211 protein-coding genes and 1 pseudogene (1 of these 212 only partly in view) are annotated in these 224366 nt (G+C 66.6%); 118 read left to right on the top strand and 94 right to left on the bottom strand.

The annotated features are described in order from the left end of the window. The 4 genes in view from BLW48_RS36010 to BLW48_RS07340 are tightly spaced (at most 36 nt apart) and all read left to right on the top strand, a layout consistent with a single transcriptional unit that may run on beyond the window. Positions 1-7 carry the 3' portion of an amino acid ABC transporter permease/ATP-binding protein gene (locus tag BLW48_RS36010; protein WP_093173760.1) on the top strand. It extends 1829 nt beyond the left edge of the window, so the window shows 7 of its 1836 coding nt (coding positions 1830-1836); the start codon falls outside the window, past its left edge; its stop codon occupies positions 5-7. Between the two features lie 36 nt (positions 8-43). After that, positions 44-964 carry an ABC transporter substrate-binding protein gene (locus BLW48_RS07350; protein ID WP_093173758.1) on the top strand — a complete coding sequence of 307 codons (921 nt, stop codon included), beginning with the start codon at positions 44-46 and terminating at the stop codon, positions 962-964. Between the two features lie 8 nt (positions 965-972). Beyond that, entirely contained in the window at positions 973-1911 is a 939-nt protein-coding gene (locus BLW48_RS07345) for an ABC transporter substrate-binding protein (RefSeq protein WP_093174158.1), read from the top strand. Next, positions 1908-2915: an LLM class flavin-dependent oxidoreductase gene (locus BLW48_RS07340; protein ID WP_093173756.1), complete on the top strand. Its 1008-nt coding sequence runs from the start codon at positions 1908-1910 to the stop codon at positions 2913-2915. The genes BLW48_RS07345 and BLW48_RS07340 overlap by 4 nt, the downstream gene beginning before the upstream one ends. Before the next feature lie 126 nt (positions 2916-3041). Here the strand turns inward: BLW48_RS07340 and BLW48_RS07335 are convergent, their stop codons facing one another. Further along, entirely contained in the window at positions 3042-4694 is a 1653-nt protein-coding gene (locus tag BLW48_RS07335) for an ankyrin repeat domain-containing protein (protein ID WP_093173754.1), read from the bottom strand. A 223-nt stretch (positions 4695-4917) separates the two neighbouring features. Here BLW48_RS07335 and BLW48_RS07330 point away from each other — a divergent pair, with 223 nt between their 5' ends. Next, on the top strand, positions 4918-5712 hold the full coding sequence (locus BLW48_RS07330; RefSeq protein ID WP_093173752.1) for a tetratricopeptide repeat protein: 795 nt from the start codon (positions 4918-4920) through the stop codon (positions 5710-5712). An 8-nt stretch (positions 5713-5720) separates the two neighbouring features. Here BLW48_RS07330 and BLW48_RS07325 read toward each other — a convergent pair whose 3' ends face one another. Genes BLW48_RS07325 through BLW48_RS07315 form a run of 3 tightly spaced genes read right to left on the bottom strand, consistent with a single transcriptional unit; the run spans position 5721 to position 11451 of the window. Further along, positions 5721-7658, bottom strand: a complete 1938-nt coding sequence (locus tag BLW48_RS07325; RefSeq protein ID WP_093173750.1) for an esterase/lipase family protein — start codon at positions 7656-7658, stop codon at positions 5721-5723. Continuing rightward, positions 7658-8689, bottom strand: coding sequence for an Lnb N-terminal periplasmic domain-containing protein (locus BLW48_RS07320; protein ID WP_093173748.1), 1032 nt, complete (start codon positions 8687-8689; stop codon positions 7658-7660). The genes BLW48_RS07325 and BLW48_RS07320 overlap by 1 nt, the downstream gene beginning before the upstream one ends. Positions 8690-8748: 59 nt before the next feature. Next, positions 8749-11451 carry a bifunctional acetate--CoA ligase family protein/GNAT family N-acetyltransferase gene (locus BLW48_RS07315; RefSeq protein WP_093173746.1) on the bottom strand — a complete coding sequence of 901 codons (2703 nt, stop codon included), beginning with the start codon at positions 11449-11451 and terminating at the stop codon, positions 8749-8751. A 101-nt stretch (positions 11452-11552) separates the two neighbouring features. Between BLW48_RS07315 and BLW48_RS07310 the strand changes: the two genes are divergently transcribed. Beyond that, a complete protein-coding gene (locus BLW48_RS07310) occupies positions 11553-12047 on the top strand; it encodes an arsenate-mycothiol transferase ArsC (RefSeq protein WP_093173744.1) in 495 nt (164 codons plus the stop codon). 34 nt (positions 12048-12081) lie between these two features. Here the strand turns inward: BLW48_RS07310 and BLW48_RS07305 are convergent, their stop codons facing one another. From BLW48_RS07305 to BLW48_RS07280, 6 genes are all read right to left on the bottom strand, one after another. Next, positions 12082-12288, bottom strand: coding sequence for a dodecin (locus BLW48_RS07305; protein WP_093058332.1), 207 nt, complete (start codon positions 12286-12288; stop codon positions 12082-12084). Between the two features lie 66 nt (positions 12289-12354). Then, positions 12355-13518, bottom strand: coding sequence for a c-type cytochrome (locus BLW48_RS07300; RefSeq protein ID WP_093173741.1), 1164 nt, complete (start codon positions 13516-13518; stop codon positions 12355-12357). Between the two features lies 1 nt (position 13519). Further along, on the bottom strand, positions 13520-14323 hold the full coding sequence (locus tag BLW48_RS07295; protein WP_093058334.1) for an ABC transporter ATP-binding protein: 804 nt from the start codon (positions 14321-14323) through the stop codon (positions 13520-13522). Beyond that, complete coding sequence (locus BLW48_RS07290; protein WP_093058335.1) at positions 14317-15390, bottom strand: ABC transporter permease; 1074 nt, start codon at positions 15388-15390, stop codon at positions 14317-14319. Before BLW48_RS07290 ends, BLW48_RS07295 begins: the two co-directional genes overlap by 7 nt. Further along, positions 15387-16403, bottom strand: coding sequence for an ABC transporter substrate-binding protein (locus BLW48_RS07285; protein WP_093173739.1), 1017 nt, complete (start codon positions 16401-16403; stop codon positions 15387-15389). Before BLW48_RS07285 ends, BLW48_RS07290 begins: the two co-directional genes overlap by 4 nt. Before the next feature lie 95 nt (positions 16404-16498). Next, positions 16499-17410, bottom strand: coding sequence for a LysR family transcriptional regulator (locus BLW48_RS07280; protein WP_093173737.1), 912 nt, complete (start codon positions 17408-17410; stop codon positions 16499-16501). A gap of 72 nt (positions 17411-17482) precedes the next feature. On the opposite strand from BLW48_RS07280, the gene BLW48_RS07275 reads away from it, so the two are divergent. From BLW48_RS07275 to BLW48_RS07265, 3 genes are all read left to right on the top strand, one after another. Continuing rightward, the gene (locus tag BLW48_RS07275; RefSeq protein ID WP_093173735.1) at positions 17483-18127 is read left to right on the top strand and encodes an HAD family hydrolase; all 645 of its coding nucleotides are present in this window, start codon (positions 17483-17485) and stop codon (positions 18125-18127) included. 11 nt (positions 18128-18138) lie between these two features. After that, positions 18139-19275 carry a DSD1 family PLP-dependent enzyme gene (locus BLW48_RS07270; protein WP_177142291.1) on the top strand — a complete coding sequence of 379 codons (1137 nt, stop codon included), beginning with the start codon at positions 18139-18141 and terminating at the stop codon, positions 19273-19275. Between the two features lie 169 nt (positions 19276-19444). Then, the gene (locus BLW48_RS07265; protein ID WP_093173731.1) at positions 19445-20101 is read left to right on the top strand and encodes a dihydrofolate reductase family protein; all 657 of its coding nucleotides are present in this window, start codon (positions 19445-19447) and stop codon (positions 20099-20101) included. A 46-nt stretch (positions 20102-20147) separates the two neighbouring features. Here BLW48_RS07265 and BLW48_RS07260 read toward each other — a convergent pair whose 3' ends face one another. Continuing rightward, positions 20148-21482 carry an aminotransferase-like domain-containing protein gene (locus BLW48_RS07260; protein WP_093173729.1) on the bottom strand — a complete coding sequence of 445 codons (1335 nt, stop codon included), beginning with the start codon at positions 21480-21482 and terminating at the stop codon, positions 20148-20150. Positions 21483-21567: 85 nt separating this feature from the next. Between BLW48_RS07260 and BLW48_RS07255 the strand changes: the two genes are divergently transcribed. Next, the gene (locus BLW48_RS07255) at positions 21568-22170 is read left to right on the top strand and encodes a DJ-1/PfpI family protein (RefSeq protein WP_093173727.1); all 603 of its coding nucleotides are present in this window, start codon (positions 21568-21570) and stop codon (positions 22168-22170) included. Positions 22171-22196: 26 nt separating this feature from the next. Here the strand turns inward: BLW48_RS07255 and BLW48_RS07250 are convergent, their stop codons facing one another. The 18 genes from BLW48_RS07250 to BLW48_RS07165 all read right to left on the bottom strand — a co-directional run bounded on the left by BLW48_RS07250 (position 22197) and on the right by BLW48_RS07165 (position 52843). Beyond that, a complete protein-coding gene (locus BLW48_RS07250) occupies positions 22197-23693 on the bottom strand; it encodes a mannose-1-phosphate guanylyltransferase/mannose-6-phosphate isomerase (protein ID WP_093173725.1) in 1497 nt (498 codons plus the stop codon). A gap of 28 nt (positions 23694-23721) precedes the next feature. Beyond that, on the bottom strand, positions 23722-24501 hold the full coding sequence (locus BLW48_RS07245) for a LuxR C-terminal-related transcriptional regulator (protein ID WP_093058343.1): 780 nt from the start codon (positions 24499-24501) through the stop codon (positions 23722-23724). Next, positions 24494-25618 carry a UDP-glucose 4-epimerase GalE gene (galE, locus tag BLW48_RS07240; RefSeq protein ID WP_093173723.1) on the bottom strand — a complete coding sequence of 375 codons (1125 nt, stop codon included), beginning with the start codon at positions 25616-25618 and terminating at the stop codon, positions 24494-24496. The genes BLW48_RS07245 and galE overlap by 8 nt, the downstream gene beginning before the upstream one ends. Positions 25619-25646: 28 nt before the next feature. Beyond that, positions 25647-26894, bottom strand: coding sequence for a glycosyltransferase WbuB (locus tag BLW48_RS07235; RefSeq protein WP_093173721.1), 1248 nt, complete (start codon positions 26892-26894; stop codon positions 25647-25649). After that, a complete protein-coding gene (locus BLW48_RS07230) occupies positions 26891-28150 on the bottom strand; it encodes a lipopolysaccharide biosynthesis protein (protein WP_093173719.1) in 1260 nt (419 codons plus the stop codon). Before BLW48_RS07230 ends, BLW48_RS07235 begins: the two co-directional genes overlap by 4 nt. Positions 28151-28170: 20 nt before the next feature. After that, positions 28171-29103 (bottom strand): hypothetical protein, encoded by a 933-nt coding sequence (locus tag BLW48_RS07225; RefSeq protein ID WP_093074426.1) that lies wholly within the window; start codon positions 29101-29103, stop codon positions 28171-28173. 45 nt (positions 29104-29148) lie between these two features. Further along, complete coding sequence (locus tag BLW48_RS07220; protein ID WP_093173717.1) at positions 29149-30108, bottom strand: hypothetical protein; 960 nt, start codon at positions 30106-30108, stop codon at positions 29149-29151. Continuing rightward, positions 30105-31202, bottom strand: coding sequence for a glycosyltransferase (locus tag BLW48_RS07215; protein ID WP_093173715.1), 1098 nt, complete (start codon positions 31200-31202; stop codon positions 30105-30107). The genes BLW48_RS07220 and BLW48_RS07215 overlap by 4 nt, the downstream gene beginning before the upstream one ends. Positions 31203-31213: 11 nt before the next feature. Continuing rightward, positions 31214-32539: a hypothetical protein gene (locus BLW48_RS07210; RefSeq protein ID WP_093173713.1), complete on the bottom strand. Its 1326-nt coding sequence runs from the start codon at positions 32537-32539 to the stop codon at positions 31214-31216. A 34-nt stretch (positions 32540-32573) separates the two neighbouring features. Further along, the gene (locus BLW48_RS07205; protein ID WP_093173711.1) at positions 32574-33572 is read right to left on the bottom strand and encodes a GDP-L-fucose synthase family protein; all 999 of its coding nucleotides are present in this window, start codon (positions 33570-33572) and stop codon (positions 32574-32576) included. A gap of 79 nt (positions 33573-33651) precedes the next feature. Next, positions 33652-34356 carry a sugar transferase gene (locus tag BLW48_RS07200; RefSeq protein WP_093173709.1) on the bottom strand — a complete coding sequence of 235 codons (705 nt, stop codon included), beginning with the start codon at positions 34354-34356 and terminating at the stop codon, positions 33652-33654. After that, positions 34353-36686 (bottom strand): polysaccharide biosynthesis tyrosine autokinase, encoded by a 2334-nt coding sequence (locus tag BLW48_RS07195; RefSeq protein ID WP_093173707.1) that lies wholly within the window; start codon positions 36684-36686, stop codon positions 34353-34355. The genes BLW48_RS07200 and BLW48_RS07195 overlap by 4 nt, the downstream gene beginning before the upstream one ends. A 36-nt stretch (positions 36687-36722) precedes the next feature. Further along, the gene (locus BLW48_RS07190; RefSeq protein ID WP_093173705.1) at positions 36723-37934 is read right to left on the bottom strand and encodes a polysaccharide biosynthesis/export family protein; all 1212 of its coding nucleotides are present in this window, start codon (positions 37932-37934) and stop codon (positions 36723-36725) included. Between the two features lie 67 nt (positions 37935-38001). Then, positions 38002-38934: an alpha/beta hydrolase family protein gene (locus BLW48_RS07185; protein WP_256330728.1), complete on the bottom strand. Its 933-nt coding sequence runs from the start codon at positions 38932-38934 to the stop codon at positions 38002-38004. Between the two features lies 1 nt (position 38935). Continuing rightward, positions 38936-39757, bottom strand: coding sequence for a serine aminopeptidase domain-containing protein (locus BLW48_RS07180; RefSeq protein ID WP_093058355.1), 822 nt, complete (start codon positions 39755-39757; stop codon positions 38936-38938). Beyond that, the gene (locus BLW48_RS07175) at positions 39754-40527 is read right to left on the bottom strand and encodes a 4'-phosphopantetheinyl transferase family protein (RefSeq protein WP_256330727.1); all 774 of its coding nucleotides are present in this window, start codon (positions 40525-40527) and stop codon (positions 39754-39756) included. The genes BLW48_RS07180 and BLW48_RS07175 overlap by 4 nt, the downstream gene beginning before the upstream one ends. A gap of 5 nt (positions 40528-40532) precedes the next feature. After that, entirely contained in the window at positions 40533-45530 is a 4998-nt protein-coding gene (locus tag BLW48_RS07170) for a non-ribosomal peptide synthetase (RefSeq protein WP_093173701.1), read from the bottom strand. Then, positions 45527-52843 (bottom strand): hybrid non-ribosomal peptide synthetase/type I polyketide synthase, encoded by a 7317-nt coding sequence (locus BLW48_RS07165; RefSeq protein ID WP_093174156.1) that lies wholly within the window; start codon positions 52841-52843, stop codon positions 45527-45529. The genes BLW48_RS07170 and BLW48_RS07165 overlap by 4 nt, the downstream gene beginning before the upstream one ends. Before the next feature lie 630 nt (positions 52844-53473). On the opposite strand from BLW48_RS07165, the gene BLW48_RS07160 reads away from it, so the two are divergent. The 24 genes from BLW48_RS07160 to BLW48_RS07050 all read left to right on the top strand — a co-directional run bounded on the left by BLW48_RS07160 (position 53474) and on the right by BLW48_RS07050 (position 74463). Next, the gene (locus BLW48_RS07160; RefSeq protein WP_256330726.1) at positions 53474-54271 is read left to right on the top strand and encodes a class I SAM-dependent methyltransferase; all 798 of its coding nucleotides are present in this window, start codon (positions 53474-53476) and stop codon (positions 54269-54271) included. 96 nt (positions 54272-54367) lie between these two features. Next, a complete protein-coding gene (locus BLW48_RS07155) occupies positions 54368-55102 on the top strand; it encodes a peptidoglycan DD-metalloendopeptidase family protein (RefSeq protein ID WP_256330725.1) in 735 nt (244 codons plus the stop codon). 104 nt (positions 55103-55206) lie between these two features. Continuing rightward, positions 55207-55389, top strand: a complete 183-nt coding sequence (locus BLW48_RS07150) for a hypothetical protein (protein ID WP_093058360.1) — start codon at positions 55207-55209, stop codon at positions 55387-55389. Positions 55390-55488: 99 nt separating this feature from the next. Further along, positions 55489-56601 carry a metallophosphoesterase family protein gene (locus BLW48_RS07145; RefSeq protein ID WP_093173695.1) on the top strand — a complete coding sequence of 371 codons (1113 nt, stop codon included), beginning with the start codon at positions 55489-55491 and terminating at the stop codon, positions 56599-56601. Then, positions 56598-59225, top strand: coding sequence for an AAA family ATPase (locus BLW48_RS07140; RefSeq protein ID WP_093173693.1), 2628 nt, complete (start codon positions 56598-56600; stop codon positions 59223-59225). Before BLW48_RS07145 ends, BLW48_RS07140 begins: the two co-directional genes overlap by 4 nt. A gap of 133 nt (positions 59226-59358) precedes the next feature. Next, entirely contained in the window at positions 59359-59637 is a 279-nt protein-coding gene (locus BLW48_RS07135; protein WP_143047730.1) for a hypothetical protein, read from the top strand. 76 nt (positions 59638-59713) lie between these two features. Then, a complete protein-coding gene (locus BLW48_RS07130) occupies positions 59714-60379 on the top strand; it encodes an aspartyl/asparaginyl beta-hydroxylase domain-containing protein (RefSeq protein ID WP_256330724.1) in 666 nt (221 codons plus the stop codon). A 6-nt stretch (positions 60380-60385) separates the two neighbouring features. Continuing rightward, positions 60386-61411, top strand: coding sequence for a hypothetical protein (locus BLW48_RS07125; RefSeq protein ID WP_093173688.1), 1026 nt, complete (start codon positions 60386-60388; stop codon positions 61409-61411). Continuing rightward, on the top strand, positions 61408-63150 hold the full coding sequence (locus BLW48_RS07120; protein WP_093173686.1) for an AGE family epimerase/isomerase: 1743 nt from the start codon (positions 61408-61410) through the stop codon (positions 63148-63150). Before BLW48_RS07125 ends, BLW48_RS07120 begins: the two co-directional genes overlap by 4 nt. 210 nt (positions 63151-63360) lie before the next feature. After that, a complete protein-coding gene (locus tag BLW48_RS35360; protein WP_176928961.1) occupies positions 63361-63507 on the top strand; it encodes a hypothetical protein in 147 nt (48 codons plus the stop codon). 15 nt (positions 63508-63522) lie between these two features. Continuing rightward, the gene (locus BLW48_RS07115; RefSeq protein WP_093173684.1) at positions 63523-64107 is read left to right on the top strand and encodes an A24 family peptidase; all 585 of its coding nucleotides are present in this window, start codon (positions 63523-63525) and stop codon (positions 64105-64107) included. Between the two features lie 33 nt (positions 64108-64140). Then, positions 64141-64983 carry a Flp pilus assembly protein CpaB gene (cpaB, locus tag BLW48_RS07110; RefSeq protein WP_093058368.1) on the top strand — a complete coding sequence of 281 codons (843 nt, stop codon included), beginning with the start codon at positions 64141-64143 and terminating at the stop codon, positions 64981-64983. Between the two features lie 24 nt (positions 64984-65007). After that, the gene (locus BLW48_RS07105; protein ID WP_093173682.1) at positions 65008-66543 is read left to right on the top strand and encodes a type II and III secretion system protein family protein; all 1536 of its coding nucleotides are present in this window, start codon (positions 65008-65010) and stop codon (positions 66541-66543) included. An 11-nt stretch (positions 66544-66554) separates the two neighbouring features. Beyond that, complete coding sequence (locus tag BLW48_RS07100) at positions 66555-66848, top strand: hypothetical protein (RefSeq protein ID WP_093173680.1); 294 nt, start codon at positions 66555-66557, stop codon at positions 66846-66848. Positions 66849-66994: 146 nt separating this feature from the next. Then, entirely contained in the window at positions 66995-67210 is a 216-nt protein-coding gene (locus tag BLW48_RS07095) for a Flp family type IVb pilin (RefSeq protein ID WP_093058371.1), read from the top strand. An 89-nt stretch (positions 67211-67299) separates the two neighbouring features. Continuing rightward, on the top strand, positions 67300-67485 hold the full coding sequence (locus BLW48_RS07090; RefSeq protein ID WP_093074383.1) for a Flp family type IVb pilin: 186 nt from the start codon (positions 67300-67302) through the stop codon (positions 67483-67485). A gap of 88 nt (positions 67486-67573) precedes the next feature. After that, positions 67574-67750 carry a Flp family type IVb pilin gene (locus tag BLW48_RS07085; RefSeq protein WP_093058373.1) on the top strand — a complete coding sequence of 59 codons (177 nt, stop codon included), beginning with the start codon at positions 67574-67576 and terminating at the stop codon, positions 67748-67750. A gap of 45 nt (positions 67751-67795) precedes the next feature. Further along, positions 67796-69067, top strand: coding sequence for a pilus assembly protein TadG-related protein (locus BLW48_RS07080; protein ID WP_093173678.1), 1272 nt, complete (start codon positions 67796-67798; stop codon positions 69065-69067). Between the two features lie 5 nt (positions 69068-69072). Further along, on the top strand, positions 69073-69531 hold the full coding sequence (locus BLW48_RS07075; protein ID WP_093058432.1) for a TadE/TadG family type IV pilus assembly protein: 459 nt from the start codon (positions 69073-69075) through the stop codon (positions 69529-69531). Further along, positions 69528-69956 (top strand): TadE family protein, encoded by a 429-nt coding sequence (locus BLW48_RS07070; protein ID WP_093074381.1) that lies wholly within the window; start codon positions 69528-69530, stop codon positions 69954-69956. Before BLW48_RS07075 ends, BLW48_RS07070 begins: the two co-directional genes overlap by 4 nt. Positions 69957-69975: 19 nt before the next feature. Further along, positions 69976-71127 (top strand): CpaE/TadZ family protein, encoded by a 1152-nt coding sequence (locus tag BLW48_RS07065; protein ID WP_093173676.1) that lies wholly within the window; start codon positions 69976-69978, stop codon positions 71125-71127. Between the two features lie 39 nt (positions 71128-71166). Further along, complete coding sequence (locus tag BLW48_RS07060) at positions 71167-72537, top strand: TadA family conjugal transfer-associated ATPase (RefSeq protein ID WP_093058377.1); 1371 nt, start codon at positions 71167-71169, stop codon at positions 72535-72537. A 9-nt stretch (positions 72538-72546) separates the two neighbouring features. Next, complete coding sequence (locus BLW48_RS07055; protein WP_093173674.1) at positions 72547-73539, top strand: type II secretion system F family protein; 993 nt, start codon at positions 72547-72549, stop codon at positions 73537-73539. Between the two features lie 12 nt (positions 73540-73551). Then, positions 73552-74463 (top strand): type II secretion system F family protein, encoded by a 912-nt coding sequence (locus BLW48_RS07050; protein WP_093173672.1) that lies wholly within the window; start codon positions 73552-73554, stop codon positions 74461-74463. 45 nt (positions 74464-74508) lie between these two features. Here the strand turns inward: BLW48_RS07050 and BLW48_RS07045 are convergent, their stop codons facing one another. The 11 genes from BLW48_RS07045 to BLW48_RS06995 all read right to left on the bottom strand — a co-directional run bounded on the left by BLW48_RS07045 (position 74509) and on the right by BLW48_RS06995 (position 86513). Continuing rightward, complete coding sequence (locus BLW48_RS07045; RefSeq protein WP_093173670.1) at positions 74509-75198, bottom strand: response regulator; 690 nt, start codon at positions 75196-75198, stop codon at positions 74509-74511. Between the two features lie 28 nt (positions 75199-75226). Then, entirely contained in the window at positions 75227-76906 is a 1680-nt protein-coding gene (locus BLW48_RS07040) for a sensor histidine kinase (protein WP_093173668.1), read from the bottom strand. A 331-nt stretch (positions 76907-77237) separates the two neighbouring features. Further along, a complete protein-coding gene (locus BLW48_RS07035; RefSeq protein ID WP_093173666.1) occupies positions 77238-77717 on the bottom strand; it encodes a hypothetical protein in 480 nt (159 codons plus the stop codon). Between the two features lie 224 nt (positions 77718-77941). Next, positions 77942-79294, bottom strand: coding sequence for a DUF5666 domain-containing protein (locus BLW48_RS07030; protein ID WP_256330723.1), 1353 nt, complete (start codon positions 79292-79294; stop codon positions 77942-77944). Positions 79295-79299: 5 nt separating this feature from the next. Further along, positions 79300-80133: a DUF6502 family protein gene (locus BLW48_RS07025; protein WP_093173662.1), complete on the bottom strand. Its 834-nt coding sequence runs from the start codon at positions 80131-80133 to the stop codon at positions 79300-79302. A 130-nt stretch (positions 80134-80263) separates the two neighbouring features. Continuing rightward, a complete protein-coding gene (locus BLW48_RS07020; RefSeq protein ID WP_256330722.1) occupies positions 80264-80782 on the bottom strand; it encodes a GspH/FimT family pseudopilin in 519 nt (172 codons plus the stop codon). Positions 80783-80790: 8 nt separating this feature from the next. Continuing rightward, complete coding sequence (locus BLW48_RS07015) at positions 80791-83865, bottom strand: pilus assembly protein (protein WP_093174152.1); 3075 nt, start codon at positions 83863-83865, stop codon at positions 80791-80793. Further along, the gene (locus BLW48_RS07010; RefSeq protein ID WP_093058386.1) at positions 83862-84434 is read right to left on the bottom strand and encodes a hypothetical protein; all 573 of its coding nucleotides are present in this window, start codon (positions 84432-84434) and stop codon (positions 83862-83864) included. Before BLW48_RS07010 ends, BLW48_RS07015 begins: the two co-directional genes overlap by 4 nt. Next, complete coding sequence (locus BLW48_RS07005; protein WP_093173660.1) at positions 84431-85558, bottom strand: PilW family protein; 1128 nt, start codon at positions 85556-85558, stop codon at positions 84431-84433. The genes BLW48_RS07010 and BLW48_RS07005 overlap by 4 nt, the downstream gene beginning before the upstream one ends. Then, positions 85555-86115 (bottom strand): type IV pilus modification PilV family protein, encoded by a 561-nt coding sequence (locus BLW48_RS07000; RefSeq protein ID WP_093173658.1) that lies wholly within the window; start codon positions 86113-86115, stop codon positions 85555-85557. The genes BLW48_RS07005 and BLW48_RS07000 overlap by 4 nt, the downstream gene beginning before the upstream one ends. Further along, complete coding sequence (locus BLW48_RS06995; protein ID WP_093173656.1) at positions 86109-86513, bottom strand: type IV pilin protein; 405 nt, start codon at positions 86511-86513, stop codon at positions 86109-86111. The genes BLW48_RS07000 and BLW48_RS06995 overlap by 7 nt, the downstream gene beginning before the upstream one ends. A gap of 176 nt (positions 86514-86689) precedes the next feature. Between BLW48_RS06995 and BLW48_RS06990 the strand changes: the two genes are divergently transcribed. Continuing rightward, positions 86690-87253, top strand: a complete 564-nt coding sequence (locus BLW48_RS06990) for a hypothetical protein (protein ID WP_218137497.1) — start codon at positions 86690-86692, stop codon at positions 87251-87253. 28 nt (positions 87254-87281) lie between these two features. Here BLW48_RS06990 and BLW48_RS06985 read toward each other — a convergent pair whose 3' ends face one another. The 3 genes from BLW48_RS06985 to BLW48_RS06975 form a co-directional block, all read right to left on the bottom strand. Next, entirely contained in the window at positions 87282-87998 is a 717-nt protein-coding gene (locus BLW48_RS06985) for an alpha/beta hydrolase (protein WP_093173652.1), read from the bottom strand. After that, complete coding sequence (locus BLW48_RS06980) at positions 87995-89668, bottom strand: ATP-binding protein (RefSeq protein ID WP_093173650.1); 1674 nt, start codon at positions 89666-89668, stop codon at positions 87995-87997. Before BLW48_RS06980 ends, BLW48_RS06985 begins: the two co-directional genes overlap by 4 nt. Before the next feature lie 81 nt (positions 89669-89749). After that, on the bottom strand, positions 89750-90646 hold the full coding sequence (locus BLW48_RS06975; RefSeq protein WP_256330721.1) for a LysR substrate-binding domain-containing protein: 897 nt from the start codon (positions 90644-90646) through the stop codon (positions 89750-89752). Between the two features lie 163 nt (positions 90647-90809). Between BLW48_RS06975 and BLW48_RS06970 the strand changes: the two genes are divergently transcribed. From BLW48_RS06970 to BLW48_RS06960, 3 genes are read left to right on the top strand one after another with little or no spacing between them, the layout of a single operon-like run. Then, entirely contained in the window at positions 90810-91781 is a 972-nt protein-coding gene (locus BLW48_RS06970) for a Bug family tripartite tricarboxylate transporter substrate binding protein (protein WP_093173646.1), read from the top strand. Between the two features lie 13 nt (positions 91782-91794). Beyond that, on the top strand, positions 91795-92910 hold the full coding sequence (locus tag BLW48_RS06965; protein ID WP_093173644.1) for a DSD1 family PLP-dependent enzyme: 1116 nt from the start codon (positions 91795-91797) through the stop codon (positions 92908-92910). Between the two features lie 23 nt (positions 92911-92933). Then, positions 92934-94403: an N-acyl-D-amino-acid deacylase family protein gene (locus tag BLW48_RS06960; RefSeq protein WP_093173642.1), complete on the top strand. Its 1470-nt coding sequence runs from the start codon at positions 92934-92936 to the stop codon at positions 94401-94403. A 147-nt stretch (positions 94404-94550) separates the two neighbouring features. Here the strand turns inward: BLW48_RS06960 and BLW48_RS06955 are convergent, their stop codons facing one another. Together BLW48_RS06955 and BLW48_RS06950 are read right to left on the bottom strand one after the other, a co-directional pair. Next, positions 94551-95684, bottom strand: coding sequence for a sigma-54 interaction domain-containing protein (locus BLW48_RS06955; RefSeq protein ID WP_093173640.1), 1134 nt, complete (start codon positions 95682-95684; stop codon positions 94551-94553). Then, positions 95681-96868 (bottom strand): acyl-CoA dehydrogenase family protein, encoded by a 1188-nt coding sequence (locus BLW48_RS06950; RefSeq protein WP_371127408.1) that lies wholly within the window; start codon positions 96866-96868, stop codon positions 95681-95683. The genes BLW48_RS06955 and BLW48_RS06950 overlap by 4 nt, the downstream gene beginning before the upstream one ends. A 256-nt stretch (positions 96869-97124) precedes the next feature. Here BLW48_RS06950 and ssuD point away from each other — a divergent pair, with 256 nt between their 5' ends. From ssuD to BLW48_RS06900, 10 genes are all read left to right on the top strand, one after another. Next, complete coding sequence (gene ssuD / locus BLW48_RS06945; protein ID WP_093173637.1) at positions 97125-98309, top strand: FMNH2-dependent alkanesulfonate monooxygenase; 1185 nt, start codon at positions 97125-97127, stop codon at positions 98307-98309. After that, entirely contained in the window at positions 98306-99496 is a 1191-nt protein-coding gene (locus BLW48_RS06940) for an acyl-CoA dehydrogenase family protein (RefSeq protein WP_093173635.1), read from the top strand. Before ssuD ends, BLW48_RS06940 begins: the two co-directional genes overlap by 4 nt. 341 nt (positions 99497-99837) lie before the next feature. Continuing rightward, a complete protein-coding gene (gene msuE, locus BLW48_RS06935) occupies positions 99838-100440 on the top strand; it encodes an FMN reductase (protein ID WP_093058401.1) in 603 nt (200 codons plus the stop codon). Positions 100441-100477: 37 nt separating this feature from the next. Beyond that, positions 100478-101614 (top strand): dimethylsulfone monooxygenase SfnG, encoded by a 1137-nt coding sequence (gene sfnG / locus BLW48_RS06930; RefSeq protein WP_093058402.1) that lies wholly within the window; start codon positions 100478-100480, stop codon positions 101612-101614. An 8-nt stretch (positions 101615-101622) separates the two neighbouring features. Further along, the gene (locus tag BLW48_RS06925) at positions 101623-102513 is read left to right on the top strand and encodes an ABC transporter ATP-binding protein (protein ID WP_093058434.1); all 891 of its coding nucleotides are present in this window, start codon (positions 101623-101625) and stop codon (positions 102511-102513) included. Next, positions 102513-103409 carry a branched-chain amino acid ABC transporter permease gene (locus BLW48_RS06920; protein ID WP_093058403.1) on the top strand — a complete coding sequence of 299 codons (897 nt, stop codon included), beginning with the start codon at positions 102513-102515 and terminating at the stop codon, positions 103407-103409. The genes BLW48_RS06925 and BLW48_RS06920 overlap by 1 nt, the downstream gene beginning before the upstream one ends. 3 nt (positions 103410-103412) lie before the next feature. Further along, positions 103413-104417 (top strand): branched-chain amino acid ABC transporter permease, encoded by a 1005-nt coding sequence (locus tag BLW48_RS06915; protein ID WP_093173633.1) that lies wholly within the window; start codon positions 103413-103415, stop codon positions 104415-104417. 51 nt (positions 104418-104468) lie between these two features. Next, on the top strand, positions 104469-105791 hold the full coding sequence (locus BLW48_RS06910) for an ABC transporter substrate-binding protein (protein ID WP_093174150.1): 1323 nt from the start codon (positions 104469-104471) through the stop codon (positions 105789-105791). Between the two features lie 51 nt (positions 105792-105842). After that, positions 105843-107102, top strand: coding sequence for an SfnB family sulfur acquisition oxidoreductase (locus tag BLW48_RS06905; RefSeq protein WP_093173631.1), 1260 nt, complete (start codon positions 105843-105845; stop codon positions 107100-107102). A 1-nt stretch (position 107103) separates the two neighbouring features. After that, complete coding sequence (locus BLW48_RS06900; RefSeq protein WP_218137496.1) at positions 107104-107865, top strand: ABC transporter ATP-binding protein; 762 nt, start codon at positions 107104-107106, stop codon at positions 107863-107865. Positions 107866-107874: 9 nt separating this feature from the next. Here the strand turns inward: BLW48_RS06900 and BLW48_RS06895 are convergent, their stop codons facing one another. The 4 genes from BLW48_RS06895 to BLW48_RS06880 form a co-directional block, all read right to left on the bottom strand. Continuing rightward, positions 107875-108954: a hypothetical protein gene (locus BLW48_RS06895; protein ID WP_093173626.1), complete on the bottom strand. Its 1080-nt coding sequence runs from the start codon at positions 108952-108954 to the stop codon at positions 107875-107877. A gap of 88 nt (positions 108955-109042) precedes the next feature. Next, on the bottom strand, positions 109043-110473 hold the full coding sequence (gene adeC / locus BLW48_RS06890) for an AdeC/AdeK/OprM family multidrug efflux complex outer membrane factor (RefSeq protein WP_093074321.1): 1431 nt from the start codon (positions 110471-110473) through the stop codon (positions 109043-109045). Positions 110474-110483: 10 nt separating this feature from the next. Next, on the bottom strand, positions 110484-113651 hold the full coding sequence (locus BLW48_RS06885) for an efflux RND transporter permease subunit (RefSeq protein WP_093173624.1): 3168 nt from the start codon (positions 113649-113651) through the stop codon (positions 110484-110486). Between the two features lie 15 nt (positions 113652-113666). Then, positions 113667-114884, bottom strand: coding sequence for an efflux RND transporter periplasmic adaptor subunit (locus tag BLW48_RS06880; RefSeq protein ID WP_093173622.1), 1218 nt, complete (start codon positions 114882-114884; stop codon positions 113667-113669). A gap of 142 nt (positions 114885-115026) precedes the next feature. Here BLW48_RS06880 and BLW48_RS06875 point away from each other — a divergent pair, with 142 nt between their 5' ends. Together BLW48_RS06875 and fusA are read left to right on the top strand one after the other, a co-directional pair. After that, positions 115027-115650, top strand: a complete 624-nt coding sequence (locus tag BLW48_RS06875; protein ID WP_093173620.1) for a TetR/AcrR family transcriptional regulator — start codon at positions 115027-115029, stop codon at positions 115648-115650. Positions 115651-115787: 137 nt separating this feature from the next. Continuing rightward, positions 115788-117848: an elongation factor G gene (gene fusA, locus BLW48_RS06870; RefSeq protein WP_093058411.1), complete on the top strand. Its 2061-nt coding sequence runs from the start codon at positions 115788-115790 to the stop codon at positions 117846-117848. A gap of 36 nt (positions 117849-117884) precedes the next feature. Here fusA and BLW48_RS06865 read toward each other — a convergent pair whose 3' ends face one another. Continuing rightward, positions 117885-118328 (bottom strand): universal stress protein, encoded by a 444-nt coding sequence (locus tag BLW48_RS06865; protein ID WP_093074311.1) that lies wholly within the window; start codon positions 118326-118328, stop codon positions 117885-117887. Between the two features lie 105 nt (positions 118329-118433). Between BLW48_RS06865 and BLW48_RS06860 the strand changes: the two genes are divergently transcribed. The 11 genes from BLW48_RS06860 to BLW48_RS06810 all read left to right on the top strand — a co-directional run bounded on the left by BLW48_RS06860 (position 118434) and on the right by BLW48_RS06810 (position 128246). Further along, a complete protein-coding gene (locus tag BLW48_RS06860; protein ID WP_093173619.1) occupies positions 118434-120752 on the top strand; it encodes a heavy metal translocating P-type ATPase in 2319 nt (772 codons plus the stop codon). Beyond that, complete coding sequence (gene ccoS / locus BLW48_RS06855; protein ID WP_093058414.1) at positions 120752-120889, top strand: cbb3-type cytochrome oxidase assembly protein CcoS; 138 nt, start codon at positions 120752-120754, stop codon at positions 120887-120889. The genes BLW48_RS06860 and ccoS overlap by 1 nt, the downstream gene beginning before the upstream one ends. Positions 120890-120954: 65 nt before the next feature. Further along, positions 120955-122394 (top strand): cytochrome-c oxidase, cbb3-type subunit I, encoded by a 1440-nt coding sequence (ccoN, locus tag BLW48_RS06850; protein ID WP_093058415.1) that lies wholly within the window; start codon positions 120955-120957, stop codon positions 122392-122394. 9 nt (positions 122395-122403) lie between these two features. Further along, the gene (gene ccoO, locus BLW48_RS06845; protein ID WP_093173617.1) at positions 122404-123033 is read left to right on the top strand and encodes a cytochrome-c oxidase, cbb3-type subunit II; all 630 of its coding nucleotides are present in this window, start codon (positions 122404-122406) and stop codon (positions 123031-123033) included. A gap of 24 nt (positions 123034-123057) precedes the next feature. Continuing rightward, positions 123058-123198 (top strand): cbb3-type cytochrome oxidase subunit 3, encoded by a 141-nt coding sequence (locus BLW48_RS06840; protein WP_093074305.1) that lies wholly within the window; start codon positions 123058-123060, stop codon positions 123196-123198. A 13-nt stretch (positions 123199-123211) separates the two neighbouring features. Further along, the gene (gene ccoP / locus BLW48_RS06835; protein WP_093058418.1) at positions 123212-124135 is read left to right on the top strand and encodes a cytochrome-c oxidase, cbb3-type subunit III; all 924 of its coding nucleotides are present in this window, start codon (positions 123212-123214) and stop codon (positions 124133-124135) included. Between the two features lie 22 nt (positions 124136-124157). Continuing rightward, positions 124158-125570, top strand: coding sequence for a cytochrome c oxidase accessory protein CcoG (ccoG, locus tag BLW48_RS06830; RefSeq protein ID WP_093173615.1), 1413 nt, complete (start codon positions 124158-124160; stop codon positions 125568-125570). 9 nt (positions 125571-125579) lie between these two features. After that, on the top strand, positions 125580-125876 hold the full coding sequence (locus tag BLW48_RS06825; RefSeq protein ID WP_177142289.1) for a FixH family protein: 297 nt from the start codon (positions 125580-125582) through the stop codon (positions 125874-125876). Continuing rightward, positions 125873-126139, top strand: coding sequence for a hypothetical protein (locus BLW48_RS06820; protein WP_093058420.1), 267 nt, complete (start codon positions 125873-125875; stop codon positions 126137-126139). The genes BLW48_RS06825 and BLW48_RS06820 overlap by 4 nt, the downstream gene beginning before the upstream one ends. Beyond that, complete coding sequence (gene hemN / locus BLW48_RS06815) at positions 126136-127542, top strand: oxygen-independent coproporphyrinogen III oxidase (protein WP_093173611.1); 1407 nt, start codon at positions 126136-126138, stop codon at positions 127540-127542. The genes BLW48_RS06820 and hemN overlap by 4 nt, the downstream gene beginning before the upstream one ends. A 2-nt stretch (positions 127543-127544) precedes the next feature. Then, positions 127545-128246, top strand: coding sequence for a sulfite exporter TauE/SafE family protein (locus BLW48_RS06810; RefSeq protein ID WP_093173609.1), 702 nt, complete (start codon positions 127545-127547; stop codon positions 128244-128246). Between the two features lie 25 nt (positions 128247-128271). Here BLW48_RS06810 and BLW48_RS06805 read toward each other — a convergent pair whose 3' ends face one another. Beyond that, positions 128272-128499 carry a hypothetical protein gene (locus tag BLW48_RS06805; protein WP_093058423.1) on the bottom strand — a complete coding sequence of 76 codons (228 nt, stop codon included), beginning with the start codon at positions 128497-128499 and terminating at the stop codon, positions 128272-128274. A 125-nt stretch (positions 128500-128624) separates the two neighbouring features. After that, positions 128625-129242 (bottom strand): LexA family protein, encoded by a 618-nt coding sequence (locus BLW48_RS06800; RefSeq protein ID WP_256330720.1) that lies wholly within the window; start codon positions 129240-129242, stop codon positions 128625-128627. Positions 129243-129451: 209 nt separating this feature from the next. Between BLW48_RS06800 and BLW48_RS06795 the strand changes: the two genes are divergently transcribed. From BLW48_RS06795 to BLW48_RS06785, 3 genes are all read left to right on the top strand, one after another. Next, entirely contained in the window at positions 129452-129790 is a 339-nt protein-coding gene (locus BLW48_RS06795; RefSeq protein WP_093058425.1) for a hypothetical protein, read from the top strand. A gap of 5 nt (positions 129791-129795) precedes the next feature. Further along, the gene (locus tag BLW48_RS06790; protein WP_093173605.1) at positions 129796-130323 is read left to right on the top strand and encodes a hypothetical protein; all 528 of its coding nucleotides are present in this window, start codon (positions 129796-129798) and stop codon (positions 130321-130323) included. Positions 130324-130406: 83 nt separating this feature from the next. Then, positions 130407-130580 (top strand): hypothetical protein, encoded by a 174-nt coding sequence (locus BLW48_RS06785; protein WP_256216638.1) that lies wholly within the window; start codon positions 130407-130409, stop codon positions 130578-130580. Between the two features lie 6 nt (positions 130581-130586). Here the strand turns inward: BLW48_RS06785 and BLW48_RS06780 are convergent, their stop codons facing one another. Both BLW48_RS06780 and BLW48_RS06775 read right to left on the bottom strand, forming a co-directional pair. Then, a complete protein-coding gene (locus BLW48_RS06780; RefSeq protein ID WP_093173603.1) occupies positions 130587-130838 on the bottom strand; it encodes a hypothetical protein in 252 nt (83 codons plus the stop codon). Between the two features lie 159 nt (positions 130839-130997). Then, positions 130998-132578, bottom strand: a complete 1581-nt coding sequence (locus BLW48_RS06775; RefSeq protein WP_093173601.1) for an oleate hydratase — start codon at positions 132576-132578, stop codon at positions 130998-131000. Positions 132579-132764: 186 nt separating this feature from the next. Here BLW48_RS06775 and BLW48_RS06770 point away from each other — a divergent pair, with 186 nt between their 5' ends. After that, positions 132765-133589: a universal stress protein gene (locus tag BLW48_RS06770; RefSeq protein WP_093173599.1), complete on the top strand. Its 825-nt coding sequence runs from the start codon at positions 132765-132767 to the stop codon at positions 133587-133589. 194 nt (positions 133590-133783) lie between these two features. Here BLW48_RS06770 and BLW48_RS06765 read toward each other — a convergent pair whose 3' ends face one another. Continuing rightward, positions 133784-134437, bottom strand: a complete 654-nt coding sequence (locus BLW48_RS06765) for a BON domain-containing protein (protein ID WP_093173597.1) — start codon at positions 134435-134437, stop codon at positions 133784-133786. A gap of 53 nt (positions 134438-134490) precedes the next feature. Beyond that, a complete protein-coding gene (locus tag BLW48_RS06760; RefSeq protein WP_093173595.1) occupies positions 134491-134994 on the bottom strand; it encodes a Rossmann-fold NAD(P)-binding domain-containing protein in 504 nt (167 codons plus the stop codon). 236 nt (positions 134995-135230) lie between these two features. On the opposite strand from BLW48_RS06760, the gene BLW48_RS06755 reads away from it, so the two are divergent. Then, positions 135231-135983 carry a Crp/Fnr family transcriptional regulator gene (locus tag BLW48_RS06755; protein ID WP_093074280.1) on the top strand — a complete coding sequence of 251 codons (753 nt, stop codon included), beginning with the start codon at positions 135231-135233 and terminating at the stop codon, positions 135981-135983. A 17-nt stretch (positions 135984-136000) separates the two neighbouring features. Here the strand turns inward: BLW48_RS06755 and BLW48_RS06750 are convergent, their stop codons facing one another. Both BLW48_RS06750 and BLW48_RS06745 read right to left on the bottom strand, forming a co-directional pair. Further along, positions 136001-138115 (bottom strand): PAS domain S-box protein, encoded by a 2115-nt coding sequence (locus tag BLW48_RS06750; RefSeq protein ID WP_093173593.1) that lies wholly within the window; start codon positions 138113-138115, stop codon positions 136001-136003. Then, positions 138108-138836 (bottom strand): winged helix-turn-helix domain-containing protein, encoded by a 729-nt coding sequence (locus tag BLW48_RS06745; RefSeq protein WP_093074276.1) that lies wholly within the window; start codon positions 138834-138836, stop codon positions 138108-138110. The genes BLW48_RS06750 and BLW48_RS06745 overlap by 8 nt, the downstream gene beginning before the upstream one ends. A 224-nt stretch (positions 138837-139060) precedes the next feature. Between BLW48_RS06745 and BLW48_RS06740 the strand changes: the two genes are divergently transcribed. Both BLW48_RS06740 and BLW48_RS35355 read left to right on the top strand, forming a co-directional pair. Next, a complete protein-coding gene (locus BLW48_RS06740) occupies positions 139061-139435 on the top strand; it encodes a hypothetical protein (RefSeq protein ID WP_093173591.1) in 375 nt (124 codons plus the stop codon). Continuing rightward, complete coding sequence (locus BLW48_RS35355) at positions 139432-139590, top strand: hypothetical protein (protein ID WP_177142287.1); 159 nt, start codon at positions 139432-139434, stop codon at positions 139588-139590. Before BLW48_RS06740 ends, BLW48_RS35355 begins: the two co-directional genes overlap by 4 nt. Before the next feature lie 9 nt (positions 139591-139599). Here the strand turns inward: BLW48_RS35355 and BLW48_RS06735 are convergent, their stop codons facing one another. The 5 genes from BLW48_RS06735 to BLW48_RS06715 all read right to left on the bottom strand — a co-directional run bounded on the left by BLW48_RS06735 (position 139600) and on the right by BLW48_RS06715 (position 142215). Beyond that, positions 139600-140238: a response regulator gene (locus BLW48_RS06735; RefSeq protein ID WP_256330719.1), complete on the bottom strand. Its 639-nt coding sequence runs from the start codon at positions 140236-140238 to the stop codon at positions 139600-139602. 207 nt (positions 140239-140445) lie between these two features. Next, entirely contained in the window at positions 140446-140895 is a 450-nt protein-coding gene (locus BLW48_RS06730) for a host attachment protein (RefSeq protein ID WP_177142286.1), read from the bottom strand. Positions 140896-141031: 136 nt separating this feature from the next. Then, positions 141032-141448, bottom strand: coding sequence for a DUF6691 family protein (locus tag BLW48_RS06725; protein WP_093173584.1), 417 nt, complete (start codon positions 141446-141448; stop codon positions 141032-141034). Between the two features lie 9 nt (positions 141449-141457). After that, positions 141458-141892: a YeeE/YedE family protein gene (locus tag BLW48_RS06720; RefSeq protein ID WP_093173582.1), complete on the bottom strand. Its 435-nt coding sequence runs from the start codon at positions 141890-141892 to the stop codon at positions 141458-141460. Further along, entirely contained in the window at positions 141892-142215 is a 324-nt protein-coding gene (locus tag BLW48_RS06715; RefSeq protein ID WP_093060072.1) for an ArsR/SmtB family transcription factor, read from the bottom strand. Before BLW48_RS06715 ends, BLW48_RS06720 begins: the two co-directional genes overlap by 1 nt. Positions 142216-142303: 88 nt before the next feature. Between BLW48_RS06715 and BLW48_RS06710 the strand changes: the two genes are divergently transcribed. After that, entirely contained in the window at positions 142304-143197 is an 894-nt protein-coding gene (locus BLW48_RS06710; protein WP_093173580.1) for an MBL fold metallo-hydrolase, read from the top strand. Between the two features lie 15 nt (positions 143198-143212). Here BLW48_RS06710 and acs read toward each other — a convergent pair whose 3' ends face one another. Beyond that, positions 143213-145189 carry an acetate--CoA ligase gene (gene acs / locus BLW48_RS06705; protein WP_093173578.1) on the bottom strand — a complete coding sequence of 659 codons (1977 nt, stop codon included), beginning with the start codon at positions 145187-145189 and terminating at the stop codon, positions 143213-143215. 126 nt (positions 145190-145315) lie between these two features. Here acs and BLW48_RS06700 point away from each other — a divergent pair, with 126 nt between their 5' ends. Together BLW48_RS06700 and BLW48_RS06695 are read left to right on the top strand one after the other, a co-directional pair. Further along, positions 145316-145636 (top strand): DUF485 domain-containing protein, encoded by a 321-nt coding sequence (locus BLW48_RS06700; protein WP_093060066.1) that lies wholly within the window; start codon positions 145316-145318, stop codon positions 145634-145636. Then, positions 145633-147360, top strand: a complete 1728-nt coding sequence (locus BLW48_RS06695; RefSeq protein ID WP_371127432.1) for a cation acetate symporter — start codon at positions 145633-145635, stop codon at positions 147358-147360. Before BLW48_RS06700 ends, BLW48_RS06695 begins: the two co-directional genes overlap by 4 nt. Positions 147361-147396: 36 nt before the next feature. Here BLW48_RS06695 and BLW48_RS06690 read toward each other — a convergent pair whose 3' ends face one another. Then, the gene (locus BLW48_RS06690) at positions 147397-148323 is read right to left on the bottom strand and encodes a histone deacetylase family protein (protein ID WP_093173576.1); all 927 of its coding nucleotides are present in this window, start codon (positions 148321-148323) and stop codon (positions 147397-147399) included. A gap of 244 nt (positions 148324-148567) precedes the next feature. Between BLW48_RS06690 and BLW48_RS06685 the strand changes: the two genes are divergently transcribed. The 5 genes from BLW48_RS06685 (at position 148568) to BLW48_RS06665 (ending at position 154376) form a co-directional block, all read left to right on the top strand. Further along, positions 148568-149752: a DesA family fatty acid desaturase gene (locus BLW48_RS06685; RefSeq protein WP_093173574.1), complete on the top strand. Its 1185-nt coding sequence runs from the start codon at positions 148568-148570 to the stop codon at positions 149750-149752. A gap of 39 nt (positions 149753-149791) precedes the next feature. After that, the gene (locus tag BLW48_RS06680; protein WP_093173572.1) at positions 149792-150748 is read left to right on the top strand and encodes a hypothetical protein; all 957 of its coding nucleotides are present in this window, start codon (positions 149792-149794) and stop codon (positions 150746-150748) included. An 81-nt stretch (positions 150749-150829) separates the two neighbouring features. Further along, positions 150830-151867 (top strand): zinc-dependent alcohol dehydrogenase family protein, encoded by a 1038-nt coding sequence (locus BLW48_RS06675; protein WP_093173570.1) that lies wholly within the window; start codon positions 150830-150832, stop codon positions 151865-151867. Between the two features lie 63 nt (positions 151868-151930). After that, complete coding sequence (locus BLW48_RS06670; RefSeq protein WP_093173568.1) at positions 151931-152773, top strand: universal stress protein; 843 nt, start codon at positions 151931-151933, stop codon at positions 152771-152773. A gap of 64 nt (positions 152774-152837) precedes the next feature. Then, entirely contained in the window at positions 152838-154376 is a 1539-nt protein-coding gene (locus BLW48_RS06665) for a bifunctional aminoglycoside phosphotransferase/ATP-binding protein (protein WP_093173566.1), read from the top strand. A 4-nt stretch (positions 154377-154380) separates the two neighbouring features. On the opposite strand, the gene BLW48_RS06660 is transcribed toward BLW48_RS06665, so the two are convergent. Continuing rightward, positions 154381-154887, bottom strand: a complete 507-nt coding sequence (locus BLW48_RS06660; protein WP_093060133.1) for a universal stress protein — start codon at positions 154885-154887, stop codon at positions 154381-154383. A 165-nt stretch (positions 154888-155052) separates the two neighbouring features. Here BLW48_RS06660 and BLW48_RS06655 point away from each other — a divergent pair, with 165 nt between their 5' ends. Continuing rightward, on the top strand, positions 155053-155637 hold the full coding sequence (locus BLW48_RS06655) for a hemerythrin domain-containing protein (protein WP_093060135.1): 585 nt from the start codon (positions 155053-155055) through the stop codon (positions 155635-155637). A gap of 58 nt (positions 155638-155695) precedes the next feature. On the opposite strand, the gene BLW48_RS06650 is transcribed toward BLW48_RS06655, so the two are convergent. Next, positions 155696-156223: a flavodoxin family protein gene (locus BLW48_RS06650; RefSeq protein WP_093060137.1), complete on the bottom strand. Its 528-nt coding sequence runs from the start codon at positions 156221-156223 to the stop codon at positions 155696-155698. Positions 156224-156417: 194 nt separating this feature from the next. Here BLW48_RS06650 and BLW48_RS06645 point away from each other — a divergent pair, with 194 nt between their 5' ends. The 4 genes from BLW48_RS06645 (at position 156418) to BLW48_RS06635 (ending at position 158828) form a co-directional block, all read left to right on the top strand. Beyond that, positions 156418-156840, top strand: coding sequence for a universal stress protein (locus tag BLW48_RS06645; protein WP_093173564.1), 423 nt, complete (start codon positions 156418-156420; stop codon positions 156838-156840). Continuing rightward, a complete protein-coding gene (locus tag BLW48_RS06640; RefSeq protein ID WP_093173562.1) occupies positions 156841-158283 on the top strand; it encodes a trypsin-like peptidase domain-containing protein in 1443 nt (480 codons plus the stop codon). 84 nt (positions 158284-158367) lie between these two features. After that, positions 158368-158526: a hypothetical protein gene (locus BLW48_RS35350; protein ID WP_177142285.1), complete on the top strand. Its 159-nt coding sequence runs from the start codon at positions 158368-158370 to the stop codon at positions 158524-158526. Then, on the top strand, positions 158523-158828 hold the full coding sequence (locus BLW48_RS06635) for a high-potential iron-sulfur protein (RefSeq protein WP_093074240.1): 306 nt from the start codon (positions 158523-158525) through the stop codon (positions 158826-158828). Before BLW48_RS35350 ends, BLW48_RS06635 begins: the two co-directional genes overlap by 4 nt. A 138-nt stretch (positions 158829-158966) precedes the next feature. On the opposite strand, the gene BLW48_RS06630 is transcribed toward BLW48_RS06635, so the two are convergent. Further along, positions 158967-160550: a tannase/feruloyl esterase family alpha/beta hydrolase gene (locus BLW48_RS06630; RefSeq protein ID WP_177142284.1), complete on the bottom strand. Its 1584-nt coding sequence runs from the start codon at positions 160548-160550 to the stop codon at positions 158967-158969. Between the two features lie 101 nt (positions 160551-160651). Here BLW48_RS06630 and BLW48_RS06625 point away from each other — a divergent pair, with 101 nt between their 5' ends. Then, positions 160652-161347 carry a Crp/Fnr family transcriptional regulator gene (locus tag BLW48_RS06625; protein WP_093074236.1) on the top strand — a complete coding sequence of 232 codons (696 nt, stop codon included), beginning with the start codon at positions 160652-160654 and terminating at the stop codon, positions 161345-161347. Between the two features lie 46 nt (positions 161348-161393). Here BLW48_RS06625 and BLW48_RS34950 read toward each other — a convergent pair whose 3' ends face one another. Both BLW48_RS34950 and BLW48_RS06620 read right to left on the bottom strand, forming a co-directional pair. Further along, complete coding sequence (locus tag BLW48_RS34950; protein WP_143047729.1) at positions 161394-161624, bottom strand: Med9 domain-containing protein; 231 nt, start codon at positions 161622-161624, stop codon at positions 161394-161396. Positions 161625-161674: 50 nt separating this feature from the next. Further along, a complete protein-coding gene (locus tag BLW48_RS06620) occupies positions 161675-163132 on the bottom strand; it encodes an efflux transporter outer membrane subunit (RefSeq protein ID WP_093173558.1) in 1458 nt (485 codons plus the stop codon). Between the two features lie 107 nt (positions 163133-163239). Here BLW48_RS06620 and BLW48_RS06615 point away from each other — a divergent pair, with 107 nt between their 5' ends. From BLW48_RS06615 to BLW48_RS06590, 6 genes are all read left to right on the top strand, one after another. Further along, positions 163240-163857, top strand: a complete 618-nt coding sequence (locus tag BLW48_RS06615) for a TetR/AcrR family transcriptional regulator (RefSeq protein WP_093074232.1) — start codon at positions 163240-163242, stop codon at positions 163855-163857. A gap of 82 nt (positions 163858-163939) precedes the next feature. After that, positions 163940-165049 (top strand): efflux RND transporter periplasmic adaptor subunit, encoded by a 1110-nt coding sequence (locus BLW48_RS06610; protein ID WP_093173556.1) that lies wholly within the window; start codon positions 163940-163942, stop codon positions 165047-165049. After that, entirely contained in the window at positions 165046-168123 is a 3078-nt protein-coding gene (locus tag BLW48_RS06605; protein WP_093173554.1) for an efflux RND transporter permease subunit, read from the top strand. The genes BLW48_RS06610 and BLW48_RS06605 overlap by 4 nt, the downstream gene beginning before the upstream one ends. A gap of 40 nt (positions 168124-168163) precedes the next feature. Continuing rightward, positions 168164-168970, top strand: a complete 807-nt coding sequence (locus BLW48_RS06600) for an oxidoreductase (RefSeq protein ID WP_093173552.1) — start codon at positions 168164-168166, stop codon at positions 168968-168970. A 38-nt stretch (positions 168971-169008) separates the two neighbouring features. Continuing rightward, positions 169009-169914, top strand: a complete 906-nt coding sequence (locus tag BLW48_RS06595; protein WP_093173551.1) for a LysR family transcriptional regulator — start codon at positions 169009-169011, stop codon at positions 169912-169914. A gap of 193 nt (positions 169915-170107) precedes the next feature. Then, positions 170108-170455 carry a hypothetical protein gene (locus BLW48_RS06590; RefSeq protein ID WP_093173549.1) on the top strand — a complete coding sequence of 116 codons (348 nt, stop codon included), beginning with the start codon at positions 170108-170110 and terminating at the stop codon, positions 170453-170455. A gap of 131 nt (positions 170456-170586) precedes the next feature. Here BLW48_RS06590 and BLW48_RS06585 read toward each other — a convergent pair whose 3' ends face one another. The 3 genes from BLW48_RS06585 to BLW48_RS06575 form a co-directional block, all read right to left on the bottom strand. Then, on the bottom strand, positions 170587-171726 hold the full coding sequence (locus BLW48_RS06585; protein ID WP_093173547.1) for a hypothetical protein: 1140 nt from the start codon (positions 171724-171726) through the stop codon (positions 170587-170589). 290 nt (positions 171727-172016) lie between these two features. Beyond that, a complete protein-coding gene (locus BLW48_RS06580) occupies positions 172017-172436 on the bottom strand; it encodes a DUF1330 domain-containing protein (RefSeq protein WP_093173545.1) in 420 nt (139 codons plus the stop codon). A 24-nt stretch (positions 172437-172460) separates the two neighbouring features. Next, positions 172461-173192: a putative quinol monooxygenase gene (locus BLW48_RS06575; RefSeq protein WP_093173543.1), complete on the bottom strand. Its 732-nt coding sequence runs from the start codon at positions 173190-173192 to the stop codon at positions 172461-172463. Between the two features lie 113 nt (positions 173193-173305). Between BLW48_RS06575 and BLW48_RS06570 the strand changes: the two genes are divergently transcribed. Further along, positions 173306-174286: an AraC family transcriptional regulator gene (locus tag BLW48_RS06570; RefSeq protein WP_093173541.1), complete on the top strand. Its 981-nt coding sequence runs from the start codon at positions 173306-173308 to the stop codon at positions 174284-174286. Between the two features lie 204 nt (positions 174287-174490). Here the strand turns inward: BLW48_RS06570 and BLW48_RS06560 are convergent, their stop codons facing one another. Continuing rightward, positions 174491-175441, bottom strand: coding sequence for a LysR family transcriptional regulator (locus BLW48_RS06560; RefSeq protein WP_256330718.1), 951 nt, complete (start codon positions 175439-175441; stop codon positions 174491-174493). Positions 175442-175729: 288 nt separating this feature from the next. Here BLW48_RS06560 and BLW48_RS06555 point away from each other — a divergent pair, with 288 nt between their 5' ends. The 10 genes and pseudogenes from BLW48_RS06555 (at position 175730) to BLW48_RS06510 (ending at position 182526) form a co-directional block, all read left to right on the top strand. Further along, complete coding sequence (locus tag BLW48_RS06555) at positions 175730-176662, top strand: NAD(P)-dependent alcohol dehydrogenase (protein WP_093173535.1); 933 nt, start codon at positions 175730-175732, stop codon at positions 176660-176662. 1 nt (position 176663) lies between these two features. Beyond that, the gene (locus tag BLW48_RS06550) at positions 176664-177359 is read left to right on the top strand and encodes a helix-turn-helix transcriptional regulator (RefSeq protein WP_093173533.1); all 696 of its coding nucleotides are present in this window, start codon (positions 176664-176666) and stop codon (positions 177357-177359) included. 214 nt (positions 177360-177573) lie between these two features. Continuing rightward, positions 177574-178143: a flavodoxin family protein gene (locus BLW48_RS06545; RefSeq protein WP_093173531.1), complete on the top strand. Its 570-nt coding sequence runs from the start codon at positions 177574-177576 to the stop codon at positions 178141-178143. A 25-nt stretch (positions 178144-178168) separates the two neighbouring features. Continuing rightward, positions 178169-178468, top strand: coding sequence for a superoxide dismutase (locus BLW48_RS06540; protein WP_093074202.1), 300 nt, complete (start codon positions 178169-178171; stop codon positions 178466-178468). Positions 178469-178494: 26 nt separating this feature from the next. Then, positions 178495-179190 (top strand): type 1 glutamine amidotransferase domain-containing protein, encoded by a 696-nt coding sequence (locus BLW48_RS06535; RefSeq protein WP_093173529.1) that lies wholly within the window; start codon positions 178495-178497, stop codon positions 179188-179190. Positions 179191-179217: 27 nt separating this feature from the next. Further along, positions 179218-180249 (top strand): amidohydrolase family protein, encoded by a 1032-nt coding sequence (locus tag BLW48_RS06530; protein WP_093173527.1) that lies wholly within the window; start codon positions 179218-179220, stop codon positions 180247-180249. Between the two features lie 22 nt (positions 180250-180271). After that, positions 180272-181012 (top strand): SDR family oxidoreductase, encoded by a 741-nt coding sequence (locus tag BLW48_RS06525; RefSeq protein WP_093173525.1) that lies wholly within the window; start codon positions 180272-180274, stop codon positions 181010-181012. 86 nt (positions 181013-181098) lie between these two features. Beyond that, positions 181099-181362 (top strand): annotated as a pseudogene (locus BLW48_RS06520) (antibiotic biosynthesis monooxygenase); the annotation flags it as partial. A 53-nt stretch (positions 181363-181415) separates the two neighbouring features. Then, positions 181416-181739 carry a hypothetical protein gene (locus BLW48_RS06515; protein ID WP_093173521.1) on the top strand — a complete coding sequence of 108 codons (324 nt, stop codon included), beginning with the start codon at positions 181416-181418 and terminating at the stop codon, positions 181737-181739. A 124-nt stretch (positions 181740-181863) separates the two neighbouring features. Continuing rightward, positions 181864-182526 carry a carboxymuconolactone decarboxylase family protein gene (locus BLW48_RS06510; RefSeq protein WP_093173519.1) on the top strand — a complete coding sequence of 221 codons (663 nt, stop codon included), beginning with the start codon at positions 181864-181866 and terminating at the stop codon, positions 182524-182526. Between the two features lie 65 nt (positions 182527-182591). On the opposite strand, the gene BLW48_RS06505 is transcribed toward BLW48_RS06510, so the two are convergent. Further along, positions 182592-183032: a MarR family winged helix-turn-helix transcriptional regulator gene (locus BLW48_RS06505; protein ID WP_256330717.1), complete on the bottom strand. Its 441-nt coding sequence runs from the start codon at positions 183030-183032 to the stop codon at positions 182592-182594. A gap of 158 nt (positions 183033-183190) precedes the next feature. On the opposite strand from BLW48_RS06505, the gene BLW48_RS06500 reads away from it, so the two are divergent. Next, entirely contained in the window at positions 183191-183928 is a 738-nt protein-coding gene (locus BLW48_RS06500) for an SDR family oxidoreductase (protein ID WP_093173515.1), read from the top strand. A 233-nt stretch (positions 183929-184161) separates the two neighbouring features. On the opposite strand, the gene BLW48_RS06495 is transcribed toward BLW48_RS06500, so the two are convergent. From BLW48_RS06495 to mltG, 7 genes are all read right to left on the bottom strand, one after another. Further along, a complete protein-coding gene (locus BLW48_RS06495) occupies positions 184162-184377 on the bottom strand; it encodes a DUF4124 domain-containing protein (RefSeq protein ID WP_143047728.1) in 216 nt (71 codons plus the stop codon). Then, positions 184371-185051: an ankyrin repeat domain-containing protein gene (locus BLW48_RS06490; RefSeq protein ID WP_093173513.1), complete on the bottom strand. Its 681-nt coding sequence runs from the start codon at positions 185049-185051 to the stop codon at positions 184371-184373. The genes BLW48_RS06495 and BLW48_RS06490 overlap by 7 nt, the downstream gene beginning before the upstream one ends. Next, positions 185048-185854 carry a TatD family hydrolase gene (locus tag BLW48_RS06485; protein WP_093174146.1) on the bottom strand — a complete coding sequence of 269 codons (807 nt, stop codon included), beginning with the start codon at positions 185852-185854 and terminating at the stop codon, positions 185048-185050. Before BLW48_RS06485 ends, BLW48_RS06490 begins: the two co-directional genes overlap by 4 nt. Before the next feature lie 72 nt (positions 185855-185926). After that, positions 185927-186304, bottom strand: a complete 378-nt coding sequence (locus BLW48_RS06480; protein ID WP_093056792.1) for a PilZ domain-containing protein — start codon at positions 186302-186304, stop codon at positions 185927-185929. After that, positions 186301-187314 carry a DNA polymerase III subunit delta' gene (locus BLW48_RS06475; protein WP_093056793.1) on the bottom strand — a complete coding sequence of 338 codons (1014 nt, stop codon included), beginning with the start codon at positions 187312-187314 and terminating at the stop codon, positions 186301-186303. Before BLW48_RS06475 ends, BLW48_RS06480 begins: the two co-directional genes overlap by 4 nt. Then, positions 187311-187967 carry a dTMP kinase gene (gene tmk, locus BLW48_RS06470; protein WP_093173511.1) on the bottom strand — a complete coding sequence of 219 codons (657 nt, stop codon included), beginning with the start codon at positions 187965-187967 and terminating at the stop codon, positions 187311-187313. Before tmk ends, BLW48_RS06475 begins: the two co-directional genes overlap by 4 nt. Next, on the bottom strand, positions 187964-188989 hold the full coding sequence (gene mltG, locus BLW48_RS06465; protein ID WP_093173509.1) for an endolytic transglycosylase MltG: 1026 nt from the start codon (positions 188987-188989) through the stop codon (positions 187964-187966). The genes tmk and mltG overlap by 4 nt, the downstream gene beginning before the upstream one ends. A 53-nt stretch (positions 188990-189042) precedes the next feature. On the opposite strand from mltG, the gene BLW48_RS06460 reads away from it, so the two are divergent. Further along, positions 189043-190041: a CAF17-like 4Fe-4S cluster assembly/insertion protein YgfZ gene (locus tag BLW48_RS06460; protein WP_256330738.1), complete on the top strand. Its 999-nt coding sequence runs from the start codon at positions 189043-189045 to the stop codon at positions 190039-190041. 147 nt (positions 190042-190188) lie between these two features. Continuing rightward, positions 190189-191106 carry a hypothetical protein gene (locus tag BLW48_RS06455; RefSeq protein ID WP_093173505.1) on the top strand — a complete coding sequence of 306 codons (918 nt, stop codon included), beginning with the start codon at positions 190189-190191 and terminating at the stop codon, positions 191104-191106. A 2-nt stretch (positions 191107-191108) separates the two neighbouring features. Here the strand turns inward: BLW48_RS06455 and BLW48_RS06450 are convergent, their stop codons facing one another. Both BLW48_RS06450 and BLW48_RS06445 read right to left on the bottom strand, forming a co-directional pair. After that, complete coding sequence (locus BLW48_RS06450) at positions 191109-191999, bottom strand: YbgC/FadM family acyl-CoA thioesterase (protein ID WP_093173503.1); 891 nt, start codon at positions 191997-191999, stop codon at positions 191109-191111. Then, positions 191996-192910, bottom strand: coding sequence for an alpha/beta hydrolase (locus tag BLW48_RS06445; RefSeq protein ID WP_177142283.1), 915 nt, complete (start codon positions 192908-192910; stop codon positions 191996-191998). The genes BLW48_RS06450 and BLW48_RS06445 overlap by 4 nt, the downstream gene beginning before the upstream one ends. A gap of 141 nt (positions 192911-193051) precedes the next feature. Between BLW48_RS06445 and BLW48_RS06440 the strand changes: the two genes are divergently transcribed. The 7 genes from BLW48_RS06440 to BLW48_RS06410 all read left to right on the top strand — a co-directional run bounded on the left by BLW48_RS06440 (position 193052) and on the right by BLW48_RS06410 (position 201904). Next, positions 193052-194188: an iron-containing alcohol dehydrogenase gene (locus tag BLW48_RS06440; protein ID WP_093074169.1), complete on the top strand. Its 1137-nt coding sequence runs from the start codon at positions 193052-193054 to the stop codon at positions 194186-194188. 138 nt (positions 194189-194326) lie between these two features. Then, positions 194327-196663, top strand: a complete 2337-nt coding sequence (locus tag BLW48_RS06435; protein ID WP_093173499.1) for a type VI secretion system Vgr family protein — start codon at positions 194327-194329, stop codon at positions 196661-196663. Between the two features lie 5 nt (positions 196664-196668). Beyond that, positions 196669-197058: a hypothetical protein gene (locus BLW48_RS06430; RefSeq protein WP_093173497.1), complete on the top strand. Its 390-nt coding sequence runs from the start codon at positions 196669-196671 to the stop codon at positions 197056-197058. Positions 197059-197080: 22 nt separating this feature from the next. Further along, entirely contained in the window at positions 197081-199744 is a 2664-nt protein-coding gene (locus BLW48_RS06425; RefSeq protein WP_093173495.1) for a DUF2169 family type VI secretion system accessory protein, read from the top strand. Between the two features lie 80 nt (positions 199745-199824). Continuing rightward, entirely contained in the window at positions 199825-200826 is a 1002-nt protein-coding gene (locus tag BLW48_RS06420) for a pentapeptide repeat-containing protein (protein WP_177142282.1), read from the top strand. Beyond that, positions 200823-201491: a DUF3540 domain-containing protein gene (locus BLW48_RS06415; RefSeq protein WP_093173491.1), complete on the top strand. Its 669-nt coding sequence runs from the start codon at positions 200823-200825 to the stop codon at positions 201489-201491. The genes BLW48_RS06420 and BLW48_RS06415 overlap by 4 nt, the downstream gene beginning before the upstream one ends. 26 nt (positions 201492-201517) lie before the next feature. Next, complete coding sequence (locus BLW48_RS06410; RefSeq protein ID WP_093056806.1) at positions 201518-201904, top strand: DUF4150 domain-containing protein; 387 nt, start codon at positions 201518-201520, stop codon at positions 201902-201904. A 9-nt stretch (positions 201905-201913) separates the two neighbouring features. Here the strand turns inward: BLW48_RS06410 and BLW48_RS06405 are convergent, their stop codons facing one another. Both BLW48_RS06405 and BLW48_RS06400 read right to left on the bottom strand, forming a co-directional pair. Beyond that, positions 201914-202894, bottom strand: coding sequence for a tripartite tricarboxylate transporter substrate binding protein (locus BLW48_RS06405; protein ID WP_093173489.1), 981 nt, complete (start codon positions 202892-202894; stop codon positions 201914-201916). A gap of 87 nt (positions 202895-202981) precedes the next feature. Further along, a complete protein-coding gene (locus BLW48_RS06400; protein WP_093173487.1) occupies positions 202982-203659 on the bottom strand; it encodes a site-2 protease family protein in 678 nt (225 codons plus the stop codon). A 169-nt stretch (positions 203660-203828) separates the two neighbouring features. Between BLW48_RS06400 and BLW48_RS06395 the strand changes: the two genes are divergently transcribed. The 3 genes from BLW48_RS06395 to BLW48_RS06385 are packed head-to-tail and all read left to right on the top strand — an operon-like array spanning position 203829 to position 208447. After that, entirely contained in the window at positions 203829-205541 is a 1713-nt protein-coding gene (locus BLW48_RS06395; protein WP_093173485.1) for an Hsp70 family protein, read from the top strand. Positions 205542-205565: 24 nt separating this feature from the next. Then, positions 205566-206864 (top strand): energy transducer TonB, encoded by a 1299-nt coding sequence (locus BLW48_RS06390; protein ID WP_093173483.1) that lies wholly within the window; start codon positions 205566-205568, stop codon positions 206862-206864. After that, positions 206861-208447 carry a J domain-containing protein gene (locus tag BLW48_RS06385; protein WP_093173481.1) on the top strand — a complete coding sequence of 529 codons (1587 nt, stop codon included), beginning with the start codon at positions 206861-206863 and terminating at the stop codon, positions 208445-208447. The genes BLW48_RS06390 and BLW48_RS06385 overlap by 4 nt, the downstream gene beginning before the upstream one ends. A 22-nt stretch (positions 208448-208469) precedes the next feature. Here the strand turns inward: BLW48_RS06385 and BLW48_RS06380 are convergent, their stop codons facing one another. Together BLW48_RS06380 and BLW48_RS06375 are read right to left on the bottom strand one after the other, a co-directional pair. Next, positions 208470-209882, bottom strand: coding sequence for a sensor histidine kinase (locus BLW48_RS06380; RefSeq protein WP_093174144.1), 1413 nt, complete (start codon positions 209880-209882; stop codon positions 208470-208472). Beyond that, entirely contained in the window at positions 209875-210570 is a 696-nt protein-coding gene (locus BLW48_RS06375) for a response regulator transcription factor (protein ID WP_093075196.1), read from the bottom strand. Before BLW48_RS06375 ends, BLW48_RS06380 begins: the two co-directional genes overlap by 8 nt. 208 nt (positions 210571-210778) lie before the next feature. Between BLW48_RS06375 and BLW48_RS06370 the strand changes: the two genes are divergently transcribed. The 5 genes from BLW48_RS06370 to BLW48_RS06350 are packed head-to-tail and all read left to right on the top strand — an operon-like array spanning position 210779 to position 217283. Further along, the gene (locus BLW48_RS06370; protein ID WP_093174142.1) at positions 210779-211933 is read left to right on the top strand and encodes an efflux RND transporter periplasmic adaptor subunit; all 1155 of its coding nucleotides are present in this window, start codon (positions 210779-210781) and stop codon (positions 211931-211933) included. Then, complete coding sequence (locus BLW48_RS06365; protein ID WP_093173479.1) at positions 211926-215021, top strand: efflux RND transporter permease subunit; 3096 nt, start codon at positions 211926-211928, stop codon at positions 215019-215021. Before BLW48_RS06370 ends, BLW48_RS06365 begins: the two co-directional genes overlap by 8 nt. A 20-nt stretch (positions 215022-215041) precedes the next feature. Beyond that, the gene (locus BLW48_RS06360) at positions 215042-216550 is read left to right on the top strand and encodes an efflux transporter outer membrane subunit (RefSeq protein ID WP_093173477.1); all 1509 of its coding nucleotides are present in this window, start codon (positions 215042-215044) and stop codon (positions 216548-216550) included. Next, a complete protein-coding gene (locus BLW48_RS06355; RefSeq protein ID WP_093056812.1) occupies positions 216547-216918 on the top strand; it encodes a RidA family protein in 372 nt (123 codons plus the stop codon). The genes BLW48_RS06360 and BLW48_RS06355 overlap by 4 nt, the downstream gene beginning before the upstream one ends. A 14-nt stretch (positions 216919-216932) precedes the next feature. Further along, positions 216933-217283, top strand: a complete 351-nt coding sequence (locus BLW48_RS06350) for a hypothetical protein (protein WP_256330716.1) — start codon at positions 216933-216935, stop codon at positions 217281-217283. On the opposite strand, the gene BLW48_RS06345 is transcribed toward BLW48_RS06350, so the two are convergent. From BLW48_RS06345 to BLW48_RS06320, 6 genes are all read right to left on the bottom strand, one after another. Then, positions 217247-218320 carry a patatin-like phospholipase domain-containing protein gene (locus tag BLW48_RS06345; RefSeq protein WP_093173473.1) on the bottom strand — a complete coding sequence of 358 codons (1074 nt, stop codon included), beginning with the start codon at positions 218318-218320 and terminating at the stop codon, positions 217247-217249. The genes BLW48_RS06350 and BLW48_RS06345 overlap by 37 nt on opposite strands. Then, positions 218317-218730, bottom strand: coding sequence for a type II toxin-antitoxin system VapC family toxin (locus tag BLW48_RS06340; protein WP_093074143.1), 414 nt, complete (start codon positions 218728-218730; stop codon positions 218317-218319). The genes BLW48_RS06345 and BLW48_RS06340 overlap by 4 nt, the downstream gene beginning before the upstream one ends. Positions 218731-218737: 7 nt before the next feature. Further along, positions 218738-218995: a type II toxin-antitoxin system Phd/YefM family antitoxin gene (locus tag BLW48_RS06335; RefSeq protein ID WP_093056816.1), complete on the bottom strand. Its 258-nt coding sequence runs from the start codon at positions 218993-218995 to the stop codon at positions 218738-218740. A gap of 54 nt (positions 218996-219049) precedes the next feature. After that, on the bottom strand, positions 219050-221425 hold the full coding sequence (locus BLW48_RS06330) for a Tex family protein (RefSeq protein ID WP_093056817.1): 2376 nt from the start codon (positions 221423-221425) through the stop codon (positions 219050-219052). Between the two features lie 80 nt (positions 221426-221505). Next, a complete protein-coding gene (locus BLW48_RS06325) occupies positions 221506-222480 on the bottom strand; it encodes a sensor histidine kinase (protein ID WP_093173471.1) in 975 nt (324 codons plus the stop codon). Positions 222481-222488: 8 nt separating this feature from the next. Beyond that, positions 222489-223283, bottom strand: a complete 795-nt coding sequence (locus tag BLW48_RS06320) for a LuxR C-terminal-related transcriptional regulator (protein WP_093056819.1) — start codon at positions 223281-223283, stop codon at positions 222489-222491. 381 nt (positions 223284-223664) lie between these two features. Here BLW48_RS06320 and BLW48_RS06315 point away from each other — a divergent pair, with 381 nt between their 5' ends. After that, the gene (locus BLW48_RS06315; RefSeq protein WP_093074137.1) at positions 223665-224354 is read left to right on the top strand and encodes a hypothetical protein; all 690 of its coding nucleotides are present in this window, start codon (positions 223665-223667) and stop codon (positions 224352-224354) included. Positions 224355-224366 lie beyond the last annotated feature (12 nt).

Genomic DNA, 224366 nt, shown 5'->3' with positions numbered 1-224366 from the left:
TCTTTGACTTTTCCTTTCCTCTCTTCTTGCTGCATTGCCCTTCATGACCCATCGACGAAACATCCTGTCCGTTCTTCTGGCCGCACTGCTGGTGCCGCTCGCCGCCTCGGCCCAGCCCGCTGCCGACCTGAGCCCCGAGCAGGCCGGCCGCCCACGCACGCAGAAGATCGACGAGGCCATCAAGCTCGCGAAGGATTTCAAGTTCCAGAAGGAAGGCGTGCTCGTCGTCGGCACGACCACCGGTCGCCTGCCGTTCGCCGCCTATGCGACAGACACGAAGACGCCGGTGGGCAACGCCCCCGACATCGCGCAGCTGGTGGCCGACAGCCTTGGCCGCAAGCTGGAGCTGGTGTCCACCGCCTGGGCCGACTGGCCGCTGGGCCTGCAGTCGGGCAAGTTCGACGTGGTGGTGTCCAACGTGACCGTCACGGAAGAGCGCAAGGAGAAGTTCGACTTCTCGACCTACCGCAACGATCAGATCGGCATCTACGTGAAGTCGGACAGCAAGCTCGGCGCGATCAAGGAGCCGAAGGACATCGCGGGCCTGAAGGTGATCGTTTCCGCCAGCACCAACCAGGAGCAGATTCTTTTGCGCTGGAACAAGCAGAACGTGGCGGCCGGGCTGAAGCCGGTGGAGATCCAGTACTACGACGACGATGTGGTGCAGCGCCTGGCCATCCAGTCGGGCCGCGCCGATGCCTACGTGGGCCCGAACGCCATCGCTGCCTACGAGGCGCGCGACGGCAAGACGAAGCTCGCGGGCGTGTTCTCGGGCGGCTGGCCGCAGACGGCCGAGATTGCCGTTACCTCGCGCAAGGGCTCGGGCCTTGCCGATGCGGTCACGCTGGCGCTGAACACGCAAATCAAGAACGGCAACTACGCCAAGGCGCTGTCGCGCTGGAACCTGGAGTCGGAGGCCATCGCAGCCTCGCGCACCAACCCGCCGGGCCTGCCGAAGAACTGATGATGGCCATGACTTTTCTCAAGCACGCCTGGATCGCCCGTGGCCTTGTCGCGCTCGCGCTCGTGGCCGGCGCGGCCCATGCCGCCGACAAGTTCGACTTCAGCCCCGAGCAACGCGGCCGCCTGCGCACCGGCAAGGACGCCGAGGCCGTCAACGCGATTCCGCCGGGCTTCAAGTTCGTGAAGGAAGGCGTGCTGACGGTCGCGATCGCACCGTTCGCGCCACCCATATCGACCTACGCCACCGATGCGAAGACCGTCGTCGGCTTCGACCCCGACTTCGCGCTTCTCATCGCCGACGCATTGGGCCTCAAGCTCGACCTGCAGCCCATTGCCTGGGCCGACTGGCCGCTGGGCCTGAGCTCGGGCAAGTACGACGCGGTGATCTCCAACGTGGGCGTGACCGAGCAGCGCAAGGAGAAGTTCGACTTCTCGACCTATCGCCTCGGCCTGCACGGCTTCTATGTGCGCACCGACAGCGCCATCAAGGCGATCAGGGAGCCGAAGGACGTTGCGGGCCTGAAGCTGACGACCGGCGCCGGCACCAACCAGGAGCGAATCCTGCTCGAATGGAACCGGCAGAACGTGGCGGCGGGCTTGAAGCCCGTCGAGATCCAGTACTACGACGACGATGTGACGCGCACGCTGGCGGTGGTCACCAAGCGGGTCGACGCCAATTTCAATCCGAATGCGCCGCAGGCCTACGAGGCGGCGAAGAACGGGCAGATCAGGCTGGTCGGCACGGTCAATGCGGGCTGGCCGCTGAAGTCGGACGTGGCCATTGCCACGCGCAAGGGCAGCGGCCTCGCGGCGGCGCTGACCACCGCGGCCAACAACCTGATCCGCAACGGCACCTATGCCAAGGCGCTCGCGCGCTGGAGCCTGGCCGAAGAGGCGTTGCCAAAGTCGGAGACCAACCCGCCCGGGTTGCCGAAGTTCGCGCCGTGAGCATTCGCCATCTCGCATTCCTGACGCCGGGCAACTACGCCGAGGCCGACCCTTTCGCGGGCATCGAGGCCGCGCTGAAGCTCTTCGAGTTCGGCGAGAAGCGGGGCTTCAACGGCGCATGGGTACGGCAGCGCCATCTGGAGCGCGGTGTGTCGTCGGCCGCGACCTTCCTGGCCGCCGCGACGCAGCGCACGCGCCGCATCGAACTGGGCGCGGCGGTGATCCAGATGGGGTACGAGAACCCGTTCCGTCTCGCCGAAGACCTGGCCACGGTCGATGTGCTGTCGCGCGGCAGGCTGCAGGTGGGCCTGAGCGCTGGCGCGCCGCTGCATGGAGCACTGCTCGGCAACCGCTTCTACGACGCGGCGCCGAACACCATCGACTTCACGCACAAGCGCGTGGGGCGGCTCAAGGCCAATCTGGAAGACACGCTGCTCGGCGACGACCAGACTTTTGTCGAATCGGCCGGCGGACGTGTGCGGCCGCGTGTGCAGCCCCATGCACCGGGCCTGATCGACCGGCTCTGGTATGGCGGCGGCTCGCTGCGCTCGGTCGAATGGGCGGGGCGCAACGGGTTCAACCTGCTGCTGGGCAATGTGCTCTCGGGCGAGACCACCGACGACTTTCTGCAGGCACAGCTGGGCTTGATCGAGCGCTATCGCGCCAGCGAGGCGGATGCGCGCAAGGGCAGAGTGGCGCTGGGCCGTGTGATCGTGCCGCTCGATGGCGCCGATGCCGCCACGCGCAAGCGCTACCGCGAGTTCGCAGCCGGCCGCGTTGAGCGCACGCTGGCACCGCAGGGTGAGCGGCGCACGCTGTTCGCGACCGATCTCGTGGGCACGTCCGATGAAATCCTGGAGCGCCTGCGGCACGACCCGGTGCTGCCGCATGTGAGCGAATTGCGCGTGGAGCTGCCCTACAACTTCAGCAGCGAGGACTACGAACAGATATTGACCGGCCTGTCCGGCCGCATAGCGCCGGAACTCGGTTGGCGCGCGCTTTGAGTTCGAGGAGGAAAACGGGGAAGCAAGAGTAGGTAGGAGTTGAGTTCGAGGTGAGTCGGAGTCGGGTTGCGTTCCGCGCGATTCGACGGACGGCTTTGGGCGGGCCCTTGGGCCCGTTTTTTTTCTTCAGTTTCTGGTCGCGGATGCACCGAGCAGGAAATCGGTGACCTCATCCGAGAACACATAGCGCCGTCCGCCGATGAGCACGCTGTCAGGGCTCTCGGGGTCGGGCTGTGCGGTCGGCATGCCGTGCTCGACCAGCGCTTCGGCGCAGCCGAGCCAGTCGCTTTCGCCTTCTGGCTCGTTGCACGAGGCCCAGGAAAGGCCGCCGCAGGCGTTGTCGCCGAAGCCGTGCCGCTCTTCCCAGCTGGCGCCGTGCTCCAGCAGGAAGCGCACGAGGCCCGCGTCGCCTCGGAACACGGCCTTGTTCAGCGCCGAGGCGTCCCAGTCGCCGCCGCGGGTGGCGATGGGCCAGCCTAGCTTGACCATCAGCTTCACCGCGTCGACGCAGCCCTGTGCGGCGAGTTCGGGCAGCAGGCGCAGTTGTGCATCGGAGAGCGAACCGACGATGCCGGGGTGCGTCGACTGGATGCCACGGGCCGCGGCTTCGTCGCCTCGCGCGCAGGCAGCGGTGAAGGCTTCGTCCACCGGGATCGGGGTGCCGCCGCCGGCCTTCTGCAGGAGGCTGGCGACTTCGGGCAATCCGAAGCGCAGGGCGGCGGTGTAGGCGCTCGTGCCGTCTGATGTGGTGGCGAATGGATCGGCGCCTGCCGCCAGCAGCGCCTCGATGTGCGCGGGCGACCTACGACGGCGGATGGCCCACAGCAGCAGCGAACCCCAGTCGCTGGTGGGCGAGCCCATGGGCGGCTCGTTCGCGTTGCCGCCGTGCGCGAGCAGCAGGCGCAGGGTCTGCACGTCGTCGAGGTCGAGTACGCGGTAGAGCGCGTTCGTGCCCGCGACGCGTGCTCCGGCTTCGAGCAGCAGCTTTGTGCAGGCCGGGGTTTCAAGCGAGTGGTAGAGAGATTCGCCGTCGTTGGGATCGGCGCCCGCGTCCAGCAGCAGCCTGGTGAGCACGGCATCGCGGTTCTGGCCGGCGGCGCCGTAGAGCGCGGACAGGCGCTCGGTTTCGTCGGGCGCGGCAAGCGATGCCGGCGGCCAGCGGTTGCCTGCCGATTGATTCGGGTCCGCGCCTGCGTCGAGCAGCAGCTTCGCGCAGTTGCGCAGGCGTTCCTGGTAGTCCGGCAGCTGGAGCAGCCCGGAGTGGGCGACCGCGACCAGGGGCGGGAGCGAGAGCGGGCCCCCGGCGCGGTTCACCCAGCCCGGATCGCGCTCGATGGCCTGGCGGATCGGTGCCTCGTTGCCGATGGCGCAGGCGAGGATGGGGTCGTCGCCCAACAGGCCGGGGCTTTCATCGAGCAGGCGCAGGGCCAGGGCAGGCCGTGCGCGATTCACGCCTCCGGCGATGTCGCCTGCATAGACGAGGCGCAGCCATTGCAGCACGGCCTTCGCTGGATCTTCCACCTGCGAGCGGCGCGCAAGAACGAAGCCCTGCAGGTCGGTCCACGAAACGAATCCGTACTCGCGCGCGATGCACGATTGCGCGTCGTGCAGGCGCAGGCCGAGGGCCGCGATGGCGGCGTCGCTCTTGCCGGCGGCGGCCGGCAGGGCCTCGCGGAAACGGGTGGTGGCGGTGGGGTCGTTGCTTCGGTAGAGAGCAAGCAGCTCCTTGGCTTGCTTCTTCAGGTGGCCCAGGTCGGGCCGGGCGGGCATGCGCTTCATTTGAACCTCCGTGCATCAGACGCCGATGACCCGCAAATCCGGCTGCACAAAAGGTGTGTGGATCGGCAAATGAAGGCAAGTGGGTTCAACCCTTCCCGCGGGCCCGGGCGCGGCTTGCACCGCGGGCGGGATGTTAGGGCACGATGCGCGCGCCGGTCAACGGACAGACTGCGAGCGGCTACAGTGGCGCGCACATCCATCCTTCCGATATCCGACGCAAACCATGCTGCCCCGATTCATTCAGCGGCTCGCCGCACGCCTTGGTGGTTCGACCTCGACGCCCGACTCTCCGGCGGAAAACCAGCTCGCGGTGAAGCCGGGCGATTTGCTGACCCAACGCGACGGACAGGTCTGGCGGGCCGTCTGGATCCTCGAGGTCGACCCATGGCCCGATGGAACGGCGGCCGCCCATTGCCTGAGCTACAAGCCGATGGATGCCAAGCCCACGGCCGATTCCCTGAAACGGGCGGAGGTGTCGATATGGCATGCCCCCATCGACGCAGGCAGCTTCGGTGAGGAGGGCTGGGAGCTGATCGGCAACCGGCAGCCCACCGAAGAAGACCTGATCGGCTTTGTCGAGTACCTGAGGCTCACGGACTTTCCGCGCTACCTCGAGGTGACCGGAAAGGACAGCAAGGAGATCGTCCGCGAGGCCAACGCGCATTACCTGCGCGGGAACGAACTCTGCGAGCAGGGCAGGAAACAGGAGGGTATTGCCGAGTACGACGCGGCGGTGGAGCTCTTTCCGCTGTTCTTCGAAGCCATCGACAACCGGGCGTTCACCCACATGGAACTCGGGAATTTCAGCGAAGCGCTGAACGACTTCGAGCAGTCGCTGCGGGTGAATCCCGACGGGCCGGCTGCTTTCTTCTCAAAGGGCGAGTGCCTGATGCGGCTCGGCGAGCTGGCCGCCGCGGAGGCAATCTTCGCGGAGGGAGTGGAGCGCTTTCCCGAGAAGACGGCGCTCTTCCAGGACTTCTTGAAGCGCGTGCGGGCGCAGCGCTCCGCGAAGAGGTAGCCGCGCGTTCAGCGCGACGGCTGCGAACGCAGTTGCTCCCTGAGGATTCGCCGTATCTCAAGGATCGCCAACGGGTTCTCCTGCACGCTGTGCGCTGACGGAATCACCAGCTCCGATGCCGCGCCGTCCAGGTGCGAGCTTGCATACGGCACGATGCCGTCGCTCGACAGCGCCTGCGCCACGCCGGGCGTGTCGTTGCCGATGATCGAATGAAAGCGCACGCGCGGATTCATCGGCAGCCCCGATGACAGCCGCACGAACGGATCGCGGTCGCTCAGGTTGTCGATGCTGTTGGGAATGCGCAGCGGCTCCTGGCCCTGCGTGCTGGGCGCGATGCGGATCAGCTCGCGCGAGATGTCGCTCAGCTGCCCCAGCATTGCCACCGGCAGCGTGATGAGGTTGGCCACCCAGCGCGAGACGCGGTTGTTGGCAAAGTCGGTGCCGCGGTGCGGCGAGGCGATGAAGATCGCGTCGCTCACCTGCGGCAGCGGCTCGAAGCGCAGGTAGGGCGCGAGCTTTTCTTCCATGCGCTGCTGCTGCGCGCCCTGCATCGGGTAGCTGGCCAGCAGCGCCTCCCAGAGCTTGTCTTCCGACGACGACACCATCAGCCGCGACAGCACGCCGCCCATGCTGTGGCCAATCAGCGTGATGTTGTTCGAGGCCTCGGCCTTGCCCGTGGGGTCGAAGTGCGCAAGCGTCTGCGTGACGGCTTCGCGGATCGCGAAGTTGTTGATCGGCAGCGGTGCGTTGGTGGGGTAATACACCTGCCAGATCTGGTAGCGGCGGCGCAGCGTTTCGTCGCCGAGCACTTCGTTGGCCACGTTGATCCATGCCTCGGGGCTGCTCGCGAGGCCGTGCAGCATGATGACCGTGCGGCGGTTCGGGTCGTAGGGCTGCATCAGGTAGATGCGCGGCTGCGTGAGCCCGTCGCGGCCGCCGAACAGGCTGCGCAGGGCTTGCAGCGCGAAGTCGGAGCGCGCGAGCCACAGGCCATAGCCCGAGGTGAAGTTGGCGGCCAGCGGCACCTCCTGCCCTGCCAGTTGCACGTTGGCGGTGCGGTACGGGTCGTAAGCCGCAATGCGCAGCGTGTGGGTGCGCAGGATCTCGTCGAGATTGGCACCGTCGAACAGCAGCAGCGCGGTGACGGCGGGGAAGGGCATCTCGCGGTAGGGCGGCCGGGGCGGGCGCTTGTCGTCGGCCGGGCCGGGCGTTGCCTCGTCGTCCGTGCGCTTGGCGTTTGCCGCCACCAGCTCCGCGCCGAAGCCGTCGCGCCGGTAGGTGTTGCGCAGGCCCGAGAAGGTCAGCGAGGCGGCGGGAATCAGTTCGTCCGGCAGCGGCGCGCTGGTGGGCAGGCGCAGTGCCGATACGTCGGTTTCGATGCGCCAGTCGCCTACCTGCGGCACTTCCGGGGGCGGGTCCGATGGCGACCCGGTGCGCCGGTAGGTCTTGAAGAGGCCGGTAATGGCCTGCTGCACTGCGTAGTTGTAGTAGTCGCGAACCTGCGTCTGCCGGTCTTCGAAGGCGCGGTCGCGTGGCTTGCGGGCGGTGTAGAACAGGTAGGCGTAGGCATGGCGCGCGGTTTCGAGCCAGGCCTCGATGGCCGTGGTGGCCGACGAATCTGGCTGCGCTGCGGTGCCGCCTTTGTCTGCCGCCAGCGCCACCTGCAGCCACACTTCCGACAGCGCGGACAGCCGCTGTTCGTCGCTCAGGCCCGATGAGTCGGCCAGCGCATTGCGGCAGGCCTGGCCGTCCTTGCGACACAGATCGGCGTCGGAGCCGATCACGCGCAGCACTTCCTGTGCGGAGGTGCTGAGCTCGCCGGTGGTGAGCACGTCGCCGCGGCGCTGCGCGAGGTATTCGGCCGGCGAGATCGAGCCGACTTTCACGCCTGCGCAACCGGCCAGCAGCACGGCGGTACACAAAAGGCAAAGAAAGCGCATGCGCATCACGGCTTCGCCTTGGGGGCCTTGGAGTCCTCGAGGCCCGGCAGGCCTTGCCGGATCGCCTGCGAGAAGTTCACGCCCGGCGCCGCCTTGTCGGTGGCGATGGCACGGTCGGTGATGCGGCCCGCCGCGCGCAGCGCTTCCATGCTGTAGCCGGGCGTAAGGCCGCCCACGTCGTAGAGGTAGTCGGGCAGGTAGCCCGAGGCCAGCAACCGCCAGTCCATCGGCAGGCCGGGCACGATGCGCTTGGCCAATGCATACACGATGGTGGTGCAGTTGGCGGTGAGCGTGTTGTAGAAGCTGGCCTCGCGCACCAGCGCCGCGCTTTCGCCGAGGTAGGCAACGAACAGCGAGCGCATTTCCTGCTGCGGCAGGCGCACGCGGTACATGTAGACGTCTTCGCCACGCACGTTGGTACGCACGCGCATGATGTCGTGCTCGTCGGCCGCAACGAGGCTGGTCTCGAACTGCTTGAAGAAGCCGCCGACCGACGAGAAGCTTTCACCGCGCTCCTTGCGGATCTCGATGGAGAAGGTAACGAACTGCCCGTCATCGAAACCGAAGGACACCAGCGTGTGCGCGATGGCCGGGCCGCTCCAGTACGAGAGCGCCACGTCGACCGAGCGCAGGCGGTCGAGGTCGTAGCTACGCGTTTCCCAGCGCTGGGTGTAGTCGGTGTCGCTGCGCCATTCGAAGTTGCGCACGTTGTCCATCGTCACGATGTTGCCGTCGACATGGGCGTGCAACTGGCGGGACACGTCATCGGCCCACAGGCGGTTCTGCGAAGGCAGGATGGTGCCCCACCAGCCCATCAGCAATGCGAAGCCAACCACGTAGGAGAGCAGGGCGCGCGCTGCCTTGCCGCGCCACAGCAGCGCGATGGCGGCAAGGCCGAAGCCGGCCCACAGCACGCCCGCGCCGATCTTCACGAAGGAAGGCCCCGGCAACTGATACCAAAGTGCCATGCAGGCCCACATCGCCGACAGCAATACGACTAGCGATGCCGCGAAGCGGCCTAGGAAGCGCAGGAACATTCAGGTCATCGGAGAGTGAGGCGCGATTATCTCCGCCCGACCCGGGCGCCCCGGGGCCTCTACAGCATGTACGTCACGAGCTTGAAGTCCGGGTCTTCGGGGAAGGGCTTCACGGTGAAGCCCAGCCTGCGCACCAGCTTCAGCATGTCGGGGTTGTTGGCCAGCACCAGCCCGTCGATCTCGGCCAGGCCCTTGTCGCGCGCCACGTCGATGATGCTTTCCATCAGCCGCGAGCCGATGCCCTTGCCGCTGAACTCGTCGGCCACCACCAGCGAGAACTCGCAGCTGGTCTGGTCGGGGTTGGTGATGTAGCGCGACACGCCCACGATGTGCTCGCTTTCGAGCACGGTGCCCTCGGGCGACACGCTGCGCTCCATCACCACCGCCACCAGCGCCATCTCGCGGTCGTAGTCGATCAGCGTGAAGCGCGACAGCATCGAGGGCGGCAGCTCGTGGAAGCGCGAGACAAAGCGGAACCAGCGGCTCTCGGGCGACAGGCCCTGCACCAGCGCCTGCAGCATCTGCGCGTCGTTGGGATGAACCGGCCGCACGATGTACGTACCGCCACCGGGCAGCGGCCATTCACGCCGGTAGCGCGCGGGGTACGGCATGATGGCCAGGTGCTGGTAGCCGTTGACCGCGTTGCTGACGTGGGCCGCCACCGCCTGCGTGGTGCTGCCGACCACGATGCGCGCATCGACCGAAATGGCGCCCGACTCGTCTACGATGATGGGGTTGATGTCCATCTCGCGCAGCTCGGGCAGCTCGCACACCATTTCGGACACGCGCAGCAGCACGTCTTCGAGTGCTTCCATGTTCACTGCATGAGCGCCGCGCCATTCGCCCAGCGTCTCGGCCACTCGCGAGCGCTCGATGAGCCGGTGCGCAAGAAACTGGTTGAGCGGCGGCAGCTCCATGGCGCGGTCGTTCAGCAGCTCGATCATGGTGCCGCCCGCGCCGAACACGATGACGGGCCCGAAGGGCTGATCGGTGACCATGCCTACGTAGATCTCGCGCCCGCGCCGCGCGCGCACCATCTTCTGAACGGTCACGCCGTTGATGCGGGCCTCGGGCGCGAGGCGGGCAACGCGCTCCATCATCTCGACGTAGGTGTCGCGCGCGCTGGTGCCGTTCAGCACATTGAGCGCCACCCCTTCCACGTCGGACTTGTGCGCGATGTCGGGCGAGTCGATCTTCAGCGCCACCGGAAAGCCCAGCTGCGTCGCGATCATCATGGCCTCGCTGGCGCTGCGTGCGAGCAGCGTGCGCGTGATCGGAATGTGGAAGGACGACAGCAGCGACTTCGACTCCATCTCGGTCAGCACATGGCGCCGTTCGGCCAGCACGCTTTCGATGATCAGGCGCGCGCCCTCGATGTCGGGCTTGGCCAGTGCCGACAGCGGCGGCGGCGTCTGCTGCAGCAACTGCTGGTTCTGATAGAAGGCCGCGATGTTGCCGAAGGCGCCTACCGCGGCCTCCGGCGTGCGAAAGCTCGGAATGGTGGCGTCGGCCAGTACCGAGCGCGCCTTGCCCACGGACGAGTCGCCCATCCAGCAGGCCAGCAGCGGCTTGTTCATCGGCCGGGGGATGTCGGCCAGCGCTTTCGCGGTGGCAGCTGCGTCGGCGCCGGCCTTGGGAGAGAAGATGGCGAGCACGCCGTCGACCTGGCTGTCGGCCGAGGCGGCATCGATGGCGGCGCGGTAGTGCGCGGGCAGGGCCTCTTCGGAAAGATCGATCAGGTCGTTCAACGATGCGAGCGGGGGCAGGGTGGGCTGCAGCAGCTTCTGCGCGGGCGCGGAAAGCTTGCCCAGGTGGAGGCCGATCTCGTTGATCCAGTCGGCCGCCAGCACGCCAGGACCGCCGCCGTTGGTGACCACGGCCAGGCGCTTGCCCACCGGCCGGTAGCGCGAGGCCAGGCACTTGGCGGCCGAGAACAGCTCGACGAAGGAGCGAACCCGCACCGCGCCCGCGCGGCGCAGCGCGGCATCGAACACGTCGTCGCTGCCCACGATGGCGGCGCTGTGCGTCTGCGCGGCCTCGTTGCCCGCCGGCTTGCGCCCGGCCTTGAGCACCACCACCGGTTTGGCATGCGAGGCCGAGCGCAGCGCGCTCATGAAGCGGCGCGCATCGGCAATGCCTTCGAGGTACACGATGATGCTGTGCGTGGCCTGGTCGTTGGCCAGGAAGTCGAGCACCTGCGGAATGTCGACCGAGGTGTGTGGGCCCAGCGACACCACGCTCGAAAAGCCGACGCCGTTCTGGCGCGCCCAGTCGAGCATCGAGGCCGTGAGTGCGCCGGACTGCGCCACCAGCGCGAGCGGCCCCGGCTTGGCCAGTGGCCCGGCCACGCCGGCATTCAGGTGCAGCAGCGGCCGCTGGAAGCCCAGCGAATTCGGCCCCAGCAGGTGCACGCCTTCGCGGCGCGCGATCTTGCGCCACTGCGCTGCCTCGTCGGCGCCGATGCCACTCGAAAGAACCACCGCCGCCTTGCAGCCGATGCGCCCCGCGATTTCAAGCGCGGCCGCCACGTCGCGCGGCGCCAGCGCGATCAGCGCGAGATCGGCATGGGTCTGGGCCAGTTCTTCGAGCGTGCCCTTGGTGCGCACGTCCAGAAAGCGCAATGTGCCGTCGAAACGGTCGGCACGGAAGGCCTCGCGCAGCGTGCGGCCCGCAGGGGTCTGGTCGCCCGGGTCGTCGGCGTGGCCGACGAAGGCCACGATGGAGGCGGGTGCGAAAAGCGGGGTCAGGAAATGCTTGTCCATGCCCCCAAGTCTGCACCGTTCCGCACCGTTCGGGGGCAGTTGCACAGGGTCTTGACCTAAGTCATGACGTGGTCAGCGCGCTTGGCTATATTCAAGGCTCCATGCAAAAACGTATTGGCGTGATCTTCGTCTCGCGACGAAATTCATTGCGCAGCATCCTTGCCGAAGCGTGCCTCGCGCACCTGGACCCGAAGCGGTTCTCGGTATCTTCCTGCGGTCAACCCGGGCACATTGCCCGTGAGTTCCATCCCGCGGCCGTTGCCGCATTGACGAGCGCCAGCATTCCCCCTCCCGAACGGCCGCCGCGCAGCTGGGACGAACTGGTGCGCGCGAATGCCTCCCCGGCGGACTTCGTCATCACGCTGGACGCGGCCAGCGCATCCCGCCAGCCGTCATGGCCCGGCCAGCCCGACGCGGCGCTGTGGGCCTACCCCGACATCGCCGACGGCAACGACCTGGAGAAGACCGCGCACGACGCCGTCCAGATGCTGTTCTCGCTGCGCCGCCGGCTCGAACTGCTGGTGAGCCTGCCGATGCAGGGGGCGGACCGCTCGGCCGTTCGCTCCGATGTGCGGGACCTGGGATACATGCGTTAGCAGAGGCCCTGGCTCGAACGCCCCCGCGTTCGGCTCACTCCAGCGTGAAGCCGATCTTCAGCGTCACCTGCCAGTGCGCGACCTTGCCGTCCACCACGTGCCCGCGCGTCTCGGTGACGGTGAACCACTGGATGTTGCGCAGCGTTTCGTGCGCCTTGGCGATGGCGGTTTGCACGGCGTCTTCGATGCCGGTCGAGGAGGAGCCCGTCAGCTCCAGCGATTTGTAGACGTGGTTGGACATGGGGTCTGTCTCCTTCTGGGTTGATGGGCGATGGGCCCGGAAAACATCGTAGTCCTGTTGCGGGCGTCAGTGGACGAATCCGCCCTTGACGAAGCGCACGGGTTCGGCATCCATGCGCGCGATGAGTGCGCCCAGGCCGTCCGGCGCCAACGGCCGCGTGCCAGCCGATGCAGGCTGCTCGGTGCGGCACAGCAGGTCGTCGTCGCTCCACGCGCCTTTGCCGGGTTCGCCGCGCGCGCGAAGCCAGCCGTCTCGGTCCACGATCAGTTGCGTGCCCGCGAGCTGCGATGTCGCGGCGACCAGCGAGAAGGCGGCCCATGCGGCGGGCGAGGCGGCGATGCAATCGTCGGCCTGCGATGCGGCGGCCTTGGCATCCGGCGCAAGGAACACGGTGACGAGGCGCGGGTCGTCGAGCAGCGGCGGCACGCTCGCACCCGCAGCCACGATCCGCAAGCGCTGCCCGCGCCAACTGCTCAGACTGCGTGGCGGCTTGCCCTTGCATTGCACAGCCACATCGGGCGGTGCGATCGGCTGCGTCCACAGCCCGGCCGCACGCAGGCTTTCACCCGCGCCCTGCGCTTTCATGAAGTCGATCAGTGCCCAGGCGTCCGCGTCACGCAGTACACCGCCGAAGCCGGGCATCGTCGGGGCGCCGCGCCGGTCGCGCATGCCATTCATCACATGCCAGAGCACATCGCCGTCGGCGCGCCGCCACAGCAGCGGCCCGCCAAGATTGGGCGGCCACACGGGTTGTGAAGCGGCCAGCGGCCCCTGTCCGCGCCCATCGGTGCCATGGCAGGCCACGCACTGCGCCGCATACAGCACGCGCCCGCGCTCGATGCTGTCTGCGGTGAAACCGGTGGGCGATGTCTGGAAGCTGGTCGGGTACGCGGGTACCAGCACCACGTTGGCTTCGGGCCAGGGCGCCAGCGCGACCAGCAACGCAGCCGCTGCAACGAGCCACACGCGGCGACGACGCCAGAGCGCGGCGAGCAGCAGCGTCAGCACCGCCACCGCAAGCACGACCACCGTGAGCCCGAGCCGTCGCGCCTGGCCAGGATCGATCAGCAGGTTCTCGCCCGACAACCGCAGCGCCCACGGCCATGCCGGCTGGCCGTGCGCGTGCGAGACCAGCCCCAGCGCATCGAGCAGGCGCAACAGCTGCAGTTGCGCGCCCTGCAGCAGGCCGATCAGCAGGTTGAGCCAACCGGCCTCGGGCAAAACGCTCATGTCACCACGTGGCGTCGAGTCCCAGGTGCTTGAGCGCCTCGTGCCGCAATTCGGCCAGCCGCGGGTCGCCACGATGGCGCGGGTAAGGCAGATCGACCACCAGTTCCGCCGCAATGCGCGCCGGCCGGTCGCTCAGCACGATCACGCGGTTGGCCAGGAACAGCGCCTCTTCCACGTCGTGCGTGACCAGCAGCGCCGAGAAACCGGCGCGTTGCCACAGGTTGACCAGCTCGCTCTGCATCGCGATGCGCGTGAGCGAATCGAGCTTGCCCAGAGGCTCGTCGAGCACCAGCAGCTGAGGGTCGTTGACCAGCGCACGCGCCAGCGCCACGCGCTGCGCCATGCCGCCGGAGAGGTGATGCGGAAAGGCTTTCGCGAATTCGGTGAGGCCCACGAGCTTGAGCGCTTCGTCGACGCGGGCGCGCTGTTCCTTCAGCACGCCGCGCGCCTGCAGGCCCAGCGCCACGTTGTCCCACACGCTGCGCCATGGGTAGAGCGTCGGGTCCTGGAACACGACGATGCGCGACGGGTCGGGCCGCGTGATGGCTTCGCCGTTCTGCGTGATGGCGCCGGCGGTTGCGGGTTCGAGCCCGGCCACCAGCCGCAGCAGGGTCGACTTGCCGCAACCGCTGGGCCCCAGCAGCGCGACGAACTCGCCGGGGCGCACCTGCAGGTCGACGCCGTCGAGCACCTGCAGCACGCCGCCGGACACCTCGAACCAGTGGCTGACGCCGCGGATGTCGATGTGGGCGCCGCCGGTGGTCTGGGTCGGCGCGGGCGCGCGAGGAAGCACTGCATTCACCATTTGACGGTTCCTTTCTGCCAGGACAGCACGCGGTCGCGCACCTTGAAGAGCAGCGTGATGAGGCCCGAGCACAGCGCGGCCATGACGAACAGCGCCGCGTACATGTTGGCGTACGCTGCCCAGCCCTGGGCCCACTGCAGATACCAGCCGAGCCCGGCCTTCACGCCCATCATCTCGGCCGTGATCAGCACCGAGAACGAGGCGCCAAGGCCCATGAACAGGCCGACGAACACCTGCGGCAGGGCGGCTGGAATCGCCACCCGCAGCACCAGGAAGCGTTCCGACGCACCCAGCGTGCGCGCCACGTCGTAGTAACTCTTGTGCACCGAGGCCACGCCCGACCAGGTGAGCACCGCCACCGGGAAGAAGGTGGCCAGCCCCACGAGGAACACGGCGGCCGAATAGCTCGACGGCGCAAAGAAGAAGGCCAGCGGCAGCAGTGCCGACGCCGGCACCGGCCCCAGGAAGCGCAGCAGCGGATGCACCCAATACCCCGCGATGCGCGACCAGCCGATCGACACGCCCGTGACAAAGCCGATCAGCGCGCCCAGCACGAAACCATTGGCCAGCAGGCGCAGCGAATACGCGGTCGACAGGCCCAGGCGTTGCCAGTCCTCATGAACCACGTCGATCAGGCTCTGCGGCGGAGCGAAGAAAGGCGAAGGCAGCACGCCGAGCTTGGCGGTGCCGATCTCCCACAGCGCAAGCACTACGGCCAGCGCGACCAGCCATTGCCCGGCCGGCCGCAGCGTTCGCGCCAGCTTGCCCGCGCGGTGGCCCAGCAGCGAAATGGCGAAGAGCAGGGCGGCGACCACCAGCGTGGCAATGCCGAACTCGCGCGTGAAGGCCCAGTCGTTGAAGCCGACCTCCTTGTTCGGCCACAGCAGCGTGAGAAGGCCCAGCGCGACCCAGGCGGCTGCGGCGAGCAGGCCGGTGGGCCAGATGCCGGTGGGGGCGGGAGGGCGCAGCGCAACCGTCTGCGGGGTTTTCTGCCGCGGTGCGTGATGAGCGGGCGCATTGCCCTGCAACCCGAGCGGCGAGTCCAGAACCTGTTCAGCGGTGGTCATGCGAGAACGTCCAGCGACACGTGATTGGCGAAGCGCGTCACGTCAGTGCTTTTCTTCAAGATGCCGGCGTTGCGGAAGTCGGCGGCGAAAGCCTCCACTTCGTTGCGCAGCGCCTTGCCGGCCGGGTGGTGCTTGTAGGTGAGCTCGGCCAGCAGCTTCTGCAGGTCTTCGAGCGGCACCTTGGGCGCGTACTTCGAATAGATCCTGGCGGCTTCGTTCGGGTTTTCCGACACGTAGTCGGAGGCCTGCGCGAGCGCGCGCACCACTGCGGCGGCGCGTGGCTTGTCGTTGCGCGCCAGCTCGCCGCGGGCGCCGACGATGCAGCACAGACGCTCGGCGTATTCGCCCTTGGCGCTGTTGGCGATCTCGGTGAAGACGCCGGGGTTGCGCTTCTCGATGAGAAACACGTTCGGGTCGCCGTCGGCAATCGCGTGGATCTCGCCCTTTTTCACGGCCACGTCGAGCAGGTCTGCGGGGTAGACGCGCCAGTCGACGTCCTTCTCGATGTCGATGCCTTTCTTCGCGAGATGAATGGCATAGAACTGCCTGGCCGGGCTGTTCTGGTCCGATACGCCGATGGTCTTGCCCTTGAGGCTGGCAAGGTCGGTCGTCACCCCCGAGGCCCTGGCCCCCACCAGCCGCAGGCAGCCGCCGTGCACGCTGCCCACCACCTTGACGTCGAAGCCCGCCTCCAGCGGCTTCACCCAGCGGTGGATCAGGCCCACGCCCACGTCGGCCTTGGCGGTCGCCAGTGCCTCCAGCATCTGGTCGGACGAGCCCGCCCAGTTGAGCAGCTCGACGTCGAGCCCGTTCTTCTCGAAGAAACCCCGCTCCAGTGCCACTGGCACTGGGGCCAGGCAGAAGCCGGCCTGGCTCCAGGCGAAGGTGAGCTTGCGCGGCTGCGAGCGTGCCACGGTGGCGAGCAGGGCACCGGAGCCCACGATGGCTGCCGCCGCCCCGGCCTGCAGCACGCTGCGGCGCGAAGGCGGTAAGTGATCGAGAGGAACGGTCATCGCAAGCTTCTCCACCGAAAAATTGGAAGCAGCGAGTGTTGGCGCGCGAGGCCCGCGCGGCCAACGAATGAATGCGGCTATGGATATGCGCGCAACTACTTTTCCCTGGCGCCGAAGCTCTCCGCCAGGAATTCGACGATGGCCTGCACTCGCGCCGTGCGCCCCTTGCGGCTGGGCACCAGCAGCGTGACCGGCGCGCTGTCGAACTGCCAGTCGGCCAGCACGCGCACCAGCGTGCCGCGTGCCACGGCGTCGGCCGCGTCCCATTCGGAGCGCAGCACCAAGCCCATGCCCTGTTCGGCCCACTGGCGGGCCACGCCGCCGTCGTTGGTAACGTAGGCGGGCGAGATGCGCAGGGTCTGGGGTTTGGCCCTGGCGGCTGCGCGGCTGGCCGGGCGCACGTGCCATAGCGTCACGTCTTCATCGTTCTCGCGGATGCTGATGCAGCCGTGCGCCATCACGTCGCGTGGCACGCGGGGCACGCCGTGCAGGCGCAGGTATTCCGGGCTCGCGCACAGCCAGCGCTCGTTGGCGCTCAGCGTGCGCGCCACCCACGACGAGTCGCGCACGGTGCCGATGTGGATCACCGCGTCGGCGTCGTGCCGGTCGGGCCATGGGGTTTCGCGCAGGTCGAGCTGCACGCTCAGCCCCGGGTGCAGCCGGGCGAAGCGCGCGAGCATGGGCGCTATGTACTGCCGGCCGTAGCCGAAGGGCGCGGCGATGCGCAGCGTGCCGGTGAGCCGCTGATCGTCGCGCTGCATCGACTCGCGCAGCCCCTCGATCTGGCCGAGCAGCGTAGCCGCCTCGCGCGCGAAGCGTTCGCCCTCGGGCGTGAGGCTCAGCCGCCGCGCGGTGCGGGTGGCGAGCGACAGGCCCAGCGTGGCTTCGAGCTTGCGCAGCCGCATCGACAGCGCGGGCGGTGTGACGTCGAGCGCGCGCGCCGCGGCGCTCAGCGAAGGTTCGCGCAGCAGAGCGGCCGCAAGCTGCATGTCTTCGATCTGGATCATTAACTTGTGCTTAACGATTGATGACCATGCATTGAAGCACAAGCATGGCCTTGAAACGTACAGTCGGTGCCCATGCAAGCCCACAACGCCTATCCACGCGCCGTGCTTTTCGACCTGCTCACGGCGCTGCTCGATTCCTGGACCGCCTGGAACACCGCTGCAGGTTCCGAAGAAAAAGGCCGCGCCTGGCGCGCCGAGTACCTGCGGCTCACTTACGGCTGCGGCGCCTACGTGCCCTACGAGCAGCTGGTGAAAGACGCTGCGCGCCACACCGGCATGGCCGACTCCGCGCCCGACGCACTCGAAGCCCAATGGGACACCCTGCCCGTGTGGGACGGCGCACGCGAACTGTTGCTGGCGCTGAAGCCGCACTGCAAGCTCGCCGTAGTCACCAACTGCTCGAAGCGGCTCGGCCATCGCGCGGCGGCGCGGCTGGGCATCGACTGGGACGTGGTCGTCACTTCGGAGGAGGCCGGCTTCTACAAGCCCGATCCACGTCCGTATCGCTTGGCGCTCGACCGGCTGGGTGTGAAGGCTGAAGAAGCGGCTTTCGTTGCCGGTTCGGGCTACGACATGTTCGGCACATCGGCGGTCGGGCTGCGCACCTACTGGCATAACCGCGTCGGGCTGGCGCTGCCGCAGGGTGCTCCGACGCCCGAACTGCAGGCGGCAACGCTGGCACCCACGCTGCCCTGGCTGCAATCCTTCAGCAAATGACGAGCTTGCTCATGAACAACACCCTCGCCACCATCGACACACCCGCCGCCCTCATCGAGCGCTCGCGCATGCAGCGCAACATTGCGCGCATGCAGCAGCGCATGAACGAACTCGGCGTGCGCTTTCGCCCGCACGTGAAGACCAGCAAGTGCATCGCCGTTGCCAAGGCACAGCGTGATGGGGGCGCGCAGGGCATCACCGTCTCCACGCTGAAGGAGGCCGAGCAGTTCTTTGCCGAGGGCTTCACCGACATCCTCTATGCCGTCGGCATGGCGCCGCACCGGCTGCAGCATGCGATGGACCTGCGCCGTAGAGGCTGCGCGCTGGGCATCCTCACGGATGGTGTCGAGTCGGCGCGCGCGATCGTGGAGTTCGGCCGCGCGAACGGCGAGGTGTTCGACGTGCTGATCGAGGTCGATACCGACGGCCATCGCTCCGGCATCCGGCCCGAAGAAGACGCGCTGCTCGAAGTGGCGCATGTGTTGCACGACGGTGGCATGCGCCTCGGCGGCGTGATGACGCATGCCGGCTCCAGCTACGAGCTCGACACGCCCGAAGCCCTGCGAGCCATGGCCGAACAGGAGCGCTCGGGCAGCGTGCGCGCTGCCCAGCGGCTGCGCGACGCGGGCCTGCCGTGCCCGGTGGTCAGCGTGGGCTCGACGCCTACGGCGCTGATGGCCGAGGCGCTCGAGGGCGTTACCGAGGTGCGGGCCGGCGTCTACGTGTTCTTCGACCTCGTGATGCGCAACATCGGCGTATGCATCGAGGACGACATCGCCCTGAGCGTGCTCACCACGGTGATCGGCCACCAGGCCGACAAGGGCTGGGCCATTGTCGACTCAGGCTGGATGGCGATGAGCCGCGACCGTGGCACGCAGAAGCAGAAGCGTGACTTCGGCTATGGGCAGGTCTGCTCCATGGATGGGACCGTACTCGACGGCTACGTGCTCAGCGGTGCCAACCAGGAGCACGGCATCCTCTCGCGCGAAGGCGCGCCGGACACGGGCATTGCGGCGCGTTTTCCCATCGGGACGCGGCTGCGCATATTGCCGAACCACGCTTGTGCGACTGGCGCGCAGTTTCCCGAATATCAGGCGCTGTCTGAAGATGGCTCGCTGGAAACCTGGGGGCGGTTCCACGGCTGGTGAGTGCACAGCGTCGGCGCTTGAGCGAGAGCGGCCTCGTGTCGGTCAGCCAAGTCGAGCCGCCGCAGCAGGGTGCGCGTGGAGGGTTCCTGAATCTTGCCACCAGCCTTGTCGCCCCAGAGGAAGCCGACCGCGCTAGGATGTGGCCTCTCTTTTTTCAGGAGACAGCCCCATGACCCGAGTACTGGTGCGCAGCTTCAGCGTTTCGCTCGACGGCTTCGCCGCTGGCCCAGACCAGAGCCTGGAGCACCCGCTGGGCGTTCGTGGTCCTGAACTCATGGACTGGTTCTTTCCCACGCGCGTCTGGCAGCAGATGCACAAGACGGGCGAGGCCAACGGCGAGACCGGCATCGACAACGAGATCGCCGAACAAGGCTTCGCCGAAATAGGTGCCTGGATTCTCGGACGCAACATGTTCGGGCCGGTGCGCGGTCCCTGGCCGGACGAGAGCTGGAAAGGCTGGTGGGGCGATGAGCCCCCGTACCACGTGCCGGTCTTCGTGTTGACCCACCATGCCCGCGCGCTGCTGACGATGCAGGGTGGCACTACTTTCTACTTCGTCACCGGCGGCATCCGCGAAGCGCTGGCACAGGCACAGGTCGCCGCGGGTGCGCGCAACGTGCGCGTGGGCGGCGGCGTGGCCACCGTACGCGAATACTTGAAGGCCAGGCTGATCGACGAACTGCACCTGGCCGTGCGTCCGGTGCTGCTGGGCAAAGGCGAGGCGCTGTTCGCAGGCCTGGACCTGCCGGCGATGGGCTACAGCTGCGAACGACAGGTGGCAGGCGAGCGCGCCACGCATATGTTCCTGCGCCGCAGCGCGCCTTGACATGGGAAGAGTGGCTCAAATGTCGACGGGGTCCCGCCACGTCATCTCAGAACGACCGCTCCTCGATCACCCGTCGCACCGTCCGTAGCGCACTGCGCAGCTCGTCCAGCCCGACCGACCCCAGTGCGAGGCGCAGCGCATGCGGCACGTGCTGTGACGTCGCGAAGGGCTCGGCAGTGGACACCGAGACGCTATCGCGCATCAGCGCCGCCGCAACCAAGTCGGCGCGGGTTTCGTCCGGCATGGACAACCAGACGAAGTACGACGAAGGGTGTCGCACGCACCGCAGTCCGGCAAGCTCCTCGCTGGCGATGGCTTGCCGCGCCGCCGCGTCCTGCCGTTTCTCCGCCTCGAGGCGGTTGACCGTGCCGTCTTCCAGCCACGCGCAGGCGATGGCCGTGGTCACGCCCGGCGTGCACCAAGTCGTGGCCCGGATTGCGCGTTCGAGCTTGGGCACCAACACATCGGGCGCGGCGACGAAGCCCACGCGCAGCCCGGTCGCCACGCTCTTGGAAAGACCCGAGACATACACCGTCGTCTCCGGTGCCAGCGTTGCCAGCGGCGACGGCGCGTCGTCCGCCAGAAAGGCGTAGGCGGCGTCTTCGATGATGAGCAGGCCATGCCGTCTTGCGATGGCGGCCAGCCGGCGGCGCCGGCTTGCGCTCATCACCCAGCCCAGCGGGTTGTGCAGGGTCGGCATCGCGTAGATGGCCTTCACGCGGCGGCGCGCGCACAGGCGTTCCAGCGCGTCCAGGTCCGGCCCCTCTCCGGATGCCGGTATGGGCGCCAGTTCCAGCCGGTGTGCCTCGGCGAGCACCTTGAAGCCGGGGTAGGTGAGGGCGTCGACGGCGACCACGTCGCCCGGTTGGAGCAGCGCCATCACCGTTACTGCCAGTCCGTGCTGTGCGCCGTCGACGAGCAGCACGCTCGACGGCTCGGCCGCCAGTCCTCGCGACGCGAGATGCCGGGCGACGCAGGCGCGTTCATGCATTCGGCCGCCATGGGGTGCATAGCGCAGCATGGCGTCCAGTTCACCACCGGCGGCGAGCTGCCGCAGTGCGGCGCGCAGCAGCTCGGCCTGTCCGGGCAGCGATGGGTAGTTGAAGTTCAGGTCCACCAGGTCCGGTGCCATGGTCCGCTGATCGACGCCAACACCGCCGTGCATCGCCGCTTCGCGCACGAAGGTGCCGCGGCCGACCTCGCCGCTGACCAGCCCCATCGCCTCCAGCTCCGCATAGACGCGCGAAGCAGTAACCAGCGCCAGGCCGTGGCGCTCGGCCAGCCGCCGGTGCGTAGGCAGGCGGGTGCCCGGCTGAAGGCGTCCCGCGCGGATCTCGGCGGCGAGTTCATCGACCAGTTGCTTGTAGCGGGCTTCGGCCATCGTGCGATGTATCCATGACAATTTTTTGATTGTATTGATCGCCCGGCCTACGATGAGCGCATCTCAGCCCTCACGCACGAATCCTATGCACATCGCGATCCTCACCTTCGACGGCTTCAACGAACTGGACTCGCTCATCGCGCTGGGCGTGCTCAACCGTATCAAGAAGCCGGGGTGGCGCGTGACTTTGTGTTGCCCGACCCCGGAAGTCACGTCCATGAACGGCGTGACCGTACGCGCCCAGTCGTTGCTGGAGGATGCGCGCCTTGCTGATGCCGTCGTCGTCGGCAGCGGGGTGAAGACGCGGGAGGTCGTCGCCAGCCCCGAGCTGATGGGGCGCCTGGCGCTCGATCCGGCCCGCCAGCTGATCGCAGCGCAATGCTCCGGTACTTTGATCCTGGCCAAGCTCGGCCTCGTGGGCGGCATACCGGCCTGCACCGACCTGACCACCAAGCCCTGGGTGCAGGAGGCCGGCGTGGAGGTCTTGAACCAGCCCTTCTATGCGCGTGGCAATGTCGCAACTGCGGGTGGCTGCTTTGCTGCGCCCTACCTGGCCGGCTGGATCATCGCCCGCACCGAAGGGCTGGAGGCTGCCGCCGCAGCGCTTCACTACGTCGCCCCGGTTGGCGAGAAGGAAGCCTACGTGGCCAACGCACTCGGGAACATCACGCCGTACCTGCCGCAATGACCTCTTGCGCGGGCTGAATCGACAGCTCAGCGCCTTATGGGCGCATGCAGCACCGCATTCGCCCCCGACCCGGCCGAAGCCTGCGTCGGCGACGCATCGGCCAGTGTCCTGACCGGGCCGCAGCGCCCGTAGGTGTCGTCGAAGCGCACGATGTCGTCTTCGCCCAGGTATCCGCCGGTCTGCACCTCGATCACTTCGAGCACGGTCTTGCCCGGGTTCTCCAGCCGGTGGATGGCGCCCGAGGGCAGGTAGATCGATTCGTTCTCGCGCACCAGCGTGACTTCGCCGTTGCAGGTGGCGCGCGCCGTGCCCTTCACCACGATCCAGTGCTCGGCGCGGTGGTGGTGCATCTGCAGCGACAGTTTGCCACCGGGCTTCACGGTCAGGCGCTTGACCTGGAAGCGCTCGCCCAGGTCGATGCTGTCGTACGCGCCCCAGGGCCGCACCACGCGGCGGTGCTCGGTGGCCTCGGCGCAGCCTTCCAGCGAGAGCTTGCGCACAACGTCGGCCACCTGCTCCGCGCAGCCCGCGCCGGCCACCAGCACGGCGTCGGGCGTGTCCACGATGATCAGGTTTTCGGTACCCAGCGCCACCACCGGCCGGTGCGGCGCGTGGATGAAGGTGTTGCGCGAGTTCAGCGCGCTGGCCTTGCCGCTCAGCCGGTTGCCCGCGTCGTCCGCCGGGTGCAGGCTGGCAACCGCGTTCCAGCTGCCGACGTCGCTCCACAGGCCTTCGAACTTCACGACAGCGATGTCCTTGTGCTTTTCGAGCACGGCGTAGTCGATGCTGTCGGCTCGGCAATCCTCGAAGGCTGCGCGGTCCAGCCGCAGGAAGCTGCCGTCGGTTGCAACGGCGGCAGTGGCGCGCTCGCAGGACAGCAGGATGTCGGGTGCATGCCCGCGCAGCGCTGCGATCAGCGTGCGCGCCTGCACGAGGAAGATGCCCGCGTTCCAGCTGTAGCCGCCATGCAGGATCAGCTGTTCAGCCACCGCTGCCGTCGGCTTTTCGACAAAGCGCACCACGGCCTGGCTGCACCCGTCGGCCGAGGGTTCGCCGGCTTCGATGTAGCCGTAGGCGGTGCTCGGAAAACTCGGCACCACGCCGAAGGTGACGATCTTGCCGGCCAATGCGGCCTCGACGCCGGTGCGCACGGTGCGGGCGAACAGCGCGGCGTCGGGAATGTGGTGGTCGGAGGGCGCGAACAGCAGCAGGTCGTCGGGCTCGGCCAGCAGGGCGGCCGAGGCCATGGCGGCAGCGGTGTTGCGCGCCACCGGCTCGAGGATCTGCCGGCCCGTGGCGTGCGCGTTTTCCACCGCTTCCTTCACCAGGAAGCGATGGTCTTCCGACGTGACGCAGGTGATGTCGGCATTCAGCACCGACAGCCGTTCGAGCGTGAGGTGCAGCAGGCTCTTGCCGCCGACCAGCGGCGCGAACTGCTTGGGCAGCGCCTTGCGCGACAAAGGCCACAGCCGCGTGCCGCTGCCGCCGCACAGGACCACGGGATGGATGAGGGGGGTGTTCATGATCGTTTGCGTTGTGGTGGGGCGGGGTTCAGATCAGGCCGGAGTACGCCGCATAGCTCACGGCCTGGGCACGCGAATGCACGTGCAATTTCTTGTAGATGTTCTTGATGTGGGCGTTGACGGTCTGCCCCGAGATGCCCAGCTTGACGCCGATCTCCTCGGTGACATGGCCGCGCGCCACGAAGCGCAGGATTTCGCACTCGCGCGCCGTCAGCGTCGCTTCGCGCGGGGGCGGCTCCACCGACGGCGGCGTGCGGCTGTCGGGCCGGTGGCTCAGCCGCGAGAGCAGTCGGCGCGCGAGCCGCGGCGTGATGGCCGCGCCGCCGTTGACCACCTGCAGCACGGCCTGCGCGAAGCTCTGGAGCCACGCGTCCTTCAGCAGGTAACCGGTGGCGCCCAGCTCGAAGGCATGCAGCACGTGCGACTCGTCCTCGAGCGCGGAGATCACGATGATTTCTCCCGTGCGATGTTGCTCGCGGGCTTCCTGGATCAGGTCGAAGCCGGTGCCGTCGCCAAGCCGCAGGTCGACCATCAGCACGTCGAACTCGTGCGTGGCCAGCAGACGGCGGCCGTCGCGCAGGCTGCCTGCCTGGCCTTCGAGCTGGATGCGCAGGTCCGACAGCAGCTCCTGCGCTATCACCCGGCGCATGAATTCGTCGTCATCCACGAGCAGGACGCGCACGGGTGCATCCTCCTGCCCCGTCAGGAAGCCGGGCCACAGCGGCGCAACAGGCGGAACGATGCCCGGTGGAAACCCCGAGCGGCCATCGGCCTGCTCGCCAAGAAAGGGGGATGGGTTGTCAGACATGGGTGTGTCCCAGGTTGGAGTTGATGTGGGTGCTGGTGCCGTTGCTCTGAAAGCGCGGGAGGTCCGCGGTAAAGGCCGGCGCCGGATCGTCGAAGCCGTGTGGGTTCGCGGCCTGCCAGCGCCAGCTGTCCGCGCACATCTGGTCGAGGTCGCGGCGCGCGCGCCAGCCGAAGGCGAGGAAGGCGCTGCGCGCGTCGGCCCAGTAGGCAGGTGCGTCCCCGGGGCGGCGCGGCCCGATGCGCAGGGCAATGCGGCGGCCGCTTGCGCGCTCGAAGGCCGACACCACTTCGAGCACCGAGGCGCCACGGCCGGTGCCGAGGTTGGTCATGAGAATGCCGCTGTGGCGCACTGCATGGCGCAGTGCCGCCACATGGCCTTCGGCCACGTCCATCACGTGCACGTAGTCGCGCACGCCGGTGCCGTCGATCGTTTCGTAATCGTCGCCGTGCACCACCAGGCATTCACGCTCGCCGGCCGCGACCTGCGAGATGTAGGGCATCAGGTTGTTGGGCGGCCCGTGCGGGCGCTCGCCGAGCAGGCCACTTTCGTGCGCGCCGACGGGGTTGAAGTAGCGCAGGCAGGCAATGCCCCAGCGCGCATCGGCCTGCGCCAGGTCGGCCAGCACGGTCTCGACCATGGCCTTGGTGCGGCCGTAGGGGTTGACCGCGCCGTAAGGTGCGCTCTCCGCAATGGGCGAGGGCTGCGAGTCGCCGTACACAGTGGCCGATGAGGAGAACACCAGCGTGCGCACGCCCGCACGGCCCATGGCCTGCACCAGCGCCAGGGTTCCAGCCAGGTTGACGTCGTAGTAGCTCACCGGGTCGGCCACCGATTCGCCGACCGCCTTCAGCCCCGCGAGATGCACGACCGCCTCGATCCCGTGTGCCGCGAACACGCGGTCGAGCGTTGCCGCGTCGCGTACGTCGCCGCGCACGAGAACGGGTTCGACGCCCGTGATGCACGCCACCCGGTGCAGCGAGCGCGCATCGCTGTTGACGAGCGAGTCGAGCACCACCGGCAGGTAGCCCGCGGCGATCAGCGCCACGCAGGTGTGGCTGCCGATGAAGCCGGCGCCGCCGGTCACGAGGACCCTGGGTGCGGATGTGGACTTGGGCATGGTCGTGGTCCTCGTGTGGGGTGCCGCGTCAGCCGGCGATGCAGCGCTGCAGTTCCTCTTCGAGGCGCTGCAGGATTGCGTTGCGGTCAAGTTCGGCCTCGGCGAAGCGGCGGCCGGCCGAGCCCAGCAGTTCGCGCGTTTCGGGCGACATGGAGAGCTGTTCGATGGCATCGGCCAGCGCCGCCGCATCGCCCGGCTCGACCACCACGCCGCGGCCCCACACGGCCTCGCTGAGCGCGGTGCCGGCATGCGCGGTCACGATCACGGCACGGCCGCTTGCGAGCATGCCGCCCAGCTTCGACGGCATGACGAGGTCGGCGGCATCGGCGCGCTGTGGCAGTACGTGGATGTCGGCCATGCCCAGCAGCTCGTTGAGCCTTTCGGCAGGCTGCAGATCAAGAAAATGCGTGTTGCCCAGCCGGATGCAGGCGTCCATCAGCGAGGCCCGGCTCGGGCCGTTGCCGCAGAACACGAAGTGGATGTTGTGGGAGCACACCAGCAAGCGCGCCGCTTCGGCCAGCAGCTCGATGCCCTGCTTGCTGCCGAGGCTGCCCGCGTAGAGCACGACCACCGCGCCGGCGGGAATGTTCAGCTCCGCCCGAAAGCCCTGCGCCGGCACGCCTTCGGCCACAGGCGGGCGCGCAACGGGCTGGATGGCTTCCACGTCGACCCAGTTCGGAAACAGCACCAGCCGCGATTCGTCCACGCCTTTCTCCAGGGCCTTGGTGCACATCGTGGAAGAGATGGACGACACCCGGTCGAACTTGCGCATCAGCCAGCGCTCGGCGGCCAGGGCGAAGCGCCGCACGCGTTCGCCACGCAACCAGCCGAGGCCGAATGCAGCGTCCACTTCGTAGTCCTGCACGTGCAGCCAGGAGCGGATGCCGAGCAGCTTCGCGAAGCACAGCGCGGCCGGCGCGCAGGAGATGGGCGGCTCCACCACGAACACCACGTCAGGCTTCCAGCGCAATTGCGCCAGCAGCAGCGGAATGCTCGACAGCGTGAACGACAGCAGGTGCCCGATGCGCCCCAGCGCACGAGGCTTTGAAGGCACCCAGGTGGGCGCGCGGCAGACCGTCACGCCGTTCCAGTCGGTCTTGCGGTAGGCCCATGCCGAGTAGCCCTCGAGCACCGACCACTGCGGAAAGAAGGGCGGCGACGCAATCACCCGCACCTCATGCCCGCGGGCGTGCAGCCACTCGGCCATCTCGCCCGAGTACTTGCCGATGCCGGCCAGTTCGGGAGCGAAGTTCATCGAGTAGACGAGGATCTTCACGATGCCTGCCTCCGCGTCAGCAGGCGCACGATCGGGAAGAAGCCGAATTGCAGGCGCATGCGCGTCTCGTACAGCACGAAGTCGGTCACGCAGGCAATGAAGAACACGTAGTGCGGCCTGTCCGGAAAGACCATCACCACCGCGCCGTATGACGCCAGCCGCAGCGCAACCTCCACCAGCGCCCAGGCGCCGAGCGAGCCCATCGAGGTCTTCAGCGACAGCACCATCTCGTGGTGGATCGTGTAGGTGCGCAGCAGGAAGTACGGCGCAATGCACATGAAGATGGTGCGCGCCTCGTTGCCCAGCTTGAGCAGCGGCGCGGCCACCGAGATGAGGGCAGCCAGCCCGACGAAGAGCCCGCAGCCCAGCAGGAAGGAATGCTTCGCCAGGCGCAGCTTGGCCGCAGTGAAATTGCCTGCGTCCGTTTCCAGCATCGCGGGCGTCTTCGTGACCAGGAAGGCCTGCACGAACTGCGACGGCGCTTCGGCCAGCAGGAACGCGAGCTTGAAGGCCCCCACGTAGCTCAGCGGCATGAAGTACGCCACGATGAGCAGGTCCGACTTGCGCAGCAGGAACATGAGCAGCGAATACACCGTCGCACCGGCCTGCGATGCCAGCCCGAGCGCGGCCCGCCCGGCCGGTGGCGCCGCGCCATTGCCCGGCAGGCCGACGGCCACGCACACCACCACGACGGCGAACAGGTTGATGAGCAGCAGGTGCGCCACGCCCAGGTCGAAGCGCACCGCCACGCACAGGCCTATGCCCACGACCAGGATGGTCGCGCGGATGCCGGCCTCCAGGTTGAGCAGCCCCGCGTGGCCCAGGCCGCGGCTGAACGAAAGGCGCAGGCTGTTGAACGAGAAGACCGCCAGCGTGGCCACCAGCAGAAGGAAGGGCGCGTCGCCCACGGGCATGTGCTGCACCGTGAGGATCACCGTCACCAGCACCGTGGCCAGCGGCAGGCCGATGGCCAGCGTGCGCACGACGTCGCCGCGCGTCACGCCCGGCGGCACGCTCGCCGCATTGCGCGAGAACAGCAGCGAACTGCCCAGCGTGCCCATCACCAGCGCCACTTCCATGACCGACTGGTAGATGGAGTACTCGCCGAAGCGCGCCGGCGAAATGCTCGCCGCCATCAGGAAGATCGCCAGGAAGCCCGACAGGTACACATACAGCCGCGAAGCAAGCGCGCCCAGGCCCGACAGCCAGGCCATGCGCGCGCCGGGCGGAGCAAGTGACAGGCTGAAGTGCTTCATGGCGTCGGCTGGCTTCACGCTTACTTGCCGACCGGGGCGCGGGATACGCGGCCGGTGTCGAACAGCCGGCGCACGAATGCACCGGCCCGGAACGCGTTGTTCTTCGCGCGGCGGGCCATCTGCAGCGCGTAGGTCACGGCCGCCACGGTGTGCATATGGCCGCGCAGCGCGAAGGGCATGGCCATCTTGGCGCTGCCCTGGAAGTGCAGTGCCACCACGCGCGTCAGTTCGCCGGCGGTGCTCGTCAGCCAGGCTTTGCCATCGCGGTACGCAATGCGCTTGGCGCCGCCGAGCACCTTGAACTCCCGCCGCACGAGGTTGTGCATGCCGTTGATGTTGTGGTCGATGACCGTGCCGTCGAGCACCCGGTTGATGGGGGCGTCGTTGCCCGTGGCGTGAGCCCAGAGATAGAGCAGGGTCATGTCGGACACGCCGCCGCGCACGCCCCGCGCGGCAAAACGCCCCGCGATGTCGCGCAGCTTCCTGCGGCCCGAGGGGGTGGCATAGCTGTCGAGCACGTAGGCCACGAAGCGGCGCAGGCCGTTCGCGGTCCAGTAGCTGACATGGGGCGAGATCTGGCAGGGGTTCCAGCCGTCCGCGGACTGCATGCAGGAACCCGAGAAGTCGGACTTGCCCGCAAGCCGCGCGATATGCGGCGCCGCACCCTGAAAAAGCAGCACATCGCTGTCGATCAGCACGAATTCGCGCACTTCGGGGTGGGATTCCAGAAACTGCGCTAGGAGAAAGTAGCGCCGGAAGCAGATCTTCTCGAACTCCGGCGGGTTGCTCGACAGATGCACGTAGGACCGGCAGAAGCGTTCGTAGGCCGGGCCCGCGTCGGTGTCCGACAGCACGAAAAGCGGCTCTCCGGCCAGTGCCGCCGATTCGCGGCACAGCGCGAGGGTCTTGTTCTGGCGGTCTTCCACGACGATGAAGGGCAGGGTTGGGTTCATGGCGCTTGGTTGAGGGTTGACGGGATGTGACAGCGTTCGTTGTGCTCAGGGCTTGCGCGCCGTGACGCTCTTCATCAGCGCGACGTGCGCGGGAAGAAAGCGGCCGGCGGCGTCGATGGGCATGTCCAGCGTGAAAAGGCCGCGCACGGCGGCCGCTTCCGAAATCCAGCTGCGCAGCTGCGCCGCCGTGAAGCGCGCCGGCGCCTCGCGGCCCCACGAGGCGCTCAGCGGCGTCAGCACGTGCAGCGCCAGCTCCGACGGCGGGGCGGTGAGATGCGCGGGCGGCTGCATGTATTCGCCCGCCATCAGGTTCTGGCAGGGCGCCGACTTGATGCTGAAGCGCTCCGCGCCTTCGCCCGCGTTGAAGGCCAGCCAGCGGTTGGCGGCGCCCGTGCGGGCCGCGCTGCACAGCATTTCCCAGCCGGCGGGCGTGATGCCCTTCGTGTTGTAGGTACCGTCGAACCACCAGCCGCTCACGAGCGAGCCGTAGCGTTCCGACCAGTCACGGATCACGCTCGACCATGCGGCGATGAAGCGCGCGGGCGGCGGCTCCTGCTCGGACACGTCCCCCAGGCAATCCATCAGCGCGGGGTCTGCCTGCGGCGCACGAAACGGCAGGTAGAGGATCAGCGAGATGCCGCGCTTGCGCAGCGCCTGGCCGATCTCCATCGGCAGGTCGCGCGGCGAGCGGTTCGCGGCGCTGCCCGGGCAGAGCACTTCGAGCGCGGCATTGGGCGCGATGTATTGGCCGTTGTTCTGGCCCAGCGTCAGGATCAGATGCGAAGCGCGCATGTCCGCCAGCGTCGACGCGAAGGCTTCCACGTCGAAACGCTTGATTTCGTTGATCGACTGCTTGTCGGGCAGGTAATGCACCATCACGCCGAAGCCCGGCATCGGGGCGCCCGCCGATGTGCCCGCGGGTTGTGCGCGGCCGGCCAGCGGCATCACTGCCAGCAACAGCAGCGCTGCAAGAAAACGCATCGCGGGGAACGGCCATTTCGTCATGGCATGGCCCGGGCGAGCGACAGCGCGCCGCGCTTGAGCATGAGATAGCGTCCCGCGACCGCGGCTGGCGCGCAGGCAGTGGCATGGACCCACACCGGATGCGTGCGCTCGTGGCACGCGAGGTGCTTGGCCAGCCTGTACGGATCGCTGGCAGCGCTGCCCACGAAGAAGGCGTAGTCCGTGAAAAGCTCGCGGTGCACCGGAATGTCCGACAGCAGCAGCGGCACGCCCAGCGTTGCCGCCTCGGCCGCCGAGAGGTTGAAGCCCTCGAAGGTAGACAGCGAGATGAACGCGGTGGCGCCCTGGTACAGCCGCAGCAGCTCGTCGCGCGACACCAGCCCCCGGTGCCGCACCGAGCCACGCACCTCGGGCGCGAGCGCGGCCACCATGCGCTCGACATCGGCGGCGCCGTTGCCGGTGATGTCGAGGTAGTCGACCAGGCCAGCGCGCTTCATGCGCTCGAAGAGGGCGAGGATGCCGCCGAAGTTCTTGTGCGGGTAGTAGTGGTAGGCCGCGATGAGGTAGCGCTCGCCCGGCGCCGCATTCGTTGCCGCACCCGGTGTAGTGGGTGCTGCCGCGACCCGGGGCGCGTCCACCGGGTTGAAGATCACGGCCGAATGCTCGCAGTGGCCGAAATGGCGCTCGAAGTCCAGCTGGCTGCTGCGGCTGATGAAGACCACATCCGCCGCGCTGTGCGCCGCGCGCCAGAGGCTCCAGTCCAGGAAAAGCCGCTTGCTGCGCCTGAAGTACTGCGGGTAGGCCTTGTACTGCAGGTCATGGACGATGACGATCGAATCGCGATGCCGCCCGAACGGCGTCACCGGCAGGAAGTAGTTGGGAAACACCGAGAACAGCTGCTCGCCCGTGAGCAGCGTGCGCAGGTAATGGAAGTTGTAGAGCAGCGTGTCGAGCACGAAGCGGCTGATCTTCAGGCGCTGCGCCAGCGCGTAGATGCGCGGATGCCGCTCGCTGACCGGCTCGACGCGGTCGTCCTGCGACATCCGCATGTGGCGCAGCAGCACCTCGGACACGTTGAGCACGCCGCCGGCAGCTTTGTTCAGGCGCACGGTGTCGTAGTAGAGGTAGGTGGCCATGTGCGACGTCCTCACGCACTCGGAAGGCCGTGCCGCACCGCGCGCGGCAGCGGCCGGCGGGCGCGGGAGCTCAGGGCGCCGGCAATGACGGCGGCGATCAGGCCCGAGACCGCGAACGGTCCCCAGCCCAGGATCGGGCCGCGCATGAACGGCACGTAGGCGGCGAGCAGCACCAGCGCCGACAGGTAGGAGCCCGACAGCGGCCGGTTCGGATCGATGGCGCGGTCGACAACGCGAAAGCCCGCCGAGATCGCATAGCCGAACAGCGCCGGCCCCGCCAGTCCGAAGTCGAAATACGCCGTGGTGAAGGGCGGCAGCGACAGGTTGCTCTGCGAGAAGTTGCCCAGGATGGCCGACCAGCCGAGTGGGTCGAAGTCCGGGAACATCTTCAGGTCGCGAGGCAGGAAGAACGAGAACGCCGAGAGCAGGTAGCGGCCCCAGCCGAGATCGGGAATGGGTGCGCGCTCCAGGATGCCCGCGACCACGAACATGGCGTCGAAGTCCTGGCTGAACGGAAAGGTCGTGAGCTCCTCGCCCCAGAAGCTGCCGCGCGAGATCAGGTTCAGCACCGGGCCCAGGCCTGCGATGGAGCCGAAGATCACGCTGCCGAGCAGCCAGCGCCGGCTGCGCCCCAGGGCGTGGATGAGCAGAGGCAGCAGCCCGATCAGCAAGACCTGCCGCGCCGTGTTCACCGGGTTGGCCGCAGCCAGCGCCAGGCCGAACGCCAGGCCCGCCGCGCACCAGGACCACAGCGTGCGACGGCGCACGGCGTGGATGGCCAGGGCCACGAAGCACATCAGCACCACCAGCTTGGGCAGCGTGGAATAGAAGATGAAGTCGATCGGCACGTTCTCTTCGCCGCCGCTGGTGCCAGTGAGACCGCGCGCCACGAAGTTGAGCTCGGGCTTGATGAACAGCGTGGCGAAGGCCGCGAGCGAGCAGCTCAGCAGCAGAAGAAGAGGGTGGGCCACGCCGACCAGCCGCCGGTCGTGCCCCCCGGGCAGGTGCGCGGGTACGTCGGGCACGCCCAGCCGCGCGGCCTCCACGCCGGCCATGTACAGCAGCAGGAGCATCAGTGCCTGCGTGTGCGCCGCCGTGCTCATCACGCCTGCCTCCCAGAACTCCACGTCGTGCGAGATCTGCATCGCCGGCGCGATCGAGAAGTACGTGAGGATCGTCGCGTAGTGGATCAGCAGGAACACGCTGGAGCCCGAGGACCCCAGCAGCGAGAGCTGGATCAGCGACAGCGCGCACACCGCCGCATAGCCCCACACGGGGTCGACCAGGCCGCACAGCATGGCGCAGACGATGCCGGACCAGAAGGAGAGGATGCGCATGGTGGGCCTGCTGTGGTGTGGCTGCCGGGGTGGCTCAGGCGGCGACCTGCGCCGTCTGGATCGGGTCGATTTCCTCGACCGGGCGGATCGCCGTCTGGTAGTCGGCGTAGGTGCGGCGAAGGCCTTCGGCCAGCGACACCGTCGCGTGCCAGCCGAGGCTGCTGGCGCGCGACACGTCGAGCAGCTTTCTCGGAGCGCCGTCGGGCTGGGCGAGGTCGTAGCGGATGGCGCCTGTGTAGCCCACCACGTCGCGGATCAGCTCGGTGAGCTCGGCGATCGACACGTCTTCGCCGGTGCCGAGGTTGATGTGCCCGCGCATCGCGTCGGTCTGCCGGTCGTATTCGGCGCGCGACAGGTTCATCACCTCGATGCAGCCCTCGACCATGTCGTCGACGTACAGGAACTCGCGCCGCGCGCGGCCGCTGCCCCAGATCAGCACGCTGGGCGCATTGCTGATTTTTGCCAGGTGAAAGCGCTGGATCAGCGCCGGCACTACGTGGCTGTTTTCAAGGTGGTAGTTGTCGCCGGGGCCGTACAGGTTGGTCGGCATCACGCTGCGGTAGTCGATGCCGTGCGTGGCGCCGTACTGGCGGTTGTAGCTCTCGCACAGCTTGAGGCCTGCGATCTTGGCGATCGCATAGGGCTCGTTGGTGGGTTCGAGCTTGCCGCCCAGCAGGTACTCCTCGCGGATCGGCTGCTCTGCCATGCGCGGGTAGATGCAGCTGGAGCCGAGGAACAGCAGCCGCTTGACGCCCGAAACGAATGCCTGGTGCGTCACGTTGGTGGCGATCGCCAGGTTCTCGTAGATGAACTGCGCGGGGTAGGTCATGTTGGCGTGAATGCCGCCGACCTTCGCCGCCGCCAGGTAGACCTGGTCGATCTGCTCCGTCGCGAAGAAACGGGCCACGGCCGCCTGGTCGAGGAGGTCGAGTTCGCTGTGGGTTCGCGTCACCACGTCGTGGCCCAGTTCGCGCAGGCGCCTTGACGTCGCCTGACCCACCATGCCGCGATGACCTGCAACAAAGATACGCATATGAGCTTTCGTGAAGAGGTTGATGAAGTTCGAGGGAGACGAAGTCGAAAGGAATCGAAGGAAGCGGTGACGGCCGCGGCTAGCGCGACCCGCGCGCACCGGTCACCACGCCGAAGGTCTTCAGCAGGATCGCGAAGTCGCGCCACAGCGACAGGTGGGCCACGTACTCCGCGTCCATCGCGGCGCGGCGGCGGTAGCTGATCTCGTTGCGCCCGCTGATCTGCCACAGGCCCGTGATGCCCGGGCGCACGGCGCAGTAGTGGTCCCAGTAGTCGCCGTACAGGTCCTTCTGCGTGAACATGCAGGGGCGCGGGCCGACCATGCTCATGTCGCCCTTGAGCACGTTCCAGAACTGCGGGAATTCGTCGATGCTGTACTTGCGCAGGAAGGCGCCGAAGCGGGTGATGCGCGGGTCATGCACCAGCTTCTGGTAGATCGCCCATTCGCGCCGCGCGGCCTCGTTCTCGCGCAGGTGGCGCGCCAGCACTGCGTCTGCGTCGGCCACCATCGAGCGGAACTTGTAGAACTTGAAGACGCGGCCGTCCTTGCCGTAGCGCGGCTGCATGTAGATGGCCGGGCCGCCCGAGGTGTAGAGCACGCCGAGCCAGATGAGCGCGTAGGCCCAGCCGAAGAAAACGAAGAACGAGCCGGCCATCAGGATGTCGGCCGCGCGCTTGGCATGGCGCAGCCAGGGCGAGCCGCCGAGCGGCCCGTACGCGGCAGTGTTGGCCGCCGCGCTGCCTGTTCCTCGCCCTGCGGAGCTGGTCGATCGAAGCGTGCTCATGATGTTGCGTGCTCCGGTTCGATGCGTTTGGGCATGACGGTGTCGGCCGTGTCCAGCGCGTAATGGGGTTCGCTGCGTGTTGTCGTGGCCGGGGCATAGCCGTAGTAGCCGTAGCCGTAGCTGCGGTGCTGGCGCCGCGAGGTGTCCACCGCGTTGAACACCACGCCGTGGAAGGCCGCGCCCACGTGGGCCAGGCGCTTGGCGCTTTCCACCAGCTCGCCCATCTCGCTGCTGTCGGCCCGGGCCACCAGCAGCAGCGTGCCCATGTTCGGTGCCATCGCGGCGGTCTCCGATGCCAGCAGGGTGGGGGGCGCGTCGACGATCACCACGTCGTAGCGTGCGGACAGCGTTGCCAGCGTGTGCTCGAAGGCGTCGCTGGCCATCAGCCCGGCGGGGTCGGGATGCAGCGTGCCCGCGCTCATCACGTCCAGGTTCAGCAGCACGCGGTGGTGGATGCCCTGCTCGAGCGGCACGCCGCCGGCAAGCACGTCGGACAGGCCGTTCTTGCGCTGCAGGCCGAACTCCTCGCTCAGGCTGCCGCGGCGCAGGTCGCCGTCGATCAGCAGCACGCGCTTGCCCGAGGATGCGAGCAGCGTGGCGAAGTTCGACGACACGAATGTCTTGCCCGCGCCGGCCGTGGCGCTGGAGATGAGCACCCGGTTGTTGGGCGCGCCCAGCATCGCGTACTGCAGCGTGGTGCGCAGGCGGCGCAGGCCTTCCAGCGCCGGGTCTTCCACGTGCAGCGCCGCCAGCACCTTGACGCCGGGCTTGCCGGTGCGGATGGCGCGGTCGAGCACGCGCTGCTGGGTGCTCAGCGGAATCGTGCTGTACACGCTCAGGCCGGTGATGGCCTCGATGTCCTCGGGGCTGCCGATGGAGCGCTTCAGGTTCTTGCGCGCCAGCGCTGCGGCGCCGCCGAGGAACAGGCCGCCCGCCAGCGCCAGAGCGATGACGATCAGCGGCTTCGGCCGCACGGGCTTCTCGGCCAGCAGGGCCTGGTCGAGCACGCGCACGTTGGCAACCTTGCCTTCCTTGGCCAGCCGCATCTGCAGCGAGCTGTTCAGAAGCGTCGCGTAGAGGTCTGTGTTGACCTTGATGTCGCGCTGCATGCGCAGCGAGTTCTGCTGCAGCATGGGCATGCGGCGGATGCGGCCGTCGACCGCGCCGAGCTCTTTCTTCAGCGAAGCGATCTGCGAATCCAGCGTCTGCACCATCGGGTGCGCGGAAGTGAAGCGGCCCACCAGGTCCAGCCGCTTCTGCTTTGCATCGAGCAGCTTGGCCTGCAGGTCCACGTTCTGCGCCAGGGCATTGCGGGCCTCGTCGTCCAGGTTGATGGTGCCGTTCTGGTTGCGGTATTGGTTGTAGGCGTCTTCCGACTGTTCCAGCTGCTGCTTGAACTTGGGCAGTTCGGTGCCCAGGAAGGACAGCGCGCGCTCGGCTTGCACCGTCTTCTGGTCGATGTTCTGGCGCACGTACAGGCGCGAAATCTCGTTGAGCACGTTGGCCAGCTGGCCGCGGTTGTCGGCCTGCAGGCTGACGTCCATCACGCCGGACTGCTTGCCTTTCTCGACCACGCGCAGGTCTTTCTGCAGCCCAAGCAGGGTGAGCTGCTTCGAATGGCGCACCAGCTCGAAGGCGCCGCCGGGCTGGGCCTCGAACGAGCCCACTAGCAGATGCAGTGCGCCGCCGGGCACGGTGGCGTCGAGCGGCACGCCGGCCTTGCCAGTCAGCGGCGTTTCCAGGTCCGGGTTGGTCAGCGTGTAGTTGCCGCCTTCGCCCGCGATCAGCGTGAACTTCTTGCCCTCGAACGCGCTCGGCACGTCCATCTGCGCCACGGCGATCTGCTCGGTGCCCGAGACATAGTTGCCCATGCCGAAGATGCCGGGCGTGGAGAGATGGCTCGAATGCCGCGCGAGGAACTCGCCCACCAGCGGCGTGTAGAGCGGCTTGGCGCTGATGAAGAGCTTGGTGTTCTCCATGGCCTGGCCGAGCACCATGCGCGAGCGCAGGATCTCGGTCTCGCCGGCGGTCGACGTCTTCACGCTGATGCCCCCGCCGCCGTTGGCGTCGCCAGGGAAGTTGCCGCCCGAGCGATCGGGATCCTCGACCTGGATGAGGATGTTGGCCTCGTACATGCGCTGGCCGAACAGCGCATAGCCCACGCCCACCAGCAGGGCCAGCGCCGCGATGATGGCAATCAGCCAGCGGCTGTCGATCAGGATGTCGAGGTATTCATGGAACCGGGATTCCCGGGTCCAGGCGGTGGTCTCGAGCACCGTCACGGGGGCTGCCGCGGGTGCGGGAAGCGTAGGTTGCCAACGCGCGTTCATGGGATTCACCTTTTCCTGTTGCGGGGTGCTAGGCGCTTACCGGCGTGCGGTGTCGCGGGCAAGATTGATGACCTGGGCGGCCGGCAGAATCAGGCCGAACACGCGGCTCAGGCTGACCAGCGGCACGCGGTCGACGTACACCACGTCGCGCGGCTGCAGCTCGAAGCGGTCGGCCAGTGCGAGCGCCACCGGGTTTTTCGCGTTGAGGTTGTAGACCTGCTGCACGTCGAGGTTGTCGGGCGAATTGCGCACCACGTAGATCTGGCCGGGGTCGGAGGTGGCCAGGTCAGGTCCGCCCGCGTCGCCCAGCGCCTCGTTCAGGCTCAGCCGGCCGTTGTTGCGCATCTGCAGCGCCGACGGGGCCTTGACTTCGCCCATCACGTAGACACGGCTGTCCTCGCGGGTGCCGACGTTCACCACGTCGCCGTTGCGCAGCGGGATGTTGTTGCCGTCGGCGCCCAGGGCCTGGAGCGCCGGCAGGTTGATCTCCGTCGAGACACCGCCGCGCGTCAGCGTGATGCGCGAACGGTCACCGGCCTGCGTGAAGCTGCCGGCGCGGCTGATGGCCTCCGACAGCGTCATCGGCACGTCGGTGAAGATCTGCAGGCCGGGCGTGCGCACCTCGCCTTGCACGTAGGCGCGCTGGCTGCGGAACGACTGGATGCGCACCGAAACCTGCGGGTCTTTCACGAAGGCCTTGATGCGCTTCGCGACCAGCTCCGACGCGCCGCTCTCCGTCAGGCCCTGCAGCTTGGCACGCCCGATGTAGGGGAAGAAGATCTCGCCCTTGGCATCGACGATGAAGCCGGGCGCGACGGTCACGCCGGTCGGGTCGGACTGCTGCGCGATCACCGCGCCGGCGTTCGGCAGCAGCTCGGGGTGGTCGTACACGATGATGCCGACCACGTCTCCCGGCCCGATGGTGTAGGTCGGCGGCGCGGCGAACAGGCGCTTGATGCTGTCGGGCACGCTCTTGGGCTTCTGCGCGATCTGCGCGCGGATCAGGTCGGGCGTGATCGCAATGACCTTGCCGCTGCCGGCGGAGGCCGTGCTGTCACCGGTGGAGCTGTCGAGGCCCAGTGGCCCCACCGAGCCGAAGCCCGGCGCGCAGCCCGAAAGCGCGACCAGCCCGAGGGACAACAGCAGGGCCAGGCCAAGCCATCGCAGGCGAGACTCCACCTGTGCCTGGGCACGGACTGCGAGAGGGCGCGTTCCGCATGACTGCGTCGCTGGATCTTTGCGTTGCATGGTGATCTCCTTGACGGCCGGTTGAAGGTGGGTGCTCGGGGTGAATGAAAGGGTGAAAAGGCGCGCCTCAGGGCGCGGCCCAGGTGGTGGGCATGGCGTGTTCGGCGCCCGCGAGCGGGCGGCTCTGGCTGCGTCGTTCGGTGCTGGCGCCGAAGCAGCGGTCGGTGACCCAATCGCCAACACACTGGAGGAACAGCCGCTGCCCCTTCTCCGTGCAGACGGTGTGATCGACCTCGCCCATGAACTCGTACTGCACTGCCTGCGTGTAGGGCAGGCGGGCGAAAGCGCCGAGCTGGTCGCGGCCGCGGTCGCATACATGCAGCGAGCCCGAATACAGAAGCTGCACCGCCACCTTGCGTTCGACCAGGCTCTGCAGCGCAGTGCCGAACCAGGCCGCATTGACTTCGGGCGCGCGCTTCTCCGCGAAGAAACCAGGCAGCGCCGTCGTCGAGTGGCTGCGCGAAAAGTGGCGCTGCAGCCAGCGCCTTGCCTTGCCGGGAAAAGACGGGTGCGCGGGTGCAGCCAGCGCGCGGCGCAGGTTGCGCTCCCAGCGGGCGCGTCGCTCGGGGAAGGCGAAGCCGTCGAACAGCGACACCGCCACCACGCGCGCATCGGCCAGGGCCGCCGACATGGCATGTTCCACTCCCGAGCACATGGCGACGATCACGAACTGCCGGGCCCCCAGCATGCGTTCGGCGATGTCCATGGCCGCCTGCAGGCTGTGCACGGCACGCGCCTGCAGGTCGGGCGAGGTGTCGAGCGCGTCGCTGTCGCCCACGCCGCCCAGGTCGAAGCGCAGGCTGCTCACGCCGCGCGCGGCCAGCACGTGCGCCAGCTTCACGTTGATGCGGCGCGGACCCACGCGGTGGTTGGCGCCCATGTTGAACATGAGGCAGGCAATGCCGCCCGGCGCCTGCTGCGCGGGTGCCGTGAGCATGCCCACCAGCGCCTCGCCGGGGCCGAAGCGCATCGGCGTCTGCGTTGCTCTTGCTGTCGTCATGTCATTCATGAAGAGCCCCCTGGAGGCGGTTGAGCGCATCGGCCGGGACCATCGCGCTGTTGGGATACGGGTCGGAGGCCCAGTCGAGCTGGTGCTTGAAGTACGCGAGGCGAACCGGCATGTGGCGCGACTGCTGGTCGGCGGCCCATTGCGCGGTGCGCTCGTCGTCGGGCTCGGCCAGCACCAGCGTGTCGTGCAGGGCGGTGAGCGGCAGCGACTCCGGAACCAGCGCCGCGAGCTGTGCGCGCAGCGCGGGCGAGAGCGCGGTGCCCAGGGCCTCCTCGGGCAGCGCGTCGGGCTCCTGCACGAGGCCGCGGCGCCAGGCCAGGTCGGGAATGCAGAAGGTCGTGTCGATGGCGGCCACGTGTTGTTCGCGCAGCAGCCGCGCGTAGCGGCGTCCGTCGATCACCGGCTCCCACAGCACCAGCCGTACGGGGTCGCAGCGTCCGCCGCGCGCGGCCAGCACGGCCAGCGTGGCGCCGAGCCGTGCGCCGATCCACACGATGGAGGCGCCCGGCGCGCGCCGGCGCAGTTCTTCGTGCGCCGAGCACAGGTCGCGACGCCAGCCGTCGAGCTCGCCTTCGCTCTCGTCGCCGGGCGAGTCGCCCGATCCGTAGAAATCGAAGCGCAGCGTGGCGATGCCGGCGCGCGAGAGGCGTTCGGCCAGCACCTTGAAGAAGCGATGGGTGCGCAGGCCCTCCTGCCCGAAGGGCGGGCACAGGAGCACCGCGGTGTTCTCCGCCCGGTCTTCGTCGGCTGCATGGAACACGCCGAAGACCTGGCGCGAGGCCGGCCCGAACATGAGCGGCGTGAAGCGGGTCATTGCGTGGCCCCTGCGTAGCGCGCTGCAGTGCTCGTCTTGGGAGCGGTCGACCGGCTCATGTGTGTGCCGCCGTCATCCGACCCGAACGACTGGGCGCGGGCTTCGGTCTGGCGCCATTCGGCGAGCGAGCCCACGCAGTCGAGCCGCTCGGGCGCCGGCCCCACCACCAGCCACAGGATGCGGCCGGCCACCGAGAGCTCGACGCTGCGGCGCTCCGGCGCCAGGCCCACCTCGAAGGTCTGCGACGACACCAGCAGGCCCACGCCGATGGCCTTCAGGCAGGCTTCCTTGCGGCTCCAGCAGGTCAGGAAGGCACGGTCACGTTCATGCGCGGGCAGGGCGGCCAGCGCTTCCTGTTCGCGATGGGTGAAGTATTCCGCCGCGAGCACCGCCGCATCCGGCACCGGGCGCAGCAGTTCGACGTCGGCGCCCAGCGGGCCGCGCCCGCCGATGGCGATCAATGCCAGGCCCTGGCTGTGGCTCAGCGAGAACTGGGTGCGCGTGTGACCCGACAGCGAGGGCCTGCCGAAGGAGCCGGTGGACAGTTGCAGCGCGGCGTTGTGCAGGCCCGTGTACTCGCTGAGCGCCTGCCGCAGCGCGATGTGCGCAGCCACGAAGCGCTGGCGGTCGATGGGAGAGCGCAGGTTCTCGGCGCGCGCGCATTCTTCTTCGGAGAGCACCTGGGCGGGCAGCAGGTCGGTGAAGCTGTCCAGATCGACGTACCGGCAGACCGGCGCGTCGATGGAAAGTGCGTAGGCGGAGCTGTTCATGCTCTTCACCCCTTGCGCAGCCAGTGGCCGAGGGCGCCGAACAGCCCGCCGCGCTGTGCTTGCGCGGCCGTGCCGGCGGCCAGTTCCGCGAGGTCCGACGGCACGCCCTGCGGCGCGGCGTGGGCCGAAGAGGCGATCTGCCCGAGGTTCTCGAATAGATAGCGGCGCGGCTCCACGCGGTGCCCCAGCATCTGCGCGGCCTGCTGCACCGCGCGCAGCACCAGCAGCGAGTCGCCGCCGAGGTCGAAGAAGTTGTCGCTGGCGCGGATGTCGCTGACGTCGATGCCGATCACGCCGGCCCAGATCTGGGCGAGCTGCGCCTGCTCGGGGTTGAGCAGGCTCTGTGGCGCCTTGTGCCCGTTGCCATTGATGGCATCGGCCGGTGCGCTCTTGTCCGCATCCGCGGCTGCCAGCTTGCGCAGGTAGGCCGCACTGGTCGAGCCTTCGGTGCTGGCGATCTGCGCAAGCGTGGCGGCGGGATCGTCGGCAACGCGGCGCAGCACTTCGAGATAGCGCTCGCGCAGCTGGGCGCCGGTCTCGCGCAGGTACACGTCGGCGTTGTAGATCAGTGCGCCTTCAAGGCCGTGCGGCTTGTCCATCAGCCACACGCCGATGTCGTCGGTGGCGCCGTGCTGCATCACGTGCATCTGGCGGGTCTGCAGGCTGCCGACGCTGCGGGCGCGTTCGCGTGCATCCTGGAACGAGAACATCGCCTGGTAGGGGCCGGAAGTCTTGATCTGCCCCGCGTAGCCCGGCTCGGCCATCAGGCGCTCGAACGGCACCTGCTGGTTGTTCATCATCGACAGCAGCTCCTGCTTCACGTAGCGCATGAAGACAGGCAGCGGCAGCGACTGGTCGACCGCGAGCGAGACCGGCAGCACGTTGTTGAAGAAGCCCATGACATCTTCCGTCTCGGCCTGCTGGCGTCCGCGCACCGGGTTGGCGATGACGATGGTGTCGTTGCCCGTTACCTGCGCCATGGTCAGCGCGTAGATGCCGAAGGTCAGCATGCTGAGCGTCACGTCCATGTCGCGTGCGATCTCGCGCAGATGCTGCGTGCTCTGCAGGTCGACATGGATCCAGTGCGCGCCGCCCTGGCCGCTCTTGCCCGCGCGGCGGGGCATGTCGGTCTTTGGCGGGCGCACGGCCTTTGCGCCTTCGAGCCGGCCGCGCCAGAACGCGAGCTGCTCTTCGCAGGCAGGCTCCGTCAGCCACTTTTCCAGCCACTCGGCATAGTCGCCGTGGGTGGTGGCCAGCGCCGGCAGGTTGTGCGGACGGCCGCGTTCGGCGGCGTCGTAGAGCGCGCCCAGCTCGCGCTGCATCAGGTCGAAAGACCAGCCGTCCCAGATCAGGTGATGCGGCACGAACAGGAAGACGTGCTCGTTGTCGTCGAGCTGGAACAGCGTCGTGTTCATCATCGGCGCGCGATGGATGTCGATCGGCCGGTCCGACAGCTCTTGCATGCGTTCGGCCAGCTCGGCCTCGCGCTGGTCAGCGGGCAGGCCGCGCAGGTCGACCAGCGGCAGGGCGAATTCCACAGACTCCGCGATCATTTGCATCGGCTTGCCGCTTTGCGCATCGATGCCGATGGAAGTGCGCAGCGAGGGCTGGCGGCGGATCATTTCGCGCAGCGCGCCTTCGAAGCGCGCCGCGTCGAGCTGCCCGGTCAGGCGCTGTGCCGAGGGCGCGTTGTAGACCGAGCGGCCCGGGTGCAGCTGCTCCATGAAGCGGATGCGTTCCTGCGCAAGCGTGAGCGGCGCGCTGCGGCGCTCGCTGCGGCAGGCAATCGGCGCCTCCAGGCCGACGCCTGCGCCCTGCAGGCCCTGGATGGCCGCGGCCAGCTTCTCGGCCGTGGGCGCCTCGAACAGGGTGCGCAGCGGCAGCGTGACCTGGAACTCGCGGCTCAGCAGCGTGGTGAGCCGCGCAGCCAGCAGCGAGTGGCCGCCCATGGTGAAGAAGTTGTCGTGCATGTCGAGGCCCGGCAGGCTCAGCACCTTTTCCATGACCGCGAGCACCTTGCGTTCGTGCTCGTTGCGCGGGGCGGCGCCGCGCCGTACCTCGTTGCGCGCAACCGCTTGCGGCGGCGGCAGCGAGACGCGGTCGATCTTTCCGTTCGGCAGGGTCGGCAGTGCGTCGAGCGTCACCACGTGCTGCGGCAGCATGAAAGCTGGCAGGTGCTTGCGCAGATGCACCATCAGCGCATCGAGGTCGAAGCCGGCGCCCTGGGCGAGCGCAAGGTAGGCCACCAGGCGCACGTCGCCGGGGTTGTCTTCGCGGGCCACGACCACGCTGCGCGAGACGCCGGCCACCTCGCAGCAGCGCACCTCGATCTCGCCGGGCTCGATGCGATAGCCGCGCACCTTCACCTGAAAGTCGAGCCGGCCGAGGTGGTCGAGCAGCCCGTCGTTGCGCCAGCGGCCGCGGTCGCCCGAGCGGTACACCTTCTTCGCGGTGCCGAAGATGCGCACCGTGACGAAGCGCTCGGCGGTCAGTTCGGGGCGGTCGAGGTAGCCCAGCGACACGCCTTCGCCCGCGATGCAGATTTCGCCCGGCACACCGATGGGGCAGGGCTGCAGGTTGGCGTCGAGGATCCAGATCTCGGTGTTGTCGACGGGCTTGCCGATCGACACGCCGCGCGACGCGATCTCTTCGGGGCGAACGTGCCAGGCCGTGGAGTACACCGTTGTTTCGGTCGGGCCGTAGCCATTCCACAGGCCTTCCATGCGCTCGCACAGCGCCAGCGCCATGCTCGGGCGCAGCGCTTCGCCGCCGGTCCATCCGCGAAAGCCGGGCGCGCCGCCAGCCCACTGGGCATCGAGCAGCAGCTGCCACATGCCGGGGGTGGCTTGCAGGAGCGTGATCTGTTCTTCGTCGAGCGCTTTTGAGAGGCGATTGCCGTCCATGGCGACTTCGCGCTTCACCATCACGAGTTCGGCGCCCGCCGCCAACGGCAGCAGCAGGTCGGGCACGGCCATGTCGAACGACAGGGTCGTGACGGCGGCGATGCGGTCAGCCGGGCCGATGCCCGATTCGCGCTGCATCCACTGCAGCAGGTGCGCCACGCCCCGGTGATGGGCGATGACGCCCTTGGGCAAACCGGTCGAGCCGGAGGTGTAGATCACATAGGCGGCGTCTTCGGGCCCCGGGTCGTCGGTGCTCGGCGGCAGCGCATCGCCGGACAGCTTGAGCCAGGCGGTGTCGCGGTCGATCTCGAAGACCCGCAGGGCCGCGTCGGCACGCCAGCCGCGCGGCGCCGCCGCGATGTCCGACGTGGTCAGCATCTGGCTGAGGCTGGCGTCGGTCGCGTAGTGGTCCAGCCGCGCCTGCGGAAACGCGGTGTCGAGCGGCACATAGGACGCACCCGCCTTGAGAATGCCGAGCATCGCGACGACCATCTCCAGGCTGCGCTCCAGGCACAGCCCCACGCGCTGGCCGCGGCCCACGCCGCGCATGCGCAGTGCACGCGCCAGGCGGTTGGACTGCGCGTCGAGCTCGCCGTAGCTGCAGCTTCGCGCGCCGTCGCGCACAGCCGGGTGGTTGGGTTGCCGCGGCACGCGTGCAAGAAAGCCGGCGTGCGCCAGCGGTTCGCCGACCAGCGGAACGCGCGCGGGCTGCAGCGCCAGCAGCGAACGCGCGGCGGTGCTGGACAGCACTTCGAGCCGGCCGACCGTTTCGTCGGGCTTATGCGAGGCCGACTGCAGCACGCACTCGAACATGCCGAGCCAGCGCTGCACGCTGACCTCGTCGAACAGGTCGGTGTTGTACTGAACCTCCACTTGCAGACCGCCATCGAGCGGGCGCAGGTTGACGAACAGTTCGAAGTTCTCGTACTGGCGGGCGATCGTGTCCTGCACGACGTCGAGGGTCGTGAATGCCTGTGCGCTGCTCGCCACGTCGGGGTCGACGTTGAAGGCCACGCTCACCAGCGGCAGCCGGCTCGGGTCGCGCTCCAGCGACAGCTGGCCCAGCAGCGCGCCGTAAGTCAGCGCCTGGTGGTCGAAGGCGTCGAGCACGGCGGTGCTGCATTCGTCCATCAGCGCGTCGAAGCGCATGCCCGAATGAGTGGCGATACGCAGTGGCAGCAGGTTCACGCAGTGGCCGACCAGGCCGGGCATGTCGTGCGCGAGCTGGCCCGACGCCGGAATGCCGACGACGATGTCTTCATGACTGGTGAGGCGGTGCAGCGTGGCAACGAAGCCGCTGAGCAGGCCCGTGAAAAGGCTGACGCCGGCCCTGGTGCTCGCCGTGCGCACGGCACTGACCAGGCGCTTGTCGAGCAGGCGCTCGGCGCGGCGCGAATTGAAGGTGCGGACAGCCGGACGCGGGCGGTCCAGCGGCAGGTCGAGCACCGGCAGCGTGCTGCCGGAGAAGCGGCCCAGCCAGTAGTCGATGTGCGGCTGCATGTCGGCACTCGCGGCGGCGGCGGCTTCCTCGGCGGCAAAGTCGGCGAAGAGCGGCGCGGGCTTGAGCTTCAGGCCAATGCCCGTTTCCTCGGCATAGAGGTGGCCCAGCTGCTCGGTGATAACAGCCCACGACCAGCCGTCGCACACCACGTGGTGCGCCGACATCACGAGTTCGTGCTCGGCGTCGTCCAGGCGGTACAACGCGGCCCGGAACAGCGGGCCATGCTCCAGCGAGAAGGGCGTGCACACCGCATCGTCGTGGGCGTCGCGCAGTGCCTGCGCGCGGGCTTCCGGCTCGAGACTGCCCAGGTCCTGCTCCAGCAGCAGGTTCTCGCCGGGAGGGCTGACCAGCATGTAGGTGCCGTCGGGCGAGATGGTGGCGCGCAGCGCCTGGTGGCGCTCGAGCAGCCGGGCCATGGCACGCGCCAGGGCCGGGCAGTCCAGCGCGCCGCGCAGGCGCAGCACGACCGACTCGTTGTAGGCCATCGAGGCTTCTGTGCTCAAGGCTGCGCCGAGCCAGACTTCGCGCTGCGATTCCGTCGTCGGAATGATGCATTCGATGACACCACCGCTGGCGGTGGGCTTGAGGACGGCGTTCATGCTGCGGCCTTTCCATTGATGAGGTGTTGATGGGAGGCGGCGTCCTCGGGCACGTACCAGAAGGGCTGGCCGTCGATGTCGCGGGCCAGGACGCAGCCGTCCTCGACGGGCTTGCGCACGTCGAAGCGGGTGGGGGCGGGAGCGCGGCGCGGCAGGAAGCCGGACTCCTGCATCTCGGCGACCGAGTCCTTGAAGGCGCGCTGGATGAAGGCGATGTCCTCGGCGCTGTGCGCGCTCGTGAGGAAGCACGGGAAGTTGTCCAGGATGTGCACGCCGCGGCTGCGCATCATTGCGAACAGCAGGTCCTGCAGCGGGTGGTCTTCGAGCCAGCTCACGCGCCACAGCGAAGCGAAATGGCGGATCTCGATGGGTGCGCCGACTTCCTTGCACCAGCCCGAGAGCTCGGCTGCCATGGCGGCGGTGTTGCCCGTGAGCCCGGCCTGCAGCGCGGGCCCTGCCTCCTTCAGATGCGTGAGCGAGGCCTTGGCTGCGGCCAGCGCCAGCGGATGGCGCACGAAGGTGCCCGCGAAGTAGGTCACGCCCACGCCGGGGATCGAGTCGTCGCCGTACTGCCAGGGGCCGCCGTCGAGCGCGTCCATGAATTCGCGCTTGCCCGCGATCACGCCGACCGGAAAGCCGCCGCCGATCACCTTGCCGTAGGTGGCGAGGTCGGCGCGCACGCCGAACAGCTCCTGCGCGCCGCCCAGCGCTGTACGAAAGCCGGTGATGACCTCGTCGAAGATCAGGCAGCAGCCGCTCTTGGCGGTGATGTCGCGCACCTCGTGCAAGAACTCGCGCGGCTGGAAGTCGGGGCGGCGGCTTTGCACCGGCTCGGCCAGCACGGCGGCCAGGTCGTCTGCGTTCTCGCGGATGAAGTCCAGCGCCTCGGGCGTGCCGTAGTCGAGCACGCGGATGTCGCCGAACATGCCGCTCATCACGCCCGGCGCAGCCGACAGGCCCTTGCCGCCCTTGCCGGCGCGCACCAGCACTTCGTCGAAGGTGCCGTGGTAGGAGCCGGTGAACACCACCACCGTGCTGCGGCCGGTGACGGTGCGCGCGATGCGCAGCGCGGCCATCACGGCTTCGGAGCCGGTGTTGCACAGGCCCGCGCGGTCGCTGCCGGTGAGCTCGCAGATCAGCGCCGTGACTTCGGCTGCCAGCGGGTGCTGCGGGCCGATCTCGTAGCCGTCGTCGAGCTGCTTGCGCACGGCGTCCTGCACGAAGTCGGGCTGCCAGCCGAACATGTTCATGCCGAAGCCGTTGAGCGCATCGACGTACTCGTTGCCGTCGAGGTCCCACATCTTCGAACCCTTGGAGCGCTCGATGACGATCTGGTAGGTGATCTCTTTGGTGACCGGCCGGAAGCCGTTGACCACGCGTGGGTCGGCCATGTGGGCGCGGTTGGCTTCGGTGAACTGCTTGCTCTTCTGCGTGCGTTCCACATAGCGCCGGATGAAGGCGGCGAGCCGGGCCTTCTGCCGGCCGCTTGGCTCGGCGTTGCGCTGCGTATGGATGCGGGCGATGGCGCCGAAGGCCTTGTTCACGTCGTAGCGCACGGGTTGCGCGGGGTCTTCAGCGGGGGCCGCGGCCGCAGGTGTGGCAGGCGCGGGGGCGGCCTGGGCCGGCATGGCCTGAAGCGTGACGATTGGTGCTGACGGAACGGCGCCCGACAGCAGTGCAAGCTGCTGGCGCATCAATTCCATTTGCTGCGAAATCAGCTGCGACAGCTGGGCGTCGCCCGCATTGCTGCCTTGCATCGGCATGTACACCGGCATCTGCTGGCGCGGCGCGGCCTGCGGTACGGAGACTGCGTTTTCGACTGGCGCGGCCACAACGGCAGGTGCAGGTACCGATGCAGGCGCTGCCTCGGGCGGCAGGCTTTCGCGCAGGAAGGTCGAGAGCGCGTCGAAGCTGCGGTAGCTTTCCATCAGCTGGCGGAAGCTGAGGTTGACCTTGAAGTGCTTCTTGATCTGCGTGGCGGCCTGGGTCAGCGTGAGCGAGTCCAGGCCCAGTTCGCCGAAGGGCGCGTGCCCCTCCGCCTGCGCCATGTCTAGGCCGGAGATGTCCTCGAACAGGCTGCGCAGGCGCGCATCCACGTTCGAAGCGGGAGGATGAAGAGGCGAGGGCGTTGCTGCTGTCACGATCGACTCCAGAGCGGTAGGTGAAACAAGAGGGACGAAGGAAGGGGTCGGGGCGGCGGCGGGCGCGGCCACGGTGGCGATGGGCGGGACGGCGGCGATGTCGACCCAGAAGCGCTTGCGCTCGAATGGCGTGGTGGGCAGGCGCACGCGTTGCGCGCCGATGCGTGAGACGAGGCGCGACAGCTCGACATCGGCGCCGCAGGTCCAGAGGCGGCCCAGCGCCAGGTGCAGGGTGCGGGCCTCGTCGGCCGGCTCGCCCTGCAGCAGCGACACGACGCCGCTCGCGCCGTGCTGGCGCACCAGCGTGGCGAGCATGTTTCGCGGGCCTGATTCGACGAACAGCGGGTTGGTCACCTGCTCCATCGCGCAGCGCACGGCCGGCGAGAAGCGCACGGTGCCGCGCAGATGCCGGGCCCAGTAGGCAGGGCTGGTGGCTTCGGCGTCTTCTAGCGGCTGGCCGGTCAGCGTCGAGTAGATCGGCGTCTGCGGTGCGCGCAGCGTCACCTTGCCGACCAGCGCCTCGAAGGGCGCGACGGCCGCGTCCATCATGGCGGAATGGAAAGCGTGCGAGGTCTGCAGCGGGCGGCTCGGAATGCCGTCTGCTTCCAGCGCCGCCTGCAGGGCCGCAATGGCGTCGAAGGGGCCGGCGGCGACGCAGGCCGTGGGGCCGTTCTCGGCGGCGAGCGAAATCTGCGGGCCGAGCCTGTCGAGCAACTCGGCCGCACCCATGCGCACCGACAGCATCGCGCCGGCCGGCTGGGCCTGCATGAGAGCGCCACGGCGGGCGACGAGCTTGGCGGCGTCTTCGAGTCGCATCACGCCTGCGAGCACGGCCGCGACGAATTCGCCGACGCTGTGGCCGATCAGTGCATGCGGCCGCGCGCCGAGCGCCAGCAGCCGCCGCGCGAGGGCGTATTCGAGCGTGAAGATCGCGGGCTGCGTGGCGGCCGTGGGCGCCAGCGATTGCGGGTCCTCCGAGAACATGCGCTCGCGCAGGTCGAAATCGGTCGCGCCTTCGAAGGCGGCCATGCAGTCGTCGAACGCTGCCGCGAACACCGGGTCGTTCGCACGGAGGTTCTTGCCCATGCCGGCGTACTGCGCGCCTTGCCCGGGGAACATCAGCACGAGTTGCGGTGCGCGCGAGGCGATGCGCCCGCTGACGCGGCGGGGCGAGTCGGCATTGCGCAGGGCGGCGATGGCCTCGGCGGTGTTGCCGGCCACGACAGCGCGGCGGAAGGCGTGGGCCTTGCGGCCGACCGCGAGGGTGTGGGCCACGTCGGCCAGCGGCAGTTCGGCGTGGGCTTCGAGATGCGCCGCGAGCTGCTCGGAGGCCAGCGCGAGCGCGGCCTCGGAGCGTGCCGACAGCGACAGGAGCTGGTCACCCATTGCGAACGGCGAGGCCGGCCGCGGCGGTGCCTCTTCGACGATGACGTGCGCATTGGTGCCGCCGACGCCGAAGGAGCTGACGCCCGCACGGCGCGGCAGGTCGGCGCGGGGCCACGGCTGCAGGCTGGCGGTAACGTGGAAGGGCGTGCGCGCGAAGTCGATCGACGGGTTCGGCGCGCTGAAATGCGCGGTCGGCGGAATCTGTTCGTGGTGCAGTGCCAGTGCCGTCTTGATGAGACCGGCCGCGCCCGCCGCCGTGACCATGTGGCCCACGTTGCTCTTGAGCGAGCCGAGCGTGCAGTAGCCGAGCGCATCGGTGTGCTCGGCGTAGGCCACGGCCAGCGCCTCGACTTCGATCGGGTCGCCCATCGGCGTGGCGGTGCCGTGCGCCTCGACGTACGAGATGCTGCCCGCATCGACATCGGCCGCCGCCAGCGCGGCGCGGATCACCGCGGCCTGGCCGTCGACGCTGGGCGCCGTGAAGCTGGCCTTGGAGCCGCCGTCGTTGTTCACGCAGGCGCTGCGCAGCACGGCGTAGATGGTGTCGCCGTCGGCTTGTGCATCGGCCAGCCGCTTGAGCAGCACCACGGCCGCGCCGTCGCTGAAGACGGTGCCCTGGGCCTTTGCATCGAAGCTGCGCGTACGGCCGTCGGGCGAGAGCATCGAGCCCTCGTTGTAGAGATAGCCGCTGCGCGGCGGGCAGGTGACCGAGGCGCCGCCCGCGAGCGCCATGTAGCACTGGCCCGTACGCAGCGCATGGAAGGCCTGGGCCACGGCCACCAGCGAGGTCGAGCAGGCGGTGTGCACGCTGACGGCCGGGCCGGTGAGGTTGAGCCGGTTCGCCACCCGCGTGGTGATGTAGTCCTTCTCGTTGGCCAGCATCACCTGGAACTCGCCGACCGGCTCCACCAGGTCGGGCCGGGTGCTCACGTGGCGCTGGAAGTAGGTGGCGTTGTACATGCCGGCGTACACGCCGACCGGGCCCGGCGCTTCGTCGGGCACGTAGCCGGCGCGTTCCAGGCATTCCCAGCAGATCTCGAGGAACACGCGTTGCTGCGGGTCCATGAGCTGCGCTTCTTTCGGGCCGATGCCGAAGAAGGCGGCGTCGAAGTCTTCGATGCCATCGATCACGCCGCGTGCGCGCACGTAGGCCGGGTCGCTGCGCAGGGCTTGGCTGACCCCGGCGTCGAGCGTGGCGTCGTCGAAGAAGCTGATGGTGTCGCGGCCTGCGACGAGGTTGTCCCAGAACTGCTCCACGTCGGCTGCGCCGGGGAAGCGGCCTGCGGTGCCGACCAGGGCAACGGCGTCATCGATGCCGCTGCCCGGCCGTGCCGAAAAGGTGGCCGCTGTGGTCGGTCGATCCTTGGAACCGGCCACAGCGGCCGTGGCGGGCTGATCGCCCGCCGGCTGCATCCGCTCGCCCATTGCTTTTGGCGTGGGATTGCGGAAGAAAAGATTGGTCGACAGCGGCAGTTCGGTGCCGCGCTGCAGGTCGGCCAGCACCTGCAGTACCAGCAGCGAATCGCCGCCGAGGTCGAAGAAGTTGTCGTTGCGCCCGACCTTCGAAATGCGCAGCGCGCGGGCGAAGGCGTCGCACACCCGCTGTTCGATGGTGTCGCGCGCTTCTTCGAAGGGCTGCGCGAGCTCGGGGCGCTCGCCGGCCGGCTCGGGCAGTGCCTTGCGGTCGAGCTTGCCGTTGGGCGTGACGGGGAGTTGTGCGAGCCACACCTGCGCGGTAGGAATCAGCGCAGCGGGCAGGCGGGCACCGAGGTGGGCGCGCAGGGCATCCCACGAGATCTTTTCCGAGCGTGCGACCAGATAGGCCACCAGGCGCAGCTGCCCGCTTTCGTCGGGCCGCGCGACCACTGCGCAGGACTGCACGGCAGGGTGCGCGAGGATGGCGGCCTCGACCTCGCCGGTCTCGATGCGGTGGCCGTGGATCTTCACCTGCCCGTCGCGGCGGCCGATGAATTCGACGGTGCCGTCGGGCAGCCAGCGTGCGAGGTCGCCGGTGCGGTAGAGCCGGTCATCGGGGCCGCCGAAGGGATCGGGCACGAAGCGCTCGGCGCTGAGCGCGGGCTGCCGCAGATAGCCGCGGGCCAGCCCGTGGCCGCCGATGCAGAGCTCGCCCACGAAGCCGGTCGGCAGCAGTGCCATCGAGGGGCTCAGCACGCGCAGCACGGTGTCCTTGATGGGGCGACCGAGGGGGACGGAACGCAGGTCTTCGGGCAACGGTGACTCGATGCGATGCGTGGCCGCGAAGGTCGTGCACTCGGTCGGGCCGTAGCCGTTGCTCAGCGTGAGGCCAGGCAGGGCGGCCAGCGCACGCCGCACATGCGGCACCGACAGCGCTTCGCCGCCGGTGAAGAGATGGCGCAGGCCCGAGAGGTGGGCGGGGTCGTCGTCGACCACGGCGTTGAAGAGCGCGGCGGTGAGCCATGCCGTGTGCACGTGGTGGCGCGCGATGGTGTGCGCCAGGCCGGTGCCGGTCGGCACGCGCTCTTCATGGATGACGCAGCAGCCGCCATTGAGCAGCGGGCCCCAGATTTCGAGCGTGGCCGCGTCGAAGCCGAGCGGCGCCGCATGCAGCATGGCGAGGCCGGGAGCGAGCTCGACGTAGTCCACACCCACCACGAGCCGCAGGATCGAGCGATGGCAGATCTCTATGCCCTTCGGCGTGCCCGTCGAGCCCGAGGTGTACATGACATAGGCCACCGATTCGGCATCGAGGGCCGGAGGATTCCATGCAGTGCGATTTATGTTGTCTTCGTATTCGTCGAGCAACAAAACGCCGTGATGGGGGGGGATGAGGTACTGGTGCGCCTGTGTCGTGAGCACGTGGTGCGCGCCGGCCTCGCCGAGCATGTAGGCGACGCGCTCGGGCGGGAAATCCGTAGGCACCGGCACATAGGCGCCGCCGGCCTTGAGGATGCCGAGTTGGGCGACGATGGCCGCCATCGAGCGGTCGAGCAGCAGGCCGACGCCGTCGCCGCTGCGAACGCCCAGGCCCTGAAGGCGCTTCGCGAGTTCATCGGAGCGCTGGTCGAGTTCGCCGTAGCTCATCTGCGCGTCGCCCTGCGCGAGGGCAATGGCGTCGGGGGCGGCCATCGCCTGGCGCGCGAACATGGCGGGCACCGTGAGGGCAGGGTTCACCGGGGCGAGGGCGGTGTTCCATTCGGCGAGCTGAGCGGCCTGGTCGGCGCGCGGCAGCGTGTGGATGTCGTTCAGGGCCGCATCGGGGTGCTGCAGCAGGTCTTCGGCGGTGTCGACGAGGGCTGCAAGCAGCTGATCGATCGCGGCGGCATCCATCAGGCTTGCGGCTGCATCTATATAGAGGGACGCCGAAGCAGCGTCGAAGCGCAGCCGCAGCGGAGCATCGGCGGCAACTTCTTCGCGCAGCCAGAGGGAGGTGGGCTGTGCCGTTGCTTGCGATGCCGAACGGCGACCGAGGTCCAGCTCGGCCAGCCAGGCGCCAGCGGCCTTGGTGGCGTCGAAGGCGACGGTGGTCGAGCAGCGCATCGGCGCGGCGCCTGCCTCATGCAGCACGGGCCAGAGGCCTCCGAGCCAGCGCGACTGCAGCAGCAGCCACGCGCCCGCGAAGAGGGTGTCCGGCAGCTGGCCGGTGGTGGCGAACCACTGGGTCCAACGCTGGGCGAAGCGGAGTTCGAGTGCCACCGCAGCGCTGCGACGGCCGGCCGATCCCTCCGAATTGGATCGCGGCACGAACAGGTCTTCCAGAGCGAGGTCCGGAGCACCGAGTGCTTGCGAAACAGTTTGAATTTCCATGTAAATATCCCAAAAGAAATACAATGGAAGCAATTGGGTGAATGGAAATTCCATTCACCCAATTAAGGAGGAGGAAGCTGACTTGCGTTCTTTTCGTGTCTTCATCCTAGGAGGTTTCTCTTGGCCAATGTGTGCACTTTAGGCCTCGGTTACAACTGGATAAGGTTATTTCGAAAACGTACTACCCGAATCGTCCCGTTCGAGGTAACTGATGCGTGATTTGGAGGAAAAAGCCCGCCGCGCGGGCCTTCCAAGCGCCCGAAAGGGCCTGCTGAAGCGGGGTACTCCTGGGGAGAAACAGGCGGCGCACAGGGGGAAATTCGCTGTCGACCGCTTTGTGGGCACGACCACCTCGGATCGCGCGCTACGCCGGGGAGTCATGCGGAAAACGCACTGGCATCACTGTCGAAAAGTGAAACATCCTTCCGGGCGCGACTGTTATGAATTGGATTAGTCTGTAACCGTATAAAAAATAACTGTACAAAACCTGAAAATCGCAAAGACTGAAAGAGTTATCGGCTTCAAATCTTCCGAGGGTAAAAAATGCTCCGCGACATCCTATTACCCGATGTAGTTCTCACGCGCTGTGATTACTATTTGGAATCGATTCTTCCGAACAATTCAGATGCATTGACAGCCAACGCTACATACTTCGGCAATGCGACGTGGGCCAAGGAATATCTGGACTACTGCCACCGCGACGCGCATTTCCGCAGCCGCTGGCTCGCCGCCGGGGGCGACTGGACGGACAAGGTCGTCATCGACCTGGGCTGCGGGCCGGGTAACCTCTTCGCCACGCTGGGCGGCAGGCCCAGATTGCTGATCGGCGTCGACGTGGCCGGAGGCTCGCTGGAGCTGGCGGCTGGCCTGGGCTACACGGCAGTGCTGGCGGATGCGGCGCACACGCCGTTCCGCTCGCATGTGGCGGACATCGTGGCAATCAATGCATCGCTGCACCACTGCGACGACATGAAAGCGGTGCTGCAGGAAGGCGCTCGCCTCGTTAAGCCCAATGGCTTACTTATTACCGACCACGATCCGCAACTCACAGCTTGGGACTACAAGGGCCTGGCCAGGCTGATGTGGGATGCGCGGCTGTGGGTCTACCGCGCGACGGGGCACGGTTTTCACAAGACGGACAGTCAGCAGTTGTGGGGGCTGAGAACCGAAGTGCATCACCGGCCCGGCGACGGCGTGACGAAGGAGCTCTTCGAATCCACGCTGGAGCCGCTGGGCTTCGAGGTTCGCGTGCACCCGCACAACCACCAGATAGGAGCGCAGGCGCTGGCCGGCGACGTTGGGCCGGCGCAATGGAAATACCGCATGGGCAATGTGCTCTCGGGCCGTGACCCGAAGGCACCCGCGAGCGCGCTGTCGCTGATGTGCGTTGCAAGGCGCAAGACCGCAGAAAAACTGCAGGCCAACTGAACGCCAGGCGACTGCTGGTAGCCTTCCCGGATTCTTCGAGCGCGGCCCCGGGCATCCGGGAGCGCGAGATTCAGTTATCCAGGAAGGAATCCGGTAGTGGTTGTGACAGGAAGGAACTGGCGCGCGGGCATTGCGCTGACCGCGGCATTGATGGTGGCAGCGTGCTCCACCTCCCCCAAGGCGCCAGTGGCAGGGCCGGGCGAGTACGTCGTCCAGCCGGGCGACACGCTCTATCGCATCGCGTCGAAGACCGGGCGTTCGCCGGGCGACATTGCCCGATGGAGCAATCTGCAGGACCCCGACAAGCTCGAAGCAGGACAGGTGCTGCGCGTGGTGCCGCCCGGTGGCGGCGCATCGTCCGAGCCGCCTCCTCCCAGGAGCGCAGGTGCCGAGCGTCCGGAACGCCCCGAGCGTTCGAGGCCGCCCCGGGCCGCGGCGCCCGAGCCCGTCGCACCGCCGGCCTCGCGGCGCAGCGACTGGGCCTGGCCCGCGCAGGGCCAGGTCATCGCGGGCTTCAACGGCACCAGCAACAAGGGCGTCGACATCGGCGGCAGCGTCGGTGAGCCGGTGATGTCCATCGGCGCCGGCAAGGTGGCCGTGACGGAAACGCTGCGCGGCTACGGCAGCGTGCTGATGGTCGACCACGGCGGCTCTTATATGTCGGTCTACACCAATGTGCGTACGGTGCTGGTGAAACAGGGCCAGCAGGTGAAGCAGGGCCAGAAGATCGCCGAGATCGGCGGCGCGGACGGTGGGCGCGCCAGCCTCCACTTCGAGATCCGCTACCGCGGCAATGCGGTCGATCCGCGCCAGTACCTGCCGGCGAGGTGACCGGGCGGGGGGCCTCTGGCGAAAGGCATCCCCCAAATTGGCGATATCGCGGTGCCCGTGAAATGCGCAGACTCTCGCCCTTAGTCTGAAAAAAAGGGGCGGTAATGGAACTCGTGCATTGGCTGTTCATCATTTTTGGCATCGCGTTGGCGCTCACCACGCAGTGGTGCCTTCTTGCACCGTTCAGCCTCGAGTGGAAGCCGTTGCGCGACCAGATTACTGAACAGGTCACGCAATCGGCCGCGCTGCTCGAAGAGTGCGCTTCAGGAATCGACGCCAAGGCCTAGCCTCCCGGCCGGTTCGGCCCGCCTGCAGCCCCAGGCCCTCTAAGATGCTCGCTCTTTCTGGATGACGTGAAGACGCGAGAGGCAAAGGGAGGGCCACGCATGATTTCTTTGCTCCACACCGCGGACTGGCAGATAGGCCGCGTGTTCTCGCAGTTCGAACCCGACGACGCCGCGGCACTGTTCGAGGCGCGTTTCAAGGTGGTCGAGCGGCTGGCCGCCATTGCGGCCGAACGCAAGGTCGATGCCGTACTGGTCGCAGGCGACGTGTTCGACCTGCAGACCGTGTCGGACAAGACCATCCGGCGCATGTTCAACGCCATGCAGGGCTTTACGGGCCCCTGGCTGCTGATTCCGGGCAATCACGACTCGGCGCTGAGCGAATCGGTCTGGAGCCGTGCGCAGCGGCTGGGCGCCATTGCACCGAACATCACCTGCTGCCTGGAGCCGAAGCCCCACACGGTGGCGGGCAAGTTCACGCTGCTGCCCGCACCGCTCACGCAGCGCCATACCTACGGCGACCTCACCGACTGGTTTGCCACAGCGCCAAGCGAAGAGGGGCTGCCCCGCATCGGACTGGCGCACGGCTGCGTGCAGGGCATCCTGTCCGAAGACATCGACTCGGCCAATCCCATCGCGACCGGGCGTGCGGCGCAGGCTCGGCTCGACTACCTCGCGTTGGGCGACTGGCACGGCACGCGGCAGATCGACGACCGCACCTGGTACGCGGGCACGCCCGAGACCGATCGTTTCAGAGCCAACGATTCGGGGCAGGCGCTGCTGGTCGGCGTCTCAGGTGCCGGGGCGGAGCCGACGGTCGAGGTGGTCCGCACCGGCCAATTCGACTGGCAGCAATGGGAGCCGCGGCTCACGGTGCCCTCCGACATCGACGAACTGGTCGAAAAGCTGGAGCAGGTGAGCAGCAGCGACGTGCTGCAACTTCGCGCGCAGGGCACCTGCGACCTCAACGGCCACAACAGGCTGAGCACCGCGCTCGACGCCGCCCGCGCTCGCGCTCGTGCGCTGGTGTGGGACGGCGAAGCGCTGCGGCTGGAGCCCACGGAAGACGACATCCAGGCGCTGCACGCCGACGGCTTTGTCGGCGAGGCGCTTCAGGAGTTGCGCGCGCAGCAGGGCGATGCCGATGCTGAACTCGCCCGCGACGCGCTGCTCACGCTCGCCCGCATCCTCGACGCGCAGGGAGCCGCCGCATGAAGTTGCAGCGTCTTCGCATCGAGAACTTCAAGCTGTTCCGCGCACCGCTCGAAATAGACGGCTTCACCGACGGACTGAATCTCTTCGCGGCGCCCAACGAATCGGGCAAGTCCACCGTCGCCGAGGCCATTCGCGCGGCCTTCTTCGAGCGGCATCGCTCCAGCGCGGTCGAGCACCTGCGGCCATGGGGAGAAAGCTCGGCGACGCCCACCGTCGAGGTCGACTTCGAACTCGACGGCAAGCCATGCCGGCTCACCAAGGCCTTCCTCGGCAAGAAGCGCTGCGAGCTGGTCATCGACGGCAAGTCCATGGACGGTGCGGTGGCCGAAGACCATCTGGCGGCGCTGCTGGGCTTTCGCTTTCCGGGCAAGGGCGCCAGCACGCCGGAGCACATGGGCATTCCGGGCCTGCTGTGGATCAAACAGGGCGCCTCGCACGACATTGCCAGCGCCGTGGGCTTTGCCAGCGATCACCTGCGCAACGCACTGGGCGAATCGCTGGGCGAGCTGGCCTCCAGCAACGGCGATGCGGTGCTGAAGGCGGTGGAGAGCGAGCGCAACGAACTGCTCACGCCCGCCGCCGGAACACCGCGCGGCGCCTTCGCGGATGCCATCAGGCTGCGCACGGAACTCGAAGCCGACATCGAACGGCTGCGTGCCGACATCGAGTCCTATCAGTCGGGCGTGGACCGCCTCTCAGGCCTGCGCCGCGATCACCAACGAGACGAAGCCGCGCGGCCCTGGACGGCGTTGCGGGAGCAGCTTGCTATCGCACGGCAGCGGCTGGACGAAGCCAAGGGGTTGAACGAGAGGAAGACCGCGCAGGACGCCGCGCTCAGGCAGGTCACCGCGCAGGTGAATTCCTGGCGCACTCAGCTCCAGGCGATGGAGCGCGAGGAAACCACGGTCGTCCTGCGCGAGAAGAATCTGCAGGCGGCAAAAGAAGGCTTGGCCAAGGCGCTAGGCGAACTGCAGGCGTGGGAACCCCGCCACGCGGCTGCGGCGAAGGCCGATGCCGGCGCGCGCGACAACCTCCGCCTCGCGCGGCAGGCGGCCTCCCGCATCGCGCAGGAGAAAACCGTCGAAAGCCTGGCCGAGCAGCTTGAGGCACTCGCACAGAGCCACGAGAAGGCAAGGGGCGAGCAGGACAAGGTCACTCGCCTGCAGGCCGAGGCACAGGCTCTCGTGGTGCCGGAAGGCGAGCTCAAGCGGCTTCAGCGCTGCGCCGACGCGCATCGCACGGCGCAAGCCCGGCTCGATGCGGTGGCGACGGCCCTGGAGTTCGAGCTGCAGCCTGCTGCGAAGGTCCGGGTTGCCGGAGCCGAGCTTTCCGGCTCGAAGCGCCAGACCGTCATCGCGCGGACCGACATCGAGATCGAAGGCGTAGGCCGCATCACGGTGCTGCCGGGCGGAGCCGACCTGGAAAGCCTTGCCATCGAACGCGACCGCGCGCGCGACGAACTCGCCGGGCTGTTGCAGGCCCTGCGCGCGGAGAGCGTGGCCGCCGTCGAAGAGCGCATGCGGCTGCAGGCGTTGCGCAAGGGCGAAGCCGGTGCGGCGGTGGCCGTGCTGGCTGCGCTGGCACCGAAGGGGCTGAGCGCGCTTGCCGCGGACATCGCCATGCGCGAGGCACGGCTGGCTGAAGCAAGGCAGGTCCTGCAGGGCATGCCGCCGGCCGACGCGGCGATGCCATCGAGCGCGCAGGCCGAATCGGAGGAGGGCGCCGCGCGCGCGGCGCTGGAGACGGCGTCCGCGGCGCTCAACGACGCCAAGGTCGCCGCCGGCAATGCGCGCGAGCAGGTCAAGGCCGCCGAAGACGAACTCGCGGCGGTCAAGGCCACGCTGAACGACCCGATGCGCGCCAGCCGCAAGACGGAAGCCGGCGCCGCATTGACGGATGCGCTGGCACAGCAGTCGGCCCTGCAAGACAAGGTCGCTGAGTTGGCGCAGCAGTTGCAATCCGCGAACCTGCCGGTGCTCGCACAGGACGTGGAACGGCTGGAGCAAAGCGTCAAGCAGGCCGAGGCCACGCACAGCCAGCGGGCCAACGAGATCACCCGGCTGGAAGCCGAACTCGAAGCCAGGGGCGCGTTGGGCCAGGAAGAAGCTGCGTCGGAAAAACAGCGCGAACTCGAGCACGCAACACGCCGTTGCGCCGAACTCGAACGCCGGGCGAAGGCGCTCGACCACCTGCTCAAGCTGCTGCGCGAAAAGCGCTCGACCCTGGCACGACGCCTGCGCGCACCGCTGCAGAAGCACCTCGACCACTACCTGCAGATTCTTTTCCCCGGTGCGCAGGTCGAAGTCGGCGACGATCTTTCGCCGGGCCGCATCACGCGGCAAGGACTGCGAGGCGCCCAGAGCGGCGCGTTCGAAGAGCTCAGCGTGGGCGCGCGGGAGCAGATGGGCGTCGTCGCCCGACTGGCCTATGCGGACCTGTTGAAGGAAGCGCGCAAGCCGACCTTGCTCATCCTCGACGACGCGCTGGTGAACACCGACGAAGAGCGCCTGCGGCAGATGAAGCGGGTGCTGTACGACGCGGCAACGCGGCACCAGATATTGATCTTCAGTTGCCATCCGGAGGCCTGGCGCGATCTCGGGGTCGTGGCGCGAAGCATTCCGTGACGTCTTGGGGCCGCGACGCTCATCGGCAATCACACTATCCAGAATATCCGGCCGGTCGCTAAACTGCGCCGTCATGCGTCGCTGGCTTTGTACGTCCGCAGTTATCGCCTTTCTGTGCTGTCACGGGTTGGCCGTGCTTGCCCAGAACATGGCGGGCTTCGGGCAGTACCAAGCCAACGTCGCGCAGGTGCATCAGGCAAGCGCCTGCGAGCCTCATCAGGGCCACGCCGGCGCTTCGGTCCTGGATGACGGCATCGACTCCGACGAGGTGGACCTTGCCGCCGGAAGGCGCGAGATTTCACTGCCGGTCCTTAGACCGGAAGCCCCTTTGGAATTTGCCGTGACGGTCTTGCCGTCCGCGCCTCTCGAACGGCCCATGCGGCCGCCACAACTCCTCTCCTTCTTCGCATAGGTCGTCCAGTTTCGACCTGGGGCTACGGGCCCTGCTCATTGCGTGTGCTCGCGCCGTCGGCATTGACGGCCGTCCGATGCACATCGCCATCAAGAGGACGAAGAAGAGGAGAAAAGCCATGGAGCAATCGAGTGACGTGATGTTTGCCAGGCTGGCCGATTTCAGGATCGACGCCGAATTGCTGAGGCAGCATTTCCTGGCACACGTGAAGCCGCTGCCGTCGACGCCATATCGCGACAACCGCGTGGACTACATCGGTTGGGCAGTCACAAGCCGCGACGGCACGCTGGAAGACGGCATCCGGCGGATTCCCGCAAAGAATGCGCGCGGCGTCACGCCGACAGACGCCTGCAGCGGCTACCTGGCCCGGGTGATGAATGCGCTGCGCAGCCATGGCCTGACGCCCTTCAGGGCCCGGATCATGCAGCTCGAAAGCGAGGGCGAGGAGATGCCGCTGCACAACGATGCGGCCAAGGAAACCTGGCGCCTGCACATCCCCATCATCACCAACCCCAATTGCTTCTTCGAATGGCAGCGCGCCGACGGCAGCATCGAGAGCGTTCACCTGCCCGCCGACGGCTCGGCCTGGCTGGTGCGGGTGGATGTGAACCACAGGGCCGTCAATCGAAGCCATCAGCCGTCCAACCGGGTTCATCTGCTGATGGGACTGGATGCCAATCCATCCTTCGAGATGCTGACCGAGCCCTGGTTGCCTGTGCTCCAGCAGCAGTTGGTGGCTTGAGCTCGCATGAAGAATGCCCGATGGCTGGTGTGCCTGGTGGCAGCCGTGCTGCCCGTCGCTGCGCAGGAAGTCGAGGCCGGCCGTTGCCGGGTGGAGCGCAACGCAACGCTCTCCCAGTTCGACCGCGTCTATGTGCGTGACGAGTTCCGCATCCGCTACACGCTGGAGGGTGCCCACGCGCTGCCGGACATTCGCGACCTCGACCGCAACGGCATACCCGACAAGGTGCAGGACGTGGCAACGCAACTGGTCGTGGGGCGCAGGCTGTTCACCGATGTGATGGGGCTGACGCACCCCATGCGCCAGCCACGCTATGCGCGCGCCACCTCGATCGACGTGTTCCTGCTGAAGATGGAGAAGGGCAACGGGATGTCCTACGACGAGGTGATGAACTACCGCCTGGGCTCCGACGAAGCGGCCGGCGGCTGTGCTCTTCGCATCGATCTGCTCAACCGCCACGCGAACCAGAACGTGACACCGATCCACGAGCTTTTTCACCAGTACCAGTACGGCTACACCATGTTCAAGGCGCGCTGGTTCCTGGAAGGCACCGCGCGCTGGTCGGAATACGCGCTGCGCCCTGGAAGCGGGCCGCAGCAGCCATTGCCGGCCACACTGCCGGCACTGCGCGAGCAGGTGTTCTCGCAGACCTACGGGGCGAGCGGCATGTGGAACCGTCTGGCAAGCATGCTCGACCCCGACGGCCGGCTCAGGCTGCCGTCCGGCCTGGCGCAGACCACTTATGTCGATGGCAGCCTGGTCATCCAGGACGATCAATTGCACGGCGCGGCCTTCATCAAGGCGCTGCTGGAGGCGCTAGGCCCGCTCGACCGGCAGGTCGCGGAGCGAAATGGCTGGCCGGTATTTGGCTGGAAGGAGGAGGATCAGCGCTCTTCCGCGTACGACACTGAGATATTCAAAGGCGTGCTCCAGGCGACGCGGAGTGAAGCGGCGCGCTCGAAGGCCCGTAGATCGGCCGAACTGGAAGAATTTCTTGCGCTGGAGGCGCTTGTGAAAAAGGATGTGCCATGAGTCTGGGTGAACTGCTGGCGTCGGCCCGGCCCGCGATTGCAACCTTGTGGGATGAATGCACGAGCGCCAGCGCCGGCATCGACGCAGAGGCCGCGGGCGTGCTCTTCATGTCGGTCTGCAACGGGAAGGAGCGGGCCCATGTCGTCACCATCCGCGGAAAGAATTTCGAGCAGGCATGGGTCAGGGGGGCGCAGTTGCTGAATGCCTGGCTGCGCAAGCAGAAGGGCGCCGCGCCAATCTGGCTGCGGGTGGACGTGGTGCACACCGTGCACGCCATGTCCTGGCAGGAACTGAAGCAGGGCCTTTCGACGACCAAGCGCAACTACTTTCGCCATGGCATCGCGTTCAAGCCCGATTTTTCCGTGGCCATTCTTGAGCCTGAGATTGGTGCGCACGCCGTGCTGTACGACGGCGCACTCGAAGAGGCGACACCCAATGCGGCCAATCTCAAGCTCTACGGCAAGTACCGCTATGGGCTGGAGCTGGAGTGGCCGACCCAGGCGCAGCAGCCGATCTGGGTCTTCGACACGCGGGCAGTGTTCACCGACGGCAAGCAGCTTCACACCATCGAGCATCAGGGGCGGGGCAAGGGCCATCGCGTCATGCCGAACTGGGATGCGAGCCAGGTGCACGACATCGTCGCAACCAGCACCGCATACCTCGCACGGCAGGTCAAGCCGACCGGCCAGTACCACTACGGCTGGTTTCCCTGCTTCGACCGTCCCATTCCCACCTACAACGCGCTGCGGCACGCCAGCTCCACCTACGCGCTGCTCGAAGGCTGGGAGCTGACCCAGCGCCCCGAGCACAAGGCCGCCATCGACCGGGCGCTGGCCTACCTCACGCAGACGCTGATCCAGCGCGCCACGCTGCCCGGCGGAGAGCAGGGCGCTTTCCTGGTGGATGTCGACAACGACAACGAAATCAAGCTGGGCGGCAACGCCGTGTGCCTGCTGGCGATGGTCAAGTACACCGAACTCACCGGCGACCGGCAATACCTGCCGCTGATGGAGCAGCTGGCCCTGGGCATCGTGCACATGCAGGACCCGGGTTCGGGCCGTTTCGTGCATGTGCTGAACCACCCCGACCTCAGCGTGAAAGAAGAGAACCGGATCATCTACTACGACGGCGAGGCCGCCTTCGGCCTCATGCGCCTGTACGGGCTGACCAATGATCCACGCTGGCTGCAGACCGTGGAGAAAGCATTCGGGCATTTCATCGAAGCCAGACACTGGCAGGCCCACGACCATTGGCTGAGCTACTGCGTCAACGAACTCACGCTCTACAGATCGGACGAGCGCTACTACCGCTTCGGCCTGGACAACGTGCGCGACCATCTCGACTTCGTGCTCGAGCGCATCACCACCTTTCCGACGCTGCTGGAGCTGATGATGGCGGCGCAGAAGATGATCGCGCGCATGCAGGCCGACCCACAGCACGAGCACCTGCTGCGCGGCTTCGACATCGACAAGTTCTACCGGGCCCTGGAGCAGCGTGCCCGCTACCTGCTGACGGGCCACTTCTGGCCCGAGATCGCCATGTTCTTCAAGAACCCGGGGCGCATCGTGGGCAGCTTCTTCATCCGCCATCACAGCTACCGCGTGCGCATCGACGATGTGGAGCACTACCTGTCGGGCTATGTCGCGTACTGGAAGTACCTGCAGGGCGGCGGGCGGCCTTTCCTGACGCAACAGGAAGAGGCAAGGCACGCGGCACCAGCCGCCTTCGCGCAGATGTAGCGGTGTCTCCTGCCGCCCGGAAACGCTCCGGGTAGGCGGTTTGTCATGGTCCCGAGCCCAAGCGGGCAGGGCGCTTGACTCCCCCGCAAAGGGGCGCTTCGCTCATGTGCGAAGACAGCGCGATTCCTAAAGTCATCCCCAGGCCGAACGCTTCTGCCCATGCCGGGCAGACAGGCAACTCAGGCCGGTCACGACAAACGGGGAACACGCATGGAACTGCTCGCACCACTGCCAAGAACCTTCATGAACCTGCTGCGGGAAGACGCAGGCATGTCGTTCATGGAGGTCGCGCTGATCGGCGCTCTGGTGATGGTCGTGTGCCTGCTCCTGCTGCTCGCCATCCGGCGCAGCGCCTGACCCACGGAGCCAACCATGCAAGACCTCGACGCCGTTCTCGAACTGCTGGCAATGCTGGCTACAGACGTTCGAATGCTCGCGCTTTTCGCGCTGCTCGGGGTGGCTGCCGTCAGCGACTGGCGCTCCTACCGCATCCCCAACTGGCTGACCTTCGGCGGGGCGCTCTTCGCGCTCATCTACGGGACGCTTGCCGCCCGCACGCCGACTGCAGGCGCAATGAGCGCTTTCGGTGGCCTGGGCGTGGGCTTCGCTGCGATGCTGCCCTTCTATGTGCTGGGATTGATGGGAGCGGGCGACGTGAAGCTCATGGCCATGACAGGAGCCTTCATCGGTCCGCAGCAGACGCTGATGGCGGTGCTCTTCACCTTCATTGCCGGAGGCGTGGCGGCACTGGTGTTCGCCATCCACCGCCGTCGCTTGGCGCACATGCTGGCCAACGTCAAGACGGCGGCGCAAGGCATGGCGATCTCGAGCATGGCGGGCATCCGCCCTACGGGGCACGTTCACATGAGCCAGTCCGTGGGAAAGCTGCCCTACGGCATCTGCATCGCGGCGGGCACGGTGGTCGAAGTGCTCGCGCATCAACTGGGCTATGTCTAGCCCTCCCATCTTTTACCTGCGACGGAGGTTCGTATGAAGAACATCAAGGCAATCGGGCTGATCCTTCTGGCCCTTCTGACGGGGCTGGCGGCCGCGGTCTACGCGGCCGGGTGGATCTCCAGGCAAAGCGGCATCGCGTCCAACAAGGTCGTGGTGGCTGCCGTCGACATCGAACTGGGCAGCCGCGTCAACGCGCAGATGCTGTCCACGGTCGACTGGCCCAGCGGCTCCACGCCGCACGGCTCGTTCAGCGACATCAAGGCGCTGGAGGACCGCGTGGTGAAGGTCGGCGTGCTGCGCGGCGAAGCCATCATGGAAGGCAAGCTGGCGCCGGTGGGCACCCAGGGCGGGTTGTCGGCGGTGATCGCCAGTGGCAAGCGAGCCATGACGGTGCGCGTAAACGACGTGGTCGGCGTCGCCGGCTTCGCGCTGCCGGGCAACTACGTCGACGTGATGGTCAACGCCCAGCAGGACAAGGGCCGTGGCGAGGAGGCGTCGCAGATCAGCAAGACCGTACTCGAGAAAGTGCTGGTGCTGGCGGTGGCACAGGAGGCCAACCGCGACGACACCAAGCCCAAGGTCGTGAGCGCCGTGACGCTCGAACTCTCGCTCGAGGATTCCGAAAAGCTCGACCTGGCACGCAGCGTGGGAACGCTGTCCCTGGTGCTTCGCAACCAGATGGACAAGACCACGGTCGCCACCGGCGGCATCACCAAGGGCCAGTTGTTCGGCGAGAAGGCCATCGTGCAAGTCTCCACCGCTGCTGCGCCGGCCCCGGCCCGCCCGCGTATTCATCGTGCAGGCCCCGCCGCTCAGCCGGCTTCCCAGTGCGTGGAAGTCATCCAGCACGCGGGCAGCTCGCTGACCTGTTTCTGATCCGGTCACCAGGAGGAACACCAAGTGCGCCATCTCTCAACAACACTCGCCAGTCTGCTGGCGACCCTCGCGACAGTGGCGGCTCCCGCCATGGGCGCGGAGGTCGCGGCAACCGCCTCGGCCACGGCCGCCATGCCCGCCGCAGCACTTGCAACGCCTCCGGCGGCGGCGGGCAACGCCGCCAACGCCCGACGCTGCACCGCCATCATTCCGGACGACCAGCCAACCCAGGCCGTGCTGGGCAAGTCGGTGGTCATTCCGCTGAAGGCGCGTGTGGTGCGCATCGTGGTCAGCGGCCAGCCGTCGGCAAGGGCACCCGCTGCCGCTGCCGCCGCCGTGCCGGCAGGCATGCAGCCCGCGCCGGCCATGACCGCCAATGCGAACACCGGCGATGGCGTTGCCGATGTCGATGTGACGTTGCTGAGCCCGACCGACCTGTTCTTCCGCGGCCGCCAGGCAGGCTCGATGAACGTCGTGCTGCAGAGCGCCGACGGCACCTGCTACATCAAGGACGTGATCGTCACCATCGATCCGATGGCGCTGCAGGCCAAGCTGGCGGAGCTGATGCCCGAAGAGCGCCGCATCCGTGTGCGCAGTGCAGAAAAATCCATCGTACTCACCGGCGAGATCAGCGACGCGCTCAAGCTCGACGACGTGATGAGCCTGGCATCGGCCTACGGCGCGGACGGCAAGAAGGTGGTGAACCTGCTGCGCATCGCGACACCGCAGCAGGTGATGCTCGAAGTGAAGATCGCCGAGGTCAGCAAGACCCTGCTCGACCGGCTGGGCGCGCGCGTCGGGATTGCGCGTTCGGGCAACGGCGGGCTGAACAACTACTCACTGATCTCGAATTTCCTGAGCACGGGCGCGGGCCTGGTCCAGGCGCTACGCATCGGCCGCACCTCGCTGACCATCGACGGCCAGAAGGACGACGGGCTGGTTCGCATTCTTGCGGAGCCCAACATCATGGCCATCAGTGGCCAGCAGGCCAGCTTCCTTTCGGGCGGCAAGATCTTCATTCCGGTGGCGCAAAGCTCCGCCGGCGGCAGCGGGACGAACATCACGCTGGAAGAGAAGGAGTTCGGCATCGGGGTCAAGTTCACCCCCACGGTGCTCAACGGCGACCGGATCAACCTCAAGATGGTGTCCGAGGTGTCAGACCTGACGCAGACCGGTTCGCCCTTCACCACGGTCGGAGGCGTTACCGCGGTGCTGCCCTCGCTGACGGTGCGGCGCGCCGACACCACCGTGCAGCTCAACGACGGGCAGAGTTTTGTCATCGCCGGGCTCATCAAGAGCAATGTGAACGAGACCATCAAGCGCTATCCGGGCCTGGGCGAAGTTCCGGTGATGGGTGCGCTGTTCCGCAGCACCGAGTTCCAGAACGAGCAGACCGAGCTGATGTTTGTCATCACGCCGCGCCTGGTTCGTCCGCTGGCCGAGTCGCCGCGGGTACCGACGGACAACCACGTCGTTCCCAGCCGCGCCGAGGTTTATTTCAACGGCGCCCTTGAAAGCGCCACCCCGGCACCGGCCGCCCCGGCCAGCGAAACCCCGTGAGGAGCACTGCCATGTTCATCAGATCGACCGCCATTGCGCTCGCATGCCTTTTTGCCACCGGCTGCTCGCACGTCACGCCCAACTACGACGCGCGCTTCGGCGACGCGGTGCGCGACGCAAAGAAAAAGATGACGCTGAACCCGAACGCCGGCAAGAACGGTGACCCGGTCGCTGGCATGGACGGCCGCTCGGCGCGCGAGTCGATGAATCAGTACCACGAGTCCTACAAGTCGCCGCCGCCGGCGGTCAACGTCATCAACATCGGCGGCAGCATCGGTGGCCAGGGCGGTGGCTCGGGCAAGTAACGGGCTGCGTTTTTCTCTCGAATTCGATCCTCGAAGTCTTTACCTGGAAAGGAGAGCGCCACGAACTGCAACGAACTTTTTTCCCTCACCACACCATAGTTTTCAAACCTGATTTCCAACTGTTCAAACCTTGAAAGGAAAGAACCATGAAGAACTTTCTCCAGGCCATCGGCCAATCGACTCGCGGTTTCATGCTCGAGGAAGAGGGCGCCCAGGTCGTCGAGTACGCACTGATCATCGCCGTCGTCTCGATCGCACTGGTCGTCGCGCTGAAGGCGCTCACCGCAAACGGCGGCGGCTTCTCGCTCTTCATCGATCGCGTGAAGACTTGCCTGACTTCGACAACCGGCGGTTGCGTGTAAGTATTTGGTGGGGCGAGCTGGAGCACGCTCCAAGCTCGCCGCCCCACTTATCGGATCCGCATTCTTCTCAATGAAAAAGGAGTAGTCCCATGTTCAAGTCATTCTTGCAGGACGAGAACGGCGCTCAAGTGGTGGAGTACGCGCTGATCATCGCGGTCGTCTCGATCGCGCTCGTTGTTGCGTTGAAGGCGCTTACCGACAACGGTGGCAGCTTCTCGCTCTTCATCGATCGCGTGAAAACTTGCCTGACTTCCACGACTGGCGGTTGCGTGTAAGTAGTTGGTGGGGCGAGCCGGAGCACGCTCCAAGCTCGCCGCCTCACTTATCGAGTCCGCATCTTTTCAATGAAAAAGGAGTAGTCCCATGTTCAAGTCCTTTTTGAAAGAAGAGGGCGGTGCTCAGGTGGTGGAGTACGCGCTGGTCATCGCCTTGATCTCTATCCTGCTGATCATCGCGCTGCGACCACTGGTAGCCGACACCGGTCTCAGCGATCTTGTTGATCGCGTCTTCACTTGCTTCGGCGGCGTCGACTGCGCCTGAAGCGCAGGCTTTGTCAAACTGCCACTACTGCACAGGAAGCCGATCATGCAAGTCCACACTCCCGGCCACCGCCAGCGCGGCGCGATGATCATCACTGCAGCATTGGTTCTGTTGTTTCTCCTCGGATTCATGGGCATCGCGCTCGACTTCGGGCACCTGTTCGTAGTCAAGACCGAGCTGCAGACGGCGGTCGACAGCTGCGCTCTGTCCGCTGCGCGCGAGCTCGACGGGCAGAGCACGGCTCTCACGCGGGCCGTGAGCGCGGGCCAGACTGCAGGCAACGCGAACCGTGTGAACATGCAATCAAGTACCTGGAGCGGGCAGGGCAAGATCGTCACGGCCGACATCACGTTCCGCGACTCGGCCTACGCCCTCACGACCACGCCCGCTGTAGCTCGCTATGCGCAGTGCACGCACACGCAGGCCAACGTCAACATCTGGCTCATGAAGGCCATGGGCGCCTTTTCTGGCGATACCACCGGCAATCCCGCTACACGCAGCGTCGCGGCGAGCGCGGTCGCCACACGTGCCAGCGCACAGACCACATGCCCCATCCCGGTCGCAATGAAGCCGAAGCCAGGCGGCACGGCACCGAACTACGGCTTCGCCGTCGGCGAATGGGTACCTCTCATCCAGGCGCAGAACGCGGCTACGGGTGGCCAGATCGGCTGGGCCAATCTCGATGGCAGCAATAGTGCTTCGGAAACCGAAGCAGAGCTCAACGGCCGTTGCGGTACCAGGGTGGGCGACACGCTCGGCACGCCCGGCGTGCAGACCTCGGTGGCCGACGTCTGGAACCAGCGCTTCGGCATCTACAAGAACACCGGCGATCCGAGCGTGGGACGGCCCGACTACACCGGCTATGCCTACACATCATCCAACTGGCCCACGCAGTTCAATGCCTACAACGGCGCGCCGGGTGCAGGAGCCGATGCGACCGCCCAGAACTTCGTGACCAAGCGGGCCGCCTTTGCGTCCTGCGCCGACACCGGCACCAAAGTGAAGGGCGCGAACAGCTGCGAATCGATCACGGGGCTGTCGCTCAACAGCTTCCAGAAGCTGGCCAACCCGGGCAACGTTGCCGGAGGCCACATGCAGTACGGCTTCGACCGCCGCATCGTCACGGTGCCGGTCATTGACGGCAGCAACCACGTGATCGACTACGCCTGCATGCTGATGCTGCAGCCGCTGAGCATTCCGATGACCGACACGCAGCTGGAATTCCGCGGCAACGCGGGCGCCGTGGGCAGCCCCTGCACCACCAGCGGGCTGGCTGGCGGATCGGCGGGCCCGCTGGTTCCGGTGCTGGTGAGGTGAACGCCATGAAAAGATCCCATCGCACACAGCGTGGCGCGGCACTGATCGAGCTGGCACTGATCATTCCGCTGCTCCTGCTGATGACCTTCATCACCACCGAGTTCGGCCGCGCGATGTATGAGTACAACGCGGTCGTCAAGTCGACGCGCGACGCGGTGCGCTACCTGTCCGTGCAGACGCCCGGCACGCACGTCACCGAGGCGCGCAACCTGATCGTGTACGGCAACACGGCCGGCACCGGGGCGCCGCTGGCGCGCGGGCTGAGTCTTTCGAATGTGCCGGCTGGCAGCTGTTGCACCTGGCAGTCGGTAGGGGCGAATCCGATCATCACCACGGTGACGGTGCGCGTTAGCAGCTACACATTCCATTCGCTGTTTCCCTCGGTGATCGGCGTCGTCCTCGCCGATGCGAACGGCAACATCGTCTTCAGCGAAATCGCAGCCACCATGAGGGCGCCATCATGAGAAAACGCATTACCGGTGCGACCACGGTCGAGTTCGCTTTGGGCCTGATCATCTTTCTCATGTTCGTGCTGGGCATCGTCGACTTCTCGCGCATGCTGTTCACGTGGAATGCGGCCCAGGAGGCAACACGCGCGGGTGCCAGGTATGCGGTGGTGTGCGACGACACCGGCCAGCAAGCGCTGGTGCTTGCCCGCATGAAGGCGCTGCTGCCGCAGATCAGCACTGTGTCGGTGGCGTGGGAGCCTTCGGGCTGCACGGCCGCGACCTGCCAGGGCGTCACCGTCAGCATCACCGGCCTCAACTACCAGTGGATTTCGCCCATTGCGGGTGGTGTCGCGCCGCTGATCCCGATGCCGGGCTTTTCCACTTACCTGCCGCGCGAGGTGATGCGCAAGGACCCGAACAGCGCGGCCATCTGTTCCTAGCAACGCACCGGACACGACCATGAAGATCGCCATCATTTCCCCCAATCCGAACCATCTCCAGGACATGCGCAAGGTCCTCGAGGCGCGCTCCCACCATGTGTCGCTTTTCGAGGGCGGCAAGAGCCGGATGCAGTGGGTCGTCGAGAAGGCGGCTCCGGAGCTTCTGCTGGTCGACGGCATGTGCTGCGATCTCCAGGAGCTCGTGCTGGTGGAGAAGCTCACGATGCAGCACCCGGCAATCGCGGTGGTGCTGCTGTGTGCCATGCAGACGCCGGAGTTCCTGATCCACGCGATGCGTGCGGGTGTACGCGAGGTGCTGCCGTCGCCCTCTGACACCGCTGCGCTCGAGGCCGCCGTCGAGCGCATCGGGCTCAAGATGGCCGGCACCCAGGCGCGCGGCCCTGGCCAGGTCGTGGCGTTCATGCCCTGCAAGGGCGGCAGCGGAGCGACCTTTCTCGCGACCAACATCGCTCACCAGCTCTCGCGGGAGCGCTCGGTGCTCCTGATCGACCTGAACCTGCAGTTCGGCGATGCGCTGTCGTATGTCAGCGATATGCGGCCGACCTCCACGATGGCGGACGTTGCGCGCGACATCGGCCGCCTCGACGCGTCGCTGCTCGCGGCCAGCGTGGTGCGCGTGGCGCCGGGCTTCAGCATCCTGCCCGCACCCGACGATCTTTCGCGCGCGCTGGAGGTGAAGGCCGAACACATCGACGCGATCCTGCAGGTTGCGCTGCCGATGTACGACTTCGTGCTGTTCGACCTCGGCACGCGCATCGACACGCTCTCGATCAAGGTGCTGGACCGCGCCGACCGCATCTTCCCCGTGCTGCAGCCGAGCCTGCCGCACATCCGCAACGTGACGCGGCTGATGCAGGTGTTCAAGTCGCTGGGCTACGCACCGGGCAAGGTCGAGCTGCTGGTGAACCGCAGCGCCGGCGGCGGGGAGATCGGGTTGTCGGACATGCGCCGCTCGCTGGTCGGCGCGACGCTCACGATCGTGCCGGACGGCGGCAAGGACGTGGATGCGTCCATCAACCGGGGCGTGCCGCTGGCGGAGATGTCGCGCGGCAGCGCGCTCGTCAAGCGGCTCGCCGAGATCGCGCACACGCTCAGTCCGCAGCAGGAGGCGGCACCCGGCTTCATCGGGCGGCTCTTCCGCCGCGCATAAGTACCACCGGATCATTCCTCAACAGCAAGGCAGGTTCCCATGTCATTCAGAGAACAGCTCAACGCGATCGAAGCCGATCCCGCCTCGCGGTCGGAGGGGCACGCGGCCGATCTGACCACACCGCCCTTTGCGTCGGATGCCTACAAGTTGCTGAAGGAGCGCATGCACCTGAAGCTGCTGGAGCGCTTCGACCTGGCGGCGCTGGAAACCCTGAAGCCCGAAGTGCTGCGCCAGGAAATCTCGACCATGGTCACGCGGCTGCTGCAGGAGGAACCCGAGGCGCTCAACGACATCGAGCGGCGCACGCTGATTCGCGACATCCAGCACGAGATGCTCGGCTTCGGGCCGATCGAGCTGTTGATGGCGGACCCGTCCGTCTCGGACATCCTGATCAATTCGCACGAGAAGATCTACGTCGAGCGCCGGGGCCGGCTGGAGCTGACCAACGTCAGCTTCACCGACGAGAAGCACCTGCTGCGCATCATCGACAAGATCGTCTCGCTGGTGGGGCGGCGCATCGACGAGTCCAGCCCCATGGTTGATGCGCGGCTGCCCGACGGCTCGCGCGTCAATGCGGTCATCGCGCCGGTGGCGCTGGACGGGCCGATGATGTCGATCCGCCGTTTCGCGAAGATCCCGCTGCGCATGGAGAACCTCGTGAACGAGCTCAAGACACTGACGCCGCCGATGGCGCAGATGCTCGAGGGGCTGGCCCAGGCGAAGGTCAACATGCTCATCTCCGGCGGCACGGGCGCCGGCAAGACCACGCTGCTGAACATCCTGTCGGGCTTCATTCCGCCGACCGAACGCATCATCACGATCGAGGATGCGGCGGAACTCCAGCTGCAGCAGCCGCACGTGGCGCGCATGGAGACGCGGCCGATGAACATCGAGGGCAAGGGAGAGATCACGCAGCGCGCGCTGGTGCGCAACGCGCTGCGCATGCGGCCCGACCGCATCGTCATCGGCGAGGTGCGCGGCGCCGAGGCGGTCGACATGCTGCAGGCGATGAACACTGGCCATGAGGGCTCTCTCACCACCATCCATGCCAACACGCCGCGCGATGCGCTGGCACGGCTGGAAAACATGATCGGCATGGCGAACCTGAACCTGCCGCACCGCACCGTGCGCCAGCAGATTGCGTCGGCCATCACGGTGGTCGTGCAGGTGCTGCGGCTGGTCGACGGGCGGCGCAAGGTCACCAGCATCCAGGAGATCACCGGCATGGAAGGCGAGGTGGTCACCATGCAGGAGATCTTCACTTTTCACCAGACTGGCATGGGGCCCGACGGCCTGGTGCGCGGCCATTTCCACGCGACGGGTGTCAGGCCGAAATTTGCGGATCGGCTGCATGCCTACGGCGTGGATCTGCCCGACACCATGTTCGAGCCGACGAAGCACTACGAATAGGAGACCGCCATGTTCAGCAATCTTGGAGGCAATACGCTCATCACCGTCACGGTGCTGGTCTTCGTGACCGTGCTGCTGATGATCGAGGGTCTGTATCTGCTGTGGCGCTCCTACAAGGGGCCCGAGGCGCGCAAGATCGCGAAGCGGCTGCAAGCTTTTTCCGCCGCGGTCGACCGGACGCCGCAGGCCCACCTTGTCAAGGAGCGCATGCTCAGCGAGGTGCCGTGGATGCAGCGCATGCTGCTGACGCTGCCGCGGGCGCACCGGCTGGACCGCTTCATCCTGCAGGCGGGGCTGGACTGGACGGTTTCCAGCTTCCTGCTGGTGTGCGGGGCGCTCGGCGTGCTCGCGTTCTTCGTGACGGCGTCGATGGCACGCCAGCCGCTGCTGCTGGCGCTCGCCGCAGGGATCGGCGGGGCGATGCTCCCGGTGCTCTACCTGCAGCGCCAGCGCAGCCGCCGGCTGGCCCGCATGGAGAGGCAGCTTCCGGATGCGCTGGACCTGGTGACGCGCGCCCTGCGCGCAGGGCACTCGTTCGCGAGTGGCGTACAGATGATCGGCGAGGAAATGGCCGACCCGATCGCCACCGAGTTCCGCATGGTTGCCGACGAGGTGAATTTCGGCGTCTCGCTGCAGCAGGCCCTGACCAACCTCAGCGAGCGCGTGCCGCTCACCGACCTGCGCTACTTCGTGGTGGCGGTGCTGATCCAGCGCGACTCCGGCGGCAACCTGACGGAGGTGCTGGGCAACCTGAGCAAGCTCATTCGCGACCGGCTCAAGCTGCTCGCGCGGGTGCGGGTGCTGTCGTCAGAAGGGCGGCTGTCGGCCTGGATCCTGGGGCTCATGCCGTTCGCCCTGGCGGCGCTGATGAACATCTTCAACCCCGAATTCATGGCGCCGCTATGGACGGACCCGATCGGGCAGATAGTGCTCAAGTACATGCTGGGGCTGATGCTCGTGGGCATCGTGCTCTTGCGAAAGATCGCGAAGATTCGCGTCTGAAGGAGAAGAGCCATGACCATACTGTTTCCCATCCTCGTTTTCCTGGCCGTGTCGCTGGCGATTGCCGGCCTGGCGGTCTGGATGTCTCCGACGCGTACCGAGCAGCGTCTGCAGGCGGTAACGCCATCGGCAGGCAAGTCGGCCTGGACCGAGACTGCCGTCAGGATCGTCGGTCCTTTCGCGCAGTTGTCGTCGCCTACCGGCGAGGCGGCTCTGTCGCCGCTGCGGGTGCGGTTCCTGAACGCCGGCATCCGCTACCCGGACGCCTACCTTGTCTACTTCGGCATGAAGACGCTGCTGCCGCTGGGCTTTGCCGCGCTCGCGTTCCTGGCGATGCGGACGACGGGAGCAGCGGACGGCACGGAGATGCTGCTGTACCTCGCGGTGGCCGCTCTGGCCGGCTGCTACCTGCCCAACCTGGTGCTGCGCCTGCTCATTCGCGCGCGTCGCCGCGAGATATTCGAGAACTTCCCCGATGCAGCCGACCTGATGCTCGTGTGCGTCGAAGCGGGCCTGGGAATGGACGCCGGTCTGGCCAAGGTCACCGACGAAATCCAGGTCAAGAGCGTGGCGCTGGCGCAGGAACTGCACTGGACCAACCTGGAAATGCGTGCCGGTGCTACGCGCGAGAAGTCGCTGCGCAACCTGGCGCTGCGCACGGGCGTGGAAGAGATAGGCACCTTCGCGACCATGCTGACCCAATCGGACCGGTTCGGCACCAGCATCGGCGAATCGCTGCGTGTGTTCTCCGACGATCTGCGCCACAAGAGGCAGGTTCGTGCGGAAGAACTGGCGGCCAAGGTGCCGACCAAGATGCTGCTGCCGCTGGTGCTGTGCATCTTTCCGTGCATCTCGATGGTGATACTCACGCCGGCGGCGATCCGGGTCGTCCGGATGATCATGCCGATGCTGAGTGGGACTTGAATTGAGTGCCGCCGCTCTCAGGGCAACCTGGTGCGGCGCGCTGCTTCAGTGCGCCGGCGCCGTATCGAGCTGGTGCTTCACCGCGTAGATGTACAGCTCGAGGCGGTTTGTCACGCCGAGCTTCTGGTAGATCGACGTGAGGTGGTTGCGCAGCGTGTGCTCGGTGACGAAGAGCTTCTCGGCCAGTGCCTTGTTCGAGGCACCGCTGCCGGCCACGACGATGCGGACGATCTCCCGTTCTTTCTGCGTCAGGCTCGCCAGCCTGGTGGCTTCGGGGTCGGCCTTCGGGGGCTTCTTCACCGAAGTCAGCTGAGAGAAGACGCGGCCCATGGTTTGCGCATCGACGCAAAGCTCGCCTTTGTAGACGCGCTCGATGGCCTCGAGTACCTGCTGGGCCGGGGCGTCCTTGCGCATCACGCCGCGCGCGCCGTGCAGCACGGCGAGGTCGAGGGTGCGCTGCTCACGCTCTGCTGTGAGCACGACGACGCGCGACACCTCGTTCGACAAAAGCCTGGGCAGGATGTCGATGGCGCACCGGCCGTCGAGGTCGAGGTCGAGCACGATGACGTCGGGAGCGAGGTCGTCCGAGGTTGCCACTGCGTCTTCGCAACAGCTGGCCGTGCCGACGACCCGCATGCGCGGCTGCTCGCCGTCGATCAGCCTTGACAGGCCCCACAGCATGGTCTGGTGGTCGTCCACGAGCAGGACACCGATGGAATGGGCAACTGGTTGCATGACTGATTCCTTCCTTGGCTTGTCTTTTTTAGATGGGAATTTCCACCAGCACCGCGGTGCCGCCACTCGCGCACTGGCGCACCTGCGCCCGCCCGCCGAGGGCCGCAGCGCGCTCGGTGATGGAGCGTGGGAGGAACTTCGTGAAGCTCTCTTCGCAGGCTTCGTTCTCGATGCGCAGCTGTAACTGCCCGTTCTTGCAGCCGAGGCGGATGCTGCCGTGACGCGCCTGGGTGTGTTTGCAGATGTTGTTCAATCCCTCGCCCACCAGCTGCAGGACTTCCGCGGTCATCCGGTCGTCCAGTTGGACCTGGCCGTCGACGGTGATGGCGATCTCGATGCCGTAGAGCCCCTTGATCCGCTCGGCCTGGCGATGCAGATGGGGCAGTACAAGCCCGCAGGGGCTGTTCGCGCTGTGCTTGACCGCACCGGCGTAGCTGCGCAGGTCGGCGATCACGCCGTCGGCCACGCTCGCGAGCTTGTCGAGGTCTTCGCGCAGCGGGTTGTCGGCGGCCGCCTTCTTGCGCAGCGCGCACAGGCCCATCCGCAGGCCGATGTACGGCTGCACGGCCGTGTCGTGCAGGTCCAGCGCGAATTTCAGGCGCTCTGTAGCGGCGGCCTCTGAGGCCATCCGGTCGAGCACCTCGATGGTCTCGATGACCGGGAAGATCTGTTCCATCAGGTGCGCCAGGAACAGCGCGTCGGACTTGTTGAACAGTCCGTCACGGGACGACACGAAGACCCGGCCCTCGCCCAGCCGCATCGGCAGCGGGGCGCTGATGAAGGCGCGGGCCTCCAGCATGGCGATCACTGCGGCGCAGCGCTGCGCGCCTTCGTCGTCCTCTATGCGCCAGCCGCTTGCGCCGGCTTCGAAGACATGGCTTTGCGCGCACAGCCAGTTCATGGGCCAGGGCAGGCGGTTGCAGAGCACGGTGTGGTCCGGCGCCAGCGCCATGAGAGGCGATTCGGCGATGCGGCCGATCGTCTCGACGCTGATGTGTTCGCAGGCGTCGTTCTTGCGCAGCGTGCGCAGGATCCAGTTGCCGGTGGAAGTGTCCCGCGTCAGGAGGATGCAGTGGCTTGCCCTGAAGAAGGCCAGTGTCTTTTCCATCGTGCGGGCGACGGTGCGGCCGGCCCCGAAGCGGGGGTTCGAAAGCTGGCAGACATCGCCCAGGAGCGCGAGGCGCCGCTGCAGGCCCAGCTTCGAGCCGCCCCAGTGCACGATCATGTGCCCCAGCGCCAGCAGGAAAGTGGTGCGCATCAGCAGCTGCGGCGAGTCGCCGCCCGTGCTGGTGGCCAGGCCGCAGGCGGCGAACGACGCGACCGATGCGACCGTCACGCGGGCGCCTTCCTCGAAACCCCAGCGGAACGAGGAGGTGAGGATCGCGAAGAAGTAGAAGAGGAAGAAAAGACTCTGGACGCCGTCGGTCACGAAGATGATCAGCGTGAACCACAGCACGTCGGACCAGTGGATGGCCTTGCCCTGGAAATACGGGCGGCCCATTCGCGTGCACGCATACACCAGCAGGCTGTGCAGGATGTATCCGGAGAAAGCCAGCCAGACGGGAACCTGCAGCCGGTTGTCACCGGCATCGACCGCGACAGCCAGCAGCGCGGAGACCGACAGCACCATCCGCATGCGGGCCACCATGAGGGCATCCGCGGCGACGCTTGCGTCGACGTCGGGAGCAGCAGTGGTGCGAGCCAGCATGGCGAAGGATCCTTGGCACCAGGCGCATCACGCCAGGCAGGCCATTCCGGAGTGGGTGGCAAAGCTCGGTGGTGTCATTTTGGAATTCATTCTTCGCACCTGAAAGCGATGTATGTGAAGGTTTCACATTACTACTTTCGTAGTCGAAGACAATTGGGGGTCGATGAGCCCGGCTGATTTGTGACGCCTGTTGCATTAAGAAACATTCATCCAGATCACAGGCTTTTTCGAATGCCTGTCGAGGGGAACGGCCCCCTCGATGGCGAGAAGTACGTTATTTACAGGTACCCGTTCGATGCGTTGCGGCGAGCCACCCGCCGCCCCTCCAAGTTCACATCCGCCGTGCAACCAGGGCCGTGCGCCCCAGGGGAGTGACCCGCAGGACTACCGCCTGCTTGAACTTCTGCTGGTTCTGCCGGGCGCGGCAGGTCGGGGGAAGCGTGGCTTCCACCATGCCCGCCGCATTCAACACGGCCACCGAGTTGATCCCTGCTGGATCGTCGATGCGCAGGGGGAAGATCGAATTGCCGATCTTGCGCAGGTAGTCGAGTGGCATGACAGGCCATTCCTGGCCCTCGGCAGTCGTTGCAACATTGCCGGTCTGCAGGCTGGCGATCTCCGCGTGTCCCGCGTCCGTGATGGCGAACACCACGGCGCTCTCGTACTGTTGATAGCCGAAGTGATCGAGATGAAATTCGGCCTCGATGAGTCCGGTCGCTAGCAGGACCGATGCGTTCCTGATGTCCGGGTCAGCCGTGAGCGTCGCCGGAAACTTCTCGTGCAGAAGTCGAAGGAGGAGGGTAAGCGGCATACATGCTCCTATCTGGACCTTCCGTGCGTATCGAGCGGTTCGTCACGAGGTCCGAGGGTCGTTCGGGTTTAAATGTGATTTTTTCACTTTAGTTATTTTGTTTTACATCAACCGCCCGGCCTTGTCGATAGGAGGCACTCCACGACCATGAGGCCGTGGATGAAATCTGCTGTGGATTGCGAAAGAAGAGGGCGCCCAGGCAATGCGGGCGCCCCGTGGCAGCCTCAAGGCGTGGTGAATGTCACCCGCTGCGCGATCAGCACACCGTCGACCACCCGGTCTCCGACAACGGTCACGCGCTGGCCGTTGCCCAGGTTCGCTGCGGTGCCGTTCTCGAAGATGACGCCGCTGCCGCCGGCGTCCACGGGCTGGCCGCGGACCCTGAAACTGGCAGGCGACTGATACGCGCCGATCGCGCCGATCAGCGTGAACGATGCCGGGCCGCCCGTGCCCGGAACGTTGCGGATGCGCAGCTTCTTCACCACCAGCACACCGCCGGACATGAAGCCGTCGACCTCGACTTTCACGCCATTGCCGAGCGATCCCACAGGGCCGCCGGTGATCTGCCCATTGGTCGCGTCGACCGGCGTGCCCAGCACCTTGAACGAACTGCGCGAGGCGAAGTCGGTGATGACGCCCGCCAGCTGCACAGCGATGCCGTCGCTCACGGGGATGGCATACCAGCCCTGCACTGTCGTGGCCGTGAGCACGCCCGCGATCGGCGCGACAGTGCCTCGGGCGCGGACGATGATGCCGTTGGCAAGCGACGATGCGTTCATGCCCGTGAAGGCAGCCGAGCTGAAGTTGATCGTCAGCTGGCCGAGCGTGAATGTCTTGCCCACGGGGTCCAGGTTCTGCACGGTCCCTGTGACCAGCGGATCGGTCAGTGTGGGGGCGATCTGGATGCGCGTGGCGCGCAGGGCGCCCGGTGCGCTTGGCAGGCCCCACACCTGGACGATGCTGTTCAGGTTGATGTCCGCCAGTCCGTTAGCGTCGGCCCAGACGGTGGCCGAGTCGATGCTCACGACGGTGCCCATCACGACGAAGCTGCCGGCCGAGGTGTCGATGCCCGAGGCCGCGCCGCGCAGTTCGGCAGCCGACTGGACCTGGGTGGCGACGCCGCTGGTGAAGTTGGCGTCGACCTTGCCGGCGACGCGCGCACTCATGCCGATCTGCAGCTCGGTGGCGTCTTCAATGGTGAAGGTGGCGGTGTCGGTGTCGTAGCGCAGCCCATTGAGGATGATGCTGCCCAGGCCGTCCGCAGCACCGATGCCGGCGGCGTCGGCGGTCACGCCGGTGCCGCCCGAACCTACGCCGGAGCCGTCGGTGTTGCTGTTGCCGGCGGTCGTATCGCCGCCCGCACCGCCCGAGCCCGTGGAACCTGTGCCAGTTCCAGTTCCTGTCCCCGCTCCTGTAGAGGTATCCCCTCCCGTGCCTGTCTGCGTGGCGCCACCCGTGCCGACGCCCAGGCCGCCCACTGAGCCACTGCCGCTACCTCCCCCCCCGCCGCAGGACAGCAGCAGGGCCATGAGGCCGACGGACAAAAGGCCGAGCATGAGCCGGCGGGGTGTCTTCATCGTGTTCATGGCTTGGGCTCGCTTTCAGAGGGGCGGGGCGGCACAGGCGCGCTCTCGTCTTCGTAATAGGTATAGATGCCGACCCTGATGCGCCCCTTTGCTCCGGCAGGAGCGCGGTCGACTGCCTGTGTCATTTCCTGCGTCAGCTCGTGGTGCAGGGCTGCCCAGCGTTCCCGGACGAGGCGCTGGATCTGCTCGCATTCCTGCAACGTGAGCCCGCGCGCGTACACCGCCCGCTCGAGCATTCTGGGCTCCTCGCCCAGGGTGTTGGAGACGGCAGCCAGCAAATGGTCGCGGCCGTTGTCGCCCAGGAAGGCGAGCATGGACTGGAGATCCTGCACCGGCACGAAGCCGTCGGCCGTGAGTTCGACCACGCCTTCGCTCTCGGTCACCATTTGCAGGCGCACCAGCTCGTCGAGGATGGTGCGATGGTGCACGTCGCCTCGGCTGCTCATTCGCGCCACGGCCTCGAAAGAAGGCGCGGCATTGCCTGCCGTGATGGGCAGGCGCCTGAAAGTGTCATCCTGAGTAAGCATCTGCAACCACAACGTGAAAGTCTTGGCTGCTGCCGACAGCTCGGTGTGGGGCAGGGGGTCGACGGTGGAGCGGACCTTGGCGGTCACCGCCTTGCGGTTCAGGCCGGTCGTGATGGACAACTGGCTCAGGTTGGGCTTGGGCACGCCCTGGTTGCGCCAGCTTCGCTGGGCCTCTTCGAGCAGCAGGTCACGCAGCAATTCCTCGAGGTGGGGGTGCTTGACCCCCATCGCGAGGGCGAGCCTTACCACCGGTCGAAGAATGCGAGCGCAGGCAGCGAGGGCCCAGTCCAGCCGGTGTTCCATGGAGGCGAGCGTTATTCCTGAAGGTGCGGTTCAAAAGAGAATCAGCGGCAGCAGCCGCCGATCATTGCCCGCTATTGTCATGTGCAATAGTCACATGTGAAAGCTTTGGACCACTGTTTGCAGTTCGCCTTTACCCGGCGCAGGTTCCATCGGCCACACGCTTGACGCTGGTCCGGCCCGTGGCGCTGATGTTGACCAGGCGGGTCTGGCCGGCGCTGGGCGAGGCCCGGCAGATCGTGATGCTGGCCGGGCTGGCGCCGACGCCGGTGGCCTGGAAGGTGAGGGCGCTCGCCCCTCCTGTGTCGCGCAACTGGTAACCGCCGGCCGCGGCCGGCTGCTGCAGCAGCACTTTTGTGCCGCTCACCACGATCCAGCCGGTTTCCCATTGGCCCGAAGTGCTGCAACTGGCACCGTCGGCCGAAACGCACAGGGTGACAGGAGCATTGCGCTTGATGGCCTCGCTGCGCGCAAGCTGGCCGCCCGCAACCAGTGCCGTGGCGTAGGAATTCAGCCGTGTCGACAGGCGTACGCCGTCGAACGAGGGCACGGCAATGGCGATCAGCACCACCAGCACGCTCAACGTGACCATCAGCTCGATCAGCGTGAAGCCGCCATGACGGCCTCGGATGCTCTTGCTTTTTCGATTCACGGGCCTGCCTATTTCTGGATGAACCAGTAGACCCGCCCCTTGGGCTGCTTGAACGCCGACTTTGGGGTGGCGCCCTTGGGGCTCAGGAAGGAGTCGGGTCTGGCGCCGATCACCACGTCGCGAATGCTGCCGTCGTCCAGCTGGACCCGGCCCACCACGGGCGAGGGTGCCAGGCCGCCGCCCACCACGTTCTGGAACCGCCCGTTGCTGTCCTGGGGCGCAGCGTTGGCATACGACACGTTGTAGACGTTGGCGGTGCCCAGGTCGGCGCGGCACGACTGCTGCACGCTTGGGTTGGTGGGCGTGTGCGTGTTGAAGGTGGTGATGCCGTAGGCCGTCACCGAAGCGGTCACAACCTGCTCGCCCGGGGCCAGGGCCAGATACCAGCCCTTCTTGCTCGCAAGGTCGGTGGCCGTGGGGGTCGCAGTGGTGGTGATGGCCTGCAGGGAGGCGTGGCACAGCACGGGGGTGCTGTTGCAATGGTCCGATTCGGAGCTCAGCCAGGCGGTGTCGGTGGGCTTGTCCACCAGCATGTAGAAGCGGTTGGCCACGCTGAGCGCGGAGTTGTAGTAGCGCAACGGCTTCTCGCGATCGCCGGAGCCCAGCAGGATCACGTACACGCCGTTGTCCTGGACCACGTCCGGCCCGAACATGAACTTGCGGTTGGGCGTGCAGGTGCTCACCGTATCGCAGCCGAGCGAGGCGATCTTCGTCATGCTCCAGCTGACCGGCGTTGCGTCGCCGATGGTGATCCGGTAGACGTTGCCGCCCAGGTCGGCCGCGTAGGCGATCCGCGCCAGGCCGAGGCTGTCGTTGACGATGGTGACTTCGCCCGCCACGGCGCGGTCGGTGACGAAGCTGTTGAGCTGCGCGCCGGTGGCCGCATCGAGCACGTAGATGCGGTTGCCCTTGGTGCCCGTGCCGCAAGCCTGGGCGGCCGAGTTGGTGTCGACGTCCTCGCACTTGTCGTAGCCGCCGCCGAACACCAGCATCGGACTGTTGCCGGCGCCATAGCCGGTCGACTTGACAACCTTGGGCGCCGACCAGGTCTGTCCGATGCCGTCCATGCCGGTGTCGCAGCCGGTGTCGTTGTCCTGGTTTGGGCAGCCCTTGCGCCACTTGAGAGTGGGCGCCGCGGGATCGGACACGTCGAAGGCGTAGATCAACCGGCCGCCGCGGCGCATGCTCGCGAACAGCCAGGCGGTGGTGGTGCCCTGCCGGTAGGCAGCTACCGCGCCGTCCATGCCGTAAGGCTTGGGCGCCACGCTGCCGGTGGTAACCAGCAGGCCGGGGAAATTGATGCGCGTGCTGTTGTCGTACAGCCGCTTGAGGCTGCCGTAGAACTCGGGCGGCACGAAAGACCATAGCTCATCGCCCGCCGCAGCCGAGCCGATGGCCGTGCTGCGGTTGCCGTTGACGGCGCGCAGCACGCCGTCGTTGCCGCCGTAGAAAACCACCACCTGGGGCACGGCATCGGTGCCGTAGTTGATGGCCACGGGGCGCGAGTGCACCACGTCGCCGTGCACCGAGGGGCGCATGCTGGTGGAGGTAAGGGGGTTGCCGCTGGCGTCGGTGCGTTCGTCGCCCTTGTTGTCGGCGCCGCGGACCCAGTTGATCAGGTTGGTGCGGTCGGTGGCGCTCGCCACACCCAAAGCCGCCTGCGTGATGCTGCCGTTGCCGTCGGCGAAGCTGGTGAGCGCAGAGCAGGCGCCGGGTGCACAGGTCTTCATGTTGCGGCTGGCCACCGCGAGGCGGCGCAGCATGTAGCCCTGCGCGCCTTTCTCGACCACGTTGCCGTCCGGGCTGTCGGCCGCCTCCTTGCCGAGGCAGTCGCCGGAGGGGCGGAAGCTCCAGTAGGCGTCGGTGTCGCTCGGCAGCGGCGTCCAGTAGCTGCGCGCGCAGGGCGCAACGAAGCCGGTCTGGTTGTTCACCGCGTTGGCGCCGGCAGCGTCCTGCAGGACGAGCTGGCTGCTGCTGTCCAGGCCCAGCTTGTATTGCTTGAGGTTGCCGTTCCAGCGCGGCAGTGCGTCCTGGTCGGGGCGGAACATTCCGACGAACACCTGGTTCAGGTAGGTGCCCTGCGTATTCACGCTCACCGGCAGGCTCACCGAGGAAAACACGCTGTTGACCGACTGGATCTTGCTGAAGATGTCATCGAGCGCCGCACCCAGCGAAGCGCCCAGGTCGGGATCGGACGAAATGTCGTAGTACTCCCCCTTGCTCTGGGTGGCCATGCTCTTGAGTAGTGCGCTCCAGCCTGGGCCCTGGCCGCCGGTGGCCTTGGCAGCCTCGACCGTGTAGACCTTGACGCCCATGCTGGTCTGCAGGAACCGCGCCCATTCGTCGGCTGTGTTGTCCTGCGAGCCGCTGGGGCTCAGCACGATAGAAGTGGTGCTGCCGCCTGCGGCGAGCAGGGCGTCCGCGGAGGTCTTGCTGTCGCTGGTGTTGTCCTGCGCGGCGCCGTTGCTGATGTAGATGACGTACGTGCCAATGCAGTTTTCGGTGCTGGGGCCCACGTAGGTGGTGCTGTTCACCGCGTTCAGCGCGTTGCGCGGCAGCGCGTACACGGCCTTCGACGCGGCGGTGCCGTAGACGCTGCCGCTGTAGTCGGCCTTCAGCTTGTTGTTGCCGGCGATCGGGGTGCCGCTGGCCAGGTAGCGGTAGACCTCGGCCATGGTCTTGCCGGCCTTGCCGCCATTGGACTTGTCGTCGAGCTTGTTCAGGCTGCGGATGAGCGCGCCGTACTTGACCTTGGTGCCGTCGTCCAGCGTGCGCACCGCAGCGCGCACATAGCCTCCATCGGAGTTGGAGTTGCCGCCACCGGTCTCGGTGAACATCATCAGGCCGACCTTGAATTTGTTGGACGGCAGGCTTTCGAAGGCTTTCGCCAGCGCGGTGATCTCGGCCGTGAACGGCTGGTTCCAGTTGGCCGTGTTGTCCAGCACGAACAGCACATTGGGCGCCTGGGTGGCGGCCTGGTTGTAGCCCACGAAAAGGTCGATGTCCTCGGCGTGCGCCGGGCTCAACGGCAAGGCCAGCAGGGCGGCGGCGCACAGCGGCGCGAAGAGTTTCTTTGTCATCATGGTGTCGGCCCGGTCGTATTGCACAGCGCTTCGAACTGCGCCTTGTTGAGCAGCGCTCGCACCCCCTGGCGCACGGCGGTGGTGGTGCCGCTGGTGGCATCGGTCACGGTGGTGCTGATGTCCCAGACCGAGTTGTATTGATCGGGCAGAGTGGACAGCCCCGAGCCGCTGCTGGAGGCCCCGCCGGTGATGCCGCTCGGTCCGGTCACGGTGCCACCGCCCGTGTCGACGGCCTTGGTTGCACGCACGCACACCGGCGCAGCGACCACGACCGTGTAGTCGGTGGTGCCGTCGTTGTTGATGTCGACCAGGCTCACGGTGGCCTGGGGCGGCGTCAGCGACGGGGTGCCGTCGGAATCCGGCGCCAGCAGGCTGCTGGCAACTTCCTCGATGGCGCGGTTGGCCGCGGCAACGGCTTCGTTGCGAGTCTGCAGGTTGCCTACCGATTTGAGATTGGAGCTGCTGAGATTGAACGCCGCGGTGACCGTGAGGGTGATCAGCAGCAGCATGATCATCCCGATGAGCAGCGCAGCACCCTGCTGGCGGCGCATGGCCGGTGTATGAGTCATGGCGTCTCCCTCCGCCCGGTCACGTTGGTCAGGCGCACGGTGGTGGAAAACGCGTGGCGCTTGTAGTGATCGTTGAACGGGCCCAGGGTGGCGGAGCCCAGGTTGTAGGTGCGCGTGTCGGTATGGCCTGGCGAAACCTCGGTGCTGCGCGCGAGCACGTGGAGCTTGACCGCCACCACGTTCACCAGCTGGTCGGCAGTGCAGGGCGCGGCGACGCTGCAGTGCACGAAGCTGCCGTCGGGGCTGCCGTCGCCGCGGTTGGCGGGAGTCAGCCTGACCGCCGGATCGGCCCAGTCGATGGCCGCGGCGTAGTTCACGGCGGCGCTGGTCTTGCCGATCGTGTCCAGCCCGAACTCGACCCTGAACCCCTCGACGCCCTCGATCAGCGGTACCGGGGGCTGCTGCGCCAGGGCGCCGCCCACGAAGTCGAAGCGCGAGCGCGCCAGCGTGGGGACGCCGTCACCCACGGTGTCGGCGTAGTCGCGCACGTAGTAGATGTCGGCAACGAGCTTGCGCTTGGGCGAAGGCGTCGTGCAGTCCTTCTTCAGCATGTTGCCGAATCCGGCGGTGGACAGGTCGAAAGACGAAGGCTTCTGCGTGCCGCACAACGAAGACTGGAAGTACAGGTTGCCGGCGATGTCCGCCTCGCAGTTGGGTGCGCCGGGCAGGCAGGTCTCGGCGTGCCGCACCACGAGGACGTCGGTGTTGGCCTTCTTGTTCTTTAGCAGGTCGGTGCAGCTGGCGGGCACGGTCTCGTAGCTCTGCACCGGCAAGTCGAGCAGCTCGCGCTTGTAGTCGTCGGTCCAGTTGACCAGGGAGTAGGACAGGCAGGGGTCGGGCGGCGTGCCGGTTGGCACGTGCTCCGGCACACCGTTGACCGTCAGGTCGTCGAACTGGGGCATGTAGTTTTCCCAGAACCCGGCGTGGGTGAGCTCGTTCTCCAGCACGAAGACACTGAGGCGCCCACTTTCGATCTGGCGGTTCACGCGTTCCATTTCGCGCTGGGTGTTGCTCACGTTCAGGAACAGCGCGAGCAGGGCCGCCACCACGATGAGCATGATGGTGACCGCCACCATCAGCTCGATCAGCGTCAGCCCGCGCTGCCGGTTGCGCGACGGGCTCATGAAAGGGCTCCGATGCGCACGAGCGTGGTGACCGCTCGGCGGCACATGTCGCTCACGCAGCGCGTGCCAGCGGTGTCATACAGGTCCTTGCCGCAGGCCACGCCGGCGGGTGGAGCGCTGATCGGCACCAGGCCCTGCCAGGCGATGGTGACGAGGTATTCGTTGTTGCCCATGTCCTGCACGCAGCCGCGCCCGCCGATCACTGTGCCGAGCCTGCTGCTGCCCGAGGTTTCTGCGGCGCCCTGCAGCGCGTTGCACCACTCGGCGCTGTCCACCTGCTGGCGGGTGCCGGTGGCAGTGGGACACGTGTTGCCGCTGCCCAGCGGGGCGCTGGTGACGTAGCTCGAGGCCATCCGGCGATTGATCGCGATACGGCTGGCCATGTCGTTCAGCATGATCAGCGCCTGCGACCGCTGGTACGACTCCATCTCCGACGCCTGCAAGCGCGCCTGCAGGCCCACCAGGCCGAACAGCCCGAAGGCCACCACAACCAGGGTGACGAGCACTTCCAGCAGGCTGACGCCGCGCTGGGCGCTTCTCACCGCGCTTCTCACCATTTCTCCGCCGGCGTCTTCACGCCGTCGCTGTTGAGGGTGAGCGCGCCGTCGCCGGTCTGGCCGCCGATCGGGGTCAGGGTCAGCGTGTAACCGGGGACGCCGGTCGTCGTCAGGACGATGTCGTAGCTGTAGTTGCTGTTGACTTCGGCCGGCAGCGCATAGCCGCTGGCCGTCAGCGCGGTCTTATCGGCGTAGCTGCGGTTTGCAAGGAGGAACTGCTGCTGCCGGTTGGCAATGTCCATCATCTGCGCCTGCGCCGCCGACCGTTTGGATCGGATGACGTACTGCTGGTAGCTGGGTAACGCGACAGCCGCCAGGATGGCCACGATGGCCACCGTGATCATCAGTTCGATCAGCGTGAAGCCACCGGTTTTGCGCTTGTGCGAGGGCTCGTTCATCCGTGATCCGTCAGAAGTGTTTCACATTGTTATAAATGTGAATTTATCACATTGAGGCTGGCCGCGGACCTTTTTCTAGCTTTCGCGGCATGGACGCAACGCGTCGCAGCAGGTGGTCAGAGGGGGCGTTTTGTCGAGGCCGGAGCAGGCCGGATGGCCTGCCAAGAACAGGACAAATGCCCCTTTCAGTTCCCGCGCGAGGTGCGCAAACTGAAGCAATGGACCCGAACCCGACCAGAAATTTCGAAAGCTTGCGTGCCGGCCTGCATGTCCTCAGAGCGGACATCGGCCCAGGCGCAACCTTGACCAAGTTGTGCACTCAACGGCACGGAACAGGCGTGCTGATCCCGGACCCATTGGCCGGAATCTGTCGAACGGTCAGGAAGACATGCGACGCGTATCTGGAATTCGAGCCGACTCAGCTGAAAGGCGCGGCGCGCCTGGTACGTGCGCCCGCGGAAACCGCGACTCGCTTCTTCTGGCCGGAAGTCCCCGGCTCGAGCGTTCTTTTCCCCGTGAACGGGTTCATTGCCGGCTTCCTTTCCAGCAATGAGTTCATCGTGGATGACCAGATCACGTACTCCGTCTACTCGCTGAAGCCCGCAAATTCAGCGCCCATGGAGAAGATCGTGATCCGGTGCCACTGCTGCCAGCAGCGGATGCGAGTCCGGCCGGGCCGGAATCTGGTAGTCACGTGCCCTTCTTGCGGAGCCGACACAGATCTGGATCCGTTCTGCTGAAGCCGCCAGGCATTGACGCATCTCTAGTTCAGGCTGGTGTCGCCACCTGAGGCCCGAGGAAGAACTCGACCGCCCGCGCGACCACCCACGGCACGATGACGTGATCGCCGTCGAAGGGCTGCAGCGTCAGGTCGTGCCCGCTCTCCAGCAGCCGTCGTGCATGCGGGTGGGCGCTGGTCTCGATCGGCAACTGGCTGTCCGAGCGCCCGTGCGCCAGGAACACGCGCGGCTTCCCCGTCTGCGTGAACGTGTTCATGAAGCCCGCCGACAGCCCGATCACGTGGCTGGCCACGTCGCCATTGGTCAGGCCGAGAGACAAGGCGTAGCTACCGCCATCGGAAAAACCGGCGAACGCCAGGCGCTCGGGGTCGATGCGGAAATGCGTGGCAACCGTCGACAACGTGCCATCGAGCCGTTCCAGATCGGGGCCATGCCCGCCGACCACGATGTCCCACGTCGGGTACATCGACTGCGGGGCCAGCAGAAGAAAGCGCCGCGCACGCGCATGGGACACGAGATGCGGCAGCACCCGGTTGGCCTCGCCGCCCGCGCCGTGGAACATCACCAGCAGCGGCAACGGTGCATTGGTGGGCAGCCCCTCGGGCACCACCAGCACCGCTTCGCGCCCTTCGGCGAACGAGAGGCCGTGGCGTCCGGGTGGCAGCGGGGCGGCTACGGGCGCAGCGCCCGGGCGGAAGCTCATGCGGCCGGTCAGCGCGTCGCCCAGCAGGCTGGCGTCGATCATTCGATCGCTCCCACCTGCGACGACATCTGCGACGAGGCGCAGGCAATGCCGCGAAACACCGCGCACTGCGCGAAAGACTGCGCCGACAGCGGTAGCTCCTTGCGGCGGCAGTACTTGCTGGTGAGCTTGAGCAGTTCCTTGATGTCGCGGCCGCTGGCGCCGGCATATTCGACCACCAGCCTGTCGATCACCGCGCCCGAAAGCTCCACGCCCAGCTGGATCGACAGCGTGGACCAGAGCCGGCGCGCGTCGTCGGGGCCCGGCGGCTGGTAGTCGATCACCGCGATGCAGCGCGACAGGATGGCCTCGTCGATGTCGCCGACCCGGTTGGTGGTCATGAACAGCAGGCCGCTGAAGTACTCCAGCGTACGCAGGAACTCCGCCACGATGGCGTTGTGCTGCAGGTCGTTGTCGCGTCGTCGGATGTACACGTCGGCCTCGTCCAGCAGCAGCACGCAGTCCCAGCGCGCGGCGCGCTGAAGGATCTTCGTCAGGCTGGCCTCCACCGAGTCGGCAGTCACGCCGAGCTGGCCCGAATGCACGCGGTACAGCGGCTTGCCGACCACTTCCGCATAGACCTCGGCGGTAAGGGTCTTGCCCAGGCCCGGCGCACCCTTGCACAGGATGGTGGTGCCGCCCGACTTGCCCGGCACCACGTCTTCCACGAGAAAGCAGCGGTCGGCCGTCAGGATGTCGATCAGGTCGCGGTGCGCCTGCGGCAGCACCAGCCGCTCGCGCAGGCCGGGCTGGTACTTGTATTCCTGCACGTGCTGCGCATGGACCCAGATGTTGCGGTGCCAGTCGAGGTGGAACAGGTGCAAGTAGCAATGCTGGGGAATGCGGTCGAAGCCGCTGTCGACACCACTCTCGCGCCAGTAGTGCGGATCGGCGGCCAGGTCGAAGCGGCGCTGCAGCAGTTCCTCGTCGTTCACGCAGCGCGCCACCGCGCCTTCGGGCAGCCGGTGGCACGCCATGCCTGCCCGAGGGCCTTCGCCGGCCGTCCAGGCGCTGCCGTCGATGGTGAACTGGGCACCGAACTGCGGCTGCAGCTTCGTGAAGCACGCCACCTGCTTGTCGTACTCGCGCCTGAACTCGGCGCACTCCTTGTGGAAGCCGTGGTCGGCAAAGAGGCCGGCCAGCGTGCGGCCGGGCAGGTCTTCCGCGTAGAAGCTCAGGCCCCAGGTCATGCCCGCGAAACGCAAGCGTGGTTCGGAGGGCGGCTCGCGGCCGGCGGCCTGCAGCGTGTTGGCCAGCAGGCCCACCAGCACGTAAGCCTCGTTGTCCGCCGGTTGCACAAAGCGCACTGCATGGACCAGCCAGGGCAGCAGTACGCCGTCCTTGCCGCGCTGGTAGAGCCAGCCATCGATCAGGTCACGCGAGAGCCACTCGGTCAACGCCGGGACCATCGACTCCAGGCTGGAGATGGGCTTAGCGGGCGGTTCGCCGTTGAGGTTGTCCAGCGCGAGCAGCTGGAACACCAGGTCGCGTGAGCCGGCAGCCAGGCCCAGCTGGAAGAGCAGGTTGAGCGAGTGGCCGTCGAAATGGCAACTGGACACGACGCGCACACCGCTGCCGGCGCCAAGCCCACCCAGTTGAAGGCCAAGCGGCGTTTGCGCGCCGACCTGACCCTGCAGCGCAGCGGCCAGCATCTCCGGTATCTCGAGTTCCACGGTGTCTCCTCGTGTCGCCTTCGATGCTAGCCACGAGGTAGGGCCTGGCGCTTGACCTGGGTCAAGACCGGCGGCAGGACGCTAGGAGTCGTTCACCTGCGCCAGCAGCCATTGCCTGAAGACCTGCAGCGATTGCATCTGCGCCGATTCTTCCGGATACACGAGGTAGTAGCCCTTGGCATAGCGCCATTTGCGGCGCGACAGCCGCCGCAGGCGCCCCGACGCCACCGACTCGTCGCTCATGTAGGGCGGCAGCAGCGCCACGCCCATACCGGCCAGCGAGGCGTTGAGAGCCATCGACATGATGTCGTAGCGCGGCCCTTCGCGTCCTGCCTCGCCCACGATGCCTTCGCGTGCGAACCATTCGTCCCATGCGCCGGGCAGGGTCTGGTGGTGGATCAGCGCCGAGCGCGGCGTGTTCGCATCGACCGCCTTGCCGTGCTCGGCGATCCAGGCCGGCGCCGCGTAGGGCGAGAGGTCCAGCGGCAGCACGAACTCGCTGCGCAGGCCCGGCCGCTGGCCGTCGCCGAATTCCAGCGACGCATCGACCGGCGTGGCGCTGAAGTCCACCGGCCCCACGCGCGTGCCCAGGTTGAGCGTGATCTCGCCATGGTCGCGCGTGAACCCGGGCAGGCGCGGAATCAGCCAGTAGCTGCCGACCGAAGCGCCAACCGACAGCGAAAGCTCGCCACCCCGGCCCTTGAGCGCCATCACATTGGCGGTGGCGCGCTCCAGCCGCTGCAGCAGCGGCCCGACTTCGCCCAGGTAGTAGCGGCCCGCGTCCGTCAGGGCCAGGGCCTCGCGCCGGCGCGTGAAGAGCTTTACGGCTAGCCGGTCTTCCAGTGTCTGCACCTGCCGGCTCACCGCACCTTGCGTGAGGCGAAGCTCCTGCGCGGCGGCAGTGAAGGAGCGCAGCCGCGCGCTGGCCTCCAGGCACATCAGGGACATCGTCGAGGGAGCGCGAACGTGATGGTTCATGAGAAAAGAGCAAGTCTGGTGCATGCAACCGATGGAGCTGCCTATACGCACCGGCCTCGTGCATGAGAAAAGCTCATGCTAAACCCAGGAAACATGGCTTGTCCAACCCGGTTCGCGGGCAGATCATCCGCTCACCGATCCTTCATTGCCGGAGTTCTCTGCCATGCGTCTGCGTGCCTTGCTGTGTACTCTCGTCCTCGCCGCGCTGTCGGCAGTTTCGATGCCGGGCCTCGCGGCCTATCCCGACAAGCCGATCCGCCTGATCGTGCCCTCGGCCCCGGGCGGCGCACCCGACGCGTTGATGCGCGCGCTGGGCGCTCAGTTGTCGCAGCAGATGGGCGTGCCTATCGTGGTCGACAACAAGCCCGGCGGCTCCTACACGATCGGCACCATGGACCTGGTGCATTCCGCGCCCGACGGCTACACGCTGGCCTACGGCAACATCGTCTCGCTGGCCACCAACCGGTCGCTGCTGCCCAACGTGCCATATGACGTCGAGAAAGACCTGACGCTGGTTGCCAACACGCTGCGCCTGTCCAACCTGCTGATCGTCAACAACGACCTGCCGGTCAAGACCGTGCCCGAGCTCGTTGCCTACGCGAAGAAGAACCCCGGCAAGCTGGCCTTCGCGTCCGACGGCAACGGTACCACCGCGCACCTGGGCGTCGAGCTCTTCAAGGCCATGACCGGCACCGACATGCTGCACGTGCCCTACAAGGCCGCAACGGCGGCCATTACCGACCTGATCGGCGGAGGCGTGCAGCTCATGATGGTCAACACGCCGGTCTCCGGCCCGCAGGCCCAGGCGGGCAAGGTGAGGGCGCTGGGCATCTCGTCGCGCCAGCGCTCGCCCACCTATCCGAACATTCCCACCATCGCCGAGGCCGGCGTGCCGGGCTTCGAGGTGGAGGCCTGGGGCGGCATCATCGGGCCGGCCCGCATGCCCAAGGACGTGGTGGCGCGCCTCAATGCCGAGATCCGCACCGCGCTGGCCAACCCGGCATTGCGCGAGCGCTTCAGGCTGCTGGGCGCCGAGACCGATTTCGCCACGTCGGAGCAGTTCCTCGACCTCTCGCGCCGCGAGACGCTCAAGTGGGCCAAGATCATCAAGGACTCGGGCGCGAAGATCGACTGAAGGCCAACTCACCATGACTCCCTGGAAAGCCGCAAGGCCCGGCGATCGCCTCGACGCCATCGACACACCCGCGCTCGTGCTCGACCTCGATGCCTTCGAGCGCAACCTCGCGCGCATGGCCGAGGCACTGCGCGGCAGCGGCGTGCGCCTGCGCGCCCATGCCAAGTGCCACAAGACGCCGGAAATCGCCCTGCGCCAGATCGCCCTGGGCGCGGCCGGCATCTGCTGCCAGAAGGTTAGCGAGGCGGCCGTGTTCGTCGAAGCCGGCATCGCCGACGTGCTGGTCACCAACCAGGTGATGGGCGAAACCAAGCTGCGCCGCCTGGCCGCACTGACCCGCCGAGCGCGCATGGGCGTGCTGGTCGATCACCCGCAACAGGTGCAGGCGCTGGTTGCCGTAGCGCAGGCTGAGGACGTGACGCTGGATGTGTATGTCGAGGTCAACGTCGGGGCCAACCGATGTGGCGTTGCCCCCGGCGAAGAGGCGGTGCGGCTTGCGCAGCAGATCGCGGCCAGTGCACCGCTGCGCTTCATGGGCCTGCACTGCTATCACGGGCCGGCCCAGCACTTGCGAGCGCCGCAGGATCGCGCCGCGGCCATTGCCGCCGCCGCGGAGGCCGCGCGCATGACCCGCGCCGCCATCGAGGCCTGCGGCATCGCCGTCGAGCGCGTAACGGGGGCGGGCACCGGCAGCTTCCTGCACGAGCGCGACTCCGGCGTCTTCAACGAGATCCAGGCCGGCTCCTACGTCTTCATGGATCGCGACTACGGCGACAACCAGCGTGGCGAGCACGACATCGCGTTCGAGCACGCCCTGTTCGTGCGCACCACCGTCATGAGCCGCGCCACGCCCGAGCGTGCCATCGTCGACGCAGGCCTGAAGGCCTCCAGCGTGGACTCGGGCATGCCCACCGTGTGGCAGCGGCCCGACCTGCGCTACGTGAAAGCCGCCGACGAGCACGGTGCGCTGGCCACGCCCGATGCCGCCGCGCTTTCTCTGGGTGACCAGCTGATGCTGGTGCCCGGCCATTGCGACCCGACCGTCAATCTCTACGACGACCTGATCTGCGTGCGCGGCGAGCGGGTGGAAGCCCTGTGGCCTATCGCCGCTCGCGGCGCGCTGCTTTAACTCCTTTCAATCCAAGGCAATCGATGCAGGAAAAATTCGACCTTCTGATCCGCAACGCAAGCATCGTCGACGGCACCGGCGCGCCCCGCTTCACGGGCGACATCGGCATTCGCGGCGACCGCATCGCACGCATCGGCGATCTGTCCGCAGCGCACGGCGAGGTGGAGATCGACCGGGCAGGGCGCGTCGCGGCGCCCGGCTTCATCGACGCGCACACCCACGACGACCGCCTCATGCTGTCCAACCCCGACATGGCGCCCAAGGTCAGCCAGGGCATCACAACGGTGATCGCGGGCAACTGCGGCATTTCGCTGGCGCCGATGCCGGGCGGCATCACGCAACCGGTCACGCCACCGCTGAACTTGCTCGACGAGCAGGGCGACTGGTTCTCCTTTCCGACCTTCGCCTCGTACATCGAGGAACTGCGCGCCAAGCCAGCCGCGACCAACTGCGCCTTGCTGGTGGGGCACACCACCTTGCGGGTTGCGACGTTGGACGACCTCGGACTGCCGGCGACGCCAGAACAGATCGCCCGCATGCGCGAACTGGTGCAGGAGGCGCTGCAGGCCGGCGCCATCGGCGTGTCCACCGGCCTGTTCTACGAACCGTCGATTGCCGCGCCCACCGAGGAGGTGATCGAAACCTGCCGTCCGCTGAAGGAATTCAACGGCGTGTATTGCACCCACATGCGCAACGAGGCTGACCAGGTGATCGACTCGCTCGAAGAAACCTTTCGCGTCGGCCGCGAAGTCGGGGTGCCGGTGGTGATCTCGCACATGAAGGTGGTGGGGCCGGCGAACCATGGCCGGTCGGAAGAGGCGCTGTCCTTCATCGAGAAGAACATGGCCAAGCAGCCGATCTGCCTGGACTGCTACCCCTACACGGCAGGCTCCACCATCCTGTCGGCAGACCGGGCGGCAAGCTCTTCGCGCGTGATCGTGAGCTGGTCGAAATCGCTGCCCGAACATGCCGGCCGCGACCTGGACGTCATCGCAAAGGAAATGGGCGTTGCCGAAGAAGAGGCAATCCGACTCCTCAGTCCCGCCGGCGGTATCTACTTCAGGCTGGACGAGGCCGACGTGCAGCGCATCCTGAAGTTCGACCAGACCATGATCGGCTCCGACGGCCTGCCGCACGATGCCGCGCCGCATCCGCGGCTGTGGGGCAGCTTTCCGCGCGTGCTGGGTCACTACGGGCGCCTGCTCGGGCTGTTCCCGCTGGAAACCGCGATCTACAAGATGACCGGACTGACCGCAAAGAACTTCGGCCTGAAGGACCGCGGTGTGCTGAAGGAGGGCGCATATGCCGACCTGGCCCTGTTCGACGCGGACACCGTGGGCGAAGCCGCCACGTACGAAGCGCCCATTGCACCGGCCCATGGCATCGAGGCGGTGATCGTCAATGGTGCGATCGTGTGGCGCGATGGCGGGTCGACGGGAGCGCGGCCGGGGCGGGTGCTGGCGCGCGAAGTGCCGCAGACGGCGGGTCATTGAACCATCTGGACGCACTGGTCGCATTGTCTCCACGGTCCTTCACCTCCAGGCTGCTGCGCTGGCGACCGCCTTCAATGCACGGTCCTGAGCATCGACAACGGCAACGCGATGACCGCAATGCTGCGAAAGACCGAACCGGTCCGGGGACTACTTCAACGCGGAAATCTCCCGACTCTTGATGAGCCTGGAGCGCAGGATGTTGCGGCTGATCCCAAGCAGCCTGGCCGCCTGCACTTGATTGCGGTGGCAGAACTCGAAGGCGGTGCGCATCACCGTGTCCTCGATCAGTTCGAACATCTGTTCGTGAGGCTCGTTGAACAGCTCGCGCAGCACCGTCTCCAGCGCTTGCCGCGGCGTGGCGTGCGCGGAGACCTCGCTCTCGGCTGGACGCCTCTGGATGTTCAACGAGGACAGATGCAGATGCTCCGCGCCCAGCACGCCGTGCTGGCAGATCAGCAGCGCGTGGTGAATCACGTTCTCCAGCTCGCGGATGTTGCCGGGCCAGGTGTGCTCGGAGAGCTTCTGTTCGGCGCTCGCATCGAGCCGCACCGCGCCGTAGCCCAGCCGCTGGCGGTACTCCTCGATGAAATGCCGCGCCAGCGGAAGAATGTCGCCGGGCCGCTCGCGCAGCGTCGGCAGCGCAAGGTGCACCACGTGCAGCCGGTAGAACAGGTCTTCGCGGAAGTTGCCGGCCGCCACCGCGTCCTGCAGCCGCACATTGGTCGCGGCCACCACGCGCACGTCGATGGGCACGCTCTTGCGCGAGCCCAGCCGCACCACCTCGCGCTCCTGCAGCACGCGCAGCAGCTTGACCTGGATCGACAGTGGCAGGTCGCCGATCTCGTCGAGGAACAGCGTGCCGCCGTTGGCCGCCTCGAACCAGCCCGACTTGGCCGAGAACGCGCCGGTGAAGGCGCCTTTCTCGTGGCCGAAGAGCTCGCTCTCGACCAGGCTCTCGGAGAAGGCACCGCAGTTCACAGCCACGAAAGGCCGGCTGCTGCGGCGGCTCAGGTCGTGTACGTGGCGCGCGATCAGCTCCTTGCCGGTGCCGGTCTCTCCGATGATGAGCACGTTGGCATCGCTGGGCGCCACCATGCGCACACGTTCGAGCAGCGCAGCCGAGCGCGGATCCTGGAACACCTGGGCCGTGGCGCGGATCGAGGTGGTGAGCTTGCGCGGGTTGGGCAGCGTCAGCAGGGTGGGGGCATCCCAGTCCTCGTCCGATGCGGGGGAGGCGTCGGCCGGCGGCAGCACAGCGAGAGGGCGGGTGAAGGCGGTCATGAGTAGAAGGTCGGTACGGGGTATTGCTGCTTGAGGGCCCATTCGCCGAGCTCGCGCAGTTTGTAGGCCACGGGGTCATGCAAGGTCTGGGTGCGCAGGTTGCGCCAGTGGCGGTCAAGGCGCAGGCCGCCATGCGTGGCACGCGCGCCGGCCACATCGAACATGCGCGTACAGATGTCCAGCCCCGTGTTTGTCGCCGCGACCTTCGCGGTGGCCACGGCCACCGCGACGTCGCCGCGCTCGGCCTCGGTCAACGCGGGGCCGAGCCGCCATGCCGCGTCGAGCCGGTCGGCCGCGCGGTCGGCCAGCACGCGCACGCTCTCCAGGCCGACCCAGAAGTCGCCGTAGTGGCCGAGCACATAGGGGTCTTCGTGCATCTGCGACACATGGGCCGTATGCCACGGGCGCGACTCGTGCAGCGTGTAATGCCTTGCATCGTTGAAGGCCGCCTCCGCAATGCCGAGGTAGATGTTGGCCAGCACGAGTTGCGACACCAGCGGCCGCAGGCAGGCGAAGGGCGTCGAGAGCGGGCCCGGATCGGCCAGCACTTCGTGCTGCTCGACGCGCACCTTCTCGAAGGTCACGCTGCCGCTGTCGGTCTGGCGCTGGCCGATGTTGTTCCAGTCGGGCGCGACGAAGATGCCCGAGCGGCCGGTGGGTACCGCCGCGACGATGAAGGCGCCACTGCCTTCCTCGCGCGCCGAGGCGATCAGCATTTCGGAATCGAGCGCGCCCGAGCAGAAGCTCTTCTGCCCGGTGAACTCGCGCCAGCCCTCGTGCGCGCTGGACACCGTGCGGTCGTCCAGCGGGTTGAGGGCGTTGCCCCAGAACCACCGGCGGCGCGCGGTCTGCTCGAACCATGGCTGCCATTGCACGGGCCGCGCGAAGAGGCGCACCGTGGCGAGCATCAGATGATGAAAGCCGAACACATGCGCGAGCGAACTATCGGCCTGCGCGAGCAGGCGCACGACGTCGAGCGTCTCGCGCCAGTCCGCGCCACCGCCGCCGAATTCGGACGGGATGCTCAAGGCGAGCAGGCCGCTTTCACGCAGGGCATCGCGCTCGGCCTTCGGCGTGCCACCGCGCTCGTCGCGCTCCACCGCGGTGGCCGCGAAGCGCTGCATCAGCTCGCGGGCGATGTCGCGAGGGGATTCGGAAGCAGGAATGGAAAGAACGGAACTCACTGAACTCACACAAGGCCTCGGTATGTGCAGGCAGCACGGTTGCTGCGCCAGCAGCATGTTGGCGGCGCGCAAGCGCCCGGCCAACGATGCGATGCGTATATCGATCCTTGTTTTGCTTCCATGGCAGCAGTGCGGGCGGGCAATGTGCCGCGCGCAGCAGATGTGGTGTTTCGCTGCTGCTGGAGCAGCACAAATTGCGCGTTTCGGCGCGTTCCCACAGGCAGCTCGACTGGCACGCTAACTGCTGAACCGCCTCATGCAACTTTTCTGGTTTCTTCCCACGCACGGCGACAGCCGCTACCTCGGCACCTCCCGCGGGGCACGCACCGTGAGCCATCGATACCTGCGGCAAGTGGCACAGGCCGCCGACGAACTGGGCTACGAAGGCGTGCTGATTCCCACGGGGCGTTCCTGCGAAGACTCGTGGGTGGTCGCCTCGTCGCTCGCGGCTCAGACCGAGCGGCTCAAGTTCCTGGTGGCGATACGCCCCGGCATCATTTCGCCGACCGTTTCCGCGCGCCAGGCCGCGACGCTCGACCGCTTTTCCGATGGCCGCCTGCTCATCAACGTGGTGACCGGCGGCGACCCCGATGAACAACATGGCGACGGCAGCTTCCTGACGCATGCCGAGCGCTACGAGGTCACCGATGAATTCCTGCGCATCTGGCGCGGCGTTGCGGCTGGCGAGACCATCAACTTCTCGGGCAAGCACCTGCGCGTGGAGAACGCCAAGACGCTCTATCCGCCAGTGCAGAAGCCCTATCCGCCCCTGTGGTTCGGCGGCTCGTCGGACGCAGCAATCGCACTCGCGGGCGAGCAGGTCGACGTGTACCTCACCTGGGGCGAGCCGCCGGCCGATGTGGCCGACAAGATCGCGAAGGCCCGCGCCGCGGCGGCAGAGCACGGACGCACGCTGCGCTTCGGCATCCGGCTGCATGTGATCGTGCGCGAGACCAGCGAGGCGGCCTGGCGCGCTGCAGACGAACTCATTTCCTACGTGACCGACGACACCATCGCGGCCGCGCAGAAGGCTTTCTCGCGCTTCGACTCGGTGGGCCAGCAGCGCATGGCCGCATTGCACGGCGGGCGACGCGACAGGCTGGAGGTGTCGCCCAACCTGTGGGCCGGCGTGGGCCTGGTGCGCGGCGGCGCGGGCACGGCGCTGGTGGGCAGCCCCGAAGAGGTGGCGGCGCGCATCAAGGAATACGCGGCACTCGGCGTGGAGACTTTCATCTTCTCGGGCTATCCGCATCTTGAGGAGGCCTATCGCGTGGCCGAGCTGCTGTTTCCGCTGCTGCCGCTCGACCATGTGCGCCCGGCGGGGCAAGCCAACATCACCGGCCCTTTCGGTGAGGTCATTGCCAACGACATCGTGCCGCCGCCTTCGCAGGCTCTGCAGGTGCCCCTGTCTGTGCCCGTGCCCGAGAAGGCCGCCGCATGAAGCATTTCTCCGCGGAGGCCGGCGACGAAGTGGTGCCGTGGCATGCGACCGCGCAGCGCGTCGCGCAGACATTGGCGCAGACCGCCGTCGAGCGCGACCAGCGCGGCGGCACGCCCAAGGCCGAACGCGACCTGCTGCGGGGCAGCGGCCTGCTGATGCTCAGCGTGCCGACCGAACTCGGCGGCCTGGGCGCGAGTTGGCAGCAGACGCTCGACGTGGTGCGCGGCTTTGCGCGTGTCGACAGCTCGGTGGCGCACCTGTTCGCCTTTCATCATCTGCTGCTCGCGACCACGCAGCTCTTTGCGCAACGCGGGCAGTGGCAGCCGTGGATCGAACAGACCCGCGCGCAGCGCTGGTTCTGGGGCAATGCGTTGAACCCGCTCGACAAGTCCACGCGCGCGCAAGCCGTCGACGGGGGCTATGTGTTCTCGGGCCGCAAGAGCTTCTGCTCCGGTGCCAGCGACTCCGACATGCTGCTCGCCTCGGCCCTCGACGCGAACGATCGCCTGCTGATTGGCGTCGTGCCCACGGGGCGCGCCGGCATTGCGGTGCAGGGCGATTGGGACAACATGGGCCAGCGCCAGACCGACAGCGGCAGCGTGGTGTTCGATGGCGTGCGCGTCGAGACGAATGAACTGCTGCTCGACCCCGGCCCGCTCTCGACGCCGTTCGCCTGCCTGCGCCCGCTGCTGGCGCAACTGATCCTCGCGAACATCTACCTCGGCCTGGGGGAGGGCGCGCTCGAAGAGGCGAGGTCGTTCACGCTGCAGCAAGGCCGGCCCTGGCTGTTCTCGACGGCTTCGGCGGCAAACGAAGATCCTTACGTGCTCACGCACTACGGCGATTTCTGGCTCGCGCTGCAAGGCGCCCGCATGCTGCTGGACCATGCGGCCGCGGCCTTCGATCAGGCGTGGCTGCGTGGCACTTCGCTCGATGAGCACGAGCGCGGGCAGGTGGCTGTTGCTGTTGCCGCAGCCAAGGTCGCGAGCACACGCGCGAGCCTCGAGGTGGCGCACCGCATGTTCGAGGTGACGGGCGCGCGCGCCACCACCGCCGCGCTGCGCCTGGACCGCTACTGGCGCAACCTGCGCGTGCACACGCTGCACGATCCGGTCGACTACAAGCTGCGCGAACTCGGCGACTGGGCGCTCAATGCGCTCGTGCCGCAACCCAGCTTCTATTCCTGAACTTCGGCATTGCCTTGCAACGGGCCTGCGGCTTCGCGTCGCAGGCCCGTTGTGCTTTCCAACGCGCACATCACCCTGCTGCAGGGGAAGCAGCTTCTTCATCGGATTGCTGCCTGGCGTTCATGCGACGGCCGCATACCGATCTACCCCAAACAACTATCGCTGCGGAACTGCTGACCCATCAGCAACCTACCCGCAGCCTGCTGCCGATCCAGCATGAGCGCAGATAGCCATTTCGCCCTAACTCGTTGATTCATAAGGAAAAAGGAAGTGGCACGCCATTCGCTTATATCGAGTGCGCCGCGAATCGATCGCAGCTTCCAAACAGAGGTCATATCAACATGAGTCGAAAACTGAAAGTCGTTGCCGTCTCCGGCAGCCTGCAACGTCCCTCACGCACCCTGGTGCTGGTCGATCAACTGCTGGCCGCGCTCGGCAACGAGATCGCTATCGATGCGCACGTGCTCTCGCTCGGCGAGATCGGCCCGCAGTTTGCCGGCGTGCTCTACCGCAACCAGTTGCCTGCCGCCGTCGAAGAGAGCATTGCCGCCATCGAGTCCGCCGACCTGCTGCTGGTGGCGAGCCCGGTCTATCGCGGCTCGTACACCGGCCTCTTCAAGCACCTGTTCGACTTCGTTCACCACGAGGCACTGACCGACAAGCCCGTGCTGCTCGCGGCCACCGGTGGAAGCGACCGCCACGCACTGGTCATCGACCACCAGTTGCGCCCGCTCTTCAGCTTCTTCCAGGCCCGCACGCTGCCCATCGGCGTCTACGCGGTCGAGAAGGACTTCGAGGGCTACGAGATCGCCAACCCCGCGCTGCGCGAACGCATCGCGCTGGCCGTGGCGCGCGCCGTGCCACAACTGCGCGATGCCTCGCCGGCCACCACGTCCGCCACGCCCGCCATCCGCAAGCCCGCGCCCGTTGCGCTGGCCGCCTGAAGCCCTCCCACCGACCGTTCACAGAGAGAAACCTGCCATGAGTCAACCGTCTTCCACCGCCGCCCCCGTCAAGTTCGCCTACTGGGTGCCCAACGTCAGCGGCGGCCTCGTGGTCAGCACCATCGAGCAGCGCACCGACTGGAGCCTCGAATACAACCAGCGCCTCGCACTCGCGGCCGAGAAGGCCGGCTTCGAATACGCGCTGAGCCAGATTCGCTTCACCGCTGGCTACGGTGCCGAGTACCAGCACGAGTCGGTGTCCTTCAGCCAGGCGCTGCTGCATGCGACCACCAAGCTCAAGGTGTTGGCTGCGATCCTGCCAGGGCCGTGGAACCCGGCCGTGGTGGCCAAGCAGATCGCCACCATCGACCACATCTCCAATGGCCGCATCGCCATCAACGTGGTGAGCGGCTGGTTCAAGGGTGAGTTCCAGGCCATTGGCGAGCCGTGGCTGGAGCATGACGAGCGCTATCGCCGCTCCAACGAATTCATTCGCGCGCTCAAGGGCATCTGGACGCAGGACAACTTCACCTTCAAGGGCGACTTCTATCGCTTCAGCGACTACACGCTGAGCCCGAAGCCGGTGCAAAAGCCCCACCCCGAAATCTTCCAGGGTGGCAGCTCGCGTGCAGCGCGCGACAACGCGGCCAGCGTGTCGGACTGGTACTTCACCAACGGCAACACGCCCGAGGGCCTGAAGGCGCAGATCGACGACATCCAGGCCAAGGCCGCGCAGAACGGCCACACGGTGCGCATCGGCGTGAACGCGTTCGTCATCGCCCGCGACACCGAAGAGGAAGCCAAGGCCGTGCTGGCCGACATCATCAAGCACGCACACGTCGAGGCGGTGCACGCCTTCGGCGATGCGGCCAAGCAGGCTGGCAAGTCTTCGCCCGAAGGTGAGGGCAACTGGGCCAAGTCCACCTTCGAAGACCTCGTGCAATACAACGACGGTTTCCGCACCAACCTCATCGGCACGCCGCAGCAGATTGCCGAACGCATCGTGGCGCTCAAGGCCATCGGCGTCGACCTCGTCCTGACGGGCTTCCTGCACTTCATCGAGGAGGTGGAGTACTTCGGCGAGAAGGTGCTGCCGCTGGTGCGCAAGCTCGAAGCGGAGCAGGCCGCTCGCGGAGAAAAGCCGAGCAAGGCGGCACTGGAAGCCGTGGCGTGAGCCTCGTGATGCCCGATCTTTTCTTCGAGGCGGGGCCCGTCTCGCTGGGCGTCGATCCGGTGGCCTTCGTGCCGGCGGGGCGTGCGGCTGCGGCAGGGGACGACGCCACGACCTCGGCCGTGCTGCGGCTGGAGGGCATCGACCTGTCCTTCGGCGGCGTCACCGCGCTGTCGGGCGTGGACCTGTCCATCGCGAAGGGGGAGATCCGCGCCGTCATCGGCCCCAACGGCGCCGGCAAGAGTTCGCTGGTCAACGTCATCAGCGGGCTGTACCGGCCCGATCGCGGGCGCGTGTGGATCGGCGGACGCAGCTTCGGCCATGTGCCGACGGCGCGGCTGGCACGGCTGGGCGTTGCGCGCACGTTCCAGAATCTCGCGCTGTTCAAGGGCCTGAGCGTGCGCGACAACATCGTGCTCGGCCGCGTCGATGCGGCGCGCTCCACTTTCATCGAACAACTGGTCGGGCTGGGCCGCGCACGTCGTGAGCGCGAGGATGCGCGCGCACGGGCCGAAGCGATCATCGGCTTTCTCGGGCTGCGCACCGTGAGCGAGCGGCTGGCCGGCACGCTGGCCTATGGCCTGCAGAAGCGCGTGGAGCTGGCGCGTGCGCTGGTCGCATCGCCTCGACTGTTGCTGCTTGACGAGCCGATGGCCGGCATGACCGTCACCGAGAAAAGCGAGATGGCGCATTTCGTGCGCGCCGCGCGCGACGAATTCGGCACCACCATCCTGCTGATCGAGCACGACATCGGCGTGGTGCTGGGCCTGTCGGATCGCGTGGCCGTGCTCGACTACGGCCGCAAGATCGCGGACGGCACGCCGGCCGAGGTGCGCAGCGACCCGGCCGTGATCGATGCCTACCTGGGCGTGGCGCATGACGACGCAGAGGGGCAGGCCTGATGGACGGCGCTGACTTCAGCTTCTTCGCCGAGGTGCTCATCGGCGGCCTGCTTTCGGGCGTGATGTATTCACTGGTGGCCATCGGCTTCGTGCTGATCTACAAGACTTCAGGCGTGCTCAACTTCGCGCAGGGCGCGCAGCTGCTGTTTGCTGCGCTCACCTTCGTGAGCCTGGTCGAGCGCGGCGTGCCCTTTGCGCTTGCGCTCGTGCTGACTTTCGCCCTCATGGTGCTGCTGGGCCTGACCATCGAGCGCACCGTGCTTCGCCCGCTGGTGAACCAGCCGCCGATCACGCTGTTCATGGCAACGCTGGGCCTGTCGTACGTGATCGAGGGCGTGGCCCAACTGGTGTGGGGCACGCAGGTGCATGCGCTGGAGCTTGGCATCGCGGACGAGCCGCTGCAGTTCTTCGGCATCATGGTCTCGACCTTCGACCTGTTCGCCGCCGCGACGGCCGGCGTGATGGTGGCGGCGCTTTCGGCCTTCTTCCGCTACACCCGCGTGGGCCTGGCGTTCCGCGCGGTGGCGGACGACACCTATGCGGCGATCGCGGTGGGCCTGCGCCTGCCGCGCATCTGGGCCACGGTGTGGGCGGCGGCCGGCGTCATCGCGCTGGTGGCCGGGCTGTTGTGGGGCGCGCGGCTAGGTGTGCAGTTCTCGCTCTCGCTCGTGGTGCTGAAGGCACTGCCTGTGCTGGTGCTAGGTGGGTTCGACTCCATTCCTGGCGCGATCGTCGGCGGGTTGGTGATCGGCGCACTGGAGAAGCTGGCCGAGGTGTACATCGGGCCTTTCGTAGGCGGTGGCATCGAGAGCTGGTTCGCTTACGTCGCAGCGCTGGCCTTCCTGCTGATCCGGCCAAGCGGGCTGTTCGGACAGAAACTGGTGGAGCGCGCCTGAGCCATGCGTACCACTTCTGTGCATCCATTGACCTGGCCGCTGGCCGTGCTGGCCGTCGCCTTCGGCGTCGTGCCTTTCGTCGCGTCCGGCTATGTGTTCGACGCGCTGCTGATCCCGTTCCTTGCGCTGTCGCTCGCGGCTGTCGGGCTGAACCTGCTGACCGGCTACGCAGGCCAGCTGTCGCTGGGTACCGCGGCCTTCATGGCGGTCGGCGCCTTCGCGGCCTACAACTTCAACCTGCGCGTGGAAGGACTGCCGCTGCTCGTGAGCATCGGCCTCGCTGGCCTTGCCGCCACGGCCGTCGGCCTGGTGTTCGGGCTGCCGAGCCTGCGGCTGCGCGGCTTCTACCTTGCGGTGTCGACGCTGGCTGCGCAGTTCTTCGTGCAATGGGCGCTGACCAAGTTCGGCTGGTTCAGCAACGACAACGCCTCGGGCGTGATCGACGCGCCGGCGCTCGAAGTGGCGGGCATCGTGTTCGACACGCCGGTGGGGCGCTACATCTTCTCGCTGACCGTCGTCACGGTGTTGACGCTGCTGGCATGGCGCCTCGTGCGCACGCAGACGGGCCACCACTTCATCGCCGTGCGCGACAACGAACTGGCGGCGCGCGTCATCGGCGTGCCGGTGCTGCGCACCAAGCTGCTGGCGTTCGCGGTGTCGTCGTTCATCGTCGGCGTGGCGGGCGTGCTGTGGGGTTTCGTGTACCTGCGCACCGTGGAGCCGGCGGGCTTCAACCTCGACCGCTCGTTCCAGATCCTGTTCATCGTGATCATCGGCGGGCTCGCGACGATCCGCGGAGCCTTCTTCGGCGCGGCGCTCATCGTGGTGTTTCCGCTGCTGCTGTCGCGCGTGGGCAGCTTCTTCTTCGGCGGCTGGTTCGATTCGGGCGTGCTCGACATGAGCCAGCGCATCGTGCTGGGCGCGCTGATCATTTTCTTTCTTGCCGTGGAGCCACGAGGGTTGGTCGCCCTCTGGGATCGCGCGCGCAAGCGGCTCTCACCGGCCTGAGTGCAGATTTCTCTGGTTTTTTTCTTCGCATCCCAGGATGCCTTCATCACCATGTCCTTCATCAAGCACCTGAAAACCGCGGCCGTGGCCGTCACCCTGGCCGCGAGCGGCCTGCAGCTCGCGCATGCCGACGGCAACGAACAGTTCTTCCCGCTGCAGAGCTATCGCGTCGGTCCTTATGCGGCTGGCGGCACGGGCTTCTTCGGCGGCTTCATCGACTACCTCAACCTGGTGAACACGCGCGACGGCGGCGTGGGCGGCGTCAAGCTGACCTGGGAGGAGGGCGAGACGCAGTACGAAGTGGAGCGCGGCGTGGAGGTGTACGAGCGCCTCAAGCAGCGCCCCGGCATCGCGACCTGGAACCCGCTGTCGGTCGGCATCGCCTATGCGCTGATCGACCGCGTGACGGCCGACAAGGTGCCGCTGCTCACCATCAACCACGGCCGCACCGACACCACCGACGGCCGCGTGTTCAAGTACATCTTTCCGCTGTTGCTCAACCCGTACAGCGAAACCTCCGGCATCGTGAACTACATCGCGGGCAAGGAGGGCGGCACCGACAAGCTCAAGGGCAAGAAGATCGTGGTGCTGTACCACGGCTCGCCCTACGGCAAGGAGACCATCCCGATCTATGAACTGCTCGCGAAGAAGTACGGCTTCACGCTGCAGCAGATCGAGGTACCGCACCCGGGCAACGAACAGCAATCGCAGTGGCTCACCATCCGCCGCGTGAAGCCCGACTACGTGGTGCTGCGCGGCTGGGGCGTGATGAATCCGGTGGCGCTCAAGACAGCGCAGAAGACGGGCTTTCCGGTCGACCACATCGTGGGCAACGTCTGGTCCAACTCCGAGGAAGACGTGATCCCTGCCGGCGATGCGGCCAAGGGCTACGTGGCCATCACCACCGTGGCCGCGGGCGCGCAGTACCCGGTGCTGCAGGAGATCACCAAGACCGTCTACGGCGCGGGCAAGGGCAACCTGCAGGACCCCAAGCGCATCGGCAGCGTCTATCACAACCTCGGCGTGCTCAACGGCATCCTGAACGTGGAGGCCATCCGCATCGCGCAGGCGAAGTTCGGCAAGCGCACGCTCACCGGCGACGAGATCCGCTGGGGTCTGGAGAACCTGAAGATCGACGAGGCACGCGCCGCGGCGCTCGGCGCCAAGGGCCTGTTCCATTCGATCAACGTGACCTGGGACAACCACGAAGGCGATGGCCGCGTGGCCTTCCAGCAGTGGGACGGCAGCAAGTGGAACGTGGTGTCCGACTGGATCGCGCCCGACTGGAAGCTGCTGCGGCCGATCATCGAAAAATCTTCGCTGGCCTATGCCAAGGAAAAGAACGTCAAGGTGCGCAAGAGCATCGACGACTGAACCCCACGCACGTCCTCATTCGAAATCACTCGCAAGTCGAAAGGCCATCAGATGTCCGCTGTTCTCCAACCCTCCGCATCCGCACCGGCCGCAGCCAACGATGCAGTGCCCGGCCTGCCGCTGCCTGACACGTCGGCGCACGTGATCCGCGACGACGCCGAGGCCATCGCCGTGGCGCATGCCCTGGCCGCGAAGCTGATCGTCGGCGCCTCCGAGCGCGACCGCCTGCGCCGCTGGCCTGTCGAAGAGATCGACGCCTATTCACAGAGCGGCCTCTGGGCCATCAACGTGCCCAAGGCCTTCGGCGGTGCGGAGGTGTCGTATGCCACGCTGGCCGAGGTGATCGCGATCATCTCGGCGGCCGATCCCTCGCTCGGGCAGATCACGCAGAACCACCTGGGCTTCGTCGCCGCGGTGCGCACGGTGTCCGACGCGGCGCAGCAGAAGCTGTTCTTCGCCGACTTCCTGCGCGGCGTGCGCTGGGGCAATGCGTTCTCGGAATCGGGCTCCAAGCGCGCGGCCGATTTCGAGACGCGCTTCTCCGATGCGGGCGACCACGTGGTGGTGACCGGCAAGAAGTTCTATTCGACCGGCGCGCTGCTCGCGCACTACGTGCCCATCGTGGCCAACGACGAGCAGGGCAACACCTGGTACGTGGTGGCCGAGCGCAATGCGCCGGGCCTCACGGTGATCGACGACTGGTCGGCCTTCGGCCAGCGCACCACGCTCAGCGGCACGGTGGTCATCGACCACGTGAAGGTACCGAAGACGCACCTGATCCCGGCCTATAAGGGCTACGACACGCCCTCGGCCGACGGCGCCATCTTCCAGCTCATCCAGGCGGCGGTCGACGTGGGCATTGCGCGCGGCACCATCGCGGAGACGGTCGATTTCATCCGCACCAAGACGCGCCCGTGGATCGACAGCCAGCGCGACCATGCATGGGAAGACCCGTACTCGATCCAGGCGGTGGGCGACCTGCAGATCCGGCTGCATGCGAGCGAGGCCCTGCTGGAGCGTGCGGGCCGTGCGATCGACCGCGCGGTGGCCGCGCCAGATGCCGACAGCGTGGCTGCGGCGCAGATCGCGACGGCGGAGGCCAAGGTGCTGTCTACCGAGATCGCGATTCTTGCGACCAACAAGCTGTTCGAACTGGCGGGCACGCGCTCGACGCTGGGGCAGTACAACCTCGACCGCCATTGGCGCAATGCACGCACGCACACGCTGCATGACCCGGTGCGCTGGAAGTACGCCATCGTGGGCAACTATTTCCTCAATGGCGTGAAGCCGCCATTCCATGCATGGAGCTGAGGTGACGGCCCCCTTGTTGCGCATCGAAGCCATCGAGGCCGCGTACCAGCGCTCCATCGTCGCGCTGCACGGTGTGAGCCTGGACGTGCGCGCCGGCGAAATCCACGCGCTGCTCGGCGCCAACGGTGCAGGCAAGTCGACCACGCTCAAGGCGGTGTCGAACCTGCTGCCGGCCGAGCGCGGGCAGGTGACGGCCGGGCACATCGTCTTCGACGGGCACGACACGGGCCGCACCAGCCCGGCAGATCTCGTCAGGCTCGGCCTGGTGCAGGTGCTGGAGGGCCGCCACTGCTTTCGCACGCTGACTGTGGAAGAAAACCTGCTGACCGGCGGGCTCGGCCGCAGCGCGCGGCGCTCGGAAGTCGCCGAAGACCTCGCGCGGGTCTACGCGATCTTTCCCAAGCTGAAGGAAAGGCGACGCACGCTCGCCGGCCTGAGCTCCGGCGGCGAACAGCAGATGACGGCCATCGGCCGCGCGCTGATGTCGCGGCCCCGGCTGCTGGTGCTCGACGAGCCGTCGATGGGGCTGGCGCCGTTGGTGGTGCGCGACATCTTCGAGCAACTGCGGCGGCTCAACCGCGAGCAGGGCCTGTCGATCCTCGTTGCCGAGCAGAACTCCACCGTTGCGCTTCAGTACGCCGACCGCGCAACGGTGCTCGATGCGGGAGTCGCGGTACTTGGCGGCGATGCGCAGGCCCTGCGCCAGCGTGCTGACATTCAGTCTTTCTATTTCGGCGAAGGCGTTGCCGAAGCCGTGGCCTGAAGACCGAACCTAGCGCCCGGCAACGTCGGCCAGCAACGCCTGGCTGCTCATTTGCGGCGACGGAGGAAGGGCCTCCGGCGCGCCGGTCGTGCGGATCACGCGGTTGCTGCTCAATACCCGGTTGCGGACCTGCTGCGCCCCTGCCGTGAGGTTGTAGTCGATGCGGTAGTCCCATGCCGCGACCGGCACCTTGCGGTCGCCAAGGCGCTCGATGCGCACTTCCGCCGCGCTGCGCTCGCCCGACCTGATCTCGCTGGCCTGCGAGAAGCCCCGCCCGAAGCCGATGACCGTTCCGGCACTGTCGTACAGCGTGACCAGCACCTCGATGCCGACCAGTGCCATTTCGTCTTTGCGCGCATTGACGAGGCGGCCGAACAGCCATGTCTCGCCATCTTGCTGCACCAGTCTCACGCGCGTGAACTGCAGCGGCGGACCCTCGATCTTCCAGTACGGCGCCGATAGCGCATCCACCTGCAGTTCCTGCCGCGTGAGGGTTCCGTCGCCCGGCAGCTTGACCAGTACCGGCACCATTTCGCCGGGCATCAGCGTGCCGATGGGGACCGATTCGCTGTTCTCGCCGATGCGGCTGTCGCGGTCGAAGAAGATTGCCTTGACGTTCGGCCGCTCGAGGGCCGTGCCGGTTTCGTTGCGCGCAATCACCAGCAGTTGGGGTTTGGCCGAGCTGCCGTTACCCACCAGCACCTGGCGCGCCTCGAGCTTGAGGCCTTCGCTCGGAATGGTGCGCTGCGCCGTCGGGGCCCCACCGGGCCTGTACGTTCCTGGCGGCTGGTTGCGGTCGATGACGTAGGCCATGACACCGAAGAAGCCCGTGACCAGCACCACCACCGCCGCCGCGCCCAGGGCGATCATCCGGGCCATGCTCTTGCTGCGTGCCGATTGCTCGATCGCCAACCGTCGGCCGGCTTCGTTCTTGACCTGCTCGAGCACCCGCTCCAGCCGGTCGGAGACGTCGTCCTCGACGACCGACATCGACCCGCAATGCGCGCAGGTGTACTGGTTGAGGCCGGCGCGTTGAAGCACGCTGCTGCCGCATTCACCGCACTTCAGCGTCTGCAGGTCGATGGTCAAAGGTGCTCCCTCGTGGCGATTGCGCCGCGGCGGCAATGCCGGGCGTTACCGTGCGCATCTTAGCGAGGAGCCTGATTGCCAACGGCGCTCAGATCGGCGTGCCAGTGTTCTCCGTCCATCCACCGCCCAGCGTCTTGTAGAAGGTCACGAGGTTCGTCAGGCGCGACAGGCGCGTGGTGATGAGGTTCTGCTGCGCCGTGTAAAGCGAGCGCTGCGAATCGAGCACGCTGAGGTAGCTGTCGACACCGCGGCGGAATCGCGCGTCCGAAAGGCGGTAGCTCTCCGCCGTCGCGTTCACCAGCGATTGTTGTGCATCGAGCTGGCGGCCCAGCGTGTTGCGTTGCGCCAGCGCATCCGAAACCTCGCGGAACGCCGTCTGGATTGCCTTCTCGTACTGCGCCACCGAGATGTCGCGGCTCACGGTCGCGATCTTGAGGTTGGCGCGGTTGGCGCCGCCGTCGAAGATCGGCAGCGTGATCTGCGGTGCGAAGCTCCAGCTGCCCGAGCCGCCCTTGAACAGGCCCGAGAGCTGGCTGCTCGACGTGCCGGCCGACGCGGTGAGGCTGATGCTCGGATAGAAAGCCGCACGCGCCGCGCCGATGTAGGCATTGGCGGCTTTCAGGTCGCGCTCGGCCTGCAGGATGTCGGGTCGCCGTTGCAGCAGCTCCGAGGGCAGCCCGGGCGGAATGGTGGCCAGCGGGCTCGCTGCGGCTGCCGTGCCATCGGGCAGCGACTGCGGCAGCAGTTCGTCCGGCACGTCTGCGCCCACGAGCAGCACCAGCGCATTGCGGTCTTGCGCTACCTGGGAGGTGTAGCGCTCGACGTCGACGCGCGCGGTGTCGACGCTGGTCTGCGCCTGGCTCAGCGTGAGCGCCGACGCCGCGCCCAGTTCAAAGCTGCGCTGGTTGAGGCTGTAGGAGTCGCTCTGGCTGCGCAGGGTGTCGCGCGCGAGCTTCAGCTGGTCCTGGTCGGCCGCCAACGTGAGGTAGCTCGTCGCCACCTCGGCCACCAGCGTGATCTGCGTGCTGCGGCGTGCCTCGGCCGTGGAGAAGAACTGCTCCAGCGCCTGCGCGCTCAGGCTTCGCACGCGACCGAACAGGTCGATTTCGTAGGAGCTGAACCCGACCGAAGCGCTGTACTGCCGCGCCGTGAGGGCTTCGCCGGTCGACGACAGGTCGGCCGGCGTGCGGCTGCCGCTGCCGCCGGCACTGGCGTTGACGGTGGGGAAGAGCGCTGCGTCCTGCACCCGGTACTGGGCGCGGGCCTTCTCGATGTTCAGCACCGCGACGCGCAAGTCGCGGTTGTTGGCGAGGCTCATCTCGATCACGCGCTGCAGCGACGGATCGGTGAAGACATCGCGCCAGCCGAGATCGGCGACCGGCGTGGAGGCCGGGGCGTTGCCTGTGTCGCCGGCGAATTTGCCGGCCACGGGCGCCGCGGGTTGCTGGTAGGTGGGAATCAGGCTGCAGCCGGCCATCAGGGCGGCGAGCGCGAGCGGAGCAAGGCGGAACGGTTTCATGGCAGACACCTCAGGAAGCGGCCGCAGCCGGTTGTGCATGCGAGTCCGGCAAGGCGGGCAAAGCAGGCGAGGGCGACCGTCCCTTGAAGAGGCCGCGCACCAGCACGAAGAAAAGAGGCACGAAGAAGATCGCGAGCAGCGTGCCCGACAACATGCCGCCGATCACCGCTGTGCCCAGCGCATGCTGCGCGCCGGCCCCCGCACCGGTGCCCAGCACCATCGGCAACACGCCGAGCACGAAGGCCAGCGAGGTCATGAGGATGGGCCGCAGCCGCATGCGAGCAGCCTCCATCGCCGACTCGACCAGGCTCTTGCCGTGCGCATGCAGGTCCTTCGCGAACTCGACGATCAGGATGGCGTTCTTCGACGCCAGCCCGATGGTCGTGAGCAGGCCGACCTGGAAGTACACGTCGTTCATCTTCCACGTCAGGATCGCGCCGACAAGCGCGCCCAGCACGCCGAGCGGCACCACCAGGATCACCGAGAACGGAATCGCCCAGCTTTCGTACAGCGCCGCAAGGCACAGGAACACGATCAGGATCGACAACCCATAGAGCAGGCCGGTCTGGCCGCTCGATGCCTTCTCCTGGCGCGACAGGCCGGTCCATTCGTAGCCGATGCCCGGCGGCAGTTTGGCGACTGCGGCTTCGACGATGGCGAGTGCGTCACCGCTCGATGCGGCTCCCGGCATCGCCATGCCCAGGATTTCCACCGAGGGCACCCCGTTGTAGCGCTCCAGGCGGGGCGAGCCGGAACTCCAGCCCGCCTTGGCGAATGAGGTGAAGGGCACCATCGTTCCGGCGCTGTTGCGCACGTACCAGCGGTCGATGTCCTCCGGCAGCATCCGGTACTGTGCATCGGCCTGCAGCATCACCTTCTTCACGCGCCCCTTGTCGATGAAGTCGTTGACGTAGCTGCTGCCCCAGGCGGTGGAGAAGGTGTCGTTGATGTCGGACATCGAAAGGCCCTGGGCCTGTGCCTTGTGCGGATCGATCTCGAGCCTGAATTCGGGCGTGTCTTCCATCCCGTTGGGGCGCACGGCCACCAGGCGCTTGTCCTTGGCCAGCGTGCCGAGCAGTTGGTTGCGCGCCTGCATCAGGGCCTCGTGCCCGAGGTTGGCGCGGTCCTGCAGCATCAGGTCGAAGCCGGTCGCGTTGCCGAGCTCTGCCACGGCGGGCGGTGCGAAGGCGAACACCTTTGCGTCCCTGATTGTGTTGAAGAAGGCGCCGGCCTTTGCGGCCACTCCCGTCACGCTCAGTGCTTCGCCCTCGCGTTCATTCCAGGGCTTGAGCTTGATGAAGGCAAAGCCCGTGTTCTGCCCGCTGCCCGCGAAGCTGAAACCCGCCACCGTGAAGATGCCCGAGACAGCGTCTTTCTGATCGACCAGGAAGTGATGCTCCACCTGGCGGATGACTTCTTCCGTGCGCGTGTTCGTCGCGCCTGGCGGCAGCTGCACCAGCGCAAACATCGTGCCCTGGTCTTCGTCGGGCAGAAACCCGATGGGCAGCTTCATGAATCCGAACACCACCACGGCAAACAAGACCGCGTACAGGGCCATGTAGCGCCAGCCCTTGCCCACCATGTGCCGCACGATGCCCTGATAGCGGTGGTTGCCGCGATCGAAGCTGCGGTTGAACCAGCCGAAGAAGCCGGTGGTGGCCATTGCATGATCCTTGTCGACCGGCTTGAGCAGCGTCGCGCAAAGGGCCGGCGTGAGCACCAGCGCCACGAGCACCGACAGCGTCATGGCCGAGACGATGGTGATGGAGAACTGCCGGTAGATCACGCCCGTGGAGCCGCCGAAGAAAGCCATCGGCACGAACACCGCCGCCAGCACCAGGGCCACGCCGACCAGCGCGCCGGTGATCTGGCCCATGGACTTGCGCGTGGCCTCCTTGGGCGGGAGGCCTTCATCGGCCATCACACGCTCGACGTTCTCGACGACCACGATTGCATCGTCCACCAGCAGCCCGATGGCGAGCACCATCGCGAACATCGTCAGTGTGTTGATGGTGAAGCCGAAGGCCGCGAGCACGCCGAAGGTGCCCAGCAGCACCACGGGAACCGCAATGGTCGGGATCAGCGTGGCGCGGAAATTCTGCAGAAAGAGATACATCACCAGGAACACCAGCACCACGGCCTCGACGAGCGTCTTGATGACCTCCTCGATGGAGATCCGCACGAAGGGCGTGGTGTCGTAGGGCTTCTGCACCTTCATGCCCTGCGGAAAGAACTTCTCGAGCTCGGCGACGCGCGCATCGACGGCCTTGACCGTGTCGAGCGCATTGGCGCCGGTGGCCAGCTTGATGGCCAGGCCCGCGGCCGGCTTGCCGTTGTAGCGACCGACCGTGTTGTACGACTCGCTGCCGAGCTCGATGCGGGCTACGTCGCGCAGGCGGACCTGCGAGCCGTCGGTCTGCGTGCGCAGCAGGATGTCCTCGAACTCCTGCGCTGTCTTCAGGCGTGTCTGCGAGGTGATGGTGGCGTTGAGCTGCTGGTTGCTTGCCGCAGGCATGCCGCCGAGCTGGCCGGCCGAAACCTGCGCGTTCTGCGCCGTGATCGCGTTCTTCACATCCAGCGGCGTGAGGCTGAAGCTGGAGAGCTTGTTCGGGTCGAGCCATACGCGCATGGCGTACTGCGAGCCGAAGAGCGTGGTGTCGCCCACGCCCTCGACGCGGCTGATTGCGTCCTGGACGTTGGCCGCGACGTAGTCGGACAGGTCTGACCCGTTCATGCTGCCGTCTTCGGAGGTGAAGGCCAACACGTTCAGAAAGTTGGTGGCCGACTTCGTGACGGTGACACCCTGTTGCTGCACCTCTTGCGGCAGCAGCGGCGTGGCGAGCGAGAGCTTGTTCTGCACCTGCACCTGAGCGGTGTCGGGGTCGGTTCCGTTCTCGAAGGTGAGCGTGATGGTGACCGAGCCCGACGACTCGCTGGTCGAGGCCATGTAGCTCAGCCGGTCCAGTCCCTTCATCTTCTGCTCGATGACCTGGGTGACGGTGTCTTCGAGCGTCTTGGCGGAAGCGCCGGGGTAGTTGGCGGTGATTGCGACGGCGGGCGGCGCGATGCTCGGGTACTGCGCGATCGGCAGGGTGGCGATGGACATGACGCCGCCCAGCATCACGATGATGGCGAGGACCCACGCGAAGATGGGGCGGTCGATGAAGAAGCGTGCCATGGTGGTCTTCCTGGATCAGTCCGCCGTGGTGCCGGGCGAGGGGAGGGCCGCCTTGGGCGTGGTTTCGGTGCCGGGCTTGGACTTGGACTTGGGGTTCCACTGCACCGTCTTCACCTCGACGCCCGGCGCCGCGCGCTGCAGGCCGTCCACCACGAGCTGGTCGCCGGCCTGCAGGCCGCTGCGCACCAGCCATTGGTCGCCGATGGCGCGTTCCGTTTCGAGCACGCGCCGCTGCAGCTTGTGCTGGGCATCCACCACGTAGGCCGTCGGCTTGCCGGTGCTGTCGCGCGACACGGCCTGCTGCGGCACCATGAGCGCCTGTTCCTTCACGCCTTCCTGCAGCACGGCACGCACGTACATGCCGGGCAGCAGGTCCGCCTTGGGGTTGGGGAACACCGCGCGCAGCGTGATGGCGCCGGTGTTCTGGTCTACGGTGACGTCAGAGAACTCGAGCTTGCCTTCGAGCGGATAGGCGCTCCCGTCTTCGAGCAGCAGCCGCACCTTCGCGGCGTTGGCGCCGCTCTTTTGCAGATCGCCGCGGGCCATGGCCTGCTTCAACTGAAGCATCGCGGCGCTGGATTGCGTCACGTCGACATAGATCGGATCGAGCTGCTGGATGGTGGCCAGCGCGGTCGACTGGCTCGCCGTGACCAGTGCGCCGGGCGTGACCGTCGACTTGCCGATGCGGCCGGAGATCGGTGCGTCGATGCGTGCATAGGCAAGGTTGATGCGGCTCGTCTCAACATTGGCCCGTGCCGAGGCGACGTCGGCCTCGCCTTGGCCCAGCGAGGCGGCGGCGTCATCGTAGTCCTGCTGGCTCACGGCCTTGATGGCGACCAACTCCTTGTAGCGCTCGGCCTTCAGCCGCGTGGTCGTGAGGCTGGCCTGAGCCTTGGCGAGCGCGGCGACGTTGCTGTCGTAAGTCGCCTTGTAGGTGGCGGGATCGATCTGGTAGAGCGTTTCGCCAGCCTTCACGTCGCTGCCTTCGCGGAACTGGCGGGCCTTCACGATGCCGCCTACCTGGGGCCGTACGTCGGCGATGAGAAAGGGCGTCGTGCGCCCGGGCAGCTCGGCCGTGATGGCCACGCGCTGCGGCTGCACAGACACCACCCCCACCTCGGGCATGCCCTGCGCGGCGGGCGGTCCGCCCGGTGGCTTGCCGCAGGCGACAAGCATGAAGGTGGACGCGAGGGCTGCCGTGAAGGTCAGGCCATAGGTGAAAGGTGGACGCATGGCGAATCTCCTGAAGAGCGACGGATCGGTGATGGGGTCGGCCTGCTGTTAAACAGACAGTAGTGTCTAGTAATGTATTTTGACTTCCAGGGGCTGTCAATTAATAATGGACACTGTTGTCCAGAAATGAGGAGACATTTAGATGCGAGTCAAAACAGAGGCCAAGCGCGACGCCATCGTTCAGGTGGCCGCCGAGGTCTTCCGGGAGCTGGGGTTCGAAGGGGCCTCCATGGTGGAGATCGCTGCGCGCGTGGGCGGCTCGAGGGCCACGCTGTATGGCTACTTCAGCTCCAAGGAGGAGTTGTTCGTTGCCGTGACCCACGGCACGGCCAAGGTGCATTTCGCGCCAATTTTTGAGGCGCTCGGGCAGGAGAGCGACGACGACCTCGAACAGGTGCTGCAACGCTTCGGCGAAAAAATCCTGGCAGTGGTGTGTTCGCAGGAGGTCATCCAGGCGCACAGGGCCGTGATCGCGGAGTCGGGCCGCAGCGACATCGGGCGGTTGTTCTACGAAGGTGGGCCCAAGAAGGGGCTGACCGAGCTGGCGGGGTTCCTGGAACTGCAGATGCAAAAGGGCCGGCTGCGCAAGGCCGATCCGCAGGTAGCGGCACGCCACCTGACGGCATTGCTGGATTCGGAGACCGTCATGCCGGCTCTTATCGGTATCGATGGACCGTTGTCCCGAAAGGATTTGCGGGAAGCGACGCGACGGGCTCTGCAGACCTTTCTCGGAGGCTATGCGCCCGAAGGAAGGAAGGCCAAGTGAGCCTGCGATATGCGCGCCGCGCGCACCCGGCTTGCGTTGGCACGGTCAATCCCGTACGCTGACCCGGCGTCTTTGCGCACCGCCCGAGCCCTTGCGGGCCGCCGGGCCAGCTTTGCGGACGCCAAGGAGTCCATGCCATGCCAAGCCGATCGAACGGCCTCGCGGCCGAAGTGGAAGCAGTGCGAACGCTGGCGCTCGTCGGCGCCGCGGCCGCCGGCAAGACCTCTCTTGCCGAGGCTTTGTTGTACAAGGCGGGTGCTATCGGGGCCTGCGGCAGCATCGAACGCGGCAGCACCGTCAGCGACCACGACCCGCTCGAGCGCCGCATGCAGCACTCGCTCAATGCATCGGTGATGCACCTCACGCACGCCGGCACGCGCATCCACTTCATCGACACGCCCGGCGGCCCCGACTTCCTTGGCCAGAGCCTGCCGGCTCTGGAGGCGGTCGAAACGGCGGCGGTGGTCATCAATGCCGCCACCGGCATCGAGCCGATGGCGGTGCGCATGATGGAGTACGCGGCCTCGCGCCACCTCGCCCGCATGATCATCGTCACCAAGATCGACTCGCAGGGCGTCTCGCTCGCGGGCCTGCTGGCCGACATCCAGGCCACCTTCGGCCGCGAATGCCTGCCGCTGAACCTGCCCGACGGGGTCGGCAGGCAGGTGGTGGACTGTTTTTTCAACCGCTTCGGGCGGTCCGATTTCGGCCCTGTAGAAGCGGCGCACCGCGCGCTGGTGGAGCAGGTGGTCGAGGTCGACGCGGCCTTCGTCGACCGCTACCTCGAGGAAGGCGACGTGGATCCGGCCGAGCTGCATGCGCCGCTCGAGCAGGCGTTGCGCGAGGGCCACCTGATCCCGGTGTGCTTCGTCTCGTCGCGCAGCGGCGCCGGCGTGGCCGAGCTGTTGGACGTGATCGTCAAGCTCCTGCCAGACCCGACCGAGGCCAACCCGCCGGACTTCATCGTCGGCGAGGGCGCGCAGGCCAAGCCCATGGAGGCCAGGCCCGACCCGTCGCTGCACGTGCTGGCGCACGTGTTCAAGGTCACGATCGACCCCTATGTCGGCAAGATGGGCATCTTCCGTGTGCACCAGGGCACGCTCACGCGCGACAGCCAGCTCTACATCGGCGACGGCCGCAAGCCCTTCAAGGTGGGGCACCTGTTCATGCTCCAGGGCAAGGACCATGTCGAGGTGTCGCACGCGGTGCCTGGCGACATCGTGGCGGTGGCCAAGGTCGAGGAGATCCATTTCGACGCCGTGCTGCACGATGTGGCCGAAGACAGCCACGTGCATCTCGCACCTCTGGCGTTCCCGGTGCCGGTGTACGGCCTGGCCGTGGAGCCCAAGCGCCATGGCGACGAGCAGCGCGCCTGGGAAATCCTCGGCAAGCTCACGGCCGAGGACCCGTGCCTGCGCATCGAGCATGTGGCCGCGACCAACGAGACAGTCCTCTACGGGCTCGGCGAACTGCACCTGCGCATCGTGCTCGAACGCCTGCGCGAGGTGTATCGCTTCGAGGTCCAGACGCGACCGCCCCGCATTGCCTACCGCGAGAGCGTGACCGTGCCCGCCGAGGGCCACCACCGGCACAAGAAACAGACCGGCGGCGCTGGCCAGTTCGGCGAAGTCTTCCTGCGCATCGAGCCGCTGGCGCGCGGTGCGGGCTTCCAGTTCGCCGATGAGGTCAGGGGCGGGGCGATTCCGGGCCAGTTCATCCCCGCAGTCGAGAAGGGCGTGCGCGAGGTGCTGGTGTGCGGCGCGATCGCCGGCTACCCGGTGGTCGATGTGCGCGTTGTTGTGCACGATGGCAAGCACCACAGCGTCGACAGCAAGGACATCGCCTTCGCGACTGCCGGCCGCAAGGCCTTCATGGCCGCCATCCGCGAGGCCCGGCCGGTCGTGCTCGAGCCGATCGTCCAGATCGAGATCGACGTGCCGGAGCATTCCGTCGGAGATGTCACGAGCGACCTGTCGTCGCGGCGCGGCCTGGTCACCGGAACGTCGGCCCTGGGGGGCGGTGTTGTGGCCGTCGGCGGGCAAGTGCCCATGGCCGAACTGGCCAACTACCAGTCGCGGCTCAATGCAATGACCAGCGGCCAGGGCCGCTACACCATCGCGTTGTCACATTACGAAGCCGTGCCGCCGGCCGTCCAGCAGACGCTGACGGACCAGTACCGGGTGCATGAAGAGGACTAGGGGAATTGTGTTTGCGAGATATCGCAATGAGCCCGGCTACCGAAGCACCAGCACAGGCAGCGCCGAATGCGCCAGCACGTGCTGCGTCTCGCTGCCAAGCAGCAGCCGCTTGATGCCCTTGCGGCCGTGCGAGGCCATCACGATCAGGTCGCTCTTGTGCTTTTTCGCCGCGGCGATGATCGACTCCGCCACCAGGTCCGAGTTGGCCGTCGCCGTCTTGACACGTACGCCGCTTTCCTTTGCGCGTGCGCTCACGGTGTCGAGCATTGCCTGTGCCTTCTCGGCCCATTGCTTCTCGACGCGGCCGATGTCCTCTGGCGAAAAGGTCATGGAGCCCTCGAAGTAGCTTCGGGGGTAGCGCGGAACCACGTTGATCGCCACCAGGTCGGCATCGTTCTGTGCGGCGAGAGCGATCGCGCTCGCGACAGCCTTCTTCGAGAGTGTGGAGCCGTCGGTGGCGACGAGGATGCGCTTGAACATGTGGGGTCTCCAGGGAAAGGTATGCCGCGAGCTTAGGCAGGCCACGGCTTCGGACGTTGATGCAGATCAAAGGGCACTGCGAGGCCCGCCCTTAGCCTCGCTCCGATGCAAGCTGCGCTCGCCCCGTTCTCTACGCATCCGTCGGCCGCTGCGGCCACCGCCGACACCTGGCAGGTGCTCGACGACCCGGCCGAATGGCCGGCGTTCGGCCAGCTGGAGGAGGGCGATGCAGCCACCGGCCAGTGGGCATCGCAGGTCGCGGTCGAAGGCATGCACTGCACCGCTTGCGCTTTCACCGTCGAGGCTGCGCTGCTGAAGATGCCCGGAGTGCGCGAGGCACAGGTCAATGGGGCCAGCCGGCGGGCGCGCGTTGTGTGGTCGGCCGCGGTCACCCGGCCTTCACGCTGGTTCGAGGCTTCGGCCGCGGCCGGATACCCGCTGGTTCCCGCCGGCAGCCAGTTGGCAAGCGCGGGGCGCGCGCGCGAACTGCGCATGGCGCTGTGGCGCTGGCTGGTCTCGGGCTTCTGCATGATGCAGGTGATGATGTATGCCTACCCGGCTTACATCGCCAGGCCGGGCGACATGACGGACGACGCCGCGCAGTTGCTGCGCTGGGCCTCCTGGGTGCTCACGCTGCCCGTCGTGCTGTTCTCCTGCGGTCCCTTCTTCAGCAGTGCCTGGCGCGACCTGCGCGCGGGCCGTATCGGCATGGATCTTCCGGTGGCGTTCGGCGTGCTCGCGACCTTCGCGGTCAGCAGCGCCGCCACCTTCGACGCCAGCGGGCCGCTGGGCCACGAGGTCTACTTCGACTCGCTGACGATGTTCGTCTTCTTCCTGCTGACCGGCCGCTGGCTCGAGGCACGCCTGCGAGACCGTACCGCCGGCTCGCTCGAGGCCCTGATGAACCGCCTGCCCGACAGCATCGATCGACTCGCTCCCGATGGCAGCTGGACCCGCGTGGCCGTGCGCAGGCTCGCAGCCGCAGACGTGGTGCGCGTGCGCCCCGGCGAGGCGTTTCCGGCCGACGGCGTGGTGATCGAAGGCGACACCAGCGCCGACGAGGCCCTGCTGACAGGCGAATCCCGCCCCGTGCCGCGCCCCCGCGGCGACCGCGTGCTGGCCGGTAGCCACAACCTCTCGGCGGTGGTCAGTGTGCGGATCGAATCATTGGGCGAGGGCACGCGCTTCGCCCAGATCGTGCGGCTGATGGAAAGCGCCGCCTCGCGCAAGCCGCGCCTGGCGCTGCTGGCGGACCGGGTGGCGCGGCCTTTCCTCGTCGCGGTGCTCGCATCGGCGGCGGTGGCGGCGGTGTTCTGGTGGCACACGGACCCGGGCAAGGCGCTGATGGTGGCGGTCGCGGTGCTCATCGTGACTTGCCCCTGTGCACTCTCGCTCGCGACACCGGCTGCCATGCTCGCGAGCGCCGGCGCCCTGGCGCGCGGCGGCGTGCTGACTTCCAACCTGCAGGCGCTGGAGGCACTGGCATCAGTCGATACGGTCGTGTTCGACAAGACGGGCACGTTGACTGGCGACATCCCGCGGCTGGAGCGCATCTATTGCCGGCAGGGCCTGCGGCCCGGCGACGCACTTGAAATGGCGGCGGCGCTCGCTGCGCAGTCGCTGCATCCCGTTGCGCAGGCGCTGGTGAATGCGTGGAATGCTCAGTTCCGCTCGCCACCGGGCTGGACCGTGGAACAGGCCACCGAAGCGGCAGGGCTCGGGCTCGAAGGCCTGCTGCGCCGGACGCGTGCGCGCACCGGAACAGGCCAGCGTGCGCGTCTTGGCTCGTCGACCTTCTGCAGCGTGAATGCGCTGGAGGTTGACGCTGCGCAGGTCCACCTGGCCGACGAGCAGGGGTGGGTCGCCAGCTTCGTGCTGGCCGAAGAGCTTCGCGCCGATGCCGCCGTTGCGGTGGCTGCGCTGCGCGCGCAGGGCCTGACGGTGCGGCTGCTCTCGGGCGATCGCGACAGCGCCGCGAAGGAGATCGCCGCGCGCTGCGGCATCGACTTCGCGCAGGGTGGCTGCACGCCGGAGGACAAGCTCGACGTGCTCTGGCGGCTGCAGGCCGAGGGACGGCAGATTGCGATGGTGGGCGACGGCCTGAACGACGGTCCCTCGCTGGCGCGTGCGAACGCCTCGTTCGCCTTCGGCCGCAGCGTGCCGCTGTCGCGCGCGCACGCCGATTTCGTCGTGCTGGGCGACAGGCTTGCCTCCATTCCAGATGCCATCGCACAAGCCCGCAAGACGCTGCACGTGGTGCGCCAGAACCTCTGGTGGGCCGCGGGCTACAACGCGCTGTGCGTGCCGCTCGCCGTGGCGGGCTGGTTGCCGGCATGGCTCGCGGGCCTGGGCATGGCCGCGAGCTCCCTCGTGGTGGTCCTCAATGCGGCACGGCTCGCGGCCGCCGGCAAGGCAAGCCGCTGATGGACATCCTCTTCCTGCTCATCCCGCTGTCCGTGGTGCTGGTTCTCGCGATCCTCGGCGGGCTCTGGTGGGCGATCGAGCGCGGCCAGTTCGACGACGTCGAAACCGAAGGCGACCGCATCCTGCACGGCGATTGATTTGCATCAAGCCCGCGAGGCAGACGCCCACGGAAACTGCCCACAACTCATTCAAGGGCACGACGATGCAACAACCGAACCCACCCGCCGCGGTATACGACGACACCGTCGTGCGGCAGTTCGCGCTCATGTCCGTGGTCTGGGGCGTGGTCGGCATGCTGGTCGGCGTGATCATCGCCTCCCAGCTGACCTGGCCCGAGCTCAACCTCGGCATTCCATGGCTCAGCTACGGGCGACTGCGGCCGCTGCACACCAACGCGGTCATCTTCGCGTTCGGCGGCTGCGCGCTGATGGCCACGAGCTTCCACGTGGTTCAGCGCACCTGCCAGGTGGGCCTTTTCGCGCCGAAGCTCGCGTCCTTCGTGTTCTGGGGGTGGCAGGCCGTGATCGTCGCGGCCGCCATCAGCCTGCCGATGGGCTACACCAGCGGCAAGGAATACGCCGAGCTGGAATGGCCCATCGACCTGCTGATCGCGGTGGTCTGGGTGGCCTACGCCATCGTGTTCTTCGGCACCATCGGCATGCGCCGCGTGCGCCACATCTACGTGGCGAACTGGTTCTTCGGAGCCTTCATCATCGCGGTGGCGCTGCTGCACATCGTCAACAGCGCAGAGGTTCCGGCGGGCTGGATGAAAAGCTACTCGGCCTATGCCGGCGTGCAGGACGCGATGGTGCAGTGGTGGTACGGCCACAACGCCGTGGGCTTCTTCCTCACCGCGGGCTTCCTCGGGATGATGTATTACTACATCCCCAAGCAGGCTGGCCGGCCGGTGTATTCGTACCGGCTGTCCATCGTCCACTTCTGGGCGCTGATCTTCACCTACATGTGGGCCGGCCCGCACCACCTGCACTACACGGCGCTGCCGGACTGGACGCAATCGCTGGGCATGGTGTTCTCGCTGATCCTGCTGGCGCCGAGCTGGGGCGGCATGATCAACGGCGTGATGACGCTCTCGGGCGCCTGGCACAAGCTGCGCACCGACCCGATCCTGCGCTTCCTGATCGTCGCACTGTCGTTCTACGGCATGTCGACCTTCGAGGGTCCGATGATGTCCATCAAGACCGTCAACGCCCTGAGCCACTACACCGACTGGACCATCGGCCACGTGCACTCCGGCGCGCTCGGCTGGGTGGGGTTCATCACCATGGGCTCGCTCTACTACCTGATTCCGCGCATGTATGGCCGCACCACCATGTACAGCGTGAAGGCCATCGAGGCGCACTTCTGGATCGCCACCATCGGCATCGTCCTGTACATCGCCGCCATGTGGATCGCCGGCGTGATGCAAGGGCTGATGTGGCGCGCCATCAACCCCGACGGCACGCTCACCTACACCTTCGTGGAGAGCGTGAAGGCCACTTTCCCGTTCTACGTGGTGCGCCTGATCGGCGGACTGCTCTATCTGTCGGGGATGCTGGTGATGGCCTGGAACGTCTGGATGACCGTCATCTCGGGCCGCTCGGTGCGCGTCGAGATCCCGCCCCCCGTCATGGCCCACGCCTGAGGACGCACGATGAACCCGAACACTCCCAAGTCCAGCGGCTTTACCCACGAGAAGATCGAGACCAACAACCTGCTGATGATCGTGCTGATCCTCGTGGTCGTGGCCGTCGGCGGCCTTGTCGAGATCGTGCCGCTCTTCTTCCAGAAGTCGACCACCGAGGCGGTGCAGGGCGTCAAGCCGCTCACGCCGCTGCAGCTCGCCGGCCGCGACGTCTACCTGCGCGAGGGTTGCTACAACTGCCACTCGCAGATGATCCGGCCCTTCCGCTCGGAGACGCTGCGCTACGGCCATTACTCGGTGGCTGGTGAGTTCGTCTACGACCACCCGTTCCAGTGGGGCAGCAAGCGCACCGGCCCCGACCTGCATCGCGTGGGCGGCAAGTACAGCGACGAGTGGCACCGCATCCACCTGAACAATCCGCGCGACCTTGTTCCCGAATCGAACATGCCGGCCTATTCATGGCTGGAAAAGGCCCTCGTCGACGCCGAAGCCTTGCCAACCCACATGCGCGCGCTGCGCCGTGTCGGCGTGCCCTACACCGACGAGGAAATCGGCAAGGCCACGGAAGAGGTCACGGGCAAGACCGAGATGGAGGCCACGGTGGCCTATCTGCAATCGCTGGGCCTGGCTCTCAAGTAAGCACAGCGGCAAAGGACCGAAACCATGATCGACGTCACCACCTTGCGCGTTGCAGCCACCGTCGTGTGCTTCGCGCTATTCATCGGCATCGTGATCTGGGCGTATTCGCGTCGCAACGCGCGCGACTTCCAGGAAGCGGCCCGCTTGCCGTTCGAGCAGGACTGAAGGGAGAACCACGATGAGCGATTTCATCAGCCATTTCTGGTCGAACTACGTGGCCGCGGCCTCGCTGCTGAGCATCCTCGGCTGCGTGCTGCTGCTGTGGTTCACAGCCCGCAAGCGGGTTGCGCCGAACGCCGACAACACCACGGGCCACGTCTGGGACGAGGACCTGCGCGAAGCCAACAACCCGTTGCCCATGTGGTGGATCGGCCTGTTCGTGCTGACCATCGTCTTCGGGCTGGGCTACCTGGCGATCTTTCCGGGCCTGGGGAGTTTTCGCGGCCAGTCCGACTGGAGCTCGCGCGGCGAATACGAGGCGGACGTCGCCAAGGCCACGCAAGAGCTGGCACCCGTCTACGCGAAATACGCCGCCATGCCGGTCGAGGAGGTTGCAAGGGACCCGCAGGCCAGGGCCATCGGGGAGCGTCTCTTCATGAACAACTGCGCCCAGTGCCATGGTTCCGACGCGCGCGGCAGCAAGGGCTTTCCCAACCTGACCGACAAGGACTGGCTGCACGGCGGCACGCCCGAGAAGATCGTCGAGAGCATCACCAAGGGCCGAGTCGGCGTGATGCCGCCCATGGCGGCCGCCGTCGGCACACCGGACGAAGTGAAGAACGTTGCCAACTACGTGCTGAGCCTGGCGGGCGAGCCGCACGACTCGTTGCGTGCCGGACTCGGAAAGTCGAAGTTCACGGTCTGCGCGGCCTGCCACGGCATCGGCGGCGTGGGCAACCAGGCCATCGGTGCGCCCAACCTGAGCGACAGGATCTGGCTCCACGGCTACGGCGAGGCCGCCATCGTCCAGATGATCAACGCGGGCAAGCACAACGAGATGCCCGCGCAGGAAGGCCGTCTTACCGAGGCGCAGATCCGGATGCTCGCGTCGTATGTCTGGGGGTTCTCCAACAATACCAACACGGCCGCGGCCACGCCGTGAAACCCGAGATCGGCGCAACGCCATGACCCGGAAGATCATTCCCATCGTCAGCGCGGGCAGCGAGGAGGTCGGCCTTTACGAAGCCACGAAGAAGATCTATCCCCGCACGGTGCGCGGCATGTTCGCGCGCTGGCGCTGGGCCATGGTCTTTCTTACGCAGCTGGTGTTCTACGGCCTGCCGTGGGTGGAGTGGGGCGAGCGGCAGATGGTGCTGTTCGACCTGGCCGCGCGCCGCTTCTACATCTTCGGGCTGGTGCTGTATCCGCAGGACCTGATCTATCTCTCGGGCCTGCTGGTCATCAGTGCGCTGTCGCTCTTTCTCTTCACAGCGGTGGCGGGGCGGCTGTGGTGCGGCTACGCCTGCCCGCAGACGGTCTACACCGAGATCTTCATGTGGGTGGAGCACAAGATCGAAGGCAACCGCACCGCGCGCATGCGGCTGGACGCCGAGCCGATGTCGCTCGAGAAGCTGGTCAAGAAATGGTTCAAGCACATCGTCTGGATCGGCATCGCGCTGTGGACCGGCTTCACCTTCGTGGGCTACTTCACGCCCGTCCGCGAACTGGGCATGGCCTTCCTGCAGACGCAGATGGGCTCGTGGGAGGTGTTCTGGGTTTTCTTCTACGGCTTTGCCACCTACGGCAATGCCGGCTTCATGCGCGAGCAGGTCTGCAAGTACATGTGCCCCTATGCGCGCTTCCAGAGCGCCATGTTCGACCGCGACACGCTCATCGTCACCTACGACCCGCAGCGCGGCGAACCTCGCGCGCCGCGCCGCAAGGGCCCCGACCCACGCACGCTTGCGCTGGGCGACTGCATCGACTGCGGCCTGTGCGTGCAGGTGTGCCCGACGGGCATCGACATCCGCCAGGGCCTGCAGTACGAGTGCATCGGCTGCGGCCTTTGCGTGGATGCCTGCGACACCGTCATGCAGAAGATGGCCTACCCGCCGCGGCTGATCCGCTACGACACGCAAAACAGCATGGAAGCCGGCTGGTCGCGCCGCGAACTGCTGCGGCGCGTGCTGCGGCCGCGCGTGCTGCTCTACACGACGATCCTGGCGCTGCTGGTGACCGGACTGCTGGCCAGCCTGATCGTGCGCACGCCGTTCAAGGTCGATGTGGTGCGCGACCGCGCCTCGCTGGCCCGCATTGCCGAGGGCGGGCGGCTGGAGAACGTCTATCGGCTCCAGATCATGAACGCCACCGAAAAACCGCAGCAGTACCGCATCGTCGCCGACGGACTGGAAGGCCTCAGCGTCTCGCCCGACGAGCCGGTGACGGTCGACGCCGCCCAGTCACGCTGGGTCGCGGTGCGTCTGCAGGTGCCTTATGGGGCCGTGCCTGCCGGATCGCACACGGTGCACTTCGGCATCCGCGAGGAGGGCGGCGGCGCCCAGGTTTCGGAAAAAGCGGCCTTCCTTGTGCCGCGCTGAAAGGTCGAGATGAGCGCAACAACAATGGCGACAACGAACGAACCAGCGGCCCAGGCCTGGTGGCGCTATCCGCTGCTCTGGATGGTGATCGGCGGTCCGGCGGTCGTGGTGGTCGCGAGCTTCGTGACCTTCTGGCTGGCCTGGCGCAGCCCCGATGCGCTGGTGTCCGAGGACTACTACCGCGAAGGCGTCGAGATCAACAAGACCCTGGCCGCGAAGAAGCTGCTGCCCGCGCTGACCGGTCGCAACCACGCGACCACGCCCGCGAGCGACATGCCGCCGCCGGCCCGGAAGATCGCGCCATGAACGGAGTGCGCCAGCTCGCGGGCATCCTGTGGCCGTCCTTCCTGGTGGCCTGCGGCATGGAGGTGCTGGTGTTCGCACTCGTCGACCCCGTCAACGCGTTCTGCGGCGCCGACGCGTTGCGGATGTCGCGCCAGGGTATCTACACGGCCGCCTTCTTCGTCTTCTGGCTGATGGCGGCGTCGTCGAGCGCATGCACGGCATTGCTCGCCAGGCCATCGGCTTCGGAACCTTCTGGAGCACCTCTGCGGACACCCTCGCAATGATTCCTGCCGCCGTTGCTCCTGTGCCCGTACAGGCACCGCTACCCATCGATCTGCTGAGGGAGTTCGACGTTCCCGGGCCGCGCTACACCTCCTATCCCACAGCCGACCGTTTCGTCGAGGCCTTCGGTGCCGACGACTACGCCAGGGCGCTGAGCCGTCGGCGCGCGGCGAGCGCTGAGGCGCCGCCGCTGTCGCTGTACGTCCATATTCCGTTCTGCGAGTCGCTGTGCTACTACTGCGCCTGCAACAAGGTCGTCACTCGCCACCGCGAGCGGGGCCGGCAGTACCTGGCCTACCTCGCGCGCGAGGTGGAGCTGCAAGTCGCGCAACTGGGCCGCAGCGCCATCGCAGGCCAACTGCACCTGGGCGGCGGCTCGCCGACCTTCCTCGACGACTCGGAGTTGGGCGAGCTCATGGCGCTGCTGCACCGTTCTTTCGCCTTCGTGCCCGGAGGCGAGCGCTCCATCGAGATCGATCCGCGCACGGTCGATGCGCAGCGGCTGGCGAACCTGGCCGCGCTGGGCTTCAATCGCCTGAGCTTCGGCGTGCAGGACTTCGACCCCGAGGTGCAGCAAGCCGTGCATCGCATCCAGCCGGCATCGCAGGTCTTCTCGCTGATGGATGCGGCGCGCACGCTGGGTTTCGAATCGATCAACGTCGACCTGATCTACGGCCTGCCGCGGCAGAACGACGCCTCCTTCGAGCGCACGCTCGCGCAGATCAACGAGCTGCGGCCCGACCGCATTGCGCTTTACGCCTATGCGCATCTGCCCGAGCGCTTCAAGCCGCAGCGGCGCATTGCTGCCGAAGAATTGCCTGATGCCGCCACGCGGGTTCGCATGCTCGCAAGCGCGATCAAACGGCTGACCGAAGCGGGCTACGTCTACATCGGCATGGACCACTTCGCGCTGCCCGACGATCCTCTCGCGGTTGCCAGGAGGCAAGGGCGCTTGCAGCGCGACTTCCAGGGCTATGGCACCAGGCCCGAGGGCGACCTGATCGCACTCGGCGTCTCCGGCATCGGCCGCGTGGGCGCCACTTACAGCCAGAACGCAAAGAGCCTCGACGAGTACTACGACCTCCTCGACCAAGGGCGCCTGCCCGTGGTTCGCGGCCTTGCGCTGTCGCGCGACGATCTGTTGCGGCGGGACGTGATCATGGCGCTGATGTGCCGCGGTCGGGTCGACTTCAACGTCATGGGGGACGCGTTTGCAGTCGACTTCCAGCGCTACTTCGCCACCGAGTTCGCGGCGCTCGGGCCGATGGTCGCTCACGGCCTGGTGCGGCTGAGCGACCACGATCTGGTGGTCACCGAGCAGGGCTGGTTCCTGGTGCGCGCGGTCGCCATGGTGTTCGACCGGTACTGCCGCGCGACCCGCACGCGCTTTTCCCGCGTGGTCTGACCATGCAACTCGCGCTCGCCAGTGCCGCGTTTCTCATGGGCCTGGCCGGTGGGCCGCATTGCGTGGCGATGTGCGGCGCCGCTTCATCGGCGGTGATACGGATCGTGCCGCTCGTGCCGGCGGGGCAGGGCGCCGCGTCGGCGCGAGCGGCGCCGGCCGCCTTCCATCTCGGCCGAATCGCGAGCTACGCGACGGCAGGCGCCATTGCAGCGGCCAGCGTCGACAGCCTGGCGCAGGCCAGCACGCAGGTTGCCACGCTGCGGCCGCTGTGGGTGCTGCTGCACGTCTTCGTGTTCGCCTGGGGCGCGATGCTGGCCGCCACGGGGCGGCAGCCGCTGTGGGCGCAGCGCGTCGGCCGCTCGCTCGAGTCGCGTCTTCGCCCCCATGTCGGCGGCACGTGGCTGGGCGTGCTTGCGACCGGGCTGCTTTGGGTCGCGCTGCCTTGCGGGCTGCTCTATTCAGCCCTGATGCTGGCCAGCCTGGGCAACGGCCCATTGCAGGGCGCCGGACTGATGGCGCTGTTTGCGCTCGGGAGCAGTCTTTCGCTACTGATCGGGCCGTGGCTCTGGCAGCGCTTGCGGTGGGGCGGCGGCGGGGCACGCCAGACCTGGGGTGCGCGAGTGGCCGGCCTGCTGCTGGCGGCCGTGGCGGTACAGGCCCTGTGGTCGGACCTCATCCGCCAGATCGACGCCTGGTGCCGCTGAGGCAACGCTGCGATCTGGATGCAGATCAGAAAGCATTCCCGCTGGCAATCCGGAGGTCCGCCCACCGGATGCAGCGACCCAGGACCACATCGACGACTTCCAGGCGCGTGAGCTGCGTGTCCACGATCTGCAACACAGCCTTCAGGACCGAGTACTCGAAGATTTCCGCTCTGCACACGACTGTCTGGCCATCGGTGCTTTGCTCGACATGGAACACGAATTCAAACCGATCCCGGTACTGCGGCGGACCCATGTTTTCAATCCTTTCGCCGCAGCCCCGTGCCTTGTTCGGGCAATTCAGGCCTTTGCTGCGTCAGGATGAAAAATGTATCTCTGCGTAGAAAATCTATCTACGCCATCGTGCGTTTTTCGCGACGGCTATCGAAAACGCTTGGTGAACTCGCGCACCACGCCGATGACCTGGGCATCGCCCAGTGGCTTGATGGGGTAACGGCTGTTCAACGGCTTGAGATACAGGTCCCCGCCGTCTTTCACGAGTTGCTTGAACGTGGTCTCGCTGGCCTCGTTCAGCGCGATGACATAGTCGCCGGGCACCGCCTCCATCTCCGGCTCCACGATCAGGATGGACCCGGCGGGAAACGAGTCGCCGGCCTCGCTGACCATGCTGTCGCCATGCACCCGCAGTGCGTAGGTGTGCTTCTTGACCGGCACGCTCACCGGGATGGTGTCGAATTGCGTCGTCGGCTTGAAGTTGTCGATGACGGTGTAGTTGCCTGCCTCGACCTCGGACACCAGGGGAACCTCAGCGCGCACGTCGGCTCCCCGCGCACCCGCCGACACACCCGAGACAAGTTCCGCAACGGAAATTCCAAGCAGCTTGGCCACACGCGCCTGGTTGGCGCGCTTGGGAGCTGTGCCGCCTTGTTTTTCCCATTGCTGTACTGCGCCACGGCTCACCCCCAGCGCATCAGCAAATTGCTGCTCGCTCATCTGGAGGCGCTTGCGTCCTTCGCGAATTAGTTGACGGCTATTCACAGCCCTAGGGTAGGCGCTGTTTCAGATAGAAAGAAAATCGATGATAGCTCTTCCATCGTCAAGCCAGAGGGCATTCCGGCCACTTGATAGTTTTGTACCTGTTCGACGAAATTTCTATCGTGGTTTTAAAGCTTTCGCAGTCTTAGGATGATCTAACTGTCAGCCCGCGTAACAATCAGTCCATCGCTGGCGGTTTTGGGGGGAGTCCCATGCCCATGCTGTTGCTGCATCGCCTGGTCGAAGGGGCATTGCCAGCGAGAACCTTCTCGCTCGATGAAATCGAGGAGATCAAGGTTCTGGTTCTTGGTGGTCTCGTGCGCGCGGATCTGCGTGTGGACTCGACGCCTTCCACCGGGGGCAAAGTGATCATGGCGACGATGTTCCAGATCACGGAGAACGGCCGTCGAATGGCTGCTGCATTCCCTTCCTGCGAGAGCAAGCCAACGCACATCCACTTGCACGCCGCTCTTTCCGCTGCATCGGCCAGTGCTTCATACGTGCTTGCGAAGATCGGCCCGCCATCGGCTGCCGCTGCGCGCAGGCCATGACGGCAATGTTCCACGATCTGCGTGTGACTCCGCCCAGTGAAGTCGCTGTGGGCACAACGCTCGGTGCGCGTATAAGGGCCGCCTGCCAGGCGCCGTTTGCGCCGAAACCGATCGAGTACACGATCGGCCGGGTTCAGGAGCGTATCGACCGTCAGTTCCAGTACTTCGAGGCGCTCGGAAAATTCAGCATGTTCGCCGATGGTGCGGTCTTCGTTGGAGCTCGCGTGACCTCCATCGATGACACGGGTGCGAGCATTCGCTGGAAGTCCGCTTTCTTCCCCGGGCCGCGTTATCGGCAAGCCGTCCGGCAGGAGCATGGTGAATTGCTCCCTCTCGGCTTTCATGGGCGCTTCGATCTGTACCTGCAGCAAGTGGTGGAGACGCCGGGTAGCGCGCAGGCAGCCGTCGTCGCGAGATCGGGCGCAGGCGAGGCAACCACCTTCGATTCAAGGAACGGCATGTCCGCCGATGTTGCCCGTGCCTTGCGCGAAGGCATGGTGCGCGCAAGGCTCCTGGCTGCCGGTCCTGCGTAGGGGAATGGCTTGGCCGGATCTCCAGGAATACGCAAGGGAAGCGAATGACGAAAAGGCGGACCATCCACAGCGCGACCATCACCTTGAAACTGCCGCTCGGCATGAACGCGCGCGATGAAATCGAGGCTCTGCGAACCGCAGGCATTCCAGTCGACTGGCTGGGCAACGCGAAAACCGGCTTCCTCTTCGTGCGGACTGGAGGTAGCTCGGAGAGCCGGCAGAACATCTTTCGATGGTTCGCCTCCAGCATCCGATAGCTTCATCTACCCGCGACGCAACGGTGCTTCCTCTTCGGGCGCATCGGCGGCAAGGGTCTTCCATCCCCGGAGCGTGATCTCGAATACCGTGGCCGCGTCCTGGCGCAGGCAGTCGTCGCAGTCCACGTGGGCAGGAGGAATCCGCACCTTGACGTGCCCGGCGGCTTCGAGCACGCGCAGCCTGTCGATCGTCGCCAGGGCGGCCTCGGTGCAAGGCAGCTTCGCTGCGGCGAGTTTCCTGAGCAGGGTCATGCACATCGCAGCGCCTCCATGCAGTCATGTCCGTAGCTCAGCGCCCGGTCGAGGATTCCGACATTCTTCGACAGGAAAGGCACGCGACTGTCTCCTTGGGTGGCTGAAGAGGAATCTTGCGCGCCCGACCAGCGATGGGTGTTGAGATGGATCAAGCTTCGCGCGTCAACCCATCAATGTGCGCAGGCTCGCGAGCGCCACCTTCGGATCGGCGATGCCGTGGTAGATGGGCGGCACCTCGAGGCCCAGGCCCGTGAGTCCGTACACCCCGTGCATCGCGCCGCGCACCGAGTACTCGACCGTGAAGACCACATCCTCCGGAATCTCCACGTACTGGCCCAGCAGGGCGAAGTTCTTCGCGCCGGCCGGTATAACGGGCGGGCGGTCCGATGCGCTGCGGCATGCGAACTCGCTGGTGATGTAGGGCATCATCACCGGCACCACGGTCGTGGTGCGCCGCACTTCCTCGAGGATGTCCTCGAAGCCCAGGTGATGCATCAGTTCCGTGAGAATTTCCTGGCCACCAGCCTGTGCCATCGTCTTGTCGACGTGGTTGCCCTGGGTGTCGATAAGCAGCCCGTAGCCCCACAGCGTGTAGACCCCCTCGGGCTGGCCCTCGAAGTGCGGCGCGTGCGGCACCACGATCGACATCAGCCAGCTCGAATCCTTGAAGGTCATGAGCCCGCCGGTGCCGGGCGGATTGCCTGAGAGTGCCTGGATGCGCTGGATCAGCAAGGGGCTGCGCATCGTGAGCGTGAACGACTCCCACTTGCTCTCGTCCACGTTGCCGCAGAAGTTTTCCGGCCTGCCGAGGCCCGGTGCCTTGCGAGCCATGTTGCGCCACAGGGTCCAGGCCCCGTCGCTCTGGTCACGCACCAGTTCCGGCGCCTGGTGGTCGTTGCCGTTGCGCGAGTCGGCGGTCATGGAACCGATGGTGATGAAGGCACATTCCTCTGCGCCGAGGCGGTATGCCAGAGGCCGGCCTTCCCTGACGCAATGCAGCGTCTCGAGCCGCAGGCCGTCTGCACCGGCGGCAAAGTCCGCGTCGACCACGCGCATGCCGTAGTCGAACCGGACCCCGCGATCCAGCAGCCACCTCACCATGGGGCGCACGATGGTGTCGTACTGGTTGAACTCGGTGCGTCGCACGCCGCCCAGCGTGTGGATGCGCGGCAGCTCCTGCAGGAAGCGCAGCATGTAGCGCTTCAGCTCGACGGCGCTGTGCCAGTTCTGGAATGCGAAGGTTGTGCGCCACATGGCCCAGAAATGAGTGTCGAGAAAGTGGGTGGAAAAGCATTCCTCGATGCGCTGCCTGCCCAGCACCCGCTCGGGCGTGGCCAGCAGGCGCATCAGCTCCACGCGGTCCTGGAAGTTGAAACCCAGGTCGCTGGCGTTCAGGACGCGGCGATGGCGGTCGATCAGCCGGGCGTGCGCATCGGAGCGCCACAGCGCATTGAAGGCCTGAATCTCGTCGCGCACCGTGCGGTTCGGCGCGCCGGGCGAGGGAATGCTCTGCAGCACGTTCCACAGGCAGGTATAGGTTTCGTCAGTGAACATGCGCCCGCCGCGCGTCACGTATCCCTGGATGGCATTGCCGCTGCCATCGAGAGCGCCACCGGGTGTCGGACCCTCCTCGAGGATGCGGATGTGCGATCCGGGCATGCCGGCGTCGCGGATCAGCAGCACGGCCGCGGAAAGCGCGCCGATGCCGCTGCCGACGATGCAGGCCTGTTGGAAAGAGTTCATGGAGTGGTGCCGTGATGCGAAGACGAGGTCCGAGGCTAGGCCTGCGCGCCCGGCCCGGCCTTGCGCTCGATCAAGCATCGGCGCTGTCGCGTGGAAGTTCGCGGGCGATTGATTCAGCGCAAGGCTGTGCGATTCGAGCAGGCCTAAGGTCGCCCCGTCCAAAGCCCGTCAGTCCAAGGAGCCCTCATGCAGACCCCCAAATCCATCCTGCTTCACCTCGACGGCTCGGCCCGTACGGTGGAGCGCATCAAGCTGGCGCGCCAGCTCGCGGAGACTTTCGATGCCGAGGTGACCGGCCAGCCGTGCACCCTGTCCGCGCTCATGCGCTATCCGTTCGCCATCGAGGCTGCCGCGGAGGCGGTCGCGATCATGCAGGAGATCGACAAGGACGCGCGCGGCGCGATGCACGCCACCTTCATGGAGCACAGCGCAGGCTCCCAGCGCCTGCACTGGGCCGAGCCGGAGAGCGACGGTCCGTGGGGATTCGCGCGGCGTGCGCTCTACACCGACTTGATGGTCCTCGGCCAACGCGACCGGAACGACCCGATGGACGGCGAGCTCCCCGGCGATTTCCTGCCCAGCGTGCTGGTGCAGAGCGGTCGGCCGGCGCTGGTGCTGCCGTATGCGGGGCCGGTCGGTTCCGTCGGCCGCAACGTGCTGGTGGCGTGGAAGGAAACCCCCGAGTCCGCGCGCGCCGTGACCGCCGCGCTGCCATGGCTGCGAAAGGCGGCCCGGGTGCATGTCGTGGCCTACGGCGAGGACGCAGAGGCGTCGCTGCAGCGCCTGCAGAACTACCTGCGGATGCAGGACGTCCAGAACATCACGCTGCATCCCGGCGGCAACAAGGAGGACGATATCGGCAACAAGCTGCTGTCCTTCGCTGCCGACCTGGGTTCGGACCTGCTGGTGATGGGCTGCTACGGCCACAGCCGGGCGCGCGAATGGGTGATGGGCGGCGCCACGCTGTCCATGCTCCAGTGGATGACTCTGCCCGTGCTGATGTCGCACTGAGGCCACTGGGGCGTCAGTGCGAAGAGGAGGCTGCGATGCGCTTGACCGCCCGCAGCTACCGCGAATTGCGCCCCCGCGCGATACCCTGTTCCCCCGGAGCCGGGCCCGGGGATATTGCGTTGCTCCAGTACGAGTGGCGGCAGTGCGGCATTCACGGCAGGACTCGCTCAAAAAACAGCCCGGGCGTTGCCGCCTCAGGCGTCCACCAGCAGGTCGTTCACCACCACTGTGACGCCTGGCGTGGCCCATGCGGCGCCCTGCACCGCATCGCGGTCGGTCCAGGAATGGACCGTGCCGCGCAGCGTGACCTGCGAGCCGTTGACCGTGATGGCAAGCTTGCGGGCTTCGCGGTCGGCCTGGCGCGAAAGCGCGTCGTGAATCTTCTTCTCGACGTCGGCGGGGCTCACCTTCGGCTTGACTTTCACGAGGTTCGACACGCCGGTCACCCCCATCAGGTCGCGCACTGCGCTTTCGGCGGCGCTGCGCTGATATCCCCACTCGACTTCGCCAGCCAGCGTGATCCAGCCGTTTTCCACCAGGGGCTGGATCTTGTCGTCGGGAACGAGCGCATTCCAGTCGAGTGCGCATTCGACCGCCATGGCTATGTCGGCGTCGGTGCGCTGGTTGTCGAAGGGCAGCTTCACGGTCAATTCGACGGCCAGCGCCTTGACGCCATGCACGCGTTGCACGGCACGCTCGACAGCGTACTTCTCGGCGTGGCTGGCGAGGTGGCCTGTGAGGGTGACCACGCCGTCCTTGACGATCACGCCGACGTCGGAGGTCTTGACCTCGGGCGCCCAGGTCAGCTCGGCCTGGATGTCGTTGCGCAATTGGGTATCGGTCTTCATGAGGATTCCTTGCGGTGAATGAATGGAAGGGCAGTTGCCTCGGGCCCGGCAGCTCAGGCGAGGGCGTCCAGCAGCAGGGCCTGGAGCACGAAGCACCGGTTGTCGGCCAGCGGGGTCTTGTCTCCGAGAAGCCCGGCCAGTTGCTCGGCCGGATGGCCTCGCATGGCAGCGCCATCGAAGACCGGAATCCCGGCATGCTGGCCGATCTGTTGAACGAGCACGGGCTCCAGGCCCTGGCACTCCACTGCCTCGTAGAGGCGGCCGAGCATGCGGGCGGTGTGCTGCACTTCCTGCGGCGTACTCGCGGACGACAGGCTCGAGCGCATGACGGCTACGTGGGCGCCCAATGCCTCCGCGGCGCGACGGAACAGCGCCTGAGCCTCGTCGGGCTGCGTTTCGCACAGCAGCCCCAGGTTCTTGCCGCGCAGCAGCTGGCGGGTGGTCCCGTCCAGCGAGGCGCGCTGGAGGATGCGCGCGTGGCACAGCAGGCTCGCCACGTTCAGTGGAGAGAGCTGCGGCTCGGCCTCGGGACTGCGGGCGTTGTTGGAAAGGGGCATGGCAATGGTCAATGTGTGACTCGCCAAGGTTAGGGACGCCAACGGTCCCGGACTTGATGCAGGTCAAAGCACGGAGCGGGCCTCGTGCGACTTGCAGCACGCCGAATGCCGTTGATACACGCCGGACACACTTCATTCACCGAGCGTTACCCACCGATTCCGACCGTTGTCATTGCGTTGCCGAGGGCTTCCTAGCATCCATCCATCGACACGCGACAGATCACCAAGGAGTCCAGATGCTCAATACCGCCACTTCCTCGAAGACCACACCGGTCCTGCCGACCATCGGCCGGGAGTGCGCGGACCGGAGCACCGGCGATACGCTGAAGCTGCTTGCCGAGCAACTCAAGCCGCAGCGCCGTGTGGTGCACACGGGTGACACGATCTACCAGGCGGGCGAGCGCTTCGGCAATCTCTACATCCTGAACTCGGGCTTCTTCAAGATCGTGAATCTCTCGGCCGATGGGCGCGAGCAGGTGGTGGGTCTCAAGTTCCGCGGTGACTGGCTCGGCTTCGACGGCATCGCGGGCAGCCGCTACTCATGCGATGCGGTGGCCATGGATACCGGCGAGATCTGGGTTGTGTCGTACGAGGCCCTGCTGGCCGCCTGCGTCACGCATCCCGGCTTGCTGCAAGTTCTGCACACCGCCATGAGCCGGGAGATCTCGCACGACCGGGACTCGTTGATGTCCGTCTGCACACTGCCGGCCGACGCCCGCGTGGCCGACTTCCTGCGCTACTGGGCGGAGACGCTGGCCGAGCGCGGCATGCGCACCGACGAGATCACGCTGCGCATGACGCGCGCCGAGATCGGCAACTACCTGGGCATGACGCTCGAGAGCGTGAGCCGCGCGCTGTCGCGGCTGGCGCGCGACAACGTCATCGGGTTTGCCACCAAGGGGCGCCGCGATGTGCAGATTCCCGACGTCGGCGCACTGTCGGCCTTCGTGCAGCGCTGCCTGGCACCTGCACCCGCAATGCTCCAGTAAAGGTCGCAGCCGCGCGTTCAGGCGTGGCCGGCCAGCACCTTTGCCATAGCCCGCGCAAGTTCGGAGCGCGAGTAGGGTTTGCGCAGCAGTTCCCAGCTCTGCGGCACTTCTCGGTCGGCATCCAGCAACTCGGACGAGAAGCCCGACATCAGCAACACCGCCAGCCGGGGAAAGCGCTGCTGCACCTCGATGGCCAGCCGCGTGCCTCGCATGCCGGCGCCCAGGGCGATGTCGCTCAGCAGCAGGTCGAAAGGCCCGGCGCCTGCGTCCAGCGCCGACAACGCCTGCTCGGCCGTGGCGGCCGTGACGACATCGCAGCCCAGCGTGGCAAGGAAGGTGTGCACCACCTTGCGCACCTCCGCGTCGTCCTCGACCAGCATCACGCGCAGTCCGGGCGGAATCGTTTCGTCGGCACGTTCGTCCTCGGTGGCTGGCGGTCCGGCTTCTTCCTGTTGCGGCAGGTAGAGCGTCACGGTAGTGCCCCGGCCCGCCTTGCTGTCGATCGCGACCGCGCCCCGGGACTGGTTGACGAAGCCGTGCACCGTGCTCAGGCCCAGCCCGGTGCCGCGGCCGGCGTCCTTGGTGGTGAAGAAGGGCTCGAAGGCGCGCTCCTTCACTTCCTCGGACATGCCCGTGCCGCTGTCAGCGATGGAGATTGCGACGAAGCGCGCAGCGGCGTTGCTGTTCGGGTCGTTGCGTTCGCTGCGCAGTGCCTCCGGCAACGCACCGCACAGCTCGGTGCGAAACCGCAGCGTGCCGCCTTCGGGCATGGCGTCACGCGCATTGATCGCAATGTTGAGCAGCGCCGATTCCAGCTGCCCCGCGTCTGCCACCACAGGCGGACAACCAGGCGCGGTGTCGATTTCGATGCGAATGCGCTGGTCCAGCGTGCGCCGCAGCATGTCGGCCAGGGAGTGCAGCAGCGCATGCGTGTCGACGGCGATCGGCTGCAGCATCTGCCGGCGGGAAAACGCCAGCAGCTTGCCGGTGAGTTCGGCGCCCCGTCGCGTGGCGCGTGTGGCGGCACCCAGCAACTGCTGGGCGTAACTGTCCTGCGCAAGTGCGGGCAGTTCTTCCAGAACCTGGAGGTTGCCCTGGATGACGGTCAGCAGGTTGTTGAAATCGTGCGCGATGCCGCCCGTGAGCTGGCCGACGCTTTCGAGCCGCTGCGCATGGTTGAGCGCCTCCTCGGTCTGCACGCGCTGCAGGCTGGTGGCAAGCAGGCTGGACAGCGACTCGAGAAAGCGCACTTCTTCGTCGCCGAAGCGCTTGGACTCCTTCGAGCGCACCGACAGCATGCCGATTACCCGCCCCCGGTCGGACAGCGGCACCGCGAGTGCGCTGACCAGTCCGGCGTCGAGGTAAGCCTGGGGCACGGCGAAGCGATGTTCCTTGCCATAGTCCGGCACCACGACCGGCCGGCCTTGGGAGAGCACGAAACCCGGCGGGGTGTCGGGGCGGTTGGCAATGCGCGAACCTATCTCTTCACCGGCGATCAGGCCGATGCCGCTGACTACGCGAAACTCGAGGCCGTTGCTGTCGAGCAGCCACACCATCGCGACCTCGACTTGCAAGGCCGTTGTGATGATTTCCGGCACATGCTCGAGCACCACCTGCAGATCGCGCGTGTCGACTGCCAGGCGTCCCAATTGGGCCAGGTGCTCGCTGTAGCGGGCGCGTTGCAGCGCCTGCTTCACGCGCGGGTAGGCGCCGATGTCGCGGATGGCGGCCACGACGAAGGGCAGGCCATGGTTCTGCAGCGGGCTGAGCGCGATCTCGACCATGACCTCGCTGCCATCCTTTCGCTTGGCCACCAGCTCCATCTGCGTGCCCATGGGGCGCGGGCGGGGCGCGCGGCCATAGGCCTCGCGGTAGGAGGCATGGCGCGGGCGGATGCTGTCGGGCACCAGCACGTCGACGTTCAGGCCCACCAGTTCTTCCACCGCATAGCCCAGCAGCGCCGCTGCCGAGGGGTTGGCCAGCATGATGCTGCCGGACTGGTCCACCAGCAGCAGCGAATCGGGGTAGGCGATGAAGAGCGAGCGGAACACGCTGCCTTCCTCGATGCCCGACGGCAAGCCCTGGATGGGCACGTCGAGCAGGAAAGGCGGGTTGCGTGCAGCGTCAGCCATGGGAAACCGGCGGCACCAGGATGTAGCCTGCGCCTCGCACCGACTTGATGAGCTGCGGGTCGTCCGCATCCGCCTCGATCTTCTTGCGCAGCCGGCCGACCTGCACGTCGATCGTGCGGTCGAAGGGGGCGGCTTCTCGTCCGCGTGTCTGCTCGAGCAGGAAGTCGCGCGACAGCACGCGGCCGGGATGGCGGGCAAAGGCTTGCAGCAGGTCGAACTCGCCGCCGGTCAGCGGCACTTGCTCGCCTTGCGGGTTCCTGAGGCTGCGCGCGGCGGTGTCGAGCTGCCAGCCGGCGAAGCTCAGCTTGTCGGGAGAGGCTGCAACGGGCGCCGGGGACGCGGGTGTCTCGGGCGTGAGCCGGCGCAGCACCGCCTTCACGCGCGCCACCAGCTCGCGCAGGTCGAAGGGCTTGGTCACGTAGTCGTCGGCCCCAACCTCAAGGCCCACGACCTTGTCCACAGCATCGCCCCGGCCGGTGACGATGACGAGGCCGCAGCGCCAGCTCTCGCGCACGTGGCGCGCAATGGTGAAGCCGTCTTCGCCGGGCAGGCCGAGATCGAGCAGTACGAGGTCTGCGGGATCGGTGTCCATCAGCGCCATGAGGGCCCGGCCGTTGTGGACCTGGGTGACACGGAAACCGTGGCCCTGCAGGTAGTTGGCCAGCAGCAGCGTGATGTCAACCTCGTCGTCGAGCACCGCGATGTGGGAGGCAGGTTTCATACAAGGGCAAGGAAATAGAGCACGAATGTTGTAAACATCCTGAATCGAAGGGGAGCGTAGCACGCAAGCCTTGTTTGCGGCTCTCTTTGCAGCCGTGCCGTCGGCCGTAGCGTCCAGCGATAAAGGATGTGCGATCTTGTGCGGCCTTTGATCCCGCGCAAGCCGGGCAGGGCGGTGCGGCGTCAGCATTCGTGTGAACGCCCCATCGGGGCAAGAGGACACACATGAACTCCGACTTCACTTTTCCGCTGGAGCTGTGCAAGGCGCAGTACGGCATCTGGCTGCACTCGCTCGAAATGTTCGAGACGATCGGATCGCGCATCCTGCAGGACGGCATCGCACTGACCCGCGCCGAGACGGATGCCGTCACGCGGGCCGAGGACTGGCGGGCGTTGGCCATGGCGCCGATGCATGCGTTCCGGCGCTCGGACACGAACGATGTTTCCCACACGCCACCGGTAGCCATCGAGGCCACACCATCCCGGCGGGCCGTGGTGAACGACGCCTTGCGCACCCTGCACGGGGCATTGGCCGCGGCACCGCCCGCACGCCGGCAGCATGCTGGTCGCAAGGCAGCCGCGACGCGAAGGAAAGCGTGACGCTCTCGACCATCTCCGTGCACCTCGACCACACCGAGCGGTGCGAGGTCCGCACCCGCCTGGCGGTGCGGATCGCCAGGCTGATGCAACCCGGCGCCGCCACCTGCTTGCGCGGAAGAAGCGGCCGATGGGCCGATATGCTCGTGGAGCACTGACGCGCACGGCTACAGCAGCCCCTGGTTGGCGGCCGCGATCACCGCATGCGCACGCGTGCGCACCTGCAGCTTGAGGCAGATATTTTTCATGTGGGCGCAGACCGTCCGCCCGCTGATCGAAAGATGGCGGGCGATGTCCCCTGTGACGTGGCCTTCGGCAACGAGCCGGAGCACCTCGCGTTCCCGCGCCGAGAGAACTCCGCGGGGGCCACCTTCGGCTTCCCGCAGTGCAAGGGGAGCATTTCCAAGTCGCATCAGCAGGTGCCGGATCACGCTCGGCGACACCGCCGCGCCGCCATTGACGACCTGCAGCACCGCTTGCGCGAAATCCTGGAACCAGGAGTTCTTGACGAGATAGCCCCACGCACCCGCGGTGAACGCCCGGCGCACATGAACCTCGTCTTCCAGTGCCGAGTGCACGATGACTTCGACCGAACTGCAATGGCGTCGGGCGCTCTCGATAAGTTCGAATCCCTTGCCGCCGCCGAGCCGGACATCGATGATGAGCACGTCGAATTCATGCTGTGTCAGAAGGCGCTTGCCTTCCTGCAGGCTGCCCGCTTCGCCGACGATACGCACGCGCGCATCCATCGCCAGTTCGCGGGCGATTGCACGCCGCGCATCGGCGTCTTCGTCGATCACCAGCACCCGCACCGGCTTCCCGGGCTGGCCGGTCAGGAAGCCCGGCCATGAATTCGCCGGTACCCGATTCGTCTCTTGCGCAGGGGCGCTTTCGATCTTCGCGAGCCAGTGCGGGGCGCCACGCGTCAGCGGTGACGGCTCGGGTGGGACTGCATCCAAGGATGGCTCCATGCTGTTGCTGAAGTTCAGTTCAGGCTGAAGGAGTCCATGGCGTCAGAGCACTGCGGACCACGAGCCCGAGATGCGGCTTTCGAGTTCCGCGATGCCCACGTGGCACAAGTCGTTGTTCAGCGTGGCCTTGAGCCGCTGGGTGACCGCTTCGCTCAGCTGCGCCTTCAATTCGCCCATGAAAGGGTTCGAGGCGAAAAGCGTGAGGGAGGCGTACTCGCCGACCTTCAGGCCCGCCTCCAGCCGCTGGGCGATTTCCTTCGCGAAGCGCTGGTGCTCCTTGCGCCGTGCGTCGCTGTGCGGCTCGAAATGGTTGAGGCCCCGGCTGTTGTCGGCGGCCTGGCTGCCGGGACGGTCCGACTCGAGTTCCCTGGCGTGCAGCCGGCTTGCATCGTGTGCGAGGGTTTCGACTGGCACGAGCGGCGACTTGGCGGTGTCTCGGCGAAAGATGCGTGCCGATGCGGCATTGGCGATGACGATCAATTGGGTCTTCATGACGCTTCCCGGAGTAAGGGCGATGCCCAAGACTAGGACGTGCATTCACGGCAGACGTTGCGCTGGATCAAGTTCCGCCCCTTGCCCGGGCTGCTTGTGCGGCGCACGAGGCGGTCTTTGACCGCCCCGGACTCTGTCAGCGACCGAGCCGCTCGAAGAATTCGAAGATGCCCATGCCTGCCAGCATCGCGGCCACGAAGACAAGGGCCTTGACTTCGCCCATTCCGAGGGCGACCAGGCCCGGGCCGGGGCAGAAGCCTGCGATGCCCCAGCCGATGCCGAAGAGCAGGCTGCCCGCGATCAGGCGACGGTCGATGTGGCGCGCCGAGGGCAGGCGCATCTCGGCCCCGAGGATGGATACCGTGCGACGCCTTGCCAGCTTGAATGCGACCATGCCGACGGCAATGGCACCGGCCATGACGAAGGCCAGGGACGGGTCCCAGGCGCCGGAGAGGTCGAGGAAGCCGAGCACCTTGGCCGGATTGGCCATGCCGGAGACGATGAGGCCGAGCCCGAAGACCAGGCCGGCGAGCAGCGAAGCGAGAACGAGCATGAAATCCCCTCAGGCACCGAGCAGATGACGTGTCACGAACACCGTGGCAAAGCCGGCGCCCATGAATGCGGCCGTGGCCACGAGCGAGCGCGGCGACAGGCGGGAAAGGCCGCAGACCCCGTGGCCGCTGGTGCAACCAGACCCGTAGCGAGTGCCCAGGCCGACGAGCAACCCCGCCAGGATCAGCGTGCCGTAGTTCGCGTCGATCTGCGGCCTGGGCAGCGCCGCGAAGAGCAGATAGACCAGCGGTGCGCCGACAAGCCCGAGCGTGAAGGCGGCGCGCCAGGCTATGTCGCCCCTGATCGGCCTGAGGAGCCCGCCGAGTACGCCGCTGATGCCTGCGATGCGCCCGTTGAGTAGCACGAACATCGCCGTGGCGATGCCGACGAGCACGCCGCCGGCCAGCGCTGCGAACGGGGTGAAGTGGTTCCAGTCGATGGCCATCATTCCTCTTTCGGGCAGTAAAGGCGGTAGAGAACCGCGAGGATTTCCAGCATCGCCGGGTCGGCCACGCTGTAGAAGATGTTCTTGCCGTCGCGACGGGTGTTGACCACGCCCTCGTTGCGCAGCACGCCCAGTTGCTGCGACAACGTGGGCTGGTGAATGCCCAGCTTCTGCTCCAGATCGCTCACGCACATCTCGCCTTGCGACAGTTGGCACAGGAGGAGGAGGCGGTCTTCGTTGGCCAGGAGCTTGAGCGCCACGACCGCCTTGCCGGCGGCTCCGCGCAGGAGTTCAGGGTCAATGGCCAGGGATGAGTGCTTCATGAGTTCCGGGCTTCGCTTTCGATTGACATATTATATTCAAATATATATTGTTATGACGGGCAACGGAACATCCATGGATGGAGCACTCATGACAGCACGCACGACGACCCAAGGCTTTTTCGATCCCGCGACATGGACGATTTCCTACGTCGTGTGGGAGCACGCCACCAGGCATGCCGCAGTCATCGACCCCGTGCTGGACTACGACTTCAAGTCAGGGCACACCGGCACCGCGTCGGCAGACAAGCTGCTTGCCTATGTCCGCGACCACGGCCTGAGCGTCGACTGGATCCTGGAGACCCATGCGCACGCCGATCATCTGTCCGGCGCCCGCCACGTCCAGGAGCAGGTCGGCGGAAAGATCGCCATCGGCGAGAACATCCGCGTCGTCCAGTCGACCTTCAAGAAGCTCTTCAATCTCGAACGCGGTTTCCTGCCGGACGGAAGCCAGTTCGATCATCTGTTCAAGGATGGCGAAGTCTTCAGGATCGGCGACATCGAAGCCACCGCCTTGCTGGTGCCGGGCCACACCCCCGCAGACATGGCCTACCTGGTGGACGGCGCCGTCTTCGTCGGCGACACGCTCTTCATGCCCGACCTCGGCAGCGCACGCGCCGACTTTCCCGGCGGCGATGCGCGCCAGCTCTACGGGTCGATGCGCAGGCTGCTGGATCTGCCGCCCGACACCGCCGTGTACGTCTGCCACGACTACCCGCCGGCGTCGCGGCAGGCCCGCTGGCAGAGCACCGTGGCGGAACAGCGCGCACACAACATCCATGTGCGCGACGGCATCGGCGCCGACGAGTTCGTCGCGATGCGCACGGCCCGCGACGCGACGCTGGACGTGCCGACGCTCATCCTCCCGTCGATCCAGGTGAACGTGCGGGCGGGGCGGCTTCCTCCGGCCGACGACAACGGCGTTGCGTACCTGCGCATTCCGTTGAATGCGCTCCCGGTGCACCGCTCCCCGGCCCGGAGCTAGCCGGGCAGGGCGGGTTCAGTGCGCCTCGGTCAGCTGATCGAGGATCGCCGGGTTCTCCAGCGTCGACACATCCTGCGTGATCGCCTCGCCCTTGGCCACCGAGCGCAGCAGGCGGCGCATGATCTTTCCGCTGCGCGTCTTGGGCAGGTTGTCGGCGAAGCGGATCTCCTTGGGCTTGGCGATGGGGCCGATCTCCTTGCCGATCCAGGCGCGCAGTTCGGCCGCCAGGCGGTCGGCTTCCTTGCCCTCGGGGCGGGGCTGCTTGAGCACCACGAACGCGCAGATCGCCTCGCCGGTGGTGTCGTCTGGCCGGCCGACCACCGCGGCCTCGGCCACCAGCGCCGTGCAGGCCACGAGCGCCGATTCGATTTCCATGGTGCCCATGCGGTGGCCGCTGACGTTCAGCACGTCGTCGATGCGCCCGCCGATGGTGAAGTAGCCCGTGAGCGCATCGCGCGCGGCGCCGTCGCCCGCCAGGTAGTAGCCGCGCAGCTCCGGCGGGTAGTAGCTCGAACGGTAGCGCGCGTCGTCGCCCCACACCGCGCGGATCATGCTCGGCCAGGGCTTCTTGATGACCAGCAGGCCGCTCTCGCCGTTGGGCACGTCGTTGCCCATCTCGTCGACGATGGCCGCGGCGATGCCCGGAAAGGGCAGGGTGCAGGAGCCCGGCACGAGGTCGGTGGCACCCGGCAGCGGCGTGATCATGTGGCCGCCGGTCTCGGTCTGCCACCAGGTGTCGAGCACCGGGCAGCGGCCGCCGCCCACGTGCTTGCGATACCACTCCCACGCGGCCGGGTTGATCGGCTCGCCGACCGAGCCCAGCACGCGCAGGCTGCGCAGGTCGTAGCGGTCGGGGTGAACGGCGGAGTTGCCTTCGGCTGCCTTGATGAGCGAGCGGATGGCGGTGGGTGCCGTGTAGAAGACCGTGACGCCGTGCCGTTCGATCATCTGCCAGAAGCGCCCCGCGTCGGGGAAGGTGGGCACGCCCTCGAACACCACCTCCGTCGCGCCGATGGCCAGGGGGCCGTACGCGATGTAGGTGTGGCCGGTGACCCAGCCGATGTCGGCCGTGCACCAGAACACGTCTTCGTCGTGCATGTCGAAGGTCCACTTCGTGGTGAGTGCCGCATGCAGCAGGTAGCCGCCGCTGCAGTGCTGCACGCCCTTCGGCTTGCCGGTGGAGCCCGATGTGTAGAGCAGGAACAGCGGATGCTCGGCGCCTACCCATTCGGGTTCGCAGCTGTCGCCCTGCACTTCAGTGATCTCATGCATCCACAGATCGCGCGGCGTCCATGCAATGGGCCCGCCGGTGCGGCGGTAGACGATGACCGACTCCACCGCCTCGCAACCGCCCAGTGCGAGCGCCTCGTCGACCATTGCCTTGAGCGGCAGTTGCTTGCCCGCGCGCACCTGCTGGTCCGCCGTGATGACCACGGCGGCGCCGGTGTCCGCGATGCGGTCGCGCAGCGCGTGCGCCGAGAAGCCGCCGAACACCACCGAGTGCACCGCGCCCAGCCGCGCGCAGGCCTGCATCGCGACCACGCCTTCGACCGACATCGGCATGTAGATGACGACACGGTCGCCTTTCTTCACGCCGCGCGCTTTCAGCGCGTTGGCCATGCGGCAGGTCTGCGCGAGCAGTTGCGAATAGGTTGTGCGAGTGACCTTGCCGTCGTCCGACTCGAAGATGATCGCCACCTTGTTGCCCTTGCCGGCCTCCACCTGGCGGTCGAGGCAGTTCCACGAGACGTTGAGGGTGCCGTCCTCGAACCAGCGGTAGTAGGGCGCATCGCTGCTGTCGAGCGTCTTGGTGAACGGCGTTTTCCAGCCGATGAATTCGCGCGCAAGGCGAGCCCAGTAGCCCTCGTGGTCGGCCTCGGCTTCGGCCACTAGGGCGTCGTAAGCGGCGACACCGGCGATATGCGCGGTGCGGGAGAGTGCTTCCGGGGGCGCATAGACCGGAAGACGGGACGGGAGATCGGGAGCGTTCATGTCTCGTGTCTTTCGTGGGGGTGGTGGCGCGATCTTGCCGACGGTGAAGGAGAAAACCTTGCGCCAGCGCAAGCTTCGATGCGGCGCGTGCACTCCTAATCGGGCCATCGCACACAAGGAGACTCCATGGAAGACGATCTGGTCGCGCGCATTGCCGCGAATCCGCAGTACAAGCAACTCAAGCGTCGGCGCGACCGCTTCGGCTGGACGCTGGCGGTGCTGATGCTCGCCGCCTACTACGGCTTCGTGCTGCTGGTGGCCTTCGACAAGGAGTTCCTGGCGCGACGCATGGGCGAAGGCGTCATGACCCTTGGCATGCCGATCGGCTTCGGCGTGATCGTCTTCACCGTGGCCATCACCGGCTACTACGTGCGCCGTGCGAACGCGGAGTTCGACACCCTGTCCGACGCCGTGGTCAAGGCCGTGCAGAAGGTGGCCAAGCCATGAACGCACATCTCCTGCGCATGCGGTCCGCCGCCGTCCTTCTTGCGCTGGGCGCCGTCTCGGCGGGCGCTCTTGCGGCTGGCGCCGATCTGGGCCAGCTCCAGCGGCAGCCCACCAACTGGACCGCCATCGGCATGTTCGCGCTGTTCGTGGTGGGAACGCTCTTCATCACCAAGTGGGCCGCGGCGCGCACCCGATCGGCATCCGACTTCTACACAGCCGGCGGCGGCATCACGGGCTTCCAGAACGGGCTTGCCATTGCGGGCGACTACATGTCGGCGGCGTCGTTCCTCGGCATTTCGGCCGCGGTGATGGCCACCGGCTATGACGGGTTGATCTATTCCATCGGCTTCCTGGTGGGCTGGCCGGTCATCACCTTCCTGATGGCCGAGCGGCTGCGCAACCTCGGCAAGTTCACCTTCGCCGACGTGGCGGCCTTCCGCTTCAAGCAGACCCCGGTGCGCATCTTCGCGGCCTCGGGCACGCTGGTGGTGGTGGCGTTCTACCTGATCGCGCAGATGGTGGGGGCAGGGCAGCTCATCAAGCTGCTGTTCGGCCTGGAGTACTGGATCGCGGTGGTCATCGTGGGCTCGCTCATGATGGTGTACGTGCTCTTCGGCGGCATGACGGCCACCACCTGGGTGCAGATCATCAAGGCCGGCCTGCTGCTGGGCGGCGCGAGCTTCATGGCGGTGTCTGTGCTGTGGCACTTCGGCTTCAGCCCCGAGGCGATGTTCGCCGGTGCGGTGAAGGTCAAGACCGACCTGGCGCTCAAGGACGGCAAGACCGCCCAGGTGGCAGCGAGCATCGGGCAGTCGATCATGGGCCCGGGCAACTTCGTGAAGGACCCGATCTCGGCCATCTCCTTCGGCATGGCGCTCATGTTCGGCACGGCAGGCCTGCCGCACATCCTGATGCGCTTCTTCACCGTGCCCAGCGCCAAGGAGGCGCGCAAGTCGGTCATGTGGGCCACGGGCTGGATCGGCTACTTCTACCTGCTGACCTTCATCATCGGCTTCGGTGCCATCACCTTCGTGCTGACCAACCCCGACTTCCTCGACGCCAAGGGCGTGCTCAAGGGCGGCGGCAACATGGCGGCGATCCACCTGGCCAATGCGGTGGGCGGCAACGTGTTCCTGGGCTTCATCTCGGCGGTGGCCTTCGCGACCATCCTCGCGGTGGTGGCGGGCCTCACGCTGTCGGGCGCGTCGGCGGTGTCGCACGACCTGTATGCCACCGTCATCAAGAAGGGCGACGCCGGCAGCGCGGCCGAGCTGCGCGTGTCCAAGATCACCACGCTGGCGCTCGGTGCGCTGGCGGTGCTGCTGGGCATCGTGTTCGAGAAGCAGAACATTGCCTTCATGGTGTCGCTGGCCTTCGCCATCGCGGCCTCGGCCAACTTCCCGGTGCTCTTCATGTCGGTGCTCTGGAAGGGCTGCACCACGCGCGGCGCGGTGATCGGCGGCTTCCTCGGGCTGGTCTCTTCGGTGGCGCTGACGGTGGTGTCGCCTTCGGTCTGGGAGGCCACCTTCGGCTACCCGGCGGGGTCGGCGCCGTTCCCGTACACCTCGCCGTGCCTGTTCTCGATGAGCATCGCGTTCGCGGGCATCTGGCTGTTCTCGGTGCTGGACCGCAGCGCGCGCTCCCAGGTGGACCGCGGCGGCTTCCTCGCCCAGCAGGTGCGTTCCGAGACCGGCATCGGCGCACACGGCGCGAGCGGGCACTGAACGAGCCTGCACGCTGGCCACGGCCCGGCGCCGTGGTCAGTCAGCGCCTATCAGCACCTTGACATGCGCTGCGGCGCTGCGGGCGAGGGCGCTGAGCGCATAGCCGCCTTCCAGGCAAGAGATGACGCGCCCATGGCAATGGCGCTGCGCCACATCCATGATCTGCCGTGTGACCCAGGCGTAGTCGCGCTCCACCAGGCCGAGGTTGCCCATGTCGTCCTCCCGATGCCCGTCGAAGCCCGCCGAGATGTAGACAAGCTGCGGCGCGAAGGCATCGAGCGCGGGCAGCCAGCACCCGGTGACAGCCGCGCGGAACGCATCGCTGCCCGAACGCGCGGGCAAGCCAATATTCACCATGTGCGAGCCGTTGTCGTCTTCGCCCGAGAAGGGGTAGATGCCCTTCTCGAAGATGGAGCACATGAGCACGCGATCGTCGCAGCGGAAGATGTCGGCGCTGCCGTTGCCGTGGTGCACGTCGAAGTCGATCAGGGCCACGCGCTGCAGGCCGTGCACGTCCAGCGCATGCCGGATGCCCACTGCCACATTGTTGAAGAAGCAAAACCCCATGGCCGCTTCGCGCACCGCATGGTGCCCGGGCGGACGCACGTTGCAGAAAGCCGTGGACGCCTTGCCCGCCAGCACCAGGTCGGTTGCCAGCACCGCGGCACCGGCGGCGCGCAGCGCGGCCTGCACGGTGTGCGGGTTCATGAGGGTGTCGGGGTCGACGAACCGGTGGCCTTCGGTGGGAGCGGCGGCAATGAGTTCGCGCACGTACGACATCGTGTGTGCGCGCGCCAGCTGGGTGCGCGTGGCAAGGGGCGCATCGTACGGAGCCATGTAGTCGAGCAGGCCCGCGATCAGCAGCCGGTCATGAATGGAGGAAGACCGCTCGGGGCATTCCGGGTGGCCCGCGCCCATGTCGTGGTGCGCGCAGTCGGGATGGGTGATGTAGGCGCTGAGCATGCGAGTTCCTTCGGAGTCCCGGGGGCGGTACGCGCGGAAGGCTCGCTGCCAGACGCGACCCCGAAGTGGGTTGGGGAAGTTTCACTCTAGGCAAACAGGCGCATGTCGCTGTTGCGCTGTATCAAGCAAGCGGACGACAAGCGCCGCTTTCGCTACGGCTGGAATGCCGGCACGGTGTTGACGTGCATCAAAGGCCGTGGGAGGTGCGGTCCGCAGAATCGCCCGCACTGTTCACGAGGTACGAATGCAATCCCTTCTTTATTCCGGTCTTCTCGATCTTCCATGGTGGGGCGCGGTGCTGTCCGCGCTGGCGCTCACGCATGTCACCATCGCTTCGGTCACCATCTTCCTGCACCGCCACCAGGCGCATCGCGCTCTCGAACTGCACCCGTCGGCGAGCCATTTCTTCCGCTTCTGGCTGTGGCTGACCACCGGCATGGTGACGAAGGAGTGGGCCGCGGTGCACCGCAAGCACCACGCCAAGTGCGAAACACCCGAAGACCCGCACAGCCCGCAGGTGTACGGGCTCAACAGGGTGCTGTGGGGCGGCGTGTTCCTCTACGTGCGCGAAGCGGGGCATGCGGAAACCCTCGAGCGCTACGGCCACGGCACGCCTGACGACTGGCTGGAGCGCAATCTCTATTCGAAGCACAAGATCTTCGGCATCGTGCTGATGGGCATCGTGGACATGACACTCTTCGGCGTGGTGCCGGGCGGCCTGGTCCTGCTCACGCAGATCGCGTGGATCCCGTTCTGGGCGGCCGGCGTGGTCAACGGCATCGGCCACTACTGGGGCTACCGCAACTGGCCCGCCCGTGACGCCAGCACGAACATCTCGCCGATCGGCATCCTGATCGGCGGGGAAGAGCTGCACAACAACCACCATGCCTTTCCCAGCTCGGCCAAGCTTTCGAGCAAGTGGTTCGAGTTCGACATCGGCTGGCTCTACATCCGCACGCTGCAGGCCCTGGGCCTGGCGACGGTGAAGCACATGGCGCCCACGCCGCGCCTCGTCGCGCCCAAGGCGAATGTCGATCTCGCCACGGTGCAGGCAGTCATCCGCTGCCACTACGACGTGCTGTCGAACTACTCGCGCTCGCTGAAGAAGGCCTGCGCAGTGGAGCTCGGTCGCCTGCGCCGCATGTCGCCTGAAGCCGCGCGCGCCCTCAAGGCCGTGAAGCCATTGCTGGGCAAGGACCAGGGCCTGCTCGGCCCGTCGCGGTACCAGCAGGTGATACAGGCGTTGAATGCATCGCAGGCACTGACTACTATGTATTCCATGCGCGGGGAGTTGACTGCCTTGTGGAGCCGTTCCACCGTCACTGGCGAGCAGCTTGCCAGGCAGTTGCAGGACTGGTGCCAGCGCGCCGAGGCGAGCGGCATCGCACCGCTGGCGGACTTTTCCCGCCGCCTGCGTTCCTACGCCTGAACGGCCCTGCGCCGAGAGGATGCGATTGAGGCTTGCGTAATGGTTTGGCGATTCGATGTCTGCAACGGCGATGCCGACGGCCTCTGCGCCGTCGTGCAGTGGCGGCTGCACGAGCCCAGGCCGGCAGAGCTCGTGACGGGGCTCAAGCGCGACATCGCGCTGCTCGGCCGCGTCCAGGGACAAGCCGGCGACGAAGTCAACGTGTTCGACATCTCGATGCAGCGCAACCGCGGCGAACTGCAGCGCCTGCTCGACGACGGCCTGCGCGTGCGCTACTTCGACCATCACGCCGCCGGCAAGGTGCCGGTGCACCCGAACCTGGAGGCACACATCGACGAGGCGAGCGATGTCTGCACCAGCCTGCTGGTCGACCGCCACCTGGGCGGAGCGCATCGCGCCTGGGCGCTGGTCGGCATCTATGGCGACAACCTGGGCGCAGTGGCCGATCGGCTGGCGCTCGAAGGCGGCTTCGAGCCCGGCGACTGCGCCGGGCTGCGCCGGCTGGGCGTGCTGATCAACTACAACGCCTACGGCGAGTTCGAGCACGACGTGCGCATCGCACCCCGCCTGCTCTTTCCGCTGATGGCGCGCTACCCGGACCCGCGCGACATGCTGGCGCACGAGAGCGTCGTCGACGAGATCGATGCAATGCGCCACAGCGACCTGCGGCTGGGTGCGGACGCCGCCGTACTCTGGCAGGGGCCTCAGGGCAGCGTGCGCGTGCTGCCCGATGCGCAGTGGAGCCGGCGCGTGCAGGGCTGTCTTGCCAACGAGCTGGCAAACGGCGAGCCCGGCTGTGCGCATGCGGTGCTGAAGGTGCAGGGCGACGGCTATGTCGTCAGCGTGCGCGCGCCGCTGGCACTTCCGCGCGGCGCCCATGCGCTGTGCAGCCGCTTCGGCGGCGCCGGCCGCTCGCGCGCGGCGGGCATCGACCGGCTGCCGCGTGGTGACTTGTCGCGCTTTGTCGAGGCTTTCGCCGAGGCGTCCTGGAGTTAGCGCGCCAGACGACGTTGCAGACGCGAGGATTCCTTGCGCTATCGCAAGGGGAGGGCGGGCAGGGACGCATAACGTTGCGGCATGAAAGCACTCGTATACCGGGGCCCCGGCCTCAAATCGCTCGAAGACCATCCCAAGCCGGAGATCCAGGCGCCGGGCGACGCCATCGTCAAGATACTCAAGACGACCATCTGCGGCACCGACCTGCACATCCTCAAGGGCGATGTGCCGACCTGCACGCCGGGCCGCATCCTCGGGCACGAGGGTGTGGGCGTGATCGAGAGCGTCGGCGCCGGCGTCACGGCTTTCCGCCCGGGTGACCATGTGCTGATCTCGTGCATCTCGTCGTGCGGCAAGTGCGAGAACTGCCGCCGCGGCATGTATTCGCACTGCGCCACCGGCGGCTGGATTCTCGGCAACACCATCGACGGCACGCAGGCCGAGTACGTGCGCATTCCGCATGCGGACACCAGCCTGTATCCCGTTCCGCCCGGCGCGGACGAAGAGGCGCTGGTGATGCTCAGCGACATCCTGCCGACCGGCTTCGAATGCGGCGTGCTCAACGGCAAGGTCGCGCCCGGCAGCACGGTGGCCATCGTGGGCGCCGGGCCGATCGGCCTGGCCACGCTGCTCACGGCCCAGTTCTATTCGCCGTCGCAGATCATCCTGATCGACCTGGACGACGGCCGGCTCGAGGTTGCGCGCCGCTTCGGCGCGACGCACACGATCAACAGCACCGACGGCAAGGCGGCCGAGGCGGTGCTCGCGCTGACAGGCGGGCGCGGCGTCGACGTGTCGATCGAGGCGGTCGGCATACCGGCCACCTTCGTGCTGTGCCAGGACATCGTGGCGCCCGGCGGCACCATCGCGAACATCGGCGTTCACGGGCACCCGGCCGAGCTTCACCTGGAGCGGCTGTGGTCGCAGAACATCGCGATCACCACGCGGCTGGTCGACACCGTGTCCACGCCGATGCTGCTGAAGACGGTGCAGTCCCACAAAGTGGACCCGGCCCTGCTGATCACGCACCGCTTCACGCTGGACCAGGTGCTGGATGCCTACGACACCTTCGGGCGCGCCGCCGAGACGCATGCGCTCAAGGTGATCATCGAAGCGTAGGCAGTGGATTTTCCGGTCCATTTCCTGCGCCAGGACGCGGCGCACCACCTTGCGGGAGCATCCATGAACTTCAAGACCATATTCGTTCACCTGGACCACTCGGTCCGCAGCCCCGTGCGCGCCGCCATGGCGGCCCAATGGTCTCGGGCGCACGAGAGCCACCTGGTCGGGCTGGTGCCCACGGGCCTCTACGACGGCGTGATTCCCGCCGACGCCATCGCCACCGGCATGACCGACTACATCGCCGAGTCCGCCGACTACCTGCATCGGCGAGCCGAAGCCATCGCGCGCGAGTTCAGGGAAGGCATCGCCGGATCAGGGCCCTTGTCGTACGAGGTGCGACTGGTCGATGGCGCCGCGGTGGACGCCGTTGTGCGGTACGGGCGCGCGAGCGATCTCGTGGTGCTCGGACAGGACGACGACTCGAACAGGAAAGACACCACGGTGCGCGGGCTCGCCGAGCAGGTGCTGATGGAAGTGGGGCGACCGGTGCTGGTCGTGCCTTCGGCCGGTATGTTCGAGGGGATCCCGAAGAACATCGTCGCGGCCTGGGACGGCTCGCGTGAAGCCGCCATGGCCCTTCAGGCGGCATTGCCGGCGCTGCGGCGCGGGGCACGCGTCACGCTCCTGTCGCTGCGCCACCCGCGCGACGAAGACAACACGCAGCAGCTGCTGGTATCGGACATGATCCAGTTCCTGCTGAGGCACGGCGTGCAGGCGCGCGCCGAGTCCGAGGTGACCGAAATCGACATCGCGGACGCGTTGCTGTCACGGGTTTCGGACCTGAGCGCCGACCTGCTGGTGATGGGCGGCTACAGCCATTCGCGCCTGCGCGAGCGGATCCTTGGCGGCGTGACGCGGCAGATCCTTGCGCAGATGACGGTGCCGGTCTTGATGGCGCACTGAGGCGGCAGGGCGCCTTGGCGCCTTTTCGCTATTCTTTGACGTCGTTGAATCGCAAATCCGCCACATGGACACCACACTGGTCAACGCACTGCGAGAGCAACTCCAGCGGGAGACCGGGCAACCCGTGGCCTTGGTCGAGACGCACATCTCCTGGGTGCTGCTGACGCAGAAGCAGGCCTTCAAGCTCAAGAAGCCGGTACGCCTGCCGTTCCTGGACTTCGGCAGCGTCGAGGCCCGAAAGCACTTCTGCGAGGAGGAGCTGCGCCTCAACCGACGCTTTGCTCCTTCGCTCTACATCGACGTGGCACCGGTCTGCGGCACGCGTGAGTCGCCGCGCATCGGCGGCGCCGGCACGGTGATCGACCACGTGGTGCGCATGCTGCGTTTCCCGGATTCGTCGCTGCTGCGCAATCTGCTGGTGGAAGACCGGCTGCAGCCCGCGTTGCTCGACGGCTTCGCGCAGCGGTTGGCGGCTTTGCACGTGGCCGCGGAGCAAGCGACGCCGGTGTCAGGCTTCGGCAGCCCCGACTCGATTGTTCGAGCGGCTACGGATGTGCTGGCCGCGTTGCGAGCACAGGGCGACGACAGCCGCCTCGCCACCCTTGCAGCGCTGGACACGTGGATTCGGGAGCAGGGCCAGGTGCTGCGCATGGCATGGATCGCCCGCCAACAGGGCGGCTCGATACGTGAATGCCACGGCGACCTGCACACGGCCAACGTGGTCCTGGTCGACGGTGCGCTCATGCCCTTCGACTGCATCGAGTTCGACCCGGCGCTGCGCTGGATCGACGTGATGAGCGACCTTGCATTCCTCACTGTGGACCTGAAGGCCCATGGCCACGACGATCTTGCATTCCGCTTCCTGGATGCCTGGATGCAGCACAGCGGTGACTACCCGGGCCTGCAGGTGTGGCGCTTCTACGAGGTTTATCGGGCGCTGGTGCGGGCGATGGCCACGGGGCTGGGTCCAAGGCCCCCGGATGGCGAGGCCCGCCCCGACTACCTTGCCTGCGCGACGCGGCTGACGACGCAGCCGGAGGAGGGCGCCCGCCTGATGATCACGCACGGCTTGTCGGGCTCGGGAAAATCCAGCGTTGCCTTGCAACTGCTGTGTGCCGCGGGCGCTGTCCGCGTGCGGTCGGACGTGGAGCGCAAGCGCCTGTATGGCCTCGATCCGCTGGCGCGATCCGTCGCCCTTGGGCTCGACATCTACAGCGCGCAGGCAACCCGGCAGACTTTCGAAAGGCTGCGCGCCTGCGCCCGCGACGCGCTGCTGGCGGGCTACCCGGTGATCGTGGACGCGGCCTTCCTGCGCGGCGCCGAGCGACGCAGCTTCGAAGCCCTGGCAACCGAGCTCCGCGTGCCTTTCACGATCCTGGATTGCCGCGCAGCCCCGGCCACGTTGCGCCGCCGCGTGGCCGAGCGCAACGCGGCAGGCACGGACGCCTCGGAAGCCGGCCTCGCAGTGCTGGAGCGTCAGTTTGAATGGCAAGACCCGCTGGAGGCCGACGAGCGCGCGCTGACCATCGAGGTCTCCACGGAAGACACCGTAGACATCGCGCTGGTCGCCGCGCGCTGGCGCGCTGCGACCGCGAACCGCTGAACCCTCACTGGCTGGCGAGTGTCCCGCTCGGCAGTGTGAAACGCTCGTGTTCGGTCTTCGCGCTTTCGGGAGCACGCACCAGCAACACCGGCACGGGCGACAGGCGCAGGATGTGCTCCGCGCTGCTGCCCATGACCCAGCGGCCGATTCCTCGACGGCCGTGAGTGCCGATCACGATCAGTTCGGCCTTCGATGCTTCCGCCTCGGCGATGACCTGGTCGTGTACGGTGCCCTTGAAGCTGTCGAGCAGCACTGTGTCGGCTTCGACGCCTGCTCCCGCAGCCGTGGCCCGCGCGGCTTGGAGCAGCTTCGTGGCGTTGCCGCGCAGCTCTTCGAGCCAGTTGCCGGCATGGCCCGCGTAGGCATCCATGGCCAGCGCGAAGGACAGCTCGTCGATGACGTGCGCCAGGCGCAGGCGTCCGCCCGTGAGCTTTGCCAGCTTGATGGCTTCGGCCAGGCCATGGCTGGATGTGGAACTGCCGTCAATGGGAACAAGAATTCGCTGGTACATGGCACGACTCCGGTTTGTTGAATGGATCGGTTCAGTATCCGCACGGGCGCTCCGCGCGGCTTGACATTGATCAAGTGCGAAGCTGCGACTGGACGGGATTTGATCTGGAACAAACCCGCGCGTGAATGAAAGCGCGACCCTTGAGGCATGCACAGGACAACCCTCATGACCCACGCCACCGTTCGCATCATTCGCCAGGAGCACGCCGCGCTCGCCGCCGTGCTCCGTTCCATCGTCATGCTGCTCGAGCAACACCGAAAGAAGGGCACCTTGCCCGATTTCGCGACGCTGCGAGCCATGCTTTTCTACGTGGACGAGTTTCCGGAGAAGCGCCACCACCGCAAGGAAACCGAACTGCTGTTTCCCAAGCTGCGCGCCAGGACGCCGATCTCGCGGGATCTGCTCGACAAGCTCGACGGCGACCATGCCAAGGGCGAACGCAGGATCCGCAACGTCGAGCACGCCTTGCTCGCGTTCGAGATGCTGGGCGAGTCGCGGCGCGAAGAATTCGAGAAAACGGTCGGCGAGTATGTCGACTTCTACCTGAGCCACATGGCGCTGGAGGAGCGCGAGATCCTGCCGCTGGCCGAGCGGGTGCTGACCGAGAACGACTGGCGCGACCTGGATGAGGCCTTCGCGCAGAACCGCGACCCCATGACCGGGCACGTGCCCGACCTCGAATACAACGCGCTCTTCACGCGCATCGTGAATATCGTTCCCGCGCCCATCGGCCTGGGCCCGGCCCTCTAGGCCGGTAGCCGCAGGCCGACCGGAAAGAGCAGGGCGGTCATCAATTGGATGCCGCCCCTCAGATCGATTGCGGCGACAGCGTGACCGGGCGCACCACGTCTCGCGAATCTTCCGCGCTTCTGACGGCGGTGCCGAAGGCCTGAAGACGCGCTGCACAGCCGCCGTCATCGACCTCGCGCATCGTGACCGAAGAGCTCAGGATCGGCGCGCGACCCATGAAGTCGCTGATTTCTGCTGCCGCGTTCGGTGCCCCCTGGCCACCCATGACCGAGAGCACGGCGACGTCGGGCAGCCGATAGCGTTGGCGCGCGACGAAGCTGCGCATGGGGCCGGCGAGCTGCAGCATCCATATCGGCGACACCAGCACGACGGCATCGAAGTCGCCGGGCGGCGGACCGTCGTAGTGAATGGCGGGCTGTCGCCGGAAGAACGAATCGAGCACACAACGCAAGCTGCCGAGAGCGCCGCTGCGAGGGCGCACCTCGGTGACGCTCGCGAGTTGCCAGCTCTGCTGGCTGCACAGGAGCTCCGCGACCTGGCGGGAAGTGCCCGTGTAGGAATAGACGATCACCAGGACGTTGTTCATGCTTGCCTCTGCTGCTTTCATGGACAGTCAATGTAGGCAGCGTCGGAATCCATGGCCTTGCGCTGCATCAAGTACCGGCGGTGTCGCGCCAGCGCGCCACGAGCCATCGGATTTCTTGATTTGGCGCAAGGCGAGGCGCCGGGTGCGCGAGGACCATCCTTGCACCGGGGAACGTCTCCGCCGAAGGAACCATCATGAAAATCCTGCTTGCCGTCGATGGCAGCGACTACACGAATCGCATGCTGTCCTACCTGACCACGCACAAGGAATGGGCGAATGCGGACCACGTCTTCACCGTCTTCCATGCGGTGCTGCCTGTGCCGCATCGAGCCGCGGCCTTCGCAGGGCCGGACATCGTGCACGGGTACTACGAAGACGATGCGCGGGTGGTGCTCGAGCCCGTGCGCGCTTTACTGGCCAGGAACGGCATTGAAGCCCGCTTTGAGCACCGCATCGGTCATCCCGCCGAAGAGATAGCTTCGTTCGCGCAGAAGGGGCAGTTCGACCTCGTGATGATGGGTTCGCGGGGCCATGGCACCTTGACCAACCTGGTACTGGGGTCGGTTGCCACCAAGGTACTGGCTGCGTGCACGGTGCCGGTCTTGCTGGTGCGTTGAATGAGTGCCGCAACCCTGGCACGGGGCGTGATCGTGGCCGCCTTCGGTGCATTCGCGCTGGCGGGCGGAACGAGCGCTTGGTCGCAGACGCGATCGACGTGCCTTGAGCGCACGTCGTCGGGATTGCAAGGCTCTGATTTCGTGGCGGCCGCAGCGCGTCAGTCGCCTGCGGTGGTGAGCGTGACAGTCGCCGGCACGGGCAACGACTGGGTTGCCAACAGCGATCAGCGCGCGCCGGCTCAATGGGGCCGCGGCGTTGAGCGCGGTTTCGCATCGGGGTTCATCTTCCGCCGCGACGGCTACATCCTGACCAGTGCGCACGCGGTGACCGGTGCCCAGGCGATCTCCATCGTCACCGAGGACCAGCGCCGCTTCGATGCCGAAGTGATTGGCATCGACCGCCGCACCGACGTGGCGCTGCTGCGGGTCGCGGCGTCCGATTTGCCGGTCGTCACCGTGGGCCGCAGCAGCGAGCTCTGCCCGGGCGAATGGGTCGCCGCGATGGGCGCTCCCTTCGGCTTCGAGCGCAGCGTGACCGCCGGCGTGGTGAGCGCCAATCCGCGTTACGTGCCAGGTGGGAGCGGGGTGCCGCTGATCCAGACCGACGTCGTGCTCAACCCGGGCAACTCGGGCGGGCCGTTGTTCGACGAACGGGGCAGGGTGGTCGGCATGAACTCGATGGCCTACTCGCCCGGCGGTGGGTACTCCGGCATGTCGTTCAGCCTGCCGATCGACACGGCGATGCACATTGCGGACGAGCTTCGTATCACCGGGCGGGTGATGCGGGGGCATATCGGTGCCCGCATCCAGCCCCTGACCGTCGAACTCGCGCCGGCCTTCGGGCTCGATACCGCATTGGGAGCGCTGGTGGTGCGCGTCGACCCGGACAGCCCCGCCGAGCAGGCGGGGCTTCGCAGCGGCGACGTCGTGCTGGCGGTCGATGGCGCTGCCGCAATGCCCTATGCCGACATACAGGATCGTGTAGCTGGAGCCCGCAAGGGCAGCCTGCTCGCACTGAAAGTCTGGCGCCACAGGACGCCGTTGACGATGCAGGTAGGCGTGGCAGAAATCCCACCGGACCTCGCGCCTCGGCTGGCCGCGCGTGCCTTGCCGCAAGAGACGCGCTTCGGGCTCGAACTCTCGGAGCGAAAGGGTGTGCTGGGCATCAGCCTTCTGGATCCCGGCCTCTTTGTGCAATCGGCCTCGGGTTCGGCCCAGCGGGCGGGGTTGCGCTACGGCGACATGCTGATCGCGGTCAACGACGTGCAAGTGGCCGGCCTGGCGGATTTCGATGCAGCGATCCAGTCCATCAAAGAGAGCGACACGGTCGCTTTGCTGGTCATGCGCGGCTCGACCCGCAGCTATGTGCCGATTCTTCCGCGCGGTCCGCAACGTGCCCCTGTGGCGCGAGGCGCGGGCGATGCCACCGCGCGGACGCCGTGAGATTGATCCTGCGCAAGGTCGCGCGCGGCCGCTCGCCCAAGAATGGCCGCAGGCAATGCCAATCACCCATAACGAGGTCGTCCCATGAACAACATCACATTGAGCGGAACCCTGCAAACCCTGGGGTTCTGCATCGCCACGCTCCTGGCCACGGGTGTTCTCGTGCTTGCGGGTCTGAGCGAGCGCAACTCTGCGTCGGGCAACCTGATTTCCGTCTCCAACACAACGAAAGACTCACGATGAACTCCAGCCGCCGCACCTTCATGCTCACGCTTGCCGCGACGGGCGCTGCCATTTCCGCCCCCAGCTCGTTCGCGCAGGCCCGGCTTGAAGAAAAGGATCCGCAGGCTGCGGCTCTGGGCTACGTCGCCGATTCGTCGAAGGCCGACGCGAAGAAATTTCCCAAGCACGACAACGCCCAGTTATGCAGCGGTTGCGCGCTCTGGCAATCCAAGCCGACGGACGCGCAAGGTAACTGTGCGTTGTTTGCTGGAAAACAGGTCAGTGCCAAAGGCTGGTGCAGCGCTTGGGCCAAGAAGGCCTAGCAGCGCAACTTGAGTGTTGCTGTCGAAGGGTACCTTCGCTTCCGTGTCGAGCGCGTCCGCGCACACGGCATGGACCGGCCGCGCGAGGCGACGGCCGGACACACGGGAAAGTAGGGCTACCTCAGCAAATGAAGACGCTCAAGAACTTTGGCAGCTGTAGCTGTCCGCCGAATTCACGTCGCCGCTGCCCTTGTATTTCGGAAAGGTCGGGTACTTGCACAAGGGGCGCGCAAGTACCGGAGCTTTGGTCGTCGAATCCAGCTTCGTCGCCACGATGTTTTGCGTGGAGGGCTTTGTGCCACCCTCTCGCCACTTCGCGACTGCGTCCACAAGGTCGACGGTGTCAGGACCGACACCGCCGGCGCAATGCTGAACGCCCGGCTGGAGGAAGAACTCCATCGAGGCATCCCGCGTGGATGCGCCGCCGACCGTGGTCGCTACATCGTTGAAATACTTGATCGAGCCCTTGTAGCTGATCGCCCAGTCGTTCGTTCCATGGGCAAGGATCATCTTGCCGCCCTGCCCGAAGAAGGAGCGAAGGTCCGGCGTCGCATCGAGCGTGGTGGCCGCGAGCCGCAGTCCCGCGGAGTAGAACTCCGGATCGAAGCCAAGCACGTTGAAGGCCGGATCGCCCGTGACCCAGTACTTGACGAGGCCGCTCCCGAACTGGAACTGGAGGCCGGTTCCGCCGATGGCGGAGCCTGTCACCCACAGGGGCCAGCCCTGGTCTTCGCCGCCAGGTCCCCAGCCGGGGTAGACGGTTGTCCCGTCCTTACGCTTGAGCTCGGAGTAGATCGTGTTGGCAGTCGCGATCTGTGGATCAGTCAGGCATGTGTCGGCATCGCCTGCCGTGCAGCGCAACACCGCCGGGTTGAACGTGCAGGCTTCCTGGTTGCTCACGATGCCATCGGCAATACCATCCAGTGCGTCGCACTGGGCGGTGATGGTCTTCCCGATAAGCGAGACCTTCGCATCGCTGAGTTGCCCGCCCGGCGCGGCGAGCGCCTTTCCGTTCGCGACGAAGGCCTGGAACAGTTCGGTAAAAGAGTAGGCCGGCGCACGTACGACGATGCCGTCGAAGTCGTTCGGGAAGCGCGTGGCCTGGATCAATGCCTCCCTGCCGCCATTGGAGCAGCCCTCGAAATAGCTGAACGCGGCATCCGAGCCATAGCGCTTGCGAACGATCTCCTTGGTGACCTCATTGACCGAATGGATCGAGAGATAGCCGAAGTCCGCCTGAGCCGTGGGATTGTTCAGGAAGGCCGAAGCGTCCAAGGCGTCTCCCTGGCGCCCGCCATCCGAGGCCACGAGTACGTAGCCGGCAGTTGCACCGCTTGGCGAGACGGGCGTGATGTTGATGCTGCCGTCCCAACCGCCGCCGCCGGCATACAGGAGCTTGTTGTTCCACACAGTGGGGAGATGCACTTCGAAGTTGAGCGTGCCGTGCAGGATGCCCGTGACCTTGCAGTACTCCGCGGCTCCTGCTGCCGCCGGGACGAGCGTCGCCTCTTTGAGCGCTGCACCGGCAAGCGAAGCGCCGGCGAAGATCGAGCACTTCTCCTGCGCCGTCGCAACCGGTGTCGGCGGCGGTGTTTGCGTTGGCGCCGGTGTCGGGAACAGCACCGGCCAGTTGCCTGCGCCGTCACCTCCGCCGCCGCAGGCGGTCAGCAGGATGGGAATGCTCAGCAGCGCGTAGCCTGCCATCGAGAGAGGGTTTCTCATGATTTGTCTCCTGTTCGTACTGCCACATAAACTCAGACGACTCAGGCCGTCGCCTGCGCAGCGCATGCTAGGCACTAAGGCCGAGGAAGAAAGTCTTTCCGATGACAAATCACGCGCAGACCATTTCGATGTTGCGAGCGGCTGCTTGGGCTGGCGGACTGACGCGCGACCAACTTCAGCGCGTCGAACTGGAAACGCAGGACCGCTTCTATTCGGCTGGTGAGATCGTCTGCCACAAATCAAGCGCGGCGACGCACTGGATCGGAATCGTCGAAGGGATGGTCAAAGTGGACGTCCTGTCGGCGGACGGCCGAAGCACCACATTGACCGGGGTCACCAATGGCGGTTGGCTCGGGGAAGGTTCCGTTCTCAAGGGGGAGTTGCGTCCCTATGGCGTTGTCGCGCTGCGCGACACCCGCATTGCGTTGATGCCGAGCCAGACCTTTCACTACTTGGTCGCCAACAGCTTGAGCTTTTGCCATTTCATGATCGATCAGCTCAACGCAAGGCTCGGCCAGTTCATTGCGCTGGCCGAGAGCTATCGGATGCACGACATCAGTTCGCGTGTGGCGGGCTGCCTAGCTGAACTCTTCAATCCTCAACTCAACCCCCAGACCCATCCAGTCCTGCATATTTCGCAGGAGGAGATTGGCCGGTTGGCCGGAATTTCCCGCCAGGTCGCCCATCGTGCCCTGCACGAGTTGGAGGAAGCGGGCCTGCTTCACATCCGCTACGGAAGCATCGACGTCTTGAATGTCGATGGCTTGCGGGTGTACGCGCGCGAGCACTCGGAGTAAGGGCCTCGTGCCATTCGACGGCAGCGTAAGACCTCGTGCCTTCGGGTCAGGATGTCATCGAGCCGGAGGCATCAGAAGCATTCCAGGTAGCGCAGTGCGGCGAGGAGTTGCCACGCTTTCTTTCGAGTTCACCAAGTCGAGCTACCTCGACTTCGAGCATGCGAATGCGCGATTCCAAGTCCGCTACATAGGACTCGTCCATACCTTCAAGCGCCAGTATCAATTTCCGCCAGAAGCCTGGCGCAGGTTTTTCCGTAGCACCGCGGTCATCACTCATTTTGATTCCCCCAGTTCAAGTGCTTGCAAAGGGTCGTACACGGACGGCACCTATCGGGTTGCAACCGCGTCGGTTCCGCTTGGTTGCCAGCCACCCCCCAATGCCTTGAAGGCGGTGACCGCGGCGCGCGCCGATTCGGTTTGCGCTTGTGCTCGCGCGTCGGAAGCGCGCAGCAGGTTCTCGTCTGCCTGAAGCACTTCGATCAGGCTGACAACGCCTTTCTGGTAGGCCGCGAATGAAGCGCCTCGCGCTCGGTCGAGCGAGTCCACGCCCTGAGCAAGCACGCTGGCTTGTTCCTCGCGCTTGACCAGGGCCGAGAAGGCGTTTTCCACATCTTCAGTAGCGCGCAGCACGGCCAGCCGATACGCGGCTAGCAATTCGGCATCCTGACCTTTGGCGAGATCGATCTGCGCGTTGATGCGGCCAAAGTCGAACAGGCGCCAGCGCAGGCCCAGCACGCCAGCGGCCTGGCTTGCGCCGCTGGTGAACAGGTTGCCGCCGGACACCGATGTCGCGCTGCCGATCAGGCCGCTCAGGGAAAGCTTGGGGTAGTACTCGGCAATGGCGACGCCGATGCGTGCGTTCGATGCGGCGAGGCGGCGCTCGGCCGCGATCAGATCGGGCCGCCGCCTGAGCAAGTCGCCCGGCGTTCCCGCGTCCGTGATCTGCGGGGCGACCGGGATGGCACCCAAGTTGGCCAGTTCCGCCCGGTGCGTGCCCGGGGGCGAGCCCAGCATCACATCCAGCGCATTCATGGCCGCGTCCAGCCCCGCCTCGAGGACTGGAACGGAGGCTCGAACCTGGGCCAGCGCGCCTTCGGCCTGCCGCACCTGAAGTTCGGCCGTCAACCCCTTGCCGTACAGAAGATTGACCTTGGACAGCAACTCTTGCTGCGTGAGCACCTGCCGGCGCGCCACGTCGAGCCGAGTCTGCAGTCCGCGGATGCTGATGTAGATGTCGGCGGTCTGCGCCGCCACGGTCAACCTTGTTGCGGCCGCGCCTGCTTCCGAAGCCTGGTACTCGGCAAGTGCCGCTTCGCGTCCACGGCGCAGGCCGCCGAAAACATCCACTTCCCAGCTTGCACCGAGATTCGCTTCGTAGGCATTGCCGTAGCGGTCGAAGCCGGGCCTCGAGTTCAAGACTTGTCCCAGCGGCGTTTCAACGGACTGATAAGCCCGGGCAGCTTGTCCACTGATGCTTCCCGAAGGCAGCAAGGCAGCATTCGCCGCCCCCAGTCCCGCACGCGCTTGAGCGACGCGCGCGGACGCCTGCACAAGATCGAGGTTCTGCGCCAGTGCAAGCGTGACGAACCGAGCCAGTTGCGGGTCGCCGAAACCTGTCCACCATGCGAGTCGGTCGACGCTGGTTGAGGCAGGTCGTGCATCGACGGCCGCCTGGCCGAGGTACTGCTGCGGCAGCGGCGTATCGGGCCGGACATAGTTGGGGCCGACCGCGCAACCTGCGACGAGGCTGGCAGCGAAGAGCGGGACAAAAACGCGCTGGAGCATGGAATTCTTCCGGAAAGAGGGCGGGAAAGAGGCGTCGAATTGATGTGACTATAATTCAATATGGTCACTCGTTGTTGATTTCCCCTGCTCGCTGTAAGCTGTCGGCCATGAGCAATGCAACTCTTTCTCCGGCTGTGGCGCGCGGCCCTGCCGACCACGATGTGCGGGACCAGATCGTTGCCGCGGCGACCGAGCACTTCAGCCGGTATGGCTACGAGAAGACGACCGTCTCCGACCTCGCCAAGGCCATCGGGTTTTCCAAGGCCTACATCTACAAGTTCTTCGAGTCCAAGCAGGCGATCGGCGAAATGATCTGCGCGAACTGCCTGCGCGAGATCGAAGCCGAGGTCCGGGCAGCCGTCGACGGCGCCGATCGCCCCCCTGAGAAGCTGCGTCGGATGTTCAAGTCGGTGGTCGAAGCAAGCCTTCGGCTGTTCTCCGAGGATCGCAAGCTCTACGAAATCGCGATCTCGGCGGCCACCGAGCGGTGGCAGGCGGTAGTCGTCTATGAAGAGCGCATTCGGCAACTGCTCCAGGACATCCTGCGCGAAGGGCGGGAAATGGGCGAGTTCGAGCGCAAGACGCCGCTGGACGAGGCGGTGGGGGCCATCCACCTTGTCATGCGCCCCTACATCAATCCGCTTCTCCTGCAGCACAGCTTCGACCATACGGCCGAAGCGCCGGCGCAACTGTCTGGCCTAGTGCTGCGCAGCCTTTCGCCATGAGGCAAGGATCGATGTGACTATTGACTAAATTGGTCACTGGTATCAAAATGCGGGTCCTGATCACTTCGTCACCGGGACTCTCATGCTTTGGCGCCGCCTTGCTACCTCTGCAGTCATCTGCGCACTGCCGTTCGCGCTGGTCGCTTGCGGCGAAAAATCGCCGTCCGATCCGCGCACTCAAGCGCCGCAGGTGCGCACCGCCACCGTCCAGGGGGCCGGTGCCACATCGCGCGCCTTCACCGGCACCGTAGCCGCCCGGGTCCAGAGTGACCTGGGATTCCGGATTTCCGGCAAGGTGCTGGAGCGGCTTGTGGACGCGGGGCAGGCCGTCAAGCGCGGTCAGTTGCTCATGCGCATCGACCCTGCCGACCTGAAGCTCGCGGCCCATGCGCAGCTGGAGGCGGTCGTCGCCGCGCGGGCGCGCTCGCAGCAGACGGCGGAGGATGAAGCCCGCTACCGCGATCTGCGCGGCACTGGTGCGATCTCGGCATCGGCCTACGACCAGATCAAGGCGGCCGCGGACGCCGCCAAAGCCCAGCTCAGCGCGGCCGAGGCCCAGGCCGACGTGGCCCGCAACGCGAGCCGCTATGCCGAGCTTGTGGCAGACGGCGATGGCGTCGTCATGGAAACGCTGGCCGAACCCGGCCAGGTCGTGAGCGCTGGGCAGGCCGTGGTGCGCGTGGCCCGCGCCGGTCCGCGCGAAGCCGTTGTCCAGCTGCCGGAGACCCTGCGCCCGGCGGTCGGATCCGGCGGGCAGGCCACGCTTTTCGGCAAAGAGGGTGTGACGGTGCCGACCACGCTGCGGCAGCTCTCGGAGGCCGCGGATCGGCAGACCCGCACCTTCGAGGCGCGCTATGTGCTCAAGGGCGACCTTGCCAACGCGCCGCTGGGCGCCACGGTCACCATCCGGATTCCGGACGGGCTTTCTTCTGCGCAAGGTGGCTTGCAGGTGCCGATCGGCGCCCTGTTCGATGCTGGCAAGGGGCCAGGCGTGTGGGTCATCGGCGGCGAGCCGGCCAAGGTCAACTGGCGGCCGGTCGTGGTCGAGCACCTGGAAGACGACGGCGCACGCATCGTCGCCGGCCAACTCAAGCAAGGCGACCGCATCGTCGCGCTCGGCGCCCACCTGTTGCACGAGGGCGAGCAGGTGCGGGTGGCGGGCCAGGCTGCTGCTGACGGAGTCCGCCCGTGAGCGAGGGCCGATTCAACCTGTCGGCGCTCGCGGTCCGCGAGCGCTCCATCACTCTGTTCCTGATTTTCCTGATCTCGCTGGCGGGTCTTGTTTCGTTCTTCAAGCTGGGCCGGGCGGAAGACCCCGCCTTCACCGTCAAGGTGATGACCATCATCACCGCCTGGCCTGGCGCCACCGCGCAAGAGATGCAGGACCAGGTCACCGAGAAGATCGAGAAGCGCCTGCAGGAGCTGCGCTACTACGACCGCTCCGAAACCTACACCAGGCCCGGCCTGGCCTTCACGACCCTGACCCTGCTCGACAGCACGCCACCCTCGCAGGTCCAGGAACAGTTCTACCAGGCCCGCAAGAAAGTCGGCGACGAGGCGGGCAACCTACCGGCCGGTGTGATCGGGCCGATGATCAACGACGAATACGCGGACGTCACTTTTGCGCTGTACGCGCTCAAGGCCAAGGGCGAGGCGCAGCGCCTGCTGGTGCGCGACGCGGAGACGCTGCGCCAGCGCCTCCTGCATGTGGCGGGCGTGAAGAAGGTCAACATCGCCGGCGAGCAATCCGAACGCATCTATGTCGAGTTCTCGCACGAGCGCCTGGCTACCTTGGGTATCGGTCCGCAGGACGTGTTCGGCGCGCTCAATGGCCAGAATGCCCTGACGCCGGCGGGCTCTGTCGAAACCAAGGGGCCCCAGGTGTTCATCCGCCTGGACGGCTCCTTCGACGAGCTGCAGAAGATCCGCGATACGCCGGTCGTGGCACAGGGCCGCACCCTGAAGCTGTCCGACATCGCCACCGTCAAGCGTGGCTATGAAGACCCTGCGACCTTCATGATCCGCAACGGCGGCGAGCCAGCCCTGCTGCTGGGCGTTGTCATGCGCGAAGGCTGGAACGGGCTCGACCTGGGCAAGGCGCTGGATCACGAAGTCAGCGCCATCAACGCCGAGCAGCCGCTGGGCATGAGCCTGGGCAAGGTCACGGACCAGGCCGTCAACATCAGCGCCTCGGTCGACGAATTCATGGTCAAGTTCTTCGCCGCGCTGCTGGTGGTCATGCTCGTGAGCTTCCTGAGCATGGGCTGGCGTGCGGGCCTCGTGGTCGCTGCCGCCGTGCCGCTGACATTGGCGATCGTCTTCGTGGTGATGGCCGCGACCGGCAAGAACTTCGACCGCATCACGCTCGGGTCGCTGATCCTGGGATTGGGCCTCCTGGTGGACGACGCGATCATCGCGATCGAGATGATGGTGGTGAAGATGGAGGAGGGCTACAGCCGCGTCGCCGCCTCCGCCTATGCCTGGAGCCACACCGCGGCGCCGATGCTCTCGGGCACGCTGGTCACGGCTGTGGGCTTCATGCCCAACGGCTTCGCGCCATCGACCGCGGGCGAATACACCAGCAACATGTTCTGGATCGTCGGCATTGCGCTGATCGCGTCCTGGGTCGTCGCTGTGGTCTTCACACCCTACCTCGGCGTCAAGCTGCTGCCCGACTTCAAGAAGGTCGAGGGCGGCCATGCCGCGATCTACGACACGCCGCGCTACAACCGTCTGCGTCAGGTGTTGGCGCGCGTGATCGCGCGCAAGTGGCTGGTCGCCGGTGCGGTGGTCGGCCTTTTCGTGGCGGCCATTCTTGGCATGGGACTGGTCAAGAAGCAGTTCTTCCCGATCTCCGATCGCCCCGAGGTGCTGGTCGAGGTGCAGATGCCCTATGGCACATCGATCACGCAGACCAGCGACGCGGCGGCGAAGGTGGAGGCGTGGCTGGCCACGCAGAAGGAAGCCCATATCGTCACGGCCTACATCGGGCAGGGCGCGCCGCGCTTCTACTTTGCGATGGGGCCGGAGCTGCCCGATCCGTCGTTCGCCAAGATCGTGGTCCGCACCGCCAGCCAGGAAGAGCGTGATGCCTTGAAGCACCGGCTGCGCCAGGCGATCGCCGACGGTCTTGCCTCCGAGGCGCGCGTGCGCGTCACCCAGCTCGTGTTCGGCCCGTATTCGCCGTTCCCCGTCGCCTACCGGGTCACGGGTCCGGACCCCGACAAGCTGCGCAATATTGCGGCCGAGGTGCAGCAGGTCATGGATGCGAGTCCGATGATGCGCACGGTCAACACCGACTGGGGCACGCGCACGCCCACGCTGCACTTCACCTTGCACCAGGACCGGTTGCAGGCCGTGGGGCTGACCTCCGCCGCGGTGGCGCAGCAGCTGCAGTTCTTCCTGAGTGGCGTGCCTGTCACCGCCGTGCGCGAGGACATTCGCACGGTGCAGGTCGTGGCCCGCTCGGCTGGCGCCATCCGCCTCGACCCGGCGCGAATTGCGGACTTCACGCTGTCCGGCGCCAACGGGCAACGCATCCCGCTGTCGCAGGTGGGCGAGGTCGACGTACGCATGGAAGAACCGGTCATGCGCCGGCGCGACCGCATGCCGACGATCACCGTGCATGGCGACATCGCCGATGGCCTGCAGCCGCCGGACGTATCGACGGCCATCACCCATCAGCTTCAGCCCCTCGTGGACAAGCTGCCGCCCGGCTATCGCATCGATCAGGCCGGCTCCATCGAGGAGTCGGAAAAGGCAACCAAGGCCATGCTGCCGTTGTTCCCGATCATGCTGGCGATCACGCTGCTCATCATCATCTTCCAGGTGCGCTCCATCTCGGCGATGGTCATGGTCTTCCTGACGAGTCCGCTGGGCCTGATCGGCGTGGTGCCGATGCTGATTCTTTTCCGGGCACCATTCGGCATCAATGCGCTCGTCGGACTTGTCGCGTTGTCGGGCATCCTGATGCGCAACACGCTGATCCTGATCGGGCAGATTCACCACAATGAGCAGGAGGGGCTGGACCCGTTCCATGCGGTGGTCGAAGCCACCGTGCAGCGTGCGCGACCGGTGATCCTGACGGCGCTGGCGGCGATCCTGGCCTTCATTCCGTTGACCCACTCGGTGTTCTGGGGAGCGCTCGCCTACACGCTGATCGGCGGCACCTTGGCGGGGACGGTTCTGACCTTGGTGTTCTTGCCGGCCATGTACTCTATTTGGTTCAGGATCAGGCCGGGCAGCGGCAACGCGGCGACGCACTGACGGCGCGTTTCATCACTCATTCCGATCGAAGGAAAACACTATGTCGGTTTCATCGGTTGTTGTTGTGACCGGCGCGTCATCGGGCATCGGACGCGTCGCTGCGGAAATCTTTGCCGCGCGAGGCTGCCGGGTCTTCGGCACAGCGCGCGACCTGCGCAAGGTGCCCGCGCTGCCCGATGTCGAGTTCGTCGAGATGGATGTCCGGGAAGAGGAATCGGTGCAGGCCGGCATCGAATCCATCATTGCCAGGGCCCTGCGCATCGATGTGCTGGTCAATAACGCGGGAATGATGATGATCGGCGCAGTCGAGGAGACCGCGACGGCAGAGGCCGCGGCGCTGTTCGACACCAACGTCTTGGGCATGCTTCGCACCACGCGCGCCGTGCTCCCGTACATGCGCAAGCAGCATCGCGGGCGAATCGTCAATGTCAGTTCGGTGTTCGGTGTACTGCCGGCACCGTACATGGGAATGTATGCGGCCACCAAGCATGCAGTCGAAGGGCTGTCGGAGTCGCTGGACCACGAGGTGCGACAGTTCGGCATTCGCGCGACGCTGGTGCAGCCGGCGTTCACCCGGACCAACCTTGACGCCAACGCGCCCCGTGCGAACGCGCCGATCGGGGACTACGACCGCGAACGCGACCTGGTCGAGCGTTCTGTGACCGACAGCGTCGGCAGCGCGCCCGGGCCGCAGAGCGTGGCAAATACCATCGTTGAGGCGGCACTCGGTCCCTGGCGCATGCGTTGCACGCCACCGGGGCAGGCGTCCATCCTGACGAAACTGCGCCGCTTCATGCCCGCAGGGCTCGTCGATGCGAGCCTCAGAAAAAAACTCGGCCTCACCTGAAGAGTTCGTCTTGCGGTTCGTAAAGCCGGGAGAAGCCCTTGGATAGCCTGGATCTCTTGAGAACCTTCAGCGAAGTTGCAGGCTCCGGCAGCTTCTCCCGCGCCGCGAGTCAGCTGAAGCTGTCCAGAGGAACCGTCAGCAAGTACATCGCGACGCTGGAAAGCCGCTTCGGTGTTCGTTTGCTGAACCGCACCAGCCACGCTGTAAGTCTGACGGACGCCGGGGTATTGCTGCTCGAAAGAAGCAAACCCATGCTGGAACTGGTGGAAGAAACTCAAGCAGAACTCCAGGATCGGGCGTTGACTCCCCGCGGACGCCTGCGCATTTCCGCGCCGCATGGCATAGACCAGACGCAGCTTCCAGCGCTTATCAATACCTTTCTGGGCCACTATCCGGAAGTCAGCATCAACCTGGTCCTCACCAACCGGATCGTAGATCTGGCGGAGGACGGCATTGACATCGCACTGCGGTTTGCGCCGACGGCCAACGAGAATCTCATTGTTCGAAAATTGATTGCGATGGACCTGAGCGTTTGTGCTGCGCCGATGTATTGGGCAGCGCACGGCATGCCGGCTCACCCCAATGATCTCGCCAGCCACAACGCGCTGGTCAGCACACATCTGAACCCTCAACCGAAGTGGCGTTTCGAGGTTGACGGTGCTCCATTGGAAGTCCCCGTGAGCGGACGCCTGAATGCAACCGAGGCGGCGCCGCTGATCCAGGCCGCGTTATTGGGAGCAGGGGTTCTCTACTTGCCTACGGCCATGCTGGCGCCTTACATCGAAAGCGGACGGCTGGTGCCGGCGTTGTCGAAGTTCGTTCGCAGCGACATGTGGCTGTCGGCTGTTTACTTGCAGAGGCGACACAGTACGGCGGTACAGCGTGCCTTCCTGAACTTTCTTGAGGACCGGATCAAACCTCTCAAGCCTGCACGCGGTGCTTGAGCCAGAACGGTCGACTTGCTCGACCTCCTAGGCGAAGAGGGATGAGGTTTCCGCTTTGAAGACGCGGCGTTGCTACGTACTCGTACTTCGACGGTAATAACGCACCAGAAAATTGCGTTCTCTGGCCGACAACTTTCAGATCGATGAAAGTTTGAGCCGAGAAAGTACCAGCCGACAATTTTCAAGGACCGATATGAAGAAGATTCAAATTGCTCAGGGCGCTTTTCTTGCGCTTCTTTTCGCTTCGACCGCCCAGGCAGAGATCTACGATGGCGTACTCCAAAGCTCCAGCGTTCGTTCTCGGGCGGACGTCGACGCAGAGGCCGCAGCCGTGGCGAAAAAGGAAGACCCCTATCGGGATTCCGCATCGAGTGGAGTCGCTGCTCCACTCGGGTACTCGAAGTCCCGGGATGCCGTCCATGCCGAAGCAGTCAAGGAGGCGCATTCGGCAAATCAGAACCTCACTGGAAAGGCCTACTACAGAGACGCTATTCCGTCCCAGTACCTGAATCAGCCGCAGCAGGTTAACGCTGCGAAGTAGAAGCCCCGGACCTGTTGATGCCAGAATTCGATGCGCAGGGCGTTCATCTTGAGTGGTACAGGGGGCGGAGTTGACGGGCCAAGCCGAGACGCTTGTGCAAGTCTGTAGAGTCGCAACTCACGCCGCAACAGCTAGCTGCCCGTCAGGCGATCGTTCTCCGCGAATATCCGGCATGACTGCCCCGTCTTCTGGCGACAGTAGGAAAGGGCGGAGTTTCGTGCCTTGTCCGGGGAGTGGGCGTCCTGAGCCCAGTAGACACGCCCGCCTTCTGCCGACATCGCCATGGCCTTTTCATTGGGGACACCGTGGAAATAGAGCATCGCCTGTTGGCGCGATTCCGGCGGCAAGCCATCGAGAAACGCCGTCAGGTCCACGCGATCTCCCGCGGGGAGACGGTTGCTTCGAAGAAACCTGTCTATTTCCGGCCGCGTCAGCGCGCTGGCTTGCCAGCGAAAGAGCGTATGCCCGTCCTTCTCAAACGGCGGGAGCAGAACAGAGTCGGCAATGCCGCCGCCTGAGCGATAGGCGACAAGCATGCGTTCCATAAGCTTCGGGCCGAAGAACGGATCGTTTTCCGCGTATAGCCACAGCGTTGGTACCCGCGACGTTTTCCCGAACCCGTTCATGGTGCGGACGAGGTCCGCATCGAAGAGATCGCAGCCCGAGGCGCGCACACCAGGAGTGGCATTGTGGTGGTAGACGCCGCCCGATATGTTCACCACGGCCGTCAACGGATGATCCGCGCGGGCCGCCAGGTCCAGCATGGAGGCGCCGCCGATCGAAAAGCCGACACCCAGCGTCGTCGCCGGGTCGACGTCCGGTCGGCTGTGCAGTGCATTCAGCACCTGGCCCAGGTCGTCGGCATGCGCATCGAAGTAATGCGCAACGTCAGGCGCCTTGCAAGTGCCGGCCTCGTCCTGAACGGCGCCTGTCGAGTCGCCATAGCCGCGCCAGACCACCGACGCGGCCAACCAGCCGCGGTGCGCAAAATCATGGGCAAGATGGGACAACCAATCGGCATGCATGTCCGAAGGTTCGAGTTTTCCGTTGGAGCCGTTCACGATGAGCGCAACCGGAAATTTCCCGTCGCCGACAGGTCGAACCACGAACGCCTCGAGCAGCTCGACCTTGTCGGGCGCAACACGGACAGGCAGCATGAGCCGCTCTTCACGCACTTCGGTTTCAGCAAGGCATTGGGAAGCGAAGAGGGCGATCCCGCAGCCGATCGTCAGCAGACGCGCAGTTCTGTGCAGCAATTCAAGTAGTTTCATGAGAGGCGCGTGGCTTGTATCCAATCGAAGATGTGGTCGTGCGGCTGCCAACCTTTGCAGGCCTGCAGTTCCCGCACGATGCCGCGTTTATGGCAGCGCTCCATGACCTTCGCCTGACCACACGTGCCTGCAAGCACATACGCGTGCGGAGGATGCGCAAGCGAAGTCTCGGGGCGCTATCTGAACCTTCTGCCCACTGCCTTGAAGAACATGCGGCGTTCCGCAGGCCGCGCAGGCTGATTCGATGGTTTCAGGGAGGATGCTTTCGTCTTCTTCTCTTGCTTGGCCCGTTACCGAAGGACGTGTTCTGGCACATGCGGAGCGCCCTCGACGATGTAGACGCGCGACTTCGCCGATTTGAAGCGAATGGGCCGGATCGCCCGATACGCTGGCGAGTCGTACCAGGCCTGTGCCTGCTCGAGGCTGGGGAAGGCAATCATGACGATGCGTTTGCCAGGCTCGCCTTCGAGTGAGTTGACCTGCCCGCCCCGCACGAAGTAGTAGCCGCCGAAGGGCTTGAAGGTCGAGTCCACTTGCGCGCTGTAGGGCTTGATGCCCTCCGGATCCGTGACCTCGAATTCCGAGACATAGTAGGCCGGTGCCTTGGTGGCAGAAGCCTGCGTGTGCACGGCATCCGCTGCGCAGCCGCTCAGGACGACGGCGGCAAGAGCGGCAATCTGCAGGCTCTTGATATGGGTGAACGAGATCATGGATGCAAGCGTGGTGTGGTGAATTCAGCGTGAGGGAAGGCCGAGGGCGATGGGCTGCGCCTCCATGAGCTTGCGCGAAACGATCATGGACTTGGTGGTCTCGACGTACTTCTTGAAATGCGGCGAGTCGATATGCAATCGATACGCCGCGTCATCCGCGTAGATCTCGAAGAAGCGCAATTGAGCGGGCTGCGCCTTCAGTGCAACGGCATAGATTGCCAGCACGCCCGGCTCGATGCGGATCGACGTGTCGATTTCTTCCGTCACGGCATCCTTGTAGGCCTGGAGCTGGGCTGGATCGATCGTGAGTTCCGCCACGCGCACGAGCGGCTGGCCGCTCAGGCTTGCCTTGGCTCCAAGACGCACGGGTACGACTTCATGCAGTTCACGGCGCAGCATCATGGCGTCGGTCTCCGCGCGAAATTTCTGGAAGTGGGGCGTCTGCACGTGAGCCCTGTAGGCCTGCGCGTCGACATACATCTCCAACACGCGGACGCGAGCTGGATTGTCTTTCTCCGCCGCGGCGTGGAAGGCGAGGACTCCCGGCTCCAGCATGCTGGCCTCGGCGTTTTCGCGCGCGGCCTTGCGAAAGTCGTCGAGTCGGGTCTTGTCGACATCGAGTTCTGCAAATCGCACGAGCGGTGTCGAGGCCGGTTGGGCGAGCGCTGTCTCGCTCAGCGCCAGCGGCAACAGCGACGTGCCGAAGAGTGCGAGCTTCCAGAAATGCCTGGGCGCGCGAATGGTCGGAAATGGCATGCGTCATTCTTGGCGCAAACACGACAGCCTCGATAGACAGATCCGCGCAAGTTCTTGCCTGATCCGACCGTCTCCGCAGGTAATGGACAAGCGACCGGCAAGTACGCCCTACCATGCGCCATTTCAGCCTTGGAGAAAGAGAAGTGAAGCAAGAGCGGCCCAGTTCCGGCGTACAGCCGGATACGTTCGAGGCCCTGCGAGCCGCGCTGGCACAGCGCATCGCCCGCTGGACGGACGGCACCGAGCAATTCGACACCGCCGTTCCGGGATTGACGCTCTATCGTCACGACGAGCCGACAGAGCCGATGAACTGCATGGTGGGCCCCAGCATTGCGCTGACCGTGCAGGGCGCCAAGCGCGCGCTGCTGGGCGAGCATGCCTACAGCTATCACAGTGGCCGCTTCCTCCTCGCCGCGCTCAACTTGCCGGTGGTGTTGCAGGCAGTGGAGGCGCACCCAGACCGGCCATACCTGAGCCTGGTGCTGACGCTGGATGCACGCAGCATCGCGGAGCTCGTCCTGCAGGCCGAACCGCCGGCGCTGGAGGGACAGGCGAGCTTGCTGCCGGGCCTGGTTCTGGGCGAAACGACGGAGAAATTCCTCGAACTCTTCTTGCGGCTCGTCGACCTGCTGGACGATCCGGCGGCCGTTCCGGTGCTTGCGCCAATGATGTGCAAGGAGATCTTCTATCGCTTGTTGATGAGCGAGCAGGGCGCGCGGCTGTGGCAGATGGCGTCGGCAGGAAGCCACAACCAGCGCATCGCGCGTGCCATCGAATGGTTGAAGCTGAATTTCGCGCAGCCGCTGCGCGTAGAGACGCTTGCGGCCGACGTGCAGATGAGTCCATCGCGTTTCCGTCGGCATTTCCGTGCCCTGACGGCCATGAGCCCGCTGCAGTTCCAGAAGTGGCTGCGCCTGAACGAAGCGCGCAGGCTGATGCTGTCCGAAGGCATCGATGCTTCGAGCGCATCGTTCCAGGTCGGGTATCAGAGCCCGTCGCAGTTCAGCCGCGAATACGGTCGTCTGTTCGGCGCGCCGCCGCGGCGCGATGTCCAGGATCTGCGGCAGAAAACCAGTGCCGACGCGGCTCGCTAGCTGCGCCCGGCCCATCGCCGGTTCTGGCGTCATTCAGGAACTGGTGGCGATCACCGGCGCCCCCTCGCGGGTCTTGTCGATCGCGGACCTGTCTGCACCTCAATACGGCGCAAAGACATCGTTCGAGCCGACGGACTCGACCAAGGCACGATCGGTTGATTGCGAAACAAGCAGGAGTGGGGGAGTGCTCCTGCTTGCGCCTCGCTACCCGACCTCGCCCTGCACACCCAATACCTTGGGCAGCTGTTCCACCAGCGCATCCACCGCCAGCCGCAGGCGCAGCGGCATGTGCGGCGCAGCGGGCCAGAGGGCGTAGCAATCCATCGCGGCGCCGGGCTGGTCGTCCAGCACGCTGACCAGCGCCCCTGTGCGCAGGCGTTCCCTCACCAGCCATTCGGGCAACCACGCGAGACCGAGGCCGGCCGTCGCTGCGTCTGCTATGGCCTCCAGGTCGTCGAGCTGCAGGCGTGAGCTGAGCGGCATCTCCGTGATGCGTCCCGTCGCATCGGGCAACTGCCACGTGTTGATGCGGTCGGCACGCCGGTAAATGAGGATGCTGTGCGAGGCCAGTTCGCCCGTGTTCTGCGGTCGTCCGTGTGCAGCCAGGTAGGTCGGCGAGGCGCACACGCGCTTGCGCTGCACCACCAGCTTGCGTGCGCGCAGGCCTTCGCTTTCGTGGCCGAGGAAGCCGCTGCGAACGGCGAGATCGAAGCCTTCGGCCAGCACATCGACAGGCCGGTCGCTGAAGCTCAGGAGCAATTCGAGCGATGGATGCTCGCGTGCGAGTTCGAGCAGGATCGGCGCGATGCAATGGCGGCCGAACAAGACCGGCATGGAGACGCGCAAACGGCCCGCCACCTGGTGCCGGCCGGACTCCATCTGCGCCTCGGCAGCCTGCAGCTCCGCGAGCGCGCGCAGGCAGTGTTCGTAGTAGATCTGGCCGTCCTCGGTGAGGCTTTGCACGCGCGTCGTGCGATGAAACAAGCGCACGTCCAGGCGCGCCTCCAGGCGCGCGATCGCCTTGCCCACGGCCGAGCGGGTGAGGCTCAGGTGCTCGGCTGCGCGGGTGAAGCCGCCGAGGCGCACGACGTCCACGAACAAGGTCACGCCGTCGAGCCGCTCCTGGCGTTCCGGCGGCGCCTTTGCCAAATACATTGGGGAATTCAGATCATCGGGCATGGGAATGCGCTTCTACATTGGATAGTATTTTTCTACTTAGTATGCCTGCCGAAAGCTCCTGTGGGAATGCAGGGCAACAAGGATCGGTTTGAGAGCACGCGCCACGAAAAGACTGGTGCCAAAACCTGGCACCAGCGCTGCCTAGACTGAAATTTCTCAGGCAACACAAGGAAATATCGTGACTCAAGCCAATGGCGCCGCAGCGGAAATTGCGCGCGCGGTGATCCCGGACTGCACTGAATCGTTCGCGAGGAGCAGCCGGCCATGAAACGCATTCAGTACGGCATGTACGGCGGTCCGGAGTTGATGCGGCTCGACGAGTTCGAGTTGGCGACGCCCGGCCAGGGACAGGTGGCCGTGAAGGTCAAGTTCGCAGCCATCAACCCCATCGACTGGAAGCTGCGCAACGGCCAGATGAAGATCGTGACGGGCAGGGCGTTTCCTCGTGCCATGGGGTTCGACTTCTCCGGCACTGTCATCTCCGTCGGACCTGGCGTGACGCGCTTTGCGCCTGGCGATGCTGTCTTCGGGCTTGCGCGCTTCAAGGAAAGCGGCGCGTTGGGAGAAGCCGTGATCGCGAACGAGACCGCCTTGGCGGTAAAGCCCGGCAACGTCTCCTTCGAAGATGCGGCTTGCCTTGGAACCCCCGGCGTCACGGCGTGGAACGGGCTGGTCGACAAGGCGAAGCTGACAGCCGGCCAGCATGTCTTCATCAACGGCTGCACCGGGGCGGTTGGCGAAGCGGCTGTCCAGATTGCGCGATTGCACGGGGCCATTGTCTCGGGCAGCTGCAGCGCCGGAGCAATGGAACGGGCGCGGGCCCTCGGTCTGCAGAACGTCTTCGACTATCGGACAACGGACCTGTCCAAGCTGCACGAGCGTTTCGACGTCGTCTACGACACGGCCGCCACGATGACGACCGCCCAAGGCTTGGGCCTGCTGCGCGAGGACGGCGTGTTCCTGGACCTCGATCCCACGCCGGGCAAGTTCATCCGTTCGGTCTTCAACCGGCGGCTCAAACCGATCGTCTGCACGCCGCGGCCCGACATTCTCGACAGCCTCGCCCGTGCCGCGGGGGAGGGCAGGTTCCGGATGCCGATCGCCGAGATCGTTCCCCTGAACGAGGCGATCGGCCTCGTCACCGCGCTCGAAGCGGGCCGCAAGCTCGGCGGCAAGGGCCTCGTGGCGATGGCCTGACATGTCGCGAAGCCACCGCCTGTTCGATCTCATGCAGGTGCTTCGCCGGCATCGCGGAACCGTGTCCGGCGAAGTGCTGGCGCGCGAGACGGGCGTGTCGCTGCGGACCATCCGCCGCGACATCGCCACGCTGCAATCCATCGGGGCGCACATCGAGGGCGAGGCCGGCGTCGGCTACATCCTTCGGCCCGATTTTTTGCTGCCGCCGCTGTCTTTCACGGAAGAAGAGGTCCAGGCGCTCGTGGTCGGTGCGCAATGGGTCAGCCGCCACGCCGACGAAGCGCTGGCGCTTGCCGTGCAGAACGCGCTCGCAAAAATCAATGGTGTGCTCCCGGCCGAGATGAGAGCGGAGTTGGACGACAACGCGCTCTACATCTTTCGCAAGAGAAAAGAAGCCTCGGTCTTCGATCTGGCGCAGGTACGGCGGGCCATGCGCGAGCAGCGAAAGATGCACATCGGGTACGCGGACGACAGCGGGGCCATTTCGCAGCGGACCATCTGGCCGATCATGCTCGGCTTCGTCGAATCGCAGCGGCTGATTGCCGCGTGGTGCGAGTCGAGCGGCGACTTCTGCCGTATTCGCACAGACCGCATCGTGACGGTCGATTTTCTGGACGAACGCTACCCGCATGCGCGCCGGCAGCTTGTCAAGGAATGGCGAGACGGGCTTCCTTGCAACCAGCCCGACAGCGCCTAGCGCGGTCCACGGCCGCGTTCGACGAGTCCATTGGTGAATTCGAACTTTCTCGCAGGGGAATGCTTTTCTACATTGGATAGTATTTTTCTACCTTAGCATCACATTTTCTCTAAAACAGAGAATTCTGGGCGACAAAGCGAGCTTTGCAACTCGATCGCCCTGGACCTTCCTCTCACCCTACAGCGTAGGAAATCTTGAAATGGAAAAGACCCCAATGCTGATTTCGATCGTCCATGACAGCGGCTGGGGCCACACAGCCAGGCAGGCCCAGAGCGTCGCCGAAGGCGCGCGAGAGGTGGCCGGCGCGCAGGTGCAGTTGATCGCCGTTTCCGAAGGCGCCATCCCCTGGGACGTGCTCGAGGCGAGCGACGCCATCGTCTTTGGTTCGCCCACCTACAACGGCTCGCCGAGCGCGCGCTTCAAGCAGTTCTGCGAGGCCTCCACCAAGCCCGTCTGGAACGACATGAAGTGGCGCAACAAGGTGGCCGCCGGCTTCACGAATTCGGGTGCGCAAAACGGCGACAAGCTGCACTCGCTGATCTCGATGGCGCTGTTTGCGGCGCAGCACGGCATGTTGTGGGTAGGTCTGGACTTGAAGCCGGGCAACGACAGCAGCCGCGGCAGCGTGCATGACCTCAATCGCCTGGGCAGTTGGCTCGGCGCCATGGCGCAGTCCAACGGCGACCAGGGACCGGACGACGCCCCCATCACGAGCGACCTGGAAACCGCCGCCCACCTGGGCAGGCGTGTGGCTAAGACCGTTCGCCGACTTCAACCCGCTTGATGCGTTTTCACCAAGGAGCCTTTTCATGAAATTTCTTTGCCTCGACATCCCCGCGCCCGGCGCCACCCTGGAAAAGTACCAGCCGCACATGCAGGACGAAGCCCGCCACGCCTGGCAGCTCTACAAGGGCGGCGTCGTGCGCGACATCTACTTCCGTCAGGACCGCCCCGGCGTGGCCATCATTGCCGAGTGCGAATCGGCCGATGCCGCGCTGAAAGCGCTGCGCGAATTTCCGCTCGCCAAGGCCGGTCTTCTCGATTGGGACGTCATCCCGCTGGGGCCCTTCCTGAACTGGGAATCGCTCTTTGCGCCAGGCAACGCCTGAGGCGCCGAACACAGGAACGTACGACCATGACCAAGCAAGCTTCCGAACTCAAGCCCATCCTCTTCGTCGTCAGCAGCAACGCCGTGAAGGGCGCAACGGGCATTCCCACCGGCTACAACCTGGCCGAAGTCACCCATCCGCTGGAAAAGCTGCAGGCAGCCGGCATCCAGGTGGAGTTCGCCTCCATCCTCGGTGGCGATGCCCCGCTGGATGGGCTGGAGGACATGAAAGACCCGGTCATCGCCCGCTACTGGGCCGATGCCGATTTCCGCCACGCCATCTCCCACACGCTGCGCATCGACGACGTGGACCCCTCGCGCTACTCGGCCATCTTCTTTGCGGGCGGCCACGGCACGATGTGGGACTTCCCCGACAACGCGGCCGCGCAGAAGGCCATCCGCGAGATCGATGCGGCCGGCGGCATCGTCTCGGCCGTGTGCCACGGCCCGGCGGCCCTGATCAACGCGCGCCGTGCCGATGGCAGCCTGCTGGTGGCGGGCAAGCGGGTGGCGGCCTTTACCAACGGCGAGGAAGAGGAGGTGGAGTCCACGCACGTCGTGCCCTTCCTGCTCGCGTCCACGCTCAACGAACGCGGCGCGCAGCATCAGAACGCAGCCAACTGGGCCGACAACGTGGTCGTCGACGGACGGCTCATCACCGGCCAGAACCCGCAGTCCGCGGCGAGCCTGGGCATCGCGCTGCGCGACGCCCTGTTGGCATGACCCCGCTGAAGCTTTCAAGGGGATAGCGTGAAACTGATCTGTGTCGAAGAGCACGTGCTCGACCGTGCCATCGGCGGGGCCACCCAGGCGCTGGTGCGCGCCGAGGCGCCTTACTTTGCCGACTGGGGCAGCCGCGTGGTGGATGGCCAGAACGTGGCCGATCCGAGCCGCCCACATGTCATTGCGCCCAGCGAGTCCGCTCGCAAGGCGCTGGAGATGGGGGCTGCGCGCCTGGCCGACATGGATGCCGCCGGCATCGACATGCAGGTGCTCTCCTATGGCGGGTTCCCGCAATTGCTGCCCGCCGCAGAGGCCATCGAGCTGAACCGTGCGGCCAACGACAAGCTGGCCGAAACGGCGCAAGCGCATCCCGCGCGCTTCGCGGGTTTTGCCACGTTGCCCTGGCAAGCGCCCGAGGCGGCTGCGCGCGAACTGGAGCGGGCGGTGAAAGAGCTCGGACTCAAGGGCGCGCTCATCAACGGCCGCCCCGGAGACACGTTCCTGGATGATGTGCGTTACGAGCCGATCCTTGCGGCCTTCAGCGAATTGAGGGTGCCGCTGTACGTGCACCCCGGCCTGCCTCTGCCCGCCGTGCAGGCGCCGTACTATGGCGGCCTCGAGCGCGAGCTCAGCGCGCGCCTGGCCATGTTCGCCTGGGGCTGGCACAACGAATCGGGCGTCCAGGTGGTGCGCATGCTGCTGGCGGGTGCCTTCGACCGGCACCCCGGGCTGCAGGTCATCAGCGGCCACTGGGGCGAGATGGTGCCGTTCTTCCTGCAGCGGCTGGAAGACTCCATCCCGCAGGAAGCCTCGGGCCTCAGGCGTCCCATCGTGCAGACCTACCGCGAGCATGTGTACGTCTCGCCCAGCGGCATGCTCACGCTGCCGCACTTCCAGTTCATCCATGCGCTGATGGGCGCCGAGCGCATTCTTTATTCCATTGACTACCCGTATCAAAGCCTGGACGGCGCGCGAGCCTTCATCGAGCGCCTGCCGGTGAGCGACACGGACAAGGCCCTCATTGCCCACGGCAATGCCGAGCGTCTCCTGGGCCTGTGACCCAACTTCAAGTGAGAAAAACATGACCCAAGGAATCGAAAACAAGGTGGTCGTCATCACCGGCGGCAGCAGCGGCCTGGGCGCGGAAACGGCACGCCATCTCGTATGGGCCGGCGCCAAGGTTGTCTTGGGCGCACGGCGGCTCGATCGCCTGCAGGCCCTGGCAGAAGAACTCGGCCTCGGTGCCGAGAGCGTCGTGCAGACTGACGTCGCGCACCTCGATCAGGTCCAGGCGCTGGTCGCCCGTGCCATCGAATCCCACGGCCGGATCGACGTGATGCTCAACAACGCCGGGGTCATGCCGCTCTCGCCGCTGGAGATGCTGCGCGTGGACGAGTGGAGCCAGACCATCGACGTGAACATCAAGGGCGTGCTTCATGGCATCGCTGCGGCACTGCCTCCCATGAAGACGCAAAAGAGTGGGCAGATCATCAACGTCTCGTCGGTGGCTGGCCACATCGTGAGTGCGGGGGGCGTGGTCTACAGCGCGAGCAAGTTCGCCGTGCGCGCGATTTCCGAAGGGTTGCGCAAGGAGGTGAAGCCCTACAACATCCGCTCCACCATCCTCTCGCCGGGCGCGGTGGACACGGAACTGCCCGCCTCCACCAAGGAAGAAGGCATGACGCAGGCCATGCAGGCGTTCTACGAGCGCAATGCGATTCCCGCGAGCAGCTTTGCGCGCTGCGTGCTCTTCGCCATGAGCCAGCCTGAAGACGTCGACATCAACGAAATCCTGTTCCGACCGACACGGCAGGAGTTCTGAACTGGTGCCAGAAACTGGCACGAGCGCATGTCCAAATCAAGCTTCCTCATCGACACCAGGAGTTGGTGCCGAAGGGAAACATGTGTGACGAAGCGACGTTCCTTGAGGCATGGGCCGCCGATGCCGCCTTCATGAAGAGCCAGCCGGGCTTTATCTCGACACAGCTTCACCGCGCGCTGGGAGACAGCCCAACTTATCTCAACTATGCCGTCTTCGAATCTGCGGCGGCATGGCGCACGGCCTTCAAGCACCCCGGCTTCCGGGAGAAGGCCAAGGCACATCCGGCGTCGATGGTCGCCCGGCCTCATCTCTTTCAGAAGGTCGCTGTGCCGAACCTGTGCACCGCGTAACTGAAAAACGATGCCGTTCAAGCCGAGGCGTCCTCCACTTCAAAGAGAAATAAATGATCAATAAAAGATATGCGTTGTTGCTGTCGTTCCCGCTTGTCCTGCTCGGGACGGGTTGCTCGAACATCCCTAAAAGCGGCATGCCGGAATCGCAGTTTTCCTCGCTCGATTGCCGGGCCATCGCAGACCAGCTGGCGCAAGAGCAGGTGACGCAGGAGCGTGCGGCGCAAGCCAAGAGCAACTCCTGGAAGGTCGTCATACCTTTTGCCATTGCCGCTCGCTACATCGATGCATCGAGCCATATGAACGAATCGGAGCGCAGAGCCACCTTGCTTGCGCAAGAGCGGCAATCAAAGAGCTGCAACCAGGTTTCGGGCTGACGCTGTCGCGCTGAGCGATACAACGCACGTTAAGCGCCGCACCGCGGCAGCCATGGCCGCCGCTATGGCCTCGGGGCTGACGGCTTCCGTCGGCCATGCATCGCAAAACCAGGAGTCGACCCGCATGACAAATACATCCCCCTCCGAAACCTTGTCGGCCGCACAGCAGGCCATCGTGCCGATCGCGGCTTTCGCAGCCTCCGGCGACATTGCCAAATTGAACGCAGCACTGAACGAGGGGCTGGACGCCGGTCTGACCGTCAGCGATGCCAGGGAAGTGCTGGTGCAGCTCTATGCCTATGCCGGCTTTCCGCGCAGCCTCAATGCGCTCACGGAACTGATGAAGGTCGTGGAGGCGCGCAAGCAGCGCGGCGTGAAGGATGCGCCGGGCCACGCGCCTGTCCGCCCGATTTCGAAGGGCGATGCCCTGCTGGCCGCGGGAACCGCGAACCAGACCAAGCTGTCGGGTGCGCCGGTGCAGGGGCCGCTGTTCGACTTCGCGCCCGTGGCGAACGAATACCTCCGCACCCATCTGTTCGGCGACATCTTCGAGCGCGACAACCTCGACTGGCAAAGCCGCGAGGTCGCCACGGTCAGCATGCTGGCCGCGCTCGCGGGCGTCGAGTCGCAGTTGCAGGCGCACATCCGCATCAGCATGAACGTCGGCCTGTCGGCGCAGCAACTGCAGCAACTCGGGCAGCTGCTGGCCGATCGCGTGGATGCCGCCAGCGCCCGGCGTGCGCGCGAGGCGCTGGCGCGGCACCTGGCGACGCAGCCCGCGGGTTGAAGTGATTGGAAGGAGTCCACACATGGCTGACCCCCGCGATGTCCTGATCAATCCGGTGACCACGGTCAGCTTGGCTCGTCCTCCTCTGTGTCTTGCTCCAGCTTTTGCCGCAGCGACGCCATGATCGTTTGCATCGTCTTGATGTCGTTCACGGCAATCCCGTCCGAGAGGCTGTTGATCCATGGGGCCTGCAATGCCATTGCGTCAGCGTAGACCTGCCTTCCCTTGTCGGTCAGGATCACGAGCTGCGCCCGCCGGTGGTGAGGATTGGCCTCGAATGCGACTAGCTCTTCCTTTTCGAGGTCGTTGACGATCCGCTGCACGTTTTGCCGATTGGCACCCAGGTTGCGGGCGAGCCATGCCACCGGCTGCGGGTGTTCGCCCTTGAAGATGGTGCCGAGGATCTGCCAGCGGGCGCTCGTGAGGCCGAGCGGCGCGACCAGCCGGTCGCCAGCTGTCAGCAGGCGGCTGTTGAGCCTGAACAGCTCGAGCATCAAGCTGCTCATCGCTTCTCCTGCAGGGGTTCGCTTCGTTCTTGCCATATGTCTCCATCAAGCCTCATTGACACCATGATGTCATTTTGGCATCATTTGATCGTATCAGAGCGGCGCCGAGAGCCATCGAGGGCGATGGACCCGGCGTTCTCGTTTCAAAGGACCAGAGCATGACATTGCGCGACCACACGATCCTCGTTACCGGGGGCTCCAGCGGCATCGGATTCGCGCTTGCGCAAGGACTGCTTGCGCGCGGCAATCGCGTCATCGTCTGCGGCCGGGGCGAAGAGGCACTGGCTCACGCGCAGGCGACCGAGCCGGCGCTGATCACGCGAGTCTGCGATGTCACCAACGCCGAAAGCAGAAGGGCGCTGGTCGAGTGGATCGCAGCCGAGCATCCGGACCTCAGCGTCGTCTTCAACAATGCCGGCGTTCAATCGCGCCGCAGCTTCACCGGCGATCACGCGCTGGACGGCCTGGAGCAGGAAGTCGCGATCAACTTCACCGCGCCGGTGCAGCTCATCGGAGAGCTCCTGCCGCTGTTGCGCAGGCAAGAGCGGGCTGTCATCGTCAACGTCACGTCCGGACTGGCCTTTGCGCCGATGGCCGATGTGCCCGTGTACTGCGCCACCAAGGCTGCACTTCATTCGTTCACGCTAAGCTTGCGGCATCAACTTCGCCACACCGCGGTCAAGGTGGTGGAGTTGGCGCCTCCCATCGTCGACACCGCGCTGGGTGGCGATACCCGCAGCGACGGCACGAAGAGCGCCGGAATGATGAGCCCGGAAGCGTTCGCAACCGAAGCGTTGACGCTCCTCGATGAGGGCCGCGACGAAGTGCTGATCGGGCAGGCGATCGGTACGCGCCAGCACGGCGAGGCGCTGTTCCAGCGCATGAATGGCAGCTGAGCCTATCCGGCTTTCCGCATCGCTGCCGATGAATCGCATTCTCCTGGTCGAGGACCATGAACGGCTGGCCCAGCCCACATGCAGCGGACTCGAAGCGAGCAGGCATTGCAGCCGATGTGTAGACATCAATGATGGGATACGACAACAGTGCGGCGGATTCTGCGTGCACAATTTAACATAATGCACATTGTGTACAGAATGGAGAACTCAACAAGCGACCACCAACCGCTGTCTTAGCGCTTCGGCGCGCGCCCAGAGCCTCTGCCTTCGTAATTCACACCCTTCGTCTGTTTGATCTCGATCTTCTTTGCATCCAGACAAGGCTCATTCGAGTAAACGACCTTGCCACCCTGAACGCACTTGTAGATCGCGTGCTGTGCCATCGCGCCGGATGCAAGGCCCATCATCGTCAAGCCGACCGCCAACTTGGCGCCTGCCTGTCTCACCATTTGCCGTCCTTGGGTATTGCCTTGGGCGCATTGGCCCGTGCCGCCGCAGCCGCGGTGATCATCGCCGCGGTGTCCGATCGGTTCACCTTGTTCGCGAAGTCGACGGCCGTCATGCCCAGCTGGTTCTTCATCGTCGTATCGGCGCCCTCGGCCAGCAGCAGCTTCACCGCTTCGCTCGAACCGTACATCGCCGCCATCATCAGCGGCGTGGTGCCATTGGGCGATTGCGCGTCTATGAAAGCGTAGTTGTCGAGCAGCACCTTCATGATGGTCAACTGGCCGCTGGTGGCTGCGTAATGCAGCGGCGTCCAGCCCGTCTTGTTGACCGCGGCATCGCGCTTCAGCAGTTGCGTGACCAGGTCCTGCTGGCCCTTGATCGCGGCCAGCATCAACGGGGTTTCATCCTTGGCGTTGGCCAGATCCACGTTGGTCTGCGGCGACTCGATCAGCACCTGGATGACTTTCGGCGACGGCTCGCGCAGTGCGATCAGCAAGCCGGTCTGGCCGTGTTCGTCACGCGTGTTCGGGTCGAACCCGCGCTGCAGCAGGCTGCGCACGCTGCTGGCGTTGTCGCCGCGCACGGCCCGGAAGAAATCCTCGAACGAGCCTGCGTGCGCTGCAAAAGATGCAGCAATGACAACGAGATAAATCGACTTCTTAATGTAGTTTTTCATGATTTGACGTCCCTGAACAATGTTTCGAAGTTGTCGCTCGTCGCCTTGGCGATGGCCTCTACGGGCACTTTTCGCAGCTCGGCGATCTGTTGCGCCACGAATGGCACATACGACGGATTGTTGGTCTTGCCGCGGTACGGCACGGGCGCGAGATAAGGGCTGTCCGTCTCGATCAGCATGCGATCCAGCGGTACGAAAGCGGCCACGTCGCGCAAGTCCTGGGCCTTCTTGAAGGTCAGGATGCCGGAGAACGAGATGTAGAAACCCAGGTCGAGCGCCGCGCGTGCCACCTCAGCGGTTTCGGTGAAGCAATGGAACACGCCGCCGGCCGCGTTGCCGCCGCCGTCCTCGCCCTCCTCCTTCAGGATCGCCACCGTGTCGGCCGAGGCCTCGCGGGTGTGGATCACCAAGGGCTTGCGGGTCTGCTGCGCGGCGCGGATGTGCACGCGAAAACGGTCGCGCTGCCATTCCATGTCGGCAATACTGCGGCCTCCCTTGCGTTCTTCCATCTGGTAGTAGTCGAGGCCGGTCTCGCCGATGGCAACCACGCGCGGCCGGGCTGAAAGCCGTACCAGGTCTTCGACGCTGGGTTCGGCGATGTCCTCGTTGTCGGGGTGCACGCCCACGCTGGCCCAGAAGTTGTCGTAGCTGGCAGCAAGGGCCTGCACTTCATCGAACTCTTCGAGCTTGGTGCAGATGCAAAGCGCCCGGTCAACCTGCGCAGCGGCCATGGCGGCGCGGATCTGCGGCATCTGGCCCGCGAATTCGGGAAACGTGAGGTGGCAGTGAGAGTCTGTAAACATGGCGCTGATTGTCGGGCCCATGCCAGAAATACCGCGAACACCGGCTTTGCCGGGTCGCAATGGGGAAGCCGATCAGATAGTTTGCGTGGGGCGGTCGGACGCCATCGAGCCACCCAATGCTGCCTCGATGCGCGCCTTCAACTGGCGCGACTTTTCGTCGGACGGAAAACGAATGCCCACGCCAGGCGCCCGGTTGCCAGCCGCACGCGACGGCGTGATCCAGGCGACCTTGCCGGCCACCGGATAGCGCTGCGGGTCTTCCGGCAGTGTCAAAAGCACGTAGACGTCGTCGCCGAGCCGGTATTCGCGGGTGGTCGGAATGAAGATGCCGCCCTCCGCGAACAGCGGAATGTAGGCCGCGTACAGCGCACCCTTTTCCTTGATGGCGAGCTGGATGACGCTCGGCCGGGCGGGCGTGGCGTTGGCGGCGGGGGCTGTGGGTTGATTCATGGGCGACGAGCGGCAGAGTTTAGGGTGGTTCGCGCTTCGCTCACAAGCGCTTCCAGCATGAGGCCCGCATTGAACGGGTGTTCCGCGGTTCTTGCGGCGCTTGCAAGCGACTTCGACCAGCGCGCCAGCGCCAGCCGGGACGGGGCCGCAGGCAAATCGGCAGCATCGAAAAACCGGGGTTCGGCACCGTTGCCGACAGCCATCAGGTCGTGGCAAAGCTTCTGCAGCGCACCGACGGCCTGCGCTGGCGCGTGATCGGCCAGAGCACCCACGTCGCCGCGCGTCATCGCCTTGGGAAGCAAGGCCCATGCCTTGGGTGACTGGCCCGAGCGCGCAAGCCGCAAGGCGTCGCTCGGCCGGCCGCCGGCAGCGCGCAGCAGGGCGGCCGCATCGGCGGCGGGCACGTCTTGCGCGGCCAGCCAGGCTTCGGCCTCGGCGGTCTCGGGCCATGGCAGCGTGAAGCCCAGGCAGCGGCTGCGGATGGTCGGCAGCAGTTGCCACGCAGCCTCGCTGGCGAGTACGAAGCGCACATCGCCGACCGGCTCCTCGAGCGTCTTCAACAGCGCATTCGCGGTGATCGTGTTCATGCGCTCGGCCGGATACACCAGCACCACCTTGCCGCGGCCGCGCGCGCTGGTGCGCTGGGCGAAGCCGACCGCATCGCGCATCGCCTCGACGCGGATTTCGCGGCTGGCCTTGCGCTTCTTGTCGTCGATGTCGGCCTGAGCCTTCTCGTCGAGCGGCCAGTTCAGCTCCTGCATGGCGACTTCGGGCATCAGCACGCACAGGTCGGCGTGGGTGCGGACCTCGATGGCATGGCAGCTGGCACAGTGGCCGCAGGCGGTGCCCTCCTCGGTCGGCTGCTCGCACAGCCACGCGGACGCGAGCGCCAGCGCCAGTTCGTACTGGCCGATGCCGGAGGGGCCTTGCAGCAGCCAGGCATGGCCGCGCTGGCGCAGCAGTTCCGCGAGCGGCCGGCGCAGCCAGGGAGTCAGTGCCGGAGCGCTCATCGAGTGACACCACCGTTCAGCACACCACGCGCCACCAACGCCGTTTCAACCTGCTGCCAGACCTGGTCGCGAGACTGGCTGGCGTCGATGCGCACGAAGCGCTTCGCATCGGCGGCCGCACGGGCCGCGTAGCCCTGGGCGACGCGGCTGAAAAACTCGACAGGCTGGGCTTCGAACTTGTCGGGCACGCGAGCACCGGCCAATCGTTGCGCCGCGATCTCGGGCGCAAGGTCGAACCACAGCGTGATGTGCGGCTGGAGCAATGTCGCCCTGCCCGCCTCCGACTGCACCCACTGCTCGAGCGTCGACAGCACGGCTTCATCGAAGCCGCGTCCCGCGCCCTGATAGGCGAAGGTCGCATCGGTGAACCGGTCGCACAGCACCACATCGCCACGCACCAGTGCCGGCTCGATGACCTGCACGATGTGATCGCGCCGCGCCGCGAACACCAGCAGCGATTCGGTCAGCGGGTCCATCGGCTTTTCGAGAATCAGCCCACGCAGCGTCTCGGCCAGAGGCGTGCCGCCGGGCTCGCGCGTACGCACGACTTCACGGCCCTGCGCCCTGAACAGCGCTTCCAGCGCATCGAGATGGCTCGACTTGCCGGCGCCATCGATGCCTTCCAGCGTCAGAAACAGACCGTTGTCACTCATTGGGTCGCCTTCGGTTTGTTGGGACTGCCGCCGCCGCGCTGATATTGGTTGACCGCGCGGTTGTGGTCGTCGAGCGAACTGCTGAACTGGCTGGTGCCGTCGCCGCGCGACACGAAGTACAGCGACTTGCTCTGCGCCGGCTGCACCGCCGCCAGCAGCGCGGCCTTGCCAGGCATGGCAATCGGCGTGGGCGGCAGCCCGCCGCGGGTGTAGGTGTTCCAGGGCGTATCGGTCTGCAGGTCTTTCTTGCGCAGGTTGCCTTCAAAGGCCGTGCCCATGCCGTAGATCACCGTCGGGTCGGTCTGCAACGGCATGCCGATGCGCAAACGGTTGGTGAAGACGGCCGCGATTTCCGCGCGGTCATTGGCCTTGCCTGTCTCCTTTTCGACAATGCTGGCCAAAATAAGCGCCTCATCGGCCGATTTCAACGGCAGATCGGAGGCGCGGGCGGCCCAGGCGGCTTCGAGCTTCTTGTCCATGGCCCGCATCGCGCGCTGCAGCAGGGCGATGTCGGTCGAGCCCTTCGAGTAGGTGTACGTGTCCGGGAAGAAGCGCCCTTCCGGGTGCATGCCCGGCTTGCCGAGCTTGGCCATCAGCGCCTCGTCGGTCAGGCCCACGCTGTCGGGCTTGAGCTGGTCGGCCTTGGCGAGCGCGGCGCGCACCTGGCGGATGTTCCAGCCCTCGACCAGCACAAGGCTGCGAGTGGCCTCCTCGCCGCGCACCAGGATGTTGAGCAGCAGCTTGGGCGTAATGCCGCGCTCCAGCTCGTAGCTGCCGGCGCGCATCTGGCGGTCTTGCCCCGAAACGCGGAACCACAGGTAGAGCAGCTGCGGCTGCACGTCGACGCCCGTGTCGGCCACGGCCTGCGCAATGCCGCGCGGAGTGGTGCCGGGCTCGACCGACAGATCGACGGTGGGCGCGGGCAGCTTGAGCGGCTGGTGCACCCACCAGAGGCCAGCGCCGCCGAGCGCAAGCGCAATCAGGGCGGCGAGCAGGAAAAGCGTGAGGAAGAAGCTGCGCACGGATCCGATGTGGGGATGACGGGAAAAAGCCGGAGGAGGAGATGAAAAAACCGGTGGCCTTGCAGGTTGCAGGGTGGGAGCCCCTGCCGACCCGAAGGAACAGGCACGGCCATGATAATTCAGCGATGACCACTGTCGCTCTCAATGGCGTGACCGCCCTCTCCCACCTTGGTGTGATCCGTGCAGAGGGCCCCGATGCCGCCAGCTTCCTGCACGGCCAGCTGACACAAGACTTCTCGCTGCAAGGCGCCTCCGACGCCCGCCTGGCCGCGCTGTGCACTGCCAAGGGCCGTGTGATCGCAAGTTTCATCGGCATCAAGCCGCAACCCGAACTGATCTTGCTGGTGTGCAGCCGCGACATCCTGGCCGCCACGCTCAAGCGCCTGTCGATGTTCGTACTGCGCGCCAAGGTCAAGCTGACCGACGCCACCGAACAATTTGCGCTGTACGGCCTGGCCGGCACGGCATTGACTGGCAACGGCCTTGACGCCACCGCGCTGCCCGGCAAGCGCACGGCAGTCGGCGACGAGGTCAGTGCCGTGTCGCTGTACCCCGCCGACGGCGTCCCGCGCGCGCTCTGGATCGCGCCGGCCGGCCATGCCGCCCCCGTGGGCCCGGCGGTCGACGCCAGCCTGTGGCAATGGAGCGAAGTCCGCAGCGGCATCGTGACGTTGACCACGCCGGTCATCGAAGCCTTCGTGCCGCAGATGATCAACTACGAATCGGTCGGCGGCGTGAACTTCAAGAAGGGCTGCTACCCCGGCCAGGAAGTGGTCGCGCGCAGCCAGTTCCGCGGCACGCTCAAGCGCCGCACCTACCTCGTGCAGGCCGATGCCCCCGTGTCCGCCGGGCAGGAAGTGTTCGCCGCGGGCGACGCCGATCAGCCCGTGGGTACCGTGGCGCAAGCTGCGCCGGCTCCCGATGGCGGCTGGTCCGCGCTGATCTCCATGCAGATCGCCGCGCTCGAAGCCGGTGGCTTGCGCGTCGGATCGGCCGATGGCGCAGCCCTCACCGTCGAGCCGCTGCCCTACCCCTTGCTCGAAGACATCTGAGCCCCTTACCCCCAACGCCCTTGAAGAAAAGGGGCGCTCGGCGCTATCGAACAGATAGCGCCATTTTTTTGCGCGTCGTTTAACCCTGCCGCCGATGCTGCGCCGTAGAAGCCTGCACCGATCAACTCCTGGCAAGGAAGACACACCATGAAGCGCAGATTCTTCTCCACCGCCCTGGCCCTGAGCGCCGTGGCTTCGTTCTCGGCCTGCGCGCAGAGCCCAGAGCGGTCTTACGCTCCGCCCACGCCGTCCAGCCGCATCGGCTCGCTGATGCAGATCAGCGTGGTCGACCGCGGCACCGGCGCGGAACTGCCGATCTACCGCCACCGCGGCGAATACTGGGTGGCCGGCCGTCCCGGCGCGCGCTACGCCATCCGGGCGCGCAACGCGATGGGCGAACGCATCATGGCCGTGATGTCGGTGGACGGCGTCAACGTCGTTACCGGCGAAACCGCGGGCGTCGGGCAGAACGGCTATGTGTTCAGCGCAAGCGAGCGCAGCGACATCACAGGCTGGCGCAAGAGCGACTCGCAGATCGCGGCCTTCGAATTCGCCGCGGCCAGCAACTCCTACGCAAGCCGCACCGGCCGGCCCGACGACGTGGGCGTGATCGGCGTCGCAATGTTCCGCGAGCGCATGCCCGAGCCGCTTCCGCCCCCCATCACGCCATACCCGCGCCGCGACGAATACGGCGAACGCGAGCGCCGCAGCGAGTCATCGTCGTCGTACCAAAGCGATGCGCGTGCGAAGGCCGGCTCGGCAGACAGCGCACCCGCTGCGGAGGCATCCGCCTCGGGCAGCATGGCTCGCCAGGCAGCCCCAAGCCCGAGCCTGGGCACCGCCCACGGCCGCCGCGAGACCTCGTACGTGGGCAAGACCACCTTCGAGCGCGCGCAGTCCTCGCCCGACGAGGTGGTGCGCATCCGCTACGACAGCCGCGAGAACCTCGTCGCCGCGGGCGTGATTCCGGTGCCGCCTCCGCCGCGCTGGCCGCGTCCCGCGGGCCCATCGCCGTTCCCGGGTTCGGACCCGGGCTACGTGCCGGACCCACCCAGCCGCTATTGAAGCTATTGAGAAGAAGAAAGAAGAGACCGACGCATCTCGATATGCGGGATGCCGGCCTCTTCGAAGCCATCGCCATGCGGCACATAGCCCAGCCGCGCATAGAAGCGCTCGGCGCTGCGCTGCGCGTTCAGCGCCACCACGCTATCGCCGCGGGCCCTGGCGGCCTCTTCGAGCACCTGCATCACGGCAGCGCCGTGCCCACCGCTGCGCAGATTGCGATGCACCGCCATGCGCCCGATGTGCGAGACGCCGTTCTCGGCCGGCAGCAACCGGCCCGTGGCAATGACCTGCCCGATGCGGTTGCGCGCCACCGCGTGCAGCACCACGGCATCGTGCTCGTCCCACTCCATCGCTTCGGGAATGTTCTGCTCCTCGATGAACACCGCGCGCCGCAAAGCGCTCGCGCCTTCGCCCAGCGTGGCCCAGTCGCCCGTCTCGACGGTGCTCATGCGCTCGCCGGCCTCATAGCCGGTCAGCACCTCGCGCAGCGGCGCCGGCACCGGCTTCGAGGTCTGCGTGGCCGGGTCGGCAAACACGTAGACCAGTTCGCAGCCCACCAGGAACTGGTCCTGCCGGAACAGCCCGCCCTCGAACACCATCGACGAATTGCCGATGCGCGTGCAGCGCATGCCCACGTCGAGCACGTCGTCCATACGGGCCGAGGCCCGAAAGTCGATCGTGGCCTTGCGCACGTAGAGGTCGCCGCCGAGCGCGTGCATCGCCTCTTCGTACGGCAGTGCCAGCGCGCGCCAGTAGTCCGCGATGGCGGTGTCGAAGTACATCAGGTAGTGCGCGTTGAAGACGATCTTCTGCATGTCGACTTCGGCCCAGCGCACGCGCAGGCGGTGGAAGAAACGGAAATCCTTGCGTTGGGTAGCTGTTGTGTCGCTCATGGTGTCAGTGCTTCTTTGAGTGCCCGGGCCGCATCCTCCTGCGCCTGCAGCGCCTCGGGAATAGCGCGCCCCATCTTGATGAATTCGTGGATCACGCCCCGGTAGATTTCCAGGTCGACCGCCACGCCCGCAGCGCGCAGCTTGTCGGCATAGGCAATGCCGTCATCAACCACCGGGTCGCATTCGGCCAGACCGATCCAGGCCGGCGCCACGCCGTCGACGTCGTCGGCCAGCAGCGGTGCAAAGCGCCAGTCGTCGCGGTCGGCCGGCGTGCGCACGTATTGCGCGAAGAAGAAATCGATCATCGCCTTGGTCAACAGCGGGCCGTTGACGTGGCGCTGGTGCGAGGCCGTGTCCTGATGGGCCGTCATGCCGGGGTAGATCAGCATCTGCAGCGCGAGCGGCAGGCCGGCATCTCGCGCAAGGATCGCGCAGACGGCCGCGAGCGTGCCGCCAGCGCTGTCGCCGCCTACCGCCAGGCGCCGCGTGTCGACATCGACGCGTCTACCCTCGTGGGCCAGGAAGGCGAAGGCGTCCCATGCATCGTTCGACGCCGTCGGAAACTTGTGCACGGGCGCGAGCCGGTAGTCCACCGACACCACCGCGCATCCGCTCTTGGCGCTCAGCACGCGGCACAGCGTGTCGTGCGTGCGGATATTGCCGACGGTGAAGCCGCCGCCATGAAAGTACATCAGCGCGGGCAGCACATCGGTGGACGGCGCATACAACCGTGCCGGGATGGCGAAGTCGTCGCGCGCGGGAATGGTGAAGTCTTCCACCCGCGCCAGTTCGGGCTTGGGCACTTCGAGCACGCCCGCGCCCTTTTCGTAGGAAGCCTTGGCCTCCTCGGGCGTGAGCTGGTCGAGCGTGGGGTGGCCGGCGCGCGCCATGCGCTCGACAACGCTGGCCATCTTCGGGGTAAGTCGTATGGCGGGAGGTGTTCCCGGCGCGACAGCGGCAAGGGTTTCTTTCGTGTGCAAGACTGATCGCTCTTGTTAGATTTGGCTGGTCGGCAATCGTACTGCCCCGGACTCCCGGAGGCCTTCATCCCCATGGCACTCATCCAATACCTCACCCAGATCCAGTTCGAGTTCGGCGCGATCAAGCTGTTGTCCAGCGAATGCGCGCGCATCGGCATCAACCGCCCGCTGATCGTGACCGATGCAGGCGTACGCGCAGCCGGCGTGCTGCAGAAGGCGCTCGACGCCATCGCTGATCTCGAGGTTTCGGTTTTCGACCAGACGCCTTCCAACCCCACCGAAGCCGCGGTGCGTGCGGCCGTCGAGCTGTATCGCAGCGGCCGTTGCGACGGCCTTATCGCCGTGGGCGGCGGCTCCGCCATCGACTGTGCCAAGGGCGTCGCCATTGCGGCCACGCATGAGGGCCCGCTCAAGACCTACGCGACCATCGAGGGCGGCTCGCCGAAGATCACCGATCGCGCGGTGCCGCTGATTGCGGTGCCCACCACCAGCGGTACCGGCAGCGAGGTGGCTCGCGGTGCCATCGTCATCGTCGACGACCATCGCAAGCTCGGCTTTCACAGCTGGTTCCTGATGCCCAAGGCCGCGATCTGCGACCCCGAGCTCACGCTGGGCCTGCCGCCCAGGCTCACGGCCGCCACCGGCATGGATGCCATTGCGCACTGCATGGAGACCTTCATGTCGGCCGCGTTCAATCCGCCGGCCGACGGCATCGGCCTCGACGGGCTCGAGCGCGCCTGGGGCCACATCGAGCGCGCAACAAAAGACGGCAGCGACCGCGAGGCGCGCCTGAATCTCATGAGCGCCTCGATGCAGGGCGCCATGGCCTTCCAGAAGGGCCTGGGCTGCGTGCATTCGCTGAGCCACAGCCTGGGCGGCGTCGATCCACGCCTGCACCATGGCACGCTCAACGCCCTCTTCCTGCCCGCGGTGATCCACTTCAATTCGGGCGCGGAATCGGTGCAGAAAGAGCAGCGCCTGCAGCGCATGGCGCAGGCCATGCACCTCGATTCGGCCGGTGATCTCGGCGACGCGATCCGCGACATGAACGCACGCCTCGGCCTGCCCAAGGGCCTGGCTGAGGTGGGCGTAACGCCCGCGCTGTTCGAGAAGATCATCGACGGCGCAATGGCCGACCACTGCCACAAGACCAACCCGCGCCTGGCCACGCGCGACGACTACAAGGCCATGCTCGAAGCCTCGATGTAAGGGCTTCTTCTACGCGTTGTTTCAGAGGAGAAAGGCGCCCTTCTGCGCCCCTCGCGTCATTTATGTGACATAAGGAATTTCTAGACTGTCACCGAAGGTTTCTCAGCCGCAGAAGCCCAAGGGTCAGGGAAGTTCCGAATGCCGCGTACCGTCCAAGTCCACACCGTCCTGAGCGCCGAGCAGCTCAAGTTCCGCTCCATGCGGGGACAGGAAGGCCTCTCGCAACTCTTCGAGTTCGAAGTGGACATGGTCAGCACCAGCTTCAGCCTCGACCTGAAGCAACTGCTCGGCACTTCGCTCACGCTGGAACTCGCCGACGAAGGCGCGCCGCGTTTTCTCAACGGCACCGTGGTGCGCTTCGAGCTGGTGGGCCGCGCCAACGAAACCGGCCGCCACTACATCTACCGCGCGCTCGTGCAGCCCTGGCTGTGGTACCTCACGCGCACCACCGACTGCCGCATCTTCCAGAACAAGAGCGTGCCCGAGGTGCTCGACGAGGTGCTGGGCAAGTACGGCTTCCAGTTCGAGAAGCGCCTCACAGGCAGCTACTCCGCCCAGGAGTACTGCGTGCAGTATCAGGAAAGCGACTTCGCCTTCGTGAGCCGCCTCATGGAGCACGAAGGCATCGCCTACCACTTCGAGCACAGCAACGGATCGCACCTGCTGGTGCTGGCCGACGATGCAGGCGGCTACAAGCCGCTGCCCGGCCACGCCAGCATTACCTACCGCCCGCGCGACCGCGTGCTCAATGCGATGGAGCCCTGCATCGACCAGTGGCGCGTGTCCGAGCAGATCACCTCCGGCCGCGTGATGCTCGACGACTTCGACTTCAAGAAGTCGCGCGCCTCGCTGCAAAGCGTGCAACAAGACCCGAAGGCCCACGAGCATTCGACCTACGAGGTCTATGAATGGCTCGGCGGCTACAGCGAGCACCAGCAGGGCGACGCCTACGCAAAGATCCGCCTGCAGGAGCTGCAGTGCGCGCACGAGCTGGCATCGGGTCACACCAACGTGGTCGGCATGGCGCCGGGCTACCTGTTCGAGATGACGCACTGCCCGCGCGAATCGGACAACCGCGAATACCTCGTCACCGAAACCCGCTACGACCTGCAGGAGCCCGAATACTCCACGGGCGGCAGCACCGAATCGGTGTGCGAATTCGACTTCACCGTGCTGCCCTCGACCGTGGCCTATCGCCCCGCGCGCAACACGCCGCGCCCGCGCACCAACGGCCCGCAGACCGCCACCGTGGTCGGCCCCGAAGAAATCTGGACCGACCGCTTCGGCCGCGTGAAGCTGCAGTTCCGCTGGGACCGCTATGGCCAGTCCGACGAAAACAGCTCCTGCTGGGTGCGGGTGTCGAGCAACTGGGCCGGCGCCAACTACGGCACCATGCACATGCCGCGCGTGGGCCAGGAAGTGATCGTCGATTTCATCGGTGGCGAGCCCGACCGCCCCATCATCACCGGCCGCGTCTACAACAGCGACCAGATGCCGCCATGGGAGCTGCCCGCCAACGCCACGGCCAGCGGCATCCTCACGCGCTCCAGCACCGGCGGCGCGGCCAACCAGGCCAACATGCTGCGCTTCGAAGACCGCACGGGCGCCGAGCAGATCCTGCTGCACGCCGAGCGCAATCTCGATGTGGAAGTGGAAGCCGACGAGACGCGCGACGTGGGCGGCAACCGCACCTCCGTCATCCACGTCAACGAAAAGCTCGACGTCATCGGCACACGCACCACCACCATCACCGACAAGGAAACCGCCACCTACAACGGCGGCGAAGAACGGCTGGTGAACAGCGGCGGCGTCGAGACCATCAACGGCGGGCAGACCCGCACGGTCAACGGCGGCGAAAACGAGACCATTCACAGCGGCGAGACGCGCACCGTGACGGGTGGCCGCACCGAGACGATTTCCGGCGGAGAAACCCGCAGCATCACCGGCGGCCAGAGCGAAACCATTGCGGGCGGCGAGACCCGCACCACCACCGGCGGCGCAACGTGGACCATCACCGGCGGCCTCACGGCCACGGTGGACGGCGCGGAGATGCTCACCACCAAGGGGCCACGCACGGAGAACATCACAGCAGGCGAGACCCGCAACATCACCGGCACTGTCACCGAAAACGTCAGCGTCGAGATCATCGTGAACGCGCCGAAGGTCACCTTCAACGTGCCCCAACACACCATCAGCTCCTCCCAGGAGAACAACTGGCGGATCGCGCGCGCCAGCGGCTGCGTCTTCCGCTTCGGCGCGGTGGCAACCTCCTTCGACGTCTGGGGCGCAAGAGCGCAGATCTACGCTGCCCTCAACCTGCAGCTGGCAACCGTGAAGATCGACATCTCGGCCTTCAAGAACAAGGACAACGGGCTCAGCCTCGAAGCCTCGGGCGCCAACGTGAAGGCCGCTGGCGCCAAGATCCGCAGCGGCGGGCTGGCGATCCAGGCCAAGGTCATGAGCATCTTCAGCTAGCGCCCATGCAATTCTGGTTGCCCCTGATTTCTGGTGTTCTGATCGTTGTCTTCCTGGTGTTCGTGGTCGTGCACACGGTGCGCAACAACAGGCCGTATCGCGAGGAAGCGCAGCGCTATGAGCGCCTGGTGAAGCAAGGCCAGCCCGCCAGCGCCCAGGTGCTTGCCCTGCGGGAGCTAGCACAGGGCACCTACGACAACGACGTCGAACTGCGCGTGCGCACCGCCGAGCTGGCTGGCCGTCCACCGCTCGAGCAGATGTTCAAGACCCGCATCGCGCGCGAGCTGGTGGTCAATTTCATGCCCGGCCAGACGATTCATGTGCTGATCGACCCGGCCGATTCGACGGCCGTGGCCATCGACCGCCGCCAGTCGACCACGACCATTCCCCGCTGATCCCGAGCGCATTCCCTGTTTCATGAAAGTCATCAAGCCTCTCCGGCTCAGCGTATTGAGCCGCCCGTTTCCATGGCAGCGACGCCAGCGCCTGGGGCTGACAGTGGTCGCCATGACAGGTATGGATGGCGTGCCCATGCTCTACCCGGACGCCGAGCTCTGGCCCTTGGTGGCCGAGGAAATCGGCGAGCAGGGTGTGCTCGATCTCGGCATGCCCAAGCGCAGCGCAGAGTTTTTGGTCACCGGCCACGCCTACACCGCGCACCAGCAGATCCGCAACCAGTGCCTGGTGAAGATGCGCGTCGGCACGCTCGAAAAAACCCTGCGCGTCTCGGGCGACCGCTACTGGCTCGACAAGCGCGCCACGCCGCCGCAAGACTTCGAGCGCATGCCGCTCGACTGGCAGCACGCCTACGGCGGCGCCTCGTTTGCGGACAACCCACTCGGCATCGGCGCCGCGGAAGAGATGGTCAACGGCGTGCGCACGCGCCGGCTGCCGAACGTCGAGTCTGCAGATGCACCTATCCAGCGTGTCGACCAGCAGCCCTCCCCCGCCGGCTTCGGTGCGATCGACGTGATGTGGCCCCGGCGCTTTGCCCGCATCGGCAAGGAATACGACGCCCAATGGGCCAAGGAAGACTTTCCGGCCTTCTCCGGCGACATGGACTGGCACCTCTTCAACGCGGCGCCCGAAGACCAGTGGTGGCGCGATGCCGATCGCATTCCCGATGCCGCGCCTTACGAAATCTGGAACATGCACCCGCACAAGCCCTATCAGGCAGGCCGCCTGCCGGACTGGCGCGCGCGCTGCTTCCTGACGCTGGCTTCCGAGGCCGGCGAGACCACCTTCACCGACGTGCCGATGCGGATGACGACCGCCTGGTTCTTCCCGCACCGCGAGCGCATCGTGCTGATCTACCACGGTGTGGCGGACATCCGCGAAGACGACGCAGCCGACGTCATTCACCTGATGCCAGCGCTCGAAGAAGCCGGCGCCGAAGCCCTTCCGGCCAGCTATTACCAGGGCATCCTGCATCGACGACTGGATCCGGAAAGCGGCGCGCTCTACAGCTTTCGCGATCGGGAACTGGTTCCCGCAGCGGCCATTGCCCCCTGGCTCGACACCGTATCGCTGAAAGACCGGCCACTCGGCCCATTGGCCCGTAATGCGCACAAGCACGGCGAGTGGATGCGCGAGCAGATGCGCCAGCAGATGATCGGCGACGGCCAGGACCCCGCGCGCTACTTTCCGCCCCAGGACCCGGCCGACGACCTGCCCACGCTGGACACCCTGCCCGAATTCGTCGCGCGCACCAAGCGCATGCAGGAAGAAGCCAGGCAGAAGCTGCATACGCAGCAGCAGGAGCTGAGCGAGACACTTCGCACGCGCGCCGCCGAAGCCGGCCCGACGGAGCCGGACCTGAGCCCATTGCTGGCGCTGACCGAAGGCCGCGAGCGCTCCGGGCTCAAGGGGCCTCCCGCCGCGGCGATGGCGCCGCATCTCCAGAGCATGGCCGCGGCCATGTCGGAAATGCCGGGCTCGCGTGCAGCGGACATGGCCCCCGTCGCCGAGCTCCTGGGCCGCGGCGAATTGATTGCCGCGGCGCAACGCAAGATGTACCTGAGCAGCGCCCACCACCAGGACGCCGCCGACCCGATGACACCGGCACGCGCCGCCGAGGTGCGCGAGCAGGTAACGGCGCTGCTCGCCGGCAGCCGCGATTTTTCGGACATGGATCTGACCGGCGCCGACCTCTCGGGCATGGACCTGCGTGGCGCCCGCTTCTGCGGGGCACAGCTGGAAAGCGCCAACCTGCGCGGCGCGCAACTCGACAACGCCGACTTTTCCCGTGCCGTGCTCGCCCGTGCCTGCCTCGACGGTGCTTCGCTGCGCGGCACGCGGCTGGACAACGCCAACCTGGGTTTCGCTCAATGCAGGCAGACCGTGTTCGCAGGCGCCCATCTGCGCAACACGGTGCTGGAAAACATCCTCTGCGAAGACTGCGACTTCAGCGCTTCGCAATGGGAAGACAACACAGTCATCGAGGCCGCATTCGTGCGCTGCCGCTTTCACGGTGCCAGCCTCAAGGTGGTCATGTTTCTCGAGAAGGTACGGCTGGAGCAGCTCGACTTCGAAGAGGCCGTGTTGTTCAAGCTGCATCTCGTGAGCTGCAAGCCCGGCGCAGTCAGCTTCGTGGCAGCCCGACTCGAGAGCAGCGTGTTCGTCGACGTGCAGGCCGATGGGCAGATGGATTTCACGCGTGCGAGCCTGCGCACCACCTGCGTCGTCGGCACCAGCAGTTTTCGCGAGGCGAAGTTCCAGGGCGCGCACCTGCGCGAATGCAGCCTGCGCGAGGTCGCCCTGTCGCAAGCCGATTTCAGCGATGCGCGGCTGGAGAACAGCGACCTCTCCGCATGCGACTTGTCTCGGGCCGATCTCTCTCGCGCCAATGCACGCGACTCACGCTTCGTGCGCACCGACCTGCGGCATGCCAGCCTGCTGAACGCCGACCTGATCGACGCGAGCTTTCAGAAGGCCGACCTGCGCGGCAGCGACCTGCGCGGCGCCAACCTCTTTCGCGCCGACGTGTCCCAGAGCCTCATGGACGACACCACGCTGCTCGACGGCGCCTACACGCACCTGGCCAAGGTCTACCCTGCGCGCCAGGAAGCCGCGGCCGCATGACGCCGCACCGAATGCAATCTATGGTGCAGCGCGGCGAACCGATCAGGGAGCGAAGCTGCAGAGGCTGGCGCCTCGACGGAATGGATCTCTCCGGCGGTGTGTTCCTGGAAGTCGACTTCGACGGTGTGAGCTGCATCGGCACGCACTTCGAAGAAGCCCAGTTCGATCGTTGCACGCTCAACGGCGTGCAGCTGAATGATGCACAGCTCAAGAAAGCCGCCTTCTCGCAATGCGCGCTTCCATCGGCGAACCTGACAGGTGCCGTGCTGGACGATGCGGTGTTTCATCGTTGCCAGTTGCCAGGCAGCGACTTTTCGCAGGCCAGCGTGGCAGACACCAAGTTCATGGAAAGTGCCCTTTCACGCAGCCGCTTTGCAGCCGGCCTGCTGGACCGGACCTTGTTCTTCAAGTCGCCGCTGGATGGTGCCGACCTATCGCAGGCACAGCTTGACCGGGCCGTGTTCTATCAGGTCGACCTGCGCGAGACCGCGCTGGCGGGGGCACGCTTCGAGCGCGTCGTCTTCGTCGAGTCGCGCCTTGCCGGGCACGACTTTTCGAACCACCACTTCCAGCTGTGCCAGTTCACCGACGCTGATCTCGAAGGCTGCAACTTCGAGGGCGCCCACATGGCGCAGTGCAACTTCAAGGGCGCCGTGCTGCGCGATGCGGTGCTGCGCAACGTTCATGCACCGCAGGCGCTGTTTCCCGAAGCCGACCTGAGTCGGGTCGTTGCACGCGGCGCGCATTTCGACCAGAGCCTGTGGATCGACGCGAAGCTCGCGGCTGCCGATTTCGGCGAGGCCAGCATGCAGCAGTGCATCTTCCATCGGGCCGATTGCACCGGCACCAGCTTTGCCGGCGCGGACCTCACCTACGCGGATTTTTCCGGGGCTGCACTGGAAGGCGCGAACTTCGATGCCCGGCTCTTCCGCACCCAGTTGCATGGCGCACGCGACGTTCCCTCTGCCTTGCGCGGCCATGCCGGCGTGCTGCCCAACGACCCCGACCTGTTCGAGGCGGAACGCTGGTCCGCGCAGCGGAATGCATCTTCCATCCCATTCACGAAAGGCGAAACCCCATGAACATCGCAGCATTGCGCAGTCCCCAGGCCGGCACGGACGACGCGCCCGTGCAGCGCCTGGGCAAGGTGGTCGAGCACCTGTCCGAAGGATCGCTGTACCGCGTGGAATGCGACGACGGTGCCTGGCAATGCCGCCGCGCCGCCAGCTGCCTCCTGCGCCCCGAACTCGGCGACACGGTGCTGATTGCCGGGCCCGACCGCTACCACGTGTACCTGATCGCCGTGATCGACCAGGCCGACGACACCACCGCGCACATCGAGACGAAAGGCCATCTCACGCTGGCCACGCCCGCGGGCGGTGTGCGCATCGAGAGCAGCGAAGCCATCCGGCTGCAATCCGCCAAGGCGGTGGAAGTCAGCAGCGAGCGTTTCGCCCTGATCGCGACCGAAGCCGACTGCAAGGTAGACCGGCTGAACTACGTCGGCAACGCCGTCAAGGCCATGGCCGCAAGTATTCATGTCGTCGGCCGGCTGTGCGAGACCGTGATGGACCGCCTGGTGCACATCAGCCGCACAGCCTTTCGCATGACCGAGCAGACGGAGCAGGTGCGTTGCGGCCAGCTCGACTACGAAGCCGCCGACCTTGCCCGCATTCACGCAACGCAGACGGTGGTCACGGCGCAGGCGGTCGTGAAGGTCGACGCCAAGCAGATCCACATGGGCTGAGCCCGGAAACACAAGGAGTCGACAGCATGTTTGCCAACTGCCAGATGATGGGCATGGACCTGGCCTTTCCCGACGTGTGCAAGACGCCGCCGGCCATTCCCATCCCCTACCCCAACTTCGCGCTCGGCCCGACCGCGATTCCCAATGCGTGGAACATCCTCTTCATGTTCGCGCCGGCGCACAACCTGGCGACCGTCACGCCGCTCACCAACGGCGACAACCCCGGCGTGACGCTGGGTGTGATCTCGCCTTCGGTGATGGGGCCTTCGCGCCACATCACCGGCTCGTTCACCGTGCTGCTGAAGGGCAGCCCGGCCACGCGCATGACGAGCCTCTCGGTACAGAACCGCAGCAACGCGCTGGGCATGCGCATCGTGCCGAGCCAGTGCAAGGTGCTGATGCTCGCGGCCTGAGGCCGTTCGTTACTCCGCCTTCACCCCCGCAGTGCGGATGACCTTGCCCCACTTGGCGGTTTCCGCGGTGATGAAGGCGTCGAATTCCTCGGGCGTGCTGCCCGCCGGAATGGTGCCCATCGCGTCGAGCTTCGCGCGCGTCTCGTCGCTCCTGATGATGCGCGCCACCTCCTCCGACATACGCTTGACTACATCGCGCGGCGTAGCGGCCGGTGCAAGCATGCCGGCCCAGGTGCTGCCGGTGAAGCCCGCGAAGCCCTGCTCGATGAAGGTCGGCACCTCGGGCGCCGCCGCCAGTCGCTTGTCGCCCGCCACACCAATCAGCCGCACCTTGCCGGCCTTGGCCTGGTTGATGAGCCCCGTGGGCGCGTCGAAGAAAAGCTGGATCTGCCCGCCCATCAGGTCGGTCAGCGCCGGCACCGCGCCCCGGTACGGGATGTGGATCATGAAAGTCTGCGTCAGCGACTTCCATAGCTCGGTGGTGAGGTGCGCGGCCGAGCCGTTGCCCGATGAGCCGAAGCTCACCTTGCCCGGGTTGGCGCGCGCATAGTCGATGAGCTCGCGCGCGGTCTTGAAAGGCGCATCGACATTCACCGCGGCCAGCAGCGGCGACACACCCATCAGCGACACGCCCGTCAAATCCTTTCGCGGGTCGTAGGGCAGCTTGGGGTACAGCGTGGTGTTGGCCGCGTAGGCGGCGATGACGACGCCGAAGGTCGTGCCGTCGGGCGCCGCCTTGGCGATGGCATCGACGCCTATCAGGCTGTTGGCGCCGGGCTTGTTGTCGATCAGCACCGGCTGACCGAGCTTCGTCTGCAGCCCGATCTGCACCAGCCGCGCCATCTGGTCGGTGAATCCGCCGGGCGTGTAGGGCACGACGATGCGGATCGGCTTGGTCGGCCATGCGCTCTGCGCGAACGATGGCAAGGCGAGGCTTGCGGCGGCGGTAGCGAGCGTGAACTGGCGGCGAGACAGCGTAGCGTGGGGCATGGTGGCGGCGTTGCTTTGGAATGAATGGACCGGGCCATTCTCGAAGCGCCGCACGCCGGCACGGTCAGGGTTTGCCCGGCGAGCGGGTCAGCGCCCTTCGACGTACGCGAGGATCGCGGACAGCCACGACGCAATCAGCACCAGCCAGACCCACACGAAAACCGCCGTGAGCTTGCGCTGCCACGCAGGCGTCTCGCGCAGGTCGCGCGTCACCAGCGTGAGCAGCGCCTGGCCGCCGTTCAGCAACGGCAGCGGCAGCAGGTTCACGGCCGCCAGCTTCGCGGCGAGCATCCCGAGCAGCGGCAGGAACGTGTGCTGCCCGGCAAAGTCCCGTGCACCTCCCACCAGTTGCCGCCCAGTGGTCAGCGGATCGAGCGCGCCCGTCAGGAACTGTGCGAAGCCATGAACCAGACTCGGCACCGCGGCCCCCTGACGCAACACCAGCGCGACAACGATGAGCGCAGCCACGCCCGCCAGCGGAATCAGCACCTGCACCGCGCGTGGCTTGTGATTGAAGGCGTCATCGAAGTAGCCGGGCGGTTTGTCGAGCGGCACACCCTCCTCCCGCGTGTCCTTGAACTGGACGCTGCCGCCCAGCGGCACCGCGTGCAGATGAAAGATGCCGAGCGACAGCAGCCGCGGGCCGAAGCCCAGCGACACCTTGCGCACGGCGATGCCCCACCAGCGCCCCAACGCCGCCATCGCGAAGAGATGAATGCAGACCAGCAGCGCAATGGCGGCGATGAACTTCAGGAAGATGAGCATTTTTTCCAGGTGCCTGCCGTCGCGATCCGACAGCGTGAGGAATCAATTCGTATCCGATTGTTAAACTATTTCGAGCCGTTGCCCGAGAGCCCGTGTCTGCATCCGAAATGCAGGTACAGCCCGGGGCGGCTCATCAAAAAGCAGCAAAACAGTTCACGGGAGCGAGGACATGATCGTTGGCATTGATCTGGGCACCACCAACAGCCTGGTCGCGGCATGGCGGGACGGGCAATCGGCGCTGATCCCCAACGGGTTGGGCGACACGCTGACGCCTTCGTGCGTGAGCCTCGATGAAGATGGCACCGTGCTGGTCGGGCGCGCCGCACGCGACCGGTTGCAGACCCATCCCGACCGCACGGCCGCAGTATTCAAGCGCTACATGGGCAGCGACAAGACCCTGCGGCTCGGCAACCGCGATTTCCGCCCCGAGGAACTGTCGGCGCTGGTGCTCAAGGCGCTGAAGGCCGACGCCGAAGCGGCATTGGGCGAGACAGTCACCGAAGCCGTCATCACCGTGCCGGCCTATTTCTCCGACGCCCAGCGCAAGGCCACGCGCACTGCGGGCCAGATGGCCGGCCTGCGCGTTGATCGCCTGCTGAACGAGCCCACCGCTGCTGCGCTTGCCTACGGCATGCATCACATGGGCGCGGAAACCCGCTTCCTGGTGTTCGACCTCGGCGGCGGCACCTTCGACGTGTCGATCCTTGAAATGTTCGAGGGCGTGATGGAGGTGCGCGCATCAGCCGGCGACAACTTCCTGGGTGGTGAAGACTTCGTCCTGGTGCTGATCGACCTGTTCTTCGAACGGCGCAAGCTCTCGTCCTCGCTGCGCAAGGACGCGCATTTCATGCAACAGCTGACAAGTGCGGCCGAAGCCGCCAAGCGTGCGCTGAGCACACAGCCCAAGGCCACCCTGTCGGTCTGGCAAGGCGGTACGCAGCACACGCTCGAACTCGACGAAAGCACGCTCGAACAAGCCTGCGCCACGCTGCTCAAGCGGTTGCGCACTCCGGTCGAACGCGCGCTGCGCGATGCCAACCTGCGCAGCGGGCAACTCGACAACATCGTGCTCGCGGGCGGCGCCACGCGCATGCCGATCGTGCGCCGGCTTGTCACCACGATGTTCGGCCGCTTCCCTTCGATCGACTTCAACCCCGACGAAGTGGTGGCGCTCGGCGCCGCTGTGCAAGCGGGGCTGAAAGCCAAGGACGCGGCGCTGAAGGAAGTGGTGATGACCGACGTGTCGCCCTACTCGCTCGGCGTCGAGGTCAGCATGCGAATCTCCGAGACCACCTCTTCGCCGGGGCACTTCGATCCGATCATCGAGCGCAACAGCCCGGTGCCCATCAGCCGCGTCAAGACCTACTTTCCGACCAGCAAGGGCCAGATGCTGGTCGACCTGAACATCTTCCAGGGCGAGGCGCGCATGGTGCGCGACAACATCCACCTGGGGCAGCTGCGCGTCGAGCTGCCGGGCATCGCCGCCGAAGAGTCGGGCGTGGACGTGCGCTTCACCTACGACGTCAACGGCCTGCTGCAGGTCGAGGCGACGGTGCAGAAGACGCAGCACAAGTCGAGCGTGCTCATCGAGGGCAACCCGGGCCTGCTGTCGGAAAGCGAAATTGCCGAACGCCTGTTAGCGCTCGACGAGCTGAAGATCCACCCGCGCGACACGCTCGAAAACCGCACGCTGCTGGCGCGTGCCGAACGGCTCTACCAGCAGTTGCGCGGCGACGTGCGTGCCTGGCTTGGCGCGCAGATCCGCGAGTTCGAACGCGTGCTGGCTTCGCAGGACAAGCGCGTCATCGCACCGGCCCAGCGCCAGTTGGAGACACAGCTCAATCACATCGAGCGCGAGGGCTTCATCCTCGGCGACGACTGACGCACGCCTGCTGGCCGAGGCCCCATGACCAGTTCCGTGCCGTTTCTCCGGTACCTGGATCTCGACGAAGACGCGGACGAGCGCGCCGTGCGCCGCGCCTATGCTCAGCGCCTGAAGGCCGTCGACCAGGAAGCCGACCCCGCGGGTTTCCAGGCCCTGCGCGAGGCCTACGAGACCTCGATGCGGTGGCTTCAATGGCGCTTGCAACAGCAGACGGAAGACCACGAGCAGCCTGAACCCGCCCCCGCACCCTTGCCCGCACCGGAGCCCGAGGCGGTCGCGGCAACCGAGCCCATCGCGACGTCACACGATCCGCGCGCGATGGCCGAGGTCTTGCGCGCAGAACTGGCGCAGGCCCTGCACGAGCAGCACTTCACCAAGCCCGCACAAGTGCGCGAGTGCCTGCAGCAGGCGCTCGACGATCCGCGCCTCATCGACATGGACGCGCGCTTTTTCTTCGAGTGGGGCGTCACGGCCATCCTCGCGTCGGGCTGGCAGCCGGGGCACGAACTGCTGTTCGAAATGGCCGTCGAAACCTTCGACTGGCGCCACGACAGGGCGCGGCTGCTGTCGCTGGGCCGCGAGGGGCAGGTCGTGGACAGCGCGATCGTCGAACTCGAAGCCTTTGGCAGCCGCCAGGCGCCGATCTACAACGGCGCGTCGCGCGAGCAACTGATCCAGCGGCTGCGCGAGAGCGAGCGGCCGGACGACCAGGTGCTGGCCGTGTGCCTGCCCGCGGTCGAGCACATGGTGTCGTTGTATCCGCACTGGCTGCACATCGTGACCAACACACGCAACCTCGAGCGCTGGCGCGAATGGGCGCGGGAGGCTGCCAGTCCGGCACGACGACGGCCGGCTGCACCTTCGAAGCCCGAACCGCTGGGCCGCAAGATCGCCTTGGCCATGTTGTTCATCGTCGGGCTATGCGTTCTGTTGTGGTGGACCGCACCGGACGACAAACCTGCCGCCACAGTTGCACAGGCGCATGCCCGAGGGGCGTCCGAAATACCAGGAGAGCCGCCACCAAAGTTCGCCGATGAAGGCACGGTCGGCTCACCAGCCATCTACCTCACGCCCCCCCGGATCCTCTACCCCGCTCAGGCCAAGCGCGAAGGGCAGCAGGGACAAGTGATCGTCGGCGTGCTCGTTCGCAAGAACGGCGATATCGGCGAAGTGCGCGTCGTACAGGGGTCTGGGCATGCGCTGCTCGACGAGGCCGCAGTGCGCGGCATGCGCACGGCCAGCTTCCAGCCGGCCCGGATCGAGGGCCAGAACGTGGATGCCTGGTTCAAGGCACCAGTCAATTTCCGGCTTGGCTCATGAGCACTCAATCGTTTCCCTTCCTGCAGCACCTCGGGCTCGATGACGAGGCGGACGAGCGCGCCATACGCCGGGCCTACGCCCAGCGCCTGAAGCAGATCGACCAGGAGGCCGACCCCGAGGCCTTCCAGGCACTGCGCGAAGCCTACGAGACCGCGATGGGCTGGGCGAACTACATGCAGCAGCGTGCGCAGGCCGCCGCGCAGGAAGCACCGGAGGCGGTGGCGCCGCAGCCGCAGCAAGGCCCCGCGCCGGAGGCGCCACCCGACCGCAAGGACGACGAAGCAGCCTCCCGCGCCCGGCTGGCCGACTCCGAAACGCTCGCCCGCGCTGTGCTGGGCGAACTGCAGGAGCGCCTGGAAGTCCGCCCGCCCACCGACCTCGCCGAAGGCCGCCAGCTTCTCGAACGCATGCTCGACGACCCGCGGCTGCTCGACCTGGACGCACAGTTCCTCTTCGAATGGGGCCTGGCAACGATCCTCGCGCGAGGCTGGAAGCCCGGCCACGAGTTTCTGTTTGGCCCGGCCATGACGTGCTTCAAGTGGCGCGAGGACGGCAGCCGACTGCTGCGGCTGGGGCCCGCGGGGCAGTTCATCGACGTGGCCATCCGCGAACTGGAGATGTACGACCGCCAACTCGACACACATCGCACACCGCAGCGCGAGCTGATCCGCCGCCTGCGCCACGCCCGCCGCCCGAGCGACCGCGTGCTGATCCAGGACCTGCCGCTGGCCGAGCAGTTGAACGCCACCTGGCCGAACTGGCTGCACGTGGTCACCAACACGCAGAACCTCGTGAAATGGCGGGAGTGGGATGCCGAGGTGCCCAAGTGGCGCCGGGCCGTTACCGGCAAGCCGCATGGCACGGTAGCAAAAGCCCGGTCCAAACCCTCCGGCGACAAGGGCTCCAACAATGTCGCCGGCTTCCTGTTTCTCGCGTTCCTTGTGCTCGGGAGCCTGGGCAGGATGCTGTCGTCGAGCAACGATCCCTACATACCGCCCGCTGCGAGCTTTCCGCGCCTGGCCGGCTCTGGCTACAGCCAGCCGGCTCCCTTGCATGTGCCTTCGATCACCCCGGCGGCGCCGCTCACCGCGCCAAGGCCGCCTCCTCCAGCGGTGCCCGCACCCGCCGTAGCCCAGTTCGACGTGGCGAAGAAGACCGTGGCCAGCTTGACCAAGGGCAAAGTAGACGCGAAGAAATGCGCGGACACGGCGGAGATCCTTGGCTATCACGGCCGGGAACACGACAAAGGCAGCTTCGGGCCGGCCTTCGACCGGCTGGTGCTGGACTGCCTCGTCAAGCAGCTGTGGCGGCCGCCGGTGCCGCTTGCGGCTGTGGACGTTTCGCTCAAGCGCAATCAGCAACGGACCAAGGCGCTCATGGACAAGGAGCTTGCAACGATCCGGGGCAGTGCCTGGACCTCGCCGCCAATCGCATGGCGGGCGGACGCACCACCATCACCTCCTCCACCGCCCCCGCCGCAGCCCAAGCCCGTACCGCCGGCTCCGCGCGTGGTGGACGACACCAGCGTCTGGCTGACACCGGGCTCGCCGCTGTCGAACGGTTCGCCGTCCAGGCAGCCTTAGGCGGCATCGGAAAGCCGCAGTCTCACCGCGCCAGCGGCAACCGCATATCGAAGCGCGCCCCGCCGCCCGCTTCGTTCGTCGCTTCGATCCGCCCGCCATGCGCATGCACCACGGCCTGCGACAGCGCCAGCCCCAATCCAAGCCCCGGCGTCTTCTCGTCCGACCGCGCCGTGGCACCGCGATAGAAGCGCTCGAACAGATGCGGCAGTTCGTCTCCGCGAATGCCCGGCCCACTGTCCGCCACACTCAGGACGGCTTCATTCGCCTCCACGTCCGCACGCAGGCTCACGCGCACCGTGGTGCTCGCCGGCGAAAACTTGAGCGCGTTGTCAAGCAGATTGGCCAGCGCGAGGCTCGCCGCGCCGCGCGCCACCCGTGCAGCCACGGGCGGCGCAGGCTCCAATGAAATCTCCAGCCGTCGCTCGCGCGCCATCGGCTCCAGCCGGCGCACGGCCTCTTCCGCCAGCACGTTCAGCGACACCGTCTCGGCCGCGTCGCGCTCCTGGCCCGCGTCGAGCCGGGCCAGCACCAGCAGCTCTTCGACCAGCAGCGTGAGCGATTCGACTTCTTCGAGCGAGGAATGCAGCGTCTCCACATAGGCCGCCGGTTCGCGCGGCCTGCGCAAAGCGAGTTCAAGCTCGGTGCGCAACCGCGACAGCGGCGAGCGCAGCTCGTGCGACGCATCCGCCGTGAATCGCCGCTGCGCCTCCATGCCCTGCTCGATGCGCGCCAGCATGGCGTTGAGCGTGTCGACCAGCCGGCCGATCTCGTCGTTCGTTCCGGGGTGCGGCAGCCTCTCGCCCAGGTTCGCGTCGCCGATGCGGTGCGCCTGCTGCACCACGTCGTCGATGGCACCGAAGGCGCGCCGGGTGATCAGCGCGCCCGCCGCACCCAGCGCCAGCAGCAGCGCGCCGCCGAGGATCAGGAACAGCACGCTGGCCATCGCCACCGTGCGGTTCACGTCGTCCAGCGAGCCGGCCACCTGCACTGCCAACAAGGAAGAGCCGCGCCCCGGCACGGGCACCGAGACCATGCGCGTCGGTTCCTCGCCGAATCCGTCGAGTGTTTCGAACACGGTCTCGCCCGCCGCGAGCCGCTCGCGCAGCGCGGGCGGAATGGGCAGTTGCGCCTCGCCGAGGTTGCTGCTGCGCGCCAGCACGCGGCCCTCGGCGTCGACGATCTGCACCAGCCGGTCGAGCCGCACGAACGACGGCGCGCCGGGGCCGGGCGGGGCCTCGTGCACGATCACGGTGTCGCCCTCGCCGGCGGACAGCAGCATGCCCATTTCGGTCTCGGCCAGCGCGAGCAGCGCGGCATCGAGCTCGCGGTGCACGTTGCGCGCGAACACGAGGTAGGAGCCGAAGGCGGCGATCGCCATCACCACCACGATCACGCTGACGTGCGCCAGCGCCAGCCGCTTGCGGAAACTAAGCATGCCCAACCACGCCGTCATCGGCCAGCGCCAGCCTGAAGCCGCGCCCGCGCACGGTCTGTATCAACGGCGCGGCCGGCGGCGCGTCGACCTTGCGGCGCAGGTTGCTGATGTGCACGTCGATGAGGTTGTCGATGGCGATCAGGTCGTCCTTCCACACCTGCTCGGCCAGGCGCGACCGGCTCACCACCTCGCCGGCATGGCGCAGCAATATCTGCAGGATCGCGAACTCCTTGTGCGTCAGGTCCAGCACCATGCCGCCGCGCAGCACGCGCTGGCTCTGCGGGTCGAGGCTCAGGTCGGCCAGCGCGAGCACCACAGGCCGCATGATCTCGGAGCGACGCAGCAAGGCGCGCACGCGGGCCAGCAGCTCGTCGAAGGCAAAGGGCTTGGTCAGGTAGTCGTCGGCGCCGGTGTTGAGGCCGGCCACGCGGTCGCTCAGCGCGTCGCGGGCGGTGAGCATGAGCACGGGCGTCTTGCAGCCGCGCTGGCGCAGGTCGCGGCACAGCGTGAGGCCGTCCTTACCGGGCAGCATCCAGTCGAGCACGATCAGGTCGTAGGCGACGACGAAGGCTTCTTCGTCGCCCTCCTCCGCCGTGTGCACGACGTCGACGACAAAGCCCTCTTCCTGCAGGCCGCGGGCCAGCAGCCGGGCGGCCTTGCGGTCGTCTTCGATCAACAGAATTCTCATGGCGCGAATCATGCCCCGGCTTCCTGACTGCAGGCCGCAGGGGTGCGCAAGGGCCAATCCTTAAGACATCTTCAGGATTTCTTGAGAACTTCTTAAGTCGCCCTTTCGTACCCTCGCCGAGAGGAGACGGGAGCGGATCGAGGGCATGGGGAAGGCACCCCGTGCGCAGCGCGCCCGTCCTCGCAACGGACGCATTGCGACGATGAAGATGAAAAAGAAATCCCTGTACCAGATGACGCCGGCACGCATCGTGTTCGGCGTACTGACCTGCGCGGCGCTGTGCGTCGACTCCTTCGACAACACCGCCCATGCCGCCACCGCCGCGGCCGCCGCGCCCGCGCCGATGCTCGTGCGCCAGGGCAACCGCCTGAGCGTGCCCGCCGGCTCGCCGCTGCGCGAGCGCCTGCTGGTCGCCACGGTCGGCCAGGACACCCTGCCGCACGAAGTGAGCCTGCCCGCCACGGTGGAGGCCAACCCGGCCGGCACCGTCAACATTCTTCCCCCGCTGACCGGCAAGCTGCTCGAACTGAAGGTGCGCCTGGGCGACACGGTCAAGCGCGGCCAGGTGCTCGCCACGATGGCCTCGCCCGATCTCGCGCAGGCCGTGGCCGACGCGCAGAAGGCCCGCGACGCGCTCGACCTGGCGCAGCGCGCGCTGGTGCGGGCACGCGGCGTGAACGAAGCCGGCTCCAACGCCGCGAAAGACGTGGAGGCGGCCCAGAGCAGCGTCGCGCAACAGACGGCAGAGCTGCACCGCAGCGAAACGCGCCTGCGCAGCCTGGGCGCTGAAGGCAGCGGCGGGCAAGCCGGCCAGGTGCTGAAGATCGTCGCGCCCATGGCCGGCACGGTCACGGCGCTGAATGCCGCCGCGGGCGCCAACCTGAACGACGCCAATGCGGCGCTGATGACGGTGTCGAACCTCGACTCGGTCTGGGTCACGGTCAACGTGCCCGAGAACGTCGTGGGTGCGGTCACCCCGGGGCAGAACGCGGTCATCACGCTGGCGGCCTATCCGGGCCGCAGCTTCAGCGGCAAGGTCGGCTTCGTGAGCGCGGTGCTCGACGCCGACACGCGCCGCGCCCGCGCGCGCATCGTGTTCGCCAACTCCGAGGGCATCTTCAAGCCCAACATGTACGCGACGGCCGTGCTGGGCGTGCCGCAGGGCGCGCAGCCGCAGGTGCCGGCCTCGGCGCTCTTGATGAACAACGACAGCGTGAGCGTGTTCGTCGAGGCCGAGCCCTGGACCTTCGTGCGGCGCATGGTCGAACTGGGCCGCGAGGACGGCGACAAGGTCCGCATCCGCAGCGGCCTGGCCGTGGGCGAGCGCGTGGTGGTGCGTGGTGGTGTGCTGCTGAATGATTAATCTCATCATCACCCAGTTCTTTCGCCGCAGGCACCTGGCCTGGGCGATGTCGGTGGCGCTGGTTCTGTTCGGCGCCTGGTCGTGGACGCAGATGACGGTCGAGGCCTACCCCGATCTCGGCGACGTGACCGTGCAGGTAACGACGCAGGTCAACGGCCTGGCCGCCGAGGAAATCGAGCAGCAGATCACCACGCCGCTGGAACGCGCGCTGAGCAACACGCCGGGGCTGGCCTCGATCCGCTCGAGCAGCACCTTCGGGCTGTCGCTCATCAACCTGAGCTTCAAGGATGGCACCGACGACTACTTCGCGCGCCAGCGCGTGACCGAGCGCATCGGGCAGGTCAGCCTGCCTTCGGGCGCTCAGCCGGGCCTGGGCCCCGTTGCGGGGCCGGCCGGCGAGATCTACCGCTACACGCTCGAATCGGACACGAAGAACCTGATGGAGCTGTCGGAGCTGCAGCGCTGGAAGGTGATTCCCGCGCTCAAGCAGGTGGCGGGCGTGGTGGACATCAACAACTTCGGCGGCTTCACGCGCGAATTTCAGCTCGAGCTCGATCCGGCGCGCCTGCAGAAGTACGGGCTGGTGCTGAACGACGTGGTCACAGCCATCAACAACAACAGCGCCAACGCGGGCGGCGGGCGCATCGCGCGGGGCGACCAGAGCTACGTGGTGCGCGGCATCGGCCAGATCCACACGCTGGACGACCTGGGCACCGTGGTTGTGGCGCAGAACGGCGGCTCGCCTGTGCTGGTGCGCGACCTGGGGCGGCTGCAGTTCGGCCACCAGGAGCGCGGCGGCATCCTCGGCAAGGACACCAACCCGGACACCATCGAGGGCATCGTGCTGATGCTCAAGTACGAGAACCCGTCTCGCGTGCTCGAAGGCGTGCACGCCAAGATCGACGAACTGCAGGCCGAGCTCGCGCCCATGGGCGTGAAGATCGTGCCCTACATCGACCGCGACGACCTGGTGAAGCTCACCGTCGACAAGGTGACGCACACGGTGCTCGAAGGCATGGCGCTGGTGTGCTTCGTGCTCATTCTTTTCCTGGGCAGCCCGCGCAGCGCGGTGGTTGCTGCCGTGGCCATTCCGATGTCGCTGGTCACGGTGTTCATCGTGATGCACTTCACCCGCATGCCGGCCAACCTGTTCTCGCTGGGCGCGATCGACTTCGGCATCATCGTGGACGGGGCCATCGTGGTGATGGAAGCGATATTGCGGCGGCGCGAGGAAGAACCCGAAGCCACGCTCACCGAGGGAAACATCCTCGAAACCGTAAGCCATGTGTCGGGGCCGATCTTCTTCGCCACGCTGATCATCATCACCGCGTACTTTCCGCTGTTCGCCTTCGAGCGGGCCGAGGGCAAGCTGTTCAAGCCGATGGCCTTCACGGTGGGTTACGCGCTGGTGGGCGCCCTGCTCTGCGCGCTGACGCTCATTCCCAGCCTGGCCTACGTGGCGCTGCGCAAGCCGAGCAAGCCCTTCGTCAACAAGCCGCTGGAGTGGCTCACGCGCGCATACCGTCGCGTGCTGGCGAAGCTGCTGGACGTGCCCGCCATCGCCTACGGCCTGAGCGCGCTGGCGCTGGCCGCGGTGATGGTGCTGGGCGCCACGGCCGGACGCGAGTTCTTGCCAGACATCGACGAAGGCGCGCTGTGGCTGCAGGTGCAGCTGCCATCGGGCCTGTCGCTCGACAAGGCCAGCGAGATGGCCACCGAACTGCGGCATGTGCTGCTCGAATACCCGGAGGTGTCGTACGTGGTGACACAGCTGGGCCGCAACGACGACGGCACCGACCCCTGGACACCTTCGCACATGGAGGTGCCCGTGGGCCTCAAGCCCTACAGCGAATGGCCGGCCGGGGTGAACAAGGCCGCCTTCGTGCGCACGCTGACCGAGCGCTTCGCGCGCATGCCGGGCTTCGACGTGGGTATCAGCCAACCGATCATCGACGGCGTGAACGATTCGGTGGGCGGCGCGCACAGCCCGCTGGTGCTGCGCATCTACGGCGACGACCTGAAGGAAAGCCGGCGCATCGGCAACCAGATCGTCGATCTGCTGGAGACGGTGCGCGGCACGGCCTCGGCCTCGCTGTTCCAGGAGCCACCGATTCCGCAGGTGGTGATCGAGCTGAACCGCGAGGCGGCGGCGCGCTTCGGCGTCAACGCGAACGACGTGGCCAGCCTGATCCAGACCGGCATCGGCGGCGCGCCGGTGATCACGGTGTATGCGGAGAACCGCACCTACAACGTGGCAGTGAAGATGCCCAAGAGCGCCAAAGGCAACACCGAGGCCATCGGCGCGTTGCTGCTGAACAGCTCCAGCGGCGCGAAGGTGCCGCTGTCGCAGGTGGCCGACATCCGGCTGCAGACCGGCGAAAGCACCATCTCGCACGAGATGAACGAGCGGCAGATCACCGTGCGAGTGGACAACCGCGACCGCGACCTGGCTTCGTATCTCGATGAGGCACGGGCGCGCATCGCGAAGGAAGTGAAGTTCGACCCGGCCAAATTCAGGCTGCAATGGGCCGGCCAGTTCGAGAACCAGCAGCGCGCGCAGGCCCGCCTGGGCGTGTCGCTGGCCATCGTGGTCTGCATCATGGCGGTGCTGCTGTTCTTCCAGTTCGGCAAGATCCGGCAGGTGGCGCTGATCCTCGGCGTGGTGCCCATGGCCACGCTGGGCGGCCTGATCGCGGTGCACGTGGCGGGCGAAACGCTCAACGTGGCCACTGCCGTGGGCTTCATCGCGCTGTTCGGCGTGTCCATACAGAACGGGATCATCATGGTCGCGAACTTCCGGCGCGTGCGCGGCGAAGGGCTTGCCCTGCAAGCCTCGGTGCTCGAAGGCGCGGCCGAGCGGTTGCGCCCGGTGCTGATGACGGCCACGGTGGCATCGGTCGGCATGCTGCCGGCAGCGCTGGCCACCGGCGTGGGCACCGACGTGCAGCGCGGGCTGGCAACGGTGGTGGTCGGCGGGCTGGTGGTGTCGACGCTGCTCACGCTGTTCATCCTGCCGACGCTGTATTTCGCGATGGAGCGCGTTTTCGAGCGCAAGGGCTGGGGCACGCGCTCGCGCCGCGACCGTTAGGAAGGCTGGAGACACAACACATGAAGAAGACAACAAGCCTTGCGGCGCCCGTGGCGGCCGGCATCGTGCTGCTGCTGGGTGGCTGCGCGGTCGGGCCAGACTATGTGCGACCGCCGCTGAACCTGCCCACGCAGTACACAGCCTCGCCACCCACCAGCAAGGAGGCCGAAGGCGTGCCACTGGCGCACCTGTCGCCCGAGCTCGACGTGCCGGCGCAGTGGTGGCAAGCCTTTCGCTCCGAGCCGCTGAACGCGCTGGTAACGCAGAGCCTGGCGGGCAACCCGACCATCGAGGCCGCAGATGCCGCCCTGCGCGCGGCGCAGGAGAACGAAGCCGCCGATCGCGCCGCGTTCTGGCCCAGCGTGGCGCTGGGCTACTCGCCCACTCGGCAGCGCGTGGCCAGCGCGGTCGCGAGTCCGGTTTCTTCCAACGCGAACCTGTACACGCTGCACACCGCACAGGTAACGGTGTCGTACACGCCCGACGCGTTCGGCGCCACGCGCCGGCAGGTCGAGGGCTCGCAGGCGCAGACCGAGCTGCAGCGCTTCCAGAGCCTGGCCGCGAAGCTCACGCTGAGCAGCAACGTGGTGGCCGCCGCGATCACCGAAGCCTCTCTCCGCGCGCAGCAAGGCGCCACGCTGGAAATCGTCGCGGGGCAGAAAGAATTGCTGCAGGCCTATCGCAAGCAGCAGGCGCTGGGACAGGTGGCGCTGGCCGACGTCGATGCGCAAGAAGCCTCGCTGGCCGCAACCGAGGCCACGCTGCCGCCGCTCGACAAGCAACTCGCGCAGCAGCGCAACCTGCTGGCCACGCTGGCAGGCCGCTACCCGAGCGAAGGCGTGGCGGCGCATTTCGATCTCGATGCCCTGCAACTGCCTGCGGAGCTGCCGCTGACCTTGCCGTCCAGCCTGGTCGAGCACCGGCCTGACGTGCGTGCGGCCGAGGCGCAGCTGCAGGCGGCCAGCGCCGCCATCGGCGTAGCGGTCGCCGCGCGGCTGCCGAACGTGACGCTGGGCGTGAATTCGTATGGTTCGTCGGCCTACACGCTGTCGGAGCTGTTCAAGTCGTCATCGCTGTTCTGGACCGTCGCGGCCAGCGTGACCCAGCCCATCTTCGATGGCGGCGCGCTGAAGCACCGCGAAGCTGCCGCGCGGGCTTCGTTCGACCAGGCGGCCGCGCAGTACCGAGCGACGGTGCTCGCCGCCTTCCAGGACGTCGCCAACACGCTCGAAGCCATCGACGCCGACACCCGCATGCTGCAGGCGGCCCTGAAGTCCGAGCGCACGGCCTCGCAGAGCCTGGCGCGCACGCGGGCGCAGGTGCGGCTTGGTGACGCCAGCGCGTTGTCGCTGCGCATTGCGCAGCAGGCTCAGCAGCAGGCGCTGCTCAATCTCGTGCAGGCCCGCGCGCTACGGCTGACCGACGCGGCGGCCCTCTTCCAGGCGCTCGGCGGCGGCTGGTGGAATACTGCTGCTCCACCGGCGCAGTTAGCCGCCTCGTCTTCTTCCCATTCCCCCGCATCGCCATGAACATCATCCGCCACGAGATGGGCCCCCGCTTCAGCGAGATGGTGACCGTCGACCTGGGCGCCGCGCGCCTGCTCTACCTCTCCGGCCAGGTGGCCGAGAACCCGTCGCTCGACATCACCGGGCAGATGCGCGAGATCTTGCATCACATCGACGACATGCTCGCCACGCAGGGCGCAACGAAGAAAGACCTGGTCAGCGTGACGATCTACCTGCGCACCGTGGGCGACTACGCCGCGATGAACTCTGTGTGGGACGAATGGGTGCCCGCCGGCCACACGCCAGCGCGCGCCACGGTGGGGGCGAAGCTGATCGACTCGGAATACCGCGTCGAGATCCAGGCCACGGCGGCCGTCGGGCCAGTGCCATGAAAGGTATGCGTCGCATGGTCGCTCTGTGGGCATTGACGCTCGGTGGCTGCACCGCCTTCGATGCGCACTCGTTCGATCACTCGGCCGGCTGGCGGACCGCGCAGGTCGTCAGCGTGGGCCGCGCGGGCGATCTGGCCAAAACGGCCGACCATGATTGCGGCGTCGAGGGCGGTGCCGCAGCGCCCTACGCCATCGTGCGCTACCGCAACGGCGGCGTGCACACGCGTTCGATCGGCACAGGGCACTGGCCCACGGGCGCCTCGCTCAAGGTCGGCGATGAGGTGGAAGTGAACATCCTCGACTGCGCCGCGCCGCTGGCGCTTCTCGGTCAGAGCGGCAGCGTCTCGGGCACGCCGTCGCGCTGAAGCCAGCCTTCGAATTCGTCCGACAGCCGCCGTGCCTCCCGCGTGGCCCGGCCCCAGGCGGAGATGCGTGCCTGCGCGTCGTTGGCGAAGTGGATGAAGTCCTTGCGGTCGGGCAGCTTCCCGTTGGGCAGCGACCGCACCCATTCGGGGTCGGGCGCGAGCACCACCATGCGGTCGAGGAAGCCGCTGGCCTTGTGGCGCCAGCGCAGGCCCTTGTCGAGCCAGCCCGGCACCACCGCCTGCTGGAAGTGCGGATACAGCACGATGCCCTCATCGGCCGGCTGGTAGTCGAGGTGCAGGTGGTAGTCGGTGATGCCGCCGTCCCAGTAGGCACCGCGCGGCGCGCCCGGAATGTCGTGCACCGCTGCCAGCAGGAACGGGATGGAGCACGAGGCCTGCAGCACCATGTTGAAGTTGGCCTCGCTCAACGCATGCTGGCGCGTGCGGAAGTCGCGGGTGCCGAAGGGCAAGGCCGCGCCGGGCGTGGAAAACACGCAGCGCTCCAGCCATGCACCCAGGCTCTTGCGGTGCAGGCTGTTGGTGGCAAAGGCGCCCAGGTAGCCGACCGGCGTGCGCGCCCTGCCCTCGCGTCCAAGGATGTGGCGCCCGCGCGATGTCACCACGTGCAGGCGATAGCGCGGATGGCTCAGCACTTCGCCGATGCGCCCGCCGTAGAAGGATTCGAGGCTTTCGGCGAAACGCTCGCTGAGCTGGCTCGGGCTGAGCCGCTTCTGCCCCGGCGGCACTTCGAACTGCTGGTGCACGTAGTCGTGCTCGAAGCGTTCGAAGGCGGCGTCAGGGTCGGCCAGGCAGGCCGTCGACAGCCGCCATGCGCCGATGGAGGCGCCCACCAGATGCACCTGCTGGCTCGACTGCGTGAGCCAGCGGCCGAAGATGAAGCGGTCGAGCGCACCGAGGATCAGCCCCTTGGGGCCGCCGGCCGCGCCGGGGATGGTGCGCACGTCCTGCGGGCGCAGGCCGTGCTGTTTGATGTGCTTGCGGGCCGCGGGGCCGGCGTAGATGCGCAGGGCTTTCATGCCTGTGTGTGCTCGAAGGGGTTGAGCACCTCGACGCCAAACCCTGCGAAATCGCTCACGTTGCGGGTCACTACGGTCAGCGCATGCTGCTTTGCCGTGGCGGCAATCATCGCGTCTTCATACAGCGTGTTCGAACTGCGATGCATCAGCTTCGCCCAGAGCCTGAAGGTTTCTGCATCCATGGGGAGAACGTTGTAGGAAGCTGCAACCAATGCGGCCCATTGCTCGATCTCGCCGGCCTTGGCGGCGTCTTGCTCGCGTGTGAGTTCGATGCCGGCCTGGATCTCTCCTAGCGTCACCGCCGAGAGATGAAGATCGCTGTCCACAATGGGCGTGAGCCACGCGACGACCGCGCCGTGCGGACGAGGCCTGCGGAGTTCGGAAATGACGTTCGTGTCCAGCAGATACATACCGGCCTCAGCGCATTGGCGTGATGCGGCGCCTGCGTGCGGCACCCCGCTGCGGAACCAGGAATTCGGTGCGTGCTTCCGTCGAGAGCAGCAGGTCCTTGAGCGATGGCTTTGCCGTGGCGTGCAAGCGCCGCCATTCAGCTGCAGGAACAAGCACGGCCACCTCGGCTCCACGCTTCGTCACCATTTGCGGCCCTTCGACGAGAGAGGCCTCGAGAAACTCACTGAAACGCGCCTTGGCGTCCTGCACAGGCCAGGTTTTCATTGCAACCACCCATCAAACTAGTTATCTGACTAGTTTAACAGGTGAGGAATCCGCTTACTTGCGCAGGCCCTGCAGCTTTGCAAAAGCGCTGGCCATCTGCCCCGCCGGCTGCGGCGAGTTGTCGCGCCGGCCTTGTTGTTGCTGGCCGCGCCCCGCTCCTTCGAAGCGGTTGTCGCGCGGGCCGTCGCGGCGCGCGGGCGCCGCATCGAGCTTCATCGACAGGCCAATGCGCTTGCGCGCCACATCCACTTCCATCACCTTGACCTTGACGATGTCGCCGGTCTTGACGACTTCGCGTGCGTCGTTGACGAACTTGTGGCTCAGCTGGCTCACGTGGACCAGGCCGTCCTGGTGCACGCCGAGGTCGACGAAAGCGCCGAACTGGGCCACGTTGCTCACGGTACCCTCGAGGATCATGCCCTCGACCAGGTCCTTGATGTCGTCCACGCCGTCGTTGAAGCGCGCCACCTTGAAGTCGGGGCGCGGGTCGCGGCCCGGCTTTTCAAGTTCGCCCAGGATGTCCTTGACCGTGATGACGCCGAACTTCTCGTTGGCGAACAGCTCAGGCTTCAGCGTCTTGAGCATGTCGGCGCGGCCCATCAGCTCGGCGATGGGCTTGCCGGTCTTCACGATGATCTGCTCGACCAGCGGATAGGTTTCGGGGTGCACGCCGGTGATGTCCAGCGGGTCGGCGCCGTCGCGGATGCGCAGGAAGCCCGCGCTCTGCTCGAAGGCCTTGGGGCCGAAGCCGGTCACGTCTAGCAGCTGCTTGCGGGTGGAAAACGCGCCGTTGGCTTCGCGCCAGCGCACCACAGCCTTGGCCACGCTGGCCGACAGGCCCGAAACGCGGCTGAGCAGCGGCACGCTCGCGGTATTCAGGTCGACGCCCACCGAGTTCACGCAGTCTTCGACCACGGCCTGCAGCGTGCGCGCGAGTTCGCTCTGGTTCACGTCGTGCTGGTACTGGCCCACGCCAATGCTCTTGGGGTCGATCTTCACGAGTTCGGCCAGTGGATCTTGCAGTCGGCGCGCAATGGAGGCGGCGCCGCGCAGGCTCACGTCCACGTCGGGCATTTCCTGCGAGGCGAATTCGCTGGCCGAGTACACGGAAGCGCCGGCTTCGCTGACGACGACCTTGTCGACCTTCATTTCGGGCGCGCCGGCTTGGGCGGCCATCTTGGCCAGCAGCTTGATGAGGTCGGCAGCCAGCTTGTCGGTTTCGCGGCTTGCTGTGCCGTTGCCGATGGCGATGAGGTTCACGCCGTGCTTGGCGCACAGCTTGCCCAGCGTGTGCAGCGAGCCTTCCCAGTCCTTGCGCGGTTCGTGGGGGAACACAGTGGCGGTTTCGACCAGCTTGCCGGTGGAGTCGACCACGGCCACCTTCACGCCGGTGCGGATGCCCGGGTCCAGGCCCATCACGACGCGCGGGCCGGCGGGCGCGGCCAGCAGCAGGTCGCGCAGGTTGTCGGCGAACACCTTGATGGCGACCTTCTCGGCGTCTTCGCGCAGGCGGGTGAACAGGTCGCGCTCGGTCGACAACGCCAGCTTGACGCGCCAGGTCCAGGCCACGCACTTGCGGATCAGGTCGTCCGACGGACGAGCCGCATGGCTCCAGCCCAGGTGCAGCGCGATGCGGCCTTCGGCGATGCTGGGCTTGCCCGGTTCGGGCTCCACGGGCAGCACCAGCTTGGCGTCGAGGATGTCGAGCGCGCGGCCGCGGAACACGGCCAGCGCACGGTGCGAGGGCACGCGGCCGATGGGCTCGTCGTACTCGAAGTAGTCGCGGAACTTGGCGATGTCGGCGTTGTTTTCGTCCTTGCCGGCCATCAGGCTGGACTTGAGCAGACCCTCGGCCCAGAGCCATTCGCGCAGGCCCTGCACCAGTGCAGCGTCTTCGGCCCAGCGCTCGGAAAGAATGTCGCGCACGCCGTCGAGAACGAGCGGTACGGTGGAGAAATCGGGGCCCGGCTTGCCGTCGTCCAGCGTGGTGGCGGGCTGCAGGAAGGCCTTGGCTTCGACGGCCGGGTCGAGCGTCGGGTCGGCCAGCAGCTTGTCGGCCAGCGGCTCGATGCCGAATTCGCGGGCGATCTGGCCCTTGGTGCGGCGCTTTTGCTTGAACGGCAGGTACAGGTCTTCGAGTTCCTGCTTGGTCGGCGCGAATTCGATCGCGGCGCGCAGTTCGGGGGTCAGCTTGCCCTGCTCGTCGATGGCCTTGAGCACCGCCACGCGGCGGTCTTCGAGTTCGCGCAGGTAGGAAAGACGCGCTTCCAGTTCACGCAGCTGGGTGTCGTCGAGGCCGTCGGTGGCTTCCTTGCGGTAGCGGGCGATGAATGGAACCGTGGCGCCTCCGTCGAGCAGTTCGACGGCGGCCTTCACCTGGTTCTCGCCGACCTTGATTTCGGCGGCGAGCTGGCGAATGATTTTCTGCATGTCTTGAGCGCGTCCCTGGCAAAGCGCGGGAGTTTGCCATAGGCGCGGATGGCGTCCGTCCGGGCGGCCCGGCGGGCGTGTTACAGCATGCTTTCCGCTTCGGCCCGGGTGCCGGCTGGCGCCTGCACCTGGCTCGGGACCACCAGCAGCACGCTCAGCCCGCGCGGCGCGGCATTTTCGATTGTCAGCTCGCCGCCGATGGCGTCGGCCCGGGAGCGCATGCTGCGCAGGCCCTTGCCCGTATCGGTGGAAGACGCGCTTCGCGAACCCAGCCCGCGGCCGTCGTCGCGCACCTCCAGCATCAGCAATCCCCGGTCGCGAAGGCCCAAGCGCAGTTCGACGCGGGTCGCCTGCGCATGCCGCAGCGCATTGGACATGGCTTCCTGCGCCACCCGGCAGATCTGCATCGCGGTTTCCGGCGGCACCCAGCGGGTGTTGGCCTCACTGGCGATGTGCCATTCGAGCCCGATGCCGAGCCGGTCGAACGCGGGCTGCAGCCGGTAGCGCACGTGGGCCAGTCGCTCGACGACGGTGGCGGAAGTCTGGTCGTCGAGGTCGTCCACCGTCATCTGGAGTTCGAGCAGGCAGTCCTGCAGGGCCATCGACAGGCTGCCGGGCCCGGCGGACCGGGGGTCCTGGCTGGCCAGCAGCGCCACCAGCCGGGAGCCCACGCCGTCATGCAGATCGTTGGCGATGCGCCGTCTTTCGGCGACCACCGCCTGCGATGGTCGATGGTCTGCGGCACGGCGCCGGAAGACAAGAAAACAGACGCTCGCGATGAGCGCGGCAAGCACCGCCACGTTCAGCGCCTGCAGCGCCCAGAAGGCGAACGGCATGCCATCCGCCGTCACGCCGATGGCCGAAGTGGCCCGAATGACCTGCGCGGTCACGGGCGTCAGGTGCAGCGCACCCGCCAGGCCGGCCCACATCAGGAGCCGCCGGCGCGAGACGCGCGTGCGCAGCCACGTCAACAGCACGCACCACGAGCCGATCGACAGCCACACGAACTGGTCTTCCAGGAAGTGCGGTAAAGAAAGGGCCTGCGGCGCCAGCATGGCATGGGCTACAGAAGCCCCCGGTGGGAGGCAAAGCTCACGGCCTGCGCGCGGGTGTGGGCGTGCAGCTTGCGGTAGATGTTTTTGACGTGCGCGTTAACCGTCTGGGCGCTGATGGTGAGCTGCAGCGCGATTTCCTCGGTAACGTAGCCTGTCGCTACAAGTCGTAACACTTCGCGCTCCCGCGCGGATAACGTCGCCTTGGTGTCCGGCGGACGCACCGGATTGACGTTGGAGCGCTTGTGATCGAGGTGCACGAGCAGCCGGCGCGCCAGCCGGGGCGTGATGGCGGCACCGCCGTTCACCACCTGCAGTACGGCCTGGGCATAGCTCTGGAACCAGGCGTTCTTGACCAGGTAGCCGGAGGCGCCGAGCTCGAAGGCATGCAGCACCTGGGGTTCGTCCTCGAGCGCCGAGATGACGATGATTTCCGCCGCGCTACGGTGCCGCTTGGCCTCTTCGATGAGCTCGAATCCGCTGCCGTCGCCCAGGCGGATGTCGACCATGAGCACGTCGAACTCATGCTGCATCAGCAATCGTCGGCCTTCGCGCAGCGTGCCGGCCTGCCCTTCGAGCTGAATGCGCAGGTCGCCCAGCAATTCCTGGGCGATGACGCGACGCACGAAGGGGTCGTCGTCCACCAGCAGGACGCGCACGGGTTTGGTCTGTTGCCCGGTCAGGAAATCGGGCCACGGGAGAGTGTCGGCGGACGGCGAGAGGAGCCCGCCGAACTGGCCGGGGTTGGCGTATTGCTTACCCCCGCTGCCCACATCTGTCAATGAAATGTCGAGATCGCTTTCCATTCCAGCCCCTTTGTGACACATAGCACATCTTGTTCGTGACCAAAAGTTAATTCATTTCTACTCAAATTTTTGGTTTCAGTTTTTTTGATTACTTTGGTTGCATTTTGTTTCCATTAGTCAACAATGTCCATCGAAAGTTGTAGTTTTTCTCTCGGACATTGCATCGGGGGGCCCTCCACCCGCGGCCCCCGAAACGGTGCAAAACACACCTTTCGCCATAGCCTTGCTCTACCCAGCACTGGGCATTTTTCGCTGGTTCCTCGACGCAGAAACTGCACCTCGGTCGTGACGGAAGCATTTCAAGCAGTGCCACTGACCGCTAGCTGATGGCCGGATCGATCCGGCAATCGGGTTCGTTTCAACAACTTTCGAGGAAGCATCATGAAGAAGACACTCATCGCGATCGCAGTGGTTCTGGTTGGAAGCGTTGCCTCGGCAACCAGCACCACGGCCCTCGCCGCCACCAGTACGACGACCGGCTCTTCCAGTTCCGCCGGATCCGTTGCAGCCAGCTCGGGCACGGGCAGTGCACTGAGCTACAACGCGGCCAACTCCAGCTCGTCGGCCAGTGCCAACGCTGCAGGCGGCGCAGTCAGCTTTCCGGGTCTGCGCATCGGTGGCGCAACGGCAGGCGGCTCGGCGACCACGCAAGGCCGCGTGACCAGCGTGGCTGCAACGACAGGCAATGGCGCCGCAGCGGGCGCTGCCAATGCCTCGGCCAATGCAGGCGCGACCGCCAATGCCAACTACAGCGCGGGCGGCCCCAACTCCGTGAGCGGCAGCGCAGGCGGAACCGCTGGCTCCACGACCAACAACACGGCCGCAACGGCCGCGGGTCCTGGCGGTGGTCTGGCCGTGGTAACGCGCACCTCCGGCACGACGTCAAGCTTCAATGCCTCGTCGGGCGCCGTCAACGGCTTCGTCAACGGCACGACCACCTCGGCAACGGCGGGCTCGACCGGCGGCTCCTTCGGCGTGACCAACCTCAGCTTCGGCAATGCCGCTGGCTTCAGCAATGGTGGCGGTACCGGCGGCCTGGCTGGCTCCGGCGCAACTGCATCGGCTCCCTGAGCCGTTCTCGCA

Origin of the sequence: Variovorax sp. YR266, from assembly GCF_900107295.1 — a bacterium.
Lineage (GTDB): Bacteria > Pseudomonadota > Gammaproteobacteria > Burkholderiales > Burkholderiaceae_C > Variovorax.
This window is presented reverse-complemented; position numbering and strand designations above follow the sequence as displayed.

What these genes read in the sequence shown, in the direction of transcription:
- BLW48_RS06940 (WP_093173635.1), top strand. Translation starts at nt 98,306, where the DNA reads ATGAAGCATTTCTCCGCGGAGGCCGGCGACGAAGTGGTGCCGTGGCAT.
- BLW48_RS06525 (WP_093173525.1), top strand. Translation starts at nt 180,272, where the DNA reads ATGACCCAAGGAATCGAAAACAAGGTGGTCGTCATCACCGGCGGCAGC.
- BLW48_RS06455 (WP_093173505.1), top strand. Translation starts at nt 190,189, where the DNA reads ATGAAGCGCAGATTCTTCTCCACCGCCCTGGCCCTGAGCGCCGTGGCT.
- BLW48_RS06545 (WP_093173531.1), top strand. Translation starts at nt 177,574, where the DNA reads ATGCTGATTTCGATCGTCCATGACAGCGGCTGGGGCCACACAGCCAGG.
- BLW48_RS07255 (WP_093173727.1), top strand. Translation starts at nt 21,568, where the DNA reads ATGCACATCGCGATCCTCACCTTCGACGGCTTCAACGAACTGGACTCG.
- BLW48_RS06395 (WP_093173485.1), top strand. Translation starts at nt 203,829, where the DNA reads ATGATCGTTGGCATTGATCTGGGCACCACCAACAGCCTGGTCGCGGCA.
- BLW48_RS06990 (WP_218137497.1), top strand. Translation starts at nt 86,690, where the DNA reads ATGCCCCTTTCAGTTCCCGCGCGAGGTGCGCAAACTGAAGCAATGGAC.
- BLW48_RS06345 (WP_093173473.1), bottom strand. Translation starts at nt 218,320, where the DNA reads ATGAAAGCCCTGCGCATCTACGCCGGCCCCGCGGCCCGCAAGCACATC.
- BLW48_RS06585 (WP_093173547.1), bottom strand. Translation starts at nt 171,726, where the DNA reads ATGAAACTACTTGAATTGCTGCACAGAACTGCGCGTCTGCTGACGATC.
- BLW48_RS06810 (WP_093173609.1), top strand. Translation starts at nt 127,545, where the DNA reads ATGCAACTCGCGCTCGCCAGTGCCGCGTTTCTCATGGGCCTGGCCGGT.
- BLW48_RS07275 (WP_093173735.1), top strand. Translation starts at nt 17,483, where the DNA reads ATGCAAGCCCACAACGCCTATCCACGCGCCGTGCTTTTCGACCTGCTC.
- BLW48_RS07195 (WP_093173707.1), bottom strand. Translation starts at nt 36,686, where the DNA reads ATGAACGCGCGTTGGCAACCTACGCTTCCCGCACCCGCGGCAGCCCCC.
- BLW48_RS07125 (WP_093173688.1), top strand. Translation starts at nt 60,386, where the DNA reads ATGAAGAATGCCCGATGGCTGGTGTGCCTGGTGGCAGCCGTGCTGCCC.
- BLW48_RS06910 (WP_093174150.1), top strand. Translation starts at nt 104,469, where the DNA reads ATGTCCTTCATCAAGCACCTGAAAACCGCGGCCGTGGCCGTCACCCTG.
- BLW48_RS06635 (WP_093074240.1), top strand. Translation starts at nt 158,523, where the DNA reads ATGAACTCCAGCCGCCGCACCTTCATGCTCACGCTTGCCGCGACGGGC.
- BLW48_RS06645 (WP_093173564.1), top strand. Translation starts at nt 156,418, where the DNA reads ATGAAAATCCTGCTTGCCGTCGATGGCAGCGACTACACGAATCGCATG.
- BLW48_RS07040 (WP_093173668.1), bottom strand. Translation starts at nt 76,906, where the DNA reads ATGCTGGCTCGCACCACTGCTGCTCCCGACGTCGACGCAAGCGTCGCC.
- BLW48_RS06720 (WP_093173582.1), bottom strand. Translation starts at nt 141,892, where the DNA reads ATGGCCATCGACTGGAACCACTTCACCCCGTTCGCAGCGCTGGCCGGC.
- BLW48_RS07270 (WP_177142291.1), top strand. Translation starts at nt 18,139, where the DNA reads ATGAACAACACCCTCGCCACCATCGACACACCCGCCGCCCTCATCGAG.
- ccoS (WP_093058414.1), top strand. Translation starts at nt 120,752, where the DNA reads ATGGACATCCTCTTCCTGCTCATCCCGCTGTCCGTGGTGCTGGTTCTC.
- BLW48_RS07030 (WP_256330723.1), bottom strand. Translation starts at nt 79,294, where the DNA reads ATGAAGACACCCCGCCGGCTCATGCTCGGCCTTTTGTCCGTCGGCCTC.
- BLW48_RS06475 (WP_093056793.1), bottom strand. Translation starts at nt 187,314, where the DNA reads ATGAGCGCTCCGGCACTGACTCCCTGGCTGCGCCGGCCGCTCGCGGAA.
- BLW48_RS07035 (WP_093173666.1), bottom strand. Translation starts at nt 77,717, where the DNA reads ATGCCGCTTACCCTCCTCCTTCGACTTCTGCACGAGAAGTTTCCGGCG.
- BLW48_RS06425 (WP_093173495.1), top strand. Translation starts at nt 197,081, where the DNA reads ATGAAAGTCATCAAGCCTCTCCGGCTCAGCGTATTGAGCCGCCCGTTT.
- BLW48_RS07310 (WP_093173744.1), top strand. Translation starts at nt 11,553, where the DNA reads ATGCAAAAACGTATTGGCGTGATCTTCGTCTCGCGACGAAATTCATTG.
- BLW48_RS07055 (WP_093173674.1), top strand. Translation starts at nt 72,547, where the DNA reads ATGTTCAGCAATCTTGGAGGCAATACGCTCATCACCGTCACGGTGCTG.
- BLW48_RS06790 (WP_093173605.1), top strand. Translation starts at nt 129,796, where the DNA reads ATGTTCCACGATCTGCGTGTGACTCCGCCCAGTGAAGTCGCTGTGGGC.
- BLW48_RS07335 (WP_093173754.1), bottom strand. Translation starts at nt 4,694, where the DNA reads ATGAAGCGCATGCCCGCCCGGCCCGACCTGGGCCACCTGAAGAAGCAA.
- BLW48_RS07120 (WP_093173686.1), top strand. Translation starts at nt 61,408, where the DNA reads ATGAGTCTGGGTGAACTGCTGGCGTCGGCCCGGCCCGCGATTGCAACC.
- BLW48_RS06765 (WP_093173597.1), bottom strand. Translation starts at nt 134,437, where the DNA reads ATGAAGACCGATACCCAATTGCGCAACGACATCCAGGCCGAGCTGACC.
- BLW48_RS06375 (WP_093075196.1), bottom strand. Translation starts at nt 210,570, where the DNA reads ATGAGAATTCTGTTGATCGAAGACGACCGCAAGGCCGCCCGGCTGCTG.
- BLW48_RS07005 (WP_093173660.1), bottom strand. Translation starts at nt 85,558, where the DNA reads ATGAGCCCGTCGCGCAACCGGCAGCGCGGGCTGACGCTGATCGAGCTG.
- BLW48_RS07095 (WP_093058371.1), top strand. Translation starts at nt 66,995, where the DNA reads ATGAAGAACTTTCTCCAGGCCATCGGCCAATCGACTCGCGGTTTCATG.
- BLW48_RS07350 (WP_093173758.1), top strand. Translation starts at nt 44, where the DNA reads ATGACCCATCGACGAAACATCCTGTCCGTTCTTCTGGCCGCACTGCTG.
- BLW48_RS07140 (WP_093173693.1), top strand. Translation starts at nt 56,598, where the DNA reads ATGAAGTTGCAGCGTCTTCGCATCGAGAACTTCAAGCTGTTCCGCGCA.
- BLW48_RS06355 (WP_093056812.1), top strand. Translation starts at nt 216,547, where the DNA reads ATGAACATCATCCGCCACGAGATGGGCCCCCGCTTCAGCGAGATGGTG.
- BLW48_RS06975 (WP_256330721.1), bottom strand. Translation starts at nt 90,646, where the DNA reads ATGAACCATCACGTTCGCGCTCCCTCGACGATGTCCCTGATGTGCCTG.
- acs (WP_093173578.1), bottom strand. Translation starts at nt 145,189, where the DNA reads ATGAACGCTCCCGATCTCCCGTCCCGTCTTCCGGTCTATGCGCCCCCG.
- BLW48_RS06360 (WP_093173477.1), top strand. Translation starts at nt 215,042, where the DNA reads ATGAAGAAGACAACAAGCCTTGCGGCGCCCGTGGCGGCCGGCATCGTG.
- BLW48_RS06365 (WP_093173479.1), top strand. Translation starts at nt 211,926, where the DNA reads ATGATTAATCTCATCATCACCCAGTTCTTTCGCCGCAGGCACCTGGCC.
- BLW48_RS07065 (WP_093173676.1), top strand. Translation starts at nt 69,976, where the DNA reads ATGAAGATCGCCATCATTTCCCCCAATCCGAACCATCTCCAGGACATG.
- BLW48_RS06670 (WP_093173568.1), top strand. Translation starts at nt 151,931, where the DNA reads ATGAACTTCAAGACCATATTCGTTCACCTGGACCACTCGGTCCGCAGC.
- BLW48_RS06350 (WP_256330716.1), top strand. Translation starts at nt 216,933, where the DNA reads ATGGTCGCTCTGTGGGCATTGACGCTCGGTGGCTGCACCGCCTTCGAT.
- BLW48_RS06450 (WP_093173503.1), bottom strand. Translation starts at nt 191,999, where the DNA reads ATGAGCGACACAACAGCTACCCAACGCAAGGATTTCCGTTTCTTCCAC.
- BLW48_RS06650 (WP_093060137.1), bottom strand. Translation starts at nt 156,223, where the DNA reads ATGAACAACGTCCTGGTGATCGTCTATTCCTACACGGGCACTTCCCGC.
- BLW48_RS07300 (WP_093173741.1), bottom strand. Translation starts at nt 13,518, where the DNA reads ATGAGCGTTTTGCCCGAGGCCGGTTGGCTCAACCTGCTGATCGGCCTG.
- BLW48_RS06665 (WP_093173566.1), top strand. Translation starts at nt 152,838, where the DNA reads ATGGACACCACACTGGTCAACGCACTGCGAGAGCAACTCCAGCGGGAG.
- BLW48_RS07080 (WP_093173678.1), top strand. Translation starts at nt 67,796, where the DNA reads ATGCAAGTCCACACTCCCGGCCACCGCCAGCGCGGCGCGATGATCATC.
- ssuD (WP_093173637.1), top strand. Translation starts at nt 97,125, where the DNA reads ATGCAACTTTTCTGGTTTCTTCCCACGCACGGCGACAGCCGCTACCTC.
- BLW48_RS07325 (WP_093173750.1), bottom strand. Translation starts at nt 7,658, where the DNA reads ATGCGCATGCGCTTTCTTTGCCTTTTGTGTACCGCCGTGCTGCTGGCC.
- BLW48_RS06610 (WP_093173556.1), top strand. Translation starts at nt 163,940, where the DNA reads ATGCTTTGGCGCCGCCTTGCTACCTCTGCAGTCATCTGCGCACTGCCG.
- BLW48_RS06600 (WP_093173552.1), top strand. Translation starts at nt 168,164, where the DNA reads ATGTCGGTTTCATCGGTTGTTGTTGTGACCGGCGCGTCATCGGGCATC.
- hemN (WP_093173611.1), top strand. Translation starts at nt 126,136, where the DNA reads ATGATTCCTGCCGCCGTTGCTCCTGTGCCCGTACAGGCACCGCTACCC.
- BLW48_RS06685 (WP_093173574.1), top strand. Translation starts at nt 148,568, where the DNA reads ATGCAATCCCTTCTTTATTCCGGTCTTCTCGATCTTCCATGGTGGGGC.
- BLW48_RS06390 (WP_093173483.1), top strand. Translation starts at nt 205,566, where the DNA reads ATGACCAGTTCCGTGCCGTTTCTCCGGTACCTGGATCTCGACGAAGAC.
- BLW48_RS07185 (WP_256330728.1), bottom strand. Translation starts at nt 38,934, where the DNA reads ATGACGACAGCAAGAGCAACGCAGACGCCGATGCGCTTCGGCCCCGGC.
- BLW48_RS06555 (WP_093173535.1), top strand. Translation starts at nt 175,730, where the DNA reads ATGAAACGCATTCAGTACGGCATGTACGGCGGTCCGGAGTTGATGCGG.
- sfnG (WP_093058402.1), top strand. Translation starts at nt 100,478, where the DNA reads ATGAGTCAACCGTCTTCCACCGCCGCCCCCGTCAAGTTCGCCTACTGG.
- BLW48_RS06385 (WP_093173481.1), top strand. Translation starts at nt 206,861, where the DNA reads ATGAGCACTCAATCGTTTCCCTTCCTGCAGCACCTCGGGCTCGATGAC.
- BLW48_RS07175 (WP_256330727.1), bottom strand. Translation starts at nt 40,527, where the DNA reads ATGAACAGCTCCGCCTACGCACTTTCCATCGACGCGCCGGTCTGCCGG.
- BLW48_RS06370 (WP_093174142.1), top strand. Translation starts at nt 210,779, where the DNA reads ATGAAAAAGAAATCCCTGTACCAGATGACGCCGGCACGCATCGTGTTC.
- BLW48_RS06615 (WP_093074232.1), top strand. Translation starts at nt 163,240, where the DNA reads ATGAGCAATGCAACTCTTTCTCCGGCTGTGGCGCGCGGCCCTGCCGAC.
- BLW48_RS06865 (WP_093074311.1), bottom strand. Translation starts at nt 118,328, where the DNA reads ATGTTCAAGCGCATCCTCGTCGCCACCGACGGCTCCACACTCTCGAAG.
- BLW48_RS06405 (WP_093173489.1), bottom strand. Translation starts at nt 202,894, where the DNA reads ATGCCCCACGCTACGCTGTCTCGCCGCCAGTTCACGCTCGCTACCGCC.
- BLW48_RS06775 (WP_093173601.1), bottom strand. Translation starts at nt 132,578, where the DNA reads ATGAACTCTTTCCAACAGGCCTGCATCGTCGGCAGCGGCATCGGCGCG.
- BLW48_RS06485 (WP_093174146.1), bottom strand. Translation starts at nt 185,854, where the DNA reads ATGTTTACAGACTCTCACTGCCACCTCACGTTTCCCGAATTCGCGGGC.
- BLW48_RS07050 (WP_093173672.1), top strand. Translation starts at nt 73,552, where the DNA reads ATGACCATACTGTTTCCCATCCTCGTTTTCCTGGCCGTGTCGCTGGCG.
- BLW48_RS06575 (WP_093173543.1), bottom strand. Translation starts at nt 173,192, where the DNA reads ATGCCATTTCCGACCATTCGCGCGCCCAGGCATTTCTGGAAGCTCGCA.
- BLW48_RS35360 (WP_176928961.1), top strand. Translation starts at nt 63,361, where the DNA reads ATGGAACTGCTCGCACCACTGCCAAGAACCTTCATGAACCTGCTGCGG.
- BLW48_RS06710 (WP_093173580.1), top strand. Translation starts at nt 142,304, where the DNA reads ATGACAGCACGCACGACGACCCAAGGCTTTTTCGATCCCGCGACATGG.
- BLW48_RS07190 (WP_093173705.1), bottom strand. Translation starts at nt 37,934, where the DNA reads ATGCAACGCAAAGATCCAGCGACGCAGTCATGCGGAACGCGCCCTCTC.
- BLW48_RS07200 (WP_093173709.1), bottom strand. Translation starts at nt 34,356, where the DNA reads ATGAGCACGCTTCGATCGACCAGCTCCGCAGGGCGAGGAACAGGCAGC.
- BLW48_RS07220 (WP_093173717.1), bottom strand. Translation starts at nt 30,108, where the DNA reads ATGACGAAATGGCCGTTCCCCGCGATGCGTTTTCTTGCAGCGCTGCTG.
- BLW48_RS06755 (WP_093074280.1), top strand. Translation starts at nt 135,231, where the DNA reads ATGCTCAATACCGCCACTTCCTCGAAGACCACACCGGTCCTGCCGACC.
- BLW48_RS07320 (WP_093173748.1), bottom strand. Translation starts at nt 8,689, where the DNA reads ATGTTCCTGCGCTTCCTAGGCCGCTTCGCGGCATCGCTAGTCGTATTG.
- BLW48_RS07115 (WP_093173684.1), top strand. Translation starts at nt 63,523, where the DNA reads ATGCAAGACCTCGACGCCGTTCTCGAACTGCTGGCAATGCTGGCTACA.
- BLW48_RS06540 (WP_093074202.1), top strand. Translation starts at nt 178,169, where the DNA reads ATGAAATTTCTTTGCCTCGACATCCCCGCGCCCGGCGCCACCCTGGAA.
- BLW48_RS06985 (WP_093173652.1), bottom strand. Translation starts at nt 87,998, where the DNA reads ATGATCGACGCCAGCCTGCTGGGCGACGCGCTGACCGGCCGCATGAGC.
- ccoO (WP_093173617.1), top strand. Translation starts at nt 122,404, where the DNA reads ATGAACCCGAACACTCCCAAGTCCAGCGGCTTTACCCACGAGAAGATC.
- BLW48_RS06875 (WP_093173620.1), top strand. Translation starts at nt 115,027, where the DNA reads ATGCGAGTCAAAACAGAGGCCAAGCGCGACGCCATCGTTCAGGTGGCC.
- BLW48_RS06435 (WP_093173499.1), top strand. Translation starts at nt 194,327, where the DNA reads ATGCCGCGTACCGTCCAAGTCCACACCGTCCTGAGCGCCGAGCAGCTC.
- BLW48_RS07225 (WP_093074426.1), bottom strand. Translation starts at nt 29,103, where the DNA reads ATGAACCCAACCCTGCCCTTCATCGTCGTGGAAGACCGCCAGAACAAG.
- BLW48_RS34950 (WP_143047729.1), bottom strand. Translation starts at nt 161,624, where the DNA reads ATGAGTGATGACCGCGGTGCTACGGAAAAACCTGCGCCAGGCTTCTGG.
- BLW48_RS07025 (WP_093173662.1), bottom strand. Translation starts at nt 80,133, where the DNA reads ATGGAACACCGGCTGGACTGGGCCCTCGCTGCCTGCGCTCGCATTCTT.
- BLW48_RS06505 (WP_256330717.1), bottom strand. Translation starts at nt 183,032, where the DNA reads ATGAGCAGCTTGATGCTCGAGCTGTTCAGGCTCAACAGCCGCCTGCTG.
- BLW48_RS06840 (WP_093074305.1), top strand. Translation starts at nt 123,058, where the DNA reads ATGATCGACGTCACCACCTTGCGCGTTGCAGCCACCGTCGTGTGCTTC.
- BLW48_RS07070 (WP_093074381.1), top strand. Translation starts at nt 69,528, where the DNA reads ATGAGAAAACGCATTACCGGTGCGACCACGGTCGAGTTCGCTTTGGGC.
- BLW48_RS06970 (WP_093173646.1), top strand. Translation starts at nt 90,810, where the DNA reads ATGCGTCTGCGTGCCTTGCTGTGTACTCTCGTCCTCGCCGCGCTGTCG.
- BLW48_RS06380 (WP_093174144.1), bottom strand. Translation starts at nt 209,882, where the DNA reads ATGCTTAGTTTCCGCAAGCGGCTGGCGCTGGCGCACGTCAGCGTGATC.
- BLW48_RS06920 (WP_093058403.1), top strand. Translation starts at nt 102,513, where the DNA reads ATGGACGGCGCTGACTTCAGCTTCTTCGCCGAGGTGCTCATCGGCGGC.
- BLW48_RS06515 (WP_093173521.1), top strand. Translation starts at nt 181,416, where the DNA reads ATGATCAATAAAAGATATGCGTTGTTGCTGTCGTTCCCGCTTGTCCTG.
- BLW48_RS06490 (WP_093173513.1), bottom strand. Translation starts at nt 185,051, where the DNA reads ATGAAAAACTACATTAAGAAGTCGATTTATCTCGTTGTCATTGCTGCA.
- BLW48_RS07090 (WP_093074383.1), top strand. Translation starts at nt 67,300, where the DNA reads ATGTTCAAGTCATTCTTGCAGGACGAGAACGGCGCTCAAGTGGTGGAG.
- BLW48_RS35350 (WP_177142285.1), top strand. Translation starts at nt 158,368, where the DNA reads ATGAACAACATCACATTGAGCGGAACCCTGCAAACCCTGGGGTTCTGC.
- BLW48_RS06630 (WP_177142284.1), bottom strand. Translation starts at nt 160,550, where the DNA reads ATGAGAAACCCTCTCTCGATGGCAGGCTACGCGCTGCTGAGCATTCCC.
- BLW48_RS06820 (WP_093058420.1), top strand. Translation starts at nt 125,873, where the DNA reads ATGAACGGAGTGCGCCAGCTCGCGGGCATCCTGTGGCCGTCCTTCCTG.
- BLW48_RS06700 (WP_093060066.1), top strand. Translation starts at nt 145,316, where the DNA reads ATGGAAGACGATCTGGTCGCGCGCATTGCCGCGAATCCGCAGTACAAG.
- BLW48_RS06730 (WP_177142286.1), bottom strand. Translation starts at nt 140,895, where the DNA reads ATGAAGACCCAATTGATCGTCATCGCCAATGCCGCATCGGCACGCATC.
- BLW48_RS07345 (WP_093174158.1), top strand. Translation starts at nt 973, where the DNA reads ATGACTTTTCTCAAGCACGCCTGGATCGCCCGTGGCCTTGTCGCGCTC.
- BLW48_RS06415 (WP_093173491.1), top strand. Translation starts at nt 200,823, where the DNA reads ATGAACATCGCAGCATTGCGCAGTCCCCAGGCCGGCACGGACGACGCG.
- BLW48_RS06320 (WP_093056819.1), bottom strand. Translation starts at nt 223,283, where the DNA reads ATGGAAAGCGATCTCGACATTTCATTGACAGATGTGGGCAGCGGGGGT.
- BLW48_RS06680 (WP_093173572.1), top strand. Translation starts at nt 149,792, where the DNA reads ATGGTTTGGCGATTCGATGTCTGCAACGGCGATGCCGACGGCCTCTGC.
- BLW48_RS06805 (WP_093058423.1), bottom strand. Translation starts at nt 128,499, where the DNA reads ATGGGTCCGCCGCAGTACCGGGATCGGTTTGAATTCGTGTTCCATGTC.
- BLW48_RS06860 (WP_093173619.1), top strand. Translation starts at nt 118,434, where the DNA reads ATGCAAGCTGCGCTCGCCCCGTTCTCTACGCATCCGTCGGCCGCTGCG.
- BLW48_RS06825 (WP_177142289.1), top strand. Translation starts at nt 125,580, where the DNA reads ATGAGCGCAACAACAATGGCGACAACGAACGAACCAGCGGCCCAGGCC.
- BLW48_RS06480 (WP_093056792.1), bottom strand. Translation starts at nt 186,304, where the DNA reads ATGAATCAACCCACAGCCCCCGCCGCCAACGCCACGCCCGCCCGGCCG.
- BLW48_RS06640 (WP_093173562.1), top strand. Translation starts at nt 156,841, where the DNA reads ATGAGTGCCGCAACCCTGGCACGGGGCGTGATCGTGGCCGCCTTCGGT.
- BLW48_RS07260 (WP_093173729.1), bottom strand. Translation starts at nt 21,482, where the DNA reads ATGGCCGAAGCCCGCTACAAGCAACTGGTCGATGAACTCGCCGCCGAG.
- BLW48_RS07205 (WP_093173711.1), bottom strand. Translation starts at nt 33,572, where the DNA reads ATGCGTATCTTTGTTGCAGGTCATCGCGGCATGGTGGGTCAGGCGACG.
- BLW48_RS07295 (WP_093058334.1), bottom strand. Translation starts at nt 14,323, where the DNA reads ATGGTGAATGCAGTGCTTCCTCGCGCGCCCGCGCCGACCCAGACCACC.
- BLW48_RS06915 (WP_093173633.1), top strand. Translation starts at nt 103,413, where the DNA reads ATGCGTACCACTTCTGTGCATCCATTGACCTGGCCGCTGGCCGTGCTG.
- BLW48_RS07305 (WP_093058332.1), bottom strand. Translation starts at nt 12,288, where the DNA reads ATGTCCAACCACGTCTACAAATCGCTGGAGCTGACGGGCTCCTCCTCG.
- BLW48_RS06690 (WP_093173576.1), bottom strand. Translation starts at nt 148,323, where the DNA reads ATGCTCAGCGCCTACATCACCCATCCCGACTGCGCGCACCACGACATG.
- BLW48_RS06795 (WP_093058425.1), top strand. Translation starts at nt 129,452, where the DNA reads ATGCCCATGCTGTTGCTGCATCGCCTGGTCGAAGGGGCATTGCCAGCG.
- galE (WP_093173723.1), bottom strand. Translation starts at nt 25,618, where the DNA reads ATGCCCAAGTCCACATCCGCACCCAGGGTCCTCGTGACCGGCGGCGCC.
- BLW48_RS06905 (WP_093173631.1), top strand. Translation starts at nt 105,843, where the DNA reads ATGTCCGCTGTTCTCCAACCCTCCGCATCCGCACCGGCCGCAGCCAAC.
- BLW48_RS06445 (WP_177142283.1), bottom strand. Translation starts at nt 192,910, where the DNA reads ATGGCCAGCGTTGTCGAGCGCATGGCGCGCGCCGGCCACCCCACGCTC.
- BLW48_RS06995 (WP_093173656.1), bottom strand. Translation starts at nt 86,513, where the DNA reads ATGAACGAGCCCTCGCACAAGCGCAAAACCGGTGGCTTCACGCTGATC.
- BLW48_RS07180 (WP_093058355.1), bottom strand. Translation starts at nt 39,757, where the DNA reads ATGACCCGCTTCACGCCGCTCATGTTCGGGCCGGCCTCGCGCCAGGTC.
- BLW48_RS07170 (WP_093173701.1), bottom strand. Translation starts at nt 45,530, where the DNA reads ATGAACGCCGTCCTCAAGCCCACCGCCAGCGGTGGTGTCATCGAATGC.
- BLW48_RS06400 (WP_093173487.1), bottom strand. Translation starts at nt 203,659, where the DNA reads ATGCTCATCTTCCTGAAGTTCATCGCCGCCATTGCGCTGCTGGTCTGC.
- BLW48_RS06760 (WP_093173595.1), bottom strand. Translation starts at nt 134,994, where the DNA reads ATGCCCCTTTCCAACAACGCCCGCAGTCCCGAGGCCGAGCCGCAGCTC.
- BLW48_RS07215 (WP_093173715.1), bottom strand. Translation starts at nt 31,202, where the DNA reads ATGGCCACCTACCTCTACTACGACACCGTGCGCCTGAACAAAGCTGCC.
- BLW48_RS07230 (WP_093173719.1), bottom strand. Translation starts at nt 28,150, where the DNA reads ATGAAGCACTTCAGCCTGTCACTTGCTCCGCCCGGCGCGCGCATGGCC.
- BLW48_RS06510 (WP_093173519.1), top strand. Translation starts at nt 181,864, where the DNA reads ATGACAAATACATCCCCCTCCGAAACCTTGTCGGCCGCACAGCAGGCC.
- BLW48_RS06625 (WP_093074236.1), top strand. Translation starts at nt 160,652, where the DNA reads ATGACAAATCACGCGCAGACCATTTCGATGTTGCGAGCGGCTGCTTGG.
- tmk (WP_093173511.1), bottom strand. Translation starts at nt 187,967, where the DNA reads ATGAGTGACAACGGTCTGTTTCTGACGCTGGAAGGCATCGATGGCGCC.
- BLW48_RS06590 (WP_093173549.1), top strand. Translation starts at nt 170,108, where the DNA reads ATGAAGAAGATTCAAATTGCTCAGGGCGCTTTTCTTGCGCTTCTTTTC.
- BLW48_RS07165 (WP_093174156.1), bottom strand. Translation starts at nt 52,843, where the DNA reads ATGGAAATTCAAACTGTTTCGCAAGCACTCGGTGCTCCGGACCTCGCT.
- BLW48_RS06675 (WP_093173570.1), top strand. Translation starts at nt 150,830, where the DNA reads ATGAAAGCACTCGTATACCGGGGCCCCGGCCTCAAATCGCTCGAAGAC.
- BLW48_RS06550 (WP_093173533.1), top strand. Translation starts at nt 176,664, where the DNA reads ATGTCGCGAAGCCACCGCCTGTTCGATCTCATGCAGGTGCTTCGCCGG.
- BLW48_RS07330 (WP_093173752.1), top strand. Translation starts at nt 4,918, where the DNA reads ATGCTGCCCCGATTCATTCAGCGGCTCGCCGCACGCCTTGGTGGTTCG.
- BLW48_RS06695 (WP_371127432.1), top strand. Translation starts at nt 145,633, where the DNA reads ATGAACGCACATCTCCTGCGCATGCGGTCCGCCGCCGTCCTTCTTGCG.
- BLW48_RS07290 (WP_093058335.1), bottom strand. Translation starts at nt 15,390, where the DNA reads ATGACCACCGCTGAACAGGTTCTGGACTCGCCGCTCGGGTTGCAGGGC.
- fusA (WP_093058411.1), top strand. Translation starts at nt 115,788, where the DNA reads ATGCCAAGCCGATCGAACGGCCTCGCGGCCGAAGTGGAAGCAGTGCGA.
- BLW48_RS06410 (WP_093056806.1), top strand. Translation starts at nt 201,518, where the DNA reads ATGTTTGCCAACTGCCAGATGATGGGCATGGACCTGGCCTTTCCCGAC.
- BLW48_RS07060 (WP_093058377.1), top strand. Translation starts at nt 71,167, where the DNA reads ATGTCATTCAGAGAACAGCTCAACGCGATCGAAGCCGATCCCGCCTCG.
- BLW48_RS06440 (WP_093074169.1), top strand. Translation starts at nt 193,052, where the DNA reads ATGGCACTCATCCAATACCTCACCCAGATCCAGTTCGAGTTCGGCGCG.
- cpaB (WP_093058368.1), top strand. Translation starts at nt 64,141, where the DNA reads ATGAAGAACATCAAGGCAATCGGGCTGATCCTTCTGGCCCTTCTGACG.
- BLW48_RS07075 (WP_093058432.1), top strand. Translation starts at nt 69,073, where the DNA reads ATGAAAAGATCCCATCGCACACAGCGTGGCGCGGCACTGATCGAGCTG.
- adeC (WP_093074321.1), bottom strand. Translation starts at nt 110,473, where the DNA reads ATGAAACCGTTCCGCCTTGCTCCGCTCGCGCTCGCCGCCCTGATGGCC.
- ccoN (WP_093058415.1), top strand. Translation starts at nt 120,955, where the DNA reads ATGCAACAACCGAACCCACCCGCCGCGGTATACGACGACACCGTCGTG.
- BLW48_RS06535 (WP_093173529.1), top strand. Translation starts at nt 178,495, where the DNA reads ATGACCAAGCAAGCTTCCGAACTCAAGCCCATCCTCTTCGTCGTCAGC.
- BLW48_RS07150 (WP_093058360.1), top strand. Translation starts at nt 55,207, where the DNA reads ATGGAACTCGTGCATTGGCTGTTCATCATTTTTGGCATCGCGTTGGCG.
- BLW48_RS06655 (WP_093060135.1), top strand. Translation starts at nt 155,053, where the DNA reads ATGACCCACGCCACCGTTCGCATCATTCGCCAGGAGCACGCCGCGCTC.
- ccoG (WP_093173615.1), top strand. Translation starts at nt 124,158, where the DNA reads ATGACCCGGAAGATCATTCCCATCGTCAGCGCGGGCAGCGAGGAGGTC.
- BLW48_RS06780 (WP_093173603.1), bottom strand. Translation starts at nt 130,838, where the DNA reads ATGTGCATGACCCTGCTCAGGAAACTCGCCGCAGCGAAGCTGCCTTGC.
- BLW48_RS06770 (WP_093173599.1), top strand. Translation starts at nt 132,765, where the DNA reads ATGCAGACCCCCAAATCCATCCTGCTTCACCTCGACGGCTCGGCCCGT.
- BLW48_RS07085 (WP_093058373.1), top strand. Translation starts at nt 67,574, where the DNA reads ATGTTCAAGTCCTTTTTGAAAGAAGAGGGCGGTGCTCAGGTGGTGGAG.
- BLW48_RS07245 (WP_093058343.1), bottom strand. Translation starts at nt 24,501, where the DNA reads ATGTCTGACAACCCATCCCCCTTTCTTGGCGAGCAGGCCGATGGCCGC.
- BLW48_RS06335 (WP_093056816.1), bottom strand. Translation starts at nt 218,995, where the DNA reads ATGAAAACCTGGCCTGTGCAGGACGCCAAGGCGCGTTTCAGTGAGTTT.
- BLW48_RS06750 (WP_093173593.1), bottom strand. Translation starts at nt 138,115, where the DNA reads ATGGCTGACGCTGCACGCAACCCGCCTTTCCTGCTCGACGTGCCCATC.
- BLW48_RS06715 (WP_093060072.1), bottom strand. Translation starts at nt 142,215, where the DNA reads ATGAAGCACTCATCCCTGGCCATTGACCCTGAACTCCTGCGCGGAGCC.
- BLW48_RS06725 (WP_093173584.1), bottom strand. Translation starts at nt 141,448, where the DNA reads ATGCTCGTTCTCGCTTCGCTGCTCGCCGGCCTGGTCTTCGGGCTCGGC.
- BLW48_RS06500 (WP_093173515.1), top strand. Translation starts at nt 183,191, where the DNA reads ATGACATTGCGCGACCACACGATCCTCGTTACCGGGGGCTCCAGCGGC.
- BLW48_RS06430 (WP_093173497.1), top strand. Translation starts at nt 196,669, where the DNA reads ATGCAATTCTGGTTGCCCCTGATTTCTGGTGTTCTGATCGTTGTCTTC.
- ccoP (WP_093058418.1), top strand. Translation starts at nt 123,212, where the DNA reads ATGAGCGATTTCATCAGCCATTTCTGGTCGAACTACGTGGCCGCGGCC.
- BLW48_RS07315 (WP_093173746.1), bottom strand. Translation starts at nt 11,451, where the DNA reads ATGGACAAGCATTTCCTGACCCCGCTTTTCGCACCCGCCTCCATCGTG.
- BLW48_RS07000 (WP_093173658.1), bottom strand. Translation starts at nt 86,115, where the DNA reads ATGGTGAGAAGCGCGGTGAGAAGCGCCCAGCGCGGCGTCAGCCTGCTG.
- BLW48_RS06325 (WP_093173471.1), bottom strand. Translation starts at nt 222,480, where the DNA reads ATGCTGGCGCCGCAGGCCCTTTCTTTACCGCACTTCCTGGAAGACCAG.
- BLW48_RS06740 (WP_093173591.1), top strand. Translation starts at nt 139,061, where the DNA reads ATGAACTCCGACTTCACTTTTCCGCTGGAGCTGTGCAAGGCGCAGTAC.
- BLW48_RS07210 (WP_093173713.1), bottom strand. Translation starts at nt 32,539, where the DNA reads ATGCGCATCCTCTCCTTCTGGTCCGGCATCGTCTGCGCCATGCTGTGC.
- BLW48_RS07100 (WP_093173680.1), top strand. Translation starts at nt 66,555, where the DNA reads ATGTTCATCAGATCGACCGCCATTGCGCTCGCATGCCTTTTTGCCACC.
- BLW48_RS07010 (WP_093058386.1), bottom strand. Translation starts at nt 84,434, where the DNA reads ATGACTCATACACCGGCCATGCGCCGCCAGCAGGGTGCTGCGCTGCTC.
- BLW48_RS07265 (WP_093173731.1), top strand. Translation starts at nt 19,445, where the DNA reads ATGACCCGAGTACTGGTGCGCAGCTTCAGCGTTTCGCTCGACGGCTTC.
- BLW48_RS06420 (WP_177142282.1), top strand. Translation starts at nt 199,825, where the DNA reads ATGGATCTCTCCGGCGGTGTGTTCCTGGAAGTCGACTTCGACGGTGTG.
- BLW48_RS06315 (WP_093074137.1), top strand. Translation starts at nt 223,665, where the DNA reads ATGAAGAAGACACTCATCGCGATCGCAGTGGTTCTGGTTGGAAGCGTT.
- BLW48_RS06925 (WP_093058434.1), top strand. Translation starts at nt 101,623, where the DNA reads ATGCCCGATCTTTTCTTCGAGGCGGGGCCCGTCTCGCTGGGCGTCGAT.
- BLW48_RS07285 (WP_093173739.1), bottom strand. Translation starts at nt 16,403, where the DNA reads ATGACCGTTCCTCTCGATCACTTACCGCCTTCGCGCCGCAGCGTGCTG.
- BLW48_RS06660 (WP_093060133.1), bottom strand. Translation starts at nt 154,887, where the DNA reads ATGTACCAGCGAATTCTTGTTCCCATTGACGGCAGTTCCACATCCAGC.
- BLW48_RS06340 (WP_093074143.1), bottom strand. Translation starts at nt 218,730, where the DNA reads ATGTATCTGCTGGACACGAACGTCATTTCCGAACTCCGCAGGCCTCGT.
- BLW48_RS06495 (WP_143047728.1), bottom strand. Translation starts at nt 184,377, where the DNA reads ATGGTGAGACAGGCAGGCGCCAAGTTGGCGGTCGGCTTGACGATGATG.
- BLW48_RS06580 (WP_093173545.1), bottom strand. Translation starts at nt 172,436, where the DNA reads ATGATCTCGTTCACCCATATCAAGAGCCTGCAGATTGCCGCTCTTGCC.
- BLW48_RS07250 (WP_093173725.1), bottom strand. Translation starts at nt 23,693, where the DNA reads ATGAACACCCCCCTCATCCATCCCGTGGTCCTGTGCGGCGGCAGCGGC.
- BLW48_RS06745 (WP_093074276.1), bottom strand. Translation starts at nt 138,836, where the DNA reads ATGAAACCTGCCTCCCACATCGCGGTGCTCGACGACGAGGTTGACATC.
- BLW48_RS06885 (WP_093173624.1), bottom strand. Translation starts at nt 113,651, where the DNA reads ATGGCACGCTTCTTCATCGACCGCCCCATCTTCGCGTGGGTCCTCGCC.
- msuE (WP_093058401.1), top strand. Translation starts at nt 99,838, where the DNA reads ATGAGTCGAAAACTGAAAGTCGTTGCCGTCTCCGGCAGCCTGCAACGT.
- BLW48_RS06960 (WP_093173642.1), top strand. Translation starts at nt 92,934, where the DNA reads ATGCAGGAAAAATTCGACCTTCTGATCCGCAACGCAAGCATCGTCGAC.
- BLW48_RS07045 (WP_093173670.1), bottom strand. Translation starts at nt 75,198, where the DNA reads ATGCAACCAGTTGCCCATTCCATCGGTGTCCTGCTCGTGGACGACCAC.
- BLW48_RS06965 (WP_093173644.1), top strand. Translation starts at nt 91,795, where the DNA reads ATGACTCCCTGGAAAGCCGCAAGGCCCGGCGATCGCCTCGACGCCATC.
- BLW48_RS07145 (WP_093173695.1), top strand. Translation starts at nt 55,489, where the DNA reads ATGATTTCTTTGCTCCACACCGCGGACTGGCAGATAGGCCGCGTGTTC.
- BLW48_RS06620 (WP_093173558.1), bottom strand. Translation starts at nt 163,132, where the DNA reads ATGCTCCAGCGCGTTTTTGTCCCGCTCTTCGCTGCCAGCCTCGTCGCA.
- BLW48_RS07015 (WP_093174152.1), bottom strand. Translation starts at nt 83,865, where the DNA reads ATGATGACAAAGAAACTCTTCGCGCCGCTGTGCGCCGCCGCCCTGCTG.
- BLW48_RS06330 (WP_093056817.1), bottom strand. Translation starts at nt 221,425, where the DNA reads ATGCAGAAAATCATTCGCCAGCTCGCCGCCGAAATCAAGGTCGGCGAG.
- BLW48_RS06570 (WP_093173541.1), top strand. Translation starts at nt 173,306, where the DNA reads ATGCGCCATTTCAGCCTTGGAGAAAGAGAAGTGAAGCAAGAGCGGCCC.
- BLW48_RS06560 (WP_256330718.1), bottom strand. Translation starts at nt 175,441, where the DNA reads ATGTATTTGGCAAAGGCGCCGCCGGAACGCCAGGAGCGGCTCGACGGC.
- BLW48_RS06955 (WP_093173640.1), bottom strand. Translation starts at nt 95,684, where the DNA reads ATGACCGCCTTCACCCGCCCTCTCGCTGTGCTGCCGCCGGCCGACGCC.
- BLW48_RS06880 (WP_093173622.1), bottom strand. Translation starts at nt 114,884, where the DNA reads ATGCGTCCACCTTTCACCTATGGCCTGACCTTCACGGCAGCCCTCGCG.
- BLW48_RS07130 (WP_256330724.1), top strand. Translation starts at nt 59,714, where the DNA reads ATGCACATCGCCATCAAGAGGACGAAGAAGAGGAGAAAAGCCATGGAG.
- BLW48_RS07280 (WP_093173737.1), bottom strand. Translation starts at nt 17,410, where the DNA reads ATGATCCAGATCGAAGACATGCAGCTTGCGGCCGCTCTGCTGCGCGAA.